The organism is Loktanella sp. S4079 (genome assembly GCF_000967725.1).
In the GTDB taxonomy this organism is placed as follows: Bacteria; Pseudomonadota; Alphaproteobacteria; order Rhodobacterales; family Rhodobacteraceae; genus Yoonia.
The window spans coordinates 57,672-285,528 of sequence record NZ_JXYE01000003.1 but is presented as its reverse complement, the minus strand read 5'-3'; the positions used below and the strand labels follow the sequence as shown (position 1 = coordinate 285,528).

Below are 227,857 nucleotides of genomic sequence, written 5' to 3'. Positions count from 1 at the left end.
GACGACCCCAAAAACAAGAGCCGATGAATGCCAGTGGCAAAGGATTCGTGGATCACATTCGCAGCGATCATCATGTTTTCGTAGATGAACTGCGCGGGGTAGGTGTTATTCGCCCAAATCCCGCCGACGCGTGCAGCGGCCAAAATCACGGCGTCGGGTTTTTCGCGTTTCAGGAACTGACGGACATCTTGTTGATTGGTCAGGTCCAGTTCTGCGCGTGTGGCTGTAATGACAGTGTGTATGGATTCGTGGCGTAGGCGACGCACAACAGCGCTGCCCACCATCCCCGTATGCCCGGCGACGTAGATGCGCATTCTACGCCTCAAGGGACATGGGTAGGCTTAGCCCGTGTTCTTGCAAGAGGGCGTGTCGTCGTGCGGTTTGCAAGTCGGCGCTCACCATTTCTGCGCACATTTGCTGCGCGGTGATCTGCGGCGACCACCCTAGCTGCGCATGGGCCTTGCTGGCGTCACCCAGCAACGTATCCACTTCGGCGGGGCGGAAATACCGTGGGTCGATCCGCATGATGACGTCGCCGGGTTTGACCGATGCGGCCCGGTCGCTGGTGACGGCGGTGACAACGGCGGTTTCGTGGATGCCTTTCCCGGTAAAGGTGATTTGCAATCCCAGTTCTTCTGCTGTCCAACGGATGAAATCACGAACCGAATGTTGCTGCCCCGAGGCAATCACATAGTCTTCTGGATTGTCTTGCTGGAGCATGAGCCACTGGGCGCGAACGTAGTCTTTGGCATGGCCCCAATCGCGCAATGCATCAATGTTCCCCATGTAGAGGCAGTCTTGTAGTCCCATCGCGACATTGCAAAGCCCACGGGTGATCTTGCGCGTGACAAATGTTTCGCCGCGCCGTGGGCTTTCATGATTAAAGAGAATACCGTTACAGGCGTATATGCCATAAGCCTCGCGGTAATTTACGCAGGTCCAATAGGCAAACATCTTGGCCACCGCGTAAGGGCTGCGCGGGTGAAACGGTGTCTGCTCTGTCTGGGGGCTTTGACGGACCTGCCCATAGAGTTCTGAGGTCGAGGCCTGATAGAACCTTGTTTTGTCTTCACGTTTGAGAAAACGAATGGCCTCGAGCAGACGCAGCGTGCCCATCGCATCCACATCGGCGGTGTATTCTGGGGAATCAAAACTGACAGCGACGTGTGATTGCGCACCTAGGTTATAGACTTCGTCGGGCTGCACCTGCGCCAAGATACGTGTCAGATTAGAACTGTCGGTCAAATCGCCATAATGCAGAATGAAATTCGCGTCATCCGTCTGCGGGTCTTGATAGATGTGATCCACGCGCGCGGTATTGAACTGCGAGGACCGTCGCTTGATGCCGTGCACCTCATAGCCTTTTTCCAAGAGAAGCTCGGCCAAATATGATCCATCTTGCCCCGTGATCCCGGTGATCAATGCGCGTTTTGCCATTGGTTGCCTCCGCAGTGCTTAGCGATTCGTTAACTCTCTTGGTGGCGAAGAGGTCTTAACGGAGCGTTAACCACCGCACGGTGCGTGTAAGCTTCGTTCACGCTGTCACACCAATACTGCGCCTGATCTTTCATTTTTCAGAGGGCGCGTCGCTATCATGTCTGACCAAACACCGAATCTTTCATTGCCGTTCATCATGCCCGCGCAGGCGCAAAAGCATGTGACCCATAACGAGGCGATCGAATTGCTTGATCTGATCGTGCAGCTGACCTTGGAATCGACGACAGAAACCACCCCACCTGCTACCCCGGCAGAGGGTGAATCATGGGCGATCCCAGCGGGCAGTACAGGGGATTGGACTGGTCGCGACGGGCAAATTTCAACCTGGCGGGGCGGGGGTGGCTATTTGTCGCGCCTCAGGATGGGTGGAGCGCTTGGGTGCGCGATATTTCTGAAATCCAAGTGTTTTCGGATGGTGTTTGGGTGACCAAAGGCGCGGTCCCCGAAATGCAGAACCTGCCGATGGTTGGGGTTAACGCAACGGCAGATGTAACCAATCGGCTTTCGGTGGCAAGCGACGCAACATTGCTCAACAACGTTGGCGCTGGGCACCAGCTCAAGATCAACAAAGCGGCGGTTACTGACACGGCCTCATTGCTTTATCAAAGCGGTTGGTCGGGGCGCGCTGAAATGGGGCTGTCAGGCGATGACAACTTTAGCATTAAAGTCAGCGCAGACGGGGCAACGTGGGATTCTGCGATTGCGATTGATGCTGATAGTGCACGGGTTCGGATCAGCCAATTCTTGCATCTCGAACCGGGTGCGGCGCCAGCGAATCCAACTGCGGGTGATGTCTATTTTGATTCTACAGCGGCCGTGCTGCGCTGTTATGATGGGTCAGCTTGGCAGGATCTGTTCTAACAGACCACTGCGCATATTCAGGGATTCGAGGGCGTGGCCAATTTTGGCTGCGCCCTTTGTCATTTTGGGGGTAAATTTGAACGAAGCTGATTGAATCCAGAAAAATGGTGACACAAATGCAAATTGGCTCTCATATGCTGTGCATAAACCGCGCTGGGTGCTTGCGACAACATAGTTGCTCTGCTACATCGCGCAGGATTTTGACGCTTTCGTGATCCACGGGGGCCAAACAAGTTGCCTGTTCGCTGCCCGACGTTGGGGGGTGTTCTGGGCCTAAGACATCGGAAGGGTGGACGTGTCCGAAACTGCTGGTATCTCCACAAGCATTGCATCGCGTTATGCGACCGCAGTGTTTGACCTTGCCAAAGAGGGCAAGGCGATCAAAGCGCTCGAAGCTGACGTAGCTGCTTTGGAAACTGCAATCACCGACAGCGCTGAACTGCGTACACTGCTGACATCGCCGCTATATAGCCGCGACCAGCAGGGTGCCGCGATTAGCGCTGTTGCGAAGAAAATGAAATTGTCTGAGACAACAAGCAATGTCATGGCGCTGCTGGCTAGCAAGCGCCGTTTGTTTGTGTTGCCGCAGCTGCTGAACGTGCTGCAAGACATGTTGGCTGAAGAGCGTGGCGAAGTGACTGCCGAAGTGACTGCTGCGAAAAAGCTGACGAAGGCGCAAGCTGAGAAGCTAGCTAAAACACTCACAGCCCAAGTGGGCAAATCTGTTACCATCAAAGAAACCGTCGATGCGTCTATCATCGGCGGTCTTATCGTAAAAGTGGGCTCTAAGATGATCGACACGTCGATCGCCTCTAAGCTCAACGCACTCCAGAACACTATGAAAGAGGTCGGATAAATGGCGATCCAAGCGTCTGAAATCTCTGCGATCCTAAAGGACCAGATCAAAAACTTCGGTCAGGAAGCCGAAGTGGCCGAAGTTGGCCGGGTACTAAGCGTCGGTGACGGTATTGCCCGCGTTTACGGCCTGGACAACGTACAAGCCGGTGAAATGGTTGAGTTCCCCGGCGGTATCCGCGGGATGGCTCTAAACCTTGAATCTGACAACGTCGGTGTTGTTATCTTCGGTTCTGACCGTGACATTAAAGAAGGCGACACCGTTAAGCGTACAAAGTCCATCGTGGACGTACCTGTTGGTGACGAACTGCTGGGTCGCGTTGTTGACGGTCTGGGTAACCCACTGGACGGCAAAGGTCCGATCAAAACAAAAACACGCGCTGTTGCTGATTCGAAGGCTCCAGGCATCATTCCACGTAAGTCGGTTCACGAACCAATGGCGACTGGTCTGAAATCTGTTGACGCGATGATCCCAATCGGCCGTGGCCAGCGTGAGCTGATCATTGGTGACCGTCAGACAGGTAAAACTGCTGTTGCTCTGGACACCATCCTGAACCAGAAATCTTACAACGACGCTGCTGAAAACGAGTACGACAAACTGTACTGTGTTTACGTTGCTGTTGGTCAAAAGCGTTCGACAGTTGCTCAGCTGGTGAAAAAGCTCGAAGAATCCGGCGCGATTGAATATTCAATCGTTGTTGCTGCGACAGCTTCTGATCCTGCTCCTATGCAGTTCCTTGCACCATATGCTGCGACAGCGATGGCAGAGCACTTCCGTGACAATGGCCGCCACGCGCTGATCATCTATGATGATCTGTCCAAGCAAGCTGTGTCTTACCGTCAAATGTCCCTGCTGCTGCGCCGTCCACCAGGGCGTGAAGCTTACCCAGGTGACGTTTTCTACCTGCACTCCCGTCTGCTCGAGCGTTCTGCGAAACTGAACGAAGACAACGGTGCTGGTTCTCTGACTGCGCTGCCAATTATTGAAACACAAGGTGGTGACGTTTCTGCGTTTATTCCAACCAACGTGATTTCGATTACTGACGGTCAGATCTTCTTGGAAACTGAACTGTTCTACCAAGGTATCCGCCCAGCTGTGAACACAGGTCTGTCGGTTTCTCGTGTTGGTTCGTCTGCGCAGACAAACTCCATGAAATCCGTTGCTGGCCCTGTTAAGCTTGAGCTTGCTCAGTACCGCGAAATGGCTGCATTTGCGCAGTTTGGTTCCGACCTTGACGCCGCGACACAGCAGTTGCTGAACCGTGGTGCACGTCTGACCGAGCTGATGAAGCAACCACAGTACGCACCGCTGACAAACGCAGAAATCGTCTGTGTCATCTATGCGGGTACACATGGTTACCTCGACAAGGTTGACGTGAAAGACGTTGGTCGTTTTGAGGCTGGCTTGCTTAAGCACCTGCGTACAAATGCATCTGACGTTCTGGAGTTCATCACCAAAGAAGATCCAAAGATCAAAGGTGACGCAGAAGACAAGATCAAAGCTGCTTTGGATGCCTTCGCTGCTGATTTCGCTTAAACCCTAAGATCAAGGAGACGAGAACGTGCCTAGTCTTAAGGACCTTAAAAATCGGATCGAGTCGGTCAAATCGACCCGCAAGATCACGAAGGCCATGCAGATGGTCGCGGCTGCAAAATTGCGCCGCGCCCAAGATGCAGCCGAGGCATCGCGCCCCTATACAGAGCGTTTTAACGCTGTGATGGGTCAGCTCGCTGCATCGGTTGGCGGCTCAGAAAGCGCACCGAAATTGCTTGCCGGTACTGGCAGCGATCAGGTGCATCTTCTGGTCGTCATGACGGCTGAACGTGGTTTGTGTGGTGGCTTTAACAGCAACATTGCTAAGCTGGCGAAAAACCATGCGCAGGCTTTGATTGCTGAAGGCAAGACAGTGAAAATCATCACTGTCGGCAAAAAAGGCCGCGACGTGATCAAGCGTGACTTGGCTGACTACATTGTCGACCATGTTGATATGACCGCTGTAAAGCGCGTTGGATATACAGACGCTCAGAACATCGCCAAAGATGTGCTGTCGCGTTTTGATGAGGGTGAGTTTGACATCGCGACGATCTTTTTCGCGCGCTTTGAAAACGTTGTGTCCCAAATCCCAACTGCACAGCAGATTATCCCAGCCAGCTTTGAGGTGGCAGAAGACGCGGAAACTGCATTGTACGACTACGAGCCCAGCGAAGAAGAAATTCTTGCTGACTTGTTGCCACGCGGTGTTGCGACCTCGATCTTCAGCGCTTTGCTAGAAAACGCTGCATCGGAGCAGGGTGCGCGTCAGTCCGCAATGGATAACGCGACACGCAACGCCGGTGATATGATCGACAAGCTGACAATCGAGTTTAACCGCTCGCGTCAGGCCGTGATCACCAACGAGCTGATTGAAATTATTTCGGGCGCTGAAGCGCTCTAGACCCCGGAGAAAACCATAATGGCAAACGCAAAAGGTAAGATCACGCAGATCATCGGCGCCGTCGTTGACGTGCAGTTCGATGACCATCTGCCTGAGATTCTGAACGCCCTTACAACTGACAACAACGGCAAGCTTCTGACACTCGAAGTTGCTCAGCACCTTGGTGAAAACACAGTTCGCGCAATTGCGATGGACTCCACCGAAGGTCTGGTGCGCGGCCAAGAAGTATCTGACGAAGGCACAACAATCACAGTTCCAGTTGGCGACGCTACACTGGGCCGCATCATGAACGTTGTGGGTGAGCCAGTTGACGAAAAAGGCCCAATCGGTGAGCAAGAGCGCCGCTCGATCCACGGTGACGCCCCAACTTTTGATCAGCAGTCCACTGCTTCTGAAGTTCTGGTAACAGGCATCAAAGTTATCGACCTGCTCGCGCCTTACGCGAAGGGTGGTAAAATTGGTCTGTTCGGCGGTGCGGGTGTTGGTAAAACAGTTCTTATTCAAGAGCTGATCAACAACATCGCGAAAGTGCACTCTGGTTACTCTGTTTTCGCAGGTGTTGGTGAGCGTACACGTGAAGGTAACGACCTTTACTACGAATTCATCGAATCCGGCGTTATCGACGCAGAAGACCTGACCAAGTCCAAAGTGGCCCTGGTTTACGGTCAGATGAACGAGCCTCCCGGTGCGCGTATGCGTGTTGCGCTGTCAGGTCTGACAATGGCCGAGCAGTTCCGCGACCAATCCGGTACAGACGTTCTGTTCTTCGTCGACAACATCTTCCGCTTTACACAAGCGGGTTCCGAGGTGTCCGCGCTGTTGGGTCGTATTCCTTCTGCGGTGGGTTACCAGCCTACACTCGCAACCGACATGGGTGCGATGCAGGAACGCATTACATCGACAAAGAACGGTTCGATTACTTCGGTTCAGGCGATCTACGTGCCTGCGGATGACTTGACTGACCCTGCGCCAGCAACATCATTTGCGCACCTTGATGCGACAACCGTTTTGAACCGTGCGATCTCTGAAAAGGGTATTTACCCTGCTGTTGACCCGCTCGATTCAACATCACGTCTGCTGGACCCAGCGATCGTTGGTGAAGAGCACTACCAAGTTGCTGCTGATGTTCAGAACATGCTGCAGCGCTACAAGTCGCTTCAGGATATCATCGCAATTCTGGGCATGGACGAACTGTCAGAAGAAGACAAACTGACTGTTGCACGTGCACGTAAGATCGAACGCTTCTTGTCGCAGCCATTCGACGTTGCGCAGGTCTTCACTGGTTCACCTGGTGTTCAGGTGCCGCTCGAAGACACAATCGCATCCTTTAAGGCTGTTGTTGCAGGCGAATACGATCACTTGCCAGAAGGTGCATTCTACATGGTAGGCGGCATCGAAGAAGTGAAGGCGAAAGCCGAAAAAATGGCTGCAGCCGCAGCTTAATGAACCTGTAAGGAGCCAACATGGCAGACCTACAATTCGATCTAGTCTCGCCCGAGCGCCGTTTGGCGTCGGTCGAGGCGACTGAGGTCCAAATCCCGGGTGCTGACGGTGACATGACCGCGATGGCTGGCCACGCGCCAACCATCACAACTTTGCGCCCCGGTATCCTGCGCGTCACGCATGGCGGTCAGACGGACGAATACGTTGTTCTTGGCGGTTTTGCTGAAATCAGCGCGTCGAGCATCTCTGTTCTTGCTGAGCAGGCGTTGCACCGGGATGAGCTGACTCAGGAAGTTTACGATCAAATGATCGCAGACGCGAAAGAGCTATACAAGAAGCGCGAAGAAGTGTTCGAAAATGAGCCGGGCCCCGTCGATGACGCGGCCAAGCTGATCTCTGACATGGTTGCGATCGGATCTCACATCGGTTTGGATCCGAACCAATCAAACTTCGGCTAACGCTGACTAAGCGATCTAATTGGCCCCGCTTTGCGGGGCCTTTTTGCTTTTTGGCTCGCAATTTATCTCGAAAAGTGAAATACAACTTGAGGTAATTTTCTAGAGTATACGAATAAGAATGCGCAGATTGAGCAGCGGAACAATAGGGATTGACCACGGGGAGGTGGTCTTATTCTCGGACTTCGAAGACGACGGTGCGATGTGGCGCGGGAATGGTCCACGTCAAAGCCGTGAAAAAGTGCGCTTTAAAGAGCGCTTTGGTGCGATCCCTCATGTCCAAGTGTCGATGTCGATGTGGGATATTTCCAATTCCGCAAACACACGCGCAGATGTTCAGGCAGAAAATATAACCAAAGAAGGTTTTGAAATCGTTTTCAGAACTTGGGCCGATACCCAAGTCGCCCGAGTCCGCATCGCATGGACGGCTTTTGGCGAGCTCCCATATGACGAAGGCTGGGAGCTTTACTAGCATCGAACAAAGGCGCCGCCATTGGCGACGCCCTGATCATTTATTCAGAAGCGTAAAGGCCTTCGTAGATTGGGCCGAGCGTCTTGTGATCGAACAGTGATGAGACAGATGTGCCGTTCCATGTGTTCAGGATCGCCTGCGCAAACATTGGTGCAGTCGGCACAATGCGGATGTTGTGGGCGGCTTTTACCGCATCAGTTGCACCGATAGTGTCAGTGATCACGAGGCTCTTCATCGCGGAATTGGTGATGCGACCAACGGCAGGACCCGACAGAACACCATGAGTGATGTAAGAGTGGACCTCTTTGGCGCCGTTCTCCATCAGGACCTCGGCAGCTTTACACAATGTCCCAGCCGTATCCACGATATCGTCAACGATGATACAAACGCGGTCTTTTACGTCACCGATTACGGTCATTTCGGCCACTTCGCCGGGTTTGCCACGACGTTTGTCTACGATGGAAAGGGGTGCCCCGATCCGCTGGGCTAGGTCACGTGCACGGGCCACACCACCCACGTCTGGGGACACGACCATCACATCGTCCATGCAGGACCGGAAATTATGCATCGCATCGAGCGCATAGATTGGTGAAGCATAAAGGTTATCAACGGGGATATCGAAAAAACCCTGAATTTGCGTCGCGTGCAAATCCAGGGTCAGGATACGTTCAACACCAGCTTCAACCAGCATGTTCGCCACCAGTTTGGCAGTAATCGGTGTGCGTGCTTTTGAACGGCGATCTTGGCGGGCGTAGCCAAAATAGGGGATTACAGCGGTGATACGAGCCGCAGAGGACCGGCGCAGCGCATCGGCAATAATCAGCAATTCCATCAGGTTATCGTTGGCGGGGTTGGATGTCGGCTGAACGATAAACATGTCCTCGCCGCGGACGTTTTCAAAGACTTCGACAAATATTTCGCCATCGTTGAAGCGTTCAACACGGGCATCGACAAGGCCGACATCCATGCCGCGATGCATCGACATTCGACGAGAGATTGCTTGGGCTAGCGGCTGATTGGCATTTCCTGAAATCAGCTTTGGCGCAGTCATAGTTGGCATCAGTAGGGTCCTTTGGCAGAAGGCAGTAACAGAGACGTGACAGATTCGAAGCGTTGACACCGACTAACACAGGGTTACCGTCGCGCAAACATTTCGCGCATGTCAGGAGAATAAAAATGCCCCATATCGACTACTTCTTTGCGACGATATCACCGTTTAGCTACCTATGCGGGACTCGCCCGGCAGAAATCGCGGAAAAGCATGGCGCGACCATTACCTACAAGCCACTGGACATCATGAGCTTGTTTTCCCGTACTGGCGGCACAGCGCCCAAAGATCGCCATCCCAGCCGCATGGAATACCGCGCCCAAGAGCTGCGTCGCCAAACAGCGCAGGCGAATATGCCGCTTAACCCGCAGCCCGCGCATTGGCCGACAAACCCGGCACCTTCATCCTATGCAATCATTGCCGCCCAGAACGAAGGCGGCAACGTCGCAGGGCTGGTTCACGCGATTGGCGCTGCCTGCTGGGCCGAAGACCGTGACATTGCCCAAGACGATGTGATCCGCGATTGTTTGGAAAAGGCAGGGTTTGCGCCTGATTTGGCGGATAAGCATATGCTCACCAGCGCTGACACCTATGCCAAAAACCTAGAAGAAGCTGTCGCGCGCGGTGCATTTGGCGCGCCGTTCTTTATCACTGACACCGACGAACGGTTCTGGGGGCAAGATCGGCTAAACGATCTGGATGCCTATCTGGCTGGGCGCGGCTAAATGCGGCACATATTGGGGCATGACATCCATGCCGATACGGTAGGCGCGGGCTATCCTGCGCTTGTCTTGCACTGTGCGCTTGGCCGATCCGAGGCAATGGCCCCATTGGTTCAGCAATTGGGCTATCAAGCGACTTTGTTTGATTTGTCGGGTCACGGGCAAAGCGGCCAGTGGGATGGTCGCAGTGACTACCAGACGTTGACTGCTGGCGTCGCGGCCCAGCTATGTGATGGTCCGACGCATGTGATTGGGCATTCCTTTGGCGCGACGGCGGCCTTGCGACTGGCTGTCGAGCGGCCTGAATTGGTCAGTCGCCTGACATTGATCGAACCCGTATATTTCGCCGCTGCCAAAGGAACAGCCGCGCACGCTGAATTTGCCAAAGGGTTTCGCCCGTTCGTTGCCGCCATGTTGCGCGGCGATGAAGAGCAGGCCGCCAAGATATTTAATGCCCTGTGGGGCGGAATGCCGTGGGATGCGATGTCAGAACGGCGGAGACGATATCTGACAGAGCGGATTCACCTTGTCGTTGCAGGTGCGGCCGCAATCGAAAAAGACGCAGATGGCATCACTTCTGAGCAGCGGCTGGCAGGGCTCAATGTGCCCGTTACACTAATCCGCGGCGCGCTTTCACAACCTGTCATCCAAGAGATTCACAAGACGCTGGCGGCGCGATTGCTGAATGCAGAGGAACACGTGGTCGCGGGGGCGGGGCATATGCTGCCCATGACCCACGCGGAACACGTTGCTAAGATTATCCGCGCAGCAGATTGATGAATTGCTGCACGCCATCCTTGGTCATCGACCAATCGGTGACCAAACGCCCGGTGAGCCGCGCATCGGGGTCGCCTGTGTTCGGATCGCCGTCCATCACGTAATAATACGCACCGCCATCTAGCATGCGCTTATGCTCCCGGCGGGGCATATCGAAAAAGATGATATTGGCTTGCGGCTGATACTGAATGTTCACCGCGTTATGTCCACGCAGCCCTTCGGCCAATTCGGCGCAGCGGGCGTTCGCCGCGCTGGCTGTTTCCAGCCATAGATCATCCGTCAGATAGGCCTGCATCTGCGCTGAAAGAAACCGATGCTTTGAGAGCAGATGCCCCCCACGCTTGCGCCGTAATTCGAATTCCCACGCCAGATCGGGATCGAATATCACACATGCCTCTACGCCCATCGCGCCATTCTTGGTTCCGCCAAAGCTAACGGCGTCAATCCCCGCCTTCCACGTCATTTCGGCAGGAGAGCAATCAAGAGCAACCAATGCGTTCGCAAAACGCGCACCATCCATGTGGGTTTTCATGCCAAAGCCTGCGGCGATGTCCGTCAGCGCCTTGATTTCATCAAGCGTATAGATCGTACCTTTTTCGGTCACTTGTGTGATGGACAATGGCCCGCGTTGGGGACCATGAACGCCACGGTTTTGTTCGGCCTCAACCTTGGAGCGCAGATCATTGGGCGCGATCTTGGCGTCGGTGGTCGGAACCAGCGTTAGCTTGGCCTGCGAATAGAACTCTGGCGCGTTACATTCGTCCTCTTGGATGTGGGCGACATCCGCGCAGAAAATCGTATCCCAAGGTTGGGACATCGTGGCGAGCAGTAGGGCGTTTGCGCTGGTGCCGTTGATGACCAGATAAATAGCCGCGTCTGGGGCCTCGAATACATCGCGGACCTGCTGGCGTACCTCGTCCATGATTTTATCCGCGCCGTATCCGGGCGCGTAGCCTGCATTTGCGGCGATGATCGCCTCGAGCACCTTAGGATGGGCTGGGCCTGCATTGTCGGACGAGAAAAACATACAGCTCTATTCCTCTATTATGTGATCTTCCCAATCGTCTTCGTCGACTTCGAATTCAGGGATGGTCATCCCCTGCACGGAAACGCCGGCGCGATGCACGGATTGCGGATCGCCAGTAATCAATGGGTGCCAGTCGAACAACGGCCGCCCTTCGTAAATCAGCCGATAGGCGCAGGTCTTGGGCAGCCAATACATCGTGTCTTCGATGGTCTTAGGGGTGAGAACGATGCACTCTGGCACGAATTGGTGCCGGATCGGATAGTTGCTGCACATGCAGGTGTCATCATCCAGAAGCCGGCAGGCAACGCGGGTGGTGACAACAACGCCAGTGTCTTCGTCCTCTAGCTTGTTGAGGCAGCATTTGCCGCATCCGTCGCAGAGCGCCTCCCACTCGGGCTGGCTTAGCTGATCCATCGGCTTGGTTTCCCAATACCTGTCAGCAAGGCCCGTGCGGGTGATTTCATTCGACATTTTGCAGGATCTTTCGGGCGGTATCGCAATCAGCAGCCATCTGGGTGACAAGCGCGTCCAAGCTGTTGAACTTTTGTTCGGGACGCAGATAGTCGATCAGCGCAACCGACAGGGTCGCACCATAGAGATCCCCCTTAAAGTCGAACAAATAGGTTTCACAGTTAGGAATGTTTTCGCCAAACATCGGGCGCACACCGATAGACGCGGCACCGTTATATGACCCACGATGGGGCCCATCGAGCACGTCGACCTTAACGGCATAGACGCCGAATTTTGGCGGGTGAAGCCCGGCAATCGACATATTGGCAGTTGGAAAACCCAGATCACGCCCGCGCTGATCGCCGCGAATTACTTCGCCCTCGATGCGGTGCCAGTGGCCCAGCATCGCTGCGGCCTCGTGTGGCTTACCATCGCTAAGGGCCTGGCGGATCGCGGTTGATGATACATTTGATGCTTCGACGGCCAGGATGGGTGCAACGGTCACACCGAATCCCATTTCTTTGCCAAAGGCCTGCAATTCGGTCACAGAGCCGCTACGCCCCTTGCCGAAACAAAAATCAGCGCCAACAACCACATGCGCCAGCCCAAGCCGATCAGTGATGATGTCTTGGGCAAACTCACGCGGTGTGAGGTTTGCCAGCGCTTTGTTAAATGGCACCTCGTAGAGTTTTTCGACGCCTAGCTTTTCCAGCCGATGCGCGCGGGCCTCTGCATTCATCAGACGAAACGGGTTTGGATCGCGCGAAAAATAGCTGCGCGGATGCGGTTCAAAGGTCATGACACCCAGCGGTGAGTTGGCTGCCTTTGCAGCTGCACGGGTGAGATCGATCACAGATTGATGGCCAATGTGGACACCGTCAAAGTTGCCAATCGCTGCAGCGGCTCCGCGGTCGCTAGCGTCAATAAATAGGGTGTCTCGGATGATGCGCATGGCCTTGCGTAGCGCGGCCTGCGGAGGGCTGCAACCCTATAGCATCGCTTGAAAACATCTATCCGGCTTAGCGCTTATGAGGATCGCAGCGTTGCGCACGAAACAGGCGTGTTCAGTCGAACTTGCGCGATGGGGCAAGCACGGTCGCATCGCCGATCAGGACCTTTTTGTCGTTCACAAGACAGCGGGTATCCATAGTCACGCGACGCTTGGCGTGATCGACATCGACAACCTCTACCTCGGCAAGAACCATGTCGCCGGGGCGTACAGGTGCCAAAAACTTGAGATTTTGCCCCAAATAAACGGTGCCATGTCCGGGGAGCTGTTCACCAATCACCGCTGACACCAGCCCAGCGGTTAGCATCCCATGGGCAATCCGCCCGCCAAAGATTGTATCTTGGGCGTAGTCATCATCGAGGTGCACAGGGTTGCGATCAGTCGAGACTTCGGCAAATAGCTCAATGTCGCGGTCGGTCACGACCTTGCGCAAAGACCGGACCATTCCGATCTCGATATCTTCGATACAGATCGTTCCACGCGGGGCGTTGTCTAGCATGTTGCGCTCCATTGAGTAACAAAAATCCCATGCGCCAATCGGCTTTGAAATTTTATTACTTTGCGAGCGCAGAAAAATCAAGCTTTACGTTAGCGCAAGTGCCCGATGGCAAAAGTCGCGCTGATCTGTTGTTCGTCCAGATATGAACGAAGCGCGTCTGGGTCAGGCTGTGTCGTCGTTTTCGTTTCGGCAGCGGCCAATCCGCCCGAAATGAACAACACATCAAGATCTTCTTGGAGCGCGCCAAGTACATCCGTGTGTGGCCCGTCACCAATGGCGATAATGGGTGCGTCTGATGGCACCTTGTTCAACGCGGCAAGCCGACGGCGCGCCAGATCATAGATGGGGGGATGGGGTTTGCCGAAATACAGGCTCTCTCCGCCCATTTCAGTGTATAGCTGTGCCAAGGCACCCGCGCACCATTCACGAACGTCGCCACGATCAACGACGATATCTGGATTTGCGCACAGCAGCTTTAGACCCTTTTGCTTGGCGTAAAGGAAATCTGCACGGTTCACATCAAGGTTGGCCATCGGATCGAACGGGCCGCAGCATACGATGCCTTCGGCCTGATCCAGCGGAACGCGTTGAATGTTCACGGGATCATTGATGATCTTGAGTGGTTCGAAAAAGGCGTCATCCCGAGGGCTTTCGCCCATGAAATAGACCTTCTCACCGACAATACCGCGATACATGGCAGCACGCGCGCTGTCGCCTGATGTCGCAATCGCGTCCCATGCATCCTCTGGAATGCCAAAGTCCAAGATCTGATGCGCTACTGATTCCCAAGGGCGGGGTGAGTTGGTGACAAGCACCACAACACCACCCTGCGCGCGGTAGGCTTGCATGGCCGCAACCGCGTCAGGCAGGGCCTGAACACCGTTGTGCATGCAACCCCAAAGATCAACAAAGGCCGCGTCATACTGGCCCGAGATGTCTGCGAAAGTTTCGATAATCCGGGTCATGGCGCGGCCTTTGTTATTGATCTTAAAATAGAGGCCCCGGATATGGTCCGGGGCGAACGGCGTATTAGGCCTTGAGGTTTGGAATGATCTGTTTTTTGCGGCTCATGATGCCGGGCAGAACAACGCTGTCACCTTCGACTTTGGCGTCGAATGATTTCTCAGCAACGGTTTTCACAACGTCGTTCGGGATGAACATTGTTGCTTCTTCGTTCAGGATGTCGACCACGAACAACAGTACCTCGTCCACGCCGTCTTCTTTGGCGACGGTTGGCATGGTTTCCATGATTGATGCTTGACGGTCCAAGATGATCTTGGGCGCTGTGGTTTCCAGAACGGACACACGGAATTTCTTGCCGTCTACGCCGTATTCTTTGCTGTCCATGCGCAGCAGTTCCGCGTCAGAGAACGCAGAAACGTCTGATTTTGCTTCGAACATTTCGGAAGCATAGGCGTCTAGGTCGATGCCCAGATCTTTGGCCAATGCTTCGGCGAGATCTTTGTCGACAGCTGTCGTTGTTGGTGAACGGAAGGCCAGCGTGTCGGACAGAATGCAAGACAGCATCAGGCCTTTGACGCCTTCTGGCATGTCAGCAGCTTTGTCGCCCATCATCTCATTCATGATTGTCGCCGTACATGCGAGCGGACGAATTGTGATGTTGATTGGGTTCTTCGTTTCCAGACCGCCGGTCAGTTTGTGGTGGTCGATTACGGCAATCACATCAGCGTTGTTGATGTTCGCTGGCAGCTCTGCCGGGTTGTTTGTGTCAACGATAACGCAAGACTGATCGTCTGACACATCTTCGATCACGGCGGGCAGTTCAAAGCCCCAGCGTTTGGCAACAAAAGCAGCTTCGGTGTTTGGTGTGCCAAGCAGGGCTGCTTTGGCTTCGATGCCCGTGTGGTTCAGGTACCATTCCCAGATCAATGGGGAACCAGTGCTGTCTGTGTCAGGTGCTTTGTGGCCGAAAACAAGAGTTGTCATTGCTGTCACTTTCTAAGGGAGAATTTGGCGGTGTTATAGAAGCGTCCAGCGACCCTGTCACCCCATCGCGTTGGTTTGACCGGATATCGGCGGTGTGGTAAATTGACGTATCGAAAAGGAGGAACCTGACAATGGATCAGAACGCTTAACCGCCTCACCATTTTAGATGGGCACAGCTGTCGCCCGACCCTTTTCAAGAGGAGCACCCTGACAATGGACATGTCGCAGTAGCGCCGCATTGGCGTTTCGCCGGGCCCAAATGGCCCCATGATCATTTATCGAAAGGTGCAATTATGCCCCGTAAATCACACAAACCCCGCAAGCCGGGTCAAAACCCGCTGTCCGCTACAGAAAATCGCCGTGCCGTGCGCCCTGAACCGGGTGGCGTTCGGCAAGGGCGGCCAGTGTCAAACCTACAGCGCCGTGCGCGCATTGATGTGCGACCACCGCGATTTCCCGGTCGTCTGGGCGGTCGATAGGTGCCCACCCCCATCGCTGCCTATGGCGGTGGGGCTTGCCTGCGTGGTCAATTTCGTTTTCTTTGACCGCGTAGGAGACCATTTTGCGCGAAGCCGATCTATACCCCCCCGTCAAAGCCCATCTTGAAAAGCAAGGGTACGAGGTCAAAGGAGAGGTTGGCGCCGCCGATATCGTTGCCCGCCGGGGCGATGATATGATTATCGTTGAACTGAAACTGGGGTTTTCTCTCGGTCTTTTTCATCAGGGGATTGCGCGGCTCGCGATCACTGATGCGGTCTATGTCGCGGTGCCTGCGGGCGGGCGGGCAAAGGCGCTCAAGGCAAATGTACAGCTTGCGCGACGTGTTGGTCTGGGCGTTATGACGGTCCGTACGCGCGACGGGTTTGTTGAGGTACTGGCCGATCCTTCGCCATACACGCCACGCAAATCCAAGAAAAAACATGACCGGCTTGTCCGCGCCTTTGATCGGTTGCAGGGTGACCCGAACGCAGGCGGCGCAACCCGTCATGGGATCGTGACCGGCTATCGCCAAGATGCACTGAAATGTGCGCGGCATTTGGCAGCGCATGGCCCGTCAAAAGGGGCAGAGGTCAAAAACGCAACTGGCGTTCCAGTCGCAACGCAGATCATGGCGGATGACCACTATGGCTGGTTCCAACGTGTCACGCGTGGCGTTTACGCATTGACTGATGCAGGTCGCCAGGGATTGATTGACTATGCAGACGATTAGGGTCTGCGGGCGACGGTCCAGCCTTCGGATTGCAGTAGGTTGATGATCCCGTTTTCGCCCAGCAAATGTGCCGCACCGGCAGCAACGACGACGTTGTTATGAGCATCGGTGGCTTGCGCGATGACGGGCATCCAGTTGTGATTACGATCATCCAAGATCACGCGTTGCGTTTCATCAAATAGTGCTGCGGCCTCATCGGTATCGAGCGATGGCAAATCTTCGAGAGCGAAACGCGAGATTTGCCATAGTCCGCCGATATCCTGTGCAAAATAGCTGTCGAGCATCGCAACAAAGACCTGTTGCTGCGTATCCGGTCGCAGCAAAGACATGCGCAGTGCCTCGATTTGTTCGTCCATTGGTTCGCTTTGGAACAGGGAAAACAGCGTGTCATAGGGTTCGAGCGATTGTAGGGGCACATTTGCTTCTGCCGCCTTATCCATGATCATGTGATCCAATCCGCGCCGCCCGGCGATTACGTCCGCCATAGCGCAGCTTGGCATCGCAAGCATCATCGAGGCGTACCATGGTTGCATCTTGGCCAGCATAAAACTGGGTATGCTACGCTCTGAGGCGGCATTTGATAGCAGTGTCCAAGTTTCGTCGTCGAGCAGTTCGGGCAGTGTCGGGCCGTCGGTTAGGAATAGCTTACCGGGGTCCGTCACCACCAATTGCTGTACAGCCGCTTGGTCTTCGGGGGTGGCCTCGACCAAAATAAGGTCAGCCTGTGCAATGTCGTCAGATATTTGCGCAAATATCCCATCGAGCCGGGGATCATAGATGTGCATGGTTCCAATAATCGTCAGGTTTTTCTGCGCCTTTGTGGCCGTCCAGATGACGCCTTGCGAAAAGGGGATAGCCTGAACAGCCGCGTCAAATTGGTCATGTTCTACCGGTGTCAGCGTGTCGATATAGCTGTCGCCAATACAGGCGGCGCTGGCTGATGCCCCAATGGCTGTGAAAAATGCAATTGCAGCGGAACGCAGTAACATCTGAAATCCTTTGGTTTTCCCACAAATAACTTAGTCGCGGATCGCCTCGGGTCAATTACCCGAGACGATTTTCAAGGATCAGCCGTTGCCCCATCCGAATGAGCCACCGACCAATAATATGCCGAATCTTGCGTTGTGGCGGCGGAACAATCCAAAGTTGGGGCCGTACTTCCACAACCGTCCCACTGGGAAGCGTGATCCCTGCATGAAAATCATGCTCTGGCGCGGCGAAAGGTACAGGTGGCCAATCGTGCGAGGCAACGGCAAACCGTAGCGGTTCGGCGGTCGTGCGTCTTTTGACGGGCCGTTCGTCATAGGGTTGCAATATGTTGGGATCGACCTTGTGGTCGACGGGATAAAACGGGGGATGCATTTTGCTATCCGATCTACGAAATAATGTGGGGAGATATCATGCTGGCCCTAGGCACAGCTGAACTGCAAAGCTGTTTTACCAGCAGAAATGAAGGGCGTCCTTTCTTCGCATAGCAGTCTCCTTGATTCGTAGTCGTCTGTGGGTTGCATAGCCCAAGCTGACGCAGAGGCAAAAGCACTTTTTTAAGGAAGAGTCAGATCGGCAAATTTACCCGATGAAAGTTGGCAACAGTAGAGCAACGCCAAGAACGACGCCGACGACCCCCTCTGGTCCAAACATACTAAATAATCTCATAACAAGGCCTTTAAGCAAATCGCTGGCACGAGGCTAGCGGCAATGGTTACTCAGGTATGTGCGTTCTCGCACTGTTAGTTCAGTTCTTCTGCCAGCGCCTCTGGGTCAAGAATTTCAATCCGCTGACGCGAAGATTTAATGACACCACGCTTTGACAACTTGCTGATTGAACGGCTTACCATTTCCCGGTTGGCCCCAATCGTCCCCGCGATTTCAGCGTGCGTAGGCGCATTGTCGATGACTGCACCTGATGCAAGTTTACCATGTTCTGCCGCCAAACGGAACAAATATGTGCCAACACGTTGTTCGACAGATAGCGTGGTCATTTCCATATTGCGTTCAGTTAGAATTCGCACGCGTTCGACAAGCTGCTGCACTATTTTGTCGCGAATAGTGGGGACTTCATCAAACAAGCGCAGAAAGGACTCTCTTTTTAGAACCAAGACGCGTGCGTCGGTTTTGGCTACAGCCGCAAGCGAGCGGCTACTGCCATCAAGTGCAGCGAGTTCACCAAAATATGCGCCAACCGGAAACCGAGAAAACACGATCTCGCGCCCTTCGTTTGTCCAATACACGGCGAGAAGAGACCCCGAGAGCAAAAAATAGAGATCGTTGGAATTGTCGTGCTGATCGAAAACGGTTTGCCATGCTTCACAACTCTTTTCGTTGATCGCAATGGGGATGTTGACGATCTCGGCAAGAGAAACGCCTTCGAAAAGCGGTAGCTTTAGCGCGAGTAGTTCTTCGTGGGTCATGCGTCGATCAATACCTGCTGGGCCGTGATCAGTTCGGGCGGGCGGGCGTCTGGGTGGAACAAGGCAACCGCTTCTGCGAGCTCCGATTGCTGGATCGCACCGGCTTTTAATTGGTCGAGCCGACTGCGGATCAACCATAATTTCGCCTGTTGGGCTGTCGCGATAGAAACCGATTTCTCGAGCGCGGCAAGTGCCTGTTTAGTTTCGCCCATAAGCGTACAAATTTTCGCGTGAAGTCTAAGGATTTCTGCGTACCAACATTGAAGGCCAGTTGCCTCGTTCTCGGCGATGGCCGAGAGCGAGACTTGCATCGCCTCTTCCGCGTGTCCATGACGGGCAAGGTTCACCGCTTGGATAGACTTAAAATAGGGAATACCAACGCGGGCACCAATTGCTTCATGTGTCTGAATAACTTGGGCGAATGCGTCTCTTCCTTCAATTGTGTCGCCTGCGGTGGGGTCCATCACGTTCAACCATGCCGCGCCTGTCACTTGCCAGAACGCGGCGTCTTGCTCGTGGGCTGTTGTGATGCCTAGCTTGACCCGATCCAGCGCGGTTTTAACATCGCCTGCATAGAACAATGGCACTGACCCCCAAATCAGAGAATACGGTCGCATCAACGGGATGTTGAGCAAGTCTTGGTGCGCGTCAGTTTCGGCAACGAGCTGTGGGGCAAGGTGCGTATCCCCGTGGATCACGCGTCCGACGCTGTCAAACATCTGGGCGGCGGCATATGTATCTACGCCATAAGTCGTGATCATCCCGCCATGTTTGGCGATGTCGTAGACCTTCTTCATGCCATCAAACGCTGTGAACAGCTGTTCGAATTGACCACTATACAGGTAAAGGCTCGCGTCGATGTTGAACGACGCGAGTTGCAGTTCGCCGTTCGTTTCCGCGACGGGAATCTGTGTTGCCGTTTCAGCAAGCACATCGCAATAATTCTTTGCTGTTGCGCGATCCCCCGATATGACGGCATGGGAAAACCCCCCGACCAATGCCGGGCCAATAGCTGCAGTGCGCAGATTGTTTTCTGACGTGAGTCTCAGTACCGTATCATAGGGTTCTTTGACGTTTGGGGCCATAAATCCATACATTTGTATGCGAATTGAACCCAATGCATTATAGCAAGCGATCCGAAGTTCACTGACGTCAACCTTGGCTGGCGCGGTATCACAAAGAGAAATAGCCGCTAACACATGCGCTTCGGCATCTTCAAAGGCGCCTTGAAATAGCGCCCATTGGCTGACGGCAAGATAGCTTTGGATTGCGGGCACGTATTGTTGTGACAGCCGCAGGTGATCAGCCAAGATCGCGGGGTTGCGGCGTACTGTATCTGGGTGCTCGGCTTGGAGGTGCGCTGCAATTTGGCTGTGCAGTTCCACGCGGGTACGTCGCAGCATCCCGTGATAGGCAGCTTGATGAAGCAACGCATGCGAAAACGTCCAGTGATCTGTTGTTTGTTGCTTGAGCACGCCTCGATCACATGCCTTGGCCAAATGTGGCTCTAGCGGTTCAAATTCAGATGCAACCGCGCGCAGCATATCGATGTCAAAGTTCCGGCCGATGATAGACGCATGTTGGAGAACATGTTTCGATAGTCCAGTGGCGTCGATCTGATCAGCAAGTAAGTCCATTAACGTGCCGGGCACGCCTTGTTCCTCGTCGGTCTCGGACGCGCGCTGAAAGAGATGTTCCAAAAACAACGGAATGCCTGCGGCTTTCTCGATCAGTGCATCACGATTTTTCGACGGGGCTTTGCCATCTGTCATCGCGTCCAACATGCGGGTCGCGTCGTCGTTGCTTAGTGCATCAAGCGGGATCATCGTGACGGCAAGCCCATCAAGATATTTCCCGATTTTGGTGTCTTCGCGACTGGTCATCAGGATCTGATAGTCAGCGCGATCCGGGCTTTGCAGTAGGTGCACCAACACCCCAAAGCTCGCGTTGTCGAGCCAGTGAAGGTCTTCGAAAATCAGCAGGCCATCAGGTTGAGCCAAACCAATGGCCTGGCAAAGGCTGTCTTCGATCAGGGTTTTGAGGGCGACACCGGACTTTTCAGTTAGCAGTCGCTGCCCCTCTGGCAAACCAAGGACAAGCGCCAACGCGCGTTGTGCTTCGGCGGGCAGACCAAGCGTATCAAAGCATCTTTGTAGGTCGGCGAATTCTGGCAATGGATTTTGAGTAGTCGCCGCAATCCAGTCTTTGAACGGTTGATAACTTGCGCGGGTATGAACACCATCCGCGTTGAACTGGGTAATATGTTGCGCTCCCATTGCGATGTGCCTGCACAGGGCGGTTTTGCCAATGCCTGCAGGGCCGATGACGAGACAAGGATCGTTGCTTTGCTTGATCCGTTCAACCTCGGGCTCGCGGCCTACGAAAAAGGTTTGCGCCGCCTCGCGCTGATTGCGCCGTGTTGGTTCTGGTTGATACAAATCCTGTGGATCAGAAAAACCTTTGAGCTGTTGCGGCGGGCGCTGATGCAGGGTGACCGCGCCACGTAGCAGATCTTTGGTCGAACGGGCGATCAGTACGGTGCCAGGTTCGGCGCATTCCTGAATGCGTTGTGCCAGCGTTGTCACCATCCCCGTCGCGCGTGGTAGATTGTCATTCCCGGCTGCACGCACTGCGACCTCACCAGTGGCGACACCTGCACGCAGTCGTACATCGAGGCTATTTTGATAGCCTGCATTGATATCCCCGACCGCCGCTAAGGCCGCATTTACAGCCTTAGACGCAGATAATTCGTCAGCACGATTTAGTCCGAATAGCGCGACAACACCGTCGCCCAGATATTCGGTGACTTCCCCGTCATGCGCTTCCACAATCTGTTTCGATTGGGCGTAAAATTCTTCGAGCCATTGCTCTAGGTCTTCGGCGTCAGCTGTACTGGCAATGTTGCTGAATCCAACAACGTCAATGAATACAGCAGTCACCTGTTTTCGTTCGCCCCTGCCGCGCATGGCAGGGGAAAAGTCCATCTGCGTCATTCCGCACTCCAGTGCCCCCATAGAGCACTATAGGCGGTTTCTTGCTGCTTCCAAGCGCGCAATGCGTGTGCTGTCTAAAGGATTTGAAAGCGTCCAACTGGTCCAGATCCGAAACGCTCCCGGCAGAGAAGATTGCGGATTTCGCGGTTCACCATATGGTTGAATCGGCTGCGCGATCATTCGTCCGGCGGGTAGGTTGGCTTCATGTGCGTTTTGGACGTCGATTTGGGCATGAACCCCGGCCGCTTGGGCAGAGGTCAGGCTAAAGTCGAGGTTGGAAAACTGCCACTTACCCCATTGATTTTGCGTAACTACGACTTGGTTCACCAATCGCGAGACTTCGCCAAATGAACCGTACTCGGTCAATGGGCGCGGGACATCGCGTTGTGCGTATCGGCCAGACCAGATTGGTGATCCGTATTCGGATTCGACCGAATAGTGGTTGTTTCCCATCGTCAGTTTGCCGAATCGTTTATTGTAACCATAAAACAACACACCAGCGATCTGAGGCAGCTTGCTGTTAAGGTAAAGATTCGGCAGATACGCGAAAACGCCCTCATGCCCGCTGACTTGCACGTCGTTAATGGCGATGATGGCTTCGTTGTAATTTCGGAACCCAAATGGGCGCGGCAGAATACTGGGGCGCACGTCAATTTGTTGGTTCGCCAAGATTGAAACAGGGTGTGTTCCTTCGGGTGTTGTGACCTGCGGATGAAGGGTCATGCCCTTGGGCAGCACCTGCTGAAGAGCATTTGAATCCACCGCGTGAAAGCTAAAGAAACCGTCGATTTCGCCAACACCAAAAAACGGCGTTAGCGGCCAGTTTGCATTCTGGGCGTAGGGGCTGGCCAGTCGGGTTGCGGCACCCGGACCTTTGTCGATTGCGACATCGCCCTCGCCGACGATTTCAATATCAGCGCCGGTCAAGCCGCGCGCTGCCGCGAGACCGGAAATTGTAGCGGCCTCAACGCATCCGGCATTAATGCCACAGCGCGTCCAATCGCCGGCAGCGTAGAGGTTAACAAAGCCCGTTCCATCAGGGGGCAGCCGGTATTGCACGCTGCCCGGCACGGACAGAACATAGCGTTCTGATCCAAAAAAGTTCTCGCGGAAATACTGAGACTCAAACTTTTCTTCACCAGTGGTTCCTGTCTCGGAATGCAGCAAATCTAGGTCGAATCCACCTGCCTTTTTGGCCTTGGGCCACAGGCGGACGAGATCCTTATCTGCCCATTCTTTGACGCGCTCTTTGAATGGTTTGGTTTCCACGCCCGCATCTTTGGCAGGGCTGCAAAAATAAGCGAGAGCGACGGGTGGTGGTGACTTCCAGTCTTCGGCCGGGATAAGCTCTGACAGGTCCGCCCAGGTATCCAGTGGCTCGACATAGCTTGTCATGACGGTTTCTAAATCGGCGGGGACATCGTTGTTGTGTTTGGCAACCAACGTATCCCACCCCAGATCCTTGGCGGGTTTATCGAGCCAGAACTGTGCCGCGTGTGTCGCAACGGTCTGGACCTTTTCCATCATCAGCTTCCAGCGGTTGCTTGCCGCGATTAAATCCGAAGCCAGATATGGCAGTGACCCCAGCGACGCTCCCAAAATCACGTCGTCAAAATCCTTGCCGCGCAGCAGCGTATAGGGTTTGCCTGTCGGGGGTTCTTTTTCGCTTTCGAAATTAATGCCAGATCGTTTGAGCGCGGCACCATTCTTGAGCTGATCCCACAACGGCTGCGAGGGCCAGCAGGGCAGACCTTTGACGTCTACAAACGGATCGTAATCATCGCCCTTTAGCTCTGCCTGTTCGACCATTTCGATGCCGTTGATATAGGTCTTGGTCGGATCGAGTGTTAGTTTTCTGGCAGCGTTGAAAAATTTGAATTTCACGCCGCGGTGTTTCAGGATCTGATAATACGGGCCAAATATGGTGTCACCCATCCCAGCGGTCATCTTGAAGAACAGCGATCCTTTGTAGGTAAACGCCAGCCGCAGTAGACCACGGATGGCTGTACCCGCGCCGACGCTGCGATGGTCTGTGATACCCCCCGGATAGCCAAATACATAATCATAGCAACCGCGAAACAATGCGGAATAGACGGCCTCTTTGCTTGCGCCATAGTCCAGCAGCCATTGGCTGATTTCGTGATCGTCGATGGCGTCAAAACCGTTCAGAAACAGACCGTTGTCGATCGCACCACGAAAGAACGCGAGCGAAAGGTCGATCATGTACTTCAGGCGGCGCGCTTCGTCTGACAGATTGCCGTGCTCGTCTTCTTGGGTCGCAAGCCATTCTTGGGCATGGCGCGACATATCTGCCAAAACCATCAGATCGCTTGGCGTGTGCTTTTCGGCGGCTTCTGGCATTTTGCGTACAAATTCACGCATGTGGTGCAAAGGAGAGCTCTGCTCAGTAGCGATCCCCTTGCGACTGAGGTTCGGCTCAAAGCGGTCGGGCATCTTGTGTGCAGTACGTGGTTTGCTTTCGGCCATGACCGTTTCGGCGAATTTCACAACCGCCTCGAGCAGCTCTTGCAGATAGCCAAATGGCGACGGCAAGACGCTCCCCTCGCCGGGAATATCGTCATTGGGTTCAAACTCAATGAGCCAAGGATGCACATTGGTCTTGCCGTTGGTTGTGATTTCTTCAGCAAGAAGGAAATGGTTCAGGCCAGTAAACGCTTTGTCGATTGTGCCAAGCGGGGCGTCGGGGCTGCGCAAGCCCGTCAGGTTCAGTTGGTCATAACAATCGCGCATCAGTCGAAAGCCGTTTTCGTAAAATCCAGCCCAAATATGAAGCCCATGTTCCTCGATGCGGCCCGCGTGATCCATGTTGCGACCGCTTGCGCCCTTGCCACCCAAGCGCCAGCCTAGTTGATAGATTGTAATGTCGTATTCGGTCTGCCAATTCGGCTGTTGGGTTATGGCATAGGCGGCAGTAATTGCCCCAACGCCGCCGCCAATGACGGCAATCTTCCTTTTCTTTTTCATTTGTAATGCTCCGAGGCAAAAAATAATCGAAAACTTGGTATTTATGCGCGCACAGCCTGACCTGCTTTGCGATTCTGTGAAAACAAAAACGTAATTGCGGCTAATTCCGCATAAAAAGACCGCCGAAATTGCGACGGTCTTGGGTTTGTATTTGGTGGCGCTTTATTCGCCGGTGACCCATGGCGCGGCGACATCAATCGAAAGGATTGGCGCCGCATTTTGCCGGGCTGTCATGGCAAAGTGACCGTGGTGCGTCGTCCCCCAAGGCGCAACCGGCAGGTGCTCGGTCAGGCTTGTATAGGTAGGAAGCCTGCTCCCACCACAGGCACGCACCCGTTCTTCGATCTTAATGTCATCTTTGAACAGTTCTTTTGAACTGAATGACAATGCGAGCACCGGGCGTTCGTTTTTAGGGGGAATTGTATAGCTAAAGCCGAGCTTGCGTGTCGGTAGCTCAATTCTGGGCGGTCCCGCAGTCATACCGTCGATCGACATTGACAAAATGTCAGGCGATACCTGCGCAGGCAGGCAAAGTGCAGGCAGGATGGTCCGGTTGGCATTATCTGCCTCGCAGTAAATCGTCACCTCGCCGTTGTCCGTATTATACGCAACCTTGGTCGCACGGGCAGCGGAACCATAGTCTTCTAGAATTGGTGTGAATGGCGGATCAGAGACGAGCGCCGATAGGTCCGAGGCCGCCGCTGGAATCTCTGCATAGATGATCGTGCTCAGTTTCGTACCATCGTGACGCAGACCTAGTCGCGCACCAAAATCCAAATACGCAGAGCTTTGTGCCGCGCTCACGACGTCGCGGAATGCAGCGCTAGGACTTGCGCCGCCGAGCGTCTTGGCGATTTCGCACGCACGCGCAAATCGTGTCGCGGCGTCGTTGCCGGGATCATCCACCTCGGTGGTTAATGCCAATGCGTGGTCAGCCGTCGAGAAATTTACCGCGATTGGCGCGCCTGTGTCGGTCAGGGTGCTTGGCTGCCAATTGGCCCATCCCCCTGGATCCATCGCGCCTATATCGTGCAGTATACGCTCGAGCGCATCACCCGCCCGCCCGTGCCGACGCAAGTACCAACACCATTCCAGATCGCTACGTGCAGGGATTGCTGGGGCTAGGTTGAACATGGCGTGGGCCTCTTGAGCTGGAATACTACATAACTTCAGCGTACCTGTGCATGCCGACAATCATTGTGCGCTAGGACACATATTTGCGAGGATTTTCACAAAAACTTCAGCAACCTACAACTATAGGTTTAGTTGCGACTGGGGAAAGTGCCCTTGAGGGCAATGACGTAATTCATGCAGAGTGTTGGCTGCATATTGTCGTCAGACGTGCCGAATCTGTTCGGCTGAGGTGCCATGTTTTGTCCTGCGACACTGCCTTGCAGTTCCAGTTGCTCAACAGTTGAACCATTGCGACGCTCTGATCCGGTCTGTTCGCCTAGCCGACGTGGCGTCAGGCCGGGCCCATCCCCAGCATGCATCGGAACACGCCCCCTGAGATCAGGAAGCCGGAACGATGTGTGGCCGTCACCGCCATATGTTGTTCCCAGAATTGCGAAAAGTGCTTCGTTCGATGCGATATCCAAGAGTTGCCCATTGCAAAACGCCCAACCACGCGGGGCGAAGTTACCGCTAAAAAGGACAATCTGCCCCAATAAAGGTTCCATACGAATCCTAGACTCCAGTAGGTTACGCGCGTTTTACGTGTTCACGTACAACCGTAGTCGGCAAAAGCACGGCGAAAGTCAGTGACAATTCGCACATAAATAAGATGACGTTTGGTGAGTTGGCGCTATTGTGCCGAGCGCCCGGCACGGCGGCCTGAATGGATGCATCCACCCAGAAATGTTCCTTCTAGTGCATTATTCCCATGATACCCGCCGCCGCCAAATCCAGCGGCTTCGCCCGCGGCAAAAAGACCATCAATAATTTTTCCGTTTTCGCCAAACACGCGTGCATCAAGATCGGTATGCAGCCCGCCAAGCGTCTTGCGCGTTACGATATGCAATTTAACGGCAATTAACGGGCCATTCGTCGGGTCCAAGATCTTATGTGGTTTCGCCGTGCGCAGCAGTTTGTCACCCAGATAGTTTCGCGCACTGTGAATTGCGGCGATTTGGGGATCTTTGGTGAATGGATTGTCGATCTGCGCGTCGCGCGCCTCGATCTGATGACGCAGATGTGTGGGGTCGATCATGCCGCCGCCGATCCGGTTCATTCCCGCGACTAATTCATCAAAGTCCTCGGCGACGACAAAATCGGCGCCATGTTCTTTGAATGCCTCGACCGCTGGCGTTGCACCTTTGCCAAGTCGCGCCTTCAGCACGTCTTTCCATTTTGCGCTGGTCAGATCTGGGTTCTGTTCGGAACCCGACAGGGCAAACTCCTTTTCGATGATCTTTTGGGTCAGGACGAACCAGCTATGGTCATGACCACGTTTGCAAATTTCGTGCAGCGTCCGCATCGTATCAAAGCCGGGCATGCAGGGGGCGGGCATCCGTTCACCGGTTGCGTCAAACCACATGGATGATGGTCCGGGCAGAATGCGGATGCCGTGATTTGGCCAGATCGGGTCCCAGTTTTGCAGACCTTCGGTATAGTGCCACATCCGATCTGTATTGATCAAAGCGGCCCCTGCTGATTGCGCTGTGTCCAGCATTGCCCCATCGACATGGGCCGGGACTCCGCAGACCATCTTTTTGGGCAATGGTCCGTATTTCTTGGCATTCCAGTTGCGATGCACGCGGTCCAGGTTGCCCCCAATCCCGCCAGAGGTGATGATGACTTGGTCCGCGCGGATATCGAAATCACTAACGATTTCACGGTTTGTCGCAACGCCACGCGCGGCCTCATCAGGTGCAAGAATATCACCCGAGACGCCGTGCACCCGACCATCGACAATATCAAGGTGCCTGACGCGATGGCGAAAGCCAAATTTGAGCGTTCCTTCCTTTTCTGCCGCCAATGCCGTTTCGACAAATGGGTGCAATACGCCGGGGCCTGTTCCCCATGTGATATGGAAGCGTGGCACAGAGTTGCCATGTCCATGTGCAAATGATCCGCCTCGCTCTGCCCAACCCACGACTGGAAACCAACGGAGCCCCAACCCATACAGCCAGGGTCGCATCTCGTGCGTTGCGAAATCTAAATAGGCCTTCGCCCATTCCAATGGCCAATGGTCTTCGGGGCGATCAAACCCAGCGGTGCCCATCCAGTCGCTTGAGGCAAGATCAAAACTGTCGCGAATCCGTATGCGGCGTTGTTCTGGGGTATCAACCATGAACAGCCCACCCAAAGACCAATGTGCCTGACCGCCTAGGTTCTGACGGCCCTCTTGGTCGAGAATGGTCACGGTCTTGCCATGTTCCAACAGTTGATGCGCTGCGACCAGGCCGGCCAAGCCTGCGCCAATGATGATGACGTCATTCTGCATTTGGTTCCCCCCAACTCGCCGCAGCCAGAATTACAGTGTAAGTGACTTTGCGCAGCCGATGTCAGAACGACATCGATTACGTTGCGTCAGACGTGTGGGGCGGCATTCGCGAATCCTCTTGCACGCGCTCAAATACACGTATAGGGTGAGTAGTGTGGCGATGATGCACCATAGGGTGTGGCCACCTGTTGCAAATGTGCAGCAAATTTTCTCCTGTGGGTCTGCCGTGGAACGGCAGAATTTTATCTAGTGAACTGTAATTGAAGCAAAAATTCACAAACATATGTCTTTTCCGCGCCGTCTGTCCGAAAACTTGGACAGCGGATTTGGATTAAGTCATTGTTTTTGAGAGTTTGTTTACGCAATCATCAAGGCGTTAACCAATAGTTAATACATGCGCGAAGGCCGCAGAGCTTTCAGGGACAAGGGCATGATAAGATGGCGAGCGAACGGAAAATGAGCCAAGACTTAGAACTCGTTAATCTCAAATTTGACGATCGTCAGGGTGAGACTGCATCGGGAAATGCAGACACAGACCCAAGCGCGATTGATCGATTTCCTGATGTGGACGACATTCTTGAGCGTCTGACCGTCAACACAAAGGCCGCAGAGCGGAAGTAACGCTCGCGCTGGACCGCAACAGCCGCTAGTTTGCGCGCAAAATAACTGCGCGGGTGTCTAAATGCGGCGTCTTACTTTTCTGGTCATCTTTCTTTCGGTTGCCTACAGTATCTACTGGTTTGTCGGGCATCGTGCTGTCGAAAGCGCAACGCAAACAATGATCACCGAAGCCCGCCAAGACGGCTGGCAAATTTCCTACACAGATTTGAACACCACTGGCTTTCCGTCGCGTTTTGATACGACTGCGACCGATATCACCGTCTCGCCGATTAATCAGCAATGGACGTGGCAGGCCCCTTTTCTGCAGGTCTTCGCACTGAGCTATCAGCCGAATCGCGTTATCGCGGCTTTTCCGAATGAGCAGATCGTAGAAATTGCCGGGCAAACAATCGCCGTCAGCAATAGCTCTTTGCGTGCCAGTGGCGCAGTTGCAGCGCGCACTGATCTCGCGTTTGATAATGCGACGATTGAAGGTGATGCGCTGTCGATCGCGTCGGATTTGGGTTGGGAGATCTCCATCGCGCGTGCGATTGCGGCCATGCGGATGCAAACAGGCGCCGAGAACCGCTATGATGCGTTTTTTGAGCTCGGTGACCTGAGCTTGCCGCGCGAAGTCGGCTTGCAGATTGACCCAAATGGGCAGTTGGGTACAGACGTGTCCAAATTTGTGATTGATAGCGCAATTACCTTTGACAGGCCGCTTGATCGACATGTCCTCGAAGGCGGCGCAGCGGCCGCACAAATGACGAACGTTACGCTGCGGAATGTCACCCTAGAATGGGGCCCCGTTGTCATTCGCGCACAGGGTGGCGTGGAGATTGATCGGCAGGGTATCCCCGATGGACGGATCACATTTCGGTCACAGCAATGGCGCGACATGATCGACATCTTGGTGGGGGCGGGTGTGATTGATGCAGATATCGCACCGACAGTCACCACAATTGCATCATCGATGGTCGCAGGGGACGGATCGTTGGAGATGCCAGTCGTATTCGCGGGCGGGATGATGTCGCTTGGGCCACTGCCTATCGGACCCGCGCCGCGATTGCGGTAACTTAGGATTTAGCGAACAAACCGGTGAGCGCGCGGCGCACCAATGCCGTGACCGAGGGGCGTTCTGCGCTGTGAAACGGTAGGGGGCGGCACACTTCGATTGCGGCCACACCCACGCGCGCAGTGAGCGCACCGTTCACGACACCCTCACCAAAGCGGCGGGATACTTTGGACAGGACACCGCCGCCCGCAATTGATCCGATCAAATCATCGCCAACGGCGACAGCACCAGTCGCGACCAGATGCGTCAGCACCGAACGGGTCAAACGCCAGCTTCCGATGGTTCCTGCGCGACCGCCGTAGATCTCAGCGACCTTGCGGATCATACGCAGATTCGCCGTCAGCGCGGTAAACAGATCAGCCAAGGCAAGCGGTACGATTGCGGTCACTGTGGCAACCTGCCGTGCCGCGGCTTCGACCTCGCGTTGGGCCTGCGCATCTAAAGGAGAGAGAATCGTTTGTTCGGCCAATCCAATCAGGCCGTCTGCGTCCATGATATCGCTGCTTTTGTCTGCCAGTTCCGACCGACCCCAAGCCGTATCAGGGCGCTGCGCATACAATTTATTGAGCGCGGCGATAACCGCGCGGGCAAATTTGAGGTCATGGGTATTCAGCGCGTCGCGCGCTTGGTTCTGGATCGAATCCAATCGCCGCAGCCGTCCAAATGCGGCAAGCTCTCGGAAGGCAACGATCGCTAAGACAAGGATCAACAGCCCGACAAGAACGGTGGCGATGCCGCCCAATATTGGCGACCTTTCAACGAGGCCCGTGACATAATCCCATGCCGTAAGCGAAACGATGAAACCCGTCAGGGACACCAAAATCGCCCAGAACCAGCGGGCTAGCGATGATGGTTTGCGCGCGGCGATGGCGGCCACCTGTTGCATGGCAGCGCCCTGCGGTGGGCCCGCTAGATCAGGGACTGGCGGCGCGGTTTCTGGCTGCGCCGCTTTGCTGTCCTCAAGGTCAAACAGAATAGGGCCGCGTGTCATAGCCGATCTCCCAACAAAAACTGCGCAGCTTTATCAAGCCTGATGTGCGGTGGCCCGTCGCCGGGTTGCAACGTCAGTCGTGCAGGCGCAAAACGCATAACCCCATAATCCGCATCAAGCCATTTCTGCGCGCCGTTACGGGCAGGCGAAAGCAGATGCGCTGGGTCCTTGGGCAGGGCGCCGGGATAAAATGCGGCTTGTTTGCCAGTGTCCAACAGACGTCCGCGCACGACATCCAATTGCTGCCCATTGTGATCCATCGTGTCTTCGACGGTTGTGCGCAGCGATGCAATCGACATTGCTGCGGTTTTTGCGCCCGAGAAATCAGCGCGGTCGCGGGCCTCGCGCAAGAGAGCCTCGGTAATCGCAGTCAGTTGAGGGTGTTGGCTGTGATGCAAATGGTCGGCCTTGGTCGCGGCAAATAGAATTTTCTCGACCCGGCGGCCCTGAAAAATGCGGCTGAGAAAGGCGTTTCGGCCGGGCCGAAATGCACCCAAAATGCCTGCCATTGTCTTGCGCAAATCCTCGAGAGCGGCGGGTCCGGCATGGATCGCGCCCAGTACATCAACGAGGACGATCTGCCGATCAATCTTGGCAAAGTGGTCCCGAAAAAAAGGGCGCACGATGTTGCGCTTGTAGCTTTCAAACCGGCGTTCAAACTCGCGGCCTAATGATTTGCGCCCGAAACTGGCAGGTGGCAAGGGGGCAAAGGTCAGCACCGGGGACCCCGCCATTTCACCGGGCAACATGAACCGGCCCGGCGTGCAGTCAGAATAGCCTGCTGCGCGGCTTTGATTCAGGTGGCTTGTAAAGGTTTCCGCAAGCGCGAGCGCCGTAGGTTCGTCAAGCACTGCATTGGGATCAGTTGCTTTGCACTGGTCCAAATAGGCCTGCCCGCCGGGTCTGTTTGTCATATGTGCCAACGCGTTTTCAGACCATTGGGCGTAGCTCAGATCAAGCAGCCCCAAATCCAAAAGCCATTCCCCTGGATAATCGACGATATCCAAATGTACGGTGCGTGGGCCGGACAACCCGGACAAAAGGCCCGTAGGTTGCACCCGTAGCGAAAGTCGTAATTCACTGATGCGGCTTGTGCTCTCTGGCCAGCGCGGTTCGGTCGCGGTCAGGCACCCAAGGTGGGTTTCATAGGCAAAGCGTGGGATCGTATCATCGGGTTGCGGTTGTAAATACGCGGTCTGGATGGAGCCATTGGCAGCGGCGGCCAATTGCGACATACGCCCGCGATCCATGAGGTTCGCAATAAGAGAAGTGATGAACACTGTCTTGCCAGCGCGCGATAGCCCGGTCACCCCCAGCCTGATCACCGGATCGGCAAAAGGCGCAGTCAGCGTATCGGTGACTTCGGTCGCAGCGCGAGTGATCTGATCTGCAATTGTTCCAATAACCAATGCGGGCCCTTTCATGCTTCAGCCCAAGATAGGAGCGCTATGGCAGGATGTGTAGGGATTGATTTTATCTCCGCCCACCCCTAATCGGGATGAATGCCACGTTATGCCCTACTTGTTGAATATGACGGCGCGCCCTTTGCTGGGTGGCAGCGCCAAAATGACCAGCCTTCTGTGCAAGGTGCGATCGAAGCGGCGCTGACCAAGCTAGAACCGCGCGCGCACACCATTGCAGCGGCTGGCAGAACTGATGCCGGGGTGCATGCGACAGGGCAGGTGGCGCATTGCGATATGGAACGCGAATGGGACCCGTTTCGCCTTTCTGAGGCACTGAATTTTCACCTAAAGCCAAACCCCGTCGCCATTGTAAATTGTGCGCGTGTCGGTGACGCGTGGCACGCCCGATTTGACGCAACAGAGCGGCGCTATCTCTTTCGTTTGATTGCGCGCCGTGCGCCTTTGACCTTTCAAGATGGGCAATTATGGCGGGTGAACCATCAGTTGGACGCACAGGCGATGCAGGCTGGTGCAGATCGGCTGATTGGATTGCATGACTTTACAACCTTTCGGTCGTCTATTTGTCAGGCAAAAAGCCCGGTTAAGACACTGGATGAATTGACTGTCAAAGAGGTGCAGCACGCCAACGGGACAGAGTATCAGTTCCATGTCCGGGCGCGCTCGTTCCTGCATAATCAGGTTCGCAGCTTTGTAGGTACGTTAGAGCGGGTCGGCGCGGGTGCGTGGACGGCCGACGACGTTACCGCCGCTCTCGAGGCCAAAGATCGCGCGGCTTGCGGCCCGGTTTGCCCGCCACAAGGTCTGTACCTTGCGGGTGTCGAATACCCCGTCGATCCATTTGCTGCCTGACACCTTGCGCGTATGTGAATGGTAAATCCTTTGACGCTTGGTTAGTGTCAAAGGCAAATCATTCGTGATCCACCGGTTAGCCAGTGTAGGGGGCAACAATTGACCGATCTTAAATGGTTCGCATTGGGTTTGTTTTGCGTCGTGAATTCTGCGCAGGCACAAGATGTACGACTCAACAGTGACGCCGTTCGCGGTGCCTTAGATGATGCGTCATTATTGCGTGCATTGGATGATACCGCTGTACCCCAAGACTATATCGCAGCCGCCCGTGCGGACTATCGCAGATTGCTGACCGCGCTATACGCCGAAGGCTATTACGGAGGCCAGATTTCGATCACTGTGGATGGAAAAGAGGCTGCGAATATTGCGCCGCTTGCCGCACCCACAGCAATTTCAGAAGTCGTGATCAACGTGCTACCGGGGCGGCGTTTCACGTTTGGGAATGTGTCGATTTCACCGCTACCGACAGGCGCCGAGTTACCCCAAGATTTAGGGCCACGGCGCACGGCGCGTTCTGGGCGGGTGTCTTCGGCGGTTTCATCGGGGCTACGCAGCTGGCGTGATCAGGGACATGCGATGGCCAGAACCCAATCACAGCAAATCACGGCGCGCCACGAAGATGCCAAGCTCGACGTGTCTGTCGCGCTTGATCCCGGACCCGTTGTGCGTTTTGGTGACTTAGCAGTGACTGGTAATCGGCGCGTAAGCGAAGCACGGGTGCGCCAGATTGCTGGCCTTCCCACTGGTGATGTCTATTCTCCGGCAGAAATCGACGCTGTTGAGCGGCGGTTGCGCCGGACTGGTACATTCGACAGCGTTGCAGTGACTGCGGCAGATACCCTGACCGAGGGCGATGTTTTGCCAATGACAGTGCAACTGAACGAGTCAAAGCGCCGTCGCTTTGGGTTCGGGCTAGAAATGTCGACAATCGACGGGCTGACGGTTTCGTCGTTTTGGCTTCATCGTAATCTATTTGGGGGCGCAGAACGGCTGCGCGTGGATATGGAGGTATCCGGTATTGATGGTGAAACAGGCGGCACAGATTATCGTCTGCGCGGGCAGTTCACACGCCCGGCCACCTTTGGCCCCGATACAGAGTTCTTTCTGACGTCAGAGCTGTCACGTGAAGATGAGCCCGACTATCTGATAGACAAATTTGCGATTGAAACAGGTTTCTCACGTATTCTAAGCGATGAGTTGACTGTGCGAGCTGGGGTTGGCCTTCTGACTGCGCGCGAAGAAAGCGATCTTGGCACGCGTGAATATACGCTGTTCACCCTGCCGCTGGATGCCACCTATGATGCACGTGACAGTGAAACCAACGCTAAATCCGGCTATTATATTGACCTGTCTCTCACTCCGTTTGTGAGCTTGGGAACCGATATTGGCGGTGCGCGCGTATTCGGGGATGCGCGGGGCTACTATAGTCTTGGTGCTTCTGATCAGCTGACGTTTGCTGGTCGGCTTCAGTTCGGGAGCGTCCTAGGCGCAGGCATTGCCGAAGCCCCGGCAGATTTTCTGTTCTATTCCGGTGGCGGCGGGACTGTTCGTGGACAGCCTTATAAGTCGCTTGGGATCGACAGCACCCAAGGTGGCACGCCTGTGACGACAGGCGGCACGTCATTTGCGGGTGCACAGCTCGAGGCGCGCTATACCGTGCGCGATAAAATATCCTTGGTTGGTTTCTATGATATTGGTCAGGTTGGGGATACCGAGCTTCCGTTTGAAGACGGTGATTGGCATGCGGGCGCGGGCGTGGGGCTGCGGTATGAAACCGGGATCGGGCCGATCCGGCTAGATATCGGAACGCAGGCCAGTGGTGAAAATGCAGGTAAAGATGTACAGGTCTACATCGGAATTGGACAAGCGTTTTGAAACATTATCTCTCGCTCGTACTTGCGCTGCTTATGCCCTTTTCGGCTGCCGCTCAGACACAAGAAGAACAAGACAAAGGCTATCTGACCGAACTGATCGAGGAAAACCTGTCTGGGGTTAGCCGCGACGTGAATATCATCGGTTTCCAAGGCGCGCTTAGCTCGAACGCAACAATTGAGGTGCTGACCGTTGCGGATGCCGATGGGGTTTGGCTAACCCTTGAAGATGTTGTGCTGAGTTGGAATCGAGGCGCGCTGTTGCGCGGCGCAATCGACGTTGAGGAGCTGAGCGCCGCACGCATCGTAGTTGCCCGCGCACCTGTTTCCGAGGGCGGTGCACAAGGGCCTGCCGCCGAAGCCACGCCATTTGCGCTCCCGGAACTTCCCGTCAGTATCGCGCTTGATCAGTTGCGCGTAGACCGAATCGAAATCGGTGAAACTTTCTTGGGCGAACCAATCGCAGTGAGCCTGACAGGGTCTGCATCGCTTGGTGATGGCCAAGGGGACGCCAATGTCGTGGCGACGCGATTGGGGGACAAGGCGGGCGTCTTTGAGATCGACGGTTCTTATTCCAATACAACGCGCGTGCTTGGTTTGCTGCTTAACCTCGAAGAGGCACAAGACGGAATTGCCGCACGCATCTTGGATTTGCCGGGCCGCCCAGCAATTCGGTTAACCGTCGAAGGTGACGCGCCGATTGATGATTATGATGCATCACTGGCCATCGCAACCAACGGTCAAGACCGCGTGAACGGACGATTTGGCTTGTTGAATAGTGATGGCCAGCAACGCGTCAGCGTCGATATTGGTGGTGACATCTCACCATTCTTTAACCCTGACTATCAGGATTTCTTTGGCACGGATGCAACGCTACAGGCGCAGGCTTTGGTGTCCGACAGCGGGCGCGTTGATATCCCTCAAATCGCTTTAAACGCCGGACGCGTGAGTCTGAATGGTGCAGTCCATATCGGTAACGAAGGCTGGCCAGAGCTGATCGACCTGACCGGGGCAATCACGCCACTGTCTGGTGAACCCGTATTGTTGCCACTATCTGGGCCCAAGACCTATGTGAACGGTGCCGATCTATCCATCGCGTATGACGCGGCTGTGGCCGATGATTGGCGCGCAGAAATCACTGTCGAAGGCTACGATCGCCCAGGTTTGTTGATTGATCAAATTGGTTTGCGCGGCGGCGGTATTCTGAAACCCGGCGAGGGAGACCTACTGGGGCAGGTCACGGCCAACCTCGCCTATGGGGCGACGGGGCTTCAGTTGGACGATGCGGGTGCGGCACGTGCCTTTGGCGACCGGATCGAAGGCCAGCTTGCCGCGGCACGCGTCGAGGATGAACCCACTGAGATCAGCGCGTTTACCCTGCGTGGTGCGGGGATCGATATCAGCGCGACGGGCACCATTGATGGACCGAAATCAGGCTTTGATTCTGAGTTTCAAGCAAATGTGCAAGTTGCCGGGCTTGATCGGTTTTCGACACTCGCGGGCCGTGATTTGGGCGGGTCGGCTGATGTGGCGCTGACGCTTCAGACGACGCCACTGGATGGGTTGTTTGATTTGGTTGTGAATGGGCGCACCCAAGATCTATCTATTGGCATTGAACAGGCAGACGCGGTTCTTTCGGGGCGTGGTGAACTTTCTGCCAAGGCAGTTCGTGACACAGAGGGCACCCGGCTTGAGGCCCTAAAAATTGAAACGCCTGCGGCGGTTGTAAATGCATCAGCCGCGCTGACCAGCGTTACAACAACTGCGCAGCTTAGCGCGCTGTTGCGCGACGTGGGCCTTGTGGTTCCAGGGGTTTCTGGCGCAGCGTCACTGATTGGTAGCTTGCAACGTGACGAAGCGGGCGTGATGGATATTACGGTGAATGGTTCAGCCCCTGCAGCGACCTTTGCCGCGCAAGCCACGATGAACCCCTCTGAGAACGGTCAAACCATAAATGGCGAGGCGCAGGCTGTGGTTTCTGATCTGTCGCGCTATGCACAATTGGTCGGCAAGCCATTGGAAGGCGCCGCTGATATCACGGCAAATGGTGTACTTTTGACCGATGGGATGCGTTTTGACGTCAATGTTACGGGCGACACCAATGATTTGGTGAGTGGGATCGAACGGATCGATCCTTTGATCACGGGGGCGGGGCAATTCACCGTTTCGGTGGCACGCCCGGCGCAAGAAACGCTCTTGGTTTCTGGATTGAACCTGCAAACGCCAGCCTTGGTGTTGGGGGGGGATGCAGCGTTGCGGGCACAGGGCGCGACGACCGCCGACATTGACCTACGTGTGTTTGATGCCGCTGTGCTTGAACCCACGCTGAGCGGGCCAGTCACGCTATCGATTGACGCCGAACCGGGCGACGATAATGCAACAAATGCGGTCGTGCGTTTGGTTGGGCCGCAAACCGATGTGTCGCTAGATGCGCGTATCGCACCGCCCGCCGAGGGCTACGCCGTCACAGGCGACCTAGCTGCTGATCTGGCGGACCTTGGTGTCTTTGCAGCGCTTGTCGGGCAGCCATTGTCAGGGGGCGTGTCGTTGAATGCATCCGGGCATATTCTGCCGGATCTGACCCAGTTTGACGGAACGCTTAGCGCCAAGAGCGAGAACCTTCAGATCGGGAACCCGAGCGTCGATCCATTGATCGCAGGCACGGGGCGGGTCAACGCCGCGCTTGGATTGGAGAACGGGACCTTGGCGGTGCGCACCCTAGAGGTATCCACACCGCAGGTATCAATCGTTGGTGCGCTGAATGGCGCATCTGGGTATGGTCAGGGCCGGTTCAATGCGAGTTTGCGTGATGTCGGTGTCTTGACCGATCAGATCAGCGGGCCAGTGCGTGCGACGGGTTCAGCGTCGCTAGATGAGGCAGGCAATTGGGGCATTGATGCAACTGGCACAGGCCCCGGCGGTCTGCGTGCGGACATCGCCGGTCAAGTAAGTCAGTCAGGGCGCTTGGAGATTGATATTGACGGTAGCGCGCCGCTCGCGCTCGCGAATGCCGCGATTGATCCGCGCCGACTAAGCGGGACTGCGAATTTTGATATTGGGATCAATGGGCCACCTGCGCTGACTTCGGTGAATGGTCGGGTGACTTTTGCGCAGGGACGTCTGACAGCCCCGACATTGAAGCAGGCTCTGTCGGATATCGGCGGACAAATCAGCCTCAATGGTAGTGCTGCGCAGTTTGACTTGCGTGCCCAAGTCGAAGGCGGCGGTGCCATTACAATTCGAGGGCCCGTTGGGCTGACAGGCAGTCGGCAGGCGGACCTTGCCTTGGTTTTCGACAATGTGGTGCAGCAAGATCCAGAGCTATATTCAACGACGGTTAACGGGCAAATCACGATGCAGGGCCCTGTTGATGGGGGCGCGCGGATCGCAGGACGGCTGACCCTTGGCCAGACTGATATTCAGGTTCCATCGTCTAGCATCAGTTCGCTGGGTGATCTGCCAACTGTAACGCACATCGGAGAAAATCAGGCAGTTCGGCAAACGCTTCGCCGTGCGGGCGTTCTACAATCCGCGACCAGTGGCGGGGGTGGTGGGGGCGGTTCCAGCCGTGCCTATCCGTTGAACATCGTGGTTGATGCGCCATCGCGGATTTTTATCCGTGGTCGGGGGCTGGATGCCGAACTGGGTGGCCGTTTGACGATCGGTGGCACGACCGCCAATGTCGTGCCTGTTGGGCGGTTTGAACTGGTGCGTGGCCGGATTGATATTCTGCAACAGCGCTTTGATCTGACCGAAGGGAGCGCGTCGATGCAAGGCGATTTCTCGCCCTATCTGCGGCTGGTCGCGACGACGCAATCCTCAACCGGGACAACCATCAATATCATCATTGAAGGCCCGGCAAACGAGCCCGAGGTCAGGTTTGAATCTGTGCCTGAACTGCCGCAGGATGAGGTGCTCGCCCAATTGATCTTTGGTCGGGATTTACAAAGCATCAGCCCGTTGCAAGCGGTGCAGCTTGCCTCGGCGATTAGTACGCTGGCGGGTAAAGGCGGCGGTGCCGTTGATCGTCTGCGCGAAAATATCGGGCTGGATGATTTTGACGTTACCACTGACGAAGAGGGGAACGCTGCTGTGCGCGGTGGCAAATACCTATCCGAGAATGTTTACACCGACGTGACCATCACCAGCGAAGGCGAGACCGAGATCAACCTGAACCTTGATATCACCAATGAAATCACCGCCAAAGGAAGCGTTGATCAAGAGGGTGAGACCAGCGTCGGTGTGTTCTTTGAACGTGACTACTAAAGGTGTCTTGGGGATTTAGAGCCCCAAAACATCCATCATATCGTATTCGCCGGGGCCTTTGTCCTGTCCCCATAGCGCCGCCTTGAGCGCGCCGCGGGCAAATATCGCACGATCCGTGGCGAGGTGACGCAAAACGATGCGTTCGCCGGGGGCTGCGAACATAACATCGTGTTCGCCAACGATGTCGCCGCCACGAATTGCGGTGAACCCAATATCACCGCGTTTGCGTGCCCCGGTGATCCCGTCGCGTCCACTGTCGCGTACGTCATTCAGATTAACGCCGCGCCCTTCGGCCGCTGCTTCGCCCAGCATCAGCGCAGTGCCCGATGGGGCATCAACCTTATGGTGGTGGTGCGCCTCGATCACTTCGATATCGAAATCTTCGTCCAATGCAGCGGCAACTTTCTGGGTGAGTTTCACCAATAGGTTTACCCCAAGCGACATGTTCCCAGCGCGCACGACAACGGCATGACGCGCCGCAGCTTTGATCGCGGCGAGATCGTCGTCGGTCAGGCCTGTGGTGCCAATCACATGCACCGCGCGTGCCTGCGCAGCCAATTCGGCAAATCCGACAGTTGCCGCTGGCGAGGTAAAGTCGATCACTGCCTGTGCCTTGGCAAACGCCTCGAGCGCGTCATCAGTAACTGTGACCCCAATTGGTTGCCCGCCCATCGCGGTCCCAATGTCCTGACCAATCCAATCGTGACCCGCCCGATCAACCACCCCGACCAGACGGCATTTGTCTGACGCCAGAACCGTCTTGATCAACATCTGGCCCATTCTGCCTGATCCGCCGGTGATTACGATGCCTGGAGTATCTGTCATTGGTCTGTTCCTTTGCGTTTGTTCCCTATTAGCCATGGATTGCAAATGACGCAAAGCCTTGCTTGGCTTTGTTCACGAACAGGCCTACATCTGTGGCATGGCTAAGAAATCAAATCGCGACGGCAAGGCACCCACACAACGTATGTTGCGCGTGGGCGAACAGTTTCGCCGCATCCTGTCCGAGGTTCTGCAACGCGGTGACGTGCATGACCCGGAACTCAACCGCATGTCCATTACAGTGGGCGAGGTGCGCATGTCCCCTGATCTGAGCATCGCGACAGCGTTTATTCTGCCGCTTGGCGGGCACGGCAAAGAAGAGGCTCTTGCTGCGTTGCGACGCAATCGGCACGAGGTCAGGCATCTTGTCGTTAAGGGTGGCACGATGAAATTCGCGCCAGAGCTACGCTTTGAGATCGACGGGACCTTTGACCAAATGGATGCGACCCGCGCGTTGCTCGCGGATGAACATGTGCGTCAGGACCTCGACAAGGAATGATGCGGTTCGCAGCTCTTGCAATGTTATGGGTGGCGGCCCCAGCCGGGGCCGTGACCTGCAGTGACGTGGACTATGCTGGCAACAGCTATACCACCTGCCACGTTGACGCTGCACAAGAAGACCTGCGCTTGTTCCTGCGTGACGAAGAGGGCGAAGTTCTGGGCAGCTTTTCTGCGGTCGATGATTTTGCCAAGGGGCAGACTTTGGTCTTTGCCATGAACGCAGGCATGTATCACGACGATCGTTCACCCGTTGGCCATTACATCCAAAACGGTAGGCAGGAAATGCGGGTGATCCCAAATGCTGGGCCCGGAAATTTCGGGCTGCTGCCCAATGGTGTTTTTTGTGTGAATGATGGGGCAGCCCAAGTCTATGAAACGGGCGATTATCTTGCGCGGAATCCGCAATGTCGTGATGCCACACAATCTGGACCAATGCTGGTCATCAACGGAGAGCTACATCCAAGGTTTTTGATCGACAGTACCTCGCGTTATCTGCGCAATGGCGTAGGCACCACAACCGATGGCACGCAGGCGGTGTTTGCGATTTCCAATAACGCGGTGACGTTTCACGAATTTGGCAGCTTTTTCCGGGACTACCTGAAGCTGCCGAATGCTTTGTATTTTGATGGTAAGGTGTCCCGCCTTTATGCAACGGACCTGCGCCGGTCAGATTTCGGGTTTCAGCTTGGTCCGATTGTTGGGGTTGTCGAATAAGCATTGGCCGCGAGGTTGACCACCTCGGCAACATTGGCGCTGGTTGGCAGGTTTTGGATCGCAGAGAAATCAAACCAGCGTGCTTCGCTGACGTCATCTGACGGATGTGGCGTTCCTGATCGGTATTCACATAAAACCGCCGCTAGCAAGAAATGATAGGTGATTTGCCCTTCTGCATTTCTGGTGATGACATCAATGTTAGTCAGATATTTCTGTGGTTCAGCAATGACCGACGTTTCTTCGCGTAACTCGCGGGCCGCAGCATCGAGCGCGGTTTCACCAAAATCAACGTGCCCGCCGGGAAAACCCCATAGCCCCGCATCCGGTTCATTTTTGCGGCGGGCCAATAGGACTTGCCCCGCCCGCACGACAACGGCGATAGCAGCGAGTCTCGGCGTCATAGGATGGCGGCCACCGCACGCCCAAGCGCAATTTGTCCCTCTGGATCAAAATGCACACCGTCGATTTGACTTGAGCTGACGTGTTGCGCGGCATCTAGAAAAGCGGCGCCCCAATGCTGGGCAAGATCAGCGTAGAGCGGTGCAAGTTTCGCCGACTTTTCGGCGGCCCCATAGAACACATCTGAAATCGGACCCTGTTCCAAAACCAATGGCGGGCAAATGATCAACACGTCGAACCCACTATGTCGGGTCTGGTATTCCTCAGAATTTGCAATCGCCAATAGCCCGGCAATACCAGCAGTGATGCCCTGTGGGGTCAGCCCATAATGCGCCTTGAGGTCATTCGTCCCGAGCATAATCGCGAGCCTATCAATCGGTCCGTGGCTTTCGAGCGCAATGCGCAAACCGATCTGCCCGTTCATATGTGCGCCCATAACCGGGTCGGCATAGGCGGCGGTCCGACCAGGTAACCCTTCTTCGATCAGGGACCAGTCATCGCCAAGTTCACGCAAGGCGACCTGGGGCCAACGTGTTTGCACGTCATAACGCGCGTATAGTCCGCGCTGTTGGATCGGGGGCGTTCCATGCGTATTACTGTCGCCAAAAGTCATCAGTGTTTTTGTCATAGCTGCACGCTATGGGTGGAAAGCCGATTGGTAAAGTGTCATTGCCTCTTGGCCTATCGTGCAGGAACGCACATATATGCGGTAACAAACGTATAAGGAGACAGAACATGCTGGAATTGGACGCCAACCCTCAGGCCCCCGCTGATCTGATCAAAGATGGCACTGATGCGTCATTTGCGGCTGACGTTATTGAAGCCTCGCAAACCGTACCCGTTATTGTTGATTTCTGGGCGACGTGGTGTGGACCCTGCAAAACCCTTGGGCCCGCGCTTGAGGCGGCGGTCAACAAGGCCGGCGGTCGCGTGAAAATGGTCAAGATCGACGTGGACAAGAACCAAGCCTACGCTGGGCAGTTGCAGGTTCAGTCGATCCCAACGGTCTATGCCTTTTATCAGGGGCGTCCTGTCGATGGGTTCCAAGGTGCGCTGCCCCCATCTGAAATCGACGCGTTTGTCGAAAAGATCGCGGCGCTTGCTGGTGATCCCGAGGCTGAAGGGCTTTCTGCCGCAATTGAAGCTGCGGAACAAATGCTCGAAGAGGGTGCAGTTGCCGATGCGGCCGAGACATTTGCGGCGATTTTGCAAGAAGAACCAAACAGCGCCCCAGCTTATGCAGGCTTGGTCCGGACTTACTTGGCATTGGATGATGTTGACCAGGCCGAGGCGGTTCTGAACGGTGCACCTGCTGAAATCAGCGAAGATCCACTGCTCGAAGCGGTTCATGCGCAGATCACTCTTGCACGAGAGGCAGCAAATGCTGGGCCGGTTGCCGAACTACAGGCCGCCGTCGAAGCCGATCCTGCGAACCATCAAGCGCGGTTTGATTTGGCGACAGCACTGCATGCGGCTGGTCAGGTCGAAGAAGCCGTCGATCAATTGCTGGAACTGTTCCGCCGTGATCGCGAATGGAATGACGGGGCCGCCAAGGCGCAATTGTTCACAATTTTCGATGCGCGCGAGGCCAAAGATCCGATTGTCTTGAACGGTCGCCGCAAATTGTCGTCGTTGATATTTGCATGATCGCGTGATCGGCCTAGGTTATCTGTCATGATACCAATCGCTGACTTGCCAGACGTCATTCCTGTATTTCCATTGCCCGGGGCCTTGCTGCTGCCGCGGGCGCGGCTTCCGTTGCATTTGTTTGAGCCGCGCTATCTGGCGATGCTGGACGATGTGCTAAAGACGTCACATCGGTTGATCGGCATGGTCCAACCCTATGCGCGACCTGACGACGCCACGGGGCTGCACGCGATTGGATGTGCAGGTCGGATCACGGCGTTTTCTGAGACCGAAGACGGGCGCTATATGATTACGCTTTCTGGCGTCTCACGGTTTCGTATCGCCAATGAGGTGGATGGCTTTACCCCCTATCGCCGTTGCAAAGTGAACTGGACCGGGTTCGACCGCGATTTGGGAAGCGCCGAAAAAGACCCATCGTTTGAGCGTGATAGCTTTATGAAGACGCTTGGTCGTTTCTTTGAGGCAAAGGGGCTGTCAACCGATTGGGATAGCCTTGGTGATGCTGACGATGAACTGCTGATCAATTCCTTGGCGATGCTTTGCCCGTTCGAACCCGAAGATAAACAAGCCCTGCTCGAAGCGCCGTCACTGTCGACACGGCGTGAAACCCTAACAACCTTGATCCAATTTGCCCTACGGGGCGGATCAGGTGACGAGATATTGCAATGACTGAATCACTCTTTGACCCCAAAATGCTCGAAGCACTGGTCTGCCCGTTGACCCAAGCGACATTGACCTATGACGCGGAAAAGCACGAGCTTATCTCGAAAACTGCGCAACTTGCGTTTCCAATTCGGAATGGCATCCCGGTTATGCTCGTGGATGAGGCGCGTGCCCTCGACTAATCAATAGGTGTCGCGTGTTTCGACATAGGGCACGCCTGCCTGCGCGATTTTCTGGGTCATCCAGCTGAGGCTAACACCAGAGTAGCCCTTTAGCTCAATCGCGGGGGAGCCATCTGAAAAGTGGACCCAATAACTGCGCAGGTCCTGCTGTTCATCGCGTTCGAGCGTGCGGAATTCTATCTGCTCAATGTCTGGCAGTTTGGCATGAAACCCGGTCTCTTTTCCGTGTGCATGCTTGGGTACATCCCAAAGTAAATCGTCAGCCGTAAGCCGAAAATGCCAGTGCCCTGACGGCTGTCGCGACCTGATCGCGAAAATCGCCAATTTCAAGAGGTTGTAGGCACCGGTGCAAACCAAAAAGACACCCACAATCGCCCACATACTCAGATCGGATATGTCGTCGATCGACATGCCAAGGCCAAAGCTATCAGGGATGAGCCGTAAGCCAAAATAGATGAACCCGATAGCTATCAACGGCCCAATAATTAAACGCGTGATCATCCGCCCCCGCACGGACCGCCGGATGTCGAAAAAAGGCGATGCACTGTTATCCGTCAAGTGACCCTCTCCCCTTGGTTCATCGGGGGCAGATTACAACAGTCGCAGTTTCAGTCCAGTGTTTGATTAACCCGGCAATGTCACGACAATCGCGCCTTTCGGGGTGGCGACAACTGTGTGTTCATATTGCACCGTGGCAGCAGCGGGTTCGCTATAAAGCGTCCAGCCATCGTCGCCGTCATTCGCCCAGATTCCACCTTTGGACAAGAACGGCTCGACCGTGAGAACAAGCCCATCGTTGATAATCCGACGGTCGCGGCGCGTTGGCCAAGTGGCAATTTCGGTGGGGTATTCATGCAACGAATGACCGACCCCGTGGCTCGCCAGATTGCGGATTAGTGTATACCCATTTTTGGCCGCGAAAGCGCCGATTGCATTGCCAATATTCGCGAGTGGCCGGTCCGCACGAACCTGTGCAATGCCGATTTGCATGGCGCGTTTGCCGTCGCGGCACAGTTTATCGAGCGAAGGTTTGACCTGCCCGACACGGAATGTAGCACCCGTATCTGCATACACCCCGTTCTTTGACGCCGACACATCAATGTTGACCAGATCACCTGATGCAATCACGCGGTCACCCGGTATCCCATGAGCGATTTCTTCGTTCACGCTAATGCAGGTTGCGCCCGGAAAATCATACTCTGATTTCGGCGCGGATATCGCACCTGCGCGCTCTAGAAGTTGCCCGCCAATATCGTCCAGATCGGCGGTCGTCATGCCTGGTTCAATCGCGGTCGCCATGGTTTGCAGCGCGTTCGCTACAATGCGGCCAATCTCTTTGAGGTCGGTTAGCTCGTCTTCTTGGGTAATTGTCATGGACTATTCGCGCATTAGATCTGGCAAGTCACCGGTCAGGCCAGCGGCCTCGCGGATGAAATTTCGGCGCAGGGCAGGGACCGCGTTGACGGCACCCATCCCGAGGTCGCGCAAACCGCGCAGCAGGGGGTTATCATTTGAAAACAGCCTGTTGAACGTGTCCGTCGCGATTGCAAGCGTCGTCGTATCAAACCGACGCCATTGCTGATACCGTCCGAGAACTTGTGGGTTTCCAATGTCTTCACCACGGGCGTGGGCCTCTGACAACACTTGGGCGAGCGCGGCGACATCACGCAACCCGGCATTCAGACCCTGACCTGCAATCGGGTGCAACCCATGCGCCGCATCCCCGACCAAGGCGACGCGGTCCGCGATAAAACTATCGGCGAGTGTCAGCCCGAGGGGGTAAGTAAACCGCGCGCCTGTCAGGCTGATTTCACCCAGAAAGCTGCCAAAGGCGGGGCGCAATGCCTCTAGGAAATCGGCATCATTCATTGCGGCAAGCTCGGCGGCGCGGGCGTCAGTTTCGCTCCAGACGATTGAACTGCGATTTTCGGTAAGCGGCAGGATGGCGAGCGGGCCTGCGGGCATAAAGAATTGGTGTGCGATACCGCCGTGGGGCTTTTCATGCGCAACCGCGCAGACTACTGCGGTTTGCCCGTAACCCCAGCCAGTCCGCTTAATCCCGGCGCGTTCGGCAGTGCCACTGCGGCGACCATCAGAACCGATCAAAACTTGGCCGGTGATCACCTTGCCAGAGGCGAGTGTGACGCTCGCTCTGGCTTGATCGACCATCTGTGAAACAACGGTTTCTTTGGACAGTTGGGTGATCAATGGCTCCGCTGCCATTGCGTCAAGAAACGCGCGGCGCAGGTGGCGGTCTTCGACCATAAAACCCATCGGGCCTTCTTCGATTTCGGCGTGATCAAAATGCAGCATCCACGGGCTTGGCCCTTCGCCGGCGCGACCATCGGTGACCTTGATTTCCAACATTGGCTGGGCGTCATCGGCAACGGCATCCCAGACGCCGATGCCTTGCAGCAGACGTTTCGACGACAACGCCAAAGCATAGCTGCGCCCATCAAAATCAGGACGTTTGCGCCGGTCAATGGGTAGGCTGTCGATGATTGTCACAGCAAAGCCCGCCTGCGCTGCGGCCAATGCCAATGCCGGCCCATTCAGCCCGCCACCCACGATGATGATATCCGTATCCATAGGGCGTAATATGACCCTGCACGCCAGATTGTCCATGCGATCCTTGGCCGCTGCGGCGGGCACCGTCCGATGAATACAAGTGTTTTGATGGGGCGCGGCTATCGGCTTCTACTGCGCTAAATTGGCGCAGAAAGTAGGGATCGCACGGAAGTGTCCAATTTTGCGGCGCTTGAGTTCATTCAAAAAGTCATCAGAGCAATAGATATTGTCCATAAAACAACGGTCCATCCACAAATGCCGCCCAGCAATAGCACCTGCTTTCCATGTGATTTTAGGTCGGACTTTTGTTCTCTCGTAGCGTAACAACTTGCCATCCCGAAATACTGGCTCTACCTCTGAATCTTCTGGAACAATTCCATCTAGCAATCCACCTAGACGCAACAAGAAATAGCGATCTCTTAACACTTCACCAGACTTGAGGTGCAGGTCAATTGGGTGAAAGTAATGTTCTGCCGTATCCATTTCTTCAATCAGAGACCGGACCTCCTGATCAACAAACACGTCGAAACCATATCTTCCCTGACAAATCGAGGGAATTACCGAATGATCACTGCTTTGTAGATAAGGTATGGTCGGCAAATCCGGGTGAAACCGTTCCCCGTGCTTTAGGCCCAATTGAACATAATTTTCAGGCAATTTCTTGATTTCGTCCGGTGTGAGCTTATCGCCCCACGTCAGTTCCCACTCATCAAAGGTGGCCGCTTGAATCTGCCAAGGCATAGCAGGTGTCCTTCCAATTACTGTTGTTGAAGGCTTCGCTCAAGTTTCGGCAAGTGGCAACTCCTAGGAAGTATTGCTTTGCAATGCGCTATCATTGTTGCGGGATTGTTCCCGCCCATTGCGCCCGCTAGGGTCGCAGTAAGACAGGAGAATTCACATGCAAGACTGGCGATGGATGAAGGCGGCTGATTTGGGTCGTGCGATTGGGGCGGGGGAGATTGATCCGGTGGCCCTGACCGATGTGTATCTGGATGCCATTGATGCCCATGAGTTTCGGGATCGTATTTACGCGCGAGTGACGCATGACCGCGCGCGGGCCGAGGCTGCCGCGGCGTCAGAGCGTGCGAAATCTGGGTTTCGCCGTGGGCCGTTGGATGGTGTGCCTGTGTCTTGGAAAGACCTGTTCGATACTGCCGGTGTCGCGACCGAGGCGGGGACTGCATTGATGGCGGGCCGTGTGCCGGTACAGGATGCGTTGGTTTTACAAAATGCCACAGCTGCCGGGTTGGTTTGCCTTGGTAAAACCCACATGTCCGAGATCGCGTTTTCTGGACTGGGGTTAAACCCGATCACGGCGACGCCGCCCTGTGTGAACGACCATGAAGCGGTTGCTGGTGGGTCGTCTTCGGGCGCGGCGGCTTCGGTTGCGTTTGGGTTGGCGGCGGCTGGAATAGGGTCTGATACGGGTGGATCTGTGCGTATACCATCGGCGTGGAATGATCTGGTTGGGCTGAAAACCACGCATGGGCAGTTGTCGCTGGATTGCGTTGTGCCGCTGTGCCTGACTTTTGATACGGTAGGCCCGCTGTGCCGGTCGGTCGAAGACGCCGCGCTGGTCTATGCGGCGCTGGGCGGGGTAAAACCTGCTGATTTGGGGGCTGTAAGCCTAGAAGGTGCGCGGCTAATGGTACTGGATACCATTGCCCCAGATGATCTGCGCGATGCCCCAAGGGCGGCGTTTCAAAGCGCGGTTGAGCGGTTGCAAAATGCGGGTGCGGTGATCGCTCATTGGGAATTTCCACGATTGGCTGAAGCCTTTGCGCATGCGGGCGACCTTTATGGGGCCGACAGCTATGGTTGGTGGCGTGATTTGGTCGAAGCCAACCCAGAAAAGATGTTTCCGCAAATCCTAGAGCGCGTCCGTGGGGGGCAAACCGTTGCTGCGGCGGATTATGTGGCCGGGTGGAATTTGCTGCGTGAAATCCGCAAGGAATATACGGCGCAGACTGCTGGCTTTGACGCGGTGATCATGCCGACTGCGCCGATGACGCCACCGAATGTAGCGCGTCTACTGTCTGAAGATGAATACTATAAATCCGAGAACCTTTTGGCTTTGCGAAATACGCGGATTGCGAACCTCTTGGACTTGACCTCGGTGACGTTGCCGACTGGGGTGCCGTCATGCGGGATCATGTTGAACGGTCGCGCTGGTGGCGAGGCAGCTTTGTTACGCCTAAGTGCAGCGGCGGAACTTGCGCTGGCGTAAAAGCCACAAAATCACACGGATTCGCCTGTTGTTCTGGACAGAGTGGGTGGCATCACGCTACTTTGGGAAAAAACGGGGCGAAATGATCCCGTGAATTGAGGCAGTTATGGTGTTCCCCGAGCGGTTTTCGAACCTCCCGGTTGCGACGTGGCCCCGTTTGCGTGCGTTACTTGACGTGCCAACACAGGCTTCGGACGTGATCAATATGACGATTGGCGAACCGCGCCATGCGTTCCCTGATTTCGTGGCCCAAGAGCTTGCGGCCAATGTGCAGGGCTTTGCGAAATATCCTAATAATAACGGCACCGATGCCTTGATGGAAGCGATTGTTGGTTTTTTGCAGCGTCGCTACGGCTTGGAGCTGACGCACGAGCAGATTCTGACGCTTAATGGTACGCGCGAGGGGCTGTATAATGCTGCAATGGCGCTTAGCCCTGAGACCAAGAATGGGCAGCCCGCTGTTCTGACGCCGAACCCATTCTATCAGGTCTATGCCGTCGCGGCCCTATCGGTTGGGGCAGAGCCGATCTATGTACCGGCCACCATTAGCACTGGGCATTTGCCAGATTTTCATGCTTTGCCAGAGGACGTGCTGAACCGCACAACGATTGCTTATATTTGCTCGCCAGCAAACCCACAGGGTACGGTTGCTGATGCCGATTATTGGCGCGCGCTGATTGCTTTGGCTGAAAAGCATGATTTCATCATTTTCGCGGATGAGTGCTATTCCGAGATATACCGCGATACGCCCCCGGTCGGAGCGTTGCAGATCGCGACCGAGATGGGCGCAGACCCTGATCGCGTGGTGATTTTCCATTCCCTGTCGAAGCGGTCAAACCTACCGGGATTGCGTTCGGGGTTTTGTGCGGGTGGTGCAAAGTCAATGGCGCGTATTCGACAGTTGCGGGCCTATGCGGGTGCGCCTTTGCCAGAGCCGTTGCAGGCGGTCGCGGCCAAGGTCTGGGCTGATGAGGACCATGTTGTAGAAAACAGGGCGCTTTATCATCAGAAATACGACATCGCAGACGAGATTTTTGGCGATGTGCCTGAGTATCAGTCGCCGCAGGCAGGATTTTTTCTTTGGCTTCCGGTCAAAGATGGCGAGGCAGCCGCGCTTCGGCTGTGGCAGGAAACAGGTGTTCGGGTTTTGCCCGGCGCATATCTTAGCCGTGACGTGAACGGGGAAAACCCCGGCGCCGGCTATATTCGGGTCGCGATGGTGGCCCCAACACAAGAAATGCAGCGCGGACTAAGGTTAATCCGTGACTGTTTGTATGGTTGAGGACGGTAAAGATGGCATCATATCAAACACGGCAGAGGGATCCTCTTTTGGATAGTGCAACGCAGGCAGCATTAGAAAAGCGTAGCAAAGAACTGTTGGGTATTGGTTTGGGTATAGCGGGCCTGATCATTGCAATGATCGTTGGCAGCTATTCCCCTGATGACCCTAGTTGGATTTCAGCGACCGATGCTCCGGTGCAAAACTGGTTGGGGCATTTTGGTGCCTCAATTGCTGCGCCTTTGATCATGGTTGTTGGTCTGGGAATTTGGGTTTTGCCCGTCTTACTGATCTCTTGGGGTGCGCGGTTCGTGCTGCACCGTGGTCAGGATCGCGCGATGAGCCGGATCATCTTTGCCCCTGTCGCTATCGTTGTGGGGGCCGTTTATGGGGCGACCTTAACCCCAAGCGTTGCTTGGCCAGAGAATTTTGGCATGGGTGGGTTGTTTGGTGACACTGTATTGGGTGTTATTCTGACAATCGTGCCCTTTGGTCCTGTTTTCGGGGTCAAGCTGCTGTCGCTGCTGGCTGGTATTGCGCTGGTGGCGTTGATGGCATTTGCCTTGGGCTTTACACGGCCAGAGTTGCGTGTTGCTGGAAAATTCCTGCTGCTCGGGACTGTCATGCTTTATGCGATGCTGCTGAAATTGATTGGCAAGGGCGCGACAATGTCGGCCAAAGCCGCACAGGGCATGAACGATAACGTTAAGGCCTATCGTGCAAATGCCGCTGAACGCCGGGCCGCCTTGCGCTTTGATGATGAAGACGATGTGCTCGAGGATGCTGAACCTGCACCCGCTCCTGCGGCACCAGATTTCAAGGCCCGCGCCGCAGCTGTTGTGCGCGCGCGCCCTGCAATGCCGACCTCTGACGCGCCGATGGCTGCGCCTAAAATGCCACCTGCGCCACCGTTGACCGCAACCCGCGCGACAGATGTTGCACCCGCTTCGCCGACGGCAGAGCCTGCGTCAGGCGGCAGTTTCTTGTCCGGTTTGTTGAAACGCAATGACCCGATGCCGGAACCTGAATTGGTAACGCCTGCTCCGATTGAACCCATTGCACCGATCAGTGGCGATGCGGACCGCGTTAGCACCCGTATCGCAAATGCAATCAAAGCCCGCGAAGTCCCACCTTCGCCAACGGGCGTGCGGATCGAACCGTCTTTGACGGCAGGGCGTGGTCCAAAACCTTTGGTCTTTGAACGGACCCAAGAACCTGTGGTCACCGATGTCCCGCCTGCACCGACTGAGCGCGAACCTATCGCCTTTGCCGATCTAGAGCCGATGCCAGAGCTTGATGATGAGGATACGACGCAGCCGAATGTGGATGTCGCCCCCTATGTGGCCGCCCCACATATGCCGATTCCGCCTGCGCATGTTCCTGTTGCACCGTCAGTGCCCAAGGTCGAGCCCCGTGCAGTTGTTCAGCATCCACCCAAGCGTGCGCCGCAGCCTTCGCGTCAGGCTAAGGCAGAAGCACAGCCCGCATTGGCTTTTGATGAAAAATACGCGGATTATGAGCATCCGCCGCTGAACTTGTTGATGAACCCCATTGACGTGCAGCGCCATCATCTTAGCGATGACGCGCTTGAGCAAAACGCGCGCATGTTGGAAAGCGTACTGGACGACTATGGCGTAAAGGGTGAAATCACTTCGGTGCGTCCCGGCCCGGTCGTAACCATGTATGAACTAGAGCCCGCCCCCGGTTTGAAGGCAAGCCGTGTTATCGGCCTATCCGACGATATCGCGCGTTCGATGTCGGCGCTGGCGGCACGTGTTTCCACTGTGCCCGGTCGTACTGTGATTGGTATCGAGCTACCGAACGAGAACCGCGAAAAAGTCGTGCTGCGCGAGATCCTGTCGCATCGTGATTTCGGCGATGGCAACCAAAAGCTGCCATTGGCGCTGGGCAAGGACATCGGCGGCGAGCCTATTGTCGCGAACCTTGCGAAGATGCCTCACTTGCTGATCGCGGGTACGACAGGTTCGGGTAAATCGGTGGCGATCAACACGATGATCTTGTCATTGCTTTACAAGCTGACACCCGAAGAATGCCGCATGATCATGATCGACCCCAAGATGCTGGAACTGTCCGTCTATGACGGTATTCCGCACCTTTTGTCCCCGGTTGTGACAGACCCGAAAAAGGCTGTTGTCGCCCTGAAATGGGTCGTGGGCGAGATGGAAGAGCGTTACCGCAAGATGTCTAAAATGGGTGTGCGGAACATTGATGGCTATAATGGTCGCGTCAAAGATGCCCTAGCCAAGGGCGAGATGTTCAGCCGCACAGTCCAGACCGGATTTGACGATGAAACCGGCGATCCGGTATTCGAGACCGAAGAATTTGCGCCAGAGGTGTTGCCCTATATTGTGGTTATCGTCGATGAGATGGCTGATCTCATGATGGTTGCGGGCAAAGAGATCGAGGCCTGTATTCAGCGCCTTGCGCAGATGGCGCGTGCATCGGGTATCCATTTGATCATGGCAACACAGCGTCCGTCAGTTGACGTTATTACAGGTACCATCAAGGCGAACTTCCCCACGCGGATTTCGTTCCAGGTGACGTCGAAAATCGACAGCCGCACGATCTTGGGTGAAATGGGTGCCGAGCAGCTACTGGGCATGGGTGATATGCTTTATATGGCGGGCGGATCCAAAATCACCCGCGTGCATGGCCCGTTTGTCAGCGACGAAGAAGTCGAAGAGATCGTGAACCACCTTAAGGGCTTTGGCCCGCCTGAATACATGTCAGGCGTTGTCGATGGCCCGGACGAGGAAAAATCGAGCGACATCGACTTGGTGCTGGGGCTTGGCGACGGATCGGATAGCGAAAATGCCCTGTACGACACTGCGGTGGCAATTGTGATCAAGGATCGCAAGTGCTCGACCTCTTACATCCAGCGCAAACTGTCGATCGGCTACAACAAAGCAGCACGACTGGTTGAGCAAATGGAAGACGAAGGTGTGGTCAGCGCCGCGAACCACGTCGGCAAACGCGAGATACTGGTGCCCGAACAGCATTAGCCCGACTGGCTGCAGTAATCGGCCCGACAATGGTTGGCAAAAGACCAAAAAGAAGACCCGCCAGATTTCTCAGGCGGGTCTTCTTTTTGTTATGCTCTAGGTCGAATTAGTTGGCTGTGCCGACAAAGCCACCAACAAGAATTTCATCACTCGAGTTGCCAGCAAAAGCACCGACGATGCCTTCGGTTCCGATAAGGCCAGTCATGTCCCCAACTAGTCCGTCATAGTAGACTGAACCATCCAAAGCGTTGCCAGTGTACGAACCTGAGATCGAGATGTTGTCATCGTCGCCATAAACATATCGCGTTGTCAGACTGGCATATATTGAAATATCGCCGGAAACGTCTTTCAGCGTATCGGTTTCGAGATGTGTGAGCTGATAGGTGGCATTGTAGCTGACTGATCCAGTGGAAATTTCAGGGCCAACGTATGAATTGGGCGCGACGCCAGCGACAGCTTGGAATGTTGTCGTCCCTTCTAGCAAGCCGTATTCGTAGGCATATCCTGTTCGTTGCCCTTCAACGAGAGCCATATCTCTACGTCCGCCTGTCAGGTCTCCGAATCCTTGATCGGGAATTTCGCCATGTACGTTCAGTGTGACGAGCTCTGTATCCGGAGTGTTCCCTTCACCAATACCGGTGACCGCCTCGCACCCTGCGACCGAAACTCCGCACGCAAGGGCAACAAAAACTCGAACAAATGCCATTTTACGCCTCGTTTAATTTCTTCTTACATTGGGTGTTTTGTTCCATATCGGCAAATTTAATGAAACTAAAAATTGTATTTACACAAAAAACCCCGCTTGATTTTTCAAGCGGGGTTCAAATTTGTCACAATGATTTGCTTAGAGCAAACCTTCGCGCTGTAGCTTTTTCCGAGCCAGCTTGCGCTGACGACGGATAGCTTCCGCTTTTTCACGTGCTTTGCGTACGGACGGTTTTTCGAAATGCTGCTTAAGCTTCATTTCACGGAACACGCCTTCACGCTGAAGTTTCTTTTTCAGAGCACGCAACGCCTGATCGACGTTGTTATCACGAACACTAACCTGCATGTGGTTTACACCACCTTTCTAAGTTGGATTTGCAAAAATTGCAGGAAGTGGGCAGATAGCAAAGGCGGGCTAATTTGTCTAGTCCCGGCTGAGGTCAAGGAGAAACCCGATGACAGACGTACAAAAAGCAAATCTATTGAACGAGATATTGCCGCATGTTGCCTTTGACGGTTGGTCGCCGACCGCGTTCTCGATGGCGGTTCAGGGTTTGGATATGACAATGGCCGAAGCCAAAGAGATTTGCCCGCGAGGCGCTGTGGATTTGGCGATCGCATTTCACAAGAAAGGAGATGCCAAAATGGTTGCCGATTTGGCGACGACGGACCTGTCCGAATTAAGGTTTCGCGATAAGGTCGCGACAGCAATTCGTCTGCGTCTGGCTGCGGTGGATGACAAAGAGGCGGTGCGACGTGGCACCACTTTGTTTGCGATGCCACATATGGCGGCAGATGGGGCTAAGCTGATTTGGGGCACTTCTGACGCAATCTGGAATGCCCTTGGTGATACTTCGCGCGATGTGAATTGGTATAGCAAACGTATGACGCTCTCGGCTGTGTATGCTTCTGTGGTGCTGTTTTGGCTGGGTGATGACAGTCTGGAAGGGCAAGCAACCGACGCCTTTATTGATCGCCGGATCGAGGACGTTATGAAGTTTGAGCAGACCAAGGCACGGATCAATGACAATCCATTGCTCAAGCCGTTTGCTGGCGCTGTTGGTCGCGTTTTGTCGGGGATCAAGGCACCGGGGCGACATATTCCGGACGATTTGCCGGGAATTTGGAAGGATCCAAAATAATGAAAGCCATCGAGATTTCGCAGCCGGGCGGGCCTGAAGTTCTGAAGCGCGTTGATCGTCCGATGCCGGAACCTGCGCATGATGATGTGGTGATCAAAGTTGCTTACGCGGGTGTGAACAGGCCAGATGCGCTCCAACGTGCGGGGCTTTATAATCCGCCCAAGAATGCGAGCGATCTACCCGGCCTTGAAGCCGCAGGAGAGGTGGTCGCCATTGGTACAGGTGTCCAGTCAGTTGCAGTGGGTGATCAGGTTTGCGCGCTGCTACCGGGCGGTGGATATGCGGAATATGTCACGACCCCTGCGGCCCATTGCCTGCCAGTTCCAAAGGGACTGAGCCTTGCGCAGGCGGCATGTTTGCCCGAAACGTTCTTTACGGTTTGGTCGAACGTGTTCATGCGGGGTGGTCTGAATGCAGGTGAACGGTTCTTGGTGCATGGTGGCAGTTCAGGGATCGGAACGACCGCGATACAATTGGCGAAAACCTTTGGTGCACGTGTTTTTGCAACAGCGGGCGGCGACGAAAAATGCGCGGCCTGTGTCGACCTCGGGGCCGAAGCTGCGTTTAACTATCGCGATGTCGATTTTGTTGAAAAAATGAAAGCAGTGGGCGGTGCGGATTTGATCCTCGATATGGTCGGAGGCCCCTATATTCAGCGAAACATTAAGGCATTGGCGGATGACGGACGGTTGGTGCAGATCGCATTTTTACAAGGATCAAAAGTTGATATTAACCTAATGCAGTTGATGATGCGTCGCTTGACGGTGACCGGATCAACGCTGCGCCCGCAGTCTGATTTGGCAAAGGCGCGGATCGCAGAACAATTGCGCAAGTATGTGTGGCCATTGATTGAGGTGGGTAAAATTGCTCCAGTGATGGATCAGGAATTCGCATTGGCCGACGCTGACCAAGCCCATGCGCGTATGGAAAGCAGTGCGCACATTGGAAAGATTGTTCTGAGGGTCTGATAGCCTCAGCGGTCGCGCGGTGGATAGGCCTTGTAGACGGGCAGGTGCCAGCCGAATTGGATGCTTCCGGCGCGGAGGGCGAAGGCGCTTCCTGCACAGATGAGGAGTGCTGTTGGTTCTGGGATGTCCAAGTAAAGCGCGATTGAGGCAGCGATGCCGCCGGTCATTGCGCAGGTGACATATAGTTCACCCTGTTTAAGCACCAAAGGGACTTCGTTGCAGACCACGTCGCGCATCAGCCCGCCAAAGCAGCCGGTGATGATGCCCATGATGATCACGATGCTGGGTGGCTGATTGGTCGCGAGCGCGACTGCGACGCCCGCAGGAACCGCGACGGCAAGCGCGCAAGCATCAAGCCAGAGGATCGTGCGGTATCTACTTTCCAATAAATGAGCGGTTAGAAACACCAGCAATGCAGCAAGTGCGGCGACCCCGATATAGGCGGGGTGCTCGACCCAGAACACGACATCACGGTTCAGCAGGATGTCGCGCAGCGTTCCTCCGCCAACAGCCGTCAGGCTGGCGATGAACACGAAACCGACTAGGTCCAATTGTGCACGGCTCGCGACCAGCGCCCCCGTCAATGCAAAGACAAACACCGATGCATAATCGAGGAATGCCAGCAGCGTCATTTCTTGAACGGCTCCATCCCGGCGCGGGCCAATGCATCGGCGCGTTCATTTTCGGGGTGCCCGGCGTGGCCTTTGACCCATTCCCAAGTCACGTCATGGCGTTGCACAGCGGCATCGAGCCTGCGCCAAAGGTCTTCGTTCTTGACGGGTTTATTGCCTGCCGTTTTCCAGCCGCGTTTTTTCCAACCAAAGATCCATCCTGTAATGCCGTCTTTGACGTAAGAGCTATCTGTAACAATGGTGAGCTTTGTTGGGCGGTCGAGCGTTTCAAGCGCGGTGATCGCGGCCAGAAGCTCCATTTTGTTGTTGGTTGTGTGGGCTTCGCCGCCTTTGAGTTCGCGTTCCTTGAGAACCGTATCACCGTCGCGCGCAATCAGCAGCGCGCCCCAACCGCCGGGGCCAGGATTCCCAGAGCAAGCTCCATCAGTGTAGGCGAATAGTTCAGTCATTGTTTGCTTTCTTGGCGCAGCGGCAGTTTGGTCGCGCCCCTTTTCGACATCTTTGCGCGCGAAAACAATGATAAAAGGTCAGGCCTTTTCAAATGCGAGGCGCAGCCCCAGTGCAGCAAAGATCGCCGCAAATGATCGATTGAGCGCGCGCATGATTCCTGCGCTTTGCAATAGGCGATCGCGGGCGAGTGCGGCGAATACGCCGTAGAGCACAAAAATAGCAAAGGTCATCATCATAAAGATGGCACCGAGTGTGATCATCTCGGTCGTTGCAGAAGCCGCTGTGCCTGACAGGAACGGCGGTAGTAAGGCCAGAAAAAAGATCGACAGCTTGGGGTTCAGGATGTTGATCAAAGCGCCACGTTGGATGATTGCCATAGCGGGTTGTGCGTTTGCGTCAGCGCGGACCGCCAGTGCGCCGTCGGATTTGAGCGACTGCCATGCGAGGTAAAGCAAATAGGCCACGCCCGCAAATTTCACGACCTGAAACAGAACAGCGCTGGTATGAAGCAATGCAGCCAGCCCTAGTATTGCGGCTGCAAGATGGGGGATGATCCCGATCGTACATCCAAGGGCCGCGAAAATCGCGGCTTTGCGCCCTTGGCCTAAGCCAAGCGCGAGAGTGTAGATAACGCCCGTGCCGGGCGCGATGCAGACGACGAAGGCGGTAAGGAGAAATTGTAGACTGATCACTACGCAGGCACTCTCAATACACGTGGAACCTTGAATTCGACGTTTTCTTGTGCGGTTTCAACCATTTCAACGGTGACATCGTATTTGTCGCGGAATGCGTCGATGACTTCGTTGATGAGCACCTCAGGGGCGGATGCGCCGGCAGTGATCCCCATTGATTTGATCCCATCGAGCGCGCGCCAGTCGATATCATCGGCGCGTTGCACAAGTTGTGAATACGCGCAGCCCGCACGCGCGCCGACCTCGACCAACCTTTTGGAGTTCGACGAATTTGGTGCGCCCACAACGAGTATCGCATCGCAATGTGGTGCGATGGCTTTGACTGCTTCTTGGCGGTTTGTGGTGGCGTAGCAGATATCTTCTTTGTGGGGGCCGACGATTTTGGGAAAGCGCGCGTTGAGTGCGGCAACGATATCAATCGTGTCATCAACCGAAAGGGTGGTCTGCGTTACAAAGGCAAGCCGATCAGGGTCGCGCACGTCAACGGTTGCGACATCTTCGACAGTTTCGACAAGCAGTACCTCTCCGGCGGGTAGTTGCCCCATGGTGCCAACAGTTTCCGGGTGGCCCGCGTGGCCGATCATGATCATTTGCAACCCGTTGTCGGCGTGGCGCTGTGCCTCGATATGCACTTTTGACACCAGCGGGCAGGTCGCATCGACATAGATCATCTCACGTTTGGCTGCGGCGGCAGGGACGGCCTTGGGGACACCATGAGCGGAAAAGATCACGGGCCGGTCATCAGGGCATTCGTCAAGTTCTTCGACAAACACCGCGCCCAGATCGCGCAGGCCATCGACAACGAATTTGTTGTGAACGATTTCGTGCCGGACATAGACGGGCGCACCCCATTTTTCGATCGCCATTTCGACGATCTTGATTGCACGGTCGACGCCTGCGCAAAAACCGCGTGGCGCGGCCAAGTAAAGTGTAAGAGGGGGCTTAGTCATCTGTATCCTCCGGCGGGTTGCTACAGAGGTAAGACTTTGACGCCGTGGCGTCCAGAGCAGGGCGTCAGACAGTTACCCGCCTGACGCCAATATCATTAGCTTTCTTCGGTCGCTGCTTCTTCGGCGAACTCTGGACGAGGTTCGCGCGTCGGGCGGCCGACAACGTCGCGCAGTTCGTCCAGCTCGATAAAGTTATCGGCCTGACGGCGCAGTTCGTCTGCGATCATTGGGGGCTGGCTACGGATTGTCGAAACAACAGAAACCCGCACGCCTTTGCGTTGCAGTGCTTCGATTAGCGGACGGAAATCACCGTCGCCCGAAAAGAGCACAACGTGATCAACATGCGGAGCGAGCTCCATCGCATCGACAGTCAGTTCGATGTCCATGTTGCCTTTGACTTTACGCCGGCCCATGCTGTCGGTGTATTCTTTTGCCGGTTTTGTCACCATGGTGAAACCGTTGTAGTGCAACCAATCTACGAGTGGGCGGATCGGAGAATACTCGTCATTTTCCAGCAAGGCGGTGTAATAGAAGGCCCGGAGCATTTTGCCACGACGCATGAATTCTTGGCGAAGAAGTTTATAGTCGATATCAAAGCCAAGAGATTTTGCGGCTGCATATAGATTCGAGCCATCGATGAAGAGCGCAAGACGCTCGTCCCGATAAAACATGAAATATCCTTTCAAAATTGTTCGCGCTGCCTTGCACGCAGTGAGTGGTGTGTGTTGTGCAAGGGTTCGAATATTGTAATGTTTTCGTAAAACCTGACAAGTAGAGAATATGGACGATAAATGTAGTTTGGCGCTTATCGCCTTTGGTAGCAACGAAAATTCAAATTTGGGTGACCCTAGGGAGACTATACAAAAAGCTATGAAAAACATAGCTGATATGTCAGTTTCAGTGAAGAAAGTAAGCCAATCTTTCACAACGCCAGCATTTCCGGTGGGTGCTGGTCCTGATTATGTGAATGCCGCGATGGCAGTCAAAACGAATCTGTCTGCGACAAAATTACTTAGTAAATTTCACGAGATCGAGGCCTTGGCGATGCGAAAACGTGACCAAAGATGGGGTCAGCGGACGCTAGATATCGATTTGATTGCGCTGGATTCGCAGGTGTTGCCGGATCTGTCGACCTATCAGGAATGGCGAAATCTGGACGTTCAAACGCAACAAGAACGCGCACCTCGTGAACTGATTCTGCCCCATCCTCGCGTTCAGGATCGCGCATTTGTGTTGGTTCCATTGTGCGAAGTTGCCCCGGATTGGACGCACCCTGTGTTAGGGCGCACTGTCCGCGAAATGCGGGATGCCTTGCCTGCCAGTGACTTAGCTGCGGTTGTGCCTATTCCGGATTGAACGCGGCCGGGGGTGCGATTGGCCGAAGTTTCTGCCAAGGATTAGTCCTGTGCCCCTTGTCAATCCTGTATTTTGGCAATAGATAAGCCTCTTGCTAAGTCCCCTTGACTGACTGGAGTACGCCCATGGCCCGCGTCACCGTAGAAGATTGCGTCGATAAAGTTCCAAACCGTTTTGATCTTGTGATGCTTGCGGCTCATCGTGCGCGCGAAATCGCGTCTGGTGCCCCCATCACAGTCAACCGTGACAACGACAAGAACCCCGTTGTTTCACTGCGCGAAATCGCAGAAGAAACACAGCAGGCGGATGATCTGCGCGAGCGCATGATCGAAGCGCATCAGACTCAGATCGAGGTTGATGAGCCCGAAGAAGATTCGATGTCTCTGCTGATGGGTGCCGAGGCGGACAAGCCTGTTGAAGACGACATGTCCGAAGAAAAGCTGCTGCGCGCATTGATGGAAGCGCAGGGCCAACGTTAATAGGCCTTTGCCGGCCTACAAGGATAGGTGCGGGACCAGATGACGACTGCTGACGAACTGATCGCTCTGGTCCGCGCGTATAACCCGAATACCAATCAGGAATTGCTGCGTGACGCTTATGTCTTTGGTGCTGAAATGCACGAAGGGCAGTTCCGTCATTCTGGTGAACCTTATTTCACCCACCCGATTGCCGTTACCTGTATTCTTGCTGAACAGCAGATGGACGACGCCACTTTGGTGACGGCGTTGTTGCATGACACGATCGAAGATACCAAAGCGTCATTCGCTGAGGTCGAACAGCGGTTTGGTCGCGAGATCGCCGATCTGGTTGACGGTGTTACGAAGCTGACAAATCTGCAGCTGACCTCGACACAAACCAAGCAGGCCGAGAATTTCCGCAAGCTTTTCATGGCGACGTCGCGCGATTTGCGTGTGACATTGGTTAAGCTCGCTGACCGTCTGCACAACATGCGCACGATCAAGTCGATGCGCCCCGAAAAACAGGCGCAAAAAGCGCGCGAAACCATGGATATCTTTGCCCCGCTTGCTGGCCGCATGGGTATGCAATGGATGCGCGAAGAGCTTGAGGATCTATCGTTTCGCGTTTTGAACCCCGAAGCGCGGAGTTCAATCATCCGCCGCTTTATTACGTTGCAGCGTGAGGCGGGCGATGTGGTTCAAAAGATCACCGCAGACATGCGGGTTGAGCTTGAAAAGGCGAATATTCAAGCCGAAGTGACGGGCCGCGCCAAAAAGCCCTATTCGATCTGGCGCAAGATGCAGGAAAAGGAAAAGAGCTTTAGCCGCCTTTCCGATATTTACGGCTTCCGCGTGATCGTGGCGACCGATGCAGATTGCTATCGCGTGTTGGGGGCGATTCATCAGCGTTGGCGCGCTGTGCCTGGTCGCTTTAAGGATTACATCAGCCAACCCAAGAGCAACGGCTACCGATCCATCCATACAACTGTTTCCGGTCGCGATGGTAAGCAGGTCGAGGTCCAAGTGCGGACCCGCGAAATGCACGAGGTTGCCGAAACCGGTGTTGCCGCGCATTGGTCTTACAAAAACGGTGAGCGGGTCGAGAACCGTTTTGCGGTTGATCCCGTGCGCTGGATCTCGGCACTGACCGAACGGCTGGATGACGATCAGGACCACGACGAATTCCTCGAGGCTGTTAAGCTCGAGATGTATAACGATCAGGTGTTCTGCTTTACGCCCAAAGGCGATGTGATCAAACTGCCGCGTGGCGCAACCCCAATTGATTTCGCCTATGCCATTCATACCCGCATTGGTGCTGCCTGTGTCGGTGCAAAGGTCGATGGTATTCGCGTGCCGCTTTGGACGCGTCTCAAGAACGGTCAATCGGTTGAGGTAATCACCGCCGAGGGCCAGACACCACAAGCGACTTGGATCGAGATTGCAGTGACGGGGCGGGCCAAGACGGCGATCCGCCGCAGTTTGCGCGAGGCTGATCGTGGTCGCTTTGTCCGTTTGGGGCGCGAGCTAGCCCGTGTTGCCTTTGAAAACGTTGGCAAAAAGGCGACGGATAAGGCGCTTGGTATGGCGGCCAAGGCTCTGGCAATTGCTGATGTCGAAGAACTGCTCGCGCAGCTTGGCAGCGCCGAGATAACCGGCCGCGAGGTTGTGCGCGCGATCTACCCAGAGCTTGAATCGCGCCACGGCGATGAAGTGGATGCAAAACGCGCAGTTGTCGGTTTGGCCGCTGATCAAGTGCAACGCCGCGGTCCATGCTGTCAGCCCGTGCCGGGCGAGCGCATTTTGGGGATCACTTATCGCGGCCAAGGCGTGGTGGTGCATGCAATCGATTGCGAGGCGCTTGCCAATTATGAGGACCAGCCCGAACGCTGGGTTGATTTGCACTGGCACGAAGGAACCCATGCTGCGGTGAACACCGTTACATTCAATGTGACCATTACGAATGATGCCGGGGTACTGGGGCGAATTTGCACATTGATCGGCGAGCAAAGCGCCAATATCTCAGACTTGAGATTCATAGACCGGAAGCCCGATTACTTCAGGTTGCTGATCGACGTTGATTTGCGTGACGCAGAACACTTGCACCGCGTCAAAACAGCGCTCGAGGCGGATAGCAACGTGTCGTCAATCTATCGCCACCGTGACCCAGATATGGCGAACGCAAGGCCCAGCTAACCCACTGGGGAAGGAATAAAAGTTTGGTTTTTAAGCGTAGGGATAGACGGCCAATCTGGCAGATTGTGCTGGATTTTTTCTATCCTCGCGGCGGTTGGGCACGCGCGTTTGAATATGTGAAACACCGGGTGCGGCGGTTGCCAGATACGCCTGAAAAGATCTCTCGTGGGATTGCTGCTGGCGTATTTACGGCATTTACACCCTTCTACGGAATCCATTTTGTTTGTGCGGCCATTATTGCCCGGGTGTTGCGGGGCAATATTTTTGCAGCGCTTTTGGGTACGTTTTTTGGGAATCCGCTGACCTACATTCCCATCGGTGTTGCTGCTTTGTCGGCAGGGCACTGGTTGATGGGGCGCCCGTTTAATGCTGCGCTGTTTGGCTTCGGCCATCGCGATCCTGATTTTTGCGGCTTAGGGTGCCGCTTTGGCAGCGCGTTTTCCGATATTTGGCACAACTTTTTGGCCATGTTTACCAGTGCCCGTGCAGACTGGCACGGACTGGCGGAGTTCTATCACGAAGTGTTCTTGCCCTATCTGGTGGGCGGTATCATTCCGGGTATTATTTGTGCGGCTGTGTCTTATTATATTTGCGTCCCCGTCATTACGGCCTACCAAAATCGCCGCCGCAAGGCGTTGCGCAATAAGCTAAGCCAGCTAAGCAAGAAATCCGAAACAGTGAATGACGACGCGCATTGAACGTCATAGAGTTCTACGGAACGAAGGGAATTGAGATGGCATCCGAGAAACTCCGCCTTGGTGTGAATATTGATCACGTTGCGACAGTGCGTAACGCGCGTGGTGGTGATGTGCCTGATCCTGTGCGCGCGGCCTTGATCGCGGAACAGGCAGGTGCTGATGGTATCACCGCCCACCTGCGCGAGGATCGGCGCCACATTATCGATTCAGACATTGATCGACTGGTTTCGCAACTGACCGTGCCGTTGAATTTTGAAATGGCCGCGACTGATGAGATGCAAACAATCGCGCTACGGCACAAACCGCACGCCGTGTGCTTGGTGCCTGAAAAGCGCGAAGAAAAAACAACCGAAGGCGGACTGGAGATTGCGCAGCAAGACAACAAACTGGCGCATTATATCAGCCCGTTTGTAGAGGCCGGTTCACGTGTGTCTTTGTTCATCGCAGCCGACCCAAAGCAGGTCGAGGCTGCAGCGCGTATCGGTGCGCCAGTCATTGAGCTTCATGCGGGAGCTTACGCCGATGCATGGGCCGAAGAACGCTGGGACGCGCGTGATAGTGAACTTGCCAAGATCACCGATATGGCGGCGTATGCGCATGAACTAGGGCTTGAGGTGCATGTGGGGCACGGGCTGACCTACGACAGTGTTGGCCCCATCGCCGCGTTGCCACAGGTGCGCGAATTGAACATCGGGCATTTTATCATTGGCGAAGCGATCTTTCGCGGGCTTGGCCCGGCAATTGCAGAAATGCGTCGCTGCATGGATGCGGCCCGCGCCGGAGAATGACATGAATTACAAGCGCTACACCGCCATTATTATCGGGGTGACCATTGGTTTGCCGATTTTGCTAGGGATGTTGCGTCAATTGACGGGGCTCAACCTATCGACCGGCTTTACGGCGATTGCCCCGGCACTGGTGGCAGCGTTGGTTGAGGGCCAGCAGTTTGCTAAGACCCATAACCGCGTTCCAACAGGTAGCGAGACAAAGTCATTCGTAGGCTTTGCCACGCTTATCAGCGCAGGTTTTCTTATCCTGTTTAGTGCGGCAATCATCACGAATGTCCCAGGGTTCGGGGAGCTCTTGGAAACGCCGCCGGCTGCATGGCTGATATTTAGCGTTTTGGGCTTTGTCGTTGCAATGATTGCGCTGTGTAATTTTGCTTTTCTGCGAATGGGCGCGAAAAATCAGCTTAAGGCCATCCAAGCGGGACGCAGCAAATGATCTTGGGGATCGGAACGGATCTGGCCAATATTGAACGGATCGCGGGGACGCTTGATCGGTTTGGTGATCGGTTTCGCAACCGCGTCTTTACCGAGGTCGAACAAGCCAAAGCTGAGCGTCGCAAAGACGTCGCGGGGACCTATGCAAAACGCTGGGCCGCCAAGGAGGCATGTTCAAAGGCGTTGGGTACGGGACTGGCCATGGGGATTTCGTGGAAAGATATGGCCGTCACCAATATGAAAAGCGGTCAACCAACGATGCAGGTTACCGGCTGGGCCAAGGATCGCTTGGATGCGATGACCCCGCCGGGACACAAAGCCGTCATTCACGTGACTTTGACCGACGATCACCCTTGGGCACAAGCGTTTGTGGTGATTGAGGCGCTCCCCGCCGCTTGACAGCGCGGGCATGCCCCCCCATGAAGCCACAAACACCAAAAAGGAAATGGCTATGGCCGAAGAAGCCGAAAAAACAGGCCCTGTGGGCGCGATCGTTGAAACGGTGAAAACCGTGTTCTGGGCGCTCATTATTGCGGGTGTCTTTCGTAGTGTGTTTTTCCAACCCTTCTGGATTCCGTCGGGATCGATGAAGGATACGCTCTTGGTGGGTGATTTCTTGTTCGTGAATAAGATGGCTTATGGGTATTCCTATGCGTCATGCCCGTCCGTGCCATTTTTGAACATCGGGGCAGATGACGTTTGTGGCATCTTCGAAGGATACGAAGACCGTCTGTTCGGCTCTGACCCAGAGCGCGGTGATATCGTTGTATTTCGCCACCCTGTTACAGGCCGCGATTTCATCAAGCGTTTGATCGGTTTGCCGGGGGACCGCATTCAGATGAAAGATGGTCTTCTTTATATTAACGACGAAGCAGTCGTGGTCGAAGATGCAGACCCCTTTGTCGAGATAATGGAACCGCAAGGCCCGCAGGGGCGCGTTCCACAATGTGGAAATGGCGTGGTTGGCAACGGCGCAGACTGCGTGAAAGAACGCCAGTATGAAACGCTGCCCAATGGTGTCCGCCATAGCGTTCTAAACGTTGGATCACGCCCGCAAGACAACACACAGGTCTTTGTTGTGCCTGCGGATCGGTTCTTTTTCATCGGTGATAACCGCGACAATTCCATTGATAGCCGCTTTAGTCAGGCACAGAATGGCGTTGGCTTTGTTGAGCGCAAAGACCTGATTGGTCGCGCTGATCGTGTTATCTTTTCTTCCGCAGGTCGTTCGATGCTGTTCTTCTGGACATGGCGTTCTGACCGTTTCTTTAAGGCCCTCGATTGAAGATTTCAGCTGAACTCACCGCGTTTTCTAAACGGCTTGGCTATCAGTTTCAGAAGCCAGAGCTGTTGTTGCGCGCTGTTACGCATTCTTCGATGGTTAGTCCGCATCGTGACGATAACCAGCGGCTCGAATTTTTGGGTGACAGGGTTTTGGGGCTCGTGATGGCCGAGGCGCTTTTACTTGCGGATAAATCGGCACCCGAAGGGCTGCTTGCCCCACGCTATAATGCGCTGGTCCGTCGAGAGGCTTGCGCGGATGTAGCGCGCCAGATCGAACTTGGGTCGGTGTTGAAACTCGGGCGTTCCGAGATGAAATCTGGCGGCCGCCGGAAAGAGGCGCTTCTCGCTGATGCGATGGAGGCCGTGATTGCCGCAGTCTATCAGGACGGCGGTTTTGATGCCGCCAGAACGATTGTGCTGAATCTATGGGGCGCACGGATTCACAATGTCGCGGCCGATGCGCGCGATGCTAAGACATCTCTGCAAGAATGGGCGCAGGCGCGGGGTGAAGTACCACCCAAATATGTAGAGGTCGCACGTACCGGTCCAGACCATGCGCCGACATTTACCATCGAGGTCCAGCTTGCCTCTGGCCCGACCGAGCAGGCAACAGCAAGCTCAAAACGCCATGCGGAACAGGCCGCCGCCAAGGCCCTTTTGAAGAAAGTAACGTCATGACTGATACGCTCACGAAGGCAGGTTTTGTTGCATTGATTGGTGAACCGAATGCGGGCAAGTCGACGCTCTTGAACCGGATGGTTGGCGCGAAGGTTTCGATTGTAACGCATAAGGTTCAAACGACACGCGCGCGCATTCGTGGTGTCGCGATGGAAGGCAACGCCCAGCTTGTTTTCGTAGATACGCCAGGCCTGTTTAAGCCAAGGCGCCGCCTTGATCGCGCAATGGTTGCTGCCGCTTGGGGCGGGGCCGCAGACGCAGATGTTGTTGTGATGCTGATCGAGGCGCATCGTGGTATGACCGATGGGGTCAAGGCGATCCTTGAAGCGCTGGAAGAGCGTGCAGGAAAAACCAAGGTCGCTTTGGCGATCAACAAGATCGACAAGGTGAAATCCGAAGTGCTGCTTGCACTGACCAAAGAGATGAATGACGCCTACCCGTTTGCAGACACTTTTATGATCTCAGCCGAGCGCGGTCACGGCTGTGATGCGCTGCGCGCTTGGCTCGTTGATCAGGTTCCCGAGGGTCCATTCCTCTATCCCGAGGACCAGATTGCCGATCTGCCAATGCGGATGATCGCATCCGAAATGACACGAGAAAAGCTGACGCTGCGCCTGCATCAAGAATTGCCATATGAATTGACGGTCGAGACCGAAAACTGGGAAGAACGCGCTGACGGTTCTGCAAGAATTGACCAGCTCATTTACGTCGCGCGTGACGGTCACAAAGGCATTGTTCTGGGCAAAGGCGGTGAGACGATCAAATCGGTGAGCCAAGCCGCCCGCCTCGAGCTTGAAGAGTTTCTAGGTCGTCGCGTACATCTTTTTGTTAAGGTTAAGGTCCGCCCAAATTGGCTCGAAGAATCTGAGCGCTACTCTGAAATGGGCCTCGATTTCAAAGACGGTAATAGCTGATCGGCCGCTGCGATGAGGCTGACGGCAGATATTTGGGTGTCCGCTTATCTGACACGGCTGCGTCTAAGCGACATCCCTGCGTTTGTCGTGGCGCGTGGTGATGCAACGGCAGGCGCTGTGCTCGTTAAGCTGAATAGTTTGGATGGTAGCGCGTGTTGCTATCAGCGCAGCTTTGATCTGAAGACTGGCGATCGCAAATGGGTGGTCTTAGTCGAAGGGGACGAGGTCGAAGTTGATCAGTCTATCGCGAAACAAAGAGGATTCGACCCTGACCTGTGGGTGATTGAGGTCGAAGACCGACAGGGGCGCCATCTGTTGGACGAACCGGGGCTTGAATGACTTTTATGCCTCCGGCGGGAGTATTTTCAGCAAGATGATGATATTCGGCAGTATCGTAACGGGTTGTTAATCTTAATCGTCCAAAAAGGTGATGCGGTACAGGCTGGAGAGCCGATGGCCGTGCAAGGTGATGAGGCTGCGGCCTTTCATTGGGGCAAGATGGCTTATGTATCATCTTGCCCAAAATACTCCCGCCGGAGGCTCCGACACTTGCAATTGAACGTTCATCTCGCTGATATGGCGATATGATTTTGGCGGTGTTTCAATGATTGAATGGCGGGACGAAGCGGCACTATTGGCTGCGCGGCCATTTGGTGAGAATGCCGTCATTATCGACGTATTCAGCGCCGTACATGGATTGCATTCAGGTGTTGTTCGCGGTGGCACCAGCCGAAAGATTGCACCAATCTTGCAGCCTGGTGCACAGCTTGCTGTGACGTGGAAGGCCCGTTTGGAAAGTCATCTGGGGTCATTCAGTGTTGAGCCGGTCCGCAGTCGAGCGGCCGCCGCCATGGGTGATCGCCTTGCTTTGGCGGGGTTGAACGCTGTCTGCGCAATTTTAGGGATCGTGTTGCCGGAACGCGAGGCGCAAGGCGCACTTTATGATCGCACGATTGGGTTGTTGGATTTGCTGGGGCAGTCTGAAGTTTGGCCGCTTGCCTATTTGCGCTGGGAGCAGGCGTTGCTGGATGAAATGGGCTTTGGGATGGATTTATCGGCCTGTGCGGTAAGGGGCACCAATGAAGAGCTGATTTATGTTTCGCCGAAATCAGGCCGCGCGGTGAGCCGTCAGGCGGCAGGCGAGTGGGCGGATCGGCTGCTGCCTTTGCCACCTGTTTTGGCTGGGCAGGGCGATGCGAGTAATGCTGAGATTGTCACAGCGCTGCGGACCACAGGGTATTTTCTAGAGCATCGGTTGGTGAAATCCATCGGTGACCGACCGGTTCCCTCAGCACGCATGCGCCTAATCGAGGCGATTGCCCGATTAGAGTAATTCGTTGTCGATGAGGTGGGCGGCAGTAGCGACCACGCTCTTGGGGGTGCGCCGCATGCCACGACCGAGCGTTTTCATGATCCGGCTGTTGTCGATCTTGTCGATTTGGCCCAGCAGAGGCACGATCTGCCGAACGGCTGGATCAAAGATTGCGAGGAACCGAACGATAAAATCTGGCGCAGTCCGCGTCACGATGCGGCGTTTGGGGTAGGCGGATTTGAGCGCCTTGGCGATTTCGGCGAAAGTCATGAAGCGATCGACAGTCATGATCCGTTGACCATAGGTCGCGGGATTATCGATCACGCTGACATGGGCTTCTGCAACGTCGATCACATCCACACAGCTAAACCCAAAATTGGGAAGCATGGGATCTTTGGCGTTGAGAATACGTTTGATCACGCCAACGGAGGTGCCGAACTTGTGATCCAGTGGTGCACCGACCACAAAGCCAGGGTTGATCACGGTGAGTTTCAGATCAGGTGCCTCGGTTTTGACGTAGTCCCAGGCGGCACGTTCGGCTAGCGTTTTTGACTTCGTATAGGAGCTGATATCTGGTTCGTTCGGATCGGTCCAATTGGTTTCGCTATAGGCGGAGTCTCCGGCAGGGAGAGGTGAGCCATTAATCGCGGCAGTTGACGAAGTCATGATAACCCGCTGGATGCCTGCCTGATGCGCGGCGCGTAGGGCGCGCAAAGCGCCATCAACTGCGGGGCGTATTAGGTCGTCTTCGTCCTTGGGTTGGGTCATTGGAAACGGCGAGGCCGTATGCATCAACACATCAACCCCTGACATTGCCTCGGTCCAGTTGTCATCGCTGGTCAGATCAAGCGCAACAAAGCTGAGCCTGTCGTCGAGGTCATCGGCATGCGTCAGATGGGGGCGAAGCGCGTTGATGACTTCATCCGCACGGTTAAGGTCGCGGATTGTGCCTCGGACACTGTAACCTGCTTCGAGAAGCTGAAGCGCAATATGTTTCGCAATATATCCGGATGCACCGGTAAGCAGAACTGTTTTTGGCACAATGGACTCCGACAAATTCAGGGTCGTCTGGCGACCTTTGAATTGATGAATATCTGGATATGAGGTGTCGGGCTATCGCGAAATTGTCGAAAGGTTCGCTCTGCGTCAAAGATGCAACCCCAAGGTGACTTAGGGTTGCATTTGGCCTTGTTAGACTCTTTCAAGGGCGACGGCGATCCCTTGGCCAACGCCGATACACATGGTGGCGAGCGCGTATTTCCCGCCAGTTCGCTGTAGCTGTAACGCAGCCGTTCCAGAGATGCGTGCGCCCGACATGCCCAAAGGATGGCCCAGCGCAATCGCGCCGCCATTCGGGTTGACCCGTGCATCGTCGTCCGCAATGCCAAGAGCGCGTAGCGTTGCCAGACCCTGCGAGGCGAAGGCTTCGTTCAATTCGATCACATCGAGATCGTCGGCCTTTAGGCTTAACCGCTCCAGCAATTTTTGCGACGCTGGGGCAGGACCAAAGCCCATGATCCGTGGCGCGACACCAGCCGTCGCGCCGCCCATGACGCGTGCGATGGGTTTCAGGCCGTGACGCTTGATTGCCGCCTCATTCGCGATGATCAGCGCGGCTGCGCCGTCGTTCACGCCTGATGCGTTGCCTGCGGTCACTGACCCGCCTTCGCGGAATGGCGCGCGTAGTTTGGCCAATGCTTCGATTGTGGTTTGTGGACGCGGATGTTCATCGGTGTCGACGACAATCGGATCACCCTTGCGCTGTGGGATGGTCACAGGTGCGATTTCCTGCGCCAGCGTACCGTTTTCCATCGCGACGCCCGCCTTTTGCTGGGACCGCAGCGCAAAGGCGTCTTGGTCTTCGCGTGAGATATTGAAATCCTCGGCCACGTTTTCGGCGGTTTCGGGCATCGAATCGACGCCGTATTGAGACTTCATCAGCGGGTTTACGAAACGCCAGCCGATGGTCGTGTCGTGGACTTCGTTCGCGCGGGAATAGGCGCTGGTTGCCTTGGGCATCACAAATGGCGCGCGGCTCATGCTTTCCACGCCGCCAGCGATGATCATATTGGCTTCGCCTGCTTTGATGCTGCGTGCCGCTAGGATCAGCGCGTCCATGCCAGACCCGCAGAGGCGGTTTACAGTTGAACCCGGTACGGTTTCGGGCAGGCCGGCCAATAGGGCGGACATGCGTGCGACGTTGCGGTTGTCTTCGCCTGCTTGGTTTGCGCAGCCAAAGTAGACTTCGTCAACCTCAGACCAGTCGATGTCGTGGCGCGCCATGAGCGCGCGCAGTGGTACGGCACCAAGGTCGTCAGCGCGGACAGGGGCAAGTGCCCCACCAAAGCGCCCGATGGGCGTGCGGATATATTCGCAGATATAAGCTTCTGTCATTGTGATACCTTACAGTTCAGGGACGATCAAATCGCCGACAGTGTCTGTTGTGTGCAGCGTCGCACCGGTTAGTGCTTGGAGATCGTCGAATGAAATCGCAGGCAGCTTTTCACGCAAGACAAAGTGACCGTCTTCGATGTCGACAACGGCAAGCGACGTATAAACACGTGTCACGCATCCAACGCCCGTGAGTGGTAGGGAACAGCGTTGAACAAGCTTTGGATCACCTTTTTTGGTAAGGTGGTCAGTGATAACGGCAACGCGTTTTGCACCGTGCACAAGATCCATCGCGCCGCCAACGGCTGGGACACCGCCGCGACCTGTGGACCAGTTTGCAAGGTCACCTGTTTCGGCAACTTCATAAGCGCCGAGGATCGCGACATCCAAGTGCCCACCGCGCACCATCGCAAAGCTATCTGCGTGGTGAAAGAACGAGGCACCGGGGTTCAGCGTGACCGCTTTTTTACCTGCGTTGATCAGGTCCCAGTCTTCTTCGCCCGGGGCAGGCGGTGCTCCGAAGTCAAGCAAGCCATTTTCGGTGTGATAGATCGCTTGGCAACCTTCGCGTTGGTAACGGGCCACCATTTCAGGGAACCCGATACCAAGGTTCACATAGGCCCCATCGTCGATGTCTTGTGCGGCACGCCATGCGATTTGCGCGTTGCTGAGTTTGATGTCGTCGATCTGGGTCATGGGTATACCGCCTCTGCGAGGTTAAGCACTTCTTCTTGGGCTGGGTTCTTCACCTCGATCACGCCGTTCACAAAGATGCCGGGGGTGATCACGGTTTCGGGGTCAATAGCGCCGGGTTGGGTCAATTCACTGACCTGAACGATGGTGTTTTTCGCGGCCATACACATGAGCGGGCCAAAGTTGCGGCCTGCCTTGTTGTAGGTCAGGTTGCCGTGGGTGTCGCCGCGCTGCGCTTTGACCAGTGCAAAATCCGCCTTGAGCCAGCGTTCTTGGACATAGGGGCGCCCGTCGAATTCTTCGATTGGCTTGCCTTCGGCCAATTCGGTGCCGTAGCTGGTCGGCGTGTAGAACGCGGGGATGCCAGCACCGCCTGCGCGAATGCGTTCGGCTAGCGTCCCTTGGGGAACGATTTCAAGGTCGATCTTGCCCGCAAGGTAACGTTCGGTGAATGCACGCGGATCTTTGGAGCGTGGGAACGAACAGACCATTTTCGCGACCATGTCTTGTTCGATCATCGCGGCAATGCCGATATGGCCGTTGCCTGCGTTGTTGTTGATCACAGTCAGATTGCGCGGGCGGTGATCGATCAGCGCGTGGATCAGTTCGATTGGTGCGCCAGAGCCGCCGAAGCCGCCGATCATGATCGTTGCCCCATCGGGGATGACCGACACAGCGTCGGCCAGTGAATGTAATGTCTTATCCATAGGAACCTCTTGGCAGGGATGGGCAGAAACTACGCCTTCGCCGTGATGGGCCAATCAAAAACGTGCGTATTGTGATATTTGTTCACAATGTGATATATGCTGTTCGCATGGTAAACCGGACAGACTTTATTTCGTCGTTCGCCAAGGGATTAAGGGTGATCGAGGCGTTCAGCGCTGAGACTCCTCGCCTTTCGGTGGCAGAGGCGGCGACCAATGCAGGGCTGGATCGCGCGACGGCGCGTCGCTGTTTGTTGACGCTGAACGAACTTGGCTATGCCGATTACGACGGGAAATTTTTTCAACTGACCCCACGCGTGTTGCGGTTAGGGATGGGCGCGTTGGCTGCGCTGCCGTTACCGCAGATCGTGCAGCCGTGGCTGGATCAGCTGTCACAGCAAACGGGGCAATCGTCCTCTGTCGCGTTGCTGGACGAGACAGAGATCGTCTATGTCGCGCGTGCTGCACAGACGCGCGTTATGTCGATTGGGTTGATGCCGGGTTCTCGGTTGCCCGCACATTGCACATCGATGGGACGGGTGCTGCTGGCTGCCTTGCAAGAGGAGGAGGCACGCGCCTTGATCGAGCAGGGTGATCTGACGCCGCGCACCGCGACGAGCCTGACGGATCCGGCAGATGTGATGGCGCGTTTAGATCAGGTGCGTCGTGATGGATATGCGTTGATCGACCAAGAGGTCGAGATGGGCCTGCGGTCCATCGCGGTACCGGTCCGCAATACACGCGGGCAAACGGTTGCGGCGCTGAATATCGGGGTCGCCGCCGTGCAGGCAGAAGTCGATGAATTGGTCACTGCCTATCTGCCGCTATTGCAAAAGGTGCAGGCTGGCCTGCAACGCGTGTTGAATTAACCTAGCAGGCGGCGCGCAATCACCTGCGCCTGAATTTCGGCGGCACCTTCAAAGATGTTTAGGATACGTGCGTCACACAGGATACGGCTGACCTTGTATTCGAGGGCAAAGCCGTTGCCGCCGTGGATTTGCAACGCGTTATCTGCGCAAGCCCATGCAATACGCGCGCCCAGTAGTTTCGCCATGCCAGCCTCTAGGTCGCAGCGGCGGTCATTGTCTTTTTCAGCGGCGCTGAAATAGGTCAGTTGGCGGGCGATCATGATCTCGACTGCCATCATGGCCAGTTTGCCTGACACACGCGGAAAGTTGATCAGTGATTTGCCGAATTGTTTGCGCTCTTGCGCGTATTGCATGCCGACATCCAGCGCCGATTGCGCAACACCAATGGCGCGGGCTGCGGTTTGAATGCGCGCGCTTTCGAAGGTCTGCATCAGCTGTTTGAAACCTTTGCCGGTTTCGCCGCCAAGCAGGTTTTCGCCTTTGACCTTGAAGCCGTCAAAGCCGAGTTCGTATTCTTTCATCCCGCGATAACCAAGAACCTCGATCTCGCCGCCGGTCATGCCGGGGGTTGGGAATGGGTTTTCGTCGGTGCCGGGTGTCTTTTCGGCAAGGAACATCGACAGCCCGCGATAGTCGGTCGTGTCAGGGTCGGTACGGGCCAACAGCGTCATGACATGGGTGCGTGCGGCGTGCGTGATCCACGTCTTGTTTCCAGTGACCTCCCAGTCGTCGCCGTTCTTGACCGCGCGGGTGCGCAGTGAGCCAAGGTCAGACCCAGTATTAGGCTCTGTAAATACCGCAGTCGGCAGGATTTCTGCGCTGGCGATGCCGGGTAACCAATGTTGTTTTTGTTCTTCGGTTCCACCGCAAAGGATCAGCTCGGCCGCGATTTCGGACCGTGTGCCAAGGCTACCAACACCGATGTAACCGCGCGACAGTTCTTCGGACACAACGCACATCGATGCTTTGGACAGGCCAAAGCCGCCGTATTCTTCGGGGATGGTCAGGCCGAATACACCCATTTCAGCCATCTCATTGATGATCTCGATTGGGATCAGTTCGTCCTTGAGATGCCATTCGTGGGCGAAGGGTTCGACTTTGTCCAAGCTAAAGCGACGGAATTGGTCACGGATCATCTCGAGCTCTTCATCGAGCCCTGAAGCGCCGAAGGTCGCGTTTGCTGCTTGCTCTTCCATCAGCGCGACGAGCCGCGTGCGCGCCGCCTGCGTATTGCCAGATTGAGTGAGCGTCATGACCTCGGGGCGCATCAAAACGCGCATATCGTCTTGGGTCAGGCCGATATCCTGAAGCCGTAGGATTTCGCCTTGGCTCATCGGGATGCCGCCGTAAATCTGCCAGAGGTATTCGCCAAAAGCGATCTGGTGAATCAGTTGTTCGATTTCGCCGAACTTGCCTTCCGCGTTCAGCCGGGACGCCCAATTCTGCATCTGCTGCAAAGATTGTGCGTAAGTCGCAAGCCAAGCGAGGCCATGCGCGGCGGTTTGGTTCTCTTCGATCAGCTGACCTGAAATGCGGTCATCTTTGGTAACCGTTGTACGCACTGCGGCGGTCGCCCGGTTCAAGAGTTCATCAACGGCAGGCAGCGCCGCATCGCAGAGCGACAACAAATCGGCCAGAATCGGAGTGGGTGTCTGTGTCATATCCTGTCCATCATGTGCCATCGGTCGATTCCTCTCTTTTGCAGGTGCAGAGATACGATGTTTGCATCCGCAGCGCAATAATAATTCGCAAATGTATCATTTTGTGACCTAAAATGTCGCAGTGAAATATGGGCTGTACCTGAGAACGTTAGAGCGTATGCAGTTGTTATGTTTGCACCAATCGAATTCCTTCCACTGTCTCTATTGATCTTTGCATGTGCCGTGACCCTCGTCGGCGGTTTCGTCAAAGGGGCCGTAGGCTTTGCGATGCCCCTAATTATGATTTCAGGGATGGGTATCCTGATTGAACCACAAATTATTGTCGCCGGGGTCATTATTCCAATTGTTGCCACCAACATGATGCAAGTTGCGCGCGCCGGTCTTGGCTCTGCATGGGATAGCCTGAAAGAGCATTGGCGATATGTCTTGGTCGTTTGCATCATGATCCTTGTCTCGGCCCAATTTTTGCGAAGCATCCCCGCAAACGGGATGTTCATAGTCTTGGGAGTGCCGGTTGTCGGGCTTTGTGTTGTGCAGCTCATTGGTTGGCACCCAAAGATTCCGGCAAAGAATCTGCGTGTGTTTGAATGGGGCGCCGGAGCCCTATCGGGGACGCTGGGCGGGCTTGCCGGGACATGGGGGCCGCCGACGGTGCTATATCTGCTCGCGCTTGATACGCCGCGCGACCGCCAGATGGCTGTGCAAGGTGTCATCTATGGTCTGGGTTCGGTGATGTTGTTTTTGGGCCATTTGCGATCTGGTGTGCTGAACGCGCAAACTTGGCAGTTGTCAGCTTTGCTGGTGGTGCCCGCAATTGTTGGAATGTGGCTTGGGTTCAAGTTGGGTGATCGGTTTGACCAAGAACGGTTCCGCCGCGTGACCCTTTGGGTGTTGGTCATTGCAGGCGTCAATCTGATCCGTCGCGGGCTGGTGGGTTAAAACCCACCCTACGACAACAGGTCGATATATCCGCAGGCGTTTGCCAGCGCGGGGAGTTCTTCGGGTGGGACGACTTCGAATGCGACTTCGTAGAGAGGTTTATCGTTGCGCATTGCGGTCATGGTCCATGTCCCCGTGACCAGTTCGTAATCATAATCAAACTGATAGAATGTGATCGAAGGAGAGATACCGCTAATCCGGGATTGAAAGCTTTGTTCAACTGTTGCTTGGTTTCCCATTGGGGGGTGAGTGATGATGAATGTAATGTCATCAAGCCCATCTTCGGTACGTGCGAGTGATCGCACGCCAAAACCAACGCCGAGTGCCGCAGGGACAATTTGACCTTGGGCGATGAATTCTGGGCTGGTTTCGAGAACAAAGGTTTCGCCAGCCAATGTATTGGGTGCATCGCGGGCGGCAACGGGATCATGGGCGCAGATGATCCCTGCCTCGATCAGTTTGATCTGTGTACTTTGGAATGTTGGTGCAGCCAGCGCACTGGTTGGTAGCAGCCATAAAAGTAAAAAGGTCAGCCGATGGAACATGGGCTGACCTTAGCGTTCATATTTCTTTCGTGGAAGGTGGATTGAAATCCACCCTACGTATCAGCCAATTGCGGCTGATTTCACATCGTCGTCGATGAATGGCACGTATTTTTCGAAATTGTCGCTGAACATTTGCACGAGCTTGGCGGCCTGCGCATCGTAGGCGTCTTTGTCAGCCCAAGTATCACGTGGGTTCAGCAGTGCATCGTCGACACCTGCCACTGCGACTGGAACCTCAAAGCCAAAGTTTGGATCCTTGTGGAACGCCCCTTCGGAAAGTGACCCGTCAAGCGCTGCAGCCAGCAACGCACGTGTTGCTTTGATTGGCATCCGCGATCCTGTGCCATAGGCACCGCCGGTCCAGCCGGTGTTGACCAGCCAGCAGGTAGCGCCGTGGCTTGCGATTTTGTTGCGCAGCAGGTTGCCGTAGACTTCTGGACGACGCGGCATAAATGGAGCGCCAAAGCATGTGCTGAAGGTTGGCTCTGGTTCTGTCACACCTTGTTCAGTGCCTGCGACCTTGGACGTAAAGCCCGACAGGAAGTGGTACATCGCCTGCGCTGGTGTTAGCCGCGCGATCGGAGGCAGTACGCCAAATGCATCGCATGTCAGCATGATGATGTTCTTTGGATGGCCACCAAGCGCAGTATCAGAGGCGTTTGAGATGTAGTTCAACGGGTAAGCGCAACGCATGTTTGCGGTCAGGCTGTCGTCCTCAAAATCCAGCTCGAGTGTTTCAGGATCGAACACCATGTTTTCAATAACCGTGTGTGGCATTGAACATGTTGCGTAGATTTCAGGCTCTGCTTTTGGATCAAGGCCGATGGTTTTCGCGTAGCAGCCGCCCTCAAAATTAAAGGTGCCGCGATCAGACCAGCCGTGTTCGTCGTCGCCGATTAAGACACGTGACGGATCAGCAGAAAGCGTCGTTTTCCCTGTGCCCGACAGACCAAAGAAGATGGCCGTATCGACAGGATTGCCGGGTGCGTGGTTCGCCGAGCAGTGCATCGGCATGATGTCTTTCTCAGGCAACATGTAGTTGAGCAGTGTGAATACAGATTTCTTGTTCTCACCCGCGTATTCAGTCCCGCCGATCAGAATCAGCTTTGCATCAAAGTTCAGCGCAATCACTGTTTCAGAACGACAGCCGTGCTTGGCCGGGTCCGCCTTGAAGCTTGGGCAGTTGATGATCGTGAATTCGGGAACAAATGTTTCCAGTTCTGATGCATCTGGTCGACGCAGAAGGTGGCGGATGAATAGCCCGTGCCATGTCAGCTCGGTCACAACGCGCACGTCAAGACGATGTTCAGGGTCGGCGCCGCCAAACAAATCTTGGACGTTGTAGGTGCCGCCTTTCATGTGTTCGAGCATGTCATTGTAGAGCACATCGAATTTGTCAGCATCCATAGGCGAGTTATTTTCCCACCAAATCTTGTCTTCGACAGATGGAGTGCGGACAACGAATTTATCTTTGGGCGAACGGCCAGTATGCTTTCCGGTTGTAACCAGGAATGTCCCGCCTTTGCCGTTCACGCCTTCGCCAGCGGCGACAGCAGCTTTTTGCAATTCATCTTCAGAGCGGTTGTAATAGACATAACCCAGCCCTGTGATGCCTTGATCCTCAAGTTTCATCGATGGGTTGACCGTACCTTGGTCCATGGGTTCGCTCCTTTGATAATTGGGCCGGAATGGCCAGCGATATGTCTCCTTAACACCAAGTTTTCGCGCCCGGATAGTCCGGGATTCGACAGTTAGCGCAACCATTCGTATGTTAGCGCAACCAGTAGCGCTATCTTTTTCAATGGCCGTGAAATGTTAGCGGGTAAACATGCAAAACGGCATCAAATACGGCAGTATTGTGGCGCTGGACGAGTTAGGGATTGATTCGCCACGCCAAAAGGATGAAAACAACAAGACTAAGCAGCCGTCAGCGGTGCGATAACTAGGGAAACACTACATGTCGAGAATTGCACTGGTAGATGATGATCGTAACATCCTGACCTCGGTCTCGATGACGCTTGAGGCAGAGGGCTTTGAGGTGGAGACCTACAATGACGGTCAGTCCGCGCTTGAAGCCTTTAATAAACGTATGCCTGACATGGCTGTTTTGGATATTAAGATGCCGCGGATGGACGGCATGGATCTGTTGCAACGGCTGCGCCAAAAGACATCAATGCCAGTGATCTTTTTGACCTCAAAGGATGACGAGATCGACGAGGTTCTTGGGCTGCGCATGGGTGCTGATGACTATGTGAAGAAGCCGTTTTCGCAACGATTGCTGGTAGAGCGCATTCGCGCCCTTTTGCGCCGTCAGGATGCTATTGCCGGCGAAGAGATTGAAGAAACCGAAGAAACAAAAGTGATGGTTCGTGGTGAACTGGTGATGGATCCGCTTCGCCACGCTGTGAAGTGGAAAGGGCGCGATGTGTCCCTGACCGTCACAGAGTTCTTGCTTTTGCAGGCACTGGCGCAGCGCCCAGGTTTCGTCAAGAGCCGTGATCAATTGATGGATGTGGCCTACGACGACCAAGTTTATGTAGATGATCGCACCATCGACAGCCACATCAAACGGCTACGTAAAAAGATGCGAAACACCGATAGTGAGTTTTCCGCAATCGAAACGCTCTATGGTATCGGGTATCGCTACAACGAAGAGTAAGGCATGTCAGCCGCGCCAAAGATTGACGTTCGCAATTTGCAATCTGTGCGTGCGGCTGCACGCGACCCCGATCTTGTGTTGGGGGATGACTGGATTATACCCGGCGAGGAGCTAGACGCCAAAGCACCGCGACGTGGGCTTTTGGCGCTGCGCAGTTCGCCAATTGCGCGCAGGATCGTGACCATTAACCTCATCGCGATGATCTTGCTGGTAGCGGGGGTGCTCTATACGAACCCGTCACGCGACCACCTTGCCTATCAGCGTGCGCGCGGTCTCGTAAACGAGGCGCGCCTGATTGCTGACGTTTTCGAAGCGCAGCTTCCCTTCGCGGCACCAGTAAATATGGTGACTGCCGATGGTATTGATCCTGCCGAAACGCTAGGAGGTTTGAGCCTGCGTGGCGGGGTCGAGGTCTCTGTGTATTCGCTTGATGCGACTTTGGTCGCGACCGCCAAGGGAAGCCTAACCGCGACGCAGCTTGCTGAGCTGGAGAGCCACGCAGGCGGTACTTTCGTTACAGATTTCTTGAGTAAAATTTGGAGCACACTGTCCCGGATTGGTGCTTATCGAGGCGAAATACTCACGACCGAACAGCAGTTTCAGGCTCTTTCGCAAGAAAACGTTCGCGCGGCAATTGAGCGCGGTACCCACCTTGAGACGACAACAATCGGTGGTGCGACGAACTTTATTGTGACGACGCCCATTATGCAGGGTGATCGCGCTGTCGGCGTGATCGCGGTCAAGACAGCCGCTGGTGAGGTGGATAGCCTTGTTCAGCGAGAGCGCGAGCAAGTGCTGCGCCTATTCTTGGTTGGTATTATCGTCAGTATTGGTCTCAGTCTTGTGCTTGCGTCGACGATTGCGAACCCGCTTGCCGATCTGGCGACCGCGGCAGAGGCAAGCCATGATCGCAACGCACGTAAAATGTCGCCTGGCAAGGTCCGTATTCCGGATTTGACGGCGCGGCCGGACGAAATTGGCCGATTGTCTGGGGCTTTGCGGGGGATGGTCGCCGCACTCTACGAACGTATTGAAGGAAACGAACAATTCGCGGCAGACGTTGCGCATGAGATCAAAAACCCACTGGCGTCACTGCGGTCGGCGGTCGGTTCGATGCCGTTTGCAAAGCGCGAAGATCAGCGCAAGCGCCTATTAGAAGTCATCGACCACGACGTGAAACGGCTAGATCGTCTTGTCAGCGATATTTCCAACGCGTCTCGCTTGGACAGCGAATTGGTCAAAGAAGAAGAGCAAGCCTTCGACTTGATCAAGATGTTACACAACATCATCGACTTTTTGGGAAAAGATGCACGTGCCAAGGGGATCGACTTTGTGGCCGATCTTCCGGATGAAAAAATCAATGTGCGTGGCCTCGAAGGGCGGTTGGCGCAGGTTTTCGTGAACCTGATTACCAACGCGACCTCGTTCTGCGAAGACGGAGATGCGATCCGCGTTTGGGCGCGAAAACGTGACAATCGCGTCTTGATCGTTGTCGAGGATACCGGCCCCGGCATTCCAGAAGATGCGCTTGGTAAAATTTTCCAGCGCTTTTACTCTGAACGGCCAGAGGGGCAGTTTGGGAATAACTCGGGCCTCGGGCTTGCGATTTCAAAGCAGATTGTCGAGGCGCATGACGGCGTAATTTGGGCGGAAAATATTCGCCCAACAGACACTGATCCAACGTCAGAGCCATTGGGCGCGCGTTTTGTTGTCGGATTGCCAGCCTAAATGGAAAGCCAAACGATCCATGCCTCTTGCGTCGCTTGGAAAGGGGCGGGCGCCCTGTTGCTTGGTCCATCCGGCGCTGGAAAATCAGCAATTGCATTGCAGTTAATGGCCCTTGGCTGTGATTTGGTCGCGGATGATCGTGTGGTGCTATGCCAATCGAACGGCGTCCTACGCGCCACCTGTCCACAAACGATTAAGGGCCTGATCGAAGCGCGTGGCGTTGGTATCCTGAACGCTGATCATGTTGGGCCGGTCGATGTGGCGCTTGTTGTTGATTTGAGAGCGCTAACTGACGAAAGATTGCCGAAAAGACGCACAATCACATTCTGTGAAGTCGAGACCCCCTTGATTCATCGCGTGGCAGGTGATCACTTTGTCTCAGCAATCCTGCAAATTCTCAAAGCAGGTTGGAGTAATAGATGACCGCGAAATCCGTGCAACCCGATCAGTCGCCGCCGCAAGTCGTGCTGGTGACAGGGCCGTCGGGTGCGGGGCGCTCGACCGCAATTCGCGCGCTCGAGGATTTGGGATATGAGGTTATTGATAACCTGCCACTCTCGTTGCTGCCGCGTTTGCTAGAAGGCCCGCCACCAAGCCGCCCATTGGCGCTTGGGTTAGACGTTCGGAATCGCGATTTCAGCGCAACTGCATTGATTGAGGTGATTGATACGCTTGCAAAACGGGCCGATCAGGCTGCGCAGGTGTTTTATCTTGATGCGGATGAGGCTGAATTATTGCGGCGTTATTCTGAAACGCGCAGGCGCCATCCGCTCGCACCTGCGGGTACGCCGCAAGCAGGGATCAGTCGGGAGCGAGAGTTGTTGAGCCCGATCCGCGCGCGTGCAGACGTATTGATTGATACGACTGGGCTGTCGCCGCATGACCTGCGTGCCGAGGTCGAAAGGTGGTTTGGGCCTGCGGATGGACGTACCTTAGGGGTCACGATTCATTCATTTTCCTACAAACGTGGCCTCCCACGTGGTATGGATATCGTGATTGATTGCAGATTTCTGCGAAATCCCCATTGGGACGAAGAACTGCGTTCATTGGACGGGCGCGATAAGGCGGTGGCCGACTACGTGGTCGCTGATCCACGTTTTGACGCGTTCTTTCAACGGATGAAATCTTTGATTGATTTGTTGTTGCCAGCACACAAAGAAGAGGGGAAGTCGCACCTCTCGATCGGGTTTGGGTGTACTGGTGGGCAACACCGTTCAGTGGCTGTGACTGAACAGCTTGCATCTGCTCTTGCGCATGACGGCTGGCATGTGTCTAAACGGCACCGAGAAATGGAACGGCGCGATGCGCTGGTTAACAAGGGACACCAGTTTTGATTGGTATTGTGATTGTCGCACATGGTGGGCTCGCGCAAGAATATCTTGCCGCAGTTGAACATGTTGTGGGTGCGCAGACCGGCGTAATCAGTATTGCGATTGGTCCCGAAGATGACCGCGCAGAAAAGCAGGCAGAAATATGTGACGCGGCGGATGCTGTCGATATGGGGGATGGCGTCGTGATCGTGACCGACATGTTTGGTGGGTCGCCTTCAAACTTGTCGCTGCGGGCGTGTAATCCGGAAAACCGCAAAATTCTGTATGGGGCGAACCTACCCATGTTAATTAAGCTGGCAAAATCACGCCGCCGGACTGTTCCTGATGCGGTTGAAGCTGCAATCAATGCGGCCCACAAATACATCAACAGTCACAATGGCGGATCCCACGTATGACAACTTGCCGATTGAAGATCGAGAATATCAAGGGCTTGCACGCGCGTGCCTCTGCCAAATTGGTTGAGCTGGTCGAAGGTTACGACGCCGATGCAACCATCAGCAAAGACGGAGAGTCAGCAAGCGGCGATAGCATCATGGGCCTTTTGATGTTGGCAGCTTCGATAGGAACGTTTATTGACGTAGAAACCCGTGGGCCTCAGGCAGACGCATTGGCAGCTGCGATAACCGATTTGGTCGCCGATAAATTCGGCGAGGGAAATTAAGACTTTTCGTTTCTGGATAAGGTATTTTAAGTGACCGAGACGACCGGAAAAATTGCAAAGAACCCTGTTTTGGACGAAAATGCTCCGCGCGTATACGATCGCCGCAGCCTGACCTATTCGAATACATTTGACAGCCCGGCAAAGCGGAATGTCATTCGGGCCATCGAATGGTTTACCGGCAAGATCAAGATCATTCGGATGATCCGCAAGTTTGAGCAACAGGGCAAATTCCACGGCCAAGACTTTTGGCGCGGTACGCTGAATGTCATGAATATCGACCTGCAAACGCCACAAGAGCAGTTAGATAACATTCCCAAGTCTGGGCCGACGGTATTGGTTGCGAACCACCCGCATGGCTTGGTTGATGGGATGATCTTGGCTGATTTGATTGGTCGTGTGCGAACAGATTACCGTATTCTGACCCGTTCGATTCTGACCGGTATTGATCAGGATGCCGCTGATTTTATGATCCCGGTTCCATTCCCGCATGAACCGGACGCGCAAAAGAAAATGGTCGAGATGCGCCGTGTTGCGATGGATCACCTGAAAAATGGCGGTTTGATTGCCTTGTTCCCATCGGGTGTGATTGCGTCGTCCGAGACAATGTTTGGTCCCGCGGTCGAGGCGGAATGGAACGTCTTTACCTCTAAAATGATCCGCACATCGGGGGCGCAAGTGGTGCCTTGCTTCTTTCCGGGGGCGAATTCGCGTTGGTATCAGATGGCAAACCGAATTTCTGCGACGCTGCGCCAAAGTCTGCTATTGCATGAGATTGTGCATGCGTGCGGCAAACCCCAGAAACCTGTGATCGGCAAAATGTTTGACCCCGAAGAGGTCACAACCCGCCTCAAAGAGCCACGCGCGTTTATGGCATGGCTCCGCGAACAGACGCTGAAATTAGGAAGCTAGCGCGTCGGAACAGGCGTTTCCCCGCGATAATCGTAAAAACCGCGCTTGGTCTTGCGACCTAGCCAACCAGCCTCGACGTATTTGGTGAGCAATGGGCAGGGCCGATATTTCGTGTCCGCCAGCCCATCGTGCAGGACGTTCATAATCGCAAGGCAGGTATCCAAACCGATGAAATCGGCCAGCTCAAGCGGCCCCATCGGATGGTTCGCCCCTAGCTTGAGCGAAGTATCAATCGACTGGACCGATCCGACACCTTCATAGAGCGTGTAAATCGCCTCGTTGATCATCGGCATCAGGATGCGGTTCACAATAAAGGCGGGGAAATCTTCGGCTGTCGCAGAGGTTTTCCCCAGACGCTCAACCACTTCAAAACAAGCTTTGAAGGTCTCTTCGTCAGTTGCAATGCCACGGATCAATTCGACCAATTGCATCACGGGCACAGGATTCATGAAGTGGAACCCCATGAATTTTTCAGGGCGATCCGTGTTCGAGGCAAGCCGCGTAATAGAAATTGATGACGTGTTTGATGTCAGAATGGTTTCAGGTTTCAGATGCGGCTGTAGTTCTGAAAAGATGGCGGTTTTGATTTCTTCGCGTTCGGTTGCAGCCTCGATAATCAGATCGCTTTGCCCCAAATCCGCTAGAGTTTGGGTCGTTGCGATCCGACTAATCGCCGCTGACTTTTCATCGGCCGAGATCAGTTCTTTGCTAACCTGCCGCTCTAGGTTTTTGTCGATCAGGGCGACGGCAGCCTTTAGTGCATCTGCACTAATGTCCGTTAGCAGTACGTCATAGCCTGCCAAAGCAAACACATGTGCGATCCCGTTGCCCATCTGCCCTGCGCCAACGACGCCCACACGTTCAATTGCCATCTGGATATTCCTTTACCGGTTAGCCGCACCATAGGCCCGCTGGCAGGGGGGCTTCAAGTCAGGCAGTCGATGAAAAGTTAAATTGAATTTTGCCATTAGTAATTTGGCAAAGGATTTAGGCGAATCTGTTGCCGAGGGTGGGATTTGAACAGTGGTAGGAAAAGATGAAGCAAGAGGTGATAGAGGTTGAAGAGCTGGGGTATGCACCATGTCGCTATGGTAACTCTAAGGTGCTCTTTCGCGGCCCGCGAAGGCGATTAGACCAGCCTTACATGACGTTTATCGGTAGTACCGAAACCTATGGCAAATTTATTGAAAAGCCGTTTCCAGCACTTGTTGAAAAGGCGATGCGCCAAACATGCGTGAATTTCGGATGTGTGAATGGGGGCATCGATGCCTTTGTAAACGACGCATCAGTTATGGAGATATGTCGCAAGGCAGAACTGACGGTGATTCAGTTGATGGGCGCGAACAACCTATCGAACCGGTTTTATTCAGTGCACCCGCGCCGTAACGATCGGTTTCTTCGCGCTTCTACAGTTTTGCAGGCTATTTATAACGACGTCGATTTCTCGCAATTCGCCTTCACGCGGCATATGCTTAGCGCTTTGCATGAAAAATCCCCTGATCGATTTGAAATCGTCGTGAACGAATTACGGCAAGCATGGATCGCGCGTATGCGAAATATGTTAGGACAAACGGGTGACCGCGTTGTGTTGTTCTGGTTCTCAGACGAACCGCTGAATGACCAAGAGTGGTCCGCGCGTCCTGGACAGCTGCAAACTGATCCACTGTTCATCACCGAATCTATGGTCGAGGAATTGCGCCCGCTGGTGCAGGATATTGTTGTCGTAAACCCGTCGGCACAGGCGCTCGCGGCAGGAACACAGGGTATGTTCTATCCTTCGACCCAAGAGGCAATGGCGACCGAAATGATGGGTCCCCAATGCCACAAAGAGGCGAGTATCACGTTGGTGCGCACGATCCGAGAATTATTGTATCAAGTCTAACGACAAGAGGAGAGCGACCCACCGTTGTGCGTTTCACTCAATTCTGAATTGGTGTTAGAAACGCCGCAGCATGACACATACCACTCAATTTCAATGCCATAGCTCTTCGCAGATATTAACACCTGACGCTGGGGGTATTGCCACGCTGCGAGATTGCCTTGCGCGTGGCGCGAGCATCTCTGCGCAGTCGTCTGGCGTGAAGGCCATTGAGCACGGCATCGATGGGCAGCAGTGGCTGCTGTGTGAAACTTCAGGTTCAAGCGGGCGGCCCAAGGTGATCCGGCGAACACCCGAAAGCTGGATTAAGAGTTTCGAAATCAACGCTGATCATTTTGATGTCTCGCCGAATGATATCTACGCGACCTTGGGATCTTTGGGGCATTCTCTTACGCTATATGCAACGACAGAGGCGCTTCATTTAGGGGCTGACCTATGTGCATTAGAGAGGAAGCGACCACAACGACAGATTGAGGCGTTGAGGGATTTGAACGTCACCGTTCTCTATGCGACGCCGACACAATTGTCGTTGTTGATCAAAGGGGCCTTTGCCGCAGGTGTGCGGCACTTGCCGAGCGTGCGTCGTGTGTTTTCAGGTGGTGGTAAGTTAGAACTGGCACTGCGGACGAAGCTACACCCCCTATTTCCTAACGCCAAAGTGTTCGAATTCTTTGGCGCGAGCGAGACCAGTTTTGTTTCCATCACTGACGGTGATGCCCCGGCGGGTTCGGTTGGGAAATTGTATCCGGGCGTTGCAGTGACCGTTGATACCACAATTGGGGCTGACGCTGGGGAGCTCTGGATATCTAGCCCTTATCTTTTTGATGGATACGAAGGCGACAATCACCCTGATACACAATGGCGGGGTAGCGCGCTGAGCATTGGTGAGATGGGCTATATTGATAAGGATGGGTTTCTATTCCTGTGTGGGCGTAAAAATCGCATGGTAACCATCGCCGATGTAAATGTGTTTCTCGAGGGGGTTGAACAGGCAGTGATGCAACTGACCAGTGTTGACCAATGTGCCGTGGTTGCCGCGCCGGATGAAATGCGGGGCCATCGTTTGGTCTGTTTCGTCCAGTCCGAAGGGAATGACATGAATGCGAAAACCATCCGGGATCATTGTCGCCATCATTTGCCACCACAATCGGTGCCGAATGATATCCGTTTCCTCGATGAACTTCCTTTGCTCGCTGCGGGCAAGCCCGATTTGCAAAAGCTCACCTTGATGGCGACAGACCAATAATGGCGCGCTCATACGTCATCGCTGCGCGCCGCAGCCCGGTGGTTCCCCGCAATGGGGCGTTCGCGGCCTTGCAGATTGAGGATCTCGCGAGACCAGTGATCTCCACGATTTTGCGGGATGCAGGGATTGCGACAAATGCAGTGGGCGAATTGATTGCCTCTAACGCATTGGGGGCGGGCGGAAACCCGGCACGGATCATCGCGCTTCATGCGGGGCTGCCGCAGAATGTCGCGGGGATGACTATTGATCGGCAATGTGCGGGTGGGCTTGATGCGTTGGTCGTCGCAGATGCATTGATCCGCGCGGGGGTACATGATGTTGTCATTGCCGGAGGCGTTGAAAGCTATTCGCGTCGGCCCATCCGTCTGAGGACCTTTGCAGATGGCAGCGATCCGGTGCGTTACGATCAGGCGCGTTTTACCCCTTGGGCAGATCGCGACCCCGATATGGCCAGAGCCGCTGATCAGCTTGCACAAAAAATGGCAGTGACCCGTGAGGATCAGGACCGCTGGGCGATGGGCAGCCACGCCCAAGCAAAGTCATATAATCACCCCGAGATCGTGCCGATGTGCGATGTGGAGAGCGACAGCTTTACCCGCGATTTGACGACCCGGCATTGCAGCAAAGCACCGGTTGTCAGCGGTTCGGTTGCAGCCGCCAACATGGCCATTGCGGCGGATGGTGCCGCGTTTGTTGTTATGGTGTCTGAACAGTTCTTGCGTCGAATTGGCATGAGCGGGGTGCTGTTTTCGGCTGGTGTGACGCTGGGTGGTGTGCCCGATATGCCCGGGCTTGCCCCGGTGGAGGCGGTCAATGCATGCCTCAAGTCTGCTCAGATCACCGTCAACGATCTGACCCACATCGAATTGATGGAGGCGTTTGCTGTCCAAGCAATTGCCTGCCAACAGGGTGCGGATTTGCCGCGTGAATTGGTTAATCGATTTGGCGGCGCGTTAGCGTGGGGGCATCCGATTGGCGCGTCTGGGGCGATCTTAGCTGCGCGCTTGTTTCATCAATTGAGTGCTAAAGGTGGCGTTGGAATCGCAGCGATTGCTTCGGCAGGTGGGATCGGTTCTGCGGTCCTATTGCGACGCGATTAATCGTCAAATCCGCGAAAGCTGGCGAATTCAGACAGCGCAGCGCGTTCAGTGCGAAACTGATTGACCGGCGAATTTGGGTCAGCGTGACCAATCGCGATGCCGCAGACGACCAGTTCATTTTCATCAAGCCCAAGCTGATCGTGAGTGATTGCGCCATAATTGGCCAGCGCGCCGATTCCAGTCGCGCCTAGCCCTTCGGCCTCGGCTGCAAGGAGTAGGGCCATGATCGACATCCCAAGGTCCATAAAACAGCCTTTGCCCATGTCGCGGTCGATGGTGACCACGATGCCGACTGGGGCGTCAAAAAAGCGGTAGTTTTGATCGAATTGCGCGCGTCGACCTGCGATGTCGCGGCGCGAAATGCCAAGTGCCTCGTATAGGGCGAAACCTGCTTTGCGCTGTCGATCTTTGTGGGTGGGGGACATGCGTTCTGGAAAATACGAGTATTCCAATGCGGTCGGCATACCGGATTGTGCGGCTGCGACCAGTCGAGCACTGAGCGCATCAAGTTCGTTACCGGCGAGCGCATGAAATTTGCCAGGTTGCAAATTCGCGCCACTTGGTGCGCGTCGCGCGGCTGTGCAAAGCCGCGCAATAGTTGAGCGATCAACAGGCGCCGAGGTAAAGGCCCGCGTTGACCGCCGCTGTCTTAAGAGATCGTAAAGATCAGACCGCATCTGCACGTGACAGAACGCTTGCTGGGCGGGCCTTAGCAAGTGCTGACGTCAGCATGCCTGCGATCCCGGCTTTCAGCAGGTCACCCGGAATAAATGCAGTGGTCAGGCCAGCAGCTTCGATCAAAGATTTGTCGAGCGTAATCGCCATGCCGATGATGCCGAAAATATACATCACAATGATCCCGCCGATCACGGATGCGATCCCTGCGACGATCATAAGAGGTGCGGATTTCCAGTTCTCGACGATCCAGCCAGTCACGAATGCAGCGATTGGCCAGCCGATGAGGAAGCCTGCGGATGGCGAAACGAACAGGCCCCAACCGCCGCGACCGCCGGACAACAACGGCAAGCCGATTGCAACCAGCAGAAGGAACAGCAGAACCGCGAGGCTGCCGCGTTTCGATCCCAAAATTGCACCGCAGAGCATGACGCCCATGCTTTGCGCTGTAATCGGGACCCCAAATCCAAGCGTAACCTTGGGAATCAGCCCAAGAGCGGCGATCAGGCCGGCGAATAGGGCAATGAGTGTGACGTTCTTTTCCATTTAGCTCTCCTCTAAAGCATCAAATCCACCGCGTGCGCGTATGGCTTCTGCGACTTGGTCCGCGTCATCCAGCGCCAGTACGGTGAAGGGTAGAATTATGCGCCAACCTGCGGGCCGACGAGACCGCGCGCGCCATGCTTGCGACAGTTGCGATCCTTTTTCAACCAACACAGGGGTCATGCGGATGACCAATGCGATGGCAAGTTCCAACACAGCCGGGCGTAGCCCAAACCGTGTGAGTGGGCGCGCGATCCGGCGGATTACGCTGATCATATCCGACAAGTAGGTTGTCATCGTGACCAAATTCGCCAGCCCAACGGCGGACATCATGCGCAGTATAACTGTCGCGCCGAGCGCGATTTCCCCGGTCCAGATATGCCATATTCCCACTATGGCGATAAACGGCCATAGCAGCTTTAGCGCGCGGATCCCGCTGATGAAAAACTGACGACCGGGCAGGGCATAAAGCGTCAGCACCCCGGCAAAAATAGCAATGTGTCCTGCCACCGATTGAACGTAGAATAGGATAACGGTGGACAGGCAAAGTGCCCCCAGTTTTGCGCCTGCTGGCCAACGATGTGCCTTGGTCTTAACCGGAGAGGTCAGAGATATCATCTAGACCTCCGAGTGTTTGCATACGCTGAATATATTCGGGCAAGATCGCGTCGGCGGGGCCAGATTTTTCGACTTTGCCCTGTTCGAGCCAAATGATGTGGTCGTAGCCTTTTAGGTCTTCTGGCGCATGGGTGATATGGATCAGACTGCCGTGATAATGGTTGAGATAACGGTTCAGTTGCGCCTTGGTCGGGATATCTAGCCCAGTAAACGGTTCGTCCAGAATGATCGCCTTGGGCCCCATCGCGGTGACCGCCATCAGGCAGACCAAGTGCTTTTGTCCTTGTGACAGCGTGTTGATATAGGCTTCTGCCCAATGTGATTTCCCAAAACGAGTCAGGATTTCATTGGTCTTTTGGGCGGCGATATCTTTGCTCAGGCCGAGTTGGCGCAAGCCAAAGCTGATTTCCTCGTTGACGGTTGGGAAAATGATCTGGTGATCGGGGTTTTGGAAGAGAATCCCAACTTCCGTCAACGCAGCCTTGCGGTCTTTGGACAGGTTGTGCCCGTTGACACAGGCCGTGCCAGATGTCGGCGCAATCAGCCCGGCCAAAATTCGGGCGAGCGTCGATTTCCCCGATCCGTTGCGCCCCACAATGCCAATCCTTGCGGCATTTGTTTCAACGGAAACGTCGGACAATATGACTTTGTTTGTTACTGAAAACGAAAGACCAGTCAGCGCAATCGTGCTTCCAACAGTTGGATGCTGTGTCTCAGTATGAAGACCGTCCATCGTCTTTCCGCCTTGCGCTTGCGCAGATGACAGCCAGTAAGGTGTGCGTACCCGACGGCTTGCGGCTAGGTATAGGATATGGGGGGGAGTATCAACCATACCGTCACGGCGATATTTCCCTGATCTCATAGGCAAGATTGAAAAAAGGCCCACCAGTAATGGCGGGCCTTTGTGTCTTGCGGCTTGTCGCCAAATTACAGCTTTTCAGTTAGCTCTGGGACAGCTTCGAACAGGTCAGCGACCAGACCAAAGTCGGCGACTTGGAAGATCGGAGCTTCTTCGTCTTTGTTGATGGCGACGATGATCTTACTGTCTTTCATACCTGCAAGGTGCTGGATCGCACCCGAGATGCCGACAGCAACGTATAGATCAGGTGCAACCACCTTGCCTGTTTGGCCAACTTGCCAGTCGTTCGGGGCGTAGCCACTGTCGACCGCAGCGCGGGAGGCGCCAACAGCTGCGCCCAGCTTGTCTGCCAGTTTCTCGATCAGGGCAAAGTCCTCTTCGGAACCAACACCGCGACCACCGGAGACAACAACACCAGCTGAGGTCAGTTCAGGGCGATCAGATTCGGCAACCTTGTCTTCAACCCATTCAGACAGTGCAGGGTCAGTAGCGGCACCAATCGTTTCAACCGAGGCGGAACCGCCCATACCAGCGGCGTCAAAGCCAGCGGTACGGATTGTCATCACTTTGGTCGCGTCGCCAGATTTGACGGTCTGGATTGCGTTACCAGCATAGATCGGACGTTGGTATGTATCCGCATCGACGATACCGGTAACTTCGGAAATCACCATAACGTCGAGCAGAGCAGCAACGCGCGGCATGATGTTTTTCGCGTCAGTTGTGCCAGGGGCAACGATGTGGCTGTAGTCGCCAGCCAGAGACACGATCAGGTCTGCTGTTGGCTCTGCCAAACGGTGGCTCAGCGCGGCGTCTTCGGCGCAAAGCACTTTGGCAACGCCATCAATTTTTGCGGCTTCATCAGCGGCGGCTTTGGCAGACGCGCCAGCGCAAAGAACAGTCACATCGCCCAAGGCAGTTGCCGCTGTGACGGCTTTTGCAGTTGCGTCAACAGCCAATGCGCCGTCGGTAACTTCGGCAAGGAGAAGAACAGCCATTATACAGCCCCCGCTTCTTTGAGTTTCTCGATCAGCTCATCAACAGAGCCAACGATGATGCCCGCTTGACGTGCTTCTGGCTCTGACGTGCTGACAACAGTCAAACGTGGCGCAACATCAACGCCGTAGTCAGCTGCTGTTTTTTCTTCCAGCGGCTTTTTCTTGGCTTTCATGATGTTTGGCAACGTCGCATAGCGTGGCTCGTTCAGGCGCAAGTCAACGCTGATGATCGTTGGCGTCTTGACCTTGATAGTTTGCAGGCCGCCGTCAACTTCGCGGGTGACAACAGCGCTGTCGCCTTCGAGGTTCACTTCGGATGCGAATGTGGCTTGTGACCAACCCAGCAGGGCAGACAACATCTGACCAGTTGCGTTCATGTCGTTGTCGATCGCTTGCTTACCACAGATCACCAGATCAGGGTTTTCGTCCTTAACGATTGCCGCAAGGATTTTCGCAACAGCGAGCGGTTCGATATCTGTGTGGACATCATCAGCCGCAACAACCAAGATCGCGCGGTCCGCGCCCATGGCCAATGCAGTACGCAATGTTTCTTGCGCTTGTTTCACGCCGATGGATACAGCGACGACTTCTTCCACTTTTCCAGCTTCGCGAAGGCGAATTGCCTCTTCGACAGCAATCTCGTCGAATGGGTTCATGGACATTTTGACGTTTGCAAGATCGACACCTGTGCCGTCCGTTTTGACACGAACTTTCACGTTGTAGTCGATCACGCGCTTGACCGGTACGATGACCTTCATCTGCGTTTCTCTCCCAAGAAAATTGATCGTAAGCGTTCTCAGCACGTTGTTAACCGCTATGGTGCGACGACAACAGTGTAAAATCGACGCGGTAGAGCCCAAGGACGCCACGTTCTTGACGTTTACGTAAGGCGTTTTGTGCCTAGAACGATGCAACGATATCTATTTGACGACGTTGGCCAACCCGCAGTGTTCGTATTTTTTTGGGCGTTCTTCGCTTCCGTTCCGAAGCAACGGCGTTGGCATGTGGGTCAGGTCAACAGGCCGCCCGTTGTTTCCACGGTTGAAGGTGACAGCATATTTGCCGTCTTGATTGGAATCTTTCAGCGCAGGCCTCTTAACGTTACCGTCGAACGGTACAGGAGTTCTACATGTTTTGGGGCCTCAGGTAGATCGTTATTACCACCTGTAATATGATAGAGCATTTAATGTTTCGCTTTTCCCAGCTCCATTCGCGTCTAAATGTGTCGAGGTTTCATACCAATCCGTTGTGTCCGACCTATTGCACAGTGTAACGTCAAGGGAGGCGCTTCGAGGTGAGTGATGGTGTGTCGGCCGTCTGAGCTTGAGTCGATGTGAGCCATGCTTGCGGATCTTCACCGTTGAGCGTGGTCTTTTTCCATCTGGGTATTGGGAAAATGGAGTAAATCACTTCACCAGCTTGTTCATAATCAAAATCCTATTTCACCTTTGCGGCGATTTAGCTGCTTCGCTGAAATTAGACCCCAATATACCCCGATGCATCGATTGATCAGCGCACACAAGTATCGCCGTTTCGACCGTTGTGATTAAACGTCGCCTGATTTTCAGTGAGCTAAATCTATAACTGAGAAAGTATCACAGCAAATAGTCGTGTGCTTCCACGCTGAAAACGACGTCTTGGTAGTCGGCGTCGCCGAGGCCGGTCATGTCTTCGAAGCCGAACTCGATTGCGCCACCACCAGATTGGATTCCTGATACCGCGTGCTGCATGCCGTCTTCGTTTAAGGATGCGGCATAGCTGTGGAATATGGTTTCCGTGACGGCGCTGCCGTTTATTGCCAGTCGAACGGTGCTCCCGTCGTCGAGTGTGGCCCCTTCTCCGGTATTATTAACGAAGCTGAGAATATCTGTATCTGATAGGGTTGCTGCCCAATCGGCACCATCTTGCACGACAAAGAAGCCTAATGTGTTGCCGTTTTCGATGCCTGACAGGGTGACCGTAGAGCTCTGTTCATTGGTGTTAGAAAACAAAATTTGAACATCAACAAGCGCGCCATCGGGTGTGATTTCATAGACACCGAGGACATTGTCATACCCCGCACGACCCGTGTCGAGTAGAGAAACTTGAAACGCTTTTGCGCCATCCCCCAAGAGATACATTTGGTTGTTGATGCCGTTTAGCATGGAGTGATCGACGGCACGGCCCTCGCTGAGGGTCGGCAAACAGGTCTCGTAGGTAATGTAGGTGCTGTTTGCGTGGAATGCCGTTAGGAATTCACCATCTAAGAACAGGCCTTGCAAACGTATTTCTTCATTTATTGAAATGTTGCCATCACTGTCGGCATCATAGCCAATCAAGATGTCGCGGTCGTCTCTAACGGCAAGGTCATCGGCACGCAGCGCAGCATTGTTAAAGATGATTGTATCCTCAGTCGAAAAGTCCGTGATGGTATCGCCAAGCATTTCTGAGACCGATCCCTCAAAACTGTCGGCTCCTGTGCCACCAGTCAGGGTATCGTTTCCTTCATTTCCGAAGATGGTGTCGTTTCCGCTTCCTCCCCAGATTCGATCATCACCGTCACCGCCAAATACGAAATCGTCGTTTAGACCGGCGGCAATCAAGTCATCACCCGACGAACCCAGTATATCAGTGAGGACATCCGCACGGGTTACGTCGACATCATTGATGATGAGCCCATCCGAGGCTGTCGCGCTCTTTGGCACGATATTCACCGGCGAAACGTAAGCTACGTCTTTGAGGGTCGCAAAGTCAGGGAGCCGGCTTTCTGGGATGAAGTGATGTTCATGTTCACCCATACTGGACCCGCCGTCACCGTCTGTGTCGATGCGGGCGCCGCCAAGGGCATAGAAGATGTGACCGCCTGCAGATGTCGCGATGAGAAGCCACTGTTGTGAGTCTGATGTGGTTGCGTTGTGCGCGCCGTTAAATTCGACAATGCGGACATTGCTCGGAAGATTGTTGAAGTCGAGCAATTGCCCCTCAATGCGGATTTCGTCCCGCGAGACGTCGAAATCTTCGATCCGACCGACCACGACATGCGCGACTCGGTTTAGGTTCTGGAAGTTAAAGGTATCTTCGCCGCCGCCCGAACGGGCATGGTGCCCATGAGAGAATTTGCTAATGCTATAAAACCCGAGATTGTCCCAGTGGTTCTCGTCAAGTTCGAGACCGCCGCCAAAGAAGTGAATTTGGTCTAACCCATTCGTAGCGATATGATTTCTGGTTATCATCGGGTCTCACTTGCACACAACATTACATCACCTTCTCAGCGCACCGGTCTGAATATCGTGGGGGAGAGACGCCATTCAGAGGGTGCGCAATTTGCCGACGGAACCGGCACCTTCAATTGTCGGCGAAGCCCCTAAACAAGGACAGTGCTCTAAGGGATAGTCGGGCATCTCTTATGATCATCTAGTGGACCAACAGAGACCACGGATATGCGGGGTTGGGATTGGAGCAGTTTCACGGCCCACTAGTGGCCGAATTTTCGGTTGGGCAAGGCCGCTTTAAACCCGTTCTCGGCTTTCGTGACCAAGTTGGAATGCTAATGCAGAAAAAAGTCACTGATCCCAATATTTTGCATGAGGACGCTTTTAACATGGTGTCATCAGCCTTTGATGGGAACGATTGGTAGGGACACAGAACGCGAGATTAGGACACAGCATCAGAAGCCGCCTAAGAAGTCAGCGTTTCCCAGTTAAACGAGCGGGGCAATCGCCCGGCGTGATGCCAAATTATAGCGCCAGGTCTTCTAACAGGCTTTCGCGTGTGATCTCGGATTTGCGTGCAAAACGTGAGACGCTGCCGCGTGTGACGACGCTAAAACTATCCGATAATCCATAAGCAAACTCAAAGTTTTGCTCGACCAAAACGATTGCCATTTTGCCTTGGTCGCGTAGCAGATCAATGGTGCGGCCAATTTGCTGGATGACATTTGGCTGGATGCCTTCGGTCGGTTCATCAAGAAGCAATACTTTGGGGCGCGTAATGAGCGCGCGCGCGATGGCAAGCTGCTGCTGCTGACCGCCCGAAAGATCACCACCACGCCGGGCCTTCATATCCAATAAGACCGGGAACAATTGGAAAATCTCATCGGGGATCGTGCGATCTTCTTTGGGGAGGCAGGCAAATGCGGTTTCGAGGTTTTCTTGTACCGACATGAGCGGAAAAATCTCGCGGCCTTGTGGAACATAGGCGATCCCGGCTCTTGCCGCCGCAAAGGCAGAGGGGTGATCAAGCGTCTGATCCCCGACCGAAAGCTGCCCATCTGTATAAGGGTGCCGACCCGAAATCGCCTTGAGCAGGCTGGTTTTGCCAACGCCGTTTGTTCCCATCACGGCGGTCACTTCGCCAACAGGCGCATGCAGGTTGATGCCGTGCAGGATCTGGCTTTGCCCATAGTGGAGGGTCAGGTCTTTGACGTTCAGCATTATTGGCGTCCCAGATATACGTCGATTACGGTTTGGTCAGAGGTCACATGATCTAGCGATCCTTCGGCAAGAACGGAGCCTTCGTGCAGGACAGTGACCTTGCAATCAAGCCGCCGGACGAACTCCATATCATGTTCAACAACGACGACCGCGCGCGTTTTGGCCGCCCGCTTGAGAAGATCAGTAGTGTGTTCGCGCTCGGCTGTGGTCATGCCAGCGGCGGGTTCGTCCACCAGCAAGAGACGCGGATCTTGGGCGAGCAGCATGCCGATTTCGAGCCATTGTTTTTGACCGTGGCTCAATTCGCCAGCACGGCGGGTTAGGCTATCGGTCAATCCGATTTCATCGGCAATCTCTTCGATCCGTTGTGCGCCTTCGCGGGTCTTTTTGTAGAACAGCACGGCGAATGGGCCACGTGGGTTGCGCAGCGCCATGGATAGGTTTTCGCGAACGGTCTGGTCTTCAAAAACGGTGGGCTTTTGAAATTTGCGCCCGATCCCTTCCATGGCGATCTGGCTTTCTGACATTCCAAGAAGCGAGATATTGCGTTCACCCCAGGTGACGCGTCCTTCATCGGGTTTTGTTTTGCCGGTGATGATATCCATAAATGTGGTCTTGCCTGCACCGTTAGGGCCGATCACGGCGCGCAGTTCGGGTTCTCCAATTTGGATAGACAGGTTGTTGATTGCTCGGAATCCGTCAAACGTGACCGAGACACCGTCGACTTCTAACAAAGTGCTCATGATGGTTTCCTTACCAGATAGTCGAACAGACCGCCGATGCCCTTTGGCGCATAGAGCGTGACTGCAACAAAGGACAGGCCCAGCAGCACTAGCCACCAATCGGTCCATTGGATTGTATAAAACCCGAGGTTCACCGCCGGAGCGCCGCCGCCTGTGAACCAGCTCGATAAGAGCGAAACAAACGCAGCCCCAATGACCGCCCCATAAAGACGCCCGCGCCCGCCGATGGCCACCCAAACCGCGAGATAGATTGATGCGATTGGTGCGATTTCTGCCGGGTTAATAATGCCTGCTTGTGGGTAGTACAGCGCACCAGCGATCCCGGCGACAATGGCTGTCAGCGTAAAGACAAAGAGTTTGTAGCTTTCGACGTGATACCCCAGAAATCGAACTCGCGATTCATTGTCTCGGATTGCTTTGATCACGCTGCCCATTTTGCCAGAGGTCACCCAAGCAAAGACCAGATACCCCAAAGCCAAGGCCAACACTGAGGCGTAAAAGAAGACCAGCGATATCGTTGATTGGGCGGTGTCTTCGAAGCCGGGTATGTTTTGCAAGCCAGACAGCCCGTTATTCCCGCGCAGCCCACTGTCATTCTGGAATAGGTACAGTGCGAGCGCGAGGGTCATCGCCTGTGTCAGGATCGACAGATAGACACCCGTCACGCGACTGCGGAATGCAAGCCATCCAAATCCAAGCGCTAAAACTCCAGGCACCAAAACGACCATCAAGAGTTGCAGAGCTAAGCTATCTGAAAACGCCCAAATCGCCGGGAATTCGGAACTGCCAACAACCCCGAAAATCTGATTGCCGATGGCATCTGTGATTTCCTGCGGCGTGGGTGGGATCGTTTGGGATGCGAGGCTATCGAGCACGATGCCTTCGGTGCGGGCGTACATAAGCCACATTCCGATAGCGTAGCCACCAATCCCGAAAAACGCAAAATGTCCGAGCGAGAGAATACCACAATACCCCCAGACTACGTCCATCGCGATTGCAATCAAACAGAGGCATAGGGTTTTGCCTAATGTCTTAACAAAAGAGGTTGAGATCACGCCAAGCCCTGCCTCTGACAGGATCGTGACGACGATGGTAAATAGGCTTAGCCCAAGCAAAAACCACAATGACGACGGATTACGCATAAGAAAGCTTTTGTTCATGGGATCAATCCGCTGCTGCCCGACCCTTGAGAGCGACGATGCCTTTGGGACGGAACTGGATAAAGAGTATGATAAAGAGGATCATATAGGTCTGCGCGGCCAAGGTGTTCGAGGGGTTGAGCCACTCGATCCCTTTTTGCAGGAACCCAATGAGAGAAGCACCCGCGAGCGTACCCCAGACATTGCCAACACCACCGACGACGACGGTCATAAAGGATTGTACGATGTAGTCGGCACCCATTTCAGAGGTGACCTTGGCATAAAGTCCAATCGCTACGCCAGCGATCCCGGCGATCCCAGAGCCAAGCCCAAAGGTCATCATATTGATCCGATCAGGATTGATCCCCATGGATGCTGCCATACCAGGGTTTTGCGTGACCGCGCGTACCTCGAGCCCCAGTCGTGTGCGTTTCAAGACAAACAGGATGAGGCACAAAAAGATCAGCGCGAGCACAAAAATCGCAATCCGAATATAGCTGATCTGAACGACATCGTTGAATACCCATGCCCCATCGAGCCATGCGGGAGACGTTAGAGGGCGAGCCTGGGTGCCAAAGATATTTTTCGCCAATTGTTGGAGCGCGATTGAAATCCCAAAGGTCGCCAAAAGCGTTTCCAGCGGCCGATGGTAAAGGTGACGGATGACCAACCGTTCCATCGCGACCCCAGCACCAAATGTCACAGCAAAAGCGAGCGGCAAGGCAACGATAATCGAAAGTGTATAGCTCGGAATGAACAGCTGCACGACATAGCCAGTGTAGGCGCCCATCATGATAAATTCGCCATGGGCCATATTGATTACGCCCATCACACCAAACGTGATGGCCAACCCAATCGCTGCAAGGAAATAGATCGAGGCCAACGATAGCGCATCAAGCGTCAAATCAGCGGCCTGCCCAACGGCGACACGTGTTTCTGCCCCAGCCAATGCCGCGCTTGCCGCGTCGGTAATGACTGCGTCGGGTTCTGAATAAGCTTCAAAAAATACGTATTGGGATAGGGCAGCATCGCGTTCGATCGATGTCACCAGGGGCGGTACAGTCCCCGCATGCGCGAGCTGCGCATAGGCGCGGGCGCGGTTTGCGTCAGTGTTTAGCTGTGCGACGGGCACATCGCCCACACGACCATCGACGATATTGTCGGCAAGAGCAGCTTTGATCGCGTCAGGCTGCGTCAGAGGCGCGAACAGGTCGGCATCGACCAGCATCCCATAGGCTTCTTCCAATGAAATATCAGCACCGGGCGTTAGCACCGTTGCGATGTTTTGATCCTCGGGCAGGGTGGGGGCCACCTCGGTCGCGGTTGTCAGTATTTGGTTGAGGACCGCGCGTGCTTCGACGCTGACGTCGGATGAAAGGCTCTGGATTGCGGCAATCCGGTCTTCGGGGGCATCGGCAAAACGGGCGGATAGAAAATTCGCAAGCTGGATTTTGCGGTCGCGAAGAGCACTGTCTTCTTCGCCATCAATAGAGGCCAGCAATGGGGCGAGCTGGCTCGCCTCTGGGCGGCGTGCAATCGAGGCGACTGCGGTGGTGCGGCGATCTAGATCAGGGTCCATGAGTTGGAACTGAACCAGCGCGGTTCCGATAACACGGCGCACGCCTCCGTTTGGTTTAATCTGAGTAAAACCCGCATCCGGCACCGTCGTTTCAACGCCTGTGTCGATGTCAGTCAAAAGCAGGTTGTCACCGTCTTCTGTCGCGAAATGGAAGTCGCCCTCTGGTCCCTGCCATACGTTTTTCTCTTGCCACTGCTCTAGAAATGTCGCGACTTGGGGCAGGCCAGATGCGGCCAGATCATCCAAGACCGCGGTCACAGTACGTCGTCCGGGTTTGGCGACCTCTTCGGCATGGCTTTGCAAGAGAGTTTGCAGGTCTTGTGCCTGCGCGGCACCACAGAACCCGACCAGCAGGGTAAACAACATCAAGATGCGGGACATGGGACGCCTTTGTGATCGTCAAAGATTGGCGCGAGGCGATTACCCCGCGCCAGACGTTTGATTAGTAGTTCGAAGTCAGCTGAACGCAGGTCTCGGTTTCGGTGTTGTACATACCGCAACCCAGTTCCTGCCAGTCAGACTTGAGAACTGCTGATTCTGGCAGATAGTCAGTCCACGCATCGCCAGGAACTTCGGCAGTTTGGCTGATGATGTCGAATTGACCGTCAGCTTGGATTTCGCCGATCAGAACAGGCTTGGCCAGGTGGTGGTTTGGCAGCATCACGGCTGTCCCGCCAGTCAGGTTCGGGAACTCTTGGCCGTACATTGCTTCGCGAACGGCATCGACGTCTGTTGTGCCCGCCTCGGTCACAGCGTTCACCCACATGTTAAAGCCGATGTAGTGGGCTTCCATTGGGTCGTTTGTCACACGCTCTTCGCCTGCAAAGGCTTTCCAAGCTGCGATGAACTCGGCGTTTGCTTCGGTGTCTGCAGACTGGAAGTAGTTCCACGCGGCCAAGTGACCAACAAGGTTGGAGGTATCCAGACCAGACAATTCCTCTTCACCAACAGAGAAGGCAACAACAGGGATATCGTCAGCGGAAACGCCAGCCGCAGCCAGTTCTTTGTAGAAGCCGATGTTTGCGTCGCCGTTAATGGTCGAGATCACGCCAACCTGTTTGCCGTCTTCGCCCAGAGCCACAACATCAGCAACGATGGTCGCCCAGTCAGAGTGACCAAACGGCGTGTAGTTCACAAAGATATCTTCTTCGGCGATGCCGTTGTCGATCAGGTATGATTCAAGAATGTTGTTGGTCGTACGTGGGTACACATAGTCGGTGCCCAAAAGCGCGAATTTCTCAACACCCAGTTCTTCTAGGAAGTAATCGGTCGCTGGGATCGCTTGCTGATTTGGGGCCGCGCCAGTGTAGAATACGTTGCGCGACGACTCTTCGCCTTCGTATTGAACAGGGTAGAACAGCAGACCGTTCAGCTCTTCGATGACGGGCAGCACGGATTTACGAGAAACCGACGTCCAGTTACCAAAGATGACGTCAACTTCGGATACTGTCAGCAATTCGCGCGCTTTTTCAGCAAAGAGCGGCCAGTCGGATGCTGGATCAACGACAACTGTTTCAATTTCACAGCCCAGCAGACCGCCAGCGGCGTTTTGCTGTTCGACCAGCATCAGCATCGCATCTTTCAATGTGGTTTCTGAAATCGCCATTGAGCCGGACAAAGAGTGCAGCACGCCGACTTTGATTGGTTCGGCGCAGTCTGCTGCGGCGATTGATGTGCTTGCCATCAACGCGGCGACGACGGACGCACCTAATGTCTTTTTATATGCCATTGAAACAATATCCCCGTTTCGTAATCGCGAGGCCTGTTCACATGGGCGACGCCCAATGCTAAGCGGCTTTCGCAACTGTTCTGTTGTGGTCGCGCGGCGGGAGATTTCTGCCAGGAAGGCCCGCTGCGCGGCGATGATCGTCTGAGTAGACGTGCAAATAAGTAGTCTACCAAATGGGCAGAGTCCTAAGGCCGACGCTGAATAACGCGGCAGTTGTCATGACCTGCGGAAATACGCGCCAATTTTCACCGCACAAGCGCAACAATTAATCACAACTGAAACCGGAAGCGCTTTGCTCGGGCCAATTGTGATAGTACGCGCACAGGCTATTTCACCTCGTGCCTAATTTGTCGGCGCAAGTGCGTGAAAGTTGTGTGGGTTGAGTGTGGACCTAGGTCGATTACCCTAGGGTGTTGCCCCATGCAGAGATAAGCTTGGGCATCTGGCTCGGCTTGTAGCTAAACACGCCCACATCATTGCCGTCCACTGCAACAGCGACTGTCGTTCCTTCGCCTAATGGTTCGCTCAGGCAAATGAGACGCGGTCCCTCTTTTTTCGGATGGACGGCACGGTGGCGTTTGCGGAATTCAGCGACTTGCGTGCTCCACAGTGCGTCAAGCATTGCGACGTCACCGACGGTTTTCGCAACTGCGCCATTCGAGACATACAAATAGGCTGACATGTCAGCCGAATTTGCGGTCAAGAAGCGTTCGATCAGGGCAACCGGTTTTGCGTCCAGATCAATGTGCCATAGCTTTGCAAGGCCGTTTGCGGAAATGCCTGCTTCAGAGCTTGCCCCTAATGGCTGGGCGGGCTGGCTGCGCACCGTCACGCGATTGGCCGATGCACACAATAACAGCATCAGATCGCCTGCGGCTTGCAAGATCTCTGGCTCGTCACGCGAAAGAACTTTGCCGATGACATTCGCCGCCTCTGGCAAGTTGCCGGACACATCGACAATGCCACGCAAACGGCGACCAGAGACGATCATGCTGACGTTCACGTCGTCGATGCCAAAAACCAATGTACGTTCCATGACGGTCGCATCGACTTCGTTCAAGACAGCAGCGAGCGGGGCAGGCGCACCGCCTTGGGCAATAATCCGGCTACCACCTACAAAAACCTGATTGTCAGCAAGCAAGGCTGCGAGCTTGTTCGCGATTGTTGACGTGTCACTCACGGTTGCGGCCTCGGTCTGGTGTTGTTTGTGTCATGCTCAGGCACCGCTGCTCAGCTTTTCGAGAAGCGGTTGCGCCTCTGCAAGAAACGCATTGATGTCGAGATCAGACGAGCTCACACAGCACATGACATCGCTCGGCTCTGATTTTGCGCGTAGGAAAATGCGAATCTGGCCACGGCTTGCGATTACCGCGCTTGCGCTTGGCTCTGTGCCCAGAAATTGCTGACGCTTTGTCCCCATGGTCAAAGCGGCCTCAGCACATAGGTTATCAAGTCCCTCGCGCGGTAGCGAAGTCGCTGAATTGGTTACCAGTATCATTTGCGTCGACAAATCCGCGAATGCGATCGTGTCGCATGCGGCGAATTTCTCCTGCAAATCATCTAGATCGTCCACAACCATAATTGTTGTCCGCTCACTTGTGTTGATAACTGCCTGATTACGTCAAAACGTGTTGGGGTGAAAGCCCATCAAATGACGCATGCCTAAGATGTTGACCCACCGGAGCCCGGTGGAAGGCCTGCTGCCTGCGCTTGTTCGGCTGTTGGGCGTTCACGTTTTGGCGCGTCGTCGTTCAGCGGGCGTTTTACGCGTCGCGGTGCAACGGGCGCCGACACAGGCTGAGGAACGGGGGTGCCATTCGGAATATTATAGAGCGGTAGCTCTGTTCGCGCAGCCAGCTTACTCAGCTTATCTATCGCCTCAATAAGATGTTCGACAAATGGTCCCGCGCCGCTCGCATCCCACAGATCATAGTCTTCGCCAGCCTCTAGGGCTTGGAGCAAGGAAATCGGGAATGTTGCCGCGAATTGGCCCTGCGTTTCGCGTTTCACACGCTTAAACACGCGCAACCGATCCTTTTCGGTGGTGAGTTTGTCAAAACGCGTGATCAGAAGGGTCGAATTTTCACGAACCGCATCGGGCATGGCATCCCAAACCGCCGCCTCTGATTGGCGCCACGCTTGCGTCGCGTGGGTCAGCCAAATCACGGCATCAACCTCGGGCAACATGCGTTCCCATACTTCGGACGACATGTTAGGGTCTGAAATGCCGGGGAAGTCGATCAGATCACAGACATCCAGAATGTCGCATTCAAGAAAGAGCCTGATACACATGGTCTCTTCGACGGGAATGTCCTCAAGGTGGTCCAGAGAAACTTCTTGGGTGTTCCCCTCAACATCGACACTGAACGGAGCGTGGGTGCCGTGCGACATCCACACGGGCGAAAGCCGCGTTGCTGTCACCTTTTCTGGTAGGGGGCGTGACCCCATCAACAGGTTCGAAAGGGTGCTTTTCCCTGCGGAGAATTCACCCATTAATGCGATGCGGGGCTTGCGCGGTGCTTGTGTCGCTGTAGACATTAAGCTGCCCCTTCTGTTTCGGCAGGCGCGCTGTCACTCAGTTCTTCGAAGATATAGTCAAACAGTTCTTCGCGCTCTTGCTGCGCTGTAATCCCAAAGATGTCTTTCAGATCGTCTTTACTTAGGTTCGACTTTTCACTGATGTCTGTCAGGAAGCCCCGCTGTTCGGCCAAGAATTCACGCAATTCGACCTCGACCATTTTGCGGATTTCTTCGGCCTGCCGAACCTTGAGTTCGTCCACGATGGGGGCGGTTTCGGCTTCGATCAGATCATAGAACCCACTTGCGAATGCACGGTATCCTTTGCGGCGTTTCCACCAGCCTTTCCACCACGATGTTTGCAGATCAAGCGCAATGGTTTGACCCAGTGACACGGGCGCGGGAATTTCCGGTGCAGCAGGCGGAGTGATCGAGAAATTCTCGACGGCAACGCCAAAGGCGGTCCGATACGTTTCGGCAAGATCGGCAGAGGCCGCAGCAAACACCTGATCACATGTCGAGGCTACATTGCGGCGCATCACCTGATAACTGGTCCGCAGCAACATCCGCAAACCATCGGGGCTGTATTGCCAAACCTGTTCTTCACCGTTGTTTTCGAGGTGCTGTAGCAGCGATTCCAGCGCACGGTCCAAGAAACGTTTATGCGATTGGTCAACTCGCGATCCAAACTGTTGGAACACGATATCCATGCGGTCATGCAGGAATTTCAGGTTGTCCGCCTCGAGTTTATCAAGGTGGGTCACAAGTTGATCGTGCGGCATCACATCGACGCTGTCACCCTCGAGCCGCATGGAAACCATCGAGCTAGAGGCGCGCACACCACCAACAAGGTTGAGCGCACGTTTGCGCGATGCAGACAAGATTTCCGCGCCGGGTCCTTCGACAATGCGATCGGACAGCGCGCTGTATAGCTGCGGCACGCCAGACAGATGCCAGACCAATTCGTTGATCTCCATTCCGGCGGTATCCGCGCTGAGCGATGCTTCGGCCCAGTTGAACATCGCTTCGGCGCTTTCGGCAACGATATCGTCAAGCGTTTCACCGAGCGCGATATTTGCCCAATAGGCGCTACCGAAAATCAACTCTGGGTTTTCAGGGCCGTTATGATCCTTAAGCGTTTGCAAGATACTGTCGCGAATTTCCGGAACCTGTTCAGCCGGATTCGACAGCTCGTCGATACGATTCACAAAGATGATGACTTCGCGCGATTTGACGTTGGCGATCAGGCGGATCAGACCCATATCCATTGAGCTAAGCGCCTGATGCGCAGAAAGGACGACAACGCAGATGCGACTATCGCGTAGCGCGTTGATCGTGATCTGTTCGCGCATCATAAAGGTATCGTTCACACCCGGCGTGTCGCGCACGCACAGGGGCATCGGAATCGCCTTTGCCTCGAGATAGAGATCTGCCGACTTTGTGATGTCGGCAAAACGACCCTGTTGGTCCTCTTCGTCGAGGTCTTCGAAATCGTCGCCCATACAAACATATCGCTGCACCAGATCATCAGTCAGGTCGGCGTAGTTATGTTTTTGGCCCAAAAGCAATTCGAACTTGCGACCGAGGCGCGCTTTGGTCTTGTCGCGCATTTCTGCGATCTGTTCGCGCACTTTTTCCAGCTCTTCATCAGCTCCTGCGCGGCTGGATAGCTCACCGATTCGGCCACCGTTTTCGATGAGATGGTCCCATTCGCCCTGGCTAAAGAACTGAAAAGTCGCGGTTGGCGCGTCTTTGGGAAGCGGAGCATTGAGGTGCAAAGAGGTCACAACAGAGGTCCACGGGTTCACATCCGCAGGCAACAAATTTGGCCGACCGACCATCGCGTTCACAAGAGATGTTTTCCCCGATTTGATCTGGCCAATCATTGTGATGCTTGGTTCGAAGGCACGCAACTGTTTGATAAGTCGCGTAGATTTCTTTTCCGCATCAGCGCCGCCTAGCTTGACAACGTCAGCTAGCGTCGCTTCCAGATCAACGACTTCGTCATGAAACGTTTCCAGCTTTTCCAAGCCAAGTCGCATGAACGGGTGGTGTGCTGCCGGGACTTTGTATCCATCCCCTTTTGTCAGCTCTTCCATCTTCATTCGTGTCCGTCCTCAATAGTCTTATTGGCTACCATCCATATCAGGTGATAGCCGCTTCGCCAAATCACGACGCTATCATTGTTTTATTGCTAAAACGGAAACAGATGAGTGCAGCATAATTAAGGCACCGATCTGTCGCGATTAACAAGTGTTGCCCAAGGTTAAGCTGCCAGATCAGCCTGCAGCTCGTGCTTGATTTGCAACAATAGACTTAGCGCTTCGATCACAGCGTTGTCGTTCTTTTCCATCTGCATCAGCTGCGCAAGGTCAGCTGCATCAAATGCCGTCTCTCTCGCACGAACAAGCGCCTGATCAGAATCATCACCGTTTTCATTAAGATAGTCGCAAATCCATTGAACGTGCTCTGCAGTTGCTGCGATCAACTGTGCGGGCGCGTCTTCGCCAGCTACCTCAGACATTTCTAGTAACTCTTGGCTGCGCTCTGCGATATAGCCAAGCGCGGTTTCGTAGGTATTGCGGGTGCTAGGCTGCAGCGTCACTACTTCTGGTGTCTCGTCATCACCAATGATCGTGCGAGATACCAGTTTGCTTGTTTCCTTTTCGGAAACGGTGTCATTGTGAACCACAGATAGTGTAACGGTAGTGGCTGCGGTGTCGGTGGTCTCGGTCTCTTTTTTAACCTCTTGATCATCAACGGCTTTTACCTTGCCACTGATAATGTCAGCGTTTTGATGGAGCAAAATATCGCCCCGATCCACCGCCGATTGACGCCCTTGATCAACTTGCTTGAGAACGGCTGCAATAAGCGCAAGTCCGCCACTTGAGCGCATTAAGTCCTTATTAACGGTGCCGTCTGGTTTGCGTGAGGCAAGTGCCTCGTTTGTCGCGATCGGGAGCACATGGTTAAAGTCGTCTCCGGCCGCTTTGCGCACAGCCGTCATTGCGATATCCAGCTTGCCGGCTGCAATGATCTTGTCCGCATGGGTCAACATGAGAAAGCCGTGATCCTTGATCAGGTCCGGCATATGTGCCCAGATGTTTTGTTCAGCAGGCAGGAACCCCTTGGTGCACCACATCGCTACATCGCAACGCTTTGCAGCCCATTGGCTGGCTGTGTACAGGGCATCTGGATCAGCGGGTGAGTTCACCTCAAGCACAGAAATTTTCTTGAGCGCAGCGAGCGGCATCCGTAGGTCAATAAAGATTGGCTTATGGGATGTAATTTCGGCGAAATCGGCAGTGTCGAGCGTCAGCTTATCATCATCCTCAAGCGTCAGGATGGCTTGAGGCGTGTCGCCATATGTCAATTGAATGGTTGGCAATTCGACGCCATCTGGAATGACATCCGCACCGACCAGCAAGTTGAGAATCTTGGATTTTCCAGCGTCGGGCATTCCAAGAAGCCCGACCCTTACGGGTTGACTAAGTCGCCCGAGGATTTGCTGTGCGCGGCGCTTTACCGCAATAGGAAGCAGGCCGCTTTCGACAGCCTGCTTGAGTTCTTCTTGAACACGTGTGCTCAGATTTTGATTCGACATTATTTGCCTCCGGCGGCCACTTTAGCCTGAGGCGCTGCCTCATCAACCTCCTGATTTGGGTGATCTTCGACCTTGCTGACTGGCTTGACCTCTTTGATCACTGGTTTGGCATCTTTTGCCGCAACTTTATCCACCTCGGTTGGGTCAACAACACGGGTGATCGTAGATGCATGTGTCTCGACATGTCCAACTGGCTTGGCGCGGATTGCACGGATCACAGGCTTGTTGTGGTTCAGTTTGATGACTGAAAACGAAACATTGTCCTGATCCGGGTCGGCCAAGTCTTCGATGGCTTCCAGCAGATATCCTGCGATCTCGGCGCTTTTGCGGCGACGATAGCGGTGGAGGATCTTCTGGATTTGCGGCTCTTCCAGATACTGCAGACCGTCGCTGGAAACGACGACGATATCACCGACCTGCAATTCAAACGGTGTTTTTGGGCAGTCCGATTTGGCCACGCGGTCGCCCAGGATCACAGATGTCAGGCAATTGCGATCCGGGTGGTTTTTACCAGCCTCGGGGTCGAGCAGTCCAGATTGCACCATAAAGTCAATTTGAGGCGCCATAGAGTGATCTTCGTTCAGTTGCTGCAGCTTTCCATTGCGGAAGTGATACAGCGGTGAATCACCAATCGACATCCAGAACATCCGGTTTTCGATCAGAACAAGGGACACAAGGGTCGCGCCCATTCCGCGTGTCTCGGGGTGCTCTTGAACGTGTTCACGCACGACATTGTTGGCATTGACCGCAGCGGCGGTCAGATATTGAGGGATCTCGCTTTCAAAATCTGCAAAATTTGCGCTTTGAAATTTTAGTTCGCTAAATACTTCTGTAACAACGATTTTGCTGGCTACATCACCAGCGGCATGGCCGCCCATGCCGTCGGCAAGTACCACGACGCCACTATCCGCCCCAAAGGGGAAATCCGTGACAATGGCGTCTTCTTGGTAGTCTCGTCCGCCCTGACAGATCGCCGAAGCGACGTCAAAACGAGGTTCAGGCGATCGCCACATCTTCGTCCTCCCCAGAATCGCCGTCGGTCCAGTTGAACGACTTGTCGCATAGCGCAACAAAGCGCAGAACTGTTTCGCCTAGCCGAATGACGTCTCCTGATTTCAGAGATTCGTTGCTGATCAGGGGCTTATCGTTCAAGCGAACAATGTTTGACTTACCGCCATGACCAAGTAGGAATTCTTTGGTTTCGTTGTCGTAAACGATTGCAGCGTGGTTTGACCGCGAAATCGAGTTGTCACCAAAGTCGAGTTGCACTGCTTGATCTTCGCCGCGTCCGATAGGGGACATGCCTGCCATCAGGGCAAAGCTCTCTCCGCGACCGGGGCCTTCGGCGACGACAATCCAACCCACAGGGAATTTCGCACGCTGTGCGGTTGGCGCGGCTGCCTTTGGTGCATCGTTAAACAGATCAACAACATCGCCGTCTGATTTTTCAAAACCAATGAGGCGTGTTTTTGTGCGGCGTGCGCGCGCTGGTGAGCGCGAGGCGGCGGCAGATGCAGCCGCCGGTGCCGCACTCGGCAGTTCTGGCGCGGTTTCTGGCAGGCCATCAGACGCCGTGTTTTCCGGCACATCCCAGATGTTTTCTGGTTCGGCTGCTGGTTTTTCAGCAGTTGGCGATACCTTGGTGTTTACCGAAGAAAGAATATCAGAGACCGCGGCTTCACCTGCTTCGTCTGCAGTAATGGAACCGACTGTATCACGGTATGATTGTTCAAGCGGATCAACGCCTGCAGGACGGCGTGGGGTTTCGTCGCGCCGCTTTTTCCCAATGAGATTACGAATGAATTTCATTTCTCTACCTTCCAATTGTCGTCGTGTCGTGGCCCCCGACGGCCGACGCACGGATTAGTTTTCAGCGCCTGAATAGATCAGTGAAGCAACCCACATGCTGCCATCACGTTGAACTGCGAACATAAACTGCTCAACACCATTTTCCATTTCCCGGTTGAACACGTTCAACAATGAGTCGTGGTTGGTGATATTTTCGGCGGTTGGGATGTATGATACCACAACATCGCCTGCTTGCAGACCTCCAGCAAGATTGGTGGGCATATCGGCAACAACCGTCCGCCATGCGTCACTCGCAACTGTACTTTCAAAACGCACACCGTTGTTCAAAGTAATTTCGCGTACAACAGGTAGTCCCCAAACGTGCTCTGCTGTTTCACCGGTCGCGCTATCGCGGGTGCCGAATGTCACGTCGATGTTTGAAGGGGCGTTTTGCGGGTCAATGAATGTGCTCACAGCACTTGAGATTTCAGAAATTGCATCAACCTCGACACCATTTACGCTGGTGATTTCAAGGCCTGGCTTTACCCACACAGGTGAGATCAGCGCGACTTCCGCAATCTCATCAGAGCTTTCATCGGAAGCAGAGAATGGAAGTTCTACTTTCCACGCTGTTGCGACCGAAGTTGGCACGATTTCGTTGCCTGGAACGACAGCATCGATCGCGACCTCAAGGCCTGTACCGATTGTGTCGACCGTGTCAGGTGTCGCTGGCAGGGCGACGTCAGCCGTTTCAGTATCTGTAACCGGACGGTTACCCGACTGATCAGGGAATGCTGTGTCGACTTCTGGATCTGTCACATTTGTCTGTGGCGTCGCGACAGGTTCCGGAAGCGGCTCTGGTGTGGGCTCTGGCTCAGGAATTGCAGCTTGCTCAACGCTCTCAGGGCGCGTTGATGGGCGCAACGTTGGCGTTTCCTCAAGCACGGGTGCTTCGACCGGCGTATCCTCGACAATAACAGGTGCGATTGTAGGTTCTTCGACCACAATTGGGGCAGGTGCCTCTGGTGCGGTTTCTGTTTCGGTCGCGGTTTCGACCTCGGTCGCTGTCTCTTGCTCTGTTGCAACCGGTTCGGCGACTGGTGCTGGTTCAGCAGGTGCCTCTGTGACGGTTGTGGTTGGTGCTTCGGCTTCTGATGTTGCTTCTTGAGCTGGCGCTGGTGTCTCAGCTACGTCACCGCCGCCCGACGTCGCAAAATATGCGCCGCCGCCGAGCAAGCCCAGAACGGCAACCGAACCCAACAGCAAAGGCAGTTTGGATTTTTTCTCGGCTGGTGCGGCTGCCGCTGCCGCAGGGGCGGCGGTGCTTGTCACGTTCAATGGTGTAACGTTGCTCGTGTTGCCTTCCATGGCTTCAATCCACTCTTTGGCAGATTGCAAACGATCTTTGGGAAGTACGGCAAGCGCTTTGTCGATTGCTGCGAGGAATGCATCATCAAAATCAGGGTAACGTCCCTCGAGTTTTTCGTAGGGATCGGCGTCGCCAGAAGCGATAGCCGCCAAGCGCGCCTGACTATTTGGCGGCACGTCGTTTTCGATCAGGTGATAGAATGACGCTGCCAACGCATAGAGGTCACTGCTCGGGCTTTGTTCTGACCCGGCAATGTAGAATTCTTGTGGCGAATAGCCGTCCTTAACAACGCGTAGCGCGGATAGGACACGGCTTTGCTTTGTCGCTTCTTCACGGGCTGCACCAAAGTCGATCAGGACAGGATGGTAGTCTTGATTGATCAGAATGTTGTCTGGCGAAATATCGCGGTGCAGGATGCCTTGGTCGTGGATAAAGCCGACGGCGCCCAGTACCTCTTTGAGGATCTTTTTGATCTGCGCAGGCGTCAGGTTGTTCGATGGATCTTCGATCGTATCTAGCAGATCGCGACCTTCAACAAAGTCCAGCGCCATGTAGGCGGTTTCATTGTCTTCGAAAACTTGGTGAACACCAACGATATTTGGGTGGTTCAGCTTTGCAAGGCTGCGCGCCTCTTGAACGAACAGGCGTACAATAGACTTCAGCTCATTCTGGTGCGCGCGCGAACGGGCTTGCACGACATAGCGGCTACGACGGCAGAATGCGCCGGGGAAGCACTCTTTGATAACGATCTTACGGTCAAGGCTATCTTTGGCGAGATATGTGATCCCAAAGCCGCCCGCATTCAGGAAGCTTTCGATCGTGTACTGACCGTGCATCAACTTTGTGCCGGGCTTTAGCTCATCAACAAAGCTGTCTTTATCGTCCGCGTTTTCTTTCACTTGCGCTTCGGCCATCCTACATCCAGCTCTCAAACTTCAGCGGCGAGACGGAACAACCGCCTGCCTAATAACGTCTAGTCTCATCCAAATTAGGCCAAAAAGTGACGCCAACTTGTCGTTTAGTGGTTCGTAATCCCCGATAAATCGTTGGATTGCCACCATGGTAAGAAACAGTCACGAGCGATTTTCCGCCTAATCGTGCCTATTTTCACTGATAATCGGTGCTTTTCCTCTAGAAATATGCCGAAAGCCAGAGCCTTGGCAAAAAAATAGTCCTTTTCCTTAGAATGATACTCAATTTGCACCGATGTGATGCCTCTACGCTTCACTTCGGGCAGATAAACGGGGAATTTGGCGATAAATGGCACACCGATTCTCTTTGAAATTTCACGTGCAACGCTAAAAAATTGGCACTGGAACGTGGTTTACAGCCCGAATATCAAGTGATCAACATCGCAAATCGCCAAAAGGGGCAGCTCCATGGTCCGAGTATTTATCAATGGCTTTGGTCGAATCGGTCGCACGATGTTGCGGGCGTGGGCGTCTGGGGCGTGGAAGGATATTGAGATCGTCGGTGTAAACGATATTGCGGCGCCCGATCTCTGTGCGCATCTGTTTGCATACGATAGCGTGTTTGGCCCCTATCCCGGTCAGGCCGAGCACGTTGACGGTGGTTTGCTGCTGGATCGTCGTATGATTCCATTTAGCCAAACTGATGACCTGCGCAACGTTGATCTGACTGGTGTCGACTTGGTGCTCGAATGTACTGGCAAGGCAAACCAGCGCGATGTGGCCGAAAGAGGGCTAACCGCCGGCGCAAAGCGCGTGTTGATTTCGGGCCCTTCAGATGCGGCGGACTTGACCGTTGTATTGGGCGCAAATGATCACTTGCTTGCGGATCAGTCAATTGTATCGAATGCCTCATGCACGACGAATGCTTTGGCGCCTTTGGTGCGTTTGGTAGATGATAGCTGGGGTTTGCAGACCGGATGGATGACGACGATCCACTGCTACACAGGTAGCCAGCCGACGATTGATGCCCCGCGCGGGGACATGTTGCGCAGCCGCGCCGCTGGATTGTCGATGGTGCCGACGACGACCTCTGCGCAGCGATTGCTGAATCAGGTTCTGCCGGACATCGCAGGTCGAATAGAAGCCGCAGCCGTACGTGTGCCTGTTGCCTCTGTCTCTGCCGTTGATCTAACCGTGACACTGGATCGCCCGGTGTCCTTGGCCGAGGTGCACGAACTGCTGCGCCAGCAATCTGGTGTCATTGGTTGGACAGACAAGCCATTGGTTTCCTCTGATCTTCGCGCGCGGCCAGAAAGTCTGATTGTGTCGCTACCCGAGACGCGCGTCACCCAAGGTGGGCTCGTGCGCATATTCGGTTGGTATGACAACGAATGGGGTTTTTCCTGCCGAATGCTTGATGTCGCGCAAATGATGACTACTTAGCAGCAACTACCCTGAAAAACGTGCGCACCGCGAACCTATTGCGTTGTCGCTTGCTTTCGCTATGTTCACGTTAAGTTCTATGAACCACGCAAAGGTTACTGCATGCCTTCCATCGTTTCCGTTGATAATTTACGCAAGGCCTACCCCGGTGGGTTTGAGGCGCTGAAGGGCGTCAACCTTGATATAGAAGAGGGCGAGATCCTCGCCTTGCTCGGCCCTAATGGGGCTGGAAAAACCACCCTCATTTCCACGATTTGCGGCATTACGGTGCCGACCTCTGGCAAGATCACTGTCGGCGGTTTCGATACCGTGTCAGAGTATCGCGCGACCCGTGACCTGATCGGGCTTGTCCCACAAGAGATCAACCTCGAGCCGTTTGAAACGGTCTTTAATACTGTCCGCTTTTCGCGTGGACTGTTTGGTAAGCCCCGCAACGACGCCTATATCCACAAAATCTTGGATCAGCTTTCGCTAGGGGACAAGAAGGACAGTAAGATCATGGCGTTATCTGGCGGTATGAAGCGCCGGGTGCTGATCGCAAAGGCGCTATCGCACGAGCCGCGCGTGCTGTTCTTGGACGAACCCACCGCTGGCGTCGACGTCGAACTGCGCAAAGATATGTGGGATGTGGTTGCTGATCTAAAGGCGGCGGGCGTCACCATCATCTTGACCACACACTACATCGAAGAAGCCGAGGCCATCGCTGACCGCGTTGGTGTGATCAACGGCGGACAGATTCTTCTGGTGCAGGACAAATCCGAAATGATGGCGCAGATGGGGCAAAAGCAGCTACGCATTTCCCTTAGCGAACCTGTGTCCTCCATTCCCGATATGCTTCGTAAATATGATCTGGAAATGGCAGAGGATGGCAGCAACCTGACCTATACCTACGACACCAAAGGCGAGAGGACAGGGATCACCACATTGCTGAACGACCTTGCCGCCGCAGGTCTGATCATGACCGATCTGCAAACCAAGCAAAGCAGCCTAGAAGACATTTTTGTTGGCCTCGTAAAGGAAACAGCATGAACATTTACGCAGTTCTGACAATCTATCGTTCCGAAATGAAACGCTTCTTTCGGACGATTATGCAAAGCTTGATATCGCCTGTTATCTCGACGTCGCTCTATTTTATCGTCTTTGGGGCCGCGATCGGTAGCCGTATCGACGAGGTCGAAGGTGTCAGCTACGGCGCGTTTATCGTACCGGGCCTGATTATGCTGTCAGTCATGACACAGGCGACATCCAACGCGAGCTTTGGGATATATTTCCCGAAATTCACTGGCACGATCTATGAACTTCTGTCTGCCCCGGTCAATTTTCTTGAAATCGTTTTGGGTTACGTCGGTGCGGCTGCAACAAAGGCGATGTTTATCGGTGTGATCATTCTGATTACAGCCTTCTTCTTTGTTGATCTCAGTATCGCGCATCCCATCGCGATGATTGCCTTCCTTGTTCTTACCTGTCTTAGCTTCTCTCTTTTGGGGTTTATTATCGGTATTTGGGCGGGCAATTTTGAACAGTTGCAATTGATCCCGCTACTGGTGATCACGCCTTTGGTATTTCTGGGCGGGTCATTTTATTCGGTGTCGATGTTGCCCGGTGTCTGGCAGACAATCGCGATGTTTAACCCGGTCGTCTACCTGATCTCAGGTTTCCGTTGGGCGTTCTTTGGCGTGGCTGATGTGGATATCGCTATTTCGCTGGTCGCGATTGCGTTCTTTACTGGTGCTTGCCTTGCCGCGATCTGGTGGATCTTTCGGACGGGATGGCGCATTCGGCAGTAAGCTTGCGCATCAAGTTATTCAGCCTAAGGTAAGCGGTATGAAACGCTATATTCCATTCGTGAAATCTTCGCCCTTTGTTGCGGTTATTCGGCTGCAGGGGGCGATTACCAATAATGGGCGCGGGCTAGATAACCCGAGCTTGACCCCCGTCATCGAGAAAGCCTTTCGCAAAGGAAAACCCGCTGCGGTCGCGCTTGAGATCAATTGTCCCGGCGGTTCGCCTGTGCAGTCTTCTCTTATCGCTGCGCGTATTCGCCGCCTCGCTGAGGAAAAGAAAGTTCCCGTTTTCGCATTTGTCGAAGATGTGGCCGCATCTGGTGGGTATTGGCTTGCTTGTGCGGCTGACGAAATCTTTGTCGATCATTGCTCTCTTACAGGGTCAATTGGCGTGATCAGTGCGGGCTTCGGTGCGCATGAAGCGCTCGCTAACTATGGTATTGAGCGGCGTGTTCATACCGCCGGCAAGTCCAAGTCGATGATGGACCCTTTCAAGCCCGAGAAACCGGCCGACGTGAAAAAGTTAAAGGTCTGGCTGGACGATATTCATCAGAGCTTTATCTCATACGTGAAGTCCCGGCGCGGCCCGAAACTGTCTGATAATCCCGATCTCTTCACCGGCGAGGTTTATATCGGGCAAAAGGGCATCGACGAAGGGCTAGCGGATGGGATTGGGCATCTGGTCCCAGTGATGAAACAGCGGTTTGGTGATGACGTGACATTCAGGCGGTATGGACAGAAGAAATCGTTGCTCTCGCGCTTTGGCGCACAGATCGTTGATGACGCGATTGGCGGTGTTGAAGACCGCGCAGCATTCGCAAGGTTTGGTCTGTGATTATAAAGGCGATATTTCTGTTTCTGGCCTTTATGGCCGTGCTTGGCATTTTCGGTAAGTGGCGCTTTCCAGGGCAGCAACGCCTTGCTAAGGCGAAGTGCCCAAACTGCCAGCGTTTCAAAATTGGTAAAGGCCCGTGCCAATGCCGAAAGGGCCTCCCATGAGAGCGTTGGTAACAGGGGCTGGCGCGCGTTTGGGGCAGGCCATGGCGGTCTATTTGGGGCGGCGCGGTTATGACGTAGCAGTACACTATGCTGGATCACATGATGGCGCGCAGCAGACTGCTGGTGAAATCATTCAATTAGGTCAGAAGGCGGCAATCTTGCAGGCTGATCTGCTGGATGAAGCGGCCTCTCAGGCTTTGGTTGGACGCGCAGTCGACGCGCTGGGCGGGCCGTTAACTTGTCTGGTGAACAACGCTTCTATCTTTGAATACGACAACGTGACGACGGCCACACGTGAAGGCTGGGATCGGCATATTGAATCGAACCTGCGCGCGCCCTTTGTTTTGACGCAGCAGTTTGCTGCGCAAGCACCCAAGGCCACGCGCGATGAAAATGGCGAGCCGATTGCGCAGGCGTTGGTCGTGAATATGCTGGACCAGCGGGTGCAAAAACTGACGCCTGAGTTCATGACATATACGATTGCTAAGATGGGACTCTGGGCCATGACGCAGACCACGGCGCAAGCGCTTGCGCCAGATGTGCGTGTAAATGGCATTGGTCCCGGGCCAACCTTGCGCGGTCATCGACAGAGCGAAGCGCATTTTGAAGGACAGCGCGCAGCGACCGTCCTCAAGCGTGGAGCCAACCCATCTGACATCGTTGCTGCGCTTGGCTACTTCTTAGATGCGCCCGCCGTCACGGGGCAGATGATCGCGGTTGATGGGGGGCAGCATTTGGGTTGGCAAACACCAGATGTCCTTGGGGTTGAGTAATCACGCGAAAGTTGTGCACTGCGCGGGGGTGATGGTCACAAACCTGTCACAATCGCCCGTAATTTAAGGGGGTTGAAAGATGCGGAATAAAAATATCCATTATTTTCAACGCCCTGTGATTGTGCCTAATTTTTGTGCAAATAGGTGAAGCCTGCTAAATTGAAGGGAAAATTCCAACTGTCACGGAATAACCCACGGACTTATCCACAGAAATAGTGGATGTCTTTCCACTTGTCCTAGCTGCGATAGCATTGCAGCCGAAACAGAATCAAAGATGCGCGAAATGACCGACGAAACCACAGAGCAGACCCAAAAAGGCTATGATCTGATCTATGGCTATCTGCGCATGTTGGACTCTTCGCCGGGCGTATACCGGATGTTGGATGCCGAAAGCAGAGTTCTGTACGTCGGCAAAGCCCGCAACCTGCGCAATCGCGTGAGCAGCTATTCTCGGCCGGGTAATCACTCGCCACGTATTGCGCGTATGATTAGCGAAACTGCCTCGATGATGTTTCTGACGACGCGAACAGAAACTGAGGCGCTGTTGCTTGAGCAAAACCTGATCAAGCAGCTCAAGCCCCGCTACAACGTGCTGCTGCGTGACGATAAGTCATTTCCAAACATACTGGTCACAAAGTCGCACGCATATCCGCAAATCAAGAAACACCGTGGCGCGAAAAAGGAAAAGGGCAGCTATTTTGGTCCCTTTGCAAGTGCAGGTGCTGTTAACCGCACGCTCAAGCAGTTGCAGCGTGTATTTTTGCTGCGCAACTGTACGGATATTGAATTTGAAAACCGCACCCGCCCATGTCTGCAATATCAAATCAAACGATGCAGCGGTCCGTGTTGTGGTAAAATCTCGGATGCTGATTATGCCGCAACCGTACGCGACGCCGAGAGCTTTCTTCAGGGGCGTACCAAACGTATCCAAGAGAACCTAGCGAACCAAATGCAGGATGCGTCAGACAATCTAGAATTTGAACGCGCAGCAGCTTTGCGAGACCGTATTCAAGCTTTGACGCAGGTTCAGTCAGCGCAGGGTATCAACCCTCACGCCACTCCAGAGGCAGATGTCATCGCATTGCATATCGATGGCGGGCAGGCCTGTGTTCAGGTGTTCTTTTATCGGGCCAATCAGAACTGGGGGAACCACGACTACTACCCACGTATCAGTGGCGAAGAAGACCCCTCGGAAGTGATGGAGGCATTTGTGGGCCAATTCTACGCCCACCGTGAACCAGCAAAGGTCGTGATCCTTTCGCATGGTCTGGACAATGATGAGCTGATGGCTGACGCGCTCGCTGAAAAAACGGGGCGCAAAGTTGATGTGATCATCCCGCAACGTGGCGAAAAGGCCGAATTGGTCCACAACGCTTTGCGTAACGCGCGTGAGAGCCTCGCGCGTAAAATGTCAGAAACAGCAACACAAGCACGGCTGCTCAAGGGGTTAACTGAGGCATTCAACCTGCCAAAGATACCGAACCGGATCGAAGTTTACGACAACTCGCATATCCAAGGTGCGCATGCCGTGGGTGCGATGGTTGTGGCTGGACCTGATGGGTTTGAAAAGAACCAATACCGCAAGTTCAACATCCGCGGTGATGATCTCGCTCCCGGCGATGACTTTGGCATGATGAAACAGGTCATGACCCGCCGATTTCAGCGGCTCCTCAAGGAAGACCCAGATCGCCAAACAGAAAGCTGGCCCGATTTGCTGCTCATTGACGGTGGTGCGGGGCAGGTCAGCGCAGTGCGTGAAATCATGACCGAACTTGGCGTCGGAGATATCCCGATGGTTGGTGTCGCTAAAGGCGAGGATCGCGATGCCGGCAAAGAAGAATTCTATCGCACGGGCAAACCCGTCATGGCGCTGCGCCACAATGATCCCGTGTTGTATTTCATTCAGCGCATGCGCGATGAGGTTCACCGTTTCGCCATCGGAACACACCGCGCCAAACGCAGCAAAGCCATCGGTGCAACGCCACTCGATGATGTTCCCGGCGTTGGTGCCACGCGAAAACGGGCGCTCTTGGCTCATTTTGGATCAGCCAAGGCGGTGACGCGCGCAAACTTGGCGGACCTCAAAGCCGTTGTAGGGGTGTCTGATAGTCTTGCTCAGACGATCTACGACTACTTCCATGAAAAAGGTTAGAAACTGCACATTTCTAAAATCGACGCATTTTTCAAACATCGCAAAAGTGAGATGTAGCCAGAACCGACGAAGCGCGGTAGGTAAGGGCATGACTATGAATATACCGAATATCCTCACCATTCTGCGCCTTGCTGCTGCGCCGGGTGTCGCGATTATGTTTCTCTACTTTAACCGTCCTTGGGCTGACTGGTTTGCGCTAGTGCTATTCGTTGTTGCTGCGCTGACAGATTTTCTAGACGGCTACCTTGCGCGGCTGTGGAAGCAAGAAAGCAAATTGGGCGCGATGCTCGACCCAATTGCAGATAAGGTGATGGTAATCATCGCCCTTATGGTGATCGCAGGTTTTTCGGGGATGAACCCGTGGATTTTGTTACCTGCGACCCTGATCATTTTCCGCGAGGTTTTTGTTTCTGGGTTGCGTGAATTTTTGGGTGATACGGCTGGTACGCTCAAGGTCACCAAATTGGCGAAGTGGAAAACAACAGCCCAAATGATCGGGATCGCGTTGCTCTTTGCGGCGGGCGCGTTTGAACATTATTTTGGTATGCAATCGCTGGCGATGACATCAGAAATGGTTGAGGCGGCCCTGAACGGTACTGGCCCTGACGATTTCGGCCTGTGGTGGAAATACCAAGGTATGATTGTGGGCGGCTGGGCAGGTATTATCGTCCTGTGGGTTGCAGCGGTTTTGACCGTGCTAACTGGCTGGGACTACTTTAATAAATCTCGGCCCTATCTGATCGATGGTGACAGATGAATATCGTCTATTTTGCATGGGTCCGCGAACGGATTGGCATTCCTCAAGAGCAAGTGGAAACCAATGCGCAGACTGTGCAAGAATTGGTCGAAGAACTAAAAGCGCGCGAGGAAAGATACGCCGCCGCGTTTGCCGATATTTCTGCGTTGCGCGTTGCCTTGGACCAAGAGCTTGCCGAATTTGATGCGCCCATTGCAGGTGTTTCTGAGATCGCGTTTTTCCCGCCAATGACTGGTGGCTAGATGACTGTCCGCGTTCAATCCGATACATTTGATGCAGGCGTGGAGCTGAACGCCTTTGCGCAAGGGCGGCGCGATATTGGGGCAATTGTTAGCTTTACAGGTGTCGTCCGGGATACTGACAACACCCTACAAGAAATGTTAATCGAGCATTACCCCGGCATGACCGAGCGCGCGATCAAAGAGATCGTAAAAACGGCAATCGAACGATGGAACCTTGCCGATGCGCTCGTCATTCATCGTTTTGGTGCGTTGAAACCGGGTGCACCAATTATGATGGTGGCGACGGCCTCTGCGCATCGGGCGGCAGCATTTGAAGCCGCTGATTTTCTGATGGATTATTTAAAATCCCGTGCGCCATTTTGGAAGAAAGAAATCACGAAAGACGGTGCGCATTGGGTCGACGCCAAAGAACAGGACGAAGACGCGTTAAAACGCTGGTAGGCCGCTCAAATTAATCAGATGTTAGCGAGGTTGCTTCAGCTTTGGGGGTATCCCAACGGAATCAACCAATGCAACACGCAGTAAACGAAATCGAAGAAGAGGCGCTACGCGACCCGCTGCAGTACGCTGTGGCCAGCCGTGATGGTGATGTCATGGACCTCGTGCGCGACGCGCTTGAGGCGGGGCGCGCGCAGCTTGCTTTTCAACCCATCATGACCGGAGGCGGTAAACCGCAGGTCGCCTTTTACGAGGGGCTTGTGCGGCTTACCGACGATGCGGGGCGTATTTTGCCGGCGGCGCATTTTATGCCATTGATCGAAGAAACAGTCATGGGGCGGCAAATTGACTGTGTCACGCTTGACCTGGCGATCAAGATACTCGTCGCGCGCCCGCAACTTCGGTTATCTGTAAACCTATCCGCGCGCTCGATCGGGGATGGAGAATGGAGGCGCATTCTGGATCATGGGCTGCTCCATCGGGCAAAACCGGGCGATCGTCTGATTTTTGAAATCAGCGAAACCTCAGCAATGATGTTGCCTGAAAACGTCATCCGTTTCATGGCCGAAATGCAACCAAAGGGTGTTGCATTTGCCTTGGACGGATTTGGGGCGGGGTACACCGCGTTTCGACATCTCAAGGATTTCTTTTTCGATCTCGCCAAAATCGACAAGAGTTTTATTCGCGGGATCCATCAGAACACAGATAACCAAGTTTTGGCCGAGGCATTGATCACAGTTGCCCGTCAATTCGAAATGTTCAGTGTTGCGGATGGTGTAGAAACTGCTCAAGAAGCAGCGTTTTTGACGGGATTAGGTGTGGATTGTTTGCAAGGCTATCATTACGGCGTCCCAAAATTTGACCTGTGACGTGATGCCAACTTGCGCCACGCAACGGTAAGTGGCACCGTTCCCCTGGAGAGAGGAAAATCTAGGGGAAGATTCATGACGAATGTTGTTATCGCATCAGCGGCAAGGACTGCGGTGGGCAGTTTTGCAGGCGCATTTGCAAATACGCCAGCACACGCATTAGGTGCGGCTGTGCTCGAAGAAGTGGTCGCGCGCGCCGGAATTGAAAAAGCTGAAGTAAGCGAAACAATCTTGGGACAGGTGTTAAGTGCAGCACAGGGGCAAAACCCCGCACGCCAGGCCCATATTAACGCGGGCCTACCGATTGAGTCGGCAGCTTGGGGTATTAACCAAGTTTGTGGTTCGGGGCTACGTGCCGTTGCTCTCGGCGCACAGCATATCCAGTTGGGGGATGCTTCGATCGTTGCTGCCGGCGGGCAAGAAAATATGACGCTTAGTCCACATGCTGCGCATTTGCGTGCGGGGCAGAAAATGGGCGATATGAAGTTCATCGACACGATGATCCGCGATGGTTTGTGGGACGCCTTTAACAACTACCATATGGGGCAAACCGCTGAAAACGTTGCGGATCAGTGGGGCATCACACGCGATATGCAAGACGAATTCGCCGTCGCTTCGCAAAACAAGGCTGAAGCAGCGCAAAAGGCTGGAAAGTTCGCGGATGAAATTGTTCCGTTTACGGTGCAGACCCGCAAGGGCGACATCATCGTTGATCAGGACGAATACATCCGTCACGGAGCGACAATCGACGCGATGCAAAAACTGCGCCCTGCTTTCACCAAAGAGGGGTCGGTGACGGCGGCGAACGCATCTGGTTTGAATGACGGTGCCGCAGCGACGCTTTTGATGTCGGCCGATGACGCAGAAAAGCGCGGGATCGAACCATTGGCGCGAATCGCATCTTACGCGACCGCTGGTCTTGATCCGTCTATCATGGGCGTGGGCCCCGTAATGGCGAGCCGTAAAGCCTTGGAGAAAGCGGGATGGAGCGTTTCAGACCTTGATCTGGTTGAAGCGAACGAAGCTTTTGCGGCCCAGGCCTGTGCCGTGAACAAGGACATGGGATGGGATCCTGCAATCGTCAATGTGAACGGTGGCGCGATCGCCATCGGCCATCCGATTGGTGCGTCGGGATGTCGCGTCTTGAACACGCTGCTGTTTGAAATGAAGCGCCGCGGTGCGAAAAAAGGACTGGCGACGTTGTGTATTGGCGGCGGTATGGGTGTTGCAATGTGCGTTGAGCGCCCGTAATTATATTTCTGTGAGGAAATAAAATTAGCAATAACATTGCGAAGTGAATCTTCGGGAGGAGAAAACATGACACGAGTAGCCCTCGTTACAGGAGGCTCGCGCGGGATTGGCGCGGCGATTTCAACGGCGCTCAAGGATGCCGGATACACAGTCGCCGCGACTTATGCCGGTAATGACGAAAAAGCTGCGGCATTTACCGCCGAGACAGGGATCAAAACCTATAAATGGGATGTGGGCAACTACGAGGCATGTGCTGCGGGTATTGCTCAGGTAGAGGCCGATCTTGGTCCGGTTGAGGTGCTGGTCAACAACGCAGGTATCACACGTGACGCACCATTTCACAAAATGACCCCTGCCCAGTGGAAGGAAGTGGTCGACACCAACCTATCGGGTGTCTTCAACATGACTCACCCGCTTTGGCCCGGCATGCGTGAACGTAAATTCGGGCGTATCATCACGATCAGCTCGATCAACGGGCAAAAGGGTCAGTTCGCTCAGGCAAACTATGCCGCTGCTAAGGCTGGTGACATCGGGTTCACCAAGGCGCTCGCGCAGGAAGGTGCGCGCGCCGGGATCACAGTGAATGTCGTGGCACCGGGCTACATCAACACGGAAATGATGAGCACCATTCCTGAAAAGGTAATGAACGAAGTGATCTTGCCACAAATTCCAGTTGGTCGTCTGGGTGAAGCTTCGGAAATTGCACGTGCAGTGTTGTTCCTTGCGTCAGACGATGCTGGTTTTGTCACTGGATCGACGATTACCGCGAACGGTGGCCAATATATGACCTAACAGTCAGCATCTAACATGTGAAAGGCCACGTCATTGCGACGTGGCCTTTTGCGTGGGTGGTGACCTAAATTCTCGACGCGTTTACGAATACGCAGATCCGTACCTGAGGCGTCCAATGCGTGGTCATACTCCTAATGTTTGCGATACTCTATGCGGTGACTAAAACGCGCTGAGTTTGTTGATTTCTTCTTTCAACAACAGTTTTTGTTTTTTGAGTTTCGCAATTTCAAGATCGTCAGTTGCCGGGCTTCGCTGCATAACCGCGACATGGTCCGAGAGGTTTTGGTGTTTCTTCTTCAGTTCTTGCAGGTGTGAACTCAAGCTCATAGTCGTCCTCCTCTGGGTTTGTGAGTAATTTGATTGCAGCACATTTGTAACACAGAGTCACGCTGCACCACAGCAAACCAATGTGACTACGACTGTGGTTGAAATGAGTTGCCAAAAGATTAAGGGCTGATGGGAAATGCCGCGCCATTCCGCAAAACGTCGCGAATTTGGGCATTATAGCTATCTTTATCGCCGTTTAGCGGTTGGTCATGGTGCATGATAATCGGTGCGGACATGCGGAACGCTGCGCGTCCTTCTTGGCGCGCTTGCAGCAAAAATAGTTCCGGCGCTCGTCCTTCGCGCCCTGAAATTGGTCGGACGATTACTGCGCCAAGTCGCCCTTCTAACGCGGATAGCACATCTGGCAGCCGTTCCATCCGTTGAATGACCGTCATATATCCGCGCGGTCCAACACGGCGCGCACCGATTTCGATCCAGTCCCGCAACGGTGTATCCCCGCCCATCGCGATGTCCCGCCCGCTATCCTGCGCAGGCACGCCTGCCTCACGATCAAAATAGGGTGGATTCATGATGACGTGGTGGAACCGCTTTTGCCGTATGTCCGGTGGAAGCGCCCGAAGGTCCGCGTTGACCACAGTAAACGGCGCATTGTTTTGGGCCGCATTACGTTCTGCCAGCTCGGCATAGTCCGGCTGAAGTTCGACACCCGTGATGTCTAATTCGGGCACGCGTGCAGCAAGGCAAAGTGACGCAACACCAACGCCGCAACCCAGTTCTAGGACAGTTTGACCGGGTTTTGCGGGCGTGCTCGCAGCTAGCAGTACAGGATCAACACCTGCGCGATATCCATTTCGCGGCTGGTAGGCACGTATCTTGCCGCCCAAGAAATCGTCGTTTGTTAAATCGCTATTCACTACTTAGCTCTATCTTCGCATCACGCATAATTGCCTGCGCCATAAACAGATCACGGTCAATCACCATCAACCGACGCGGCATTATGCCTATGCTTCCTTCGAGGATGCTCATATTTACGTCGAAGGTGAACCAGTCTATACCCTCGCTGTCCAATAGGGCCGTTGCAAAGGCGATGACAGTCGGGTCATTGGTGCGCAAAAGCTCTTTCATATCTATGAACTATGACGAGGCGACGCCTTTGTCTATCACATGACGGAAACCCGCATGAGCCTTGATCACGCTGCCACTAAACCTCACGAACAACTTGCCGCGGCATTGGCCGATGATCTGACGGCGGTAAACGACATGATCCGCACGCGTATGGCGTCGGAACATGCGCCACGTATCCCCGAAGTAACCGCGCATTTGGTCGAGGCGGGCGGTAAACGCCTGCGCCCAATGCTGACGCTCGCGGCGGCGCGGATGTGTGGGTATGAGGGGCCGTATCACATTCATTTGGCCGCGACTGTCGAATTTATCCATACCGCGACCTTGCTACACGACGATGTTGTCGACGAAAGCAGCCAGCGCCGGGGGCGTCCAACGGCGAACCTTTTGTGGGACAACACGTCTAGCGTTCTTGTTGGTGATTATCTCTTTGCCCGTTCGTTTCAGTTGATGGTCGAAACAGGTTCACTGCGGGTTCTGGATATCTTGGCAAATGCCTCAGCGACCATCGCAGAGGGAGAGGTGCTGCAGCTCACCGCCGCAACGGACCTGGGCACCACAGAAGAGATTTATATCCAAGTCGTCAGAGGCAAGACCGCCGCACTGTTTTCCGCGGCGATGGAGGTCGGCGGTGAAATCGCAGGCCAAGATGCTGCGACCAAACAGGCGCTTTATGACTATGGCGATGCGCTTGGCGTTTCGTTCCAGATTGTTGATGATCTGTTGGACTACGGTGGGACCAAGGCAATCGGTAAAAACGTCGGCGACGATTTCCGAGAGCGCAAGCTAACCTTGCCTGTTATTCGCGCGATTGCGCAGGCCGACAACGAAGAGCGGGCGTTCTGGGTGCGCACCATTCAAAAGGGCAAACAGGTCGAGGGCGATCTAGAACACGCGATTGAGCTGTTAGCGAAACACGGCACTATGGAAACGACACGCCAAGATGCACTTGCATGGGCCGGCAAAGCGAAATCCGCGCTCGATTTAATCCCTGATCATCCTCTCAAGGCAATGCTGTGTGATCTTGCTGACTACGTTGTGGCGCGGATTGCTTAGGGCGATATAGCCCTAAGGCTCTGCCAAGGCAGTACCATATCAGGCTGGTCATCGCGATGGCGACGAGGCCATCGACAAAATAGTGCCATCCAAGGTGCACCGAGATAAGCCAAATCAGCACAGCATATACTGTCAAAATGACCCCTAATATCCGGTGAATATGCCAGCCCGCCAGTGTCCACAGGAATGCCATCACGACGTGCATCGACGGCATCGCTGTGATGCCGCTTCCGAATCCTGCACTTTGTGAAATCTTGTTGGCGATTAAGTAGTCTTGGAAGATCGCGGCGTGGAACCGCGGGATGTCTTGTTCAAGTGTATCCAGCCTATCAACGAGCGCTTTAAACCTTTGACCATCTCCAAACAACCGTCCATCGTAGACAGGCCCGGCCGAGCTCATTGCATTCGCCATGAGCATTCCGATGATTAGAAAACAAACGATGAACGATGTCATGTAAGTCAACCGAATAGCAGGGAGCGAACGGGATGTTGCGCAAACCAAGTATCCACCGAGCATTGGTAGGAACGCTGGATGGTACAAGTAGTCAAAAAAAGCAGTGGCCTCCACGCTCGGAAACCATGTGTGGGTCCGAATCCAAGCATCTGTTCCCCAAATTGCGCGGTCAAGATTTGCGAATAGTTCATCATGCAAATAGCCATCTCGGCCGATGACGCCCGCCTTGTACAACGTGAAGTTTGTCATCGTGAGAACGTAGCCGGATATCCCGATGATGAGCGTTCTAATTGGGTAATTCCTGAAATAGTCTTTGTCCCAGGCGAGTGGGTCGCTGTCGTCAGTGCGCTTGATCATATAGATTATTCTAGCAATGACGTAGTTCGCAACAATGAAGGCCATTGTTAAGATCAAAGTGTTCTTTGCGTAGGTATGCCCCAGCGTCAAAAAGCGAACCATATATTGGTCTGCACGTGTTGCAGAAATCACAAATGCCATGAAAATACAGGCGAATGTAATTTGAAAGAAACGAAGTTGGTAATTGGGTATCTTAGATGAATGCGAAACCATATGTTGTCGTTAATGTAGGTGCTTCAAGGAACTCAATCCTCACGGCGGATATCCCACTGCAGTGTTGCAGTGGGAACGCAGATTTACTCCGCTTCGCCGCTGTAGGTCGCGACTGCTGATCGGGCGGCTTCGACCAAGGCAGAGCCGTCGTAGCCTTTGTCATTCATCTCGGTGATCCATGCCTCGGTGACGTCGTTGCCAACGGCGATGATGCGTGCGGTTTCTTCTTCTGAGAGCGTGGCGATGCTGTTGCCTGACGCGATCATCGCATCACGTCCGACCGCGTCACCTGTGTCATGAGCGAGCCCCGCCCATTCGCTCGCCATGAGGCCAGAATTTGCATCGATCACGGCTTTTAGGTCATCAGGCAGGCCATTGTAGACGTCTTTGTTCATCGCCCAGACCAAGTAGAGGTTATACAGCGCGCGGTCGCCCGCGACGTCGGTGTGGCTATCGGTCAATTCATCCAGCTTGAGCGACGGCGCAAGTTCCCATGTAATCACGCCACCATCCAGCACGCCTTTGGACAGGGCTTCGGGGAATTGCGGTACAGGCATGCCGATGGGGGTTGCACCCAATTCCTCGAGCAAGTTGGTTGCCGAACGCGAAGGACCACGGAGCTTGAGACCTTGGAAATCTTCGACGGTTTCGACAGGGCCGCCGCGCTTGTGAACGATACCCGGTCCATGCATGTGGGCGGCAATGACGTGGATGTCATCAAAGTCGTCCATCAAGAATTGCTGCGTGAAATCCCACGCTGCTGCACTGGATTCCTCTGCGGACTTTGTGGTCATAAACGGAAGCTCTAGTGCCTCTGCCTCGGGGAACCGGTTTGGTTGATAGGCCGGTACGATCCAGCCGCCATCAACGGCGCCATCGCGGATGAGATCATATTGGTTTGGCGCAGCGCCCCCCAATTGCATGAATGGATAGAGTTCGACCTTGATGCGGCCATTCGACTGTCTTTCGATCGCCTCTGCCCATGGCTGCATGAAATAGGTTGGATTTGCGCTTGCCGGAGAAACAAAGTGTTGAAAACGCAGAGTTACTTCTTGGGCAAAGCTTGACGTTGCAGACAGGGTAAATGCGGCCGCAATCGCGGCATGCTTAAGCAGGTGCATATCGTGCATCCTTTCGACTGTGATTTTAGGGAAGGGTGCCACCGCTAGCGACGACACTTATATAGGGGTGTCGTGCGCCAGTTGCAAGTCATTCGCAAGAAAAGGGGGGCTTAGCTGCCAAAAGTCGGGTGAAAACGACCTGACGGAGAGCCAGTAAAAATCTGACATCCATCCGCTGTTACGCCGACCGAATGCTCAAATTGCGCCGAAAGAGATTTATCCGCCGTCACAGCGGTCCAATCGTCGCGCAAGACCTCTACATAGGGGCGGCCAAGGTTGATCATCGGCTCGATCGTAAAGAACATGCCTTCTTCCAGCTTTGGCCCAGTGCCGGGACGCCCAAAATGGACGACATTCGGCGGCGCATGGAAAACGCGGCCCAGTCCGTGGCCGCAGAAATCGCGGACGACTGACATGCCCTGCGCCTCGGCAAAGGTTTGGATCGCATGACCAATATCGCCAAAGGTGTTGCCGGGTTTCACCGCTTCGATGCCCAGCATCAGCGCGTCATGGGTCACGTCGATCAGTTTGCGTGCGATGGGCTTGGGTTTGCCCGCAACATACATCCGGCTGCTGTCGCCGAACCATCCGTCAACGATCACGGTAACGTCGATGTTTAGAATATCACCGGGTTTGAGCTTGTCGTCGGCGCGCCGCTTTTCCAAGTCTTTTGAGATGGTCTCGCCCGCGCCCTTGGGGATTGGGGCGCCGGGGATGCCGTGACACACGACGTGGTTCACAGAAATGCAGCTTGCGTGTTGATAGCCTTTGTAACCAATCGTTGCCGAGACTGCGCCAGCGTCATCCACCATTTGGGTGATCAGACGATCAAGTTCGCCAGTGGTTTGGCCGACGCGAACGTGTTCTGCGATATCATCCAAGATTTTCGCGGCAAGCGCACCAGCCGTCGCCATGCCGGAAAAATCGGCAGCTTCGTAAATGCGAATGCCGTCTTTGGTAATGCGGCCTTTGTTCGTGTCCACAGTAAATATCCCCTATCGTGTTAGATTGGACATAGGCGATTTACCGACCGGATTCTAGACCAACACAGGGATCGGTGCGCCCAGCGTAATCGCCTGTGGACTGATGTCGCAGCTTTGCGCGGCGCAGGTAACACCTGCTGCGGCTGCTTGGGCAAACGCGGCGGCATAGGCCGGGTCAATATCGTCTGCCAGCGTCATTTGCGTGCAATCCGTGCGTTGCACGAGATAAAACATGACTGCGCGATGCCCCTCTGCGACCATCTGCGAAAGTTCTTTGAGGTGTTTCGTGCCACGTGCAGTCACACTGTCGGGGAACTCTGCCAGTCCATTTTTCCGCGATAGGGTGACGCTCTTGACCTCTACGTAAGTGTCAGGACCGTTCCCGCTCAATAGAAAATCAATGCGGCTGTTCTCTCCGTATTTGACCTCGGCGCGCACGGTGTCATATGCCGGAAGGCCGGGCACGCTATGCTCGATCAATGCCGCCTTGAGCGCCCTGTTCGGCACTGATGTATCAACACCTGTAAAATGACCGTTTTCATGATCAACCAGCCGCCAGCCGTATTTTAGCTTTTTCTTAGGGTCGTCATTTGGTTCAAGCCAGATTTTGCTTCCGGGTTCAGCCAGCCCCATCATCGAACCGGGATTTGCGCAATGCGCGGTTACCTCTTGGCCATCTTCAAGTGTCGCATCGGCCAGAAATCTCTTGTAGCGACGAATAAGGCGGGCGGGGATCAGGGGCGTGGTAAATTCCATAACCCGCCCTATAACCTGCTTACCACCACAGGAGAACCACGATGTCGAACCCAACCGCCGCTATGCTAGTTATTGGTGACGAAATTCTATCGGGGCGGACGCGGGACGCGAACGCGCATTACTTGGCGGGGGAGCTGACCCAGGCCGGGATTGACCTCAAGGAAGTGCGCTTTGTTTCCGATGACCAAGAGGCGATTGTCGCTGCGGTCAAACATTTGTCAGATCGGTACGCACATGTCTTTACCAGTGGCGGGATCGGGCCAACCCATGACGATATCACAGCAGATTGCATTGCTGCAGCGTTTGGCAAATCCATCGATGTTCGCGACGATGCGCGGGCGCTCTTGCAGGCGCATTATGACGCGCAAGGCAAAGAGCTCAATGAGGCGCGCTTGCGCATGGCACGTATCCCCGAAGGGGCCAGCTTGATCGACAATCCGGTAAGCGTAGCACCCGGATTTATGCTGGGGAATGTCTATGTGATGGCAGGCGTACCGTCGGTGTTTCGGGCAATGGTGGCATCCGTCCTTGCAGGTATATCAGGCGGTGCGCCATTGCAGTCACGAACCCTGCCGCTCTTGCGTGGCGAAGGGGATGTTGCTGCCCCGCTTGCAAAATTTGCATCTCAATACAGTGATTTATCAGTTGGGTCATACCCGTTTCAAAAGGACGGTCGTCATGGTACGAATATTGTCTTGCGGGGACAGGACCAAGCGCGCCTTGATACCGCGTTCGAGGAATTGGCAAAGGTTTTTAGTGAATGAGTTTCCCAACCGCCCAAAAGCTATACGCGGTCATTGACGGTACTTGGCCCCCTGCGGTGAAGCAGGCGCTGGGCCCGTGGACAGTGCGCCTTGACGAAAGCAACAGCAGTCGCGTGAATGCGGCCACCGCAGAGTTGGATTTTGCGGATGCGGACATCGCCATTGCCCATGACGCGATGATTGATGGGGGGCAGCGTCCGCTCTTTATGATCCGGGAAACAGACCAGCGATTGGATCAGTTGCTCGCCGAACAAGGTTACATCATCAAAGATCCGGTCAATATGTACGCCGCAGAGGTGGGCAAAATTGCGGGTAATCTCGATCCAGAGCGGACGCTCGAGGTCTGGCCGCCGCTGGCAGTTCAAACTGAAATCTGGGAGGCAGGCGGCATCAGCGCTGGGCGCGTTGCGATCATGGACCGCGCGCGTGAACCTAAGACGACGCTCTTGGGGCGGATAGGAGATACACCAGCCGGTTGCGCTTATGTCGCGATCGCGGCGGATTGTGCGATGATCCACGCTCTAGAGATCGGTGCCGCGCATCGCCGTCAGGGGCTAGCGCGCGACCTGACGCGGGCAGCGGCGCATTGGGCGCAGGCAGCGGGGGCGGCGTATTTGACATTGGTTACCACCCAAGAAAACGACGCGGCGAATGCGCTCTATGCTTCACTTGGGATGACCCTTGTGGGACAGTATCACTATCGTATTTTGCCGGAGTAACCCATTGATTTGTCGCGTTGCAATTGAGCCGTTTCTGCGCAGCATTGCGATGTGCAGCGCGCTGCTCTTTGCGGTGCAGGTTCAGGCAGAAACGCTCCGCTTTCCCGGTAATGCAAGTTTGCAGCATCAGTTCGTGAGCGTTGATAGCTTTGATATGCCAATTGGCATTTGGGAAGATGGATCGTTACCTGTTGAACATCTAGAGGGGCGCTTAACCCAACAAGCTTGGCGGATTGATGCGCAGGCGTTGACCACATTGCAGATATTGCGGCCATTGCGTGAACAGCTCTTGAATGACCGCTACCGGATCATCTTTGAATGTCAGACCGAAGCTTGCGGTGGCTATGATTTTCGATTTGGGACCGAAACGCTTTCACCGCCCGAGATGCAGATCAACATTGGCGATTTTCGCTTCCTGGCGGCAAGGCGGTATAGCGAGGATGGGCCTGAATACCTAAGCTTGTTTGTCAGCCGTACTGCACGCGCGGGTTTCGTCCAAGTAACGCACATTGGCCCAGCGGAAACTGAGGAAGAACCGCTCGCATCTGCGTCTGCCCCAGTCTTGACCACTGCTGCAACGCAAGGAAGTCTTCAGCAGCAGCTAGACAGTTTTGGCCATGCCGTTCTGGCGGATTTATCGTTTGAGACCGGTTCATCCCAATTGTCGGTTGGTCCGTTTGAATCGCTTCAGGCGCTTGCTGACTATCTCACTTTGTTTCCCGAACGTCGTATTGCTCTGGTGGGGCATACTGATGCATCGGGCAGTCTGGAGGCGAATATTGCATTGTCCAAGCGTCGCGCCGCATCCGCGCTCGAGAGGTTGGTCAGCGAATATGGTGCGCGCCGTAGTCAGCTTGATGCGCAAGGGATGGGGTATCTGTCGCCAATCGCTACAAATCTGACCCAAGAGGGGCGGGACCAAAACAGGCGCGTCGAAGCTATCATTATTTCGACGTCCGAATAGTCGGTTAGTGCACCGGTAATTGTTCGTCCCAAACAACCATCCGCGCCCGTCCTTCTGCCTTAGCTTGGTAGAGCGCCTGATCGGCAAGTGCGAGCATCTTGTTCAGTGGTAGACCGGGGTGGTTTTCGGTGGCGCCGATTGAGAGCGTCACGCTGAGGTTCGCTTCTGTGCTGCTTTCGTTTGCATGAAACGAAATAGGCTTTGTCAGGCGTTCACCGATAATGCGTGCTTGTTCAACAGTGGTGTCGCATAGAAAGATTGCGAATTCTTCCCCGCCAATCCGACCGACCACATCGTCGCGCCGTACGTTGCGGCGCAGGGTTTCGGCAATACTTTGCAAACAGATGTCGCCTGCTTGGTGGCCGTAAGAATCATTGATCCGCTTGAAGTGGTCGGCATCCAACAGCAAGAGCGTTCCAATAGCGCGCGCCTCGCGGCGGCGGTCGGTGCATTCCATAAATGTCCGCCGATTGTTAAGGCCGGTTAGACCATCTTTGCGCGACAGATGTGAAAGTTTGCGCTGCACTCTCGCCTGATACACGAGAATAATTAATCCAAACATGGCGAAAGGTCCGCCAACCACTATCGCATGCAGCAAATGGAACAGTGGGTTTGACGGGTCGGGTGGCCCATAAAGTTTGAAAAACACGCCGTTAGCGAGCGCAATAAGGCCTATTGTGCCGACTAGTCGGCCAACAAGTGCGCTACGGCTATTCGGTTCTATCAAGCGGAGTAGTTTTTCCATCTCTGGTCCCCTGAATTCACAGAAGACCATATGGAATGACGTCTTAAGGCTGGCTTAATCGCGTTGACAAAGTGCCTACAATTTTACCAATCGTTGGGCCCTTTGTCCGCAAAGGCATGCGCAAGAAAGTCAATAAATGCACGTACTTTGGGTTGGGTGAAACGGCCCGGAGGGTAGACCGCATAGATGCCTTGGGTTTCAACGGGAAGGTCCGGGATCGCCTCTTGGACCAGACCTTTGCGCATTGCATCGGCATAGAGGAATGACGGAAGATAGGCGATGCCCAGCCCTCCGATACATGCGTTTAGTAGCGATTGCCCGTCGTTTACAGTCAGCCAGCCAGCGGTGCGCACCTGACGCTTTTCACCAGATGGCGCCGTCAATTTCCAAACGGCAGAATTCGCCTGATTAGAGTAGTGAAGGAGTTTGTGATCGTTTAGATCGTCGATCTTTTCCGGGCGGCCGTATTGTTCAAAGTATGCAGGGCTCGCGATCATGCGGCGCGTTGTTTCCGTCAACTTGCGCGCGCGCAGTGTGCTATCCTCTAGCTCGCCGATGCGGACGGCCATATCGAAGCCTTCTGAAATCAGCTCCACATAGCGGTTATTCAGAACCATATTTACAGTGATGTCGGGGAATTCGCTTAGGAATTGGCCCAAAACTGGCGAGAGATGATTCACGCCAAAATCTGTCGCGACGCTGATCCGCAAGAGACCAGAGGGCGCCGATTGCATTGATGTGACCAGCGCATCCGCTTCGCCAGCGTCGTTCAAAACACGACGTGCCCGATCATAGTAAGCAAGGCCGATTTCGGTTGGGCTGACGCGGCGTGTCGTCCGATTCAACAGACGCGCACCGAGGCGCGCCTCGAGTGAGGAAACATGCTTTGATACTGCGGATTTTGAAATCCCCATTTTCTTGGCTGCGTCTGTGAAGCCACCTTGGTCTACAACCGTGGCAAAGGCCTCCATTTCTGTCAGACGATCCATAAGCATTCCTAAATTTCGTTGTCCCACGCAGTTATAGGGAAAGAAATCAGGCAGGAATGGGACCAATGCCTGACAAATCCGGGGTATCCGACGGGATAAGTCAGGTAAATGGGCTGGGTTGGCGTGTATTTCGCCCTTAGGTTATATTGATGCTGCTAGTCTCGTTCCTTGGTTGATTGCGCGTTTTGCATCAAGTTCCGCAGCGACATCTGCGCCCCCGATGACGTGCACTTCCTTGCCCAGAGCGATCAGCGCGTCTGCCAAACTGCGTTCAGGGACCTGCCCGGCACATAGCACAATTGTATCAGCCGCGATCAATTCAGGGTTTTCACGCGCTTCACCGCGGCTCACATGAAGGCCCTGTTCGTCGATCTTTTCATAGTTCACGCCACCGACCATGTTGACGTTCTTCATCTGCAGACCAGCGCGGTGAATCCAGCCAGTGGTTTTACCCAAACGCTTGCCCAGTTTTTCTGATTTTCGTTGTAGCAGCGTTACTTGTCGCGTGGCGGGTTCGGGTTTGGGGCCTTCGGGGCGCAGACCACCACGTGTCGTCTCAGGGTCCCCAACGCCCCATTCCTCAAGCCATTCTTCGAGATTTTCGGTTGGGCTATCATCGGTGACCAGATACTCGGCGATGTCAAAGCCAATACCGCCGGCACCAATCACCGCGACACGTGGGCCGACGGGGGCTTTGCCGCGTAGGACGTCGATGTAGGACAACACATTTGGGCCATCTTGGCCGGGGATTTGTGGGTCACGTGGGGCAACGCCTGTGGCGATAATGATCTCATCATAATCCGCCAGCATCTGCGTCGTCGCGGTGGTGTTCAGCGCGAGCGTAATGCCGGATTTCGCCACCATAGTGCGGAAATAGTCGACCAATCCCCAAAATTCCTCTTTGCCGGGGACCTGTTTGGCCATGTTGAGTTGCCCGCCAATTTCCGCAGCGCGATCAATGATTGTCACCTTATGCCCACGATCAGCAGCTGTCAGTGCTGCGGATAATCCGGCCGGACCTGCGCCGACAACGGCGATATTCTTGGGCATATCTGTCGGCGATATGACCAATTCTGTTTCATGGCATGCCTGCGGGTTCACGAGGCATGAGGTCAGCTTGCCGCTGAACGTGTGATCCAGGCACGCCTGATTGCAAGCAATGCACGGGGCAATTTCTGCGGGCTTTCCAGCGGCAGCCTTAGCGACGAAATCAGGGTCGGCAAGAAACGGGCGCGCCATGCTAACCATATCGGCGCAGCCGTCAGACAGGACGCTTTCGGCAACGTCGGGCATGTTGATGCGGTTTGATGTGATAATGGGAATTTGCACCTCGCCCATGAGTTTCCTGGTCACCCATGTAAAAGCGCGGCGCGGAACAGAGGTAGCGATCGTAGGGATGCGGGCCTCGTGCCAGCCGATGCCGGTATTCAGAATAGTCGCACCAGCTGCCTCAACAGCTTTGGCGAGCTGAACAACCTCTTCCCAGGTAGAGCCATTCGGAATGAGGTCGATCATCGACAGGCGATAGATCACAATAAAGTTCGGGCCGACCGCCTCGCGGACGCGGCGCACCACCTCAACGGGCAGGCGCATGCGGTTTTCATATGATCCACCCCATTCGTCGGTCCGCTTGTTGGTGTGCGTGACAAGAAACTGGTTCAGGAAATAGCCCTCTGACCCCATAACTTCGACGCCATCATATCCGGCCTGCTGAGCCCGCGTTGCAGCGGTCACGATATCGCTGATCTGCTTTTCAATGCCGTCCGCGTCTAGTTCATGCGGTGGAAAGGGCGAGATCGGTGATTTGATTGCCGACGGGGCAACACATTTAGGGCTATAGGCATAGCGACCGGCGTGCAGGATTTGCATCGCAATTTTGCCGTCAGCATCATGAACACGGTCAGTAACTATGCGGTGGTTTGCGATATCTTCGTCTGAGAATAATCCAGCCGCACCCGGAATAACGCCGCCCTCAATGTTAGGGGCCATGCCGCCGGTGACCATTAGTCCAACGCCCCCACGCGCGCGGGTGGCATAGAATTCGGCGACGCGATTCCAGTCTTTGGTTTCCTCTAGCCCGGTATGCATTGACCCCATAAGCACGCGGTTCTTCAGCGTGGTGAACCCCAGATCAAGCGGAGCAAGAAGATGTGGATATTCGGTCATGTCGTGCCTCCCATTTCGTCAAATCATGGCCCAAGCTGACGCGCGCGTCACCCCGTACGTGGCGTAAGATTTAGACATCAAACATGATTTGAGCAGTTGTTTCGTCGTTCAGAGCCAATATGAATGCATTGGCAACGATCACTGCGGGGGCTGACCTATGGATATCACTTTGCTCAAGACATTTCTTGAGGTGGCTGCGACAGGGTCATTCGTGTCCGCGTCTGATCGGCTCTATGTGACCCAATCGGCGGTGTCATTGCGCATTCAGCGGCTCGAAGATGCGCTTGGTAAGCCTATGTTTACGCGCTCAAAGGCTGGTGCAGAACTTACAAATGCTGGCCGAGAGTTTGAGCGATATGCCTTGTCGATCATCCGCGTTTGGGAAGAAGCCCGACAGCAGGTCGCCATCCCCGAGGGTTTCACCCGCAGCTTGACCATTGGTGCGCAGTATTCGCTTTGGCCGCGCATGGGGTTTCGCTGGATTGATGGGCTACGTGCGGCAGCGCCTGACCTCAATATCCGCGCTGAACTAGGGATGCCGGATCGGCTGACGCGATTCTTGATCGAAGGCGTCATGCATGTCGGGCTGCTTTACATGCCGCAGCTTCGGCCCGGTTTAGAGGCCGAGCAGGTCCTCGAAGAAGAATTGGTTATGGTAGCGTCTTGGTCGAATCCAACACTGGATCTGGGCGGACGCTATGTTTTTGTGGATTGGGGGCCAGAGTTCGTCAGCGCGCATGCCCAAGAATTGCCCGACCTGACCAATCCGGGGCTGACATTTTCGCTTGGGGCGATGGCCGCCGAGTTTATCGTCAACCGTGATGGGGCGGCCTATCTGCCTGCGCGCTATGTGAAAAAATACATTGATGCGGGGCAGCTCTTTCTTGTGCCAGATGCGCCGCGATTCCCGTACCCCGTTTGGGCGGTATGGCGCGAGGATCTCGATCCTGACATTCGCATGATTGCCGAAAAGGCGTTGAAAGGCGTCACTGATGTGGCCGAGGCAGATGGTGATGCGGTTCTCGCCCAGTTGCGCGACATTAGTGGGGACCACGAGGTCGAAATTCTGGGTGAGCCACATGATCATGAATGAGTAAAACTCGCTTTAAGCATGATTATTTTGAATTTCCGTTAATCATCGCTAAGGCGTAAATATCCGCTCAGCAGAAATGCTCCCGTTCCTTGAACAGGACGGGTCACCTTCTTGGGAGAGGATAGACCCATGACGAACAACGTATTTATTATCGCTGCGATCAGCGGTTTCATCGCAACAGCGGGTGCAGCACAAACAACTGCATTCACAAACCAAGACGCATCTGTTGACGCGGTTGATGACCTCGAAGAAGCAATCGAGGATGATCGCGAGCGTGATCTTGGCCGTTTCGGCAACGAAGGCCGTGAGCTGGGCTCTTATGGTTCGGTCGCTGTCCGCGGTACATCTGTCAAAGATGATGACGGTACAACAACTGACATCGGCCTCGGTCTGCGCTACGGCACATATGACGGCATCAACGGTATCGACCTGACAGCGAGCCTTGCTTATGGCGAAACTGACGGTGAAAAAACCGAGGACACATTGCTGGCTGGTGTCGACTATCGTCGCGACCTGAATGACGCTCTATTTGCCTTTGGTAAATTGGAAGCTGGCTTTGACAACATGGCCGACGATGTAGGTGACTTTACCCAAGACATCTTTGTCGGTGCTGGCCTTGGCTATCGGATTTACAACACTGCTGATCTGCAGTGGTCTGTCCAAGCTGGCCCAGGTTACCGCACAGCAAAACGTGTTGATATGTCTGACGTTTCCGAAGCTGCTGCTTCTGTTTCATCGAACGTATTCAAAAGCCTGTCAGAAGCGACCTACATCACTAACGACACAGACGTGATCTATTCGGAAACTGCAACAACTCTGGTCAACGAACTGGCCCTGAACGTTGCAATGACAGAAACACTGTCGCTGCGTACAGGTTACACAACCTCGTTCAACAGCGAAACAGATGCTGACCTGTCCGAAGGCGTGAACACACTGGGCGTTTCAGTGATCTACAACTTCAACTGATCATTTGATCAGCGTTCCCAAGCCTCTGAGCGAACGATCAGGGGAGAAGCAGATGGCGGTGAAAACCGCCATCTGTTTACGTTTAGCTATTATTGCAATGGTGGCGAAACGCCTGCTTGAGCATATCAAGTTCGTTGCGGAGCAGATCGACTTCGGCGCGTATGTCTTCGGCCAGGGCCTCACCCGACAACAGCGCAAAACTATTCAGCGTATCACCGTTCGCATCTTGGATGACAAAGGTCTGAACACCGTCGCTAATCAGTTCAGCCGGGATTGGGATTTTCACGTACCAAATTTCGCCGTTTGCCTCGTACTCAGGCGTTAACCCTTCAATTGTCTCGCCTTGATGACTAACCGTGAGTTGCGGTGTCTCGGGTCCGGCACCGGTCAAGGATCCTTCCCAGACACCAGCGATCAATCGGTTTTTTGTCAGCTTATAGGTGGCCATATTGGTCGCTCTCGGCTTTAGATTTCGGCGCGCGGATAGCGGCAGATATTCAGGTCTCGGATTGTGATTTTGTTCATGTTCGGGTTTTCGAACAGAATATCAATCCAGATTTTTTCGGCGCGCGCCTCATTGAGCTGGGTGTAGGCCAGATCAAATTCAGCAAGTGTTTCCCGGTCATCGCTGGGTAAGCTGAGCAGAATTTGTTCGGTATTCGGGCCGTTCTTGACGTTTAGCCGGGCGTAAATATTCATCGGTGCTTCGCGATCGATGACAGCGGCCAGCTGCAATATGTGCCGTTTCTTTAGCCCGGTGCAGGCCGCCACCGGCAGGTCGAGCACAAGCGACAAAAAACTGCCGTCAAAGTGATAGACTTCCATCGTCATCCCGTAGGCGGCCAGATCGTCCGCATGCAAATTGCGATGTTGCGTTAGCGACACTTCGGGCGCTTTGCAGTCATGGAAAACGGTGACTTCTTCGCCAATTTTGTCGCGGTTGAATGCAGGGGCCAGCCCGCGTTTCGCGACACTCGTACGCCACGCCATCGGGCGCCAGGACCAATCTGTGCCAGCGGGCCGTTGGAAGGTGTTGGTCCCGATCCGCGGGAGCGCGAGCCTATTCTCGGCGACATAGCTGAGTTCTTGTAGAGGAACGATTAACTGGCGCGCGTGTTGGCGTTGCGCGCGAAGCGTTGACAGCTCTGCGTTTGGGGCCATTCGGGCGGCTTTGCTCCAACGCTTAAATGATGCGCGCTGCAAAAGCCGCCCGAGTGCACCATTTGGATTGATTGCCATCGCTTTGCCTTTCGTGAAAACCTCGTGACCGAGGCACGCTAGAGTTCTGACGATTGCACCGTTGCAGGTTTGACGCCAGCCGCGATTGCATTCAGCAGCCAATTCCCCGTCCCTTGCGTAAGGGGCGCGTTGGCGGGGCCGCGTAGCGCAATGGTTACCAGGCGGCCGTTTACGTCTGTGAAGACACGCCATTCGCTTTGTTGCAGGCCGATTTTGCTGGGTGGTGCGGAATCGTTAAAGCGCACCGTGACCGTCCCGTCAGCAACCTGAGAAGAAAAATCGCTGATCGTGGTGCTGTCGCCTGTCGCGCTTAGCAATGCGGCGCCCTCGTCTGACTGCAAAAAGCTGCGCATCTGGGTTTCGGCACCAGTCACCATTCCAGAACCGGTTTCGCCGATTTGAATGGTTGCAACGGCTGTTGCGCTTGGCGCGCTGTCAGGTGCGCCCATCGCAAAGCAGGGTGCAACAATCGCGAACCCCTTGTCGGGGTTGCTAGAGGTAGAATCGATACAATAGCCGTCAGGGGCTTGGGCGATGATTTCACCGCCCACAAGCCCAATAGATTTTTGCGTCGTGACAGACGTACAGGCGCTAAGCGCCAGCGCAAAGGCCACAATCGCAATGCTACGGATCATATGCTTATAGATCCATGTAGATGTGTTTTTCTTTCTTCGCGCCCGGATGCGTCACAGCACCAAGACGTGTCGAACCAACGAGTTGCGCGTATTTCCACAGCGCACCAGAGGCGTAGATCGTCTCTTTTGGGCCTTTCCAGTTGGCCTTACGTTCGGCAAACACCTCGTCGCTAAGGTCAACCGACAGTTCACCCGTGATCGCGTTGATGGTGATCATGTCACCGTCTTCAAGCAGTGCGATTGGTCCGCCGTGCGCAGCTTCTGGGCCAACGTGACCGACGCAGAAACCGCGGGTCGCGCCAGAGAAACGGCCGTCTGTGATCAGTGCAACCTTCTTGCCCATGCCTTGACCGGACAGGGCAGCGGTCGTTGCCAGCATTTCACGCATTCCGGGGCCACCAGATGGGCCTTCGTTGCGGATAACCAGAACTTCGCCTTCTTTATATTGGCGTGCCTTAACAGCCTCGAACGCTTCTTCTTCGCATTCGAACACGCGGGCTGGGCCTGTAAAGACTTGCTGGTCTTCGCCCATGCCAGCGACTTTCACGATTGCACCTTCTGGGGCTACGTTCCCTTTGAGGCCAACAACACCGCCGGTTTTGGTGATCGGGTTTTCGACGGAATAGATGACGCGGTTGTCAGCTTCGCCTTTGATGTCGTCCAACTCTTCGCCGATGCTACGACCGGATGCGGTGATGCAATCCTCGTGGATAAGACCCGCTTTGCGTAGTTCCTTCATCACGACCGGAACACCGCCTGCCTCGTAGAGGTCTTTGGCGACATATTGGCCGCCCGGTTTCAGGTCGACGAAATATGGTGTGTCACGGAAGATTTCGCAAACGTCAGACAGATCAAAGTCGATACCTGCCTCAGCCGCGATTGCGGGCAGGTGAAGACCTGCGTTTGTCGAACCACCGGTACAGGCAACCACGCGCGCTGCGTTTTCCAGCGATTTGCGTGTAACGATATCACGCGCGCGGATGTTCTTTTCGATCAGGTTCATGACAGCCTGACCAGATGCTTCGCCATATTGGTCACGGCTTTGGTATGGGGCAGGGGCGCCGGATGAGTTCATCAGCGCGAGGCCGATTGCCTCGGATACACAAGCCATGGTGTTCGCGGTGAATTGGCCCCCACAGGCACCCGCCGAAGGACATGCAACGCGCTCGAGAACTTCAAGCTCTGCATCGGACATGTTGCCGGCTTGGTGTTGGCCGACGGCCTCAAAAACATCTTGTACGGTGACATCTTTGCCATTCAACCGACCCGGAAGGATCGAACCGCCGTAGATAAAGACAGAAGGTGTGTTCAGACGCACCATCGCCATCATCATACCTGGAAGAGATTTGTCACAACCAGCCAGACCAACAATCGCATCATAGCAGTGGCCACGCATAGTAAGCTCAACGGTGTCAGCAATCGCTTCGCGTGATGCCAGTGAAGACCGCATGCCTTCGTGACCCATCGCGATTCCGTCGGTCACAGTGATGGTGGTGAATTCGCGGGGCGTCCCGTTTGCAGCTTTGACGCCGAGCTTTACGGCCTGCGCCTGACGGTTCAGCGAAATGTTACAAGGTGCAGCTTCGTTCCAGCAGGTCGCAACGCCAACAAATGGCTGCGCAATTTCGGCCTCGTCCAGACCCATCGCGTAAAAATACGAACGGTGCGGCGCACGGCTTGGCCCTTCGGTGACGTGGCGGCTAGGTAGGTTTGTCTTGTCGGCTTTGCCTTTAAGCATTGGCTTGTCTCCCGGAACTAATGACGCTGGTCTAAAAGTTGGGCGCAGGTGACGCAAGTTAGAACTGCGCTTGCGGGGCGGCTTAACAGCGGCATAAAGTCCACTATGGCTGATCCTTATGTGCTTCATCGCAACTTTGTTAACGTCGCTGCGCGTGCGCCACAGCTATGGCGTGTGGTGGTTGTTCTTGTCGGGTTCGAGATTGTTTTCGCGATATCGCCCGATCTTGTCTTGGGGCTGCTACCCAGTTCAGCATTGCAAGACGCCTATAAAGAAGGGACTTCGGCCTTTGGCACCTTGGCGCAATTCTTGACCTTTGGGTTATCGGGCTGTGGGCTGGTGATGCTTGTCCAACTGCTGCATGCGCGCGGGTTCTGGTCACTGATTGGACCACAGCAATCAGCGTGGCGTGATCTATGTGCGGTGACGGGTGTCGTTTCAATCGTTTTGTTTGTCTTGGAGCTTTTGCCACCTTGGTATGACCTCGGTGCGGTCGATTCAGTTCGTCCGCTGACCGTCTGGGTGTCATTGATTCCCGTGACATTGGTTGCCCTGCTGATCCAGGTAGGCACCGAAGAGATGTTGTTTCGCGGCTACTTACAACAGCAACTTGCTTGCCTGTCGTCACGTCGTTGGATGTGGATGGGTGTGCCGTCACTTATGTTCGGGATGCTGCATTATTGGAACGGTAATGGTCAGGTCGAAGGGTTGATGTGGGCGCTCTGGGCGATGCTGCTGGGAATGGCTTGCGCTGATTTGACCGCAAGAAGCGGTAATTTGGGCGCGGCCATTGGGTTGCATTTGGCGAACAATGCATTCGCGCTATTGCTGTATGGGATCGCCAATTGGCCTGGCACCGGGGTGGCGTTGTTTCTATTCCCATACGAGGACCCTGCCAGCTTTGGGGCGCAAATCAACGCGTTGCCAACGTTCGCGATTGTCATGCAGATCATTAGTCAGGCCTTGTCGGTCTTTGTTATGTGGCTGGCCGCACGTTATGCGATACGCCGCTAAATCAAGACTTCGGATCGGCACTGATTGCATTTCGTGACGCACCGTCATATCTGAAAGGCGTTAATGCAAAAGGCGCGCCAATGAACTGGATCACCAACTACGTCCGTCCGACGATCAACTCGCTCTTTTCACGCCGCGAGGTGCCCGAGAATCTTTGGACCAAATGTCCAGAGTGTGGAACCATGCTGTTTCACCGCGAGCTGTCAGACAATCTGAACGTTTGTACGAATTGTGATCACCACATGGCGATTTCTGCGCGTGAACGCCTGACGTCAATTTTTGACGGCGGCGTGTTTGTCGAGGTCGACGTGCCAGAGCCTGTAGCAGATCCACTGCATTTCCGGGATCAAAAGAAATACACTGATCGCATCAAAGAAGCCCGCAAGAAAACGGGTGAAAAAGATGCGATGTTGGTTGCCGAAGGCGAAATGGGGCGCACACCTGTCGTCGTTGCGGTGCAGGACTTTTCCTTTATGGGTGGGTCGATGTCGATGTACGTCGGCAATGCCATTGTTGCCGCTGCGGAGCGTGCAATTGCATTGGGGCGCCCGCTGATCTTGTTCTCTGCCGCTGGTGGTGCGCGTATGCAAGAAGGCATCCTTGGCTTGATGCAGATGCCGCGTACGACAATCGCGGTGCAAATGCTGAAAGAAGCGGGTTTGCCCTATGTTGTCGTTCTGACGCACCCCACAACTGGCGGTGTGACTGCGTCTTATGCGATGCTTGGCGACGTGCAGATTGCAGAACCTAACGCGCTGATTGGTTTTGCTGGTGCACGCGTGATTGAACAGACAATCGGCGAAAAACTCCCCGAGGGTTTCCAGCGCGCTGAATACCTTTTGGACCACGGTATGTTGGACCGCGTGACCAAACGCACCGATCTCAAGGACGAGTTGGTAACGATTTTGCGGATGTTGATGGGGCTCGACTCTCCGGTAAAGGGCGATCTGCCTGCGCCTGAGATTGCGATTGAGCCTGCCCAAGACAACGTCGAGCCATCCGCCCCCAAGAAAGACGCAAAGTGACAGCGACATCGGATGTGATCCTTGAACGGATGATGGCCTTGCACCCCAAGGTCATCGACCTGACCTTGGCCCGTGTTTGGACGCTGCTTGCAAAGCTCGATCACCCAGAAAAACGTCTGCCGCCCGTGATCCACTTGGCTGGCACGAATGGTAAGGGGTCAACACAAGCCATGATCCGCGCCGGGCTAGAGGCGGATCAGGCAAAGGTGCACGCATATACATCGCCGCACTTGGCCCGTTTTCATGAACGCATCCGCCTCGCGGGTGATTTGATCACCGAAGAAGCGCTGACCCAAGTTCTGGATCGGTGTTATGGCGCGAATGGCACTGATCCAATTACGTATTTTGAGATCACGACAGTTGCTGCTTTGTTGGCGTTTTCAGAAACGCCCGCCGATTACACATTGCTCGAGGTGGGGTTGGGCGGGCGGCTGGACGCAACCAATGTCATTGATAAGCCCGCTCTGACGATCATCACGCCTGTCGACCTCGATCACCAGCAATTCTTGGGTGATACGCTGGCCAAGATCGCGGCCGAGAAGGCCGGTATTATTAAACGTGGCGTTCCCTGTGTTGTCGGCCCGCAGCACGAAGAAAGCATGGATGTGATCGAAAACGTCGCAGCCCGACTTGGCGCGCCGCTTTATGCCTATGGTCAGCAATGGCATGTCAGCGCAGAGCACGAGCGACTGATCTATCAAGATGAGCGCGGGTTGCTTGATCTACCGTTGCCGAACTTGCCCGGACCGCATCAGGTGATGAACGCCGGTGCCGCGATTGCCGCGCTTCGGCTCTTGGGCAAGGAAGAGGCCGCCTGCGAGGCTGCGGTGACACGCGCCTATTGGCCAGCGCGCATGGAGAAACTGACCAAAGGTGCGTTGGTCGAAATGGCGCTCCCGGCAGAGCTATGGTTGGATGGTGGGCATAATCCGGCGGCGGGGCGTGTCCTAGCGCAGACCCTGTCTGCACAACCACCAAGACCCACGCATCTGATTTGTGGGATGCTTAACACCAAGGACATCGACGGTTATCTCGCGCCATTGGCGAAGGTCGCACAAACGCTGACCGCCGTGTCGATCCCTGATGAGCCAAACACAATTCCGGCCCAAGACACTGCTGACGCCGCGATGCGTGTTGGTTTGCAGGCATCTGTCGCCCAGAGCGTTGCAGAGGCCATCCGCACCATTCGCGACACGACCCCCAATGCCCGCATTCTGATCTGCGGTTCGCTTTACCTCGCCGGGCATGTCATGCGCGAGAATGCCGTATGATCAAACAGTGGGTCGCCATATTCGCGCTCTGCGCGACGCAGGTTCAGGCGGCTGACTTTTATTTCTGCTGGGTCGGTGCGAACGACTATACGATGACCGGGCAAATGAGCATCCCTGACGCCGTGCTTGGACAATCCCTAATCACTGAGCAAGACGTAACTGCGTTTAAAATCGCCGGGTATCAGGCGGGTGCCTTGCTTGGTAAATGGGATATGACCACACGTGGCGACAGCGATAGCTGGTTTTTGCGATATGATCCCGAGCGGTCGGTCTTTTTGACGCCATCAGAGCTGGGCCTCGGTGTCACCCAAGCATGGAACGCAAACGGGAATGCGAATGACTGTGGTAATCCGGGCTTTGGGTTTAATCTGGGGAACTATGCCCAAGATTTCTGCCTGAATGGGGTCTGGGTCGAAGAAAGCGGAATGCCACCCGATACGCCGTTTTTGGTCAGCGCTGTGCCTGTTGATCCCTACTGCCGGACTTACGCACCGGTAAGTTAATGCCGATTCGCGAATCACTCTATTGACTGCGAATCACTTCATCGCTTAGTGTCGTGATCAACGTGAAACGCCAGTATAATAGGCGTATCGGAGCAGTCTTGGCAGGGCGAGTTGGCGGGCTTTCGGGCCTGTCTTCTTGTGCCCTTTCAACGTTTTCCAAATCGTCGCGCTGATTGCCGCCATGTTCACGAGGACGTGTTTGCATGACACGCTGACTGTCTTTAGGCTGAAAACGAAAACAATCCGAAAGGCCTGTTAATCCGTGCTCAAACGCTCACTCACCGCCGTTCTTATTTCTATTGTCATGTCATCTGGATCTTCGGCTCTCGCCGATGCGAATGCAGGGGCCTATTTGGCTGGGCGTCAGGCGTTACATGCGCATGACTTTGACGTTAGTGCGCGCTATCTGACCAAAGGTCTGTTGGGCGATCCAACGAACCCTTACCTTTTGGATCGGGCGATGACGTCTTATGTCGCCCTGGGTCAGATGGATCAGGCGATTCCAATCGCGCAAGCGATTATCGATGGTGGCCATAACAGTCAGGTTGCCCATCTGATTTTGCAGATGGCGGATGTGAAATCAGAAAACTGGGACGGTGTTTTTGATGCGTTGGAGCAGGGGCGCACGATTAGCCCGCTGATTGACGGCATCGCGCAGGCGTGGGCGCATCTGGGCAAGGGGGACATGACCCGCGCTGTTGCGGGCTTTGACAGGGTTATCGAAACCGAAGGCATGACCGTCTATGGCGTGACCCACAAGGCATATGCCTTGGCCTCGGTCGGTGATTTCGAAGGTGCTGAGGCGATGTTCTCGGAGCAAATACCGGGCGGCATGCGCTACAATCGCCAAAGCGGCATCGCACACGCCCAAATTCTCAGCCAGCTTGGCCGCAATGCAGATGCAATTGCCATGCTAGATAGCGTGTTCGGGACACAGCTTGATCCCGGTCTCGCACAACTGCGCGCACGGCTTGATGCTGGCGAAGCTGTCGCCTACAGCGCTGTAACCTCGCCAGAACAAGGTATGGCCGAGGTTTACCATATCACCGCCGGAGCCATCCAAAGTGATGCGCCAAGCGCATATACATTGATGTTCACGCGCGCTGCGAATTATTTGTGGCCGGACAATACGATTGCAACGCTGATGACTGCGGGCCTTCTCGAAGATTTGGGGCAGTTCGACCTGTCAAATGCGGCCTACAGTAGCGTCCCTCGCAATGACCCTGCGTTTCATGCCGCCGAACTTGGTCGGGCAGATGTTTTGCGTGCGGGTGGCCGTATTGATGCGGCCATCGAGGTTTTAGACGCGCTCGCGCGGAGCCACCCAGACCTTCCACAGGTCTTTGCCAACCAAGGCGATACATTGCGGCAGGCCGGGCGCTATGGTGACGCAGCCAAAGCCTATTCGCGTGCGATTGAACTGTATCAAGATGATGACCCGATTAAGTGGTTCGTCTATTACACCCGTGGGATCTGCGCACATAAAACCGACAATTGGCCCCAAGCCGAAGCCGATTTTCGCGCGGCATTGGCGTTAGAGCCGAACCATCCGCAGGTTTTGAACTATCTCGGCTATTCGCTGGTTGAGCGTGGCGAAAAACTGGACGAGGCGCTTGATATGCTTGAGGTTGCCGCAACGGCACGGCCAGACAACGGCGCGATTATTGATAGCCTTGGATGGGTTTTGTTCCAGCTTGGACGCTATGACGAGGCGGTGGGGATGCTCGAAAATGCGGCCGCGCTTGAACCTGTTGATCCGGTGGTGAACGATCACCTGGGCGATGTCTATTGGGCCGTCGGTCGCGAAATCGAAGCACGTTTCCAATGGCAGCGCGCCCTGTCCTTTGATCCAGAAGAGACCGAGGCAACCCGTATCAGAGATAAGCTGGACCGCGGTCTTGATCTGGTCTTACTTGACGAAGGCGTCGCGCCGATCCGGGTGGCCAGTGGCAACAATTAAGGCAATAGCACCTGCAAAGGTAAACCTTACCTTACATGTGACCGGACAACGTGCAGATGGGTATCATTTGCTTGATAGTCTTGTCGTGTTTGCCGGGGTTGCGGACCAATTAACCGCGACAGTTGCGCCGCAGACCCGGATGTCAGTGAACGGGCCGTTTTCCGTTGGTGTCCCAGAAGATGAGCGCAACCTGATGGTGCGTGCAGCTCTCGCCTTGGGTCAGGCGCGCGGGGTTGATTTAGGGGCAATGCTGACGCTGGAAAAGCACCTGCCGCATGCGGCGGGCATTGGTAGCGGATCATCGGATGCTGCCGTGACATTGGCGATGCTTGCAGAGCTATGGGGTGTGGAACCACTACCTGCCCACGCGCCCGAGGTTGTTGCGCTTGGCGCTGATGTGCCTGTCTGCCTGAGGGCGCCAAACCCGACACGGATGGAAGGGATCGGCGAAAAGCTCTCTGACGTGCCACAATTGCCGCCCTGCGCGATTGTGTTGGTGCGCCCGCCCGTGGACGTACCAACCGGGCAAGTGTTCAACATGATGTCTGACAAAAACGGCGCACCAATGACGCCAATCCCCGAAGGTGCAGATTTCGACGGATTTGTCGATTGGCTTTCCCCGCAGCGCAACGATATGCAAGCCGCCGCCGAACAAATCGCGCCGGAAATTTCAGAGGTGATCGCAAAGCTGAAATCGCTTCCGGGTGTGCGCATCGCGGGCATGTCTGGGTCTGGGGCAACATGCTTTGGGCTCGTTAAAGATATGGCGACTGCACGCCATGTCGCGCGCATCGTGCAAGTGTCACAGATGGACTGGTGGGTTGCCCCGGCCGAAGTTCTTGGCACGGGGCATGTGTATTAGGTCAGGCCTAGCGCCTGAGCGATTTGGTTCATGTGGGTGACGGGGCGGGCTCCTGTGTCGCCAATCCGTGCGGGATCACCATCTGCCACATACCCAAAGCAAGCCATGCCAGCAGATTTCGCCGCGTTGAACCCGGCTGGCATGTCATCAATCATCACGGCTTCTTCGGGGGATACGTTCATGTCGGCCATAATTTGCAACAGCATGTCAGGCTTGGGTTTGGGGCCGTGGTCGTGCCCTGAATAGATGCGCCCCGCGAACAGCGGATATAATCCGCTTGGGCTAAGGGTAATTTCCATCTTGGCGATAGGGCCATTTGATGCGATCGCCCGTTTGATGCCCGCCTGATCAAGCGCATGGATCAGATCCATAACACCGTCCATTACGGGAACGCCTTTGCGCAATTCTGCAAAAATTTCAGCGTAGACATCATCGACCCATGTCTCGGGCAGATTGCAACCGCGACGCGTTGCTTCTTGGCCAATGCCTTCGATTGTTCCGCCAGCGAACAGTTGGTGAATTTCGTCTGGTGCAACGTCCCAGCCGAACCCCCCAAGGTTTGCCGAAAGAATGCGGTCTGTTGCTGGCTCGGTGTCCACCAGAACGCCGTCACAATCAAAAATCACTAATTTGGGAGTCATTTATTCTGCCTTTAGAAATGTGATCCACGTGTCGCCATATCGGCGTTGGTCAAGTGTGGCATAGCCGAGCGGCGCGATCTGTGCGGTGCTTTCTTCCCAGATGATCAGCGCATCCGGGGCAATCCAGCCATTCGATTTCGCAGCCATCAGCGCGGCGGTTCCTAAACCCTGCCCATAAGGTGGGTCGAGAAACACCAGCCCGCAGGGTTCCCCTGCCGGTAATCGTGAGGCGTCTGATTTAATCAGTGTGGTGTCGGATTGGCGGCGTAGCTTGGCAATATTGTCGCGGATCAGCTTTTGGGAAATGCGACCGTTATCGACAAATGTGACATGGCTGGCACCGCGTGACAGCGCCTCTAGCCCAAGCGCCCCCGTACCCGCAAATAGGTCGAGAACCCGCGTGTCCAGAATGGGATTACCAAAACGCCCCCCCAGCAGGACGTTAAACAGGCTTTCGCGGACGCGGTCGGTGGTGGGGCGCAAATGCGCGCCTGCGTCCCCTTTGCCAACCGCCGTAAGAGCTGTTCCTCGATGGGTGCCTCCGATGATCCTCACGGTTTGAGCAGGCCCTTCATATCTGTTGCCGGATCGGTGATCGCAGCGGGTGCTGGACTGCGGTCTGCTTCGATTAGGCGTTTACCGATCATATAGTTGCGCGGGTCATTCATTGCATCGACGGCAATCAGCTGATCGTCCTTGTAGTACCAGTGCGACTGAACACCCGGCGTATCGCCTTTGCGAACATAAACATTGGTGTACCCAAGGTTAAGCCCAGCAATTTGCAGTTTGCAGTCGTATTGATCCGACCAGAACCATGGTTTCGGCATATATTCTTGGTCGCGGCCCATGATATTGCGGGCGACTGCCTCGGCTTGATCAATCGCGTTACCAACACTTTCGAGGCGGATGCGCGTCCCATGAAATAGGCAAGATGCACAATCGCCCGCAGCCCAGATATGTGGGGCAGACGTCCGGCCGTGGGTGTCCGTCGTGATGCCACTGTCGCAGGCAATGCCTGCACTTTCCGCGAGGATAGTCGCGGGCGAAATGCCAACACCGACAATGGCAAAGTCGACATCTAGCGTGCTGCCATCAGTCAGGACAGCCCCCGACACGTGACCATCGCCTGTTAGCTTTTCAAGACCGATCCCTTCTTTGATCTCGACGCCATGCGCCTTGTGTAGGGCGCGAAAATAATCGGACGTCTCAGGTGCCGCCACCCGTTGCAAGATCCGGTCTGCCATTTCGATCAAGGTCACCTTGAGGCCACGCTTTGCCGCGACGGCTGCCGCCTCGAGCCCGATATACCCCCCGCCTATGATCAAAACATGTTTATCCGCAACCATCGCCGGGGCCATCGCGTCTGCGTCGCTCAGGTCGCGCATGGCGTAGACTCCATCCAGCATGCCCCCTGCTGATGCAGGTAACATGCGCGGATGCGCGCCGACAGTCAGTGCAAGTTCATCATAGTTGATAACTTCATCGTCAGACAGCGTGACGGTCTTGTTCATCGCGTCAATTGCAATGACGCGTGTGTCTAGGCGTAGGTTTATTCTCTGGTCTGCATAGAATTCATGTGGCCGCAGATACAGCCGTTCCTCGGCCATTTCCCCAAGTAAATAAGCCTTTGACAGTGGTGGCCGCTGATATGGCGGAACCTTTTCCGCACCGATAAGAGTGACCTCGCCATCAAAGCCTTCGCTCCGTAATTTTGCAGCCAAAGAGGCGCCAGCCTGCCCTGCGCCGACGATGACAACATGCGTCATAGTTATCTCCTTGGGGTTCACCCTCTTGTTTCATGCACATCTATATGTGAGTCATCAGAAGATACAAACATGAAGGGGCTATAATAATGACTATCAAAACAGGTGATACGCTTCCGGCTGCAACCTTGTTACAAATGGGCGAGGATGGGCCAGTACAAGTTGCGCTCGCTGACAAGCTGGAAAACCGCAAAGTGGTGATTTTCGGATTGCCTGGCGCATACACTGGCACATGCTCAACTGCGCATGTTCCTAGCTTTATGATCACCCACGATGATTTTAAGGCCAAAGGCGTGGATGAAATTATCTGCGTGTCGGTCAACGATCCGTTCGTAATGAAGGCATGGGGCGATTCAACTGGTGCGGCTGACGCAGGCATCACAATGCTGGCAGATGCAGAAAGCGCGTTCACAACGGCTATCGGTATGAACTTTAGCGCGGCACCCGTTGGTTTCGTGAACCGGTCCAAGCGCTACGCGATGCTAGTCGACAACGGTGTTGTGCAAATCCTTAACGCAGAGTCGAACCCGGGCGAATGTGAAATCTCTGCCGGGGAAACATTGCTCGAGGCGATTGAATAATCCAAAGGGGCGGCGCGCAGGTGCCGCCCTGTTTCATTGGGATATTGCATAAGGCAGCCGGCGCGTTGCTGGCGAATTATTTCTCATGATTAGATTAGATGGCAGTGCCGTCCGCGTTCTGGCGCCAATCGACCAGCTTTACTACTATGACGTCCAGAATATCACATTGGATCGGGAATTATCGCCGCTTGAGGCATGGAACCTGATCACCCAGCATCCGCAACCATTACTGCGGCTTGCGTTTCGGATCAGGGATGCGATTTCCGCCTTATTCGGTGTGAAACGTATTCAAGGATTTAGCACGACACGCGTCGAAAGCGTCGAGATTGGTGACCACCTTGATTTCTTTTTGGTGGAGTACACAGATCACGAGGCGCTGGTGTTGACCGAACGCGATAAGCATCTTGATGTGATGACCTGCATTTCAACGGCTGGTCAGACCGTCTCTGTGACATCTTCGGTGCAGGTCCACAACTGGTTTGGTCGCGCGTATATGCTGCCTGTGGGGATTGCCCATCGTTGGATTGTACGCGGCATGTTGCGGCGTCTGCAGCGCGAGGCAACGCGCTAGAGTTTGCGGTTCGGCAGCGCTGCAAGTGACGCAGCGCTGCCGAATACCTATTTATCCTTGGGTCTGGATCAATGTCCGTGTCGGGAATGGAATATCGACTCCCGCTTGATCTAATGCCTCTTTGACCTGACGCTTCATGTCCGCTTGGAATTGAAAGTAATCGCCGCTGTCACACCAAACGCGCACCAGAAAATCGACAGAACTGTCGCCAAGGTTATTCACCTGAATGAATGGTGCCGGATCTGACTTTGCTCGTGGGTCGGCCATGATCGTGTCATAGATGACCTGCTCTGCGTTCTTTAAATTCGCGCCATAGCCAACGCCAAAGGTCCATTCGGCGCGGCGTGTCGGGAAGGTGGAATAGTTCACGATTGTATTGCCCCACACCTGCGCGTTGGGGATGATAATCTGAACATTTGCGGGCGATGCCAGTTCAATAAAGTTCAGCGTAATATCTTTGACTGTACCCATCTGGCCTGAAACCTCGACGAAATCGCCGATTTTAACAGGACGGAAAAAGACGATCATCACGCCCGCCGCCACGTTGGAAAGGGTGCCTTGCAATGCCAGACCAATGGCCAAACCCGCGGCACCAATAACGGCGACAAATGATGTTGTCTCGACCCCAAAGGTGTTGAGTACGAACAGAAACGCAAAACCGATTGCGATGTAGCGCGCAATGTTGCCCAGAAAATTGAACAGGGTCATGTCCAAGTGCTGATGCGTCTGTCCCAGTTTTGTCAGGTGTTTGCGCAGCCAGCCACCAATGACAAAGCCAGCAATAATAATGAGCAATGCCGCGATGACATTCCCAAAGATTGAGGCCAGAAACTCGAGCGTGAGCAGGTCCCCGATTGTTTTCCCGTCCCAGATGACGGTGTTCAGCAGATTGTCCAAGTCATTCCCCTGCAAGTTTATCTAGTTTTGCGCCGAATTTGGCATCAAGCATGGATAGACCACCTGCGTCATGCGTGGTCAACGTGACTCCGACGACTTTGTAGATATTGAACCATTCGGGATGGTGGTTCCATTTCTCGGCCCAAATCGCAGCGCGCGTCATAAAGCCAAAGGCGTCTACGAAATTCTTAAATTTGTAGGTTTTCTGGATCGCATCGCGCCCGCTGACGAATTCCCATCCGTTCTTGAGCAAGGGTGTGATCAATTCGTCGCGTTCGGCTTCGGTCAATGTGTTGGTCATTGCTGTTCCTCACGGTTGGATTTGCGAAACGGACCATAGCTGGTCAGGACTTCGATTTCATGATCCACCGCATCACGTTCGGCGTCCAAATAATTTTGGACCGCATCCCGAAATCCCGGATCTCCGAACCAATGGACGGAGTGGGTCGCGACCGGCAGATAACCACGGGCGAGCTTGTGTTCCCCTTGTGCGCCTGCTTCGACTCGTTTGAGCCCCTGAGAAATGGCGAAATCAATGGCCTGATAATAGCAGAGTTCGAAATGCAGGCAGGGGTGATGTTCGATACAGCCCCAATACCGCCCATAAAGGTTTTCTCGTCCAATGAAATTCAGCGCGCCAGCAACAGGACGCCCATCGCGAATGGCGAGGACCATCATCATATCGTTGCGCAGCGTTTCATGTGCACGGTCAAAGAACGCGCGTGTCAGATAAGGCGTGCCCCATTTCCGATTTCCGGTGTCTTGATAAAATTGCCAGAATGCATCCCAGTGCTGGGGCTGAATGTCATCGCCCGTAAGTTTGACAATTTCACCACCAAAGCTTTGCGCTTGGGCGCGTTCTTTGCGGATGTTTTTGCGTTTGCGGCTAGAGAGCGACGCAAGGAAGGCATCGAAATCTGCATAGCCATCGTTGACCCAATGAAATTGCTGACCGATGCGTGTCATCAGCCCCATTTCTTGGGCGGCGATAGACTCTGCTTCGGTACAAAAGGTAGCGTGCAACGAGGATAATTCGTTGTCAGCTGCAATCTGAACTGCACCCTGGATCAAGGCGGAGATGCCCAGTACCTCGTGGCCGGGACGGGTCAGAAACCTTCGCCCGGTCGCGGGTGTAAAGGGTACGGCGATTTGCAGTTTGGGATAATAGCGACCGCCCGCGTTTTCATAAGCATGCGCCCAATTGTGATCAAAAATATATTCGCCCTGACTGTGCCCTTTGGCATATAGTGGCGCGGTCGCAATCATCTGACCATTCTGATGGACAGTTAAGTAGCGCGGTTGCCAGCCGCTTCCCTTGCCGACTGATCCGCTGTCTTCAAGTGCCTTCAGAAACCGGTGCGTTGTAAATGGATCATTTGGGCGGCCACCATCGGCGGCCTCAGGGCATGCGCAGGCATCCCAGTCTTGGGCAGGGATACCGTCGAGGCTGGGGTGTGCGGCTACTTCGATTGGGGTGTCAGTCATATCATCAGACTTGGGTTCGTTTTGGCCGCCGTCAAGCGAGGTAACCCTCGAAGGTCACATTTTCTGCGATCTCGCGTGCCTTTGCTTCTGCTTCGGGCGAACGGATTGTCCAGCACAGCACATTTGCCCCGGCATTCTTTAGCTCTGCGACGCGCGGTCGGTCCAAATCCGTCGCTTCGTGACTGATAAAACATGCCCCTGTACGTGCATAGTCGGGAATATCGCGCAGCTTGTTGCGTGTGGCGTCAGGTATTTCTGGCCAAAATGCAGGCTGGTAGCTGGACGTTGTGATCCCACGGGGGATATGCGGGGCGTGTTTGGCCATTTCCGCCACGCTGTGCGGGTTAAAGGACATGACCGCAACATCGCCAGTGTAGCCGGCCAGCGCGTTTGCGGTCGCGCGCTCCAGCGTGCCGATGTTTGGGCCCATTTGCCCGTCTTGATCCTTAATCTCGATCAGCAGCGGCACCTGACCGCTCACCAGTTCCAGCACCTGCTCTAATGTGGGAATGGTCCCCGGGTCGTCGGTGAGGGTGATTTTGGTCAGGTCTTCGCAGCTGTAGTTCCGGACAGGGCCAGATTTTGCGGTTAGCCTGTCCAGCTTGTCATCGTGAAAGACCATTGCGCAGCCGTCACTGCTCAGTTGGACATCAATTTCGATTCCATAGTCGGCGGCGACAGCCGCCTTGATCGACGCGATGCTGTTTTCGACCCGCCCGTTCGCGCGGTCGTGCAATGCACGGTGCGTAATCGGGCGGGCAAAGAATGACGCGGGCAGGGTCATTTGATTTGGAATATTGCTTCGATTTCGACAGCAACGCCGAATGGTAGGCTGGCCGCGCTGACGGCGGATCGCGCATGACGACCTGCATCACCAAGTGCCGCAACCATAAAGTCAGAGGCGCCGTTGATCACCTTGGGCTGGTCGGTAAAGTCGGGGGTCGAATTGACAAAGCCTACCAATTTCACGACGCGGACCAAACGGTCGATGTCGCCGCCGCAGGCGGCCTTGAGCTGGGCGAGCAAGCTAATGGCGCAGGCTTGTGCCGCATTTGCGCCTGCGTCTGCGTCCAGATCAGCGCCCAATTTGCCGGTGATCAGACCATCTGCATTTGCCGAGATCTGACCAGAAACATGCACCATGTCACCAATCACCACATAGGGTACGTAGTTCGCGGCCGGTGCTGGCGCATCGGGTAGAGTGACGCCCAATTCGGCGAGTTTGGTTTCGATCGTGCTCATGGGAATCTCCTGCTGTTTGCCCGAACGCTAGCGGGCAACGCAGCAGGGTGCAATCACGACTCGCGGAAGGCTTTGGCCAAATAATCGGCGAGCGGTTTGAGCAGATACGCCATGGGGCTGCGATCAGCAGTCCGCATAAAGGCCTCAACAGGCATGCCGGGGATCAGTGCCATATCGGCTGGCAGACGATCAATCTCTCCCTCGCTTAGCTGGACCTCTGCGCGATAAAACGACAGCCCCGAGTTTTCGTTTTGGAATGCATCCGCAGAAACCAAAGTGACCTTGCCGTTCAGTTCCGGCGTGCGGCTACGATCAAAGGCTGAAAACCGCAGGGTGACATCTTGGCCGACATAGATTTGGTCGACATCTTGCACGTTCACTTGCGTTGCAATCACCAGCGGGCGGTCTTGGGGGATCAAGAAGAGCACCGGATCGGCAGGTAGGATCACGGATTGCTGGGCAAAGACCTGCATCCCATAAACAATGCCCGACACGGGTGCGCGAATATCAAGTCGATCAAGCTGGCGGCGCAAAGTGCGTCGCCGTTCCGCAAGTTCAAGCTGGTTATACTGTAGATCGCGCAGCCGGGTGATCGCCTCTTCGCGGCGGGTGGTGGCAAGGCTGAGGATTTGTAGATCAATTTCGGTTGTGCGTTCTGCAGCCTGTGCGGCCTGCGCAGTAAGTTCACCCATTGTGCCAAGCAAGCTTGCCTCTTCGCGCTGAAGGGCAAGAACGCGGCTGGCTTGGGCAAGTCCGCGATCAAGCAGGCTTTGCTGATCTTGCAATTCTTGTTCGATCAAATTGCGCTGCGTCGAAAGCGCGGTTTGCTGGGCTTTGATCCCGTCGATCTGGCTGGCAATCTGGGCGCGCTGCTGGGTGAGTTGTTCAACTGCGCCCTCGTTGGATTCAAGTCGCGCCTCGAAAAGTCGCGTTTGCCCCGCGATCAATTCAGCGACTTCTGGTGTGTCGACTTCGGTCAGCGTCGGTGAAAACGTCAGCATTTGGGTGTTATCGCGCTCTGCCTCGAGCCGGGCACGCCGCGCGAGAATTTCAAACAACTGACCTTCGACAACGGCCAGTTCCGACTGCAAAATCGTCGGGTCCAGCCGGATCAGCAGGTCTCCTTCGGCAACGGAATCGCCTTCGTCCACCAAAATTTCGGATACGACTCCACCGTCAGGGTGTTGGACGACCTGACGGTTGCGATCCACCTCAATCTGGCCACTGGTAATCACCGCACCAGTGATTTGCGCAATAATTGCCCAACTTCCAAAGCCGCCAACCAAAATGAGCAAGGTGAGCATGCCAACGAACATATGGCGTTTGGCAGACCAGCGTTGTTTGGATTGATCGGTCATGTGACGCCTCCTGCTTTGCCGCTGGCGCGTTGGATTTCACCGTGGTTCTTAACTAGTTCCGCCATAACCGCGTCTTTGGGGCCATAGGCGCGTCTTGTTCCGTTTTCGATCACAAGCAACGTGTCGCATTCCTGAATCGCTGCGGGGCGGTGCGCCATGATAAAGATGACCTTGCCTTCGGACTTTAGAATTTTGATTGCTTTGTTCAGGGCGACTGAACCCTCGTTATCAAGGTTCGAGTTCGGCTCATCCAAGACCAGAACCACGGGATCGCCATAAAGCGCGCGGGCCAGTCCGATGCGTTGAATTTGCCCGCCTGACAGCCGCCCTCCGGTCGCTGAAACTCGCGTGTCATAGCCGTCCGGCAAACGCAGGATCATTTCATGGGCTGCGGCCTTTTGGGCGGCCTTGACGACCTCGGCATCGTTTGGCTGCATCGACATGCGGGCGATGTTTTCTTTGATGGTACCATCAAAAAGCTGCACGCGCTGGGGAAGGTAACCGATGTGTTGGCCCAGAATGTCAGGGTCGTATTGTTCGAGCGATGCGCCGTCCAGCCGAACATTTCCTGATGCCGGTTGCCAGACACCTGTCAGCACACGGGCAAGTGTCGATTTACCTGCGCCAGAGGTGCCAATAACGCCCACGGCCTGACCGGGTTTCACCTCAAAACTGATCCCGCGCAGCGCAGGTAGCTTTTCACCCGGCGGCACAACGGTGACCTGTTCGACACGCAGTGCTGCTTTGGGTTTGGGCAGCTCTGTGCGTGGCATGTCAGGCGGTACCGCGCTTAGCAATGTGCCCAGATTATGCCAGCCTTCGCGTCCGCGTTGGAAAACAGCCCATTGTCCGACGATTTGTTCAATCGGGGCCAGACCCCGCCCAAGCAAGATTGACCCAGCAATCATAGCGCCCGGTGATAATTCATTGATGAGCACCAGATAGGCCCCAAGCCCAAGCATCGCGGACTGCAAAAACAGCCGGAACGTTTTGGTCATCGCGGTGAATGTACCAGAGGTATCGGCCGAAGTTATCGTGGCGTCCAACGATTTGCCGCGCGCGAGCTGCCAACGATCAAACGCCGCACCGCGCATACCCAGCGAATGAACCATTTCGCTTTCTGCGCGGATCTGGTTGCCCAATTGATCGGCTGTAAACCGGGTCGCGTTCGCCTCGGCCAGCGGCTTGCGACTGGTCACTTGGTTCGCGATCGCCACGGTGATCAATACGACAGCACCACACAGGGCGAGGATGCCGAGCAGCGGGTGGAAAATGAAAATCCCGAAAAAGAACAGTGGCGCCCAAGGTAAATCAAACAATGACATGAGCGCCGGGGACGTGATCAAACGCTGCACCGATTCCAGATCGCGCAATCCGGTTGCGGCCTCGCGTGGTGCGCGTGATAGCGTTGTTGCCCGCATCACGGCGGCAAAGACAGGTCGGTCCAGTCTCGCCTGAAAACGCGCGCCAATCCGTCCCATGACCCGACCGCGCACATAATCCAGAATCCCCATCATTCCGTATAGGAATGCAACCAGCCCCGACAGCGCGATCAACGTCTCGAATGAACGCGAACTCAGCACGCGGTCATAGACATTCAGCATATACAGCGGTCCAGTAAGCATCAGAAGATTAACGAAGAAGCTGAAAATCGCGACGGCCCAATAGAGCGAACGGCTCTCTTTGCGCGCGGCACGCAGTTGCGCCCGTCCTGTCGGATAAGATGACATTTGCTGGTCTTTTCCTTGCATCGTAAACCTGCCGTGCAACCTATAGAAAAATGTGAATGAGGTAACTGCTTATCTGCTGATAATTGCTGCGAGAGAACAAGATTAAAGTAAACGATTGATCAATATGGCGAATTATCGCAAAGATCAATCGCATGAAATATCTGACTAATTTTTCGTGCGCCCTCGCGTTTGTGCTGCCAACTGTTGCGCTCTCTGGTCCATATGATGGGCTATATAAACAAACCGTGCATTCTGAATGTGCGCTCGTTGGCGTTGAGGGTGGGACGCTCAAGATCGCGGAAAGCATTTTTCACGGTGTCGAAATGGAATGCCGCATGACAAACCCTGTTGATATCAACGATATGGATGCGACCATCTATCAGATGGAGTGTTCTGGCGCAGGGCAAACATGGACCGAGCGATCAATTCTGATGAATGACGCCGAAACAGATGGGCTGATCATGGTTTGGAATGGCTATGCCTTCCGTTACGAGCGCTGCGAAGAAGGCGAATTGTAATTCGCCTTCGCTCTTGGCTTAGTTCGGCAGGATCGTTTCCAGCAGGTTCAGGATGTCCTGATCCAAAACTTCACCACCCTCACTTTGCAATATCCCTGATTGCGCGGGCCGTTCTGGTACTTGCATGGGCAACGGTGTTGGCGTCTTGCCGTCCAATACGCGGGTCATTGTTTCGCGCCAGATCGTTGCGGGCAATCCGCCCCCGGTCACACCGCTGAGAGGTCGGTTATCGTCATACCCCATCCAGACACCGGTGACATAGTCTCCGGTAAAGGCAATGAACCATGCGTCGCGCGCACCTTGGGTTGTGCCCGATTTCCCGGCAATTTCCCATCCGTCGATACGGGCACGGGTTCCGGTCCCTTCTTCAACCACTTTGGTCATCATCCATGTGAGTTGCCTCGCAGCTTGTTGTTGGATGATCCTCTCGCCGATACCTGCGCCTTGCGCATCCATCAGCGGTTCATTGTCGCCGCGAATGCGTAGATCGGTCAGCCCATAAGGTGTCACCTGCGATCCGCCATTCAGGATACCCGCATAGGCACCGGTCATTTCTAGCAGCGTGCTTTCGGAAACGCCCAGGGCAAGGGCCGGGCCCTCGGCCAGATCACCATGCAGGCCAAACCCGTTCGCGACATTTCGGACAAGTTCACGGCCAACGTCCTCTGACAGAACAATTGCGGGGATATTTCGGCTTTCGGCAAGTGCTTGGATCAGCGTGACAGGCCCCTTGAATTCACGGTCATAGTTTTCAGGACACCAATCGCTGGTCCCGCGGCGTTTCCAACATGCAGGATCATCATCAACCATCATATATGGAGAAAGGCCCAAATCCAGCGCAGCGGCAAAGATGAATGGCTTAAACGCCGATCCCGTTTGGCGATTGGCCTGAGTGGCGCGGTTGAATGCGCCGGTTTCACCGATATTGCGGCCCCCAACCATCGCGCGCACGGCACCGTCTGCGGACATGACAACGATTGCAGCCTGCGCTTCTGATCCTTCGCGTACCTCTGTTTCAAAGACCGAGATCATCGCTTCTTCGGCGGCGGCTTGAATCTCAGGATCAAGCGTTGTGCGGATAAAGACGTCTTCGGTTGTGTTGCGGGTAAAGGATTCAGGACCGCTGCGCATAATCCAATCCGCAAAGAAGCTGGCGGTATTGGCGCGCGCCGTTTCTGACAGCGTTGCTGGATTGGCACGGGCATCATCCGCCTGCGCCTTGCTGAGATAACCCTGAGCCTCCATCAAGCCAATCACAACGGCAGCTCGGTTCTGAGAGCGCTGCAAATTGCTCGTCGGGGCAAGCGTTGACGGAGCCGTAAGCAACCCGGCCAGCATCGCAGATTCCGCAGGGCTAAGCGCCATTGCGGGAATGCCAAAGTAGCGCTGTGCTGCGGCCTCGAACCCGCGTGCGCCAGCGCCAAGATAGGCGCGGTTGAGGTAGATCGTTAGAATTTCGTCCTTTGTATAGGCGATTTCCATGCCGACCGCATAAACAGCCTCGCGCGCTTTGCGCCAAAGCGATCCCTGACGACAGTCATTTTCATAGTCGGCCTCTGACTCCCACTTGGTCGGGTCAAAGGGCACGCCAAGGCACAAAAGCTTGGCGGTTTGCTGGGTGATCGTTGAGCCGCCGTGCCCAGACAGCGGACCACGCCCTTCGCGTAGGTTGATCCGCACCGCTGATGCAATGCCGCGTGGCGAAATGCCAAAGTGTCGGTAGAACCGTTTGTCTTCGGTCGCGATAACGGCGTTCCTGAGATGGCCAGAGACAGTGTCGACAGTGATCATTCCGCCGAACTGATCCCCACGCCAGGCAAAGACCTCTCCCCGGTAATCAGTCATCGTGACAGAGCCGCGCGTCCGTCCGTCGATGAGTTCCTGCACGGGTGGCATTTGTGCGGCAAAGTAGAACGAGAACCCGGCGATAATCATCCCGACGACCAATCCCAACCGCCAACTCACGGCCCAGATCATCCGCACGGCCCACTTAAACGGGAGCAACACCCAGCCCAATAGAGTTCTGGGTTTGGCTTGCTTGGCCACCTTGCGCCGCGCCGCTGGTTTTTTGCGTGGCGTTTTCTTGGGCGCTGGTTTCTTTTTTGCGGTCCCGTTCGCAGGGTAGCGCTTTTCTGCGACCAAAGGTGATCGCTTATTGCCGTTTCCACTCATGTTCTGCTCGATCGACTGTTTGTCTGATTTTTTACCAGCATAGCGTGAAGAATCTCGAATGTAGAGCGCGATGAGTCGCGCATGCTTAGTTTTTAATGTGCTGCAAAATTAAGCAGTCATTGCGATTTGTGCAAAAATTGTGCAATAGTGCCTGCTTTTGGGGCGTTCTGATAGCGGCCCAACCTTGCCCGCGTAGTCAGCACGCGGTTTCTGTCTCTTTGCGAGCGAGCGCTGCCAAGAGCGTTTTGCACATGAATTTGCAAGGGGAAGAACGTGAAACTCATCATTGCAACAATTAAGCCGTTTAAGCTCGAGGAGGTCCGCGAGGCGCTGACCGCCGTGGGTGTTCGCGGCATGATGGTGTCTGAAATCAAGGGCTTCGGGTCGCAGTCCGGTCATACTGAAATTTATCGCGGCGCAGAATACGCTGTGAACTTTGTACCAAAAGTTAAGCTCGAAGTCGTTGTGCCTGACTCAATGGCAGACCAGGTGGTTTCCACCATCGCATCCACCGCCAAGACCGAGAAAATCGGTGACGGTAAGATTTTCGTTCTCGACGTGGAAAGCGCCCTGCGCGTGCGTACCGGCGAGACCAATGATGACGCGTTATAAACGCGCGAAGCAAGGGACAGAATAATGAAACTCACTAAATCACTCCTTGTTGGTGCGGGCCTTGCGGCTTTGCCAACATTTGCGATGGCACAGGACGCTACGCCAACGTTCGACGAAATCGGCCCGTATATCATGACGACCCTGCTGTTCCTTGTGGGCGGCTTTTTGGTGTTCTGGATGGCAGCAGGTTTTGCTATGCTCGAAGCTGGTCTTGTGCGTTCCAAGAACGTGACAACGCAGCTCACAAAGAACATGGCGCTGTTTTCAATCGCGGCGATCATGTATTGGCTGGTTGGCTTTAACCTGATGTACCCCGCAGAATGGATGGTCGAAGGCTGGCTTGGCCCGTTCTTCTCGATCACTTCGCTAGAGCCAGTTGGTCTGGACGCTGCAGATGCATCGCTTGACTATGCATCGGTTGCTTCTGACTTCTTCTTCCAGCTGATGTTCTGTGCGACAACTGCATCGATCGTTTCTGGTACATTGGCTGAGCGTATCAAGCTGTGGCCATTCCTGATCTTCGTGGTTGTGCTGACTGGCTTCATCTACCCAATCGAAGCATCTTGGCAGTGGGGCGGCGGCTTCCTGTCTGAAATGGGCTTCTCCGACTTTGCTGGTTCTACTCTGGTGCACGCTGCCGGTGGTTTCGCAGCCCTTGCTGGTGCCTTTGTTCTGGGGCCACGTATCGGCAAATACAAAGACGGCAAAACCATCCCAATGCCAGGTTCTAACCTGACACTCGCTACACTGGGTACATTCATCCTGTGGCTGGGTTGGTTCGGCTTTAACGGTGGTTCGCAGCTGGCTGCGGGTACTGTTGGTGACATCACTGACGTTGGCCGTATCTTTGCAAACACCAACATGGCTGCTGCTGCCGGTGCTGTTGCTGCACTGATCCTGACACAGCTCATGTACAAAAAGGTCGATCTGACCATGGTACTGAACGGTGCGCTTGCTGGTCTGGTTTCGATCACAGCTGGTCCGCTTGACCCGTCGCTGTTCGGTGCACTTTGGATTGGTGCTATCGGTGGCGTGATCGTTGTCTTTACAGTTCCACTGCTGGACAAACTGAAAATCGACGACGTTGTTGGCGCGATCCCAGTTCACCTGATCGCTGGTTTCTGGGGTACGATGGTTGTTCCTGTCTACACAGACGGCACAAGCTTTGTGACACAGTTCATCGGCTTTGCTGCAATCGGTATCTTTGTCTTTGTTGTCAGCTTGATCGTTTGGATCATCCTGAAAGCAACCACAGGTATCCGCGTATCCGAAGAAGCTGAGATCAACGGTCTCGACGTTTCTGAGCTGGGTATGGAAGCTTATCCAGAGTTCTCGAAAGGCTGATACCCTTCCGTCAGGTTTTCAATACTTACCCGGGCGTTCGCGCCCGGGTTTTTTTGTGGGTGGGTGGATCAAGATCCACCCTACGTATTTCACGCAATAAAATCTTGCACTTTTGTTAAACTACACAAAATTATCCCGCATTTTGAGGTTTATGCCGTAATCTTAGCGAAGCAATTTCGTCAAAGGCGCGTAATCCTACGAATAACCTTTCTTTGTTAGCGGAGCCTCCCATGATCCAAACCCCGTATCTACTATTTCTAGGTGACGCACCTGACCAACTTGCTGCGAAGGTGGCGCAAGGGATCAAAGACTGGCGGCCTGACAATGCAGTTGGGCAATTTCGTATGCCGGGCTGTCTAGCCGATGCGGGGCTGAAGGATATGACGCTGGCAGAGGCGAAGGCCGCAGGCGCAAAGACCCTTGTTATTGGTGTTGCCAACCGCGGTGGCGTGATCTCCGATGCTTGGAAAGCTGTTCTGGTGGAGGCGCTCCAGCAAGGTTTCGATATTGCGTCTGGCTTGCACAACCTATTGCGAGACGAAAACGAGTTGATGGCCGCCGCACGTGTGAATGGGCGGACACTGTTTGATGTGCGCATTCCTTCGGTGGCGTATCCGATTGCTAATGGCAAGAAACGGACTGGCAAACGCTGTCTGGCCGTAGGCACAGATTGTTCGGTGGGCAAGATGTATACTGGGCTTGCGATGGACGCAGAGATGCAAAAGCGCGGGATGAAATCTACGTTCCGTCCGACTGGGCAAACTGGAATATTGATCACCGGCGGTGGTGTGCCGCTGGATGCGGTAATTGCGGACTTTATGGCGGGTGCTGTCGAGTATCTGACGCCGGACAATGACCCGGATCACTGGGATCATATCGAGGGGCAGGGCAGCTTGTTCCATGTGTCCTATTCAGGCGTGACGATGGCTTTGATTCACGGCGGGCAACCGGATGCATTGGTCCTGGCTCATGAGCCTACCCGGACGCACATGCGTGGGCTGCCCGAGTATGATCTGCCGAGCCTTGAGGCTTTGCGCGATACCGTGCTACCGCTCGCGCGGGTCGCCAACCCTGCCTGTCAAGTTGTCGGGATATCTGTCAACACGCAGCATATGAACGAACAAGAGGCGTTGGAGTATCTTCAGCAGGTTGAAGATCGCATGGGATTGCCGACCGTTGATACCTTCCGCCAGGGAGCGGGCCGACTGGTCGATGCACTTGCGGGGCTGTAAGATCAAATTTAGCTAAATTTGATCGCCGCCACCGAGTAGTTGAAAATAAGAGTAGGCAAAATGCAGATACAGGTCACCCGCGATACATTTCGGCTCGCGCAGGTTTTTACCATTAGCCGTGGTTCGCGCACGCAAGCCGAGGTGTTAACGGTTTCGGTCACTGACGGCGCATATGTGGGGTATGGCGAATGCGTGCCCTACGCGCGGTACGCTGAAAGCCTGGGCAGCGTCACGGCCCAGATCAATGGGTTTTCCGGCGACTGGGCAGAATTACCCGAGGCCCTTCCAGCTGGTGCGGCCCGGAATGCGCTTGATTGTGCGTTCTGGGATTTAGAGGCCAAAAGGTCTGGCAAACGGGTTTGGGAGCTTATGGGGCTTCCTTCACCGCGCCCAGAAATCACAGCCTATACCCTTTCGCTGGAGACCCCAGAGGTGATGGAACGAGAGGCCGCGAATAACGCGTTTCGCCCGCTCCTCAAAATCAAACTGGGGACACCGGACGACATGCCCCGGCTAGAGGCGGTGCGTCGTGGTGCGCCGAATGCGCGGATTATCGTTGATGCGAACGAAGGCTGGACTGCCGATGTCTATGCCGATCTTGCCCCGCATTTGGTCAGGCTTGGGGTGCAAATGGTAGAACAACCGCTGCCCGCGGCAGATGACGGCATGCTAAGCGAGGTGGATCGCATCGTGCCTGTTTGCGCAGACGAAAGCTGCCACGACCGCGCAAGCCTTCCTGCGTTAAAGGGCAAATACGACTTGGTGAATATCAAGTTGGACAAGACCGGCGGGCTCACCGAAGCGCTTGCATTGAAAGAGCAGGCAATCGCTCAGGGCTATGGCGTGATGGTTGGCTGCATGGTTGGATCATCGCTTGCAATGGCCCCAGCGACGATAATCGCGCAGGGCGTGGCCTTTACGGACCTTGACGGCCCGCTCTTATTGGCCGAAGACCGTGACCAACCACTGATTTTTGATGACAAAGGCGTGCACGCACCTGCCGCCGCTTTATGGGGATGATCATGCGCACAGTTTATGTCAACGGCGAATACCTACCTGAAAACGAAGCTAAGATTTCGATCTTTGATCGCGGTTTCCTGATGGCCGATGGCGTTTACGAGGTGACCTCGGTGCTGGATGGCAAGCTGATTGACTTTGACGGCCACGCAAAGCGGCTAGAGCGGTCTTTGAATGAACTTGAAATGCCGCATCCAGATGTGTTGCCAGATTTGCTTGAGGTGCATCGTGAACTGGTCCGCCTAAACGATCTCGAAGAGGGCATGATCTATCTACAGATCACGCGCGGCGCACCTGATGATCGCGATTTTGTATTCCCTGATCCAGAAGCGACCAAACCAACCGTTGTCCTGTTCACCCAAAGCAAGCCGGGGCTGGCCGATAACCCAACCGCAAAGAAGGGGATCAAGATCATCTCGATCGAAGATCAGCGCTGGGCGCGTCGTGACATCAAGACGGTCCAGTTGCTTTATCCATCAATGGGCAAGATGATGGCAAAGGCCGCCGGCGCAGATGATGCGTGGATGGTCGAAGACGGTGCGGTGACCGAAGGGACATCGAACAACGCCTATATCGTCAAAGGAAACACCATCATTACCCGCCATCTGGGCAATGAGATTCTGCATGGCATTACGCGTGCGGCCGTTCTGCGCTTTGCCCGCGAAGCACAGATGCAGGTCGAAGAGCGCAGCTTTACCATCGCTGAGGCGCAAGAGGCTGACGAGGCGTTCATCACGTCAGCCAGCACATTCGTGATGCCTGTGGTCGATATTGATGGCGCATCAGTTGGCACGGGCGCACCTGGTCCAGTCGCCGCGCGTTTGCGCGAAATCTATCTGGAAGAGAGCCGCAAACTCGCGATTTGATCACAGCCTGATTGATCCTCTGTTTCGCTGTGACGGCATCGATAATCTGTTAAGTTGGCGGCATGAGTAGTGCCGCACAACAGATCATTTCGCTTTACCGCCGTCATGCAGCGGCGTGGGTACGTGCGCGTAGCACGAGCCTGATGGAAAAACACTGGCTGGATCGTTTCGTTGATCCGCTGCCTGCTGGGGCGCGATTGTTGGATATTGGTTGCGGGGCAGGTGACCCGATCGCGCGATACCTGATGGGACGTGGATTTGCGCTGACTGGGGTGGATTCATCTCCCGAACTCATTGCCATCGCGCAGGAAAAAATGCCTGCGGCGCGCTGGTCCGTTGCTGACATGCGCGAATTGCAACTGGATCAACAGTTTGACGGGATGTTGGCATGGGACAGCATGTTTCACCTCACGCCAGATGATCAGCGACTTATGTTTCCCATTTTTGCTGCGCACGCCAATTTAGGGGCGCGGCTCATGTTTACCAGCGGCCCTGCCTATGGCGATGCGATTGGCGAATTTGAAGGCGAGCCGCTCTATCATTCCAGCCTCGACCCCAGTGAATATCGTCTTTTGCTTGATCAAAACGGGTTCGAGGTCGTCGACCATATCGTCGAGGACCCCGATTGTGGTTTTCGCACTGTTTGGCTCGCCCGGTTTGTCAGGGCCAGCCGTTCAGGCGCGATCTAACCGTGTGATTTCTTGAATGCCTCTTGGGCTTCGGCGCTTGCTTCGGTTTGGTGCTTGGCCTTCCATTCTGCAAATGGCATGCCGTAAAAGGCTTCGCGGCCCTGATCCTTGTCCATTGCAATACCGCGCTCATTAGCGGCCTCTTGATACCAGCGCGACAGGCAGTTCCGGCAGAAACCAGCAAGGTTCATCATGTCGATGTTTTGTGCATCAGGGCGGTCCTCCATCAGGTGCTGACGTAGGCGGCGGAATGCGGCGGCTTCGATTTCGATACGGGTTTGGTCATCCATTATTTTAGTCTCCGTCAAAGCCCGGTTTGGGCAAGTACATCTGTCAATATAGGCGCAAGCCGCTTGGCCCACAGTATTTGTCCAGCCTCGTCCGCGATCAAGTCGTTGCGTACTTCGATCAGAATATTGGGGCGGTCGTGTTGTAGCGCGTGTCGGTCAATCGCGTCGCCTTCGAGGTGACCAGAATAGGGTTGGTTGTCGCCCACACACCAGCCCTGCGCCTCGCAGGCGGCAATAAACGGATGCGCCAGTCGCGCGTCACTGGCGTAGAGAATTCCGACCTCCCATGGACGGGGCGGACGCCCGCGTAGCTGTGGCGTGAAACTATGGATCGCGCAGATGACGGGGTTGTCCATTTCGTCCGCAAGCTTTGCATAGGCCGCGTGGTACGGGCGATGCAGCTGCGCGAGACGGCGTTCTTTTTCGGCTGCGTCGGCGTGACGGTTCGCCGGAATAATGGTGCCATCATAAAGTCGCATGAGCAGAGTCGGGTCGTCTTCGCCCCGGTTTGGGTCAATGACGAGCCGTGAAAACCGGGACAGAACGGCTGGGCTGTCTAGTTCTTGTGCGAGATGCCGTGTTACGCCCGCCGCGCCCACATCATAAGCAATGTGCCTTTGCATGTCGGTTTCGGGTAACCCGAGGTCCCCGTTGTTGAGCCAGTCGGGAACAAAATTTGATGCATGGTCACAACTTAGCAGCCAGCGCCCCGGGCGCTCTGCGCCGATAACTTCGAATGGAGAGTGTGTCATCTGTGGTGTCATTCCTTTGTCACCTGATTTAGGCTAGTTGTGGTGGGAATGGAATTGCGCAATAAGGGCACGAAGCCATCTGTTATCGCTAACAGCGCAAGCCGAACAAAGGGATTACTATGAAACGCCATCGCAACGTAAAGATTGTCGCCACACTTGGCCCAGCATCAAATGACTACAAGATGATCCGCGCGTTGCACGAAGCTGGTGCAGATGTGTTCCGCCTGAATATGTCCCATGGGGATCACGAAGAAATTCGCGCGCGTCATGAAATCATCCGTCAGGTTGAAAAAGACTTGGACAGCCCAATTGCTATTCTCGCTGACCTTCAAGGACCTAAGCTGCGCGTCGGCGTTTTTGCAAATGGCGAAGAAGAGCTGGTCGAAGGCGCAGCGTTCCGTCTTGATCTTGATGATGCAGAAGGCGACGTGAACCGCGTAAAGTTGCCCCACAAGGAGATTTTCGACGCGCTTGAGCCGGGCGCGCACTTGCTGGTCAATGACGGCAAGATCAAGCTGCGGGTCAAGGATTGCGGCCGCGATTTCGCAGATTGTGAAGTTGTCGTTGGCGGTACGATCTCCAACCGCAAAGGTGTGAACGTACCTGATGTAACACTGCCCCTTGCTGCGCTGTCAGAAAAGGATCGTAAGGATCTCGAGTTTGTTTGTGAGCTGGGCGTTGATTGGCTCGCGCTTTCGTTTGTTCAGCGCCCTGCTGACGTCGAAGAAGCACGTGCATTGGCCAAAGGGCGCGCTGCGATTTTGTCCAAGATTGAAAAACCAAACGCGGTAAAGTCCTTTGATGAAATTCTAAAGGTTAGTGACGGCATCATGGTTGCCCGTGGCGATCTGGGTGTTGAATTGCCTGTGCACGCCGTGCCGCCAATTCAAAAGCAACTGATCCGCAAATCGCGCGCAGCGGCAAAGCCTGTCATCGTTGCGACTCAGATGCTTGAGTCGATGATTGAATCGCCCATGCCAACCCGCGCCGAAGTTTCTGACGTCGCGAACGCGATTTACGAAGGTGCTGATGCGATCATGCTGTCAGCGGAATCTGCGGCAGGTGATTTTCCGATCGAAGCCGTGTCCACCATGAACAACGTCGCAGGCGAGGTCGAGCACGACCCGACCTACACCAAAATTATCGAAGCTTCGCGCATGACCGATGGTCAGACGGTCGCTGATGGTATCGTGTCTGCGGCCCGCGAAATCGCGGAAACCACAAATGTCAAAGCGATCTGCTGTTTCTCGCAGTCAGGTACTACCGCATTGTTGGTATCCCGCGAACGTCCGCGCGTGCCGATTGTTGCAATGACCAATCAGGTTGATACTGCTCGCCGACTTTGTCTGTCATGGGGGACCAACTGTGTCGTCACAGGACCGGTCGATCGGTTTAAAGATGCGGTTATTGCAGCCGTCCGTGGCGCAACGAGCCTCAAGCTCGCGACCAAAGAGGATATGGTTGTCATTACTGCAGGTGTTCCGTTCAATACGCCGGGTTCGACGAATATTTTGCGCGTCGCACCTTGCGACGAACGTTTGATTTTCCCTGCCGAAGCGGATTAAGCTATCGTTTGTAGTAAGACAGGAATGCGCTGAATGGACTATGATCTGATCTTTGTTTTGGGTGTGCTTTGCTGCGCCTTTGCAATTCCAGCTCTGATCAGCGCTTTTTCTGACCGCCGCTTCCCAAGGGTGGCGGTCTTGCTGGTGGTGTTGGGTGGTGTCAGTATCGCCTATGCCGCCCAAGAAAACCCCGGAGTCTACGGGGTTGGCGTGATCGACGAGATTTTTGTCGATGTTATTGGGCGCTACTTAGTCTAAATTGCTTGCCCTTTTAGGCGATGCGTCCTATACGGCGCACCTCAACCCGCGCGTCCGGCCCGTATGGCATGCCGAGTCGCGCTTCCGACCGACCCAAAGAGGAGACGGAAATGCCGAAGATGAAGACAAAATCGAGCTGCAAAAAGCGGTTCAAAACGACGGCTTCTGGCCGTGTCGTTGCTGCCCAAGCGGGTAAACAGCACGGCATGATCAAACGCTCGAACAAGTTCCTTCGTAACGCACGTGGCACAACCACATTGTGCAAAGCCGACGAAGGTATCGTTAAATCAATGATGCCTTACGCACGTTAATTAGAAGGAAATAGGATATGCGCGTTAAAGGCGGAACAGTCACACATCGTCGTCACAAAAAAGTTCTCGACGCTGCCAAAGGTTATTACGATCGCCGGTCTAAGACTTTCAAAGTCGCTAAGCAGGCCGTCGACAAAGCCAACCAATATGCAACTCGCGACCGTCACAATCGCAAGCGCAACTTCCGTGCGCTGTGGATTCAGCGGATCAACGCAGGTGTGCGTTCGGTTGACGAAACACTGAACTACTCCAAGTTCATCAACGGCCTGAACCTGGCCGGTATCGAAGTAGACCGTAAGGTTCTTGCTGATCTGGCCGTAAACGAGCCAGAAGCATTTGCAACAATCGTTGGCAAAGCAAAAGACGCTTTGGCTGCCTAAGCTGTCGAGCAATTGAAATTGATCAAGGGCCGCCTTTTGGGTGGCCTTTTTTCTTTTCTTGATGGGTTTAAACGAAAACGCAACGATTTTGCCTGATGCTCAGCGCCATGGTGATGTTGCGTTTATTTATCTGCTGGCTGTCGGTTACCTTTCCCGTCGCGTGCTGGGCGCAGGTTGGATCGTTGGCTAGCAATGCAGGGTTCGCGCCGGCGCGTGGGCTGATGCAGCAGGCTGCAGTCGCGGCTGAACAATCTGTAACGCGGGCGAGCCTATTTATCGGTCAGGAACGCGGTGGTTTCTTTGCGCCAATTGTTCGCGATGAACTGGGGCGTTTGAATTCTCCTGCCGTGCGTCATCTGCGCAATATCATTGGGCAGGCGGAATCCCCTGCGGCGGGATACGACGCGGTGCAGCACGGGGCGGCAATCAAACCGCTTAAACCACCCACACAGATGACAATCGGTGAGATTTTCGAATGGATCAGGGCCACCCCCGGTCAGCCACATGCCATCGGGCGATATCAGTTTATTCCCGACACGTTAGAGCGCGTGGTCGCGCAAGTCGGTGCCAAAGCCCATGAACGGTTTAGCCCTGAAATGCAGGATCGGCTTGCCGATGTCCTGCTTGAGGATGCGGGATTTTCAGCGTTTCTTGCGGGGGATCTGTCGCAGACCCGGTTCATGAATAATCTGGCGAGCATTTGGGCGGGCCTACCCACGTCGTCAGGGCGTTCAAAGTATCACGGCTTTGCTGGCAACCGCGCGACGGTGACATTGGCGTATTTTCAATCCGAGATCGCAAAAATTGCACCCGGCTCGTGATGATCCGGTTCGGCACAAGCTTGCAACCGTTGCACCATTTCGCTAGCACCGCGGGGACAGTTGTAAGAGGCGCGCTATGGACGATCTGAAATCCAAATACCTTTCCCTGATTGCCGACGCCGCGGATGAATCCGCAATCGAAGACCTGCGCGTGCAGGCCGTTGGCAAAAAGGGCGAGATCAGCCTGAAAATGCGCGAGCTGGGTAAAATGACCCCAGAAGAGCGTCAGGTTGCCGGCCCTGCGCTGAACGCGTTGAAGGACGAGATCAACAGCGCACTATCCGCGAAAAAGGCCGCGCTGGCGGATGCGGCGCTTGATGAGCGCCTGCGCAGCGAATGGCTGGATGTGACTTTGCCTGCGCGCGATGGTCGCGTTGGCACCATTCACCCGATTAGCCAAGTTACCGAAGAGGTCAGCGCGATCTTTGCCGACATGGGCTTTGCCGTGGCCGAAGGGCCGCAGATCGAATCCGACTGGTATAACTTTGACGCATTGAATATCCCCGGCCACCACCCCGCGCGGGCCGAGATGGACACGTTCTATACACACCGTGCCGAGGGCGACGACCGCCCACCGCATGTTTTGCGCACGCACACCAGCCCCGTTCAAATCCGCAGTATGGAAGCAGGCGGCGCACCGATTCGCATCATCTGTCCGGGTCGCGTGTATCGTGCGGACTATGATCAGACACACACGCCGATGTTTAACCAAGTCGAAGGTCTGGCCATCGACAAAGACATCAGCATGGCAAACCTGAAATGGACGCTAGAAGAATTCTTTAGCGCCTATTTCGGCGCCCGCGTAAAAACCCGTTTCCGCGCGTCCCACTTCCCCTTCACCGAACCATCGGCCGAGGTTGATATTCAGTGTTCATGGGTTGATGGACAGCTCAAGGTTGGTGAAGGCGATGGCTGGCTAGAGGTTCTAGGTTCCGGCATGGTCCACCCGAAGGTGCTGCAAGCCGCCAAAATCGATCCTGATCAGTGGCAGGGCTTTGCCTTTGGTGTCGGTATCGACCGGATTGCAATGCTGAAATACGGTATCCCCGACCTGCGCGCGTTCTTTGACAGCGACCTACGCTGGCTACGCCACTATGGCTTTAGCGCGCTGCAAGTGCCGACGCTACATGGTGGGCTGTAAGGCAAACATGTGTACGCGATTAGCCATATAATATCTCGATGTTATCACTTCTGCTATGCCCAGATTGAGAAACGTCCAGTTCGTTGGCAGTTCATGCTATATGGTTCGTCCGCGGTGGCTATTATTTCGCTAGGGTATGTTTCGCCTTGGTTTTTTGTAGTCTGGTGGATCGTGGCTGTTATTCCTTATTGGGCACTGTTGGATTTACGGAAAGCTAAATTGCGTCAGAAGCGAGAGCACCGTGATCAGCTGATGAGATCAATTGATCTGAAAGATAAAATCGCAAAGTCAGATTCGCACTGACGCTTGAAAGTTAGGCCCGGTATCGCCGGGCAGCGCCCGGACCTCCCCCATGGGGAGGGCGCTTCGCACCCACCCCGAGGTCCGAACGATGCCCTATGTTTTGAATGGAAACCACATGACCAATGACGTTGAAGACCTGCAAGACACATACCCCGGTGCGGGGACGTTTCGGTTTGGTGACGGGCCAGAGCTGTGCCAGCATCTGATCGCGCTCGTCCGCAAGGGCAAGAAACGCGCGACCTGTGGTGCGCTCTCTGACTTTGAGGATGATCCCGATGCAATGCCCGTTGTTGGCCGCTGCGATATTGCCGCCAACTGGGACGGCACGCCTGCGCTGGTCATCCGCACCACGGGCGTCGAGGAAATTCGGTTTTGCGACGTAACCGAAGCCATGGCGCTGGCAGAGGGCGAAGATGACACTCTGCTCGCATGGCGCAAATCGCACAAAGCGTATTTTAAACGTAACGGCGGGTTTGATCCTGAAATGATGTTGGTCTTTGAGACCTTTGAATTGGTCGAAGACCTCGCCGGGCGTGAACTTTGATGGGGCCTACGCCCTTTCCCATTTGCGCGTAATCCGCTAAGCCCAATCCAACCAAATTAAACCGCAGGACCGGACCCATGAAATTCACCCTTTCCTGGCTGAAACATCACCTAGACACCGACGCGAGTGTTGATGAAATCGCTGATGCGCTGACTGACCTTGGGCTCGAGGTGGAAGGCATCGAAGACCCGGCTGCAAAGCTGCGCGATTTCACCATCGCCAAGGTTGTTCACGCCGAAAAGCACCCTGACGCGGATAAGCTGAAGGTTTGCAAGGTTCAGTCGGACGAGGGCGAAACGCAGATCGTTTGTGGCGCCCCGAATGCGCGTGAAGGCATCACTGTCGTGCTCGCGAAACCCGGCACTTATATCCCCGGTTTGGATATCACGATCAAGGTTGGCAACATCCGTGGTGTTGACAGCTTTGGCATGATGGCGTCCGAAAAAGAGCTGGAACTGTCAGACGAACACAATGGTATTATTGAGCTGCCATCGGGTGAGGTCGGCGAGAACTTTGCCGATTGGTTGGCTGCGAATGATCCAGCTAAGGTTGATCCGGTGATCGAAATTGCGATTACCCCGAACCGCCCCGATGCGTTGGGCGTACGCGGTGTTGCACGTGATCTGGCGGCGCGTGGGTTGGGTACGCTTAAGCCAGTTACCGTTGATCCGGTTCCCGCCAGCTTTGAAACTGATCTAAAGGTCTCGATCGACAATGATACGCTGGATGGTTGTCCGGTCTTTTATGGTCGTCTGATCAAGGGTGTGAAGAACGGCCCAAGCCCGGCTTGGCTGCAAGATCAGCTGCGCGCTATTGGTCTGCGCCCGATTAGTTTCCTTGTGGATGTGACCAACTGGTTCACCTACGATTTGAACCGCCCGTTGCACGTATTTGACGCTGATAAGGTCGCGGGCAATTTGCGCGTTCACCGTGCCGAAGGCGGCGAAACCATTGTTGCTTTGGATGACAAAGAATACGCGCTGCAAGCCGGTCAAATGGTCATTTCCGATGACAATGGCCCAGAAAGCATCGCTGGCATCATGGGCGGGGCCGAGACAGGCTGCACCGAAGAGACCGTGAACGTGTTCGTCGAGAGCGCCTATTGGGACCCTGTGCAGATTGCCTATACAGGACGTGCGCTCAAGATTAATTCTGACGCGCGTTATCGGTTTGAGCGCGGCGTCGATCCGGCGTTTACCCCCGAGGGGCTAGAGCACGCGGTGCGTATGATCGTTGATCACGCTGGCGGCGAAGTTTCACAGGTCATCAAAGCGGGTGAGGTGCCGGACACATCGCGCGCCTACAAGCTGGACGCAAAGCGCGTGATTAGCCTTGTCGGAATGGACATCCCAGAGAGCACGCAACGCCAGACCCTGACGGCCTTGGGCTTTAGTCTCGATGGCAATATGGCAAGCGTGCCAAGCTGGCGTCCCGATGTACAAGGCGAAGCTGATTTGGTCGAAGAGGTCGCGCGGATCGCGTCACTGACAAAGCTAGAAGGTAAGCCGCTGCCGCGCATGGATGCGGGTGTGCCCAAGCCGATTTTGACCGATGGGCAATTGCGCCAGAAAAACGCACGCCGGACCGCGGCTGCGCTGGGGTACAACGAATGCGTGACCTACAGCTTTATCGATCGCAAGGCGGCGACGCTGTTTGGCGGTGGTGACGACGCGACGATGCTTGAGAACCCGATCAGTTCGGAAATGTCGCATATGCGTCCTGCACTATTGCCGGGTCTTTTGCGTGCAGCGGCCCGCAACCAGGCGCGTGGCTTCATGGATATGGCTCTGTTCGAGGTCGGCGCTGCATTCCATGGCGGTGAACCGGGCGAGCAGCATAATCTGGTTTCAGGTATTCTGATTGGCCGCACTGGCCCCAAAGACGTGCATGGCGCGTCCCGCCCTGTCGATGTCTATGATGCCAAAGCCGATGTAGAGGCTGTCTTGGCCGCAATTGGTGCCCCGGCAAAGGTTCAGATCCTGCGTGGCGCACGTGAATGGTGGCATCCGGGCCGTCACGGTAAGATTTGCCTTGGTCCGAAAAAGGTGTTGGCGGTCTTTGGTGAACTACATCCAAAAGTGCTGCGCGAAATGGATATCAAAGGGCCTGCTGTTGGCTTTACCGTTTGGCTAGATGAAATCCCCACGCCCAAGAACAAATCTGCAACGCGCCCTGCGTTGGCGGCTGCTGATTTGCAGGCGGTGGAACGCGACTTTGCCTTTGTTGTCGATGCCGATGTTGAGGCGCTGACCCTAGTGAATGCTGCAGCTGGCGCGGATAAGGGGCTGATCGCTGACGTGCGCGTCTTTGACGAATTTATTGGCGGTGCGCTGGGCGAGGGTAAAAAATCATTGGCTGTTACCGTGCGTCTGCAACCCAAGGATAAAACCCTGAAGGATGCGGATATCGAAGCGGTCAGCGCCAAAATCGTTGCAAAGGTGACTAAGGCAACTGGCGGAACCCTGCGCGGGTAATTGGATAGGATTACAGATGCTCAACGTTTATCTTTCGGGTGAAATTCACACGGACTGGCGCGATCAGATCATGTTGGCGGCCAGTGATTTAAGCGTTGAGTTCACTGGCCCGATTACCGATCATGCCGCATCTGATGACTGCGGCGTGGCGATCATGGGGGCTGAACCCAATAAATTCTGGCACGACCACAAAGGCGCAAAGCTAAATGCTATCCGCATCCGCCATGCGATTTCGAATGCCGATTTGGTCGTTGTGCGCTTTGGCGAAAAGTACAAGCAGTGGAACGCGGCCTTTGATGCGGGCTATGCCGCCGCGTTGGGTAAGTCGCTGATTGTCATTCATGGCGACGATCATCAGCACGCCCTGAAAGAGGTGGATGCAGCGGCCCTTGCCGTGGTGCAAGAGCCGTCACAAGTTGTCGAAATTCTGCGCTATTTGCTCAAGGGAAAGTTGCCCTAATTACCTATTCGGGTCAGGGATTGTTTTGGCCTTTTGCACAGCAGGACGATTGTAAAAGCGTTCCACGTAGGCTGGGACATTTTTGAGATCGTGGTAACCCACAACATCTTTGGTCCCGTAAAATTCTAGCGCGTTGATCCACGGTGCAATTGCCATATCCGCAATTGAATAGTCGCCCGCGATCCAATCGCGCCCGTTGAGCTGCCCATCCACGACTTTCAACAGGCGAATGGCTTCATCGCGGTATCGGTCTCTGGGGCGTGGATCTTCGATATCGGCGCCTGCGAACTTAAAGAAGAAACCCATTTGCCCCAACATAGGCCCAAGACCGCCCATCTGAAACATCAGCCACTGCGTGATTAGTGCCTTGTCGCTGGCTGTCGTTCCGATGAATTTTCCCGACTTTTCGGCAAGGTATAATAAGATCGCGCCGCTTTCGAATAGACCGATTGGGCCGTCCGGGCCGTTAGGGTCGATAATCGCAGGGATCTTGTTGTTGGGATTGAGCGATAGGAACTCTGCGCTTTTTACATCCGCATCGCTGAGCGTCACTAAATGGGGTTCGTAAGGTAGGTTCATTTCCTCCAACGCGACCGAGACTTTGACACCGTTTGGGGTGGGGTAAGAATAAAGCTGAATGACCGAAGGGTCCTGCGCGGGCCAACGTGTCGTGATTGGAAATTTTGCGCTATCAATCATTGGTTGTTTCCTTTTTGAAGCTAGCCCAGTTCACTTAGGGGGAATGGCGCAAAATAAAACCCATGGTTTTGTGAACAAATCGGGGTAATCATGTGCGCACAAGCGCAGCTGGCGTAGGATCAGCGCGCAAACAAGGAAGTGGGACAAAACATGATCAACGAATTCAAAGACTTTATTGCCAAGGGTAATGTCATGGACATGGCCGTTGGTATCATCATCGGTGCAGCCTTTACTGCGATTGTGACATCGCTGGTTGGCGATCTGATCAACCCAATTATCGGTCTTGTGACTGGCGGCGTTGATTTTACCAATAAATACGCTGTCTTGGCTGGTGACGTACCTGCTGGTGCTTCGCTCGAAGCGGCCCGTGAAGCAGGCGCATCGATCTTTGCTTATGGTGCATTCATCATGGCTGTGATCAACTTTCTGATCATCGCATTTGTTGTGTTCATGCTGGTGAAAATGGTGAACCGCGCCAAAGACGCAGCGATGAAGAAAGAAGAAGAAGTCGCAGCCGAAGAGCCAAAAGGCCCAACACAAGAAGAGCTTCTTGCTGACATTCTGGCCGCTCTGAAGAAGTAAACCTCTTGTTCTCGGCAAGATTTGGCCCGTCGGTTTCCGGCGGGCCTTTTATATTGTCAGAGCCAAAACAGGGGACAGCACATCCATGTTGAGGGTCTTGCCCACAGCGGGGTAGGTCAGCTTTCCGGCGTGAATATTCAGTCCCCGAAGCAGGTGCGCATCTTCATCGCAGGCGCGTCGCCATCCCTTGTTCGCGATTTCCAAAATGAACGGCATCGTTGCATTGCCCAAAGCGATCGTCGATGTGCGCGCTACTGCGCCTGGCATGTTGGTGACGCAGTAGTGAATGATGCCGTCAACCTCATAGATGGGGTCTTCGTGGGTTGTCGGGCAAGAGGTTTCAAAGCAGCCGCCCTGATCAATCGCGACGTCGACTAGAACTGTGCCGCGCTTAAGCATAGAGAGCTGAGTGCGTTTAATCAGCGTAGGCGCTGCCGAACCGGGAACAAGCACCGCACCGATAATAAGCTCTGCCTTTTGTGCGAGCTCAACCGCGTTTCCGGCACTGGCATAGCTCGTCTTGAATAGGTTGCCGTATGTTTCATCAAGAAACCTTAGCCGCGGAATGGAGCGATCAAGCACGGTCACATCTGCTCCCATGCCTGCGGCGATGCGGGCCGCTTGGGTGCCGACCACGCCGCCCCCGATAACCAATACATTTGCAGGGCCAACGCCCGGAACCCCGCCCATCAATACGCCACGCCCACCGTTTGGACGCTGCAACGCCCAAGCGCCAACTTGCGGAGCAAGCCGTCCGGCGACTTCGGACATAGGGGCCAGCAGCGGCAGGCCGCCACTGTCGTCGGTTACCGTCTCGTAGGCGATGCAGGTGGCCCCGGATTTAAGCAGGTCGTTTGTCAGTTCAGCATCGGCAGCAAGGTGCAGGAACGTAAATAGAATTTGCCCCTCACGCAGCATTGCGCGTTCTTCGGGATGGGGTTCTTTGACCTTGATAATCATATCAGCCATGGCGAAAATATCCGCCGCGTTTTCGGCGATTGAGGCACCAACCGCGAGATAGCTTTCATCAGGAAATCCCGAGCCAACCCCCGCATTTTTTTCGACCGTTACAGTATGGCCGCGGGCAATTGCCTCTTGCGCGACGTTAGGGGTCAAACCGACACGAAACTCTTGGGGTTTGATTTCCTTGGGGCATCCTATGTGCATCGTTACCATCCTCGTTAAAAAACAAGCTTTGCGCAATTCTAGCGCAATATGTGACGTATTCGTGTTGGCTGTTTGTGATATCTGCGGTAATTTTATGCACTAATAGCGTGAATTACGACAGGATTTTGCACGTATGGAGTTGGACAGCATAGATCGTCGAATCTTGCAGGTGCTGCAAAAGAAAGGACGCATGTCCAATGCCGAACTGTCAGAGGTTGCCAATCTCTCGGCGTCAGCTTGTCACCGGCGCGTGCAACGACTTGAAAAAGAAGGCTATATTCGCGACTACGTCGCGCTTGTCGATCCGCGCAAAGTGGGGTTGCCGACAACGGTCTTTGTTGAAATCACGCTCAGTGGTCAGGCGGATGAGGTTCTTGACGCCTTTGAACGGGCTGTTGCGCTTGTCCCGGATGTATTGGAATGTCACCTGATGGCGGGAACGGCCGACTATCTTCTTAAGGTGGTTGCCAACGATACCGAAGATTTTGCGCGCATTCATCGCCGCTATCTGGCGCGCTTGCCGGGGGTTGCACAGATGCAATCATCGTTTGCTTTGCGGACCGTACGGAATACGACTGCTCTTCCTGTGTAGAGCAGATCATCCCTGACGGATTGCTCTTTTCCTTATTTCGTTGGCGGTGTAACACGCAGCAACCGCACAAAGAGGACAGATCCTATGGGCTATAAAGTCGTCGTCGTTGGCGCCACCGGAAACGTGGGCCGAGAAATGCTGAACATTCTGGATGAACGTGAATTTCCGATCGAGGAAATCGCCGTTTTGGCCAGCCGTAAGTCGCTGGGAACCGAAGTGAGCTTTGGCGACAAGACCCTTAAAACCCAAGACCTCGAGGCGTTTGATTTCACAGGCTGGGACATGGCGCTGTTTGCTGTTGGTTCCGAAGCCACCAAAGTGCACGCACCCAAGGCCGCCGCTGCGGGCTGTGTCGTGATTGATAACTCTTCTTTGTATCGTTACGACCCTGACATTCCGTTGATCGTGCCAGAAGTAAACGCAGACGCGATCCATGATTATTCCAAGAAAAATATCATCGCGAACCCGAACTGTTCGACCGCTCAGATGGTTGTGGCGTTGAAGCCATTGCATGACCGGGCCACGATCAAGCGCGTTGTCGTCAGCACTTATCAGTCTGTATCTGGCGCGGGCAAAGGCGGTATTGATGAGCTGTGGGATCAGACGAAGTCGATGTACAATCCGACTGATGACAAACCAGCAAAACAGTTCACCAAGCAGATCGCATTCAACGTGATCCCGCACATCGACGTATTCTTGGACGATGGTTCGACCAAAGAAGAATGGAAAATGGTCGCTGAGACCAAAAAGATCGTCGATAAGAATATCAAAGTGACAGCGACATGTGTGCGCGTGCCGGTCTTTGTTGGTCATTCGGAAGCAATCAACATCGAATTCGAAGACCACCTCGATGAAGACGAAGCGCGCGAAATTCTGCGCCAGTCACCGGGCATCATGGTGATCGATAAGCGCGAAGACGGTGGCTACGTCACGCCAGTGGAATGCGTTGGCGATTTCGCGACATTCATCAGCCGTATTCGTCAAGACAGCACCATTGATAACGGTCTGAACCTGTGGTGCGTCTCTGATAACCTGCGCAAGGGCGCGGCGTTGAACGCCGTCCAAATCGCAGAGCTGCTGGGGCGTGAGTGTTTGAAAAAAGGTTAATCGCTGCCTCAATTGAATTCACGAAAGGGCGCTTTTGGGGCGCCCTTTTTTGTGGATTTGTCTGATCGTCTAGGTATTTATCAACGGCGGCTACGCCATAGGATGATCAATCCTGACACAACGATGAGCAGGCTTCCGATGATCATATTGGGGCTCAGCGTTTCGCCAAATATGAACAGGCCACAGGCCACGCCAAACAATAGTCTTGTGTAGCGAAACGGGGTCACGGCAGAGACTTCGCCTGTGCGCATGGCTTTCATTAAGCCGGCGTAGGCGGCCGCGCCGACGAGTGACGCGCCCACGAGGTAAAGTGCGGCCCGAACCGTGATGGGGGCCAAAACCATGCCTTCGTAAAACCAATAGAGTATGCCCGCCGCTACGACCGCCAAAAAGCCGTAAAAGCCGAGCACAGCAGTGCCCAACGACATGGGCGCTGCGCGGCTTGCCAGATCGCGACCGGCAAAACCCAACATGCCCAGCACGGCAAGAATAGATAGTGGGGTGAAACTATCGCTGCCGGGCTGCAAGATGATCAACACGCCCAATAATCCAACGCAAATCGCCATCCATCTGCGGATACCAACCTGTTCGCCAAAGAAAAACGCGGCGCTGGCCACCACAACGATGGGTGTCGCTTGAAGTATCACTGTCGCTGACGACAGTGGTGTCAGCGCGATTGCCAAAGCGTAAAAGAGGCGGCCCAATACTTCAAACACCACACGGATGCGCATCGGGCGCGAGAGCACATCTGGGTTCAACAGGTAGGTACCTGTCGCACGAGCAGCAATGGCAAATACCGCCGCGCCCCCCAGCCCAAAGAAGATCAAGAGCTGTCCGACAGGTAAAAATTCAGCAGCAGCTTTGACAAAAACATCTTCGATCGCAAAGCAAGCCATCGCCACAATCATCCAAAGACTGCCGACAATATTAGCGTTTTGGTTTTGCGTGGACGTTTGCTTCATGATTGGCCTTTGCGTCAAAGCGTTAGGAATGTGTGGGTTGCCTAAGAGATAAGGTCAATCTGGGGCGAAGAATTTTTCAAAAATTCTTCCAAGGATCGCCTAGCCGCAGCCGTCAAAGAGTCACATGTTAGGATGCGACATTGATAGGAGAACTTAGATGTATCGTTCACTTTTGATGACAAGTTTTATCGCGCTTAGCGCTCCGGCCTTTGCAGATACGTTTACAGTGCAGGCACGTGTTGATGCCGTCACGATCTATCCTGGTTTGGCGAATGTGACGCGGCAGGTGACCTTGGAATTACCAGAGGGCCAGCACGAGATTATTGTTGCGGGCCTACCTGAACAACTCGCGACCGAAGGATTGCGGATATCTGCCCCAGACGAGGTGCAACTTGGCGCGGTGAACCTCGCAAAAGGCCGGTTGCCTGTAACCCCCGACTTGACCACTCCTGAGGTTCAGGCCGCCAAGGACGAAGTGGAACGCCTTGAGGAGCAGCTACGCCAGCGAAACGCTGAGATCGATCAAATTCGCTTGCGGATCGCTGCAGCAGAGGAGCAGATCGCATTCTTGCGCGGGTTGTCACAGGCGACCGCGGGTGAGGCGCTGACCGCGCAAAGCATTGCGGATATCCGTGCTTTGGCGCAAATGGTCGGGGATGAGACCCTCGCTGCGCGCCAGTCAGGTTTTGACGCAGAGCAAGAGGCACAAGCCGCAGAGCGCGCGCGCGAAGACGACCAAGAGGCGTTGGATGAGGCGCGCCGCAGACTTGACGCGTTGATAGCGCCCGAGCAGCAGGGATCGGTGCTGACCTTTACGGTGTTGGCCGCCGAGGCTGGCGACTTTGCAATTGACCTGAGCACCTATGAAGGTTTCGCGAATTGGTCCCCGGTTTATGACATGCGCTTGACGACTGGTGATGCGCCGACCCTTGGTATCGATCGCTCGGTCGTCATTTCGCAGGCGAGCGGTCAGGACTGGAATGACGTGACACTTACTTTATCGACGGCGCGGCCGCGCGAACAAATCGCCCCAAGTGGCGTCTGGGCACCGTTACGTCGAATTGTCTCGGAAGAGGATCTAGAGCGCGCAAAGACGTTGTTCAGGTCGCAAGATGCACCCGCAATCGCCGAGGCGATGGCGTCGCCAGCAGTCCCAGCACCTGAATTCAGAGCGCAGGCTGATCTTAGTGGCGCAGCCGTGACCTACCGCTATCCGGGGCGCGTCACTGTGCGCAACGGGGTCGAAGACCTGCGCCTGCCGCTTGATCGGATCACCCTTGATGCCGATATCTGGGCGGAAGCCGCGCCAAGCCGCGATCACATCGCCTACCGCATGGCTGAGTTCAGCAACACCACCCAAGAGACACTGTTGCCCGGCACGGCGATGTTGTTTGTCGATGGTACGATGATTGGCGGTTCTCACTTGCCATTAATCGCTGCTGGTGCAGATCAGACTATGGGCTTTGGGCCGTTAGATGGCATTTTATTGAGCCGGGTCGTTCCTAATCGATCTGAGGGTGATCGGGGTGTATTCTCGTCGAGTAACCAGTTGACTGAAGAGGCGATTATCACGTTAGAAAACGTCACGAACCGAGATTGGAAAATCTTGCTGCGCGACGCCGTCCCCTATTCAGAACAGGACGATTTGCAGCTGGAAATCACTGCCCAACCAACCGTCACACGCGTGAACCCAGACGGGCAGCGCGGAATACTGGAATGGGACCTCCAACTTGGGGCAGGTGAAACCGAGGAAGTCAGGCTTGACTACACCTTTACTTGGCCGTCTGGCTACGTGTTGCAATGACGGTGGATCAAGATCCACCCTACGACGCGGCGTGGGCTATTCCCGCTATTTTGCGAACTGCGGTAGTGTAGGGTACAGCGAAGCAATGACTGCCCTACGCATCGCGATTGCCAGGTTGTCGTGAAAGATTGGGAGCGCGGCTATTTCGTCGCGCTTCTTGAGCCATCCTTCTTCTATACGCCAATGACGAAAGAATACCCAGTTGAGGGCATTAATGCGTGCAAATTCGATTGATTTAATCGCGATTTCCGGGGTTGAAGCACTCGTCATCCGGTCGAGTAGGCCGAATGATTGACGGGTGTCTTCGAACCGCATCGCATGTAGCGCGATGTGTTCGTCAATCTGTGTTTTTTCGATCTTGATCAGGCGCGCAATCTGTCCTGCAATATCACTTGGAATTGTCGCGATAGTGCTTTGTACGGCGGTCAAAAATCGTTCATTCGTTTGAAAATCGAGTTGCCACTGCATTGGTGATGTGCGCCAGAGTATCGACACAGAACCTCGTGTCCACGTGCCTTCCGCGACAAGGTCAAGTTGCTCAAGCACCGTAAATGTTTCTGGAGTGCAGTGTGCCGGGCCGAGCCCTAACGCCCCAGAAATATTGGGTGGTGGAGTGGTATTTTCACCCATTCTCTGGAGAACGAGACCATTGGCAAATTGAACAGGTGGGACAGAGCCATCCGGCTGCCTGAAGCTAAGTTGGTTTTGTTGTTTTGCGAGCCAAAGAACAGCGATGCAGATATCATCCCAGCGCGGAAAGACGGCCGGGAGTTCTGGTAATTCTTTTTCGATTGCGCCCCATTCGGTTTCGATTGCGTAGCCCAGTTTGACCAATGCCGTGCAGCCGATTTGATATGCTGTCGACGACATATGATGCCATCCGCGGTTTTCTGTAGAGCGGGGCAAATGGTCTGCGAGATAACGTGCGGCCACGCTTCCCCATTTGGGATTGTCTGCAGTCATAGGGCACCTTAAAATTTCAAGTCTTTCGATGAGTTTGCTGAAAATTACACCTTATCGCTAGTGGAAAGGGGAAAGTGCTCGTGAATGGAGCGGGTGCTGAACAATAGCACCCCGTCAATAAAAAAGGCCCCCGATTTGGGGGCCTATGCGATTACATGTTTGGATAGTTTGGTCCGTCGCCGCCTTGGGGGACTGTCCAGGTGATGTTCTGGCTTGGGTCCTTGATATCGCAGGTTTTGCAGTGGACGCAGTTTTGGAAGTTGATGACAAAGCGTGTGTCTTTGCCTTCTTCTTCGACGTATTCATAGACGCCAGCGGGGCAGTAACGTGCGGCGGGGCCGGCGTATTTGGGCAGGTTGATGTTAACCGGCACTGATGGGTCCTTGAGGTGCAAATGCGCGGGCTGGCTTTCTTCGTGGTTGGTAAAGCTGAAGGAAACGTTGGTGAGCCGGTCAAATGACAAGGTGCCGTCGGGTTTCGGATAGTCGATCACCTGATGCTTGCTGGCCTCTTCGGTTGCGTCTGCATCGGATTTGCCGTGTTGCAGGGTCCCCAGCAGTGAGAAGCCAAAGGTGTTGGTCCACATGTCCATGCCGCCAATCGCAAGTGAGGCCAGCAACCCGTATTTGGACCACAATGGTTTGACGTTGCGAACCTTTTTCAGGTCTTTGCCGATTTCGCCTTCGCGTACTTCGGTTTCATATGTGGTTAACTCGTCGCTTTGACGGCCATCTTTGAATGCTGCGACGGCGGCCTCGGCGGCGGCAATCCCTGACAGCATCGCATTGTGGTTCCCTTTGATGCGCGGAACGTTGACCATGCCTGCTGAACAGCCCAGCAAAGCGCCGCCGGGGAAGGTCAGCTTTGGCATGGACTGATAGCCGCCTTCGGTGATGGCACGTGCACCATAGGCGATGCGTTTGCCGCCCTTGAGCAGATCAGCAACCATTGGGTGGTGTTTAAAGCGCTGGAATTCCATGTAAGGGAACAGGTGTGGGTTCTTGTAGTTCAGGTGAACAACGAAACCGACGTAGACCTGATTGTTTTCAAGATGATAGATGAACGATCCGCCACCGGCGTTACCCCCCAAGGGCCAACCCATAGTGTGGGTGACTGTACCTTCTTTGTGCTTGGCGGGATCAATTTCCCAGATTTCTTTCATCCCGACGCCGTATTTTTGCACGTCGTGACCGGCACCTAGCGCGTATTTCTCGATAACCTGCTTTGAAAGTGAGCCGCGTACACCTTCGGAAAGGAAGACGTATTTGCCGTGCAATTCCATGCCGGGTTCGTAGCTCGCCCCGTGAGAGCCGTCAGCCTCTTTGCCGAATTCGCCAGCGACAACGCCTTTGACTTCGCCGTTTTCGCCATAAACCAGTTCTGAACAGGCCATCCCTGGGAAAATTTCAACGCCAAGCTCTTCGGCTTGTTCAGCCATCCAGCGGCAGACGTTGCCCATTGATACAATGTAGTTGCCGTGGTTGTTCATCAGCGGTGGCATCGCCACGTTTGGAATGCGCAATTGGCCCGCTTCGCCCAGCATGTAAAAGTTGTCTGCCTCGACTGGTACGTTCAGCGGCGCGCCTTTTTCTTTCCAATCGGGGATCAGTTTGTCCAACCCGCATGGGTCAAGAACAGCACCGGACAGAATATGCGCCCCAACCTCAGAGCCTTTTTCCAAAACGACGACGTCCAGATCCGCATCCAGTTGCTTCAGGCGGATCGCCGCTGATAGCCCAGCAGGCCCCGCGCCAACGATTACTACATCATACTCCATCGCTTCGCGTTCGACTTCGGCCATCTGGACTTCCTTTACTTGTTGGGACCGCTGCCCCCTTTTATTCGGTTGCAGCAAGGGTTACCTGATGCATGATTGTGGGGCAATTAAGACACGACGTCAAAACCTGAAGTCGCGACATCTGCGCGCGGCAAGGACTTGACTTTGATGACCCCACTTAGGCTATGAACGTTCGATTGACACTTTTTAACTTCCGGGGGCGAATGCACTATGGATAAGATCCCACTCACACGCGCAGGCTTTGACAAATTGGATGCAGAGCTAAAGCATCTCAAGACCGTCGAGCGCCCAGCCATCATTCGTGCAATTGCCGAAGCACGTGAGCACGGCGACCTGTCCGAGAATGCTGAATATCACTCTGCCAAGGAAAAGCAGTCCTTTATCGAAGGCCGCGTCAAAGAGCTTGAGGGTGTGATTTCGCTCGCTGATGTGATCGACGTTGCCAAACTATCTGGCACAATCAAATTTGGTGCGACCGTTGAACTGGTCGACGAAGAAACCGACGAAGAAAAGACCTATCAAATTGTCGGTGAATACGAGGCCGACATCGAAAGCGGCAAGCTGAACATGCAGTCCCCATTGTCCCGCGCGTTGATCGGCAAGGACGAAGGCGATAGCGTCGAAGTGCGCACCCCCGGTGGCGTTCGTAGTTATGAAATTCTGAGCATCAAGTACCAGTAAAGGTGCATTCAAATGGAAAACGGGCCAAAGAACGGAATGACGTCTGGTTCGGATGGGTTAACGAGTTTTGACCGCACCGCCCTAGGGATGGGGCTGGGCTGGGTTGTCTTGGTCGGGGTGTTTTTCCTGATCTTACCCCCGCAGATCGTTACGGACGCAGGCTTTGACAGCTTGCGTTTCGTTATGCTTCTGTTTGCGATCTTTTTGCCTGTCGGGATGATAGCAATCGTGGCATTCGCAGCGCGATCACAACGCGCCGCACGTGATGAAGCATTTCGGATGCAAGCGGCATTGGATGCATTGCGTCAGACGCGGGCGAGCCAGCCTGCGCCACAGCGTCCTGCTACGTCAACGGCGCGGCGTGAACCGCCACTGCCAAAGTCCGCGCCTGTGCAGGCAGCCGTTGAAACCGCGGTCGTTTCGCCGCCACCTGTTCCAACCGAGCAGTTGACACATGCTGACTTAACGCGGGCATTGAATTTCCCAGATAATGAGGCGGATACCGAAGGCTTTGCTGCGTTGCGTCGTGCCTTGCGTGATCCAGATGCGCGCCAAATCGTGCAATCTAGCCAGGATGTTCTGACGCTGCTGTCGCAAGACGGGATTTACATGGATGACTTGCAGGCCGATCCCGCGCCTGCTGCGCTTTGGCGTCGGTTTGCCGGCGGAGAACGTGGGCCGGGGATTGCCGGGCTTGGCCGGGTCAATGATCCTGCGCATTTGGGTCCAACGGCCCATCGGCTGAAAGAAGACACAATATTCCGCGATTCTGTGTCGCATTTTTTGCGCCGTTTTGATCAGCTTATGGCGGCATTTGCCGTTGAAGCATCTGACGAGGATCTGCTTGCGCTGGGCGAAACCCGAACTGCGCGTGCCTTTATGTTGCTGGCGCGGGTCAAGGGCACTTTCGACTAACCAAGAGTGGTGACAAGCGGCCAGTGCTGGGATAGCCATTTCGCAATTGAGAAAAGGGGCGAGCATGAAAACCATTTCTGAGAACCGCTGCTACGGTGGAACGCAGGGCGTCTATTCGCATCAGTCTGACCTGTGTAATTGTGAAATGACATTCGCGGTATTTCTACCCGAAGAGGCGGCATTGGGACCCGTGCCGGTCTTGTGGTATCTGTCTGGCCTGACTTGCACCCATGAAAACGCAATGACAAAGGCTGGTGCGCAGGCTTGGGCCGCAGAGCAGGGCATTGCCCTGATTTTTCCAGATACCTCCCCGCGTGGCGAAGGTGTTGCCGATGACGAGGCCTATGATTTGGGGCAGGGCGCTGGTTTCTACATCGACGCGACCGAAGAGCCTTGGAACAAACATTTCAAAATGTGGAGCTATATCGCCGAAGAGCTTCCTGCGCTGGTCGGCGAAAAATTCCCTCTCGATATGGAGCGCCAGTCGATTTGCGGCCATTCCATGGGTGGCCACGGGGCGCTTACGATGGCGATGGCGTTGCCGGGGCGGTTCCGGTCAGTTTCTGCCTTTGCGCCGATCTGTAACCCGCTCAAGAGCGATTGGGGCCGCAAACAATTCACGGCATATTGGGGCGCAGATGAATCCAAATGGGGTCCGCATGATGCGAGTGTTCTCATGCAAGGCCCAGGATTTGATGGGCCACTGTTGATCGACACTGGCACCGATGACCAATTCGGTGATTTGCTCGGGACAGAGGCCTTTGCCCAAGCAATGGCCGCAAAGCGGCAGCAGGGGACCATTCGCCTGCAAAAGGGATACGATCATTCCTATTTCTTTATCGCGACCTTCATGGAAGATCACATCACATTTCACGCAGAGGCGCTCTACGCATGATCTATGTGGATGCCGACGCGTGCCCCGTAAAGTCCGAGGTCGAACGCGTCGGCACGCGCCACAAGCTCAGGATGTTTGTGGTTTCAAACGGCGGTATTCGCCCGTCGCAGAATCCTTTTGTTGAAACCGTGGTCGTGCCGGATGGACCTGATGTTGCGGATATGTGGATTGCTGACCGCGCGACCAAAGGCGATGTTGTCGTCACCGGTGACATTCCCTTGGCAGCGCGCTGTATCGAAAATGGCGCATTGGTTCTTAAACACAACGGAGAGCCACTGACCCAAGCAAATATTGGCAATGTGCTCGCGACGCGCGATTTGATGGCAGATATGCGCGCGGCAGATCCGTTTCGTCAGGGCGGCGGCAAGCCGTTCGGCAAAGCGGATCGTGCGCGTTTTTTGGACGCCTTGGAGAGATTGGTCCGACAAGCGGCAGGTTAACGAAGTCAACCGTTTACACCTCATAAGCGACTGATAAGGTGGCCCTAAGTAAATCAAGAGGGGCCAAGATGGCGGATATTCAGGCGGTAGTCTTTGACATTGGAAATGTTCTGATTGAATGGCAGCCAGAGCGTTACTATGACCGTGTAATTGGCCAAGAACGTCGCAAAGCGATGTTCGCGCAGGTTGATCTACACGGGATCAATGATCTGGTCGATCGCGGCCAGAATTTCCGCGAAACAATCTATGCTGCGGCAGAGGATAACCCAGATTGGCGTGACGAAATTCGCATGTGGCACGACAACTGGCTGGAAATGGCGACACCAACCATCGGGCATTCCGTGCGTCTGCTGCGTGCGTTGCGCAAGGCGGGTGTGCCAGTCTTCGCCTTGACCAATTTTGGCATCCAAACGTTCGACTTGGCCGAGCCAGTTTACCCATTCCTCAAGGAGTTTGACCGTCGCTATATTTCTGGCCACCTACAAGAGGTCAAACCCGGCCACCGTATCTACGAGATGGTCGAGCAAGATTGTGGGATCGCGGCCGAATCGCTGCTTTTTGCGGATGATCGCGCCGACAATATTGCGACCGCTGCCGCGCGTGGTTGGCAGACCCATTTGTTTGAGCATCCTCAGGGATGGGCGGATCGACTGGTTGCCGAGGGGCTACTAACCCCAGAAGCTGCGCAATGACGATTATGATTCCCTTCGCCGAAGGTGAGGCCCAGCTTAACTGGCTTTCGCTGACGGATGCTTTGGTGGCTGGACATTCGTTGCCCAAGGCCGAGGTCAAGGATGTGTTCCTTTATCGCGATGAGAATACCCTGCTTAATCGTTCTGCATGGATCGCGGGTATGGGGCTGGCGGTGAAATGTGCGACTGTCTTTCCGGGTAATCCACGCGCTGGAAAGCCAATGGTCGGCGGAGCAGTGAACCTTTTCTCGGACGAAGATGGATCGCTTGAGGCAATTGTTGATTTCCATCTGGTGACGAAATGGAAAACAGCGGGCGATAGTCTTCTTGCGGCGCGTCGATTGGCGCGGCCCGATAGCAAAAACATTCTTATCGTTGGGGCGGGCACGGTTGGTCACGCTTTGCGGGCGGCATATGCCTCTGCCTTTCCCGAGGCGCAATTCACGGTGTGGAACCGCTCTGCTGAGGGTGCTGATCGATTTAAACGCGCGTATCCGGATGTCTTTATTGCCGACGATCTAGAAAGCGCGGTACGCGACGCGGATATTGTCTCCAGCGCAACCATGTCGACCGAACCGCTGATCAAAGGTGAATGGCTGCGCCCCGGTCAGCATATTGACCTGATCGGTGCCTACCGTCCCGATATGCGCGAGGCGGATGATCTTGCGCTGCAGCGCGCGCGTGTCTTTGTCGATAGTTTTGATACCACAGTCGATCACATCGGCGAGATCAATATTCCGCTCAAAAATGGGGCAATTGCGCAAGACCATATCGTCGCAGACTATTATCGGTTAGATCAATTTGTGCGCGGCGATGATACCGAGATTACTTTGTTCAAGAACGGTGGCGGTGCGCATCTAGATTTGATGGTGAGCCGCTACATTCTTGCGGCTTGGCTGGCCGGGAATACCGGTTAGTCAATTTAACGGGACGGGAACGAATGTCGTATTTCATCTTAATTGGGGTGTTCGTAATAATTGCGGCCTTGCCACTTCTTCTTGAATTGCGACGCAAGCCCGTCACCGATGCAGAGCGGGGCAAATCTACCGGGGAATATGCCGGGCTAAGCCAAGGCATCACGCATTTTCGGTGGGTCGGACCTGTGCGTGGGCCCGTTGCCGTTGTTGTACATGGTGTTTCGACATCATCCGTTGCTGTCGAAGGCTTGGCCCAAGGTTTGGGCGAAATGGGATATCGCGTGCTGGTCTATGATCTATATGGGCGTGGTTTGTCAGATACTGTGGGCGGTCGTCAGGACCGGGGGTTCTTTTTGCAGCAGCTCCACGATTTGCTGGCGCATCAGGGCGTCGGCGAAGACATTACATTGGTCGGCTATTCGATGGGTGGTGCAATCGCGACGGCCTTTGCCGCAGATAACCCGCATTACATTAAGCGACTGGTGCTTGTCGCGCCGGCTGGCGTGATGACGAAAGAAAGCGATTTTTCGCGTTTTTGTCGCAGATTTCCTATCGTCGGAGACTGGGTTCACGGGGTGCGCGCCCGTCGGCGCGCGCGTCGTGCCATACCGCGCGACGGTGAAAACGAAATGGCAAATACCGTCTATGCTGCGCAACGCATTGAACTTAAGCGGCGCGGGTATCTACCGTCGATTTTATCAAGCCGCCGTGGTTTGCTGGCAGAAATCCAAGAAGAAGATCACCGCAAGCTTTCCCGTATGGATGTTCCAACCGCTGCAATCTGGGCGGAAAATGATGAGGTAATCCCAATTCGTGCCTTGGGTATCTTGGCGCAATGGCATCGGGATGTCATGCAAGAGGTCGTCGCAGGCGCAGATCATGCGATGCCCTATACGCATTGTCCGCAGATGATGCAGGCGATTGGCAAGACGATGCGCGCCTAGCGCTTAGGCCGCGACAGGCGCTGCACGGTTTTCTTTAATTGGCAGGTGCACGATTGCGCTAAACGCTCCGACGGCAACACCAAGCCACCAGACGTGCGAATAGGTGCCGTAGATGTCATACAGCTTGCCGCCCAGCCAAACGCCCATGAATGATCCCAATTGGTGCGAGAAAAAGACGATACCATAGAGCGTCCCCATATAACGCAGCCCATAGAGATGCGCGACCAGACCGGAAGTCAGCGGAACCGTCGCCAGCCACAATGCGCCCATGCCTACGGAAAACAGGATCACAGTCAGCGGTGTGATTGGGAAAATGATAAACAGCGCGGCGATGATGGTGCGCCCGGTGTAGATGCCTGCAAGAAGGTATTTCTTGGAACAGCGTTTGCCCGCCCAGCCTGCGATCAGGGTCCCGGCAATATTGGCCAAACCAATCAATGAAATCGCAACCGCGCCTAGCGCGCTGGTGGTGGTGATGCCCAGCTGTGCGAGAATCCCCCCTTGGTCAAGTGGGCCGCACATCTCGGTCACGAGCGCAGGAAAATGCGCGGTGACAAAAGCAAGCTGATAGCCGCACGAAAAGAACCCCAGAAAGATAAGCGTATAGGATGGGTCCTTGAACGCGCGCATTAGGATTTGCCCCATGGATTCTTGCAGCTCAGCCTTTGTAGTGGCTTGGGGGCTGCGCATCATGGGCAATACAGCCAGTACCGCAAGGATCATGACCGCAAAGACGACAAACGTCTGCTGCCATGTCAAAAAGCCCAGCAAGTATTCCGCCAAAGGCGCGCCAATGACTTGTCCCGCTGATCCTGCCGCAGTGGCAATGGCCAGCGCCATTGATCGGTTCTCGTCCGATGCAGCGCGTCCCACAACAGCAAGGATCACGCCAAAACCAGTACCCGCAATGCCGAACCCGACCAGAACCTCGTAGAATTGGTGCGCGGCCGGTGTCGTAGCGCCCGCCGATAGCAATAGCCCCGCAGCATAGGCCACGGCACCCATGATAATTGCTTTGCGGTCGCCAATTTTTTCGGCGATGGCGCCAAAGATCGGCTGCCCAATCCCCCATGCAAGGTTTTGGATTGCAATCGCCAGACTGAAATCAGAGCGTAGCCAGCCGAACTCTTCGGCGATGGGGATTTGGAAAACCCCAAATGACGCGCGAATAGCAAAGCCAGTCATGATGATCAGGCAGCCGGCGATCAGCACCGGCGTGATAAGGGGCGATTTCTGTTCCATTCGCACATTTCCGGCCGGAAGCGGTCAAAAGTCAAACGCGAAATTGTACCCGATACTTTTCTTTGGGATTTGCGCGGGATATTCAGCGGTTATGACCACGGTACAACAGGCTTATCAAGCAGCCGTCAATGACGGCACCCTACGCAGTGACGACGCGCAAATTGGCGTGCTTCCTGAATTGGAGCGCGTACGCGAGGCGCTCGCTACTCCTGTCAAAAAAGGGTTCTTTCGCAAGGCGCCACCGCCTGTGCCAGGCCTGTATATGTGGGGTGGCGTTGGGCGCGGTAAATCTATGCTGATGGATTTGCTGTATGACCAAGTATCTGTCCCAAAACGTCGGCAGCACTTTCACGCGTTCATGCAATGGATTCACGCCGAAATGACCGAGGCCCGCAAGCGCGGCGTCGATGATGCAATTGCGCCTGTCGCGGCTAAATTGGCCCAAGAGGTCCGTTTTCTCGCGTTTGATGAAATGCAGATCACTGACATCACTGACGCAATGATCGTTGGGCGCTTGTTCGAGGCATTGTTTGCCGCAGGTGTTGTGGTTGTCACCACCTCTAACCGGCCGCCCGATGATCTATATAAAAATGGATTGAATCGCCAGTTGTTCACACCGTTCATTGGGCTGATCAAAGAACGAATGGTGATCCACGAATTGGTAAGTGCAACAGATTATCGTCAGGATCGCTTGGCGGGTGCGCGTACCTATTTTTCACCGATCGATGCTGATGCGCGCAAAGCGATCGCAGATATTTGGGATGGGCTGATCAATGGCCAGTCCGCGCCGCTTGTTCTGCACGTCAAAGGCCGCGAGGTTGAAATCCCGCAGTTTCACAACGGCGTTGCCCGCGCGAAATTCTACGATCTGTGTGGGAAGTTTCTGGGTGCTGGTGACTATCTGGCCTTGGCCGAGGCTGCGCGCGTCTTGATCCTCGAAGATATCCCAGTCTTGTCGCGCAGCAATTTCAACGAGGCAAAGCGCTTTGTCACCCTGATCGACGCCCTCTATGAGGCCAAGACCAAGCTGATTTGTTCCGCTGCCGCTGAACCTGAGGTGCTCTATCTTGAGGGAGAAGGGATGTTCGAGTTTGAACGTACGGCCAGCCGACTACGCGAGATGCAATCGGCTGACTGGGGTGTTTGATTAGACCTGCTCGAACTTGTCGCTCGCGGGGTCGTAGCATTCCAGCGTACCTTCGCCGATGTCATTCCACAGACCGTGCAGCGAAAGCGATCCGTCTTTGACGGCCTTTTCGACGAACGGGAAGCTCATCAAATTGTCGAGCGAAACAAGAACTGCGCCTTTTTCGAGTGCGCGCAGACGGGTTTCTTCGTCGCCTTCAGGTAGGGCCTCGTAGCCGGGGCGCAGGATGTCCATCCAGCGTCCAACAAAGCTGCCTTTTTCCTCTAGTTCTGGCGCGTTACCGGAACACATGTGGTAGCAACCCGCGACACCGCCGCAGCTGGAATGGCCAAGCACAACAAGGTGCGAAACCTTTAGCGCAGTTACCGCATATTCAATCGCGGCAGATGTCCCGTGCTGGTTCCCGTCAGGTTGGAACGGTGGGACTAGGTTGGCGATATTGCGGTGAATAAAAAATTCGCCCTGATCAGCCCCAAAGATCGAAGTCACATGTACTCGGCTATCACAGCACGAAATAATCATTGCGCGGGGGCGCTGCCCTTCGTCAGCCAAACGGCGATACCAGCTTTGATTTTCAGAATAGGTTGTGGCCTTCCAGCCATGGTAACGTGTGACCATGTATTTGGGCAATGGGCGGGCGAATTTCATAGCGGGCTCCCTAGCGATTTTGACCGAAACTATTTCGTATTTTCAGAAATTTCGAGAGCTTTTTCTGTTCGCCGTCAACGTTCCGAAAACCATGCCGCAGTATCCGTGTGTTTATGGAAAATAAGATCACTAAATTTGCGGCCCGTCAGGCACCCTACGATGATATCGCGGTGTTGTGCTGTGTGGACAGGCTGCTTTTTGACCCGAAACCGATCAATCAGTTGATTGCATCAAAATCGATCACAGAGGCTGAGGAAATCATTTGTCGCGTTCTTGAGGAACTTGCCGCACATATTACAGCACTACAGCGCCAACTGGCGCGGCGCGACCTTGCCGCGATGCTGCGTCCGTGCCGCAAGGTGCGTTTGATTGCAGATCAGATCGGTCTGATTGAGATGGCAGTGACAGCGGACCACATTCAGACCTGTTTAAAGCAGGCGGATGGTGTCGCGCTTGAGGCGACAATGGCCCGTTTGGAGCGCGCATTTGATTTCGCCGTGATTGAGGTGTGGAATTTTCGCCAAAGGTGAAACCCGCACTTGCAGCCCACAGGGGGAAGGATACTCTGGCAACAAAATTGACCTTACAGGATGCATCTGATGCTACTCACCTTTGCTGCGAATTCTGAAAACGCGATCCCCCTTTATGTGGTCGAAACCGATGGTTTGGATGCCGTGCTGTCGAACTTTTCTGACCGGGGGCGTAAGTGGGTTGTCGGGCAGGGATTTACGGGCGCGCTAGGTCAGGTGGTTAGTATTCCAGGTGAAGACGGCTCTGTGGACGCTGTCTTGGCCGGATATGGCAGCGCCAAGGCCCGTGCGCGCGGGCGATTCCACATGGGAGTGATTGCGGCGAAGCTTCCGCAGGGTATTTATCGCATTGCGGACGGCCTATCTGGCGCTGATCTGGAAGAGGCGGCCTTGGCTTGGTTGCTCGCGCAATACAAATTTGACCGCTATGCCCCGGCAACTGCAGCCGTCGCGCAGCTTGTTGCGCCAGATGGCGTGGATGCAGATCGTATTGCTACGATCGCGACTGGTGAGGCGCTGACGCGTGACCTGATTAATACGCCAGCCTCTGACATGGGCCCTCAAGAGCTAGAGGATGCCGCACGTGCCTTGGCCAATGAACACGGTGCCAATGTTACCGTCACGAAAGGCGATGACCTGGTCGAGGCGGGGTTTCCAATGGTGCATGCCGTTGGCCGCGCCTCAACACGCGCGCCGCGTTTAATTGACATGCGCTGGGGCAATGCTGGCCCGCAGCTAACCCTAGTCGGCAAAGGGGTGTGTTTTGACACGGGCGGTCTGAATATTAAACCCGGAGCGTCGATGGGGCTGATGAAAAAGGATATGGGTGGCTCGGCAACTGTACTGGGGCTTGCGCATATGATCATGGGGTTGGGGTTGCCGCTTCGTTTGCGTGTTTTGATCCCGGCGGTCGAAAATAGCATTGATGGCAACGCGTTCCGCCCCCAAGATATTCTGACGTCCCGCAAAGGGCTGACTGTCGAAATCAACAATACCGATGCCGAAGGGCGGTTGGTTTTGGCCGATGCGCTGACCTTGTCCGATGAAGATAACCCCGATCTGGTTATTTCAATGGCGACCCTAACCGGTGCCGCGCGGGTTGCGGTTGGGCCGGATCTGTCGCCATTTTATACGGATAACGATGATCACGCCGCTGCAATTGCAAGTGCCGCGCGCGCTGTTGCTGACCCGGTTTGGCGTATGCCATTTCACGAACCCTATGAGGCGATGATCGAACCGGGTGTGGCCGATTTGGACAACGCACCCAAAGGTGGGATGGCAGGCAGCATTACAGCTGCACTGTTCCTGCGCCGCTTTATCGAAAGCCCATATATCCACTTTGACATCTACGGCTGGCAGCCCAATGCGGCACCCTCACGCCCCAAGGGGGGCGTTGGTATGGGGGCGCGCGCAGTATTGGATGCTTTGCCGGAAATGTTGGGGCTATGACCGATCCGCGCGTAACCCCAGCAAATGGGCGTGTGGCCGCGATGGAACTCGCTGGCAAAGTGCAGGCGGATACATATGTGGTTGGCACGCCAAAGATGGTCTGCCGCGCGGTGGCGGACCTGCGCCGCGCACCAGATGGTGCACGGGACCGTCAATTACTGCTCGGGGCAGTTGTCACGGTTTACGAAGACCGCGAGGGATGGTCCTTCGTGCAAGCCGCGAACGATTATGTCGGCTATGTTCGTAGTGATGACTTGACCGATGTGTTGGAACCCACGGATCTTGTCGGCACTGCTGCAACGCATGCCTATAGTGCGGATGATTTTCGCTCTGAGCCACTGCGCGCCTTGCCCTTTGGTGCGCGGGTGACGATTTTGGATCGGCGTCGTGACTTTGTCGAAACCAATGTCGGCTTTATTCCCAAAAAACACTTGCGCGCAGTTGATCGACCATTTCAGGACCCGGTCACAGTGGCACAGCTTCACTTTGGAACACCTTATCTGTGGGGCGGTGATTCAACGCGGGGCATTGATTGTTCCGGTTTGGTAAGTGCGAGCCTAACCGCTTGCGGAATATCGTGCCCGGGTGACAGTGATTTGCAATGTGCAGTCATAGGGCAAGAGGTAACGGGTGATTTAGAGCGCGGCGACATCATTTTCTGGAAGGGGCATGTAGGCATGATGGTCGATGCCGAAACGATGCTGCATGCGAGTGCGACACCGATGGCAACGGTTTATGAACCGCTAAGCAAGGTCATTGCTCGGGTCGAGGCACAAGGGCACGGCGGGCCGTTAGCGCGCCGTCGCCTTTAATGTAGGGTCGCGTGAACCGGTGCTTGCATTTCTGGCATCGGTCTACCGCGCAAGAGCATCGACTTTAGCGCCAAACCCAAATCAGCAGCGAGCGATGTAATCACTGGGGCGACATCCGCCCGGACAAGAAGCGTTGCGATTAACAGCGCATCTTCGCGGTCGCCAGTGGCCGCAGTTGTGACGAAATTGGCGAAACACGCCTCGTCCGCACCCAGACAGCTGCATCCAACCGCGTGCCGCATGAGCGGACGGCGGCGGTGCTCGGTGCAAATGGCAAAGAGTTGCTCTAATGTTTTGAGCGTCGCGCGGCCATGCGCTTGACCTAGCCCCGTTGCCAGATCGTTCCAGATCGCCATTTGCCCATCGGGTCCGTCGCACCACATCCGAAAATAGAGCACGATGCAGGCCTCGAGCCGCGGCTGGTCGGATAGTTGCCCGACCGCAGCACCACCCTGTTTGTGAGCGGCAGGATTCATTTGGTGAGGATCAACTTGCCTGCGCGTGTAATACGCAAAGTATAGACTTGATCGCGTAGCACGATGTGCGCCTGATCGCCGTCTTGGGTCAGAATGTCTGCGTCATATGTTGGTAGGTTTTGGGTCGCTGCCGGCTGTGGGCGCGGTACACTGTGGAATGACATTTTTGTGCTCCTTGCGGTAACTATGTTTGCCGAAGAGCTGCGCCCGCCCATTTGCGAGACTGGAAGATGCACCGCCTTCGTCCTTTCATTTTCATGATCGGGCTAGCTGTCGTGGGAACAGATGGCTGGATACTCCGCCAACATTCATAGAAATCGCAGAAAAAGTCAATCCGACTTTTTTAGTCAGGAATATAATTTTCTATTCGATCGCGCGAATGAGCTTGCGTTCAAGCACGCGTAAAACCTGTTTCAGGTCGTCTCCGCGCTTAAGAATACGGCCGTCCATGCCTATTATGATATACTGTCCTTGCTTGAGACGCAGTTTGGGGCGTTTCTCGATCCGGTAGATCGGATGCTCCGCCGCACGCCGAAAGACCGAGAATACAGCAACGTCACGGAGACACGAAATACCATAGTCGCGCCATTCGCCAGCGGCGACCATGCGTCCGTATAGGCCAAGAATCGCCCCCAACTCGGTCCGGTGAAATGCGACTTGCGGCGGGGCGTTGAACGGTTCGGGCGAGTGGATTGTCATACGTTAAGGTCGCGCCAAACGTACTGGAAAGCAAGCATTGAACCCATTTGCCACGCTTATGCCGCAAAATGACCACCGCGGGGTCGCAGCCCTTACCAACTCGGAACACATGTCAATGCAACCTTAACAGCATAGCAACGTGCTACCCCGGTGTTGCGGCCAATAGCCCCCACCTAGTTCGCAACGCCGGGGAATGAGCCTTGCTGTCAGGCGACACATAGTTTGGCACGTGGCGCCCTAATATCAGAAAATCAAATCATATGCGGCGAGCTGGTTACTGAAATTCCATTTCGGTCGGGAAAATTTGACAATTCGTCGGGGTCGACGCGACAGCTATCCTCCCTACACGCAAAGCTGGCATTTTCTGGCAATGATGAGCCAAACAACGAGCAAAGCCGTGACATTCGGTTACTTCTGCCGTTTCCAGCAAAGAACACTTGTTCCCAAGCGCAGAATATCGACGGCTGAACTTAGCGCGAACGGGTTTCTTGTAAGGCGTATCGCGGTTGCTATGGGGAGGAATCCATCATTTGCGCCACATGGGCCGCGTAGTCGGCGACGATCCAAGTTAAGGTTCCGATTGGCGGCATTGTGCATCTCAGCCTTCTATCGGTGCGTCATCGAGAGCATGTATTGCTCGATCTTGGCGATTTTGCGGTCGACCAGCCAACCTAGCTTGGGCGCGGTTTCGTGGGCGTGTCCGCGATCAGGTGTTTGGGCTGGAAATCGAACTTGGCCTTCACGCGCTCCAGCGTGGTGTTCATCTGTTGTGTGCTGCGGTCAAGATTCTACATTCTGATGCCACTTGACGCAGTAGGAATTGGTGCAGAACATTTCGAGAATGAAAGAACGCAAGAAACCACTGTATCGGAAAGTCAACACGCGAACCTATGGCGTTTGTCATGGTTCGGGTCGCAAGGCGAAATGGGATCGCAATACAAAGGCCGCTGCTAAGAATGAAGCTTCGCGCGGATCGATGCATTCAGGGCAACGTCATGGCTATGATTACACCCCTTTATTTCGATTCTTACTATCCAAAGTTGGCTGCGATTGGGATTTGGTTCACAGCGAAGAGCCTCTCACTTGGATGGTTGCGTCAAGCTTTGCGCACGGGAGGCGGAGAATGCGTATCGGCGAGAGCACGTATTTTAGTGGCCTGTACGTGGATCAAGATAACCGCCTTGCAATCGTAGAGCCGAGGCTAACCCATGAAACGATGTTGCCGTTTTGCCCATGCTGTACCCACACGTTTAATGGCATTCGACTAACAACTCCATTCGTTGAACTGCACCCATCGCCCGGCAATGAACGCTAAGTCAAATGTTGGAGCTTGCAATCATTCACTGCGCCTATGATATCTTAGCCTGATATGGCTGACCTATTTTCAAATGCTCCAAACTCTGTGCCTGCGGGACCGCGTCCGCTTGCGGATCGGTTGCGGCCCGCGCGATTGGGCGATGTGATTGGCCAGGCGCAAGTTTTGGGGCCGGATGCACCTTTGGGGGTGATGCTTGCGGCGGGGTCGTTGTCGTCATTGATTTTCTGGGGTCCCCCGGGCGTTGGTAAGACGACGATTGCCCGTCTTTTGGCGGACGAGACTGACCTGCATTTCGTTCAGATCAGCGCAATTTTTACTGGCGTCCCAGAGCTGCGCAAGGTGTTTGAAGCTGCAAAAGTGCGTCACCAGAATGGCAAGGGCACCTTGTTGTTCGTGGACGAGATTCATCGTTTCAACAAGGCACAGCAAGATGGTTTTTTGCCCTATATGGAAGACGGGACCATCCTGCTGGTGGGGGCAACGACCGAGAATCCCAGCTTTGAATTGAACGCCGCTTTGCTTAGCCGCTCTCAAGTCCTGATCCTTACCCGGCTTGATCTTGCTGACCTCGAACGGCTCGCGCAGCGTGCTGAAAAAGAGATGGATCGCGCTTTGCCCTTAGACGGGCCTGCACGTGAGGCATTGCTGGAAATGGCGGATGGGGATGGTCGCGCTCTGCTTAATCTGATCGAGCAGGTGGCGGCATGGAAGGTTACCGGCAAGCTCAGCACCGATGATTTGACCAAGCGCCTGATGAAACGGGCTGCGAAATACGACAAATCCGGTGACGAGCATTACAACCTGATTAGTGCATTGCATAAATCTGTGCGTGGATCTGACCCGGACGCGGCGCTTTATTGGTTTGCGCGGATGCTCGAAGGGGGCGAGGATCCGCGATACCTTGCGCGGCGCATTACCCGAATGGCGGTCGAGGATATCGGCCTTGCCGACCCTCAGGCGCAGGCCGTGTGTTTGCAATCATGGGAGACCTATGAGCGGCTAGGAAGCCCAGAGGGTGAATTAGCACTGGCCAATGCGCTGATCTACCTTGCGTTAGCACCGAAATCGAACGGCGCATATGTGGGCTACAAGGCCGCAAGGGTTGCCGCGAAAAAAACCGGATCAGAGCCACCGCCCAAGCATATCATCAACGCCCCGACCAAGCTGATGGCCGAACAGGGGTTCGGCGATGGCTACGCCTATGATCACGATGCAGAGGACGGTTTTTCAGGGCAGAATTATTTCCCCGAAGGCATGAAACGCGGGGTCTACTACGCCCCCGTCGATCGTGGGTTTGAGCGCGAACTCAAAAAACGTGTCGACTTCTTTGCGGGTTTGCGCGCGAAAAGGAACAAGTAATGACAATGGTAATGGTCGCGTGCGGCGGGGCATTGGGTGCGGTTCTGCGTTATGTCGTTGGCCTGAATGTCGCGTTTCCAATGGGCACGTTGACAGTGAATGTTGTCGGATCGCTTTTGATCGGAATCGTTTACATTGCGACTCAACAAAAGGGGCTGGATGCATGGCAACCGCTTTTGATTACCGGAATCTTGGGGGGATTCACCACTTTTTCTGCGTTTTCGCTTGATACCATGCGTCTGCTCGAGGCCGGAAGGCTGGCAGCCGCTGGTGGATATGTTATGGGCACTGTTCTATTATCGCTGGCGGCCTGCGCTGTTGGCCTGTGGATTGCGAAAGGTGCCCTATGAGCGGCGTACAGACACGAACAATTGGCCCTGATGACAGCGAACAGCGGGTGGACCGCTATTTGCGTCGGCAATTCCCTCATTTGACTCAAGGTCGCATCGAAAAGATGTGCCGCAAAGGCGAACTGCGCGTCAATGGTGGCCGCGTGAAGCCAAACACGCGGCTTGAGACTGGACAAACCATTCGTATCCCGCCGCTCCCGACCGAGGAAGAAGCCGCAGCGATGCGTTCACTCGCTAAGCAGGGCGTGACCAAGGCGGATGCAAAGCTGATCCAGTCCTGTGTGATTTACAAAGACGATCACATCATCGCCATTAACAAACCCCACGGTCTAGCGACGCAGGGCGGGACTAAGACCACGCGCCATGTTGACGCGATGGCCGAGGCCCTGACCTTTGGCTACGATGAAAAGCCGCGGCTCGTACATCGTTTGGACAAGGACACCTCGGGTGTTTTGCTTTTGGCGCGCACACGGTTGATGGCGAAAAAGCTGACCGAGAACCTCAAGCACCGCGAAACGCGCAAGATTTACTGGGCCGCAGTAGCTGGTGTGCCGCATCCGCGCGCTGGCACGATCAAATACGGTCTTGTCAAAGCGCCCGGTCATGGTCGCGGCGGCGAAAACGAAAAGATGCGCTGTGTTCACCCACGTGACGTCGAAACAACCGAGGGCGCAAAACGCGCAACGTCGGATTATGCGGTGATGGATACGCTTGCGTCGCGTGCGTCATGGTGCGCGTTGGTGCCAATTACGGGCCGCACCCACCAATTGCGCGCCCACATGGCCGAGATCGGTCACCCCATTATCGGTGATGGGAAATATGGTGGCTCTGGTCAAGAGAACCTTGGCGACGGTTGGGGCGCTGGCATGGGCAGTGAAATAGGTCGCAAGATGCATTTGCACGCACGGTCCATGACTGTGGAGCATCCTGCCACTGGCGCAACCCTACACATCACAGCGCCATTGCCAGAGCATATGCAAAATACGTGGGATTTTGTCGGTTGGGTCGTCGAACACGCACCCGTTGATCCGTTTAATATGCCCGATGAGTGATCTGCGGCTTGTGATATTCGATGTCGATGGCACCCTCGTGGACAGCCAATCTGACATTATGGGCGCGATGACCTACGCCTTTGAGGCGAACGCCCAAGAGATGCCGCCGCGCGCAGAAGTTCTTGGTATCGTTGGGCTTTCGCTTGATGTGGCCTTTGCGCAGCTTTGCCCGCATCTGGATGCAGCAGGTCAGGCGCAGATGGTCTCTGCCTACAAGGATGCGTTTAGCACGCAACGCGCGCAGAACGTGAACCATGGGCCGCTATACCCCGGCGCGCGGGCTGTGCTGGATGAATTGGCGGCGCAAGACAATACATTGCTGGCCGTTGCCACGGGCAAATCGCGTCGGGGCTTGGACAAGCTGCTTGAACGTCATGCGCTCGAAGGCTTTTTTCATAGTGAGCAAGTGGCAGACCACCATCCGTCAAAGCCAAACCCATCAATGATTTTGACCGCGATGAATGAATTAGGCGTTGCGCAAAACCGGGTGGTGATGGTGGGTGACACCACTTTTGACATGGACATGGCGCGTGCGGCTGGCGTGGCCAAGATTGGCGTCGTTTGGGGATATCATGCGCCTGAAATGCTGCGCCCCGATATCCTAATCCCAGAATTTTCGGCGCTACCCGGCGCTGTTGACGAACTGACAGGACCCTAGAATGAGCGATTGGAAGCCAAAACGTTTCTGGAAAACCGCAAGCACAACCCAAAGCGACGCAGGCTTTACCGTGCTTTTAGACGAACGCACGGTTAAAACTCCAGCCAAGGCGGCGCTTGTTGTGCCGACACTTGCCATGGCCGAGGCTATCGCTGCCGAATGGGACGCACAGGTTGAAACTGTTGATCCAACCACAATGCCTGTTACACGCGGCGCGAATGCTGCCATTGATAAGGTGCGTACGCAACGTGCCGAAGTTGCCGCGCTATTGGCGGACTATGGCGATAGTGATTTGCTTTGCTACCGTGCTGCCGGGCCGCAGGAATTGATCGCGCGTCAGGCAAAAGCATGGGACCCACTCCTGGATTGGGCGGCCGAGACATTGGGCGCGCGATTAGTTGTTGGCGAAGGCGTCATGCATGTCGCACAAGACCCAGAATCACTCGGGCGGCTACGGGCCGAGGTCGAGGCCTTTGATGACTTTGCGCTTGCTGCTGTGCACGATTTGATCAGCATCTCGGGGTCACTGGTACTGGCGCTAGCCGTAACCAAAAATGCCCTTTCGGTAGAGCAGGCTTGGGACGCTTCGCGCGTGGATGAACACTGGCAAATCGAGCAGTGGGGCGAAGATGATGAGGCTACTGCTTCGGAATTGACCAAGCGCGCTGCATTTTTGGACGCTGCGCGGTTTTATACCTTGTCACGCTAGAAGTTAATTGTCCTGTTTCATCGAAAATAACAGGAAGAGTGCCCGTTTTTGCGGCGTTTGCATACGGTTTTCTATTTGTGACCCTTGACCTCATCGCGTGATTCCGGACACTCTAGCCGCACTGAGGGGGGATACCTTTCTCATTCATCACACTGCCCGACAGGGTGGGAAAAAAATACCGCCTCGCGTTGTTGGGGCGGAAACTCAGGAAGAGGTAAAAATGAAAAAAACCGTATTCTTCGGCGCGCTGACTGTTGCTGGCCTGGCTGCCGGCATGGCTTCTGCGGCGACACTGGACGACGTCAAAGCACGTGGCTCGCTGAACTGCGGCGTTACAACTGGTCTTGTTGGTTTTGCTGCTCCTAACGCTGAAGGCGTTTGGGAAGGCTTCGACGTAGGCGTCTGCCGCGCTGTTGCTGCTGCGATCTTTGGTGATCCAACTGCAGTAGAATTCGTCCCAACAACTGGTCAAACACGTTTCACAGCGCTTGCTTCTGGCGAAATCGACCTTCTGGCACGTAACACAACATGGACAATGAGCCGTGACGTTGACCTGAAATTCGAATTCGTTGGCGTGAACTACTACGACGGTCAGGGCTTCATGGTGCCAAAAGCACTTGGCGTGACATCTGCGAAAGAACTGGACGGTGCGACTGTTTGTATCCAAACAGGTACAACAACAGAGCTGAACCTTGCTGACTTCTTCCGTACAAACGGCATCAGCTACGAGCCTGTTCCAATCGAAACAAACGCAGAAGCACAACAGCAGTATCTTGCTGGCGCATGTGACGTTTACACAACTGACGCGTCTGGCCTTGCTGCGACACGTGCAACATTCGAAGCACCAGGCGACCATGTTCTGCTGCCAGAAATCATCTCCAAAGAGCCACTCGGCCCGCTTGTACGCCACGGCGACAACGAATGGGGTGATATCGCACGCTGGACTCTGAACGCACTGATCACAGCCGAAGAGCTGGGCGTGACTTCTGAGAACATCGCAGAACTGTCTGCAGCTGCTGGCGACAACCCAGAAGTTAACCGTCTGCTGGGCACCGAAGGTGAACTGGGCGCGCAACTGGGTCTGGACGCTGACTGGGCGAAAAACGCAATCATGGCTGGCGGTAACTACGGCGAGCTGTTCGAAAACAACATCGGTGAGAACACAACTATCGGTCTGGCACGCGGTCTGAACGCGCAGTGGACAGACGGTGGCTTGATCTACTCTCCACCTTTCCGTTAAGAGCTGACAAACGGCGAAGGGCTCGGTTTTTACCGGGCCCTTTACCCAATGGCGATCACGCTAAATAAAAACGCGTTCCTTCAGTGTGTAGACAGTCAGATCAACTGACGCACACACGGACTAAAAAACTGGGACGCACCGGGAGATAAATATATGTCGACGTTGACCGACCCGCCTAAGCCGGGTTTTCGGCTAAGCCAGCTTATTTACGATACACGGTATCGATCTATCACCATCCAGGTTGTTGCGTTCGTTCTGATCCTGCTGGGGTTGGCATGGCTCGTGAACAACATTGTGAACAACCTTGCTGCGTTGGGCAAAGACTTTGATTTTGGGTTTCTATCCCAATCTGCAGGTTACGACATCAACCAGCGCCTTATCGAATACGACAATCAGATGAGCCACGGTCGCGCCGCGATTGTTGGTATTCTGAACACGCTCTTGGTTGCGTTCTTGGGCTGTATCACTGCGACTGTCATCGGTGTTGTCGCTGGTGTGCTGCGCCTATCGAAAAACTGGGTCGTAAGTAGCCTGATGGCCGTTTACGTCGAAGGTTTCCGTAACGTGCCACTGCTGCTGTGGATCATCCTGATCTTTGCGATCATGACCGAAAGCATGCCGCATCCGCGTGATTTCCGTGGCGAAAACGCAACCCAAAGCATGCTTATGGGTGACAATGTTGCTGTCACGAACCGCGGTATCTGGATTCCGCGCCTTGCCTTTACAAATTCAGTGAGCGGCCAAGAAGCTGTCGCACCTGTTGATGGCGCAACACCTGTTGCATCTGGTGGCTTGGATTGGTTGTTGGTCTTGGGCACATTGGCGATCAGCATCTTTGCGATCCGCCAGCTTGGTAAGCGCGCAGACAGAATTCAAAGCGCAACGGGTGAACGTCCGACCACATGGTGGCAGCAACTTGCGATATTGATCGTGCCTGTTGGGCTGGTTAGCTTTTTCTTGGGGATGACCATTGTTTCGCCTTATCTCAAAGGCTTTAACTTTGCCGAAGGTGTTCACCTGCGGAACTCGCTGATCGCATTGTGGTTTGCTCTGTCGCTCTATACCGGTGCGTTTATTGCAGAAATCGTACGTGGCGGTATTTTAGCGATCTCCAAAGGTCAGACCGAAGCTGCCTATGCGTTGGGTATTCAGCCGGGCCGCACGATGAAGCTGGTGATCCTGCCGCAGGCGATGCGCGTCATTATTCCACCGCTGATTTCACAGTTCCTGAACTTGACCAAGAACTCCTCTCTGGCGCTTGCGGTGGGTTACATGGATGTCCGCGCCACGTTGGGCGGCATTACCATCAACCAAACCGGACGCGAGCTGGAAGGGATGCTGCTGCTCGGTGCCTTCTATCTGGTGCTGTCGCTGCTGATTTCGGCTGGGATGAACTACTACAACCAGTCTACGCAAATGAAGGAACGCTAAGATGTCAGATACACATGCACAAACCGTTCCTTATGTTCGCAAAACGATGGTGGAGCAGTCTCCACCACCTGCAAGTGAGATTGGTGTGGTTAAATGGCTACGCGAGAACCTGTTTTCGGGGCCATTGAACATTATCCTCACCCTTATTTCGCTTTGGGTGGTGTATTGGGTCGTTTCCCACGTCGGACCATGGCTGATCAACGGAATTTGGGACGCAGATTCGCTGTCTGAGTGCCGTGAAATTCGGAATGCCACAATGGGCGAAGGGACCTCTGCCGCTTGCTTTGGCGTGATCGGTGAACGCTGGCAGCAGCTGGTCTATGGTTTCTATCCGAAAGAGGCCTACTGGCGTCCAGTGGTTGCGCTATTGGTATTTTTTGCCGGGCTTGCGCCTGTCTTGTTTGCCAGCCTGCCACGGAAATTGCTGTACTTTACCATGGCATCCCCATTCTTGATGTTTATGCTCTTGTGGGGCGGTTCCATTTGGGGGCCAATCGCGGTGGCTTTGGGCTTTGGCGTTGGTTACGCAGCGATCAAGCTGATTTCACCGATCAACGGCCTTTTGGGAACTGTAGCGGCAATCGTCTTGCCGATCCTTTACTGGTTCCTGATCGCCGGACCATTGGCGGGTGCAGTTAATTCTGTTCTTCCAATCGGGCTAGAGTACATCCCATCCAAAGACTTTGGTGGTTTCCTCTTGTCGTCGATTATCGGTGTTGCAGGCATCTTTCTGTCATTGCCATTGGGCATCTTGTTGGCACTGGCCCGTCAGTCTGACCTGCCTATCATCAAATGGTGCGCGGTGACCTTTATCGAGGTTATCCGTGGTGTTCCGTTGATTGTATGGTTGTTCACTGCTTCTTTGCTGCTGAACTACTTCTTGCCTCCGGGGACGAACTTTGACCTGATGCTGCGCGTGATCATCATGGTGACGCTCTTTTCGGCAGCTTACATCGCCGAGGTGGTCCGCGGTGGTCTAGCAGCATTGCCCAAGGGGCAGTACGAAGGCGCAGACAGTCTGGGCCTGAATTACTGGCAGTCGATGCAGTTGATCATTCTACCGCAGGCACTGAAAATCTCGATTCCGGGTATCGTGAACACCTTTATCGGTCTGTTCAAAGATACAACGCTGGTTGTGTTTATCGGTCTGTTTGACCCGCTGGGTCTGGCTGGCGCGATCCGTGCTTCTACAGAATGGAACGGCATCTACTGGGAACTCTTCCTCTTCATCGGCATCATGTTCTTTATCGCATGCTTCAGCATGGGCCGTTACTCACTTTACCTGGAGAAGAAACTCCAGCGTGATCATCGCTAAGGAGACCTGACAATGGTTGAATTGACACAAGAACGCACCATCGACCGCTCTCATATGCAGGTCTCTGACGAGGTGGCGATTGAAATCCGCAACATGAACAAATGGTATGGTTCATTCCACGTACTGCGTGACGTGAACCTGACCGTTCAACGCGGCGAGCGGATCGTGATTTGTGGCCCGTCAGGGTCCGGTAAATCGACGCTGATCCGTTGCATTAACCGCCTCGAAGAGCACCAGTCAGGCGATATCATCGTTGACGGGACAGAGCTGTCATCAGATCTCAAGAACATCGACAAGATCCGTTCCGAGGTTGGCATGTGCTTCCAGCACTTTAACCTCTTTCCGCATCTGACAATTCTTGAGAACTGCACGTTGGCGCCGATCTGGGTACGCAACACGCCCAAGAAAGAAGCCGAAGAAACGGCGATGCATTTCCTCGAAAAGGTGAAAATCCCTGATCAGGCGCATAAGTACCCCGGCATGTTGTCCGGTGGTCAGCAGCAGCGTGTGGCGATTGCCCGTTCGCTTTGCATGAAGCCACGCATCATGTTGTTTGATGAACCGACCTCTGCGCTTGATCCTGAGATGATCAAAGAGGTGTTGGACACAATGATCGAACTGGCCGAAGAAGGCATGACGATGCTTTGCGTGACCCACGAAATGGGCTTTGCCCAAGCGGTTGCCAACCGGGTCATCTTTATGGACCAAGGCCAGATCGTGGAACAGAACGAACCAACCGAGTTCTTCAACAACCCGCAATCTGAGCGGACACAGTTGTTCCTAAGCCAGATCATCGGCCACTAAAAACAAAGCCCCGAGGGAAACCTCGGGGCTTTTTGTTTTATAGGAATACTGCAGAGTTTTTATTTCTCTAAATTCCCCATGCACATTTCATGAAGACAATATTTACGAGCATCCAAGATCAGTTCGGAGTTCGAGAACTGCCCCCTAGCTTATTTCACGCGTTCGACAATGCGCTGCGTTTCGATTTGGGAGGCAAAGAGAGTTACATACACTTTCCGATGCGCCGGTTCTCTCAAGCATATGAGCGAGCATGTACGATTGCACATGCGCATTTTGAAGACTCATCAGAGATTTATCTTCTGCTTTCTAGTTATGGCTTAGAGCAGCCAAGTAAGAAACGCCTAAACCATATCGAATTCTGCGGAATTGAGCGCTCCGATGTGCAGTACGTAGGTAGGACTGCGCAGCACGATGAAGAGCATATGGCCGAGTTCGGATGTGATCAGTTTCGCCATTGGGATATTGTTAAGGTGAATGATAAAAGATCTATTTCCGATATCATGTGGCTATGCATCGCTTCTGAAATGATCATCGAGCCAGCTTTTCATTCGACCAAGGCGTATCTCGTAGATGCGAAAAACTGCCTAATCCTGCATGCATATGATGATCGTGGGCTGGATGTCGTTTCTCTCAACAAAGCGAAGTTATCTGAGCTTTTCATAAAATTTAACAAATGGTTGCTAGAGTATGATCTTGCTCGCATGAATGCTATGTTCGCTCCTGATGACTAGTGGTCTGTGCCACCCGTCGTCCCGATCAAATCACGCGGCACGATGAAATCTACGCACGTCCCCGTATGTCTTTGCACCGCTGACCAGCTTTCTGCGTGAAAGTCGATCACAGTTGTGGCGCAGGTTGGGTAGCCGCTGAAACGGGCGTGATCGGGCGCATTGGCGACCAGGCCGTTTGCAAACATGCCGATACCCGGATTGTGCCCGATAAGTGCTATGACGTTTGCTGTTTCTCGATGGATGCTGTCCATCAGCGTGTCCGGGGCGGCATGGTAAAGCGAAGGCATCAGGCGCAGTTTGGGCTTTGTTCCGAGGGCATCGAAAATCAGCTTGGCTGTCTCATGCGTGCGCGTGGCGTCAGAACAAAGGACGGTTTCAGGAATGTAATCTCGGCCTTTGAGCCATCCGCCAATCGCTGCGGCAGAGGCCCGCCCACGCGCGTTTAACTCGCGCGCGTGATCATCCGCGAACGGGTCGCTCCAACTCGATTTTGCGTGGCGGGTTAGGATCAAACGAAGTGTCATATAAAGGCGTCCATGTGAAATGCGGATTGGTCGGGAATACGTCTGTCTTGGCCAATAGGGCAGGCACGTCGGGCGGCGCACCCTTGGGTCATGCAGTCTAGGCCTGCGGGGGTGGTTAAATGGTTTTTGCAGATTGCGACATCATAGCCGTCTTTTGAGAACGCGCCAACGGGGCAAGAGGATTGGCATGGCTTTGTCGCGCAACTAGAGCAGGGCGATTGGATGGAATCAAATTCAACATCCCACGGCACAGCGAGCGCCCCACGAAACGACACAAATAACCCTGCTTGCGCATGCACAAGCAGCCCGATGGGAGATGCCCATGCGAGGCCAGTTCGAAGTGCCCAGCTATAAAATGGCGCAAAGGGCGGCCCGTCGGAAGGAAAGATCGCATGGCCATTATGAATGACCGCGATACGGTTCAACTGCCGTTTGGACCAACGATCCATCGGGTCGGGTGCGCCATCTTGGTATTCAGCTGATCGAATAAATTCGGGCCAAAACCGGGGCTCGTCTGGCCCAATCAACAAGACCGAACCACAGTTGATAGGTAAATCATCCTGGGCGTTGATCGCGAACCCACCCAGCAAAGTTAGATGCGCCTGTGAAAGCGCATCTATCAATGCCTGATGGCGGGGATCGGCCAAGCGGTTGTTAGCGTGGCTCGCGGATAATCGAACCCGCGCCATGCTCTGTAAACAGCTCGAGCAGGCTTGCGTTCGGCAGCCGCCCATCGAGGATCACAACCGCACGCACACCGCTGTCCAAGGCGTTCAGCGCGGTTTCTGTTTTCGGGATCATGCCGCCAGCGATGGTACCATCGGCGATCATATCGCGGACTTGATCAGGTGATAGCTGCGTCACAACCTCGCCCGTGCCGTCCTTAACGCCGGGCACGTCGGTCAACAGCAGTAGGCGATCCGCCTTGAGCGCGCCAGCGATCGCACCGGCAGCGGTGTCGCCGTTGACGTTAAAGGTTTCATTATCGCTTTGGCCCGTCGCGACAGGTGCGACGACCGGGATGATGCCCGCGTTGAACATATCGTGCAGAACCTGGACGTTCATTTCAACAGGGCGCCCAACAAACCCGAGTTCAGGGTCATCTGCCTCGGCAACCATCAGGTCATCGTCTTTGCCAGACAGGCCGACGGCACGCCCGCCTTCGTCCATGATGGCTTGGACGATACGTTTGTTCACAAGGCCGGTCAGCACCATTTCAACGACTTCGACTGTAGCTTGGTCTGTGACGCGTTTGCCGCGCACGAATTCGGATTTGATCCCAAGCTTATCGAGCATTTGGTTAATCATTGGGCCACCGCCATGCACGACGACAGGGTTCACACCAACCTGACGCATCAGCACGATATCACGAGCGAATTGCGCCATTGCTTCGTCGTCGCCCATGGCATTGCCGCCGAATTTCACCACGACGATCGCGCCAGAATATCGCTGCATATAGGGCAGGGCTTCGGACAGAGTGCGGGCAGTGGCGATCCAATCACGGTTCATGTCTTGGGTCCTTGTCTTCATGATATACCTGCAATGATGGCGCGTAGGGTTGGGATACCTTCGCCTTTTTCAGATGATGTCAGTACGATTTCAGGAAAGGCCGCTGGGTGTTTGGCCATAGCAGCACGGGTTTTCGCAAGAGAGTCCTCTAGCGCGCCCTTCTTGAGCTTGTCGATCTTGGTCATGACCACCTGAAAGGTTACCGCAGAACGGTCAAGCAAGGTCATGATCTCTTCGTCGACGGCCTTGGCCCCATGACGTGCGTCGATCAGTACAAAGACGCGGCGCAGGGTTTGGCGACCGGACAGATAGTTTTTCAGCAGCCGCTGCCATTTCTCAACGACGGCAACAGGTGCGTTCGCAAAGCCATAGCCGGGTAGGTCGACAACATAGATATCACCCGCGGTGAAAAAGTTGATCTCTTGCGTGCGGCCCGGCGTGTTCGAGGCGCGCGCCAACCCCTTGCGTCCCGTCAGCGCATTGATCAGGCTGGATTTGCCCACGTTGGAACGCCCGGCAAAGCAAACTTCGACTCTGTCGGCCTCGGGTAGGCCGTCCATTGCGACAACACCCTTCAGGAACTCGGTCTCGCCCGCGAACAACAGTCGCCCGGTTTCGAGTTCGCTTGGTTCCGGGGTTTGGACCTCGGGAAAGCGCATTTCCATCTTATCGTACCTCGAGCTTGTGGTTCTGAAACAGCTTAGCGCTGCAGTGGGCGGTGGGATAGCTGCCTACAATCGGTGGCGCAAAGTTTCCAGCAAAATAAGCGATCAATGCGCTTGAGTGTCTGGAAATTCTGTACACGAGGCGCGATCTGCGCCTCGTGTGGTGTTGGGTCATAGAGCGGCCGAGCTTATTTGCTGTCGCCTTCTTCGGCCGCTTTTCTCTTGCGGCGCAGGCTTTGCTTAATGTTGCCAAAAACATCAGGCTTTGCCCCGTGGCTGCGCATGATCAGATACTGCTGAATAAATGTAATCACGTTGTTCGCGATCCAGTACAGTACAAGGCCACTCGCAAAATTGCCGAGCATGAACATGAATACCCATGGCATCCATGCAAAGATCATTTGCTGTGTGGGGTCCGTGGGCGCCGGGTTCAGGCGCTGCTGCAGCCACATTGAGATACCAAGGAACAGCGGCAGAATGCCGAGCGAGATCAGCTCAAGCGGACCGAGGTTGGGCACAGAGTAGGGCAACAGGCCAAAGAGGTTAAAGATCGACGAGGGATCAGGCGCGCTAAGGTCTTTGATCCAGCCGATCCACGCGGTGTGACGCAGTTCGATTGTGACAAAGATCACCTTATAGAGCGAGAAGAAGATCGGGATCTGCAACAGCATTGGCAGACAGCCGGATGCTGGGCTGACTTTGTTCTCTTTGTAGAGCTTCATCATGCCTTGCTGGAGCGCCTGACGATCGTCGCCTGCTTGCTCTTTCAGCTTCTCCATTTCGGGCTGCAGTTCTTTCATCCGCGCCATCGAAACATAGGATTTATAGGCCAACGGCAGAACAAGCGCCTTGAGGATCACAGTCAGCGCGATAATCGCCCAGCCCATGTTGCCAATCAAACCGTGAAGCCCGTGCAACAGCCAGAAGATCGGCTTGGTCAGGAAAAAGAACATGCCCCAGTCGATGCTGTCGATAAAGCCGCCGACACCTTCTTCGTCTTCGTAGTGCTTGATGGTTTCCCATTCCTTAGCACCAGCAAAGAACCGTGTCGTTGTTGTGATTGTCTCTCCGGATGCGATGGTCGCAACCGGCATGACAGCCTCTGCTTGAAACAGGTCACGGTTTTCGTAGTATTTTGATGTCGAACGGAACGGCGCATTCTGCTCTGGGATCAGGGTCGTCATCCAATAGTGGTCTGTGTAGCCGATCCAGCCACCTTCAACCGCTTCGATGCGCTCAGCGCGCGCGCCTTCAGTCGGGTGGATTTCATAGTCTTGGATATCTTTATAGTCGGTTTCTTCCAGCGCGCCGTCTGTCATGCGCACCAAACCTTCATGCAAGATAAAGAACTTTTTCAGATCAGCAGGAATGCCATGGCGGCGGATCAAACCATAGGGGCGCGCCGATACGTCGCCGTCACCATTGTTCTCGATGCTTTGGTCAAAGCTGAACATATATTCGTCATCGACCGAAACCGTGGTGCGGAAAATCTGACCAGCGCCGTTGTCCCAAACCAGCGTTACGGGGGTCTCTGGTGTCAGGGTGTCGCCGCTTTCGAGGGTCCAAATCGTATCGGGTGATGGCACATTTGACGCGTCAATGCCGCTGGCCGCGGCCCAGCCGAACGCCGCATAATAGGCTTCTGCTTCACCTTCGGGGCGCAACAGTTGAACGATTTCGGAATCCGCGTCGATTGTTTCGCGGTATTGTTTCAACGACAGATCATCAATCCGGCCACCACGCAGGGATAGTGTACCCTGTAGCTCGCTAGTTTCGATAGCGATCCGCGGGGCAGGAGCCTCGGTTTCGGCGACCTCAGTTGGGGCTGTTGCCGATGGATCAGCCTCGGCTGTGCCCGGCACGGCAGCGGCGCTTACTGTGGCTGCTTCGTTGCCAACATCGACAAGCGGCTCTTCCTGCGGAAACAGGATCGTCCATGCCATGATCACAGCAAAGCTGAGCACAGTCGCCAAGATGAGGTTTTTGTTCTGGTCGTCCATTCGAAACCACCCATTTTCCCGTAAAAATCTGATGGCCGTTCAACCTGTCAGGGTCGAAAAGGTCAAGCAGATATTCATGAAATAAGGGTGTATTGCGTTAGTTGTGACCGATATCTGCGGCCCGGTGGCCGGGCTAAGCTGCCCGGCACGCGGCAAAGATTAGTTCGCCTGTGACTTTAGGTAATGTTTGCGCGTTTGGTGAAACACAGCAATCAGACGCGGATCATTGATCGCAAGCTGTTCGACCTGTTTTGAAAACTCGGCTTCGGATTGACCGTAAAAGGAAGATGCAGCGGCTTCGTGTGGCGCTGTCAATTTAGTTGCTTGTTTCATAACTGCTTACTTTCTGACTTATCACGCTCATTTGTTATTCATGTAACGCGGTGAAATTGAGGCGGCAATATGGAGTATGGATCGAATTTTATTGATCAAACGGAGACAATACGTCTTTGGGTAATGGCCCGTTAATCATTATGACGCATGATTGTTAACGAATGCAACAATTTGAAAGCTGCCAAATTCGCTATTTCCCCCTACCTCAATTCATAGCCACGTCGGCTCAGGATTGATGGCGCGCACACTAACATACTAGGCCGCTGCTTTGTATGGTTAATTCGCGTTGGCGGTAATATGTTGAATGGCGGCAAACTGCGTCAGGTGAATTTCACCACTTAATTCATGGACAAAGTGTTGCGCCTGTAATTTATCCATTACCGGGCCTTTTACCTCTGATAGGTGTAAAGTTACCCCCATTTCACCCAATCGGAGATTAATCATTTCAAGTGATTCGAGTGCGCTGAGGTCGATATCATTCACCGCAGAACACTGTAAAATAACGTGCCGAACCTGTTCATCATCTGCGACACGGTCTTGGATTTGGTCCTCTAGATAGCGCGCATTTGCAAAGTATAGGCTTTCGTCGACGCGCAGCGTCACGATGTCGGGATGCGTTTGGACAGTGTGGCGGTTGATGTTACGAAAATGCTCTGTCCCCGCGATCAGGCCGACCTCGGCGATATGGGGGCGCGATGTTTTGTAAAGATGCATCAGGATCGACAAGATCACCCCAGCCATGACGCCGACTTCAACGCCAAACCCGAGGGTCAGTACCATCGTGCTTAGGACCGCAATGAAGTCGGCTTTGGAATAGGCCCACGCGCGTTTCAGGATGCTGAAGTCAACGAGGCTGAGTACCGCGACGATGATCGTTGCGGCCAGCGTTGCCTTGGGTAGGAAATAGATCAGAGGAGTGAGTAACAGCGCCGCGACAGCGAGGCCTATGGCTGTAAAGGCACCGGCGGCAGGGGTTTGTGCGCCTGCGTCGAAATTCACGACAGATCGTGCAAAGCCGCCGGTAACAGGGAACCCGCCTGTGAACGCCGCACCGATGTTCGCTGCGCCCAAGCCGATAAGTTCTTGGTCTGGGTCGATCCGCTCTCTTTTCTTGGCGGCGAGAGTTTGCGCCACGGATACGGATTCTACGAACCCGATAAGCGAAATCAAAAACGCGGGCAGCAGGAGTTGATGCAAAAGCGTGGGGGAGAGGTCAGGCATGGTGAGTGGGGGCAGGCTTTGCGGGACATGCCCGACGATTTGCACACCCTGCTCTGTCAGCCCCAGCAACCATACAGCAAGTGTAGAGAGCACAACTGCGCCTACCGGACCCGCTTTGACCAATGTGCTGGATAGCCCTGCGCCTAAGCCGATCTTGCGCAATTGTTGGCCCAAGCCCTTACGAACCCAAAATAAGAAACCGATTGCTGACGCCCCAATGAGGGTTGTGATTGGGTTAAGGTTTTCCAATTCACCGATCAGTGAGCCAGCCAATTGCAGCAAATTATGTCCTTCGGCCTCTATCCCAAAGACGTGCTTAAGCTGGCTGGCTGCGATGATGATACCCGACGCAGTGATGAAACCGGCGATCACCGGATGTGACAGAAAATTCGCGACAAACCCGAGCCGGAACAATCCCATTCCAAGCAGGATTACCCCCGATAACGCCGCCAAAGACAGGGCCGCAATGGCGTAACCCATGGTGCCCTGTTCCACGATGTTGTTGAGCGTCGCGGCTGTCATCAACGACACAACAGCGACAGGCCCGACCGCGAGCGCCGAACTCGTCCCAAAGACGCTGTACAAGATGATCGGAACGATAGAGGCATACAGTCCTGCCTCGGGGGGAAGTCCTGCCAGCAATGCATAGGCGAGCGATTGCGGGATCAGCATGATCGTCACAATCACCGCCGCGATGGTATCATTTGTCAGGGCAGTGTGGTCATACCGCTTGCCCCAGTTTAGGATTGGCAGGTAGCGCTTGATTTGGTGGGTCATCATCGGGCTTTGAATTACTGTTTAACCATGGACCATAGTGTTTCTGACCGTGCTCCTGTGCGGCAATACGCCAGCACAGGTGCCGGTTGGCGCGCGCAATTAGACGCGAAATCCTCAACATCCTGCATACTAATTACGCCAGGTGTGATTGGCTGATAAACAGTCTCTAAACCAAGCGATTTTGCTGTTTTTTCGATTTCTGCATAGGTTGGTTGGCCCGGCTCTTCTTGGTCAGGGCGGTTGCAGATGATTGTGCGAAATCCGGCCTCTTTGATTGCAGAGAGGTCAGCAGGTTTGATTTGCCCGCTGACGCTGAGGCCTGGGTGCAGTTTACGTAGGTCCATCGTTTTTGTTCCTTGTCTAAAGACCATTGACCGGCACTTTGAGCATTGGGTTTCCATCCTTGTCTTTGGGGACTTCGCCAGCGCGCATATTCACCTGTAGCGAGGGAATGATCAGCTTTGGCATGTCCAAGGTGGCGTCGCGCTCGGTGCGGAATTTGATGAATTCTTCACGCGTCTTGCCCGCGCCGACGTGGATGTTGTGGGCCTTTTCTTCGCCAACGGTGGTTTCCCATTGGATGTTGCGGCCGTTCGGTCCGTAGTCGTGACACATAAATAGGCGCATCTTGTCAGGCAGCGTCAGCACCTTTTGGATGCTGTCATACAGCGTGCCAGCGTCGCCGCCCGGGAAATCAGCACGCGCGGATCCGCCGTCAGGCATAAAGAGAGTATCGCCGACAAAGGCAGCATCACCGATGACATGCACCATACAGGCAGGGGTGTGCCCCGGCGTGAACATGGCAAATGCTTCCATTTCACCGATCGTGTAGCGGTCACCATCTTCGAACAGCGCGTCGAATTGCGATCCGTCACGTTGGAATTCAGTGCCTTCGTTAAAGATTTTGCCAAAGGTGTCCTGCACCACCAAAATCTTGGCGCCGACGCCGATTTTGCCACCTAATTTGTCTTGGATATAGGGTGCGGCCGATAGGTGATCAGCATGTACATGGGTTTCGATGATCCAATCGAGTGTCAGTCCACGATCCTGAACCTCTTGAATGAGGCGGTCCGCGTGATCGTAGGTGATCCGCCCTGCGGCATAATCGATGTCCATTACGCTATCGATAATGGCGCAATGATCACTTGCGGGATCCTTAACGATGTAACTGATCGTGTTTGTCGCAGGATCAAAATGTGCGGACACATCGGGGCGGATGGTCATATCAACGGGATAAGTCATTGTCTGTCTCCGAAGTTGCGTTGTGATGGTTATAGAACCAAGCGCCGCAGTTTTCGGTGACATTGTCACTAAGCCCGGTTCATGCGTGATTATTATGACCTGCTAAGTTCTCGAGCGCCTTGCGCTGGATCAATTCGACGCATCCTCGGCTTTGTGCGATCCAGCCTCTACGCTGAAATTCCTGTAGTTGACGCGAGACAACTTCGCGTGCGGTGCCAAGCTCGACCGATAGTTTTTGGTGAGTGGTCGCAATCGAATCCGCACCGTTCGAGAGCGTCACGAGTTTATCCGCCAGCCGGACATCCATTTTTTGAAAGGCAACCTCATCGATGACTAGAAACAAATCGGTGATGCGTTTCGAAAAAGCGGCAAAGACGAAATCGCGGAATTCTTTGGATTGCGCGACGAGGTCGTCAAATGTCGTACGAGGGACGGCGGCTGCTCGCACGGGCGTTTCGCAAATTCCCTCTGCGGCATAGTCATCGTAGGCAAGCAAACAGGCCGTGGTCAGTACGCAGCTTTGGCCTGCGTGTATCCGGTATAAAACGATCTCGTGTCCTGTCTCAGAAACTTGCTGAACGCGTACGGTTCCATCAAGCAAAAACAACATGTTTTCCGGCGAATTCCCCGGCCCAAAAAGCATAGTTCCAGCGGGTGCCGAAACGAGCTTGCTTTGGCTTTCAAGTGCCTGCCGCGTCTCATCCGATAGTCGGGCGAGCCCTTCAAATCGTTGCGTCCAATGCTGTTCGGTCATCTGATCCATTCCGTTACTTATCGCCGCAGTGCGGCGCGATGCCTCATGAAATTGGGCCAGTCTCGCTTGGTCGTGCGGCGGCTACACGCTATATAATACGTACATTGCAAACGTGTAATGTATATAGTGCCCGCACGGTTTATTGCTGCGGGCTATGACGAACGGAGAGTTCAATGTTCGACACGCTAACCGCCGAAACGCTTGCCCGGATGCAATTTGCCTTTACGGTGTCATTTCACATCATCTTTCCGGCATTCTCGATCGGGTTGGCAAGCTATCTTGCGGTTTTAAACGCATTATGGCTGCGCACCAAAGACGAGATTTACCTGACCCTGTTTAATTACTGGAAAAAGATCTTTGCCGTCGCCTTTGGCATGGGCGTCGTGTCTGGGATCGTGATGTCGTATCAATTTGGCACGAACTGGTCGGTATTCTCGGATAAAACGGGGCCGGTTTTGGGGCCGCTCATGGCGTATGAGGTCCTGTCGGCATTCTTCCTAGAAGCCGGGTTTTTGGGGATCATGCTCTTTGGCCGCGAGCGCGTTGGCGCTGGGCTGCATATGTTTGCAACGGCTATGGTCGCCTTTGGCACCTTGATGTCGGCAACTTGGATTTTGTCGGTGAACTCTTGGATGCAGACACCTGCGGGATACAGCATCAATGAATTGGGGCAATTCGTACCAGAGGATTGGTGGGCTATCGTGTTTAACCCATCGTTCCCATATCGGTTGGTACACATGGTTTTGGCAGCCTATTTGACCACAGCCTTGGTCGTTGGTGGTGTTGGAGGCCTGCACCTGCTGCGGCGCCAAGATGACGCGCCCGCCCGCCGCATGTTTTCGATGGCGATGTGGATGATCGTTATTGTCGCGCCGCTTCAGATTTTTGCAGGGGATGCCCATGGGCTGAATACGCTTGAGCATCAGCCAGCAAAAGTCATGGCGATGGAAGGGCACTACGATAGTCATCCAGATGGTGCGCCGCTGATCCTCTTCGGTATTCCGAACCCCGCCGAGAAACGTATCGACTATGCAATCGAGATCCCCAAACTGTCGAGCCTGATCCTCAAGCACCATTTAGATGCGCCTTTGGCTGGATTAGACACTATTCCTGACGAAGACGAACCACCCGTGGCGATTGTCTTCTGGAGCTTTCGTGTAATGGTCGGACTTGGTTTTGCCATGCTGGGGCTGGGCGCTTGGGGGCTGTGGCGTCGTTTTCGCGGGCAGCTTTACAGCGCAACTTGGCTGCACCGCGCGGCGATTGCCATGGGACCGATGGGGTTTGTCGCTGTTTTGGCTGGCTGGATCACCACAGAAGTTGGACGTCAGCCCTTTACCGTTTACGGATTGCTGCGCACATCTGATAGCCTTGCCCCGGTCGCAGCGCCCGCTGTTGCGGCATCGCTGATCGCGTTTATCATCGTCTATTTCTTTATCTTCGGGGCAGGGACTTTCTACTTGCTAAGAATGATGAACAAGCCTGCTGCGACGCCTCACCTTGGGTTGCGCGATGGTCCGGTTCGGGCGGCGGGCATAACTCCCATTCAAGAAACGCATCCAGATGATGCGCATCGCGTGAAAGGAGCCTAATGATGTTTGAGCTATCCTTCATTTGGGCAGGCATCATCGCCTTTGCTGTTCTAACCTATGTGATCTTGGACGGGTTTGATTTGGGGGTGGGGATATTATTCCCGACCGCCAAAGCCGAAAAAGAAAAAGCCACGATGATGAACTCCATCGCGCCAATATGGGATGGGAACGAAACGTGGTTGGTCATGGGGGGCGGTGGGCTTTTTGCGGTTTTCCCGCTGGCTTACGCGGTCGTGATGCCTGCACTCTACATGCCGATCATTTTGATGCTCTTGGCGCTTATCTTTCGCGGAGTCGCATTTGAATATCGTTGGCGCACAGAACGCTGGAAGCGCGTGTGGGATGCGGCGTTCTTTGGCGGGTCAGTTGTGGCAGCAATGATGCAAGGGATCGCGCTGGGCGCGTTGGTGCAGGGAATCCATGTCGTTGACCGTGCCTATGCGGGCGGCTGGTGGGACTGGCTAACCCCGTTTTCTATCCTCACTGGCGTGGCCGTGGTCATCGGATATGCCTTGCTCGGTGCGACTTGGCTGATCCTTAAAACCGAAGGGGCGCTGCAAGAACGCATGCAGGGATTTGCTTGGTGGCTTGGTGCGGGAACGCTGGGGTTTATCGGTATCGTCAGCATTCTGACGCCGTTTCAGGACCCCGTCTACTTTCACCGCTGGTTTAATCTGCCGGGTAGCATCCTCAGTGTGCTCATGCCGGGGGCGGTGTTGGTGACTGCATATGTCCTGTTCAAAGGGCTGAAATCTGGCAGTGACGCCCAGCCATTCTTGGCCGCGCTTATGCTGTTTATACTGTGCTTTGCCGGGATTGGGATCAGCTTTTATCCGAACATCGTTCCACCAAGCCTAACAATCGCCGAGGCCGCAGCGCCTGACGCCAGCCTAAAATTCGCGCTTGTCGGGACTGTTGTCTTGGTGCCGCTCATCTTGGGCTATACCGCCTACGCCTATTGGGTGTTTCGCGGCAAGATTGACCCAGAAGAGGGTTATCACTGATGCAGCAACTGAAAAAGATTGCGTGGTTCATCGGGATCTGGACCGCGAGCGTGGCAGTGTTGGGTGTAGTGGCCTACGGCATCCGCCTGATGATCGGCGTTTAGTGTCCAATGGACAAGGCAACGATCCGAGGCGGTCCATCGCGGTAACCGGAGCAGCGTGAGGCTGCATCCCTCGTAGTGGCGACACCAAGTCAAACAGCGACGCGAGTAGAAATCATCGGGTGTTGACAGTGACGGAGGTCGGCAATGCCGGACTGAGTGGACAGTCCCAACGGTTGCTTCAAGGTCTGCTTTCGAAATTTACTCAGATTACGTGGTGTCCGTGAGTATCCAGCAAATTAATGGCCTGTGTTAGTTGCTTATCTTCAGGTTCACTTGGATGGAAACATTTGACCCCAGATGTTGGTACCGTCCGCCCAAGTTCCTAACCATTCCGCCAATGACATTCCGGTCGAGCGGATAGCAAGTTCTGGCGAGGTTCCGTATTCCCATTCGTTCGGGTCCCATGTCTTTATTGTTGCGCCGTCTTCCGCACTATCAATACAGGAATAAATAGCGCAGCCCCAATGGCATACTGGGAGTAGCCCACGTGGCCATTTCCAGGTAGGGTCATCGGGATCAAGCTGCTCAAAGTCCTTATACAACCCGACCGCTGTTTTCCCCATGTCATCTGTTGCGCCGCCGACAAGACCCATAAGTCCGTAGCCCGGTCCAAAGCCACCGTTCCCAACCGTTTGCATCAATTCTACGTATAGACTAGGTGGTTCGAACCCAAGTTCACCTACGCTTTCTGACAACTCGCTAGCGGTTAACTTCGGCCGAATAGTGCTGGGTGAGATGTCAGATTGATCCGTCCTGGTTTGGTCGGACCGCGCTCTGGCGAGAACTCTTTCTATTGTGCTTTGGCTCATCAGCGCACTCCTGAATAGATAATCGAACAGACTACCACAATTGGACAAGAGCAAGTGCTGATTTTGCAGGTCTCTTGAAAGCGGGCATTGGTGCAAGCCGCAGCATTCCGCATCGAGCCTTGCAATTTAAATCGAAGGGCTGGCCGTTTTGGGCAGCCCTTCGATTGATGTCTTGCTTTGCTTAGCCGCCAGAGGTCAGACGGCGCGTAAAGGCCAGGGCGCGTTCGCCTTCGAAGCCTGCGCTCGCCATTTCGGTGCTCCACGCTGTTTCATAGCTGGCACCTGCGTTTTTCACCGCGTTGATGACGTCTTGGCCGGCGGGTTCGATGGGGATGCCAGAGGCGAGGATTTGTTCCTTGCCAATGTAATCCGCGTAGTCGAATGCCTTGGCCGCCAATACTGGGATCATCTCGTGAGAGTAACTCTTGACGATTTCCAGGTCTTCGGCAGGTAGGCGATCAGCGGCTGCATTGGACATGCCGTGGAACCACGTCGCGTTGTAGTAACCGCTTTGGATTTCTGACACGAAGGTAATTTGGTCGATGATGTTAAATGCGGTTGCCCCTTCGAAGGGGAAGCAAACACCATCAATTGTGCCGTCGATCAGCGCCTGACGCGCGTCAGTGGGTGACATTGGTACGTTAGTCGCGCCAAGGTCAGACATCAGCCCAGAAATGTAACCACCAGAGGTCCGCACGCGCAGTCCTTGGAAGTCTTCTGGGCTTTGGATGGTTTTGTCCTTGAGCATCAGCATGCCCGGACCGTGCTGGAAAAGGCCGAGCAGGGTGATGCCAGTGTGCTCTTCTTCGCCGCGCAGCAGTTGGCCGTAAACCTTAGAGAAAGCCTGCGATGAACTATATGCGTCACCCAAGAAAGAGAACTGACCGATCTTGGCGCGGGCAAATTCGTTTTGGCTATAGCCGTGAATGCTAAAGCCAACGTCAATTTGACCCGTACGCAGTAGTTCGAGGTGCGCAGGTGGCGGACCCTTAGGTGTTGGAAGAATGTTGATGACCACGCGGCCCTCGGTCACCTCTTGGATGCCTTCGGCCCATGGATAAAACAAGTTTTGCGTGACATCGCTTTGCAGGGGTAACCACACTGACATATCAAGCGTATTCACAGCCTGAGCGCGCAGGATTGATGGCGTAGCCAGCGTTGTCGTCATCGCGGCAGTGGTTGTACCCAACAGCTTGCGACGAGTAATCTGGAATGGCGTCTTTTTCATTTACGTCTCCGTTGTGTCGCTCAGTTTGCACCTGCTTTGGGCAAAGTGGCGGCACGTTCATGTTCATATTTGGGCCGCGCGGTGCACTGACGCTATGCAGAGTAATTAGAACCCAGCAAGCGATTCTGCGCAACCATAGCGCGACTCATTTTAACGTGTTTAGCGTAGCCAGATTTCGACGCGGCGGTTGGTTTGACGCCCGTCTTCGTCTGTGTTGCACGCTGCAGGAGATGCGGCACCAAACCCAAGCGTGGTGATGGCGTTTGGATCAATCCGGCCATTACTTGCTGCTAGGATCTCATCGCGAATTTGAGCTGCACGACGACGTGACAGAACGGTGTTCAGGTCACTTTTCCCGATCGAGTCTGTAAAGCCGATCAGAAGCATCTCAACACCTTGATATTCTGGGCGCTCGAGAAGCTCGGACAGGCGGATCGCGTCGGCACGTGATTTGTTATCGATTTGGCTCGAACCACTTGAGAAGCGGAAGGTTGTGGACAGACGCTCAGATTCCAAAACTTGGCGGGTGAATTGCTGCATATTGAACAATTCGCCGCTTTGCTCTGGTGCAGCCAGTGAATAGGCAAGCTGTTGACCAAATTCGTCGAGCGTCGCTGTTTCAGAATCCAAGCTGACAAAACCTGCGTTTGTCACGATCTCTTGGCCTTTCGGGCTTTGCAGGATGGTGATCATCCGGCGCAAGAGAGATGGCGACGTGCGGTTGGTCGTATAGGCATACATACGACGTGTCAGTGGGTAGTCCTCGGAGCGGATCGCGAATGTGTCGGGCTCTGCGATGATCCCACAGGCCGAAGCAAGGCGTACAGGACGCGCCGCATCGATATTCGCAGTCGAGATCAGAGCAATCGCACCAGGCTGATTGGCAACAAGTTGATCCAGTGCTGCCGCGCTCAGCGAACGATCCACGTTTGGTGAGAAGGACGAGAAGTTCAGATCCAGAATCGCACGTGTGAAGTAATCAGCCAATTCACCGCCGTCGGCAGGAACATAGAGCTGAATTGGCAAATCAGCACCGCCAATTTCGCTCCAGTTTGTGATTTGACCGGAGAAGATCGCCTCGGTCTGTGCAACCGAGATGGATTTGACAGGGTTTTCAGGTGACACAACCGCGGCAAGCGCGTCTTGGCCAAAGATCGTTTCGTGGGTTGGGTCGGTCAGGTTGCCAAGCCCCGCCTCAATGAAACGCTCAACTTCTGAGTTTGTTGCACGGCGTTCAGAGAATACGATCTCAACGTCACCGTTGTAGAGTTTGTCGAACGCAGACGATGTGTCATTGCTGTGGATTTGATAGTTGCCGTAGAGAAGCCCACCTTCGCCAAGGATCAGGCCCGACTGTGAAGCAGTCTGCTGTACCACAAGCTGAAGTGACGCATCACTTTGTGCGGCGAGTTCTTCCATCAATGGCGGCAAAATGCCGGTGGTGAAAGATGGGTTCGAAGCAATGCGGATCAGCTGGTTCAGCTCGTCCGCAAGGTTCGGACAATCTTCGCCGCTACAAGTCACCTTGTCGGCGTCGATGACCAACTCACCCAATCCAGAAGCAATCGTGTATTGTTCGTTTTCGAATTTGATCAATTCGCCTGAAACGCGGATGGTTCGATCCATCGATTCAAGTGTGACCTCAGCTAGTGCAGGCATCGCAGCCAGGATACCAGCTTGGGCTACCCAGACACACCTGTTCAACTTTAGCATAATGAAATCCCTTGGTTTTATTTTGATTGGAATACTTATTCTGGCGGTGTCTCTCCGCCACGAATGCGGCAAAAAGTTGACCAAAACGAAAAAAATTTACACACTGTTTGCAATTGCAGCATTATCGGCACATTGCAATAGTATTGTGTGTGAATTCTGCGCGTTGCACCCCGTCCTGCACATGAATTATGCAGTGAAAACGCCCTTAGGTTGAGGTTGTTAGGACGGACTTTACAATCGTGTCCACGACATCCGCTTTTAGCGAATCTTGTCCGGTTTGCGTGGTCATCTCGTTGCCGAAAATTACCGAAAAAGTTGCCTCGTTCGAGACGTTGAAGAAACAAAACGCGCTGATCTTCCAGTGCAATTGGAGTGGGTCGATGTCGTCGCGAAAAATGCCCTGCTGCTGGCCGCGTTCAACAATCTCTTTTAACTGCTCAACAACCGGAGAGTTACCAGCGCGGATCGTGTCAGATTCGGCGACATGTGATCCGCGATGGATGTTTTCGATCATAACCAGTCGAATGAAGTCTTCGTTCGCACGGTGGTGGTCAAAAGTATAGGCAACCAGTTTGCGTAGGGCAGCAACTGGATCGAGGTTTTCAAGCTCAAGCGCTTTCTCGCCTGTGCGCACATCGCGGTACGCTTGTTCAAGCACCTCGCGGTAGAGGTTCTCTTTGTCCTTGAAGTAGTAAAAGATCATCCGTTTGGATGTTTTTGTTCGCGAAGCGATCTCTTGCGCGCGCGCGCCTGACAGGCCGTGTGCGGCGAATTCCTCGCGCGCAACCCTTAAAATATCGGCTTTTACGGCTTCAGGGTCTTGTTTCCACGACCCGCGTTGACGTGTGGTTTTTGTTTTGGCGTCGGCTGTCATGGCGACTTCATAAAGCTAAAAAGCCGCCACGGCAATTAACCTGTTGGTTCAAAGCGATTGACACCTAATTAACCGTATGGTTCATTGTGCCCGTTCCGGCGACACAAGACAGAATCGCTGGCCAGGGGGGACGTAAATGACATCGCAGACTGAAATCATGGCAAAGGACGCCGCTGAGGGCGCTTTGGATGATTTGATTATTGGGTTGGTTGGTCGTGGGATTCAGCGCTCGCGCACGCCACGCATGCACATGCAAGAAGCCGCCGCCCAGGGACAGCGCCTAATTTATCAGTTGTTGGATGTTGATCAGTTTCCCGGTGGTGATCGCCCACTTGCGCAAATCATTGATGCCGCAGAAATCTGTGGATTTGCGGGCTTGAACATCACATTTCCATACAAAATTGACGTCATTCCATTGTTGGATGAGCTATCCGATAACGCCAAAGCCATCGGCGCCGTGAATACTGTCGTGTTCAAAGATGGCCGTCGCATTGGTCACAACACGGACAAAGTCGGCTTTGAAGAAGGTTTTCGTCAGAACATGCCCGGCGCTGCGCTGGGTCACGTGTTGCAGATTGGGGCAGGGGGTGCAGGTGTTGCGGTCGCACATGCCTTTGCTTCGCTGGGCGTGAAACGTCTGACAATTGCCGATAGCGACCATGCACGTGCTGACGCGCTACAAGCGCAGATCGCGGGTGTCGGCGGTGATATTGTTGTTGATGTTGCTGATTTAGACGAAATGCTTGCGCTACAGCCTGACGGCGTTGTGAATGCGACACCTGTCGGAATGGCCAAGCTACCCGGCACCGCCTATCCCGTTTCCCAACTGCGCCCGGAAATGTGGGTCGCAGATATCGTTTATTTCCCGCTCGAAACTGAACTCTTGGCCGCTGCCCGCGCCAAAGGCTGCCGAGTTCTGCCGGGATCAGGGATGGCCGTCTATCAGGCGGTGCGGGCATTTGAATTGTTCACCGGTCGCAGACCTGACGCTGACCGGATGAAAGCAACCTTTGAGGCGATGACCTCATAATTGACGCAAAAGGGAGGATACCATGCGTTTCACATTGAAAACTATCGCGGCGACTGCTGCCCTTACTCTGGGCCTTGCAGCTTCTGCTGCTTCGGCACAAACAATCCGTATCGCGCACGTTGACCCAGACGAATGGACTGGTTCCAAAAAAGGTGCTGCAGCACAGGTTTTCCGCAACATCGTCGAAGGTGAAACAAACCTTGACGTGGAAATCTTCCCAGCAGGCGCATTGGGTAACGAAGACGAGCTGGTCGGCCAGGTTCAAGAAGGCCTGCTGCAAATGACAATCGTTTCAGGCGCAATGTCGAAAGCGTGTCCAGCGGCTTCTGTTCTCGATATCCCTTACACATTCGCATCCGCGACTGTCGCTTGGGAAGTGCTGGACGGTGAATTCGGTGACGCACTTGCGGCACACTGCCTAGAGCAGACTGGCATGCGCACATTGGCGTTTGGCGAAACTGGTTTCCGTAACTTCACAAACAACACACGTGAAATTCGTACACCGGCAGACATGGAAGGTCTGAAGTTCCGCGTGCAGCCTATCCCGCTGTATCTGGAAATGGTTAGCGGTCTTGGCGGTGAGCCAACACCAATCGCATGGACAGAACTGCCAAACGCGCTGTCCACCGGTGTTGTTGACGGTCAGGAAAACCCTGTTGGCGTTATCTACAACAACGGCCTGCACCAGTTGCAAAAGTACATGACACTGGACGGCCACGTTTATGCGGCTGACTTCC

General features: G+C 54.6%; 236 protein-coding genes (2 of these 236 only partly in view). 124 read left to right on the top strand and 112 right to left on the bottom strand.

Annotation, left to right across the window (positions count from 1 at the left end; translation table 11 throughout):
- Positions 1-314: the start of a GDP-L-fucose synthase gene (gene fcl, locus TW80_RS10710; protein ID WP_045997396.1), read on the bottom strand. It extends 655 nt beyond the left edge of the window; 314 of the gene's 969 nt are visible here — the first part of the coding sequence; the start codon lies at positions 312-314; its stop codon lies off the left edge, out of view.
- A gap of 1 nt (position 315) precedes the next feature.
- Positions 316-1,437: a GDP-mannose 4,6-dehydratase gene (gene gmd / locus TW80_RS10705; protein WP_045997395.1), complete on the bottom strand. Its 1,122-nt coding sequence runs from the start codon at positions 1,435-1,437 to the stop codon at positions 316-318.
- A gap of 157 nt (positions 1,438-1,594) precedes the next feature.
- On the opposite strand from gmd, the gene TW80_RS18385 reads away from it, so the two are divergent.
- The 8 genes from TW80_RS18385 (at position 1,595) to TW80_RS10670 (ending at position 8,018) form a co-directional block, all read left to right on the top strand.
- On the top strand, positions 1,595-1,924 hold the full coding sequence (locus tag TW80_RS18385) for a DUF2793 domain-containing protein (protein WP_239450528.1): 330 nt from the start codon (positions 1,595-1,597) through the stop codon (positions 1,922-1,924).
- On the top strand, positions 1,876-2,358 hold the full coding sequence (locus TW80_RS10700; RefSeq protein WP_342585903.1) for a hypothetical protein: 483 nt from the start codon (positions 1,876-1,878) through the stop codon (positions 2,356-2,358). The genes TW80_RS18385 and TW80_RS10700 overlap by 49 nt, the downstream gene beginning before the upstream one ends.
- A 289-nt stretch (positions 2,359-2,647) precedes the next feature.
- Positions 2,648-3,214: a F0F1 ATP synthase subunit delta gene (locus tag TW80_RS10695; RefSeq protein WP_045997394.1), complete on the top strand. Its 567-nt coding sequence runs from the start codon at positions 2,648-2,650 to the stop codon at positions 3,212-3,214.
- Positions 3,215-4,750, top strand: coding sequence for a F0F1 ATP synthase subunit alpha (atpA, locus tag TW80_RS10690; RefSeq protein ID WP_045997393.1), 1,536 nt, complete (start codon positions 3,215-3,217; stop codon positions 4,748-4,750).
- Between the two features lie 25 nt (positions 4,751-4,775).
- Positions 4,776-5,648: a F0F1 ATP synthase subunit gamma gene (locus tag TW80_RS10685; RefSeq protein WP_045997392.1), complete on the top strand. Its 873-nt coding sequence runs from the start codon at positions 4,776-4,778 to the stop codon at positions 5,646-5,648.
- An 18-nt stretch (positions 5,649-5,666) separates the two neighbouring features.
- Positions 5,667-7,091 (top strand): F0F1 ATP synthase subunit beta, encoded by a 1,425-nt coding sequence (atpD, locus tag TW80_RS10680; protein WP_045997391.1) that lies wholly within the window; start codon positions 5,667-5,669, stop codon positions 7,089-7,091.
- A 20-nt stretch (positions 7,092-7,111) separates the two neighbouring features.
- Positions 7,112-7,549 (top strand): F0F1 ATP synthase subunit epsilon, encoded by a 438-nt coding sequence (locus TW80_RS10675; protein ID WP_045997390.1) that lies wholly within the window; start codon positions 7,112-7,114, stop codon positions 7,547-7,549.
- Between the two features lie 118 nt (positions 7,550-7,667).
- Positions 7,668-8,018 carry an H-type lectin domain-containing protein gene (locus TW80_RS10670; RefSeq protein ID WP_045997389.1) on the top strand — a complete coding sequence of 117 codons (351 nt, stop codon included), beginning with the start codon at positions 7,668-7,670 and terminating at the stop codon, positions 8,016-8,018.
- Between the two features lie 40 nt (positions 8,019-8,058).
- Here TW80_RS10670 and TW80_RS10665 read toward each other — a convergent pair whose 3' ends face one another.
- The gene (locus TW80_RS10665) at positions 8,059-9,078 is read right to left on the bottom strand and encodes a ribose-phosphate pyrophosphokinase (protein ID WP_045997388.1); all 1,020 of its coding nucleotides are present in this window, start codon (positions 9,076-9,078) and stop codon (positions 8,059-8,061) included.
- 116 nt (positions 9,079-9,194) lie between these two features.
- On the opposite strand from TW80_RS10665, the gene TW80_RS10660 reads away from it, so the two are divergent.
- Positions 9,195-9,791 carry a 2-hydroxychromene-2-carboxylate isomerase gene (locus tag TW80_RS10660; protein WP_045997387.1) on the top strand — a complete coding sequence of 199 codons (597 nt, stop codon included), beginning with the start codon at positions 9,195-9,197 and terminating at the stop codon, positions 9,789-9,791.
- Complete coding sequence (locus tag TW80_RS10655; protein ID WP_045997386.1) at positions 9,792-10,565, top strand: alpha/beta fold hydrolase; 774 nt, start codon at positions 9,792-9,794, stop codon at positions 10,563-10,565.
- Here TW80_RS10655 and TW80_RS10650 read toward each other — a convergent pair.
- From TW80_RS10650 to TW80_RS10625, 6 genes are all read right to left on the bottom strand, one after another.
- Complete coding sequence (locus TW80_RS10650; protein WP_045997385.1) at positions 10,546-11,592, bottom strand: threonine aldolase family protein; 1,047 nt, start codon at positions 11,590-11,592, stop codon at positions 10,546-10,548. The two genes, TW80_RS10655 and TW80_RS10650, sit on opposite strands and share 20 nt — an antisense overlap.
- Before the next feature lie 6 nt (positions 11,593-11,598).
- Positions 11,599-12,063, bottom strand: a complete 465-nt coding sequence (locus TW80_RS10645; protein ID WP_045997384.1) for a YcgN family cysteine cluster protein — start codon at positions 12,061-12,063, stop codon at positions 11,599-11,601.
- Positions 12,053-12,994 carry a bifunctional riboflavin kinase/FAD synthetase gene (locus TW80_RS10640; protein WP_045997383.1) on the bottom strand — a complete coding sequence of 314 codons (942 nt, stop codon included), beginning with the start codon at positions 12,992-12,994 and terminating at the stop codon, positions 12,053-12,055. The genes TW80_RS10645 and TW80_RS10640 overlap by 11 nt, the downstream gene beginning before the upstream one ends.
- A 112-nt stretch (positions 12,995-13,106) precedes the next feature.
- Positions 13,107-13,550, bottom strand: coding sequence for a MaoC family dehydratase (locus tag TW80_RS10635; protein ID WP_045997636.1), 444 nt, complete (start codon positions 13,548-13,550; stop codon positions 13,107-13,109).
- Positions 13,551-13,639: 89 nt separating this feature from the next.
- Positions 13,640-14,515 carry a TIGR01459 family HAD-type hydrolase gene (locus tag TW80_RS10630; RefSeq protein ID WP_045997382.1) on the bottom strand — a complete coding sequence of 292 codons (876 nt, stop codon included), beginning with the start codon at positions 14,513-14,515 and terminating at the stop codon, positions 13,640-13,642.
- A 64-nt stretch (positions 14,516-14,579) separates the two neighbouring features.
- Positions 14,580-15,497, bottom strand: coding sequence for a manganese-dependent inorganic pyrophosphatase (locus TW80_RS10625; protein ID WP_045997381.1), 918 nt, complete (start codon positions 15,495-15,497; stop codon positions 14,580-14,582).
- A gap of 293 nt (positions 15,498-15,790) precedes the next feature.
- On the opposite strand from TW80_RS10625, the gene TW80_RS18095 reads away from it, so the two are divergent.
- Positions 15,791-15,976 (top strand): hypothetical protein, encoded by a 186-nt coding sequence (locus tag TW80_RS18095; protein WP_157033250.1) that lies wholly within the window; start codon positions 15,791-15,793, stop codon positions 15,974-15,976.
- 80 nt (positions 15,977-16,056) lie between these two features.
- Positions 16,057-16,707 (top strand): DUF2161 domain-containing phosphodiesterase, encoded by a 651-nt coding sequence (locus TW80_RS10615; protein ID WP_052700958.1) that lies wholly within the window; start codon positions 16,057-16,059, stop codon positions 16,705-16,707.
- Here the strand turns inward: TW80_RS10615 and TW80_RS10610 are convergent.
- The 8 genes from TW80_RS10610 to TW80_RS10575 all read right to left on the bottom strand — a co-directional run bounded on the left by TW80_RS10610 (position 16,704) and on the right by TW80_RS10575 (position 28,541).
- Positions 16,704-17,696 (bottom strand): TraB/GumN family protein, encoded by a 993-nt coding sequence (locus TW80_RS10610; protein WP_045997378.1) that lies wholly within the window; start codon positions 17,694-17,696, stop codon positions 16,704-16,706. The two genes, TW80_RS10615 and TW80_RS10610, sit on opposite strands and share 4 nt — an antisense overlap.
- 55 nt (positions 17,697-17,751) lie before the next feature.
- Positions 17,752-18,069, bottom strand: coding sequence for a hypothetical protein (locus tag TW80_RS10605; protein WP_045997377.1), 318 nt, complete (start codon positions 18,067-18,069; stop codon positions 17,752-17,754).
- Between the two features lie 368 nt (positions 18,070-18,437).
- Positions 18,438-19,118, bottom strand: coding sequence for a Crp/Fnr family transcriptional regulator (locus TW80_RS18090; protein ID WP_045997376.1), 681 nt, complete (start codon positions 19,116-19,118; stop codon positions 18,438-18,440).
- Positions 19,115-22,111: an ATP-binding protein gene (locus tag TW80_RS10595; protein WP_162197163.1), complete on the bottom strand. Its 2,997-nt coding sequence runs from the start codon at positions 22,109-22,111 to the stop codon at positions 19,115-19,117. Before TW80_RS10595 ends, TW80_RS18090 begins: the two co-directional genes overlap by 4 nt.
- A gap of 27 nt (positions 22,112-22,138) precedes the next feature.
- Positions 22,139-25,096 carry an NAD(P)-binding protein gene (locus tag TW80_RS10590; RefSeq protein WP_052700957.1) on the bottom strand — a complete coding sequence of 986 codons (2,958 nt, stop codon included), beginning with the start codon at positions 25,094-25,096 and terminating at the stop codon, positions 22,139-22,141.
- 162 nt (positions 25,097-25,258) lie between these two features.
- Positions 25,259-26,230: a hypothetical protein gene (locus TW80_RS10585; RefSeq protein ID WP_157033248.1), complete on the bottom strand. Its 972-nt coding sequence runs from the start codon at positions 26,228-26,230 to the stop codon at positions 25,259-25,261.
- Positions 26,231-26,358: 128 nt separating this feature from the next.
- Positions 26,359-26,775, bottom strand: coding sequence for a phage tail protein (locus TW80_RS10580; protein WP_045997373.1), 417 nt, complete (start codon positions 26,773-26,775; stop codon positions 26,359-26,361).
- Between the two features lie 125 nt (positions 26,776-26,900).
- Positions 26,901-28,541: an FAD-binding dehydrogenase gene (locus TW80_RS10575; RefSeq protein WP_045997372.1), complete on the bottom strand. Its 1,641-nt coding sequence runs from the start codon at positions 28,539-28,541 to the stop codon at positions 26,901-26,903.
- Positions 28,542-28,997: 456 nt separating this feature from the next.
- Between TW80_RS10575 and TW80_RS18085 the strand changes: the two genes are divergently transcribed.
- Both TW80_RS18085 and TW80_RS10570 read left to right on the top strand, forming a co-directional pair.
- Positions 28,998-29,162 carry a hypothetical protein gene (locus tag TW80_RS18085; RefSeq protein WP_162197162.1) on the top strand — a complete coding sequence of 55 codons (165 nt, stop codon included), beginning with the start codon at positions 28,998-29,000 and terminating at the stop codon, positions 29,160-29,162.
- 61 nt (positions 29,163-29,223) lie between these two features.
- Positions 29,224-30,216: a DUF2125 domain-containing protein gene (locus tag TW80_RS10570; RefSeq protein ID WP_045997371.1), complete on the top strand. Its 993-nt coding sequence runs from the start codon at positions 29,224-29,226 to the stop codon at positions 30,214-30,216.
- 1 nt (position 30,217) lies between these two features.
- Here TW80_RS10570 and TW80_RS10565 read toward each other — a convergent pair whose 3' ends face one another.
- Together TW80_RS10565 and TW80_RS10560 are read right to left on the bottom strand one after the other, a co-directional pair.
- Positions 30,218-31,207 carry a YcjF family protein gene (locus TW80_RS10565; RefSeq protein WP_045997370.1) on the bottom strand — a complete coding sequence of 330 codons (990 nt, stop codon included), beginning with the start codon at positions 31,205-31,207 and terminating at the stop codon, positions 30,218-30,220.
- Positions 31,204-32,616 carry a YcjX family protein gene (locus TW80_RS10560; protein ID WP_045997634.1) on the bottom strand — a complete coding sequence of 471 codons (1,413 nt, stop codon included), beginning with the start codon at positions 32,614-32,616 and terminating at the stop codon, positions 31,204-31,206. Before TW80_RS10560 ends, TW80_RS10565 begins: the two co-directional genes overlap by 4 nt.
- A gap of 93 nt (positions 32,617-32,709) precedes the next feature.
- Between TW80_RS10560 and truA the strand changes: the two genes are divergently transcribed.
- The 3 genes from truA (at position 32,710) to TW80_RS10545 (ending at position 39,617) form a co-directional block, all read left to right on the top strand.
- A complete protein-coding gene (gene truA / locus TW80_RS10555) occupies positions 32,710-33,480 on the top strand; it encodes a tRNA pseudouridine(38-40) synthase TruA (RefSeq protein WP_045997369.1) in 771 nt (256 codons plus the stop codon).
- Positions 33,481-33,579: 99 nt separating this feature from the next.
- Positions 33,580-35,355: an autotransporter assembly complex protein TamA gene (locus tag TW80_RS10550; protein WP_045997368.1), complete on the top strand. Its 1,776-nt coding sequence runs from the start codon at positions 33,580-33,582 to the stop codon at positions 35,353-35,355.
- On the top strand, positions 35,352-39,617 hold the full coding sequence (locus TW80_RS10545) for a translocation/assembly module TamB domain-containing protein (protein ID WP_239450527.1): 4,266 nt from the start codon (positions 35,352-35,354) through the stop codon (positions 39,615-39,617). The genes TW80_RS10550 and TW80_RS10545 overlap by 4 nt, the downstream gene beginning before the upstream one ends.
- Before the next feature lie 15 nt (positions 39,618-39,632).
- Here TW80_RS10545 and dapB read toward each other — a convergent pair whose 3' ends face one another.
- Positions 39,633-40,442 carry a 4-hydroxy-tetrahydrodipicolinate reductase gene (gene dapB / locus TW80_RS10540; RefSeq protein WP_045997366.1) on the bottom strand — a complete coding sequence of 270 codons (810 nt, stop codon included), beginning with the start codon at positions 40,440-40,442 and terminating at the stop codon, positions 39,633-39,635.
- Positions 40,443-40,539: 97 nt separating this feature from the next.
- On the opposite strand from dapB, the gene rbfA reads away from it, so the two are divergent.
- Both rbfA and TW80_RS10530 read left to right on the top strand, forming a co-directional pair.
- Positions 40,540-40,938 (top strand): 30S ribosome-binding factor RbfA, encoded by a 399-nt coding sequence (gene rbfA, locus TW80_RS10535; RefSeq protein WP_045997633.1) that lies wholly within the window; start codon positions 40,540-40,542, stop codon positions 40,936-40,938.
- Entirely contained in the window at positions 40,935-41,654 is a 720-nt protein-coding gene (locus TW80_RS10530) for a phosphodiester glycosidase family protein (protein ID WP_045997365.1), read from the top strand. Before rbfA ends, TW80_RS10530 begins: the two co-directional genes overlap by 4 nt.
- Here the strand turns inward: TW80_RS10530 and TW80_RS10525 are convergent.
- A complete protein-coding gene (locus tag TW80_RS10525; protein ID WP_045997364.1) occupies positions 41,621-42,055 on the bottom strand; it encodes an NUDIX hydrolase in 435 nt (144 codons plus the stop codon). The two genes, TW80_RS10530 and TW80_RS10525, sit on opposite strands and share 34 nt — an antisense overlap.
- Positions 42,052-42,681 carry an SGNH/GDSL hydrolase family protein gene (locus TW80_RS10520; protein WP_045997363.1) on the bottom strand — a complete coding sequence of 210 codons (630 nt, stop codon included), beginning with the start codon at positions 42,679-42,681 and terminating at the stop codon, positions 42,052-42,054. Before TW80_RS10520 ends, TW80_RS10525 begins: the two co-directional genes overlap by 4 nt.
- Before the next feature lie 107 nt (positions 42,682-42,788).
- Between TW80_RS10520 and TW80_RS10515 the strand changes: the two genes are divergently transcribed.
- From TW80_RS10515 to TW80_RS10505, 3 genes are read left to right on the top strand one after another with little or no spacing between them, the layout of a single operon-like run.
- Entirely contained in the window at positions 42,789-43,700 is a 912-nt protein-coding gene (locus TW80_RS10515; RefSeq protein ID WP_045997362.1) for a thioredoxin family protein, read from the top strand.
- Between the two features lie 27 nt (positions 43,701-43,727).
- Positions 43,728-44,369: an LON peptidase substrate-binding domain-containing protein gene (locus TW80_RS10510; RefSeq protein ID WP_045997361.1), complete on the top strand. Its 642-nt coding sequence runs from the start codon at positions 43,728-43,730 to the stop codon at positions 44,367-44,369.
- Positions 44,366-44,545, top strand: a complete 180-nt coding sequence (locus TW80_RS10505) for a Trm112 family protein (protein ID WP_045997360.1) — start codon at positions 44,366-44,368, stop codon at positions 44,543-44,545. The genes TW80_RS10510 and TW80_RS10505 overlap by 4 nt, the downstream gene beginning before the upstream one ends.
- Here TW80_RS10505 and TW80_RS10500 read toward each other — a convergent pair whose 3' ends face one another.
- The 4 genes from TW80_RS10500 to TW80_RS10485 form a co-directional block, all read right to left on the bottom strand.
- On the bottom strand, positions 44,546-45,046 hold the full coding sequence (locus TW80_RS10500) for a hypothetical protein (protein WP_045997359.1): 501 nt from the start codon (positions 45,044-45,046) through the stop codon (positions 44,546-44,548). It lies immediately after the preceding gene.
- A gap of 123 nt (positions 45,047-45,169) precedes the next feature.
- Positions 45,170-45,919 carry a type I methionyl aminopeptidase gene (map, locus tag TW80_RS10495; protein ID WP_045997358.1) on the bottom strand — a complete coding sequence of 250 codons (750 nt, stop codon included), beginning with the start codon at positions 45,917-45,919 and terminating at the stop codon, positions 45,170-45,172.
- A 3-nt stretch (positions 45,920-45,922) separates the two neighbouring features.
- Positions 45,923-47,170 (bottom strand): UbiH/UbiF/VisC/COQ6 family ubiquinone biosynthesis hydroxylase, encoded by a 1,248-nt coding sequence (locus tag TW80_RS10490; RefSeq protein ID WP_045997632.1) that lies wholly within the window; start codon positions 47,168-47,170, stop codon positions 45,923-45,925.
- A 72-nt stretch (positions 47,171-47,242) separates the two neighbouring features.
- Positions 47,243-47,854 (bottom strand): imm11 family protein, encoded by a 612-nt coding sequence (locus TW80_RS10485; protein ID WP_045997357.1) that lies wholly within the window; start codon positions 47,852-47,854, stop codon positions 47,243-47,245.
- Between the two features lie 157 nt (positions 47,855-48,011).
- Between TW80_RS10485 and TW80_RS10480 the strand changes: the two genes are divergently transcribed.
- From TW80_RS10480 to TW80_RS10470, 3 genes are all read left to right on the top strand, one after another.
- A complete protein-coding gene (locus TW80_RS10480) occupies positions 48,012-49,340 on the top strand; it encodes an amidase (RefSeq protein ID WP_045997356.1) in 1,329 nt (442 codons plus the stop codon).
- Between the two features lie 106 nt (positions 49,341-49,446).
- On the top strand, positions 49,447-50,622 hold the full coding sequence (locus TW80_RS10475; protein ID WP_204218492.1) for an aminotransferase class I/II-fold pyridoxal phosphate-dependent enzyme: 1,176 nt from the start codon (positions 49,447-49,449) through the stop codon (positions 50,620-50,622).
- 11 nt (positions 50,623-50,633) lie between these two features.
- On the top strand, positions 50,634-53,642 hold the full coding sequence (locus tag TW80_RS10470) for a DNA translocase FtsK (RefSeq protein ID WP_045997355.1): 3,009 nt from the start codon (positions 50,634-50,636) through the stop codon (positions 53,640-53,642).
- 106 nt (positions 53,643-53,748) lie between these two features.
- Here the strand turns inward: TW80_RS10470 and TW80_RS10465 are convergent, their stop codons facing one another.
- Positions 53,749-54,348, bottom strand: coding sequence for a hypothetical protein (locus tag TW80_RS10465; protein ID WP_045997354.1), 600 nt, complete (start codon positions 54,346-54,348; stop codon positions 53,749-53,751).
- Between the two features lie 138 nt (positions 54,349-54,486).
- The gene (rpsU, locus tag TW80_RS10460; protein ID WP_008231221.1) at positions 54,487-54,693 is read right to left on the bottom strand and encodes a 30S ribosomal protein S21; all 207 of its coding nucleotides are present in this window, start codon (positions 54,691-54,693) and stop codon (positions 54,487-54,489) included.
- A gap of 109 nt (positions 54,694-54,802) precedes the next feature.
- On the opposite strand from rpsU, the gene TW80_RS10455 reads away from it, so the two are divergent.
- Together TW80_RS10455 and TW80_RS10450 are read left to right on the top strand one after the other, a co-directional pair.
- Positions 54,803-55,489: a COQ9 family protein gene (locus tag TW80_RS10455; protein WP_045997353.1), complete on the top strand. Its 687-nt coding sequence runs from the start codon at positions 54,803-54,805 to the stop codon at positions 55,487-55,489.
- The gene (locus tag TW80_RS10450; RefSeq protein WP_045997352.1) at positions 55,489-56,457 is read left to right on the top strand and encodes an NAD(P)H-quinone oxidoreductase; all 969 of its coding nucleotides are present in this window, start codon (positions 55,489-55,491) and stop codon (positions 56,455-56,457) included. Before TW80_RS10455 ends, TW80_RS10450 begins: the two co-directional genes overlap by 1 nt.
- A 5-nt stretch (positions 56,458-56,462) precedes the next feature.
- Here TW80_RS10450 and TW80_RS10445 read toward each other — a convergent pair whose 3' ends face one another.
- The 5 genes from TW80_RS10445 to TW80_RS10425 form a co-directional block, all read right to left on the bottom strand.
- The gene (locus TW80_RS10445; RefSeq protein WP_045997351.1) at positions 56,463-57,089 is read right to left on the bottom strand and encodes a trimeric intracellular cation channel family protein; all 627 of its coding nucleotides are present in this window, start codon (positions 57,087-57,089) and stop codon (positions 56,463-56,465) included.
- Positions 57,086-57,538, bottom strand: a complete 453-nt coding sequence (gene rnhA, locus TW80_RS10440) for a ribonuclease HI (RefSeq protein WP_045997350.1) — start codon at positions 57,536-57,538, stop codon at positions 57,086-57,088. The genes TW80_RS10445 and rnhA overlap by 4 nt, the downstream gene beginning before the upstream one ends.
- A gap of 78 nt (positions 57,539-57,616) precedes the next feature.
- The gene (locus tag TW80_RS10435) at positions 57,617-58,231 is read right to left on the bottom strand and encodes a LysE family translocator (RefSeq protein ID WP_045997349.1); all 615 of its coding nucleotides are present in this window, start codon (positions 58,229-58,231) and stop codon (positions 57,617-57,619) included.
- A complete protein-coding gene (ispH, locus tag TW80_RS10430; protein WP_045997348.1) occupies positions 58,231-59,181 on the bottom strand; it encodes a 4-hydroxy-3-methylbut-2-enyl diphosphate reductase in 951 nt (316 codons plus the stop codon). Before ispH ends, TW80_RS10435 begins: the two co-directional genes overlap by 1 nt.
- A 95-nt stretch (positions 59,182-59,276) precedes the next feature.
- Positions 59,277-59,852: a LabA-like NYN domain-containing protein gene (locus TW80_RS10425; RefSeq protein ID WP_045997347.1), complete on the bottom strand. Its 576-nt coding sequence runs from the start codon at positions 59,850-59,852 to the stop codon at positions 59,277-59,279.
- 127 nt (positions 59,853-59,979) lie between these two features.
- On the opposite strand from TW80_RS10425, the gene folK reads away from it, so the two are divergent.
- The 12 genes from folK (at position 59,980) to recO (ending at position 69,318) form a co-directional block, all read left to right on the top strand.
- Positions 59,980-60,537, top strand: a complete 558-nt coding sequence (gene folK / locus TW80_RS10420) for a 2-amino-4-hydroxy-6-hydroxymethyldihydropteridine diphosphokinase (RefSeq protein WP_239450526.1) — start codon at positions 59,980-59,982, stop codon at positions 60,535-60,537.
- A gap of 125 nt (positions 60,538-60,662) precedes the next feature.
- Positions 60,663-61,016 (top strand): DNA-directed RNA polymerase subunit omega, encoded by a 354-nt coding sequence (gene rpoZ / locus TW80_RS10415; protein ID WP_045997345.1) that lies wholly within the window; start codon positions 60,663-60,665, stop codon positions 61,014-61,016.
- 39 nt (positions 61,017-61,055) lie between these two features.
- Positions 61,056-63,188, top strand: a complete 2,133-nt coding sequence (locus tag TW80_RS10410) for a RelA/SpoT family protein (protein WP_045997344.1) — start codon at positions 61,056-61,058, stop codon at positions 63,186-63,188.
- A gap of 23 nt (positions 63,189-63,211) precedes the next feature.
- Positions 63,212-63,886 carry a DUF2062 domain-containing protein gene (locus TW80_RS10405; protein ID WP_045997343.1) on the top strand — a complete coding sequence of 225 codons (675 nt, stop codon included), beginning with the start codon at positions 63,212-63,214 and terminating at the stop codon, positions 63,884-63,886.
- 35 nt (positions 63,887-63,921) lie between these two features.
- Positions 63,922-64,674 (top strand): pyridoxine 5'-phosphate synthase, encoded by a 753-nt coding sequence (locus tag TW80_RS10400; protein WP_045997342.1) that lies wholly within the window; start codon positions 63,922-63,924, stop codon positions 64,672-64,674.
- Position 64,675: 1 nt separating this feature from the next.
- Complete coding sequence (locus TW80_RS10395) at positions 64,676-65,110, top strand: ABZJ_00895 family protein (protein WP_157033246.1); 435 nt, start codon at positions 64,676-64,678, stop codon at positions 65,108-65,110.
- Positions 65,107-65,508: a holo-ACP synthase gene (acpS, locus tag TW80_RS10390; RefSeq protein ID WP_045997340.1), complete on the top strand. Its 402-nt coding sequence runs from the start codon at positions 65,107-65,109 to the stop codon at positions 65,506-65,508. Before TW80_RS10395 ends, acpS begins: the two co-directional genes overlap by 4 nt.
- A gap of 52 nt (positions 65,509-65,560) precedes the next feature.
- Positions 65,561-66,394 carry a signal peptidase I gene (lepB, locus tag TW80_RS10385; RefSeq protein WP_045997339.1) on the top strand — a complete coding sequence of 278 codons (834 nt, stop codon included), beginning with the start codon at positions 65,561-65,563 and terminating at the stop codon, positions 66,392-66,394.
- Complete coding sequence (gene rnc, locus TW80_RS10380; protein ID WP_045997338.1) at positions 66,391-67,071, top strand: ribonuclease III; 681 nt, start codon at positions 66,391-66,393, stop codon at positions 67,069-67,071. Before lepB ends, rnc begins: the two co-directional genes overlap by 4 nt.
- Positions 67,068-67,985 (top strand): GTPase Era, encoded by a 918-nt coding sequence (era, locus tag TW80_RS10375; protein ID WP_045997337.1) that lies wholly within the window; start codon positions 67,068-67,070, stop codon positions 67,983-67,985. Before rnc ends, era begins: the two co-directional genes overlap by 4 nt.
- Before the next feature lie 12 nt (positions 67,986-67,997).
- Entirely contained in the window at positions 67,998-68,324 is a 327-nt protein-coding gene (locus tag TW80_RS10370) for a DUF1491 family protein (protein ID WP_045997336.1), read from the top strand.
- Between the two features lie 265 nt (positions 68,325-68,589).
- Positions 68,590-69,318: a DNA repair protein RecO gene (gene recO / locus TW80_RS10365; protein WP_045997335.1), complete on the top strand. Its 729-nt coding sequence runs from the start codon at positions 68,590-68,592 to the stop codon at positions 69,316-69,318.
- On the opposite strand, the gene TW80_RS10360 is transcribed toward recO, so the two are convergent.
- The 4 genes from TW80_RS10360 to TW80_RS10345 form a co-directional block, all read right to left on the bottom strand.
- The gene (locus tag TW80_RS10360) at positions 69,310-70,338 is read right to left on the bottom strand and encodes an SDR family oxidoreductase (RefSeq protein ID WP_045997630.1); all 1,029 of its coding nucleotides are present in this window, start codon (positions 70,336-70,338) and stop codon (positions 69,310-69,312) included. The two genes, recO and TW80_RS10360, sit on opposite strands and share 9 nt — an antisense overlap.
- A 150-nt stretch (positions 70,339-70,488) precedes the next feature.
- Complete coding sequence (pcaF, locus tag TW80_RS10355) at positions 70,489-71,691, bottom strand: 3-oxoadipyl-CoA thiolase (RefSeq protein ID WP_045997334.1); 1,203 nt, start codon at positions 71,689-71,691, stop codon at positions 70,489-70,491.
- Positions 71,692-71,700: 9 nt separating this feature from the next.
- Entirely contained in the window at positions 71,701-72,384 is a 684-nt protein-coding gene (locus TW80_RS10350) for a 3-oxoacid CoA-transferase subunit B (RefSeq protein ID WP_045997333.1), read from the bottom strand.
- A complete protein-coding gene (locus TW80_RS10345) occupies positions 72,381-73,088 on the bottom strand; it encodes a 3-oxoacid CoA-transferase subunit A (RefSeq protein WP_045997332.1) in 708 nt (235 codons plus the stop codon). The genes TW80_RS10350 and TW80_RS10345 overlap by 4 nt, the downstream gene beginning before the upstream one ends.
- A gap of 107 nt (positions 73,089-73,195) precedes the next feature.
- On the opposite strand from TW80_RS10345, the gene TW80_RS10340 reads away from it, so the two are divergent.
- The gene (locus TW80_RS10340; protein ID WP_045997629.1) at positions 73,196-73,954 is read left to right on the top strand and encodes an IclR family transcriptional regulator domain-containing protein; all 759 of its coding nucleotides are present in this window, start codon (positions 73,196-73,198) and stop codon (positions 73,952-73,954) included.
- Here TW80_RS10340 and TW80_RS10335 read toward each other — a convergent pair.
- Positions 73,951-75,636: an acyl-CoA dehydrogenase family protein gene (locus TW80_RS10335; RefSeq protein WP_045997331.1), complete on the bottom strand. Its 1,686-nt coding sequence runs from the start codon at positions 75,634-75,636 to the stop codon at positions 73,951-73,953. The genes TW80_RS10340 and TW80_RS10335 overlap by 4 nt on opposite strands.
- Positions 75,637-75,783: 147 nt before the next feature.
- Between TW80_RS10335 and TW80_RS10330 the strand changes: the two genes are divergently transcribed.
- Positions 75,784-76,554: a sulfite exporter TauE/SafE family protein gene (locus TW80_RS10330; RefSeq protein ID WP_045997330.1), complete on the top strand. Its 771-nt coding sequence runs from the start codon at positions 75,784-75,786 to the stop codon at positions 76,552-76,554.
- 8 nt (positions 76,555-76,562) lie between these two features.
- On the opposite strand, the gene TW80_RS10325 is transcribed toward TW80_RS10330, so the two are convergent.
- Together TW80_RS10325 and TW80_RS10320 are read right to left on the bottom strand one after the other, a co-directional pair.
- Entirely contained in the window at positions 76,563-77,099 is a 537-nt protein-coding gene (locus TW80_RS10325; RefSeq protein ID WP_052700956.1) for a DUF3859 domain-containing protein, read from the bottom strand.
- A 60-nt stretch (positions 77,100-77,159) separates the two neighbouring features.
- A complete protein-coding gene (locus TW80_RS10320; protein ID WP_045997329.1) occupies positions 77,160-78,758 on the bottom strand; it encodes a phosphoenolpyruvate carboxykinase in 1,599 nt (532 codons plus the stop codon).
- A 298-nt stretch (positions 78,759-79,056) separates the two neighbouring features.
- Between TW80_RS10320 and TW80_RS10315 the strand changes: the two genes are divergently transcribed.
- The 7 genes from TW80_RS10315 (at position 79,057) to TW80_RS10285 (ending at position 84,387) form a co-directional block, all read left to right on the top strand.
- Complete coding sequence (locus tag TW80_RS10315; RefSeq protein WP_045997328.1) at positions 79,057-79,758, top strand: response regulator transcription factor; 702 nt, start codon at positions 79,057-79,059, stop codon at positions 79,756-79,758.
- 3 nt (positions 79,759-79,761) lie between these two features.
- On the top strand, positions 79,762-81,486 hold the full coding sequence (locus TW80_RS10310) for a sensor histidine kinase (RefSeq protein ID WP_045997327.1): 1,725 nt from the start codon (positions 79,762-79,764) through the stop codon (positions 81,484-81,486).
- Positions 81,487-81,909, top strand: a complete 423-nt coding sequence (locus TW80_RS10305; protein ID WP_045997326.1) for an HPr kinase/phosphorylase — start codon at positions 81,487-81,489, stop codon at positions 81,907-81,909.
- Positions 81,906-82,820, top strand: coding sequence for an RNase adapter RapZ (gene rapZ, locus TW80_RS10300; RefSeq protein ID WP_045997325.1), 915 nt, complete (start codon positions 81,906-81,908; stop codon positions 82,818-82,820). The genes TW80_RS10305 and rapZ overlap by 4 nt, the downstream gene beginning before the upstream one ends.
- The gene (locus TW80_RS10295) at positions 82,817-83,212 is read left to right on the top strand and encodes a PTS sugar transporter subunit IIA (protein WP_045997324.1); all 396 of its coding nucleotides are present in this window, start codon (positions 82,817-82,819) and stop codon (positions 83,210-83,212) included. Before rapZ ends, TW80_RS10295 begins: the two co-directional genes overlap by 4 nt.
- Positions 83,209-83,478, top strand: coding sequence for an HPr family phosphocarrier protein (locus TW80_RS10290; RefSeq protein ID WP_045997323.1), 270 nt, complete (start codon positions 83,209-83,211; stop codon positions 83,476-83,478). Before TW80_RS10295 ends, TW80_RS10290 begins: the two co-directional genes overlap by 4 nt.
- A gap of 69 nt (positions 83,479-83,547) precedes the next feature.
- On the top strand, positions 83,548-84,387 hold the full coding sequence (locus TW80_RS10285) for a lysophospholipid acyltransferase family protein (RefSeq protein WP_084625774.1): 840 nt from the start codon (positions 83,548-83,550) through the stop codon (positions 84,385-84,387).
- On the opposite strand, the gene TW80_RS10280 is transcribed toward TW80_RS10285, so the two are convergent.
- Complete coding sequence (locus tag TW80_RS10280; protein WP_045997322.1) at positions 84,384-85,259, bottom strand: 3-hydroxybutyryl-CoA dehydrogenase; 876 nt, start codon at positions 85,257-85,259, stop codon at positions 84,384-84,386. The genes TW80_RS10285 and TW80_RS10280 overlap by 4 nt on opposite strands.
- A gap of 164 nt (positions 85,260-85,423) precedes the next feature.
- Between TW80_RS10280 and TW80_RS10275 the strand changes: the two genes are divergently transcribed.
- From TW80_RS10275 to TW80_RS10265, 3 genes are all read left to right on the top strand, one after another.
- Entirely contained in the window at positions 85,424-86,269 is an 846-nt protein-coding gene (locus TW80_RS10275; RefSeq protein WP_045997321.1) for a DUF6473 family protein, read from the top strand.
- Between the two features lie 70 nt (positions 86,270-86,339).
- Positions 86,340-87,512: an AMP-binding protein gene (locus TW80_RS10270; protein WP_045997320.1), complete on the top strand. Its 1,173-nt coding sequence runs from the start codon at positions 86,340-86,342 to the stop codon at positions 87,510-87,512.
- On the top strand, positions 87,512-88,612 hold the full coding sequence (locus tag TW80_RS10265; RefSeq protein ID WP_045997319.1) for a thiolase family protein: 1,101 nt from the start codon (positions 87,512-87,514) through the stop codon (positions 88,610-88,612). Before TW80_RS10270 ends, TW80_RS10265 begins: the two co-directional genes overlap by 1 nt.
- Here TW80_RS10265 and TW80_RS10260 read toward each other — a convergent pair.
- From TW80_RS10260 to TW80_RS10160, 20 genes are all read right to left on the bottom strand, one after another.
- The gene (locus tag TW80_RS10260; protein ID WP_045997318.1) at positions 88,609-89,289 is read right to left on the bottom strand and encodes a nitroreductase; all 681 of its coding nucleotides are present in this window, start codon (positions 89,287-89,289) and stop codon (positions 88,609-88,611) included. The two genes, TW80_RS10265 and TW80_RS10260, sit on opposite strands and share 4 nt — an antisense overlap.
- Entirely contained in the window at positions 89,279-89,833 is a 555-nt protein-coding gene (locus TW80_RS10255) for a biotin transporter BioY (RefSeq protein ID WP_045997317.1), read from the bottom strand. Before TW80_RS10255 ends, TW80_RS10260 begins: the two co-directional genes overlap by 11 nt.
- On the bottom strand, positions 89,834-90,448 hold the full coding sequence (locus TW80_RS10250) for an energy-coupling factor transporter transmembrane component T family protein (protein WP_045997316.1): 615 nt from the start codon (positions 90,446-90,448) through the stop codon (positions 89,834-89,836).
- Positions 90,423-91,181 carry an energy-coupling factor ABC transporter ATP-binding protein gene (locus tag TW80_RS10245; protein ID WP_045997315.1) on the bottom strand — a complete coding sequence of 253 codons (759 nt, stop codon included), beginning with the start codon at positions 91,179-91,181 and terminating at the stop codon, positions 90,423-90,425. The genes TW80_RS10250 and TW80_RS10245 overlap by 26 nt, the downstream gene beginning before the upstream one ends.
- A 194-nt stretch (positions 91,182-91,375) precedes the next feature.
- Positions 91,376-92,302, bottom strand: a complete 927-nt coding sequence (locus TW80_RS10240; RefSeq protein ID WP_045997314.1) for an electron transfer flavoprotein subunit alpha/FixB family protein — start codon at positions 92,300-92,302, stop codon at positions 91,376-91,378.
- Complete coding sequence (locus tag TW80_RS10235) at positions 92,302-93,060, bottom strand: electron transfer flavoprotein subunit beta/FixA family protein (protein WP_045997313.1); 759 nt, start codon at positions 93,058-93,060, stop codon at positions 92,302-92,304. The genes TW80_RS10240 and TW80_RS10235 overlap by 1 nt, the downstream gene beginning before the upstream one ends.
- A gap of 837 nt (positions 93,061-93,897) precedes the next feature.
- Complete coding sequence (locus TW80_RS10230; RefSeq protein WP_045997312.1) at positions 93,898-95,514, bottom strand: DUF4114 domain-containing protein; 1,617 nt, start codon at positions 95,512-95,514, stop codon at positions 93,898-93,900.
- 504 nt (positions 95,515-96,018) lie between these two features.
- A complete protein-coding gene (urtE, locus tag TW80_RS10220) occupies positions 96,019-96,714 on the bottom strand; it encodes an urea ABC transporter ATP-binding subunit UrtE (RefSeq protein ID WP_045997310.1) in 696 nt (231 codons plus the stop codon).
- Entirely contained in the window at positions 96,714-97,457 is a 744-nt protein-coding gene (urtD, locus tag TW80_RS10215; protein WP_045997309.1) for an urea ABC transporter ATP-binding protein UrtD, read from the bottom strand. The genes urtE and urtD overlap by 1 nt, the downstream gene beginning before the upstream one ends.
- A complete protein-coding gene (gene urtC, locus TW80_RS10210) occupies positions 97,454-98,617 on the bottom strand; it encodes an urea ABC transporter permease subunit UrtC (RefSeq protein WP_045997308.1) in 1,164 nt (387 codons plus the stop codon). The genes urtD and urtC overlap by 4 nt, the downstream gene beginning before the upstream one ends.
- A gap of 4 nt (positions 98,618-98,621) precedes the next feature.
- Positions 98,622-100,556, bottom strand: a complete 1,935-nt coding sequence (urtB, locus tag TW80_RS10205) for an urea ABC transporter permease subunit UrtB (RefSeq protein WP_045997307.1) — start codon at positions 100,554-100,556, stop codon at positions 98,622-98,624.
- Between the two features lie 61 nt (positions 100,557-100,617).
- The gene (gene urtA, locus TW80_RS10200; RefSeq protein WP_045997306.1) at positions 100,618-101,904 is read right to left on the bottom strand and encodes an urea ABC transporter substrate-binding protein; all 1,287 of its coding nucleotides are present in this window, start codon (positions 101,902-101,904) and stop codon (positions 100,618-100,620) included.
- A gap of 400 nt (positions 101,905-102,304) precedes the next feature.
- Positions 102,305-103,084, bottom strand: coding sequence for a hypothetical protein (locus TW80_RS10195; RefSeq protein ID WP_045997305.1), 780 nt, complete (start codon positions 103,082-103,084; stop codon positions 102,305-102,307).
- A 36-nt stretch (positions 103,085-103,120) separates the two neighbouring features.
- Entirely contained in the window at positions 103,121-103,483 is a 363-nt protein-coding gene (locus TW80_RS10190; protein ID WP_045997304.1) for a hypothetical protein, read from the bottom strand.
- 83 nt (positions 103,484-103,566) lie between these two features.
- Positions 103,567-104,442: a dynamin family protein gene (locus tag TW80_RS10185; RefSeq protein ID WP_045997303.1), complete on the bottom strand. Its 876-nt coding sequence runs from the start codon at positions 104,440-104,442 to the stop codon at positions 103,567-103,569.
- Complete coding sequence (locus tag TW80_RS10180; RefSeq protein WP_045997302.1) at positions 104,442-106,526, bottom strand: dynamin family protein; 2,085 nt, start codon at positions 106,524-106,526, stop codon at positions 104,442-104,444. Before TW80_RS10180 ends, TW80_RS10185 begins: the two co-directional genes overlap by 1 nt.
- Before the next feature lie 161 nt (positions 106,527-106,687).
- Entirely contained in the window at positions 106,688-108,025 is a 1,338-nt protein-coding gene (locus TW80_RS10175; protein WP_045997301.1) for a hypothetical protein, read from the bottom strand.
- Positions 108,025-109,038, bottom strand: coding sequence for a PP2C family protein-serine/threonine phosphatase (locus tag TW80_RS10170; RefSeq protein ID WP_045997300.1), 1,014 nt, complete (start codon positions 109,036-109,038; stop codon positions 108,025-108,027). The genes TW80_RS10175 and TW80_RS10170 overlap by 1 nt, the downstream gene beginning before the upstream one ends.
- A complete protein-coding gene (locus TW80_RS10165; RefSeq protein ID WP_045997299.1) occupies positions 109,022-109,834 on the bottom strand; it encodes an FHA domain-containing protein in 813 nt (270 codons plus the stop codon). The genes TW80_RS10170 and TW80_RS10165 overlap by 17 nt, the downstream gene beginning before the upstream one ends.
- A 54-nt stretch (positions 109,835-109,888) precedes the next feature.
- Positions 109,889-112,096: a protein kinase domain-containing protein gene (locus TW80_RS10160; RefSeq protein ID WP_045997298.1), complete on the bottom strand. Its 2,208-nt coding sequence runs from the start codon at positions 112,094-112,096 to the stop codon at positions 109,889-109,891.
- 465 nt (positions 112,097-112,561) lie between these two features.
- Here TW80_RS10160 and TW80_RS10150 point away from each other — a divergent pair, with 465 nt between their 5' ends.
- From TW80_RS10150 to phbB, 12 genes are all read left to right on the top strand, one after another.
- Positions 112,562-113,536, top strand: a complete 975-nt coding sequence (locus TW80_RS10150) for a type I glyceraldehyde-3-phosphate dehydrogenase (RefSeq protein WP_045997296.1) — start codon at positions 112,562-112,564, stop codon at positions 113,534-113,536.
- Between the two features lie 102 nt (positions 113,537-113,638).
- Positions 113,639-114,565, top strand: a complete 927-nt coding sequence (locus tag TW80_RS10145; RefSeq protein ID WP_045997295.1) for an ABC transporter ATP-binding protein — start codon at positions 113,639-113,641, stop codon at positions 114,563-114,565.
- Positions 114,562-115,323, top strand: coding sequence for an ABC transporter permease (locus TW80_RS10140; RefSeq protein ID WP_045997294.1), 762 nt, complete (start codon positions 114,562-114,564; stop codon positions 115,321-115,323). Before TW80_RS10145 ends, TW80_RS10140 begins: the two co-directional genes overlap by 4 nt.
- A gap of 37 nt (positions 115,324-115,360) precedes the next feature.
- Positions 115,361-116,155, top strand: a complete 795-nt coding sequence (locus TW80_RS10135; RefSeq protein WP_045997293.1) for a S49 family peptidase — start codon at positions 115,361-115,363, stop codon at positions 116,153-116,155.
- Positions 116,156-116,315: 160 nt separating this feature from the next.
- Positions 116,316-117,092, top strand: coding sequence for an SDR family oxidoreductase (locus TW80_RS10125; RefSeq protein ID WP_045997291.1), 777 nt, complete (start codon positions 116,316-116,318; stop codon positions 117,090-117,092).
- Positions 117,093-117,375: 283 nt separating this feature from the next.
- A complete protein-coding gene (uvrC, locus tag TW80_RS10120) occupies positions 117,376-119,244 on the top strand; it encodes an excinuclease ABC subunit UvrC (protein ID WP_045997626.1) in 1,869 nt (622 codons plus the stop codon).
- 88 nt (positions 119,245-119,332) lie between these two features.
- Positions 119,333-120,001 (top strand): CDP-diacylglycerol--glycerol-3-phosphate 3-phosphatidyltransferase, encoded by a 669-nt coding sequence (pgsA, locus tag TW80_RS10115; protein WP_045997290.1) that lies wholly within the window; start codon positions 119,333-119,335, stop codon positions 119,999-120,001.
- Positions 119,998-120,243, top strand: coding sequence for a molybdopterin converting factor subunit 1 (moaD, locus tag TW80_RS10110; RefSeq protein WP_045997289.1), 246 nt, complete (start codon positions 119,998-120,000; stop codon positions 120,241-120,243). The genes pgsA and moaD overlap by 4 nt, the downstream gene beginning before the upstream one ends.
- Positions 120,244-120,684, top strand: a complete 441-nt coding sequence (locus TW80_RS10105) for a molybdenum cofactor biosynthesis protein MoaE (RefSeq protein WP_045997288.1) — start codon at positions 120,244-120,246, stop codon at positions 120,682-120,684.
- Positions 120,685-120,752: 68 nt separating this feature from the next.
- Complete coding sequence (locus TW80_RS10100; protein WP_045997287.1) at positions 120,753-121,550, top strand: EAL domain-containing protein; 798 nt, start codon at positions 120,753-120,755, stop codon at positions 121,548-121,550.
- A 75-nt stretch (positions 121,551-121,625) separates the two neighbouring features.
- On the top strand, positions 121,626-122,801 hold the full coding sequence (locus TW80_RS10095) for an acetyl-CoA C-acetyltransferase (protein ID WP_045997286.1): 1,176 nt from the start codon (positions 121,626-121,628) through the stop codon (positions 122,799-122,801).
- Between the two features lie 66 nt (positions 122,802-122,867).
- On the top strand, positions 122,868-123,593 hold the full coding sequence (phbB, locus tag TW80_RS10090; protein WP_045997285.1) for an acetoacetyl-CoA reductase: 726 nt from the start codon (positions 122,868-122,870) through the stop codon (positions 123,591-123,593).
- 159 nt (positions 123,594-123,752) lie between these two features.
- On the opposite strand, the gene TW80_RS17790 is transcribed toward phbB, so the two are convergent.
- The 3 genes from TW80_RS17790 to TW80_RS10080 all read right to left on the bottom strand — a co-directional run bounded on the left by TW80_RS17790 (position 123,753) and on the right by TW80_RS10080 (position 125,006).
- Positions 123,753-123,920 (bottom strand): YdcH family protein, encoded by a 168-nt coding sequence (locus TW80_RS17790; protein ID WP_071210179.1) that lies wholly within the window; start codon positions 123,918-123,920, stop codon positions 123,753-123,755.
- A 119-nt stretch (positions 123,921-124,039) separates the two neighbouring features.
- Positions 124,040-124,795, bottom strand: a complete 756-nt coding sequence (locus TW80_RS10085; protein WP_045997284.1) for a tRNA1(Val) (adenine(37)-N6)-methyltransferase — start codon at positions 124,793-124,795, stop codon at positions 124,040-124,042.
- The gene (locus TW80_RS10080; RefSeq protein ID WP_045997283.1) at positions 124,788-125,006 is read right to left on the bottom strand and encodes a putative signal transducing protein; all 219 of its coding nucleotides are present in this window, start codon (positions 125,004-125,006) and stop codon (positions 124,788-124,790) included. The genes TW80_RS10085 and TW80_RS10080 overlap by 8 nt, the downstream gene beginning before the upstream one ends.
- A 54-nt stretch (positions 125,007-125,060) precedes the next feature.
- On the opposite strand from TW80_RS10080, the gene TW80_RS10075 reads away from it, so the two are divergent.
- Positions 125,061-126,059, top strand: coding sequence for a polyprenyl synthetase family protein (locus tag TW80_RS10075; RefSeq protein WP_045997282.1), 999 nt, complete (start codon positions 125,061-125,063; stop codon positions 126,057-126,059).
- On the opposite strand, the gene TW80_RS10070 is transcribed toward TW80_RS10075, so the two are convergent.
- The 4 genes from TW80_RS10070 to sfsA all read right to left on the bottom strand — a co-directional run bounded on the left by TW80_RS10070 (position 126,007) and on the right by sfsA (position 129,943).
- Positions 126,007-127,011, bottom strand: coding sequence for a phosphatase PAP2 family protein (locus TW80_RS10070; RefSeq protein WP_045997281.1), 1,005 nt, complete (start codon positions 127,009-127,011; stop codon positions 126,007-126,009). The genes TW80_RS10075 and TW80_RS10070 overlap by 53 nt on opposite strands.
- 155 nt (positions 127,012-127,166) lie before the next feature.
- Positions 127,167-128,204, bottom strand: coding sequence for a TRAP transporter substrate-binding protein (locus TW80_RS10065; RefSeq protein ID WP_342585900.1), 1,038 nt, complete (start codon positions 128,202-128,204; stop codon positions 127,167-127,169).
- 110 nt (positions 128,205-128,314) lie between these two features.
- Entirely contained in the window at positions 128,315-129,187 is an 873-nt protein-coding gene (map, locus tag TW80_RS10060; RefSeq protein WP_045997279.1) for a type I methionyl aminopeptidase, read from the bottom strand.
- 54 nt (positions 129,188-129,241) lie between these two features.
- The gene (gene sfsA / locus TW80_RS10055) at positions 129,242-129,943 is read right to left on the bottom strand and encodes a DNA/RNA nuclease SfsA (RefSeq protein ID WP_045997278.1); all 702 of its coding nucleotides are present in this window, start codon (positions 129,941-129,943) and stop codon (positions 129,242-129,244) included.
- Between the two features lie 41 nt (positions 129,944-129,984).
- Between sfsA and TW80_RS10050 the strand changes: the two genes are divergently transcribed.
- Genes TW80_RS10050 through TW80_RS10040 form a run of 3 tightly spaced genes read left to right on the top strand, consistent with a single transcriptional unit; the run spans position 129,985 to position 132,390 of the window.
- Positions 129,985-130,707: a competence/damage-inducible protein A gene (locus TW80_RS10050; RefSeq protein WP_045997277.1), complete on the top strand. Its 723-nt coding sequence runs from the start codon at positions 129,985-129,987 to the stop codon at positions 130,705-130,707.
- Positions 130,704-131,426, top strand: a complete 723-nt coding sequence (locus tag TW80_RS10045; protein WP_045997276.1) for a GNAT family N-acetyltransferase — start codon at positions 130,704-130,706, stop codon at positions 131,424-131,426. The genes TW80_RS10050 and TW80_RS10045 overlap by 4 nt, the downstream gene beginning before the upstream one ends.
- 4 nt (positions 131,427-131,430) lie before the next feature.
- Positions 131,431-132,390: an OmpA family protein gene (locus TW80_RS10040; RefSeq protein WP_239450525.1), complete on the top strand. Its 960-nt coding sequence runs from the start codon at positions 131,431-131,433 to the stop codon at positions 132,388-132,390.
- 4 nt (positions 132,391-132,394) lie between these two features.
- Here the strand turns inward: TW80_RS10040 and TW80_RS10035 are convergent, their stop codons facing one another.
- From TW80_RS10035 to TW80_RS10025, 3 genes are all read right to left on the bottom strand, one after another.
- Entirely contained in the window at positions 132,395-133,135 is a 741-nt protein-coding gene (locus TW80_RS10035; RefSeq protein WP_045997275.1) for a GGDEF domain-containing protein, read from the bottom strand.
- A gap of 83 nt (positions 133,136-133,218) precedes the next feature.
- A complete protein-coding gene (locus TW80_RS10030) occupies positions 133,219-134,124 on the bottom strand; it encodes a LysR family transcriptional regulator (RefSeq protein WP_045997274.1) in 906 nt (301 codons plus the stop codon).
- A gap of 141 nt (positions 134,125-134,265) precedes the next feature.
- Complete coding sequence (locus tag TW80_RS10025) at positions 134,266-136,290, bottom strand: FAD-dependent oxidoreductase (protein ID WP_045997273.1); 2,025 nt, start codon at positions 136,288-136,290, stop codon at positions 134,266-134,268.
- 157 nt (positions 136,291-136,447) lie between these two features.
- Here TW80_RS10025 and TW80_RS10020 point away from each other — a divergent pair, with 157 nt between their 5' ends.
- Both TW80_RS10020 and TW80_RS10015 read left to right on the top strand, forming a co-directional pair.
- Positions 136,448-137,383 (top strand): LysR family transcriptional regulator, encoded by a 936-nt coding sequence (locus TW80_RS10020; RefSeq protein ID WP_045997272.1) that lies wholly within the window; start codon positions 136,448-136,450, stop codon positions 137,381-137,383.
- A 129-nt stretch (positions 137,384-137,512) separates the two neighbouring features.
- A complete protein-coding gene (locus TW80_RS10015) occupies positions 137,513-138,349 on the top strand; it encodes a DUF481 domain-containing protein (RefSeq protein WP_045997271.1) in 837 nt (278 codons plus the stop codon).
- A gap of 82 nt (positions 138,350-138,431) precedes the next feature.
- Here TW80_RS10015 and TW80_RS10010 read toward each other — a convergent pair whose 3' ends face one another.
- Genes TW80_RS10010 through ilvD form a run of 4 tightly spaced genes read right to left on the bottom strand, consistent with a single transcriptional unit; the run spans position 138,432 to position 141,961 of the window.
- Positions 138,432-138,797: a hypothetical protein gene (locus TW80_RS10010; RefSeq protein WP_045997270.1), complete on the bottom strand. Its 366-nt coding sequence runs from the start codon at positions 138,795-138,797 to the stop codon at positions 138,432-138,434.
- 17 nt (positions 138,798-138,814) lie between these two features.
- Entirely contained in the window at positions 138,815-139,588 is a 774-nt protein-coding gene (locus TW80_RS10005) for a DUF6478 family protein (RefSeq protein ID WP_045997269.1), read from the bottom strand.
- A gap of 38 nt (positions 139,589-139,626) precedes the next feature.
- Entirely contained in the window at positions 139,627-140,223 is a 597-nt protein-coding gene (locus tag TW80_RS10000) for a hypothetical protein (RefSeq protein ID WP_052700954.1), read from the bottom strand.
- A 4-nt stretch (positions 140,224-140,227) separates the two neighbouring features.
- The gene (ilvD, locus tag TW80_RS09995) at positions 140,228-141,961 is read right to left on the bottom strand and encodes a dihydroxy-acid dehydratase (RefSeq protein ID WP_045997267.1); all 1,734 of its coding nucleotides are present in this window, start codon (positions 141,959-141,961) and stop codon (positions 140,228-140,230) included.
- Positions 141,962-142,009: 48 nt separating this feature from the next.
- Here ilvD and TW80_RS09990 point away from each other — a divergent pair, with 48 nt between their 5' ends.
- The 6 genes from TW80_RS09990 (at position 142,010) to TW80_RS09965 (ending at position 148,596) form a co-directional block, all read left to right on the top strand.
- Positions 142,010-142,975, top strand: coding sequence for a CPBP family intramembrane glutamic endopeptidase (locus tag TW80_RS09990; protein WP_239450524.1), 966 nt, complete (start codon positions 142,010-142,012; stop codon positions 142,973-142,975).
- Between the two features lie 80 nt (positions 142,976-143,055).
- Positions 143,056-144,000: an acetyl-CoA carboxylase, carboxyltransferase subunit beta gene (gene accD / locus TW80_RS09985; RefSeq protein ID WP_045997624.1), complete on the top strand. Its 945-nt coding sequence runs from the start codon at positions 143,056-143,058 to the stop codon at positions 143,998-144,000.
- Positions 143,997-145,271, top strand: coding sequence for a bifunctional folylpolyglutamate synthase/dihydrofolate synthase (locus TW80_RS09980; RefSeq protein ID WP_045997265.1), 1,275 nt, complete (start codon positions 143,997-143,999; stop codon positions 145,269-145,271). The genes accD and TW80_RS09980 overlap by 4 nt, the downstream gene beginning before the upstream one ends.
- Positions 145,268-145,774, top strand: coding sequence for a hypothetical protein (locus TW80_RS09975; RefSeq protein ID WP_045997264.1), 507 nt, complete (start codon positions 145,268-145,270; stop codon positions 145,772-145,774). Before TW80_RS09980 ends, TW80_RS09975 begins: the two co-directional genes overlap by 4 nt.
- A gap of 262 nt (positions 145,775-146,036) precedes the next feature.
- Positions 146,037-147,734 carry a tetratricopeptide repeat protein gene (locus TW80_RS09970; protein WP_342585899.1) on the top strand — a complete coding sequence of 566 codons (1,698 nt, stop codon included), beginning with the start codon at positions 146,037-146,039 and terminating at the stop codon, positions 147,732-147,734.
- On the top strand, positions 147,721-148,596 hold the full coding sequence (locus tag TW80_RS09965; protein ID WP_045997262.1) for a 4-(cytidine 5'-diphospho)-2-C-methyl-D-erythritol kinase: 876 nt from the start codon (positions 147,721-147,723) through the stop codon (positions 148,594-148,596). The genes TW80_RS09970 and TW80_RS09965 overlap by 14 nt, the downstream gene beginning before the upstream one ends.
- On the opposite strand, the gene TW80_RS09960 is transcribed toward TW80_RS09965, so the two are convergent.
- The 3 genes from TW80_RS09960 to TW80_RS09950 are packed head-to-tail and all read right to left on the bottom strand — an operon-like array spanning position 148,593 to position 151,003.
- Complete coding sequence (locus tag TW80_RS09960; protein ID WP_045997261.1) at positions 148,593-149,237, bottom strand: HAD family hydrolase; 645 nt, start codon at positions 149,235-149,237, stop codon at positions 148,593-148,595. The two genes, TW80_RS09965 and TW80_RS09960, sit on opposite strands and share 4 nt — an antisense overlap.
- On the bottom strand, positions 149,238-149,792 hold the full coding sequence (gene rsmD, locus TW80_RS09955; protein WP_045997260.1) for a 16S rRNA (guanine(966)-N(2))-methyltransferase RsmD: 555 nt from the start codon (positions 149,790-149,792) through the stop codon (positions 149,238-149,240).
- Entirely contained in the window at positions 149,789-151,003 is a 1,215-nt protein-coding gene (locus TW80_RS09950; protein WP_045997259.1) for an NAD(P)/FAD-dependent oxidoreductase, read from the bottom strand. The genes rsmD and TW80_RS09950 overlap by 4 nt, the downstream gene beginning before the upstream one ends.
- An 86-nt stretch (positions 151,004-151,089) precedes the next feature.
- Here TW80_RS09950 and TW80_RS09945 point away from each other — a divergent pair, with 86 nt between their 5' ends.
- Together TW80_RS09945 and TW80_RS09940 are read left to right on the top strand one after the other, a co-directional pair.
- Positions 151,090-151,581 (top strand): peroxiredoxin, encoded by a 492-nt coding sequence (locus TW80_RS09945; RefSeq protein WP_045997258.1) that lies wholly within the window; start codon positions 151,090-151,092, stop codon positions 151,579-151,581.
- 85 nt (positions 151,582-151,666) lie between these two features.
- The gene (locus tag TW80_RS09940; protein WP_045997257.1) at positions 151,667-152,152 is read left to right on the top strand and encodes a DUF2867 domain-containing protein; all 486 of its coding nucleotides are present in this window, start codon (positions 151,667-151,669) and stop codon (positions 152,150-152,152) included.
- A gap of 51 nt (positions 152,153-152,203) precedes the next feature.
- Here TW80_RS09940 and TW80_RS09935 read toward each other — a convergent pair whose 3' ends face one another.
- The 7 genes from TW80_RS09935 to TW80_RS09905 are packed head-to-tail and all read right to left on the bottom strand — an operon-like array spanning position 152,204 to position 158,864.
- A complete protein-coding gene (locus TW80_RS09935; protein WP_045997256.1) occupies positions 152,204-153,049 on the bottom strand; it encodes a mechanosensitive ion channel family protein in 846 nt (281 codons plus the stop codon).
- Position 153,050: 1 nt separating this feature from the next.
- Positions 153,051-153,350 carry a 4a-hydroxytetrahydrobiopterin dehydratase gene (locus TW80_RS09930; protein ID WP_045997255.1) on the bottom strand — a complete coding sequence of 100 codons (300 nt, stop codon included), beginning with the start codon at positions 153,348-153,350 and terminating at the stop codon, positions 153,051-153,053.
- Entirely contained in the window at positions 153,347-154,534 is a 1,188-nt protein-coding gene (locus TW80_RS09925) for a GNAT family N-acetyltransferase (protein WP_045997254.1), read from the bottom strand. Before TW80_RS09925 ends, TW80_RS09930 begins: the two co-directional genes overlap by 4 nt.
- A gap of 31 nt (positions 154,535-154,565) precedes the next feature.
- Positions 154,566-155,318 (bottom strand): glycerophosphodiester phosphodiesterase family protein, encoded by a 753-nt coding sequence (locus TW80_RS09920; protein ID WP_045997253.1) that lies wholly within the window; start codon positions 155,316-155,318, stop codon positions 154,566-154,568.
- Complete coding sequence (locus TW80_RS09915; protein ID WP_045997252.1) at positions 155,315-155,776, bottom strand: RidA family protein; 462 nt, start codon at positions 155,774-155,776, stop codon at positions 155,315-155,317. The genes TW80_RS09920 and TW80_RS09915 overlap by 4 nt, the downstream gene beginning before the upstream one ends.
- A 53-nt stretch (positions 155,777-155,829) precedes the next feature.
- Entirely contained in the window at positions 155,830-157,134 is a 1,305-nt protein-coding gene (locus TW80_RS09910) for an HlyD family type I secretion periplasmic adaptor subunit (protein WP_045997251.1), read from the bottom strand.
- Positions 157,131-158,864 (bottom strand): type I secretion system permease/ATPase, encoded by a 1,734-nt coding sequence (locus tag TW80_RS09905; RefSeq protein ID WP_045997250.1) that lies wholly within the window; start codon positions 158,862-158,864, stop codon positions 157,131-157,133. The genes TW80_RS09910 and TW80_RS09905 overlap by 4 nt, the downstream gene beginning before the upstream one ends.
- Positions 158,865-159,016: 152 nt before the next feature.
- Here TW80_RS09905 and TW80_RS09900 point away from each other — a divergent pair, with 152 nt between their 5' ends.
- The gene (locus TW80_RS09900; RefSeq protein ID WP_045997249.1) at positions 159,017-159,382 is read left to right on the top strand and encodes a hypothetical protein; all 366 of its coding nucleotides are present in this window, start codon (positions 159,017-159,019) and stop codon (positions 159,380-159,382) included.
- A gap of 18 nt (positions 159,383-159,400) precedes the next feature.
- On the opposite strand, the gene TW80_RS09895 is transcribed toward TW80_RS09900, so the two are convergent.
- Entirely contained in the window at positions 159,401-161,554 is a 2,154-nt protein-coding gene (locus tag TW80_RS09895) for a transglycosylase domain-containing protein (protein ID WP_045997248.1), read from the bottom strand.
- 273 nt (positions 161,555-161,827) lie between these two features.
- Here TW80_RS09895 and TW80_RS09890 point away from each other — a divergent pair, with 273 nt between their 5' ends.
- From TW80_RS09890 to TW80_RS09865, 6 genes are all read left to right on the top strand, one after another.
- Positions 161,828-162,166: a P-II family nitrogen regulator gene (locus tag TW80_RS09890; protein ID WP_045997247.1), complete on the top strand. Its 339-nt coding sequence runs from the start codon at positions 161,828-161,830 to the stop codon at positions 162,164-162,166.
- A 24-nt stretch (positions 162,167-162,190) separates the two neighbouring features.
- Complete coding sequence (locus tag TW80_RS09885; RefSeq protein ID WP_045997246.1) at positions 162,191-163,510, top strand: ammonium transporter; 1,320 nt, start codon at positions 162,191-162,193, stop codon at positions 163,508-163,510.
- A gap of 230 nt (positions 163,511-163,740) precedes the next feature.
- Complete coding sequence (gene dgcN / locus TW80_RS09880; protein WP_045997245.1) at positions 163,741-164,742, top strand: N-acetyltransferase DgcN; 1,002 nt, start codon at positions 163,741-163,743, stop codon at positions 164,740-164,742.
- A gap of 60 nt (positions 164,743-164,802) precedes the next feature.
- A complete protein-coding gene (gene dgcA, locus TW80_RS09875) occupies positions 164,803-165,762 on the top strand; it encodes an N-acetyl-D-Glu racemase DgcA (protein ID WP_045997244.1) in 960 nt (319 codons plus the stop codon).
- On the top strand, positions 165,759-166,625 hold the full coding sequence (locus tag TW80_RS09870) for a D-amino-acid transaminase (protein WP_045997623.1): 867 nt from the start codon (positions 165,759-165,761) through the stop codon (positions 166,623-166,625). The genes dgcA and TW80_RS09870 overlap by 4 nt, the downstream gene beginning before the upstream one ends.
- Positions 166,626-166,687: 62 nt before the next feature.
- The gene (locus TW80_RS09865; RefSeq protein WP_045997243.1) at positions 166,688-167,314 is read left to right on the top strand and encodes a class I SAM-dependent methyltransferase; all 627 of its coding nucleotides are present in this window, start codon (positions 166,688-166,690) and stop codon (positions 167,312-167,314) included.
- Here TW80_RS09865 and TW80_RS09860 read toward each other — a convergent pair.
- Positions 167,311-167,604, bottom strand: a complete 294-nt coding sequence (locus TW80_RS09860; protein ID WP_045997242.1) for a DUF1244 domain-containing protein — start codon at positions 167,602-167,604, stop codon at positions 167,311-167,313. The genes TW80_RS09865 and TW80_RS09860 overlap by 4 nt on opposite strands.
- Positions 167,605-167,618: 14 nt before the next feature.
- Positions 167,619-168,356, bottom strand: coding sequence for an N-formylglutamate amidohydrolase (locus TW80_RS09855; RefSeq protein ID WP_045997622.1), 738 nt, complete (start codon positions 168,354-168,356; stop codon positions 167,619-167,621).
- A gap of 119 nt (positions 168,357-168,475) precedes the next feature.
- Between TW80_RS09855 and pyk the strand changes: the two genes are divergently transcribed.
- The 10 genes from pyk (at position 168,476) to TW80_RS09805 (ending at position 176,613) form a co-directional block, all read left to right on the top strand.
- Positions 168,476-169,921: a pyruvate kinase gene (gene pyk, locus TW80_RS09850; protein ID WP_045997241.1), complete on the top strand. Its 1,446-nt coding sequence runs from the start codon at positions 168,476-168,478 to the stop codon at positions 169,919-169,921.
- A 33-nt stretch (positions 169,922-169,954) separates the two neighbouring features.
- Positions 169,955-170,179, top strand: a complete 225-nt coding sequence (locus tag TW80_RS09845) for a hypothetical protein (protein WP_045997240.1) — start codon at positions 169,955-169,957, stop codon at positions 170,177-170,179.
- Positions 170,180-170,289: 110 nt separating this feature from the next.
- On the top strand, positions 170,290-170,490 hold the full coding sequence (rpmI, locus tag TW80_RS09840) for a 50S ribosomal protein L35 (RefSeq protein WP_045997239.1): 201 nt from the start codon (positions 170,290-170,292) through the stop codon (positions 170,488-170,490).
- A gap of 17 nt (positions 170,491-170,507) precedes the next feature.
- The gene (gene rplT, locus TW80_RS09835; RefSeq protein ID WP_045997238.1) at positions 170,508-170,870 is read left to right on the top strand and encodes a 50S ribosomal protein L20; all 363 of its coding nucleotides are present in this window, start codon (positions 170,508-170,510) and stop codon (positions 170,868-170,870) included.
- Positions 170,871-170,910: 40 nt separating this feature from the next.
- On the top strand, positions 170,911-171,060 hold the full coding sequence (locus tag TW80_RS18380; RefSeq protein WP_239450523.1) for a hypothetical protein: 150 nt from the start codon (positions 170,911-170,913) through the stop codon (positions 171,058-171,060).
- A complete protein-coding gene (locus TW80_RS09830; RefSeq protein WP_239450522.1) occupies positions 171,053-171,691 on the top strand; it encodes a hypothetical protein in 639 nt (212 codons plus the stop codon). The genes TW80_RS18380 and TW80_RS09830 overlap by 8 nt, the downstream gene beginning before the upstream one ends.
- A 76-nt stretch (positions 171,692-171,767) precedes the next feature.
- Entirely contained in the window at positions 171,768-172,832 is a 1,065-nt protein-coding gene (gene pheS / locus TW80_RS09825; protein WP_045997237.1) for a phenylalanine--tRNA ligase subunit alpha, read from the top strand.
- Positions 172,833-173,250: 418 nt separating this feature from the next.
- Positions 173,251-173,679 (top strand): ASCH domain-containing protein, encoded by a 429-nt coding sequence (locus tag TW80_RS09815; protein ID WP_045997235.1) that lies wholly within the window; start codon positions 173,251-173,253, stop codon positions 173,677-173,679.
- Positions 173,680-173,756: 77 nt separating this feature from the next.
- Positions 173,757-176,153, top strand: a complete 2,397-nt coding sequence (pheT, locus tag TW80_RS09810; RefSeq protein WP_045997234.1) for a phenylalanine--tRNA ligase subunit beta — start codon at positions 173,757-173,759, stop codon at positions 176,151-176,153.
- Between the two features lie 16 nt (positions 176,154-176,169).
- Positions 176,170-176,613, top strand: a complete 444-nt coding sequence (locus TW80_RS09805) for a YtoQ family protein (RefSeq protein ID WP_045997233.1) — start codon at positions 176,170-176,172, stop codon at positions 176,611-176,613.
- On the opposite strand, the gene TW80_RS09800 is transcribed toward TW80_RS09805, so the two are convergent.
- Positions 176,614-177,312 (bottom strand): glutathione S-transferase family protein, encoded by a 699-nt coding sequence (locus tag TW80_RS09800; RefSeq protein WP_045997232.1) that lies wholly within the window; start codon positions 177,310-177,312, stop codon positions 176,614-176,616.
- Positions 177,313-177,462: 150 nt separating this feature from the next.
- Here TW80_RS09800 and mscL point away from each other — a divergent pair, with 150 nt between their 5' ends.
- Positions 177,463-177,894 (top strand): large conductance mechanosensitive channel protein MscL, encoded by a 432-nt coding sequence (mscL, locus tag TW80_RS09795; protein ID WP_045997231.1) that lies wholly within the window; start codon positions 177,463-177,465, stop codon positions 177,892-177,894.
- Positions 177,895-177,942: 48 nt separating this feature from the next.
- On the opposite strand, the gene ald is transcribed toward mscL, so the two are convergent.
- Entirely contained in the window at positions 177,943-179,061 is a 1,119-nt protein-coding gene (ald, locus tag TW80_RS09790) for an alanine dehydrogenase (RefSeq protein ID WP_045997620.1), read from the bottom strand.
- 133 nt (positions 179,062-179,194) lie between these two features.
- Here ald and TW80_RS09785 point away from each other — a divergent pair, with 133 nt between their 5' ends.
- Both TW80_RS09785 and TW80_RS09780 read left to right on the top strand, forming a co-directional pair.
- Positions 179,195-179,653 carry an Lrp/AsnC family transcriptional regulator gene (locus TW80_RS09785; RefSeq protein WP_045997230.1) on the top strand — a complete coding sequence of 153 codons (459 nt, stop codon included), beginning with the start codon at positions 179,195-179,197 and terminating at the stop codon, positions 179,651-179,653.
- Between the two features lie 84 nt (positions 179,654-179,737).
- On the top strand, positions 179,738-180,760 hold the full coding sequence (locus TW80_RS09780) for an aspartate-semialdehyde dehydrogenase (RefSeq protein WP_045997229.1): 1,023 nt from the start codon (positions 179,738-179,740) through the stop codon (positions 180,758-180,760).
- Positions 180,761-180,840: 80 nt separating this feature from the next.
- On the opposite strand, the gene TW80_RS09775 is transcribed toward TW80_RS09780, so the two are convergent.
- Positions 180,841-181,722 carry a DMT family transporter gene (locus tag TW80_RS09775; RefSeq protein WP_045997228.1) on the bottom strand — a complete coding sequence of 294 codons (882 nt, stop codon included), beginning with the start codon at positions 181,720-181,722 and terminating at the stop codon, positions 180,841-180,843.
- Between the two features lie 157 nt (positions 181,723-181,879).
- On the opposite strand from TW80_RS09775, the gene TW80_RS09770 reads away from it, so the two are divergent.
- Entirely contained in the window at positions 181,880-183,526 is a 1,647-nt protein-coding gene (locus TW80_RS09770) for a DUF4139 domain-containing protein (RefSeq protein ID WP_045997227.1), read from the top strand.
- Positions 183,527-183,571: 45 nt separating this feature from the next.
- Here the strand turns inward: TW80_RS09770 and TW80_RS09765 are convergent, their stop codons facing one another.
- A complete protein-coding gene (locus TW80_RS09765) occupies positions 183,572-184,396 on the bottom strand; it encodes a hypothetical protein (RefSeq protein WP_157033245.1) in 825 nt (274 codons plus the stop codon).
- Between the two features lie 244 nt (positions 184,397-184,640).
- Positions 184,641-186,290, bottom strand: coding sequence for an electron transfer flavoprotein-ubiquinone oxidoreductase (locus TW80_RS09760; RefSeq protein ID WP_045997225.1), 1,650 nt, complete (start codon positions 186,288-186,290; stop codon positions 184,641-184,643).
- 207 nt (positions 186,291-186,497) lie between these two features.
- Here TW80_RS09760 and greA point away from each other — a divergent pair, with 207 nt between their 5' ends.
- The 7 genes from greA to TW80_RS09725 all read left to right on the top strand — a co-directional run bounded on the left by greA (position 186,498) and on the right by TW80_RS09725 (position 191,771).
- A complete protein-coding gene (gene greA, locus TW80_RS09755; RefSeq protein WP_045997224.1) occupies positions 186,498-186,968 on the top strand; it encodes a transcription elongation factor GreA in 471 nt (156 codons plus the stop codon).
- Between the two features lie 12 nt (positions 186,969-186,980).
- Positions 186,981-187,883 (top strand): hypothetical protein, encoded by a 903-nt coding sequence (locus tag TW80_RS09750; protein ID WP_045997223.1) that lies wholly within the window; start codon positions 186,981-186,983, stop codon positions 187,881-187,883.
- A gap of 64 nt (positions 187,884-187,947) precedes the next feature.
- Positions 187,948-188,778: an S-formylglutathione hydrolase gene (gene fghA, locus TW80_RS09745; RefSeq protein ID WP_045997222.1), complete on the top strand. Its 831-nt coding sequence runs from the start codon at positions 187,948-187,950 to the stop codon at positions 188,776-188,778.
- Positions 188,775-189,218: a YaiI/YqxD family protein gene (locus TW80_RS09740; RefSeq protein WP_045997221.1), complete on the top strand. Its 444-nt coding sequence runs from the start codon at positions 188,775-188,777 to the stop codon at positions 189,216-189,218. The genes fghA and TW80_RS09740 overlap by 4 nt, the downstream gene beginning before the upstream one ends.
- Positions 189,219-189,286: 68 nt before the next feature.
- Positions 189,287-189,910, top strand: coding sequence for an HAD family hydrolase (locus TW80_RS09735; RefSeq protein WP_045997220.1), 624 nt, complete (start codon positions 189,287-189,289; stop codon positions 189,908-189,910).
- Complete coding sequence (locus TW80_RS09730; protein ID WP_045997219.1) at positions 189,907-190,827, top strand: ornithine cyclodeaminase family protein; 921 nt, start codon at positions 189,907-189,909, stop codon at positions 190,825-190,827. The genes TW80_RS09735 and TW80_RS09730 overlap by 4 nt, the downstream gene beginning before the upstream one ends.
- Positions 190,828-190,850: 23 nt before the next feature.
- The gene (locus TW80_RS09725; RefSeq protein ID WP_045997218.1) at positions 190,851-191,771 is read left to right on the top strand and encodes an alpha/beta fold hydrolase; all 921 of its coding nucleotides are present in this window, start codon (positions 190,851-190,853) and stop codon (positions 191,769-191,771) included.
- 3 nt (positions 191,772-191,774) lie between these two features.
- On the opposite strand, the gene TW80_RS09720 is transcribed toward TW80_RS09725, so the two are convergent.
- Positions 191,775-193,013 carry an MFS transporter gene (locus TW80_RS09720; protein ID WP_045997217.1) on the bottom strand — a complete coding sequence of 413 codons (1,239 nt, stop codon included), beginning with the start codon at positions 193,011-193,013 and terminating at the stop codon, positions 191,775-191,777.
- Between the two features lie 91 nt (positions 193,014-193,104).
- Between TW80_RS09720 and zapE the strand changes: the two genes are divergently transcribed.
- On the top strand, positions 193,105-194,160 hold the full coding sequence (gene zapE / locus TW80_RS09715) for a cell division protein ZapE (protein ID WP_045997216.1): 1,056 nt from the start codon (positions 193,105-193,107) through the stop codon (positions 194,158-194,160).
- Here the strand turns inward: zapE and TW80_RS09710 are convergent, their stop codons facing one another.
- Complete coding sequence (locus tag TW80_RS09710) at positions 194,161-194,808, bottom strand: carbonic anhydrase (RefSeq protein ID WP_045997215.1); 648 nt, start codon at positions 194,806-194,808, stop codon at positions 194,161-194,163.
- A 113-nt stretch (positions 194,809-194,921) separates the two neighbouring features.
- On the opposite strand from TW80_RS09710, the gene TW80_RS09705 reads away from it, so the two are divergent.
- The 3 genes from TW80_RS09705 to TW80_RS09695 all read left to right on the top strand — a co-directional run bounded on the left by TW80_RS09705 (position 194,922) and on the right by TW80_RS09695 (position 197,599).
- Positions 194,922-195,338, top strand: coding sequence for a hypothetical protein (locus TW80_RS09705; protein WP_052700951.1), 417 nt, complete (start codon positions 194,922-194,924; stop codon positions 195,336-195,338).
- 69 nt (positions 195,339-195,407) lie between these two features.
- Positions 195,408-196,787, top strand: coding sequence for a leucyl aminopeptidase family protein (locus TW80_RS09700; RefSeq protein ID WP_045997618.1), 1,380 nt, complete (start codon positions 195,408-195,410; stop codon positions 196,785-196,787).
- Positions 196,784-197,599, top strand: a complete 816-nt coding sequence (locus TW80_RS09695) for a C40 family peptidase (RefSeq protein WP_045997214.1) — start codon at positions 196,784-196,786, stop codon at positions 197,597-197,599. The genes TW80_RS09700 and TW80_RS09695 overlap by 4 nt, the downstream gene beginning before the upstream one ends.
- Here TW80_RS09695 and TW80_RS09690 read toward each other — a convergent pair.
- The 3 genes from TW80_RS09690 to TW80_RS09680 form a co-directional block, all read right to left on the bottom strand.
- Positions 197,596-198,075, bottom strand: a complete 480-nt coding sequence (locus TW80_RS09690) for a hypothetical protein (protein WP_045997213.1) — start codon at positions 198,073-198,075, stop codon at positions 197,596-197,598. The genes TW80_RS09695 and TW80_RS09690 overlap by 4 nt on opposite strands.
- Entirely contained in the window at positions 198,072-198,239 is a 168-nt protein-coding gene (gene hemP / locus TW80_RS17850; RefSeq protein WP_045997212.1) for a hemin uptake protein HemP, read from the bottom strand. Before hemP ends, TW80_RS09690 begins: the two co-directional genes overlap by 4 nt.
- A gap of 199 nt (positions 198,240-198,438) precedes the next feature.
- Complete coding sequence (locus tag TW80_RS09680; RefSeq protein ID WP_045997211.1) at positions 198,439-198,774, bottom strand: DUF2794 domain-containing protein; 336 nt, start codon at positions 198,772-198,774, stop codon at positions 198,439-198,441.
- Between the two features lie 1,369 nt (positions 198,775-200,143).
- Between TW80_RS09680 and TW80_RS09670 the strand changes: the two genes are divergently transcribed.
- The 10 genes from TW80_RS09670 (at position 200,144) to TW80_RS09625 (ending at position 209,741) form a co-directional block, all read left to right on the top strand.
- Positions 200,144-201,451 (top strand): replication-associated recombination protein A, encoded by a 1,308-nt coding sequence (locus tag TW80_RS09670; RefSeq protein ID WP_045997209.1) that lies wholly within the window; start codon positions 200,144-200,146, stop codon positions 201,449-201,451.
- Positions 201,451-201,801 (top strand): fluoride efflux transporter CrcB, encoded by a 351-nt coding sequence (gene crcB, locus TW80_RS09665; protein ID WP_045997208.1) that lies wholly within the window; start codon positions 201,451-201,453, stop codon positions 201,799-201,801. Before TW80_RS09670 ends, crcB begins: the two co-directional genes overlap by 1 nt.
- Positions 201,798-202,853, top strand: coding sequence for an RluA family pseudouridine synthase (locus TW80_RS09660; RefSeq protein ID WP_045997207.1), 1,056 nt, complete (start codon positions 201,798-201,800; stop codon positions 202,851-202,853). The genes crcB and TW80_RS09660 overlap by 4 nt, the downstream gene beginning before the upstream one ends.
- Complete coding sequence (locus tag TW80_RS09655; RefSeq protein WP_045997206.1) at positions 202,846-203,511, top strand: HAD-IA family hydrolase; 666 nt, start codon at positions 202,846-202,848, stop codon at positions 203,509-203,511. Before TW80_RS09660 ends, TW80_RS09655 begins: the two co-directional genes overlap by 8 nt.
- A 1-nt stretch (position 203,512) precedes the next feature.
- Entirely contained in the window at positions 203,513-204,220 is a 708-nt protein-coding gene (locus TW80_RS09650; RefSeq protein WP_045997205.1) for an ATP12 family chaperone protein, read from the top strand.
- Positions 204,221-204,440: 220 nt separating this feature from the next.
- The gene (locus TW80_RS09645) at positions 204,441-205,460 is read left to right on the top strand and encodes an amino acid ABC transporter substrate-binding protein (RefSeq protein WP_045997204.1); all 1,020 of its coding nucleotides are present in this window, start codon (positions 204,441-204,443) and stop codon (positions 205,458-205,460) included.
- A gap of 153 nt (positions 205,461-205,613) precedes the next feature.
- Positions 205,614-206,891, top strand: a complete 1,278-nt coding sequence (locus TW80_RS09640; RefSeq protein ID WP_045997203.1) for an amino acid ABC transporter permease — start codon at positions 205,614-205,616, stop codon at positions 206,889-206,891.
- 1 nt (position 206,892) lies between these two features.
- Positions 206,893-208,206 carry an amino acid ABC transporter permease gene (locus tag TW80_RS09635; RefSeq protein WP_045997202.1) on the top strand — a complete coding sequence of 438 codons (1,314 nt, stop codon included), beginning with the start codon at positions 206,893-206,895 and terminating at the stop codon, positions 208,204-208,206.
- A 12-nt stretch (positions 208,207-208,218) separates the two neighbouring features.
- Complete coding sequence (locus TW80_RS09630) at positions 208,219-209,010, top strand: amino acid ABC transporter ATP-binding protein (protein WP_045997201.1); 792 nt, start codon at positions 208,219-208,221, stop codon at positions 209,008-209,010.
- Positions 209,011-209,099: 89 nt separating this feature from the next.
- Positions 209,100-209,741 (top strand): DUF3885 domain-containing protein, encoded by a 642-nt coding sequence (locus TW80_RS09625; RefSeq protein ID WP_045997200.1) that lies wholly within the window; start codon positions 209,100-209,102, stop codon positions 209,739-209,741.
- Here the strand turns inward: TW80_RS09625 and TW80_RS09620 are convergent.
- From TW80_RS09620 to TW80_RS09580, 10 genes are all read right to left on the bottom strand, one after another.
- Positions 209,738-210,265: a SixA phosphatase family protein gene (locus TW80_RS09620; RefSeq protein ID WP_045997199.1), complete on the bottom strand. Its 528-nt coding sequence runs from the start codon at positions 210,263-210,265 to the stop codon at positions 209,738-209,740. The genes TW80_RS09625 and TW80_RS09620 overlap by 4 nt on opposite strands.
- Positions 210,262-210,912 (bottom strand): ferredoxin, encoded by a 651-nt coding sequence (locus TW80_RS09615; RefSeq protein ID WP_157033244.1) that lies wholly within the window; start codon positions 210,910-210,912, stop codon positions 210,262-210,264. The genes TW80_RS09620 and TW80_RS09615 overlap by 4 nt, the downstream gene beginning before the upstream one ends.
- Positions 210,913-210,919: 7 nt before the next feature.
- Entirely contained in the window at positions 210,920-211,774 is an 855-nt protein-coding gene (gene argB / locus TW80_RS09610; RefSeq protein ID WP_204218491.1) for an acetylglutamate kinase, read from the bottom strand.
- A 17-nt stretch (positions 211,775-211,791) separates the two neighbouring features.
- Complete coding sequence (gene yihA, locus TW80_RS09605) at positions 211,792-212,439, bottom strand: ribosome biogenesis GTP-binding protein YihA/YsxC (RefSeq protein ID WP_045997197.1); 648 nt, start codon at positions 212,437-212,439, stop codon at positions 211,792-211,794.
- A gap of 188 nt (positions 212,440-212,627) precedes the next feature.
- Positions 212,628-214,439 carry a membrane protein insertase YidC gene (gene yidC, locus TW80_RS09600; protein ID WP_045997196.1) on the bottom strand — a complete coding sequence of 604 codons (1,812 nt, stop codon included), beginning with the start codon at positions 214,437-214,439 and terminating at the stop codon, positions 212,628-212,630.
- A 159-nt stretch (positions 214,440-214,598) separates the two neighbouring features.
- On the bottom strand, positions 214,599-214,772 hold the full coding sequence (locus TW80_RS18080; protein ID WP_157033243.1) for a hypothetical protein: 174 nt from the start codon (positions 214,770-214,772) through the stop codon (positions 214,599-214,601).
- A gap of 276 nt (positions 214,773-215,048) precedes the next feature.
- The gene (locus TW80_RS09595) at positions 215,049-216,770 is read right to left on the bottom strand and encodes a SulP family inorganic anion transporter (protein WP_045997616.1); all 1,722 of its coding nucleotides are present in this window, start codon (positions 216,768-216,770) and stop codon (positions 215,049-215,051) included.
- Positions 216,771-216,784: 14 nt separating this feature from the next.
- Positions 216,785-217,114: a TIGR01244 family sulfur transferase gene (locus TW80_RS09590; protein WP_045997615.1), complete on the bottom strand. Its 330-nt coding sequence runs from the start codon at positions 217,112-217,114 to the stop codon at positions 216,785-216,787.
- 16 nt (positions 217,115-217,130) lie between these two features.
- Positions 217,131-218,012, bottom strand: coding sequence for an MBL fold metallo-hydrolase (locus TW80_RS09585; protein ID WP_045997195.1), 882 nt, complete (start codon positions 218,010-218,012; stop codon positions 217,131-217,133).
- Positions 218,013-218,091: 79 nt separating this feature from the next.
- Complete coding sequence (locus TW80_RS09580) at positions 218,092-218,766, bottom strand: Crp/Fnr family transcriptional regulator (protein WP_045997614.1); 675 nt, start codon at positions 218,764-218,766, stop codon at positions 218,092-218,094.
- Positions 218,767-218,939: 173 nt separating this feature from the next.
- On the opposite strand from TW80_RS09580, the gene TW80_RS09575 reads away from it, so the two are divergent.
- From TW80_RS09575 to TW80_RS17840, 3 genes are read left to right on the top strand one after another with little or no spacing between them, the layout of a single operon-like run.
- Positions 218,940-220,358 (top strand): cytochrome ubiquinol oxidase subunit I, encoded by a 1,419-nt coding sequence (locus TW80_RS09575; protein WP_045997194.1) that lies wholly within the window; start codon positions 218,940-218,942, stop codon positions 220,356-220,358.
- A complete protein-coding gene (gene cydB, locus TW80_RS09570; RefSeq protein WP_204218490.1) occupies positions 220,358-221,362 on the top strand; it encodes a cytochrome d ubiquinol oxidase subunit II in 1,005 nt (334 codons plus the stop codon). Before TW80_RS09575 ends, cydB begins: the two co-directional genes overlap by 1 nt.
- Complete coding sequence (locus TW80_RS17840) at positions 221,362-221,466, top strand: DUF2474 domain-containing protein (protein WP_084625756.1); 105 nt, start codon at positions 221,362-221,364, stop codon at positions 221,464-221,466. Before cydB ends, TW80_RS17840 begins: the two co-directional genes overlap by 1 nt.
- A 269-nt stretch (positions 221,467-221,735) precedes the next feature.
- Here TW80_RS17840 and TW80_RS18075 read toward each other — a convergent pair whose 3' ends face one another.
- From TW80_RS18075 to TW80_RS09545, 4 genes are all read right to left on the bottom strand, one after another.
- The gene (locus TW80_RS18075) at positions 221,736-222,104 is read right to left on the bottom strand and encodes a hypothetical protein (protein ID WP_157033242.1); all 369 of its coding nucleotides are present in this window, start codon (positions 222,102-222,104) and stop codon (positions 221,736-221,738) included.
- Between the two features lie 352 nt (positions 222,105-222,456).
- Entirely contained in the window at positions 222,457-223,503 is a 1,047-nt protein-coding gene (locus TW80_RS09560; RefSeq protein WP_045997193.1) for a hypothetical protein, read from the bottom strand.
- 159 nt (positions 223,504-223,662) lie between these two features.
- Positions 223,663-225,216: a phosphate ABC transporter substrate-binding/OmpA family protein gene (locus TW80_RS09555; protein WP_045997192.1), complete on the bottom strand. Its 1,554-nt coding sequence runs from the start codon at positions 225,214-225,216 to the stop codon at positions 223,663-223,665.
- 205 nt (positions 225,217-225,421) lie between these two features.
- A complete protein-coding gene (locus TW80_RS09545) occupies positions 225,422-226,090 on the bottom strand; it encodes a TetR/AcrR family transcriptional regulator (RefSeq protein WP_045997190.1) in 669 nt (222 codons plus the stop codon).
- Between the two features lie 136 nt (positions 226,091-226,226).
- On the opposite strand from TW80_RS09545, the gene TW80_RS09540 reads away from it, so the two are divergent.
- Both TW80_RS09540 and TW80_RS09535 read left to right on the top strand, forming a co-directional pair.
- On the top strand, positions 226,227-227,120 hold the full coding sequence (locus TW80_RS09540; RefSeq protein ID WP_239450521.1) for a shikimate dehydrogenase: 894 nt from the start codon (positions 226,227-226,229) through the stop codon (positions 227,118-227,120).
- A 22-nt stretch (positions 227,121-227,142) separates the two neighbouring features.
- Positions 227,143-227,857, top strand: partial view of a DctP family TRAP transporter solute-binding subunit gene (locus TW80_RS09535; protein ID WP_045997189.1) — the 5' portion only. The gene runs 293 nt beyond the window's last position; only the first 715 of its 1,008 coding nucleotides appear in the window; its start codon is at positions 227,143-227,145; the stop codon falls past the right edge of the window.

Coding starts and splice junctions, on each gene's coding strand:
- gmd (WP_045997395.1), bottom strand. CDS start 1,437: ATGGCAAAACGCGCATTGATCACCGGGATCACGGGGCAAGATGGATCA.
- TW80_RS18385 (WP_239450528.1), top strand. CDS start 1,595: ATGTCTGACCAAACACCGAATCTTTCATTGCCGTTCATCATGCCCGCG.
- atpA (WP_045997393.1), top strand. CDS start 3,215: ATGGCGATCCAAGCGTCTGAAATCTCTGCGATCCTAAAGGACCAGATC.
- atpD (WP_045997391.1), top strand. CDS start 5,667: ATGGCAAACGCAAAAGGTAAGATCACGCAGATCATCGGCGCCGTCGTT.
- TW80_RS10675 (WP_045997390.1), top strand. CDS start 7,112: ATGGCAGACCTACAATTCGATCTAGTCTCGCCCGAGCGCCGTTTGGCG.
- TW80_RS10670 (WP_045997389.1), top strand. CDS start 7,668: ATGCGCAGATTGAGCAGCGGAACAATAGGGATTGACCACGGGGAGGTG.
- TW80_RS10665 (WP_045997388.1), bottom strand. CDS start 9,078: ATGCCAACTATGACTGCGCCAAAGCTGATTTCAGGAAATGCCAATCAG.
- TW80_RS10660 (WP_045997387.1), top strand. CDS start 9,195: ATGCCCCATATCGACTACTTCTTTGCGACGATATCACCGTTTAGCTAC.
- TW80_RS10655 (WP_045997386.1), top strand. CDS start 9,792: ATGCGGCACATATTGGGGCATGACATCCATGCCGATACGGTAGGCGCG.
- TW80_RS10650 (WP_045997385.1), bottom strand. CDS start 11,592: ATGTTTTTCTCGTCCGACAATGCAGGCCCAGCCCATCCTAAGGTGCTC.
- TW80_RS10645 (WP_045997384.1), bottom strand. CDS start 12,063: ATGTCGAATGAAATCACCCGCACGGGCCTTGCTGACAGGTATTGGGAA.
- TW80_RS10640 (WP_045997383.1), bottom strand. CDS start 12,994: ATGCGCATCATCCGAGACACCCTATTTATTGACGCTAGCGACCGCGGA.
- TW80_RS10635 (WP_045997636.1), bottom strand. CDS start 13,550: ATGCTAGACAACGCCCCGCGTGGAACGATCTGTATCGAAGATATCGAG.
- TW80_RS10630 (WP_045997382.1), bottom strand. CDS start 14,515: ATGACCCGGATTATCGAAACTTTCGCAGACATCTCGGGCCAGTATGAC.
- TW80_RS10625 (WP_045997381.1), bottom strand. CDS start 15,497: ATGACAACTCTTGTTTTCGGCCACAAAGCACCTGACACAGACAGCACT.
- TW80_RS18095 (WP_157033250.1), top strand. CDS start 15,791: ATGCCCCGTAAATCACACAAACCCCGCAAGCCGGGTCAAAACCCGCTG.
- TW80_RS10610 (WP_045997378.1), bottom strand. CDS start 17,696: ATGTTACTGCGTTCCGCTGCAATTGCATTTTTCACAGCCATTGGGGCA.
- TW80_RS10605 (WP_045997377.1), bottom strand. CDS start 18,069: ATGCATCCCCCGTTTTATCCCGTCGACCACAAGGTCGATCCCAACATA.
- TW80_RS18090 (WP_045997376.1), bottom strand. CDS start 19,118: ATGACCCACGAAGAACTACTCGCGCTAAAGCTACCGCTTTTCGAAGGC.
- TW80_RS10595 (WP_162197163.1), bottom strand. CDS start 22,111: ATGACGCAGATGGACTTTTCCCCTGCCATGCGCGGCAGGGGCGAACGA.
- TW80_RS10590 (WP_052700957.1), bottom strand. CDS start 25,096: ATGAAAAAGAAAAGGAAGATTGCCGTCATTGGCGGCGGCGTTGGGGCA.
- TW80_RS10585 (WP_157033248.1), bottom strand. CDS start 26,230: ATGTTCAACCTAGCCCCAGCAATCCCTGCACGTAGCGATCTGGAATGG.
- TW80_RS10580 (WP_045997373.1), bottom strand. CDS start 26,775: ATGGAACCTTTATTGGGGCAGATTGTCCTTTTTAGCGGTAACTTCGCC.
- TW80_RS10575 (WP_045997372.1), bottom strand. CDS start 28,541: ATGCAGAATGACGTCATCATCATTGGCGCAGGCTTGGCCGGCCTGGTC.
- TW80_RS18085 (WP_162197162.1), top strand. CDS start 28,998: ATGAGCCAAGACTTAGAACTCGTTAATCTCAAATTTGACGATCGTCAG.
- TW80_RS10570 (WP_045997371.1), top strand. CDS start 29,224: ATGCGGCGTCTTACTTTTCTGGTCATCTTTCTTTCGGTTGCCTACAGT.
- TW80_RS10565 (WP_045997370.1), bottom strand. CDS start 31,207: ATGACACGCGGCCCTATTCTGTTTGACCTTGAGGACAGCAAAGCGGCG.
- truA (WP_045997369.1), top strand. CDS start 32,710: ATGCCACGTTATGCCCTACTTGTTGAATATGACGGCGCGCCCTTTGCT.
- dapB (WP_045997366.1), bottom strand. CDS start 40,442: ATGACAGATACTCCAGGCATCGTAATCACCGGCGGATCAGGCAGAATG.
- rbfA (WP_045997633.1), top strand. CDS start 40,540: ATGGCTAAGAAATCAAATCGCGACGGCAAGGCACCCACACAACGTATG.
- TW80_RS10530 (WP_045997365.1), top strand. CDS start 40,935: ATGATGCGGTTCGCAGCTCTTGCAATGTTATGGGTGGCGGCCCCAGCC.
- TW80_RS10525 (WP_045997364.1), bottom strand. CDS start 42,055: ATGACGCCGAGACTCGCTGCTATCGCCGTTGTCGTGCGGGCGGGGCAA.
- TW80_RS10520 (WP_045997363.1), bottom strand. CDS start 42,681: ATGACAAAAACACTGATGACTTTTGGCGACAGTAATACGCATGGAACG.
- TW80_RS10515 (WP_045997362.1), top strand. CDS start 42,789: ATGCTGGAATTGGACGCCAACCCTCAGGCCCCCGCTGATCTGATCAAA.
- TW80_RS10510 (WP_045997361.1), top strand. CDS start 43,728: ATGATACCAATCGCTGACTTGCCAGACGTCATTCCTGTATTTCCATTG.
- TW80_RS10505 (WP_045997360.1), top strand. CDS start 44,366: ATGACTGAATCACTCTTTGACCCCAAAATGCTCGAAGCACTGGTCTGC.
- TW80_RS10500 (WP_045997359.1), bottom strand. CDS start 45,046: ATGATCACGCGTTTAATTATTGGGCCGTTGATAGCTATCGGGTTCATC.
- map (WP_045997358.1), bottom strand. CDS start 45,919: ATGACAATTACCCAAGAAGACGAGCTAACCGACCTCAAAGAGATTGGC.
- TW80_RS10490 (WP_045997632.1), bottom strand. CDS start 47,170: ATGGACAATCTGGCGTGCAGGGTCATATTACGCCCTATGGATACGGAT.
- TW80_RS10485 (WP_045997357.1), bottom strand. CDS start 47,854: ATGCCTTGGCAGATTCAAGCGGCCACCTTTGATGAGTGGGAACTGACG.
- TW80_RS10480 (WP_045997356.1), top strand. CDS start 48,012: ATGCAAGACTGGCGATGGATGAAGGCGGCTGATTTGGGTCGTGCGATT.
- TW80_RS10475 (WP_204218492.1), top strand. CDS start 49,447: ATGGTGTTCCCCGAGCGGTTTTCGAACCTCCCGGTTGCGACGTGGCCC.
- TW80_RS10470 (WP_045997355.1), top strand. CDS start 50,634: ATGGCATCATATCAAACACGGCAGAGGGATCCTCTTTTGGATAGTGCA.
- TW80_RS10465 (WP_045997354.1), bottom strand. CDS start 54,348: ATGGCATTTGTTCGAGTTTTTGTTGCCCTTGCGTGCGGAGTTTCGGTC.
- rpsU (WP_008231221.1), bottom strand. CDS start 54,693: ATGCAGGTTAGTGTTCGTGATAACAACGTCGATCAGGCGTTGCGTGCT.
- TW80_RS10455 (WP_045997353.1), top strand. CDS start 54,803: ATGACAGACGTACAAAAAGCAAATCTATTGAACGAGATATTGCCGCAT.
- TW80_RS10450 (WP_045997352.1), top strand. CDS start 55,489: ATGAAAGCCATCGAGATTTCGCAGCCGGGCGGGCCTGAAGTTCTGAAG.
- TW80_RS10445 (WP_045997351.1), bottom strand. CDS start 57,089: ATGACGCTGCTGGCATTCCTCGATTATGCATCGGTGTTTGTCTTTGCA.
- rnhA (WP_045997350.1), bottom strand. CDS start 57,538: ATGACTGAACTATTCGCCTACACTGATGGAGCTTGCTCTGGGAATCCT.
- ispH (WP_045997348.1), bottom strand. CDS start 59,181: ATGACTAAGCCCCCTCTTACACTTTACTTGGCCGCGCCACGCGGTTTT.
- TW80_RS10425 (WP_045997347.1), bottom strand. CDS start 59,852: ATGTTTTATCGGGACGAGCGTCTTGCGCTCTTCATCGATGGCTCGAAT.
- rpoZ (WP_045997345.1), top strand. CDS start 60,663: ATGGCCCGCGTCACCGTAGAAGATTGCGTCGATAAAGTTCCAAACCGT.
- TW80_RS10410 (WP_045997344.1), top strand. CDS start 61,056: ATGACGACTGCTGACGAACTGATCGCTCTGGTCCGCGCGTATAACCCG.
- TW80_RS10400 (WP_045997342.1), top strand. CDS start 63,922: ATGGCATCCGAGAAACTCCGCCTTGGTGTGAATATTGATCACGTTGCG.
- TW80_RS10395 (WP_157033246.1), top strand. CDS start 64,676: ATGAATTACAAGCGCTACACCGCCATTATTATCGGGGTGACCATTGGT.
- acpS (WP_045997340.1), top strand. CDS start 65,107: ATGATCTTGGGGATCGGAACGGATCTGGCCAATATTGAACGGATCGCG.
- lepB (WP_045997339.1), top strand. CDS start 65,561: ATGGCCGAAGAAGCCGAAAAAACAGGCCCTGTGGGCGCGATCGTTGAA.
- era (WP_045997337.1), top strand. CDS start 67,068: ATGACTGATACGCTCACGAAGGCAGGTTTTGTTGCATTGATTGGTGAA.
- TW80_RS10370 (WP_045997336.1), top strand. CDS start 67,998: ATGAGGCTGACGGCAGATATTTGGGTGTCCGCTTATCTGACACGGCTG.
- recO (WP_045997335.1), top strand. CDS start 68,590: ATGATTGAATGGCGGGACGAAGCGGCACTATTGGCTGCGCGGCCATTT.
- pcaF (WP_045997334.1), bottom strand. CDS start 71,691: ATGACAGAAGCTTATATCTGCGAATATATCCGCACGCCCATCGGGCGC.
- TW80_RS10350 (WP_045997333.1), bottom strand. CDS start 72,384: ATGACCCAGATCGACGACATCAAACTCAGCAACGCGCAAATCGCATGG.
- TW80_RS10345 (WP_045997332.1), bottom strand. CDS start 73,088: ATGGATAAGACATTACATTCACTGGCCGACGCTGTGTCGGTCATCCCC.
- TW80_RS10340 (WP_045997629.1), top strand. CDS start 73,196: ATGGTAAACCGGACAGACTTTATTTCGTCGTTCGCCAAGGGATTAAGG.
- TW80_RS10335 (WP_045997331.1), bottom strand. CDS start 75,636: ATGGCACATGATGGACAGGATATGACACAGACACCCACTCCGATTCTG.
- TW80_RS10330 (WP_045997330.1), top strand. CDS start 75,784: ATGTTTGCACCAATCGAATTCCTTCCACTGTCTCTATTGATCTTTGCA.
- TW80_RS10325 (WP_052700956.1), bottom strand. CDS start 77,099: ATGTTCCATCGGCTGACCTTTTTACTTTTATGGCTGCTACCAACCAGT.
- TW80_RS10320 (WP_045997329.1), bottom strand. CDS start 78,758: ATGGACCAAGGTACGGTCAACCCATCGATGAAACTTGAGGATCAAGGC.
- TW80_RS10315 (WP_045997328.1), top strand. CDS start 79,057: ATGTCGAGAATTGCACTGGTAGATGATGATCGTAACATCCTGACCTCG.
- TW80_RS10310 (WP_045997327.1), top strand. CDS start 79,762: ATGTCAGCCGCGCCAAAGATTGACGTTCGCAATTTGCAATCTGTGCGT.
- TW80_RS10305 (WP_045997326.1), top strand. CDS start 81,487: ATGGAAAGCCAAACGATCCATGCCTCTTGCGTCGCTTGGAAAGGGGCG.
- rapZ (WP_045997325.1), top strand. CDS start 81,906: ATGACCGCGAAATCCGTGCAACCCGATCAGTCGCCGCCGCAAGTCGTG.
- TW80_RS10290 (WP_045997323.1), top strand. CDS start 83,209: ATGACAACTTGCCGATTGAAGATCGAGAATATCAAGGGCTTGCACGCG.
- TW80_RS10280 (WP_045997322.1), bottom strand. CDS start 85,259: ATGGCAATTGAACGTGTGGGCGTCGTTGGCGCAGGGCAGATGGGCAAC.
- TW80_RS10275 (WP_045997321.1), top strand. CDS start 85,424: ATGAAGCAAGAGGTGATAGAGGTTGAAGAGCTGGGGTATGCACCATGT.
- TW80_RS10270 (WP_045997320.1), top strand. CDS start 86,340: ATGACACATACCACTCAATTTCAATGCCATAGCTCTTCGCAGATATTA.
- TW80_RS10265 (WP_045997319.1), top strand. CDS start 87,512: ATGGCGCGCTCATACGTCATCGCTGCGCGCCGCAGCCCGGTGGTTCCC.
- TW80_RS10260 (WP_045997318.1), bottom strand. CDS start 89,289: ATGCGGTCTGATCTTTACGATCTCTTAAGACAGCGGCGGTCAACGCGG.
- TW80_RS10255 (WP_045997317.1), bottom strand. CDS start 89,833: ATGGAAAAGAACGTCACACTCATTGCCCTATTCGCCGGCCTGATCGCC.
- TW80_RS10250 (WP_045997316.1), bottom strand. CDS start 90,448: ATGATATCTCTGACCTCTCCGGTTAAGACCAAGGCACATCGTTGGCCA.
- TW80_RS10245 (WP_045997315.1), bottom strand. CDS start 91,181: ATGGACGGTCTTCATACTGAGACACAGCATCCAACTGTTGGAAGCACG.
- TW80_RS10240 (WP_045997314.1), bottom strand. CDS start 92,302: ATGGCTGTTCTTCTCCTTGCCGAAGTTACCGACGGCGCATTGGCTGTT.
- TW80_RS10235 (WP_045997313.1), bottom strand. CDS start 93,060: ATGAAGGTCATCGTACCGGTCAAGCGCGTGATCGACTACAACGTGAAA.
- TW80_RS10230 (WP_045997312.1), bottom strand. CDS start 95,514: ATGATAACCAGAAATCATATCGCTACGAATGGGTTAGACCAAATTCAC.
- urtE (WP_045997310.1), bottom strand. CDS start 96,714: ATGCTGAACGTCAAAGACCTGACCCTCCACTATGGGCAAAGCCAGATC.
- urtD (WP_045997309.1), bottom strand. CDS start 97,457: ATGAGCACTTTGTTAGAAGTCGACGGTGTCTCGGTCACGTTTGACGGA.
- urtC (WP_045997308.1), bottom strand. CDS start 98,617: ATGAACAAAAGCTTTCTTATGCGTAATCCGTCGTCATTGTGGTTTTTG.
- urtB (WP_045997307.1), bottom strand. CDS start 100,556: ATGTCCCGCATCTTGATGTTGTTTACCCTGCTGGTCGGGTTCTGTGGT.
- urtA (WP_045997306.1), bottom strand. CDS start 101,904: ATGGCATATAAAAAGACATTAGGTGCGTCCGTCGTCGCCGCGTTGATG.
- TW80_RS10190 (WP_045997304.1), bottom strand. CDS start 103,483: ATGGTTGTGGACGATCTAGATGATTTGCAGGAGAAATTCGCCGCATGC.
- TW80_RS10185 (WP_045997303.1), bottom strand. CDS start 104,442: ATGTCTACAGCGACACAAGCACCGCGCAAGCCCCGCATCGCATTAATG.
- TW80_RS10180 (WP_045997302.1), bottom strand. CDS start 106,526: ATGAAGATGGAAGAGCTGACAAAAGGGGATGGATACAAAGTCCCGGCA.
- TW80_RS10175 (WP_045997301.1), bottom strand. CDS start 108,025: ATGTCGAATCAAAATCTGAGCACACGTGTTCAAGAAGAACTCAAGCAG.
- TW80_RS10170 (WP_045997300.1), bottom strand. CDS start 109,038: ATGTGGCGATCGCCTGAACCTCGTTTTGACGTCGCTTCGGCGATCTGT.
- TW80_RS10165 (WP_045997299.1), bottom strand. CDS start 109,834: ATGAAATTCATTCGTAATCTCATTGGGAAAAAGCGGCGCGACGAAACC.
- TW80_RS10160 (WP_045997298.1), bottom strand. CDS start 112,096: ATGGCCGAAGCGCAAGTGAAAGAAAACGCGGACGATAAAGACAGCTTT.
- TW80_RS10150 (WP_045997296.1), top strand. CDS start 112,562: ATGGTCCGAGTATTTATCAATGGCTTTGGTCGAATCGGTCGCACGATG.
- TW80_RS10145 (WP_045997295.1), top strand. CDS start 113,639: ATGCCTTCCATCGTTTCCGTTGATAATTTACGCAAGGCCTACCCCGGT.
- TW80_RS10140 (WP_045997294.1), top strand. CDS start 114,562: ATGAACATTTACGCAGTTCTGACAATCTATCGTTCCGAAATGAAACGC.
- TW80_RS10135 (WP_045997293.1), top strand. CDS start 115,361: ATGAAACGCTATATTCCATTCGTGAAATCTTCGCCCTTTGTTGCGGTT.
- TW80_RS10125 (WP_045997291.1), top strand. CDS start 116,316: ATGAGAGCGTTGGTAACAGGGGCTGGCGCGCGTTTGGGGCAGGCCATG.
- uvrC (WP_045997626.1), top strand. CDS start 117,376: ATGACCGACGAAACCACAGAGCAGACCCAAAAAGGCTATGATCTGATC.
- pgsA (WP_045997290.1), top strand. CDS start 119,333: ATGACTATGAATATACCGAATATCCTCACCATTCTGCGCCTTGCTGCT.
- moaD (WP_045997289.1), top strand. CDS start 119,998: ATGAATATCGTCTATTTTGCATGGGTCCGCGAACGGATTGGCATTCCT.
- TW80_RS10105 (WP_045997288.1), top strand. CDS start 120,244: ATGACTGTCCGCGTTCAATCCGATACATTTGATGCAGGCGTGGAGCTG.
- TW80_RS10100 (WP_045997287.1), top strand. CDS start 120,753: ATGCAACACGCAGTAAACGAAATCGAAGAAGAGGCGCTACGCGACCCG.
- TW80_RS10095 (WP_045997286.1), top strand. CDS start 121,626: ATGACGAATGTTGTTATCGCATCAGCGGCAAGGACTGCGGTGGGCAGT.
- phbB (WP_045997285.1), top strand. CDS start 122,868: ATGACACGAGTAGCCCTCGTTACAGGAGGCTCGCGCGGGATTGGCGCG.
- TW80_RS17790 (WP_071210179.1), bottom strand. CDS start 123,920: ATGAGCTTGAGTTCACACCTGCAAGAACTGAAGAAGAAACACCAAAAC.
- TW80_RS10080 (WP_045997283.1), bottom strand. CDS start 125,006: ATGAAAGAGCTTTTGCGCACCAATGACCCGACTGTCATCGCCTTTGCA.
- TW80_RS10075 (WP_045997282.1), top strand. CDS start 125,061: ATGAGCCTTGATCACGCTGCCACTAAACCTCACGAACAACTTGCCGCG.
- TW80_RS10070 (WP_045997281.1), bottom strand. CDS start 127,011: ATGGCATTTGTGATTTCTGCAACACGTGCAGACCAATATATGGTTCGC.
- TW80_RS10065 (WP_342585900.1), bottom strand. CDS start 128,204: ATGCACCTGCTTAAGCATGCCGCGATTGCGGCCGCATTTACCCTGTCT.
- sfsA (WP_045997278.1), bottom strand. CDS start 129,943: ATGGAATTTACCACGCCCCTGATCCCCGCCCGCCTTATTCGTCGCTAC.
- TW80_RS10050 (WP_045997277.1), top strand. CDS start 129,985: ATGTCGAACCCAACCGCCGCTATGCTAGTTATTGGTGACGAAATTCTA.
- TW80_RS10045 (WP_045997276.1), top strand. CDS start 130,704: ATGAGTTTCCCAACCGCCCAAAAGCTATACGCGGTCATTGACGGTACT.
- TW80_RS10035 (WP_045997275.1), bottom strand. CDS start 133,135: ATGGAAAAACTACTCCGCTTGATAGAACCGAATAGCCGTAGCGCACTT.
- TW80_RS10030 (WP_045997274.1), bottom strand. CDS start 134,124: ATGGATCGTCTGACAGAAATGGAGGCCTTTGCCACGGTTGTAGACCAA.
- TW80_RS10025 (WP_045997273.1), bottom strand. CDS start 136,290: ATGACCGAATATCCACATCTTCTTGCTCCGCTTGATCTGGGGTTCACC.
- TW80_RS10020 (WP_045997272.1), top strand. CDS start 136,448: ATGGATATCACTTTGCTCAAGACATTTCTTGAGGTGGCTGCGACAGGG.
- TW80_RS10015 (WP_045997271.1), top strand. CDS start 137,513: ATGACGAACAACGTATTTATTATCGCTGCGATCAGCGGTTTCATCGCA.
- TW80_RS10010 (WP_045997270.1), bottom strand. CDS start 138,797: ATGGCCACCTATAAGCTGACAAAAAACCGATTGATCGCTGGTGTCTGG.
- TW80_RS10005 (WP_045997269.1), bottom strand. CDS start 139,588: ATGGCAATCAATCCAAATGGTGCACTCGGGCGGCTTTTGCAGCGCGCA.
- TW80_RS10000 (WP_052700954.1), bottom strand. CDS start 140,223: ATGATCCGTAGCATTGCGATTGTGGCCTTTGCGCTGGCGCTTAGCGCC.
- ilvD (WP_045997267.1), bottom strand. CDS start 141,961: ATGCTTAAAGGCAAAGCCGACAAGACAAACCTACCTAGCCGCCACGTC.
- accD (WP_045997624.1), top strand. CDS start 143,056: ATGAACTGGATCACCAACTACGTCCGTCCGACGATCAACTCGCTCTTT.
- TW80_RS09975 (WP_045997264.1), top strand. CDS start 145,268: ATGATCAAACAGTGGGTCGCCATATTCGCGCTCTGCGCGACGCAGGTT.
- TW80_RS09960 (WP_045997261.1), bottom strand. CDS start 149,237: ATGACTCCCAAATTAGTGATTTTTGATTGTGACGGCGTTCTGGTGGAC.
- TW80_RS09950 (WP_045997259.1), bottom strand. CDS start 151,003: ATGACGCATGTTGTCATCGTCGGCGCAGGGCAGGCTGGCGCCTCTTTG.
- TW80_RS09945 (WP_045997258.1), top strand. CDS start 151,090: ATGACTATCAAAACAGGTGATACGCTTCCGGCTGCAACCTTGTTACAA.
- TW80_RS09940 (WP_045997257.1), top strand. CDS start 151,667: ATGATTAGATTAGATGGCAGTGCCGTCCGCGTTCTGGCGCCAATCGAC.
- TW80_RS09930 (WP_045997255.1), bottom strand. CDS start 153,350: ATGACCAACACATTGACCGAAGCCGAACGCGACGAATTGATCACACCC.
- TW80_RS09925 (WP_045997254.1), bottom strand. CDS start 154,534: ATGACTGACACCCCAATCGAAGTAGCCGCACACCCCAGCCTCGACGGT.
- TW80_RS09920 (WP_045997253.1), bottom strand. CDS start 155,318: ATGACCCTGCCCGCGTCATTCTTTGCCCGCCCGATTACGCACCGTGCA.
- TW80_RS09915 (WP_045997252.1), bottom strand. CDS start 155,776: ATGAGCACGATCGAAACCAAACTCGCCGAATTGGGCGTCACTCTACCC.
- TW80_RS09910 (WP_045997251.1), bottom strand. CDS start 157,134: ATGACCGATCAATCCAAACAACGCTGGTCTGCCAAACGCCATATGTTC.
- TW80_RS09905 (WP_045997250.1), bottom strand. CDS start 158,864: ATGTCATCTTATCCGACAGGACGGGCGCAACTGCGTGCCGCGCGCAAA.
- TW80_RS09900 (WP_045997249.1), top strand. CDS start 159,017: ATGAAATATCTGACTAATTTTTCGTGCGCCCTCGCGTTTGTGCTGCCA.
- TW80_RS09895 (WP_045997248.1), bottom strand. CDS start 161,554: ATGAGTGGAAACGGCAATAAGCGATCACCTTTGGTCGCAGAAAAGCGC.
- TW80_RS09885 (WP_045997246.1), top strand. CDS start 162,191: ATGAAACTCACTAAATCACTCCTTGTTGGTGCGGGCCTTGCGGCTTTG.
- dgcN (WP_045997245.1), top strand. CDS start 163,741: ATGATCCAAACCCCGTATCTACTATTTCTAGGTGACGCACCTGACCAA.
- dgcA (WP_045997244.1), top strand. CDS start 164,803: ATGCAGATACAGGTCACCCGCGATACATTTCGGCTCGCGCAGGTTTTT.
- TW80_RS09870 (WP_045997623.1), top strand. CDS start 165,759: ATGATCATGCGCACAGTTTATGTCAACGGCGAATACCTACCTGAAAAC.
- TW80_RS09865 (WP_045997243.1), top strand. CDS start 166,688: ATGAGTAGTGCCGCACAACAGATCATTTCGCTTTACCGCCGTCATGCA.
- TW80_RS09860 (WP_045997242.1), bottom strand. CDS start 167,604: ATGGATGACCAAACCCGTATCGAAATCGAAGCCGCCGCATTCCGCCGC.
- TW80_RS09855 (WP_045997622.1), bottom strand. CDS start 168,356: ATGACACACTCTCCATTCGAAGTTATCGGCGCAGAGCGCCCGGGGCGC.
- pyk (WP_045997241.1), top strand. CDS start 168,476: ATGAAACGCCATCGCAACGTAAAGATTGTCGCCACACTTGGCCCAGCA.
- TW80_RS09845 (WP_045997240.1), top strand. CDS start 169,955: ATGGACTATGATCTGATCTTTGTTTTGGGTGTGCTTTGCTGCGCCTTT.
- rpmI (WP_045997239.1), top strand. CDS start 170,290: ATGCCGAAGATGAAGACAAAATCGAGCTGCAAAAAGCGGTTCAAAACG.
- rplT (WP_045997238.1), top strand. CDS start 170,508: ATGCGCGTTAAAGGCGGAACAGTCACACATCGTCGTCACAAAAAAGTT.
- pheS (WP_045997237.1), top strand. CDS start 171,768: ATGGACGATCTGAAATCCAAATACCTTTCCCTGATTGCCGACGCCGCG.
- TW80_RS09815 (WP_045997235.1), top strand. CDS start 173,251: ATGACCAATGACGTTGAAGACCTGCAAGACACATACCCCGGTGCGGGG.
- pheT (WP_045997234.1), top strand. CDS start 173,757: ATGAAATTCACCCTTTCCTGGCTGAAACATCACCTAGACACCGACGCG.
- TW80_RS09805 (WP_045997233.1), top strand. CDS start 176,170: ATGCTCAACGTTTATCTTTCGGGTGAAATTCACACGGACTGGCGCGAT.
- TW80_RS09800 (WP_045997232.1), bottom strand. CDS start 177,312: ATGATTGATAGCGCAAAATTTCCAATCACGACACGTTGGCCCGCGCAG.
- mscL (WP_045997231.1), top strand. CDS start 177,463: ATGATCAACGAATTCAAAGACTTTATTGCCAAGGGTAATGTCATGGAC.
- ald (WP_045997620.1), bottom strand. CDS start 179,061: ATGCACATAGGATGCCCCAAGGAAATCAAACCCCAAGAGTTTCGTGTC.
- TW80_RS09785 (WP_045997230.1), top strand. CDS start 179,195: ATGGAGTTGGACAGCATAGATCGTCGAATCTTGCAGGTGCTGCAAAAG.
- TW80_RS09780 (WP_045997229.1), top strand. CDS start 179,738: ATGGGCTATAAAGTCGTCGTCGTTGGCGCCACCGGAAACGTGGGCCGA.
- TW80_RS09775 (WP_045997228.1), bottom strand. CDS start 181,722: ATGAAGCAAACGTCCACGCAAAACCAAAACGCTAATATTGTCGGCAGT.
- TW80_RS09770 (WP_045997227.1), top strand. CDS start 181,880: ATGTATCGTTCACTTTTGATGACAAGTTTTATCGCGCTTAGCGCTCCG.
- TW80_RS09765 (WP_157033245.1), bottom strand. CDS start 184,396: ATGTCGTCGACAGCATATCAAATCGGCTGCACGGCATTGGTCAAACTG.
- TW80_RS09760 (WP_045997225.1), bottom strand. CDS start 186,290: ATGGCCGAAGTCGAACGCGAAGCGATGGAGTATGATGTAGTAATCGTT.
- greA (WP_045997224.1), top strand. CDS start 186,498: ATGGATAAGATCCCACTCACACGCGCAGGCTTTGACAAATTGGATGCA.
- TW80_RS09750 (WP_045997223.1), top strand. CDS start 186,981: ATGGAAAACGGGCCAAAGAACGGAATGACGTCTGGTTCGGATGGGTTA.
- fghA (WP_045997222.1), top strand. CDS start 187,948: ATGAAAACCATTTCTGAGAACCGCTGCTACGGTGGAACGCAGGGCGTC.
- TW80_RS09740 (WP_045997221.1), top strand. CDS start 188,775: ATGATCTATGTGGATGCCGACGCGTGCCCCGTAAAGTCCGAGGTCGAA.
- TW80_RS09735 (WP_045997220.1), top strand. CDS start 189,287: ATGGCGGATATTCAGGCGGTAGTCTTTGACATTGGAAATGTTCTGATT.
- TW80_RS09730 (WP_045997219.1), top strand. CDS start 189,907: ATGACGATTATGATTCCCTTCGCCGAAGGTGAGGCCCAGCTTAACTGG.
- TW80_RS09725 (WP_045997218.1), top strand. CDS start 190,851: ATGTCGTATTTCATCTTAATTGGGGTGTTCGTAATAATTGCGGCCTTG.
- TW80_RS09720 (WP_045997217.1), bottom strand. CDS start 193,013: ATGGAACAGAAATCGCCCCTTATCACGCCGGTGCTGATCGCCGGCTGC.
- zapE (WP_045997216.1), top strand. CDS start 193,105: ATGACCACGGTACAACAGGCTTATCAAGCAGCCGTCAATGACGGCACC.
- TW80_RS09710 (WP_045997215.1), bottom strand. CDS start 194,808: ATGAAATTCGCCCGCCCATTGCCCAAATACATGGTCACACGTTACCAT.
- TW80_RS09705 (WP_052700951.1), top strand. CDS start 194,922: ATGGAAAATAAGATCACTAAATTTGCGGCCCGTCAGGCACCCTACGAT.
- TW80_RS09700 (WP_045997618.1), top strand. CDS start 195,408: ATGCTACTCACCTTTGCTGCGAATTCTGAAAACGCGATCCCCCTTTAT.
- TW80_RS09695 (WP_045997214.1), top strand. CDS start 196,784: ATGACCGATCCGCGCGTAACCCCAGCAAATGGGCGTGTGGCCGCGATG.
- TW80_RS09690 (WP_045997213.1), bottom strand. CDS start 198,075: ATGAATCCTGCCGCTCACAAACAGGGTGGTGCTGCGGTCGGGCAACTA.
- hemP (WP_045997212.1), bottom strand. CDS start 198,239: ATGTCATTCCACAGTGTACCGCGCCCACAGCCGGCAGCGACCCAAAAC.
- TW80_RS09680 (WP_045997211.1), bottom strand. CDS start 198,774: ATGACAATCCACTCGCCCGAACCGTTCAACGCCCCGCCGCAAGTCGCA.
- TW80_RS09670 (WP_045997209.1), top strand. CDS start 200,144: ATGGCTGACCTATTTTCAAATGCTCCAAACTCTGTGCCTGCGGGACCG.
- crcB (WP_045997208.1), top strand. CDS start 201,451: ATGACAATGGTAATGGTCGCGTGCGGCGGGGCATTGGGTGCGGTTCTG.
- TW80_RS09660 (WP_045997207.1), top strand. CDS start 201,798: ATGAGCGGCGTACAGACACGAACAATTGGCCCTGATGACAGCGAACAG.
- TW80_RS09655 (WP_045997206.1), top strand. CDS start 202,846: ATGAGTGATCTGCGGCTTGTGATATTCGATGTCGATGGCACCCTCGTG.
- TW80_RS09650 (WP_045997205.1), top strand. CDS start 203,513: ATGAGCGATTGGAAGCCAAAACGTTTCTGGAAAACCGCAAGCACAACC.
- TW80_RS09645 (WP_045997204.1), top strand. CDS start 204,441: ATGAAAAAAACCGTATTCTTCGGCGCGCTGACTGTTGCTGGCCTGGCT.
- TW80_RS09640 (WP_045997203.1), top strand. CDS start 205,614: ATGTCGACGTTGACCGACCCGCCTAAGCCGGGTTTTCGGCTAAGCCAG.
- TW80_RS09635 (WP_045997202.1), top strand. CDS start 206,893: ATGTCAGATACACATGCACAAACCGTTCCTTATGTTCGCAAAACGATG.
- TW80_RS09630 (WP_045997201.1), top strand. CDS start 208,219: ATGGTTGAATTGACACAAGAACGCACCATCGACCGCTCTCATATGCAG.
- TW80_RS09625 (WP_045997200.1), top strand. CDS start 209,100: ATGAAGACAATATTTACGAGCATCCAAGATCAGTTCGGAGTTCGAGAA.
- TW80_RS09620 (WP_045997199.1), bottom strand. CDS start 210,265: ATGACACTTCGTTTGATCCTAACCCGCCACGCAAAATCGAGTTGGAGC.
- argB (WP_204218491.1), bottom strand. CDS start 211,774: ATGAACCGTGATTGGATCGCCACTGCCCGCACTCTGTCCGAAGCCCTG.
- yihA (WP_045997197.1), bottom strand. CDS start 212,439: ATGGAAATGCGCTTTCCCGAGGTCCAAACCCCGGAACCAAGCGAACTC.
- yidC (WP_045997196.1), bottom strand. CDS start 214,439: ATGGACGACCAGAACAAAAACCTCATCTTGGCGACTGTGCTCAGCTTT.
- TW80_RS18080 (WP_157033243.1), bottom strand. CDS start 214,772: ATGAAACAAGCAACTAAATTGACAGCGCCACACGAAGCCGCTGCATCT.
- TW80_RS09595 (WP_045997616.1), bottom strand. CDS start 216,770: ATGACCCACCAAATCAAGCGCTACCTGCCAATCCTAAACTGGGGCAAG.
- TW80_RS09590 (WP_045997615.1), bottom strand. CDS start 217,114: ATGGACCTACGTAAACTGCACCCAGGCCTCAGCGTCAGCGGGCAAATC.
- TW80_RS09585 (WP_045997195.1), bottom strand. CDS start 218,012: ATGACTTATCCCGTTGATATGACCATCCGCCCCGATGTGTCCGCACAT.
- TW80_RS09580 (WP_045997614.1), bottom strand. CDS start 218,766: ATGACCGAACAGCATTGGACGCAACGATTTGAAGGGCTCGCCCGACTA.
- TW80_RS09575 (WP_045997194.1), top strand. CDS start 218,940: ATGTTCGACACGCTAACCGCCGAAACGCTTGCCCGGATGCAATTTGCC.
- cydB (WP_204218490.1), top strand. CDS start 220,358: ATGATGTTTGAGCTATCCTTCATTTGGGCAGGCATCATCGCCTTTGCT.
- TW80_RS17840 (WP_084625756.1), top strand. CDS start 221,362: ATGCAGCAACTGAAAAAGATTGCGTGGTTCATCGGGATCTGGACCGCG.
- TW80_RS18075 (WP_157033242.1), bottom strand. CDS start 222,104: ATGCAAACGGTTGGGAACGGTGGCTTTGGACCGGGCTACGGACTTATG.
- TW80_RS09560 (WP_045997193.1), bottom strand. CDS start 223,503: ATGAAAAAGACGCCATTCCAGATTACTCGTCGCAAGCTGTTGGGTACA.
- TW80_RS09555 (WP_045997192.1), bottom strand. CDS start 225,216: ATGCTAAAGTTGAACAGGTGTGTCTGGGTAGCCCAAGCTGGTATCCTG.
- TW80_RS09545 (WP_045997190.1), bottom strand. CDS start 226,090: ATGACAGCCGACGCCAAAACAAAAACCACACGTCAACGCGGGTCGTGG.
- TW80_RS09540 (WP_239450521.1), top strand. CDS start 226,227: ATGACATCGCAGACTGAAATCATGGCAAAGGACGCCGCTGAGGGCGCT.